General features: G+C 41.1%; 175 protein-coding genes, 4 pseudogenes and 1 riboswitch (1 of these 180 running past the window's edge). Of the genes and pseudogenes, 76 read left to right on the top strand and 103 right to left on the bottom strand.

Features of this window, described 5'->3' with window-relative positions:
* Window positions 1-300: 300 nt before the first annotated feature.
* Together RMZ43_RS25875 and RMZ43_RS25870 are read right to left on the bottom strand one after the other, a co-directional pair.
* Window positions 301-597, bottom strand: coding sequence for a hypothetical protein (locus RMZ43_RS25875; RefSeq protein WP_322647721.1), 297 nt, complete (start codon window positions 595-597; stop codon window positions 301-303).
* Between the two features lie 28 nt (window positions 598-625).
* Entirely contained in the window at window positions 626-1093 is a 468-nt protein-coding gene (locus RMZ43_RS25870) for a VOC family protein (RefSeq protein WP_322647720.1), read from the bottom strand.
* A 76-nt stretch (window positions 1094-1169) separates the two neighbouring features.
* Between RMZ43_RS25870 and RMZ43_RS25865 the strand changes: the two genes are divergently transcribed.
* Complete coding sequence (locus RMZ43_RS25865) at window positions 1170-1643, top strand: DUF4385 domain-containing protein (protein ID WP_322647719.1); 474 nt, start codon at window positions 1170-1172, stop codon at window positions 1641-1643.
* Window positions 1644-2225: 582 nt separating this feature from the next.
* Here the strand turns inward: RMZ43_RS25865 and RMZ43_RS25860 are convergent.
* From RMZ43_RS25860 to RMZ43_RS25845, 4 genes are all read right to left on the bottom strand, one after another.
* Entirely contained in the window at window positions 2226-2873 is a 648-nt protein-coding gene (locus RMZ43_RS25860; protein WP_322652559.1) for a hypothetical protein, read from the bottom strand.
* A gap of 302 nt (window positions 2874-3175) precedes the next feature.
* Window positions 3176-4195, bottom strand: a complete 1020-nt coding sequence (locus RMZ43_RS25855; protein WP_322652560.1) for an aldo/keto reductase — start codon at window positions 4193-4195, stop codon at window positions 3176-3178.
* 184 nt (window positions 4196-4379) lie between these two features.
* Window positions 4380-4715: a cytochrome c6 PetJ gene (petJ, locus tag RMZ43_RS25850; protein ID WP_322652561.1), complete on the bottom strand. Its 336-nt coding sequence runs from the start codon at window positions 4713-4715 to the stop codon at window positions 4380-4382.
* 55 nt (window positions 4716-4770) lie between these two features.
* Complete coding sequence (locus RMZ43_RS25845) at window positions 4771-4995, bottom strand: hypothetical protein (RefSeq protein ID WP_322652562.1); 225 nt, start codon at window positions 4993-4995, stop codon at window positions 4771-4773.
* A gap of 188 nt (window positions 4996-5183) precedes the next feature.
* On the opposite strand from RMZ43_RS25845, the gene RMZ43_RS25840 reads away from it, so the two are divergent.
* Complete coding sequence (locus RMZ43_RS25840) at window positions 5184-5984, top strand: histidine kinase (RefSeq protein ID WP_322647714.1); 801 nt, start codon at window positions 5184-5186, stop codon at window positions 5982-5984.
* 340 nt (window positions 5985-6324) lie between these two features.
* On the opposite strand, the gene RMZ43_RS25835 is transcribed toward RMZ43_RS25840, so the two are convergent.
* The 4 genes from RMZ43_RS25835 to RMZ43_RS25820 all read right to left on the bottom strand — a co-directional run bounded on the left by RMZ43_RS25835 (window position 6325) and on the right by RMZ43_RS25820 (window position 9837).
* Window positions 6325-6516 (bottom strand): YqaE/Pmp3 family membrane protein, encoded by a 192-nt coding sequence (locus tag RMZ43_RS25835; protein ID WP_100898558.1) that lies wholly within the window; start codon window positions 6514-6516, stop codon window positions 6325-6327.
* Window positions 6517-6650: 134 nt separating this feature from the next.
* On the bottom strand, window positions 6651-7046 hold the full coding sequence (locus RMZ43_RS25830; RefSeq protein ID WP_322647713.1) for a phage holin family protein: 396 nt from the start codon (window positions 7044-7046) through the stop codon (window positions 6651-6653).
* Window positions 7047-7321: 275 nt separating this feature from the next.
* Window positions 7322-7663, bottom strand: a complete 342-nt coding sequence (locus tag RMZ43_RS25825; protein WP_322647851.1) for a 2Fe-2S iron-sulfur cluster-binding protein — start codon at window positions 7661-7663, stop codon at window positions 7322-7324.
* Between the two features lie 14 nt (window positions 7664-7677).
* Window positions 7678-9837 (bottom strand): Tex family protein, encoded by a 2160-nt coding sequence (locus RMZ43_RS25820; protein ID WP_322652563.1) that lies wholly within the window; start codon window positions 9835-9837, stop codon window positions 7678-7680.
* 991 nt (window positions 9838-10828) lie between these two features.
* Here RMZ43_RS25820 and RMZ43_RS25815 point away from each other — a divergent pair.
* The 8 genes from RMZ43_RS25815 (at window position 10829) to RMZ43_RS25780 (ending at window position 19882) form a co-directional block, all read left to right on the top strand.
* On the top strand, window positions 10829-11188 hold the full coding sequence (locus RMZ43_RS25815) for a hypothetical protein (protein WP_322647711.1): 360 nt from the start codon (window positions 10829-10831) through the stop codon (window positions 11186-11188).
* Window positions 11189-12618: 1430 nt separating this feature from the next.
* Entirely contained in the window at window positions 12619-12774 is a 156-nt protein-coding gene (locus tag RMZ43_RS25810) for a hypothetical protein (protein WP_322652911.1), read from the top strand.
* A 389-nt stretch (window positions 12775-13163) separates the two neighbouring features.
* Window positions 13164-13577: an EamA family transporter gene (locus RMZ43_RS25805; protein ID WP_322647709.1), complete on the top strand. Its 414-nt coding sequence runs from the start codon at window positions 13164-13166 to the stop codon at window positions 13575-13577.
* A 3-nt stretch (window positions 13578-13580) separates the two neighbouring features.
* Window positions 13581-13937, top strand: a complete 357-nt coding sequence (locus RMZ43_RS25800) for an EamA family transporter (protein ID WP_322647708.1) — start codon at window positions 13581-13583, stop codon at window positions 13935-13937.
* Between the two features lie 96 nt (window positions 13938-14033).
* The gene (locus RMZ43_RS25795; protein ID WP_322647707.1) at window positions 14034-15338 is read left to right on the top strand and encodes an NAD(P)/FAD-dependent oxidoreductase; all 1305 of its coding nucleotides are present in this window, start codon (window positions 14034-14036) and stop codon (window positions 15336-15338) included.
* 39 nt (window positions 15339-15377) lie between these two features.
* Window positions 15378-16205 (top strand): glycosyltransferase family 2 protein, encoded by an 828-nt coding sequence (locus RMZ43_RS25790; RefSeq protein WP_322647706.1) that lies wholly within the window; start codon window positions 15378-15380, stop codon window positions 16203-16205.
* Window positions 16206-16773: 568 nt separating this feature from the next.
* Window positions 16774-18246 (top strand): TldD/PmbA family protein, encoded by a 1473-nt coding sequence (locus RMZ43_RS25785; RefSeq protein ID WP_322647705.1) that lies wholly within the window; start codon window positions 16774-16776, stop codon window positions 18244-18246.
* 295 nt (window positions 18247-18541) lie between these two features.
* Window positions 18542-19882, top strand: coding sequence for a TldD/PmbA family protein (locus RMZ43_RS25780; protein WP_322652910.1), 1341 nt, complete (start codon window positions 18542-18544; stop codon window positions 19880-19882).
* Between the two features lie 70 nt (window positions 19883-19952).
* Here the strand turns inward: RMZ43_RS25780 and RMZ43_RS25775 are convergent, their stop codons facing one another.
* The 5 genes from RMZ43_RS25775 to mgtE all read right to left on the bottom strand — a co-directional run bounded on the left by RMZ43_RS25775 (window position 19953) and on the right by mgtE (window position 25670).
* Window positions 19953-20393: a pentapeptide repeat-containing protein gene (locus tag RMZ43_RS25775; RefSeq protein ID WP_322647703.1), complete on the bottom strand. Its 441-nt coding sequence runs from the start codon at window positions 20391-20393 to the stop codon at window positions 19953-19955.
* Window positions 20394-20588: 195 nt separating this feature from the next.
* A complete protein-coding gene (locus RMZ43_RS25770) occupies window positions 20589-21581 on the bottom strand; it encodes a pentapeptide repeat-containing protein (protein ID WP_322652909.1) in 993 nt (330 codons plus the stop codon).
* Between the two features lie 71 nt (window positions 21582-21652).
* Window positions 21653-22543, bottom strand: a complete 891-nt coding sequence (locus RMZ43_RS25765; protein WP_322652908.1) for a hypothetical protein — start codon at window positions 22541-22543, stop codon at window positions 21653-21655.
* A gap of 535 nt (window positions 22544-23078) precedes the next feature.
* The gene (locus RMZ43_RS25760; protein ID WP_322652907.1) at window positions 23079-24131 is read right to left on the bottom strand and encodes an aspartate carbamoyltransferase catalytic subunit; all 1053 of its coding nucleotides are present in this window, start codon (window positions 24129-24131) and stop codon (window positions 23079-23081) included.
* 186 nt (window positions 24132-24317) lie between these two features.
* The gene (mgtE, locus tag RMZ43_RS25755) at window positions 24318-25670 is read right to left on the bottom strand and encodes a magnesium transporter (protein WP_322647699.1); all 1353 of its coding nucleotides are present in this window, start codon (window positions 25668-25670) and stop codon (window positions 24318-24320) included.
* A 943-nt stretch (window positions 25671-26613) separates the two neighbouring features.
* On the opposite strand from mgtE, the gene RMZ43_RS25750 reads away from it, so the two are divergent.
* Window positions 26614-27408 carry an LmeA family phospholipid-binding protein gene (locus RMZ43_RS25750; RefSeq protein WP_322647850.1) on the top strand — a complete coding sequence of 265 codons (795 nt, stop codon included), beginning with the start codon at window positions 26614-26616 and terminating at the stop codon, window positions 27406-27408.
* Window positions 27409-27763: 355 nt separating this feature from the next.
* On the opposite strand, the gene RMZ43_RS25745 is transcribed toward RMZ43_RS25750, so the two are convergent.
* The 8 genes from RMZ43_RS25745 to RMZ43_RS25710 form a co-directional block, all read right to left on the bottom strand.
* On the bottom strand, window positions 27764-29155 hold the full coding sequence (locus RMZ43_RS25745) for a UDP-glucose dehydrogenase family protein (RefSeq protein WP_322652906.1): 1392 nt from the start codon (window positions 29153-29155) through the stop codon (window positions 27764-27766).
* Between the two features lie 146 nt (window positions 29156-29301).
* On the bottom strand, window positions 29302-30252 hold the full coding sequence (locus RMZ43_RS25740; RefSeq protein ID WP_322647697.1) for a UDP-glucuronic acid decarboxylase family protein: 951 nt from the start codon (window positions 30250-30252) through the stop codon (window positions 29302-29304).
* 564 nt (window positions 30253-30816) lie between these two features.
* Window positions 30817-32955: a cation:proton antiporter gene (locus RMZ43_RS25735; protein ID WP_322652917.1), complete on the bottom strand. Its 2139-nt coding sequence runs from the start codon at window positions 32953-32955 to the stop codon at window positions 30817-30819.
* A gap of 144 nt (window positions 32956-33099) precedes the next feature.
* On the bottom strand, window positions 33100-33756 hold the full coding sequence (locus RMZ43_RS25730; protein ID WP_109007086.1) for an HAS-barrel domain-containing protein: 657 nt from the start codon (window positions 33754-33756) through the stop codon (window positions 33100-33102).
* Between the two features lie 58 nt (window positions 33757-33814).
* Window positions 33815-34012, bottom strand: a complete 198-nt coding sequence (locus RMZ43_RS25725; protein WP_109007085.1) for an NAD(P)H dehydrogenase subunit NdhS — start codon at window positions 34010-34012, stop codon at window positions 33815-33817.
* 88 nt (window positions 34013-34100) lie between these two features.
* Window positions 34101-35414 carry a rod shape-determining protein RodA gene (gene rodA, locus RMZ43_RS25720; protein ID WP_322652905.1) on the bottom strand — a complete coding sequence of 438 codons (1314 nt, stop codon included), beginning with the start codon at window positions 35412-35414 and terminating at the stop codon, window positions 34101-34103.
* 173 nt (window positions 35415-35587) lie between these two features.
* The gene (locus tag RMZ43_RS25715) at window positions 35588-36658 is read right to left on the bottom strand and encodes an Mrp/NBP35 family ATP-binding protein (RefSeq protein WP_322652904.1); all 1071 of its coding nucleotides are present in this window, start codon (window positions 36656-36658) and stop codon (window positions 35588-35590) included.
* 226 nt (window positions 36659-36884) lie between these two features.
* Window positions 36885-37409 carry an SRPBCC family protein gene (locus RMZ43_RS25710; protein WP_322652903.1) on the bottom strand — a complete coding sequence of 175 codons (525 nt, stop codon included), beginning with the start codon at window positions 37407-37409 and terminating at the stop codon, window positions 36885-36887.
* Window positions 37410-38075: 666 nt separating this feature from the next.
* On the opposite strand from RMZ43_RS25710, the gene hemF reads away from it, so the two are divergent.
* On the top strand, window positions 38076-39128 hold the full coding sequence (gene hemF, locus RMZ43_RS25705) for an oxygen-dependent coproporphyrinogen oxidase (protein ID WP_322652902.1): 1053 nt from the start codon (window positions 38076-38078) through the stop codon (window positions 39126-39128).
* Between the two features lie 255 nt (window positions 39129-39383).
* The gene (locus RMZ43_RS25700) at window positions 39384-39752 is read left to right on the top strand and encodes an STAS domain-containing protein (RefSeq protein WP_012411454.1); all 369 of its coding nucleotides are present in this window, start codon (window positions 39384-39386) and stop codon (window positions 39750-39752) included.
* A 61-nt stretch (window positions 39753-39813) separates the two neighbouring features.
* Here RMZ43_RS25700 and RMZ43_RS25695 read toward each other — a convergent pair whose 3' ends face one another.
* A complete protein-coding gene (locus tag RMZ43_RS25695; RefSeq protein ID WP_322647848.1) occupies window positions 39814-40416 on the bottom strand; it encodes a chromophore lyase CpcT/CpeT in 603 nt (200 codons plus the stop codon).
* 204 nt (window positions 40417-40620) lie between these two features.
* On the opposite strand from RMZ43_RS25695, the gene psb29 reads away from it, so the two are divergent.
* Window positions 40621-41328: a photosystem II biogenesis protein Psp29 gene (gene psb29 / locus RMZ43_RS25690; RefSeq protein ID WP_100898608.1), complete on the top strand. Its 708-nt coding sequence runs from the start codon at window positions 40621-40623 to the stop codon at window positions 41326-41328.
* Window positions 41329-41410: 82 nt separating this feature from the next.
* Here the strand turns inward: psb29 and RMZ43_RS25685 are convergent, their stop codons facing one another.
* The 3 genes from RMZ43_RS25685 to RMZ43_RS25675 all read right to left on the bottom strand — a co-directional run bounded on the left by RMZ43_RS25685 (window position 41411) and on the right by RMZ43_RS25675 (window position 43514).
* The gene (locus RMZ43_RS25685; RefSeq protein WP_118165339.1) at window positions 41411-41773 is read right to left on the bottom strand and encodes a phage holin family protein; all 363 of its coding nucleotides are present in this window, start codon (window positions 41771-41773) and stop codon (window positions 41411-41413) included.
* A gap of 272 nt (window positions 41774-42045) precedes the next feature.
* Window positions 42046-42744: an ExbD/TolR family protein gene (locus RMZ43_RS25680; RefSeq protein WP_322647691.1), complete on the bottom strand. Its 699-nt coding sequence runs from the start codon at window positions 42742-42744 to the stop codon at window positions 42046-42048.
* A gap of 41 nt (window positions 42745-42785) precedes the next feature.
* On the bottom strand, window positions 42786-43514 hold the full coding sequence (locus RMZ43_RS25675) for a MotA/TolQ/ExbB proton channel family protein (RefSeq protein ID WP_322647690.1): 729 nt from the start codon (window positions 43512-43514) through the stop codon (window positions 42786-42788).
* A 365-nt stretch (window positions 43515-43879) separates the two neighbouring features.
* Here RMZ43_RS25675 and RMZ43_RS25670 point away from each other — a divergent pair, with 365 nt between their 5' ends.
* The gene (locus RMZ43_RS25670) at window positions 43880-44194 is read left to right on the top strand and encodes a YkvA family protein (RefSeq protein WP_322647689.1); all 315 of its coding nucleotides are present in this window, start codon (window positions 43880-43882) and stop codon (window positions 44192-44194) included.
* A gap of 97 nt (window positions 44195-44291) precedes the next feature.
* Here the strand turns inward: RMZ43_RS25670 and RMZ43_RS25665 are convergent, their stop codons facing one another.
* The 7 genes from RMZ43_RS25665 to glyA form a co-directional block, all read right to left on the bottom strand.
* On the bottom strand, window positions 44292-44669 hold the full coding sequence (locus tag RMZ43_RS25665; protein ID WP_322647688.1) for a GxxExxY protein: 378 nt from the start codon (window positions 44667-44669) through the stop codon (window positions 44292-44294).
* Window positions 44670-44688: 19 nt separating this feature from the next.
* Window positions 44689-47895 carry a glycoside hydrolase family 15 protein gene (locus tag RMZ43_RS25660; RefSeq protein ID WP_322652901.1) on the bottom strand — a complete coding sequence of 1069 codons (3207 nt, stop codon included), beginning with the start codon at window positions 47893-47895 and terminating at the stop codon, window positions 44689-44691.
* 434 nt (window positions 47896-48329) lie between these two features.
* Window positions 48330-48551, bottom strand: coding sequence for a type II toxin-antitoxin system HicB family antitoxin (locus RMZ43_RS25655; RefSeq protein WP_322647686.1), 222 nt, complete (start codon window positions 48549-48551; stop codon window positions 48330-48332).
* Window positions 48548-48805 (bottom strand): type II toxin-antitoxin system HicA family toxin, encoded by a 258-nt coding sequence (locus RMZ43_RS25650; protein WP_322652900.1) that lies wholly within the window; start codon window positions 48803-48805, stop codon window positions 48548-48550. The genes RMZ43_RS25655 and RMZ43_RS25650 overlap by 4 nt, the downstream gene beginning before the upstream one ends.
* 77 nt (window positions 48806-48882) lie before the next feature.
* Window positions 48883-49497, bottom strand: coding sequence for a hypothetical protein (locus tag RMZ43_RS25645; protein ID WP_322652899.1), 615 nt, complete (start codon window positions 49495-49497; stop codon window positions 48883-48885).
* Between the two features lie 120 nt (window positions 49498-49617).
* Window positions 49618-50868 carry a competence/damage-inducible protein A gene (locus RMZ43_RS25640; RefSeq protein WP_322652898.1) on the bottom strand — a complete coding sequence of 417 codons (1251 nt, stop codon included), beginning with the start codon at window positions 50866-50868 and terminating at the stop codon, window positions 49618-49620.
* 117 nt (window positions 50869-50985) lie between these two features.
* Window positions 50986-52269, bottom strand: a complete 1284-nt coding sequence (gene glyA, locus RMZ43_RS25635; RefSeq protein ID WP_322652897.1) for a serine hydroxymethyltransferase — start codon at window positions 52267-52269, stop codon at window positions 50986-50988.
* A gap of 716 nt (window positions 52270-52985) precedes the next feature.
* Here glyA and RMZ43_RS25630 point away from each other — a divergent pair.
* The 3 genes and pseudogenes from RMZ43_RS25630 to RMZ43_RS25620 all read left to right on the top strand — a co-directional run.
* Window positions 52986-53342, top strand: a pseudogene (locus RMZ43_RS25630) (toll/interleukin-1 receptor domain-containing protein); the annotation flags it as partial.
* A gap of 207 nt (window positions 53343-53549) precedes the next feature.
* Complete coding sequence (locus RMZ43_RS25625; protein WP_322652896.1) at window positions 53550-54332, top strand: pentapeptide repeat-containing protein; 783 nt, start codon at window positions 53550-53552, stop codon at window positions 54330-54332.
* Window positions 54333-54743: 411 nt separating this feature from the next.
* Complete coding sequence (locus RMZ43_RS25620; RefSeq protein ID WP_322652895.1) at window positions 54744-55835, top strand: exostosin domain-containing protein; 1092 nt, start codon at window positions 54744-54746, stop codon at window positions 55833-55835.
* Between the two features lie 100 nt (window positions 55836-55935).
* Here RMZ43_RS25620 and RMZ43_RS25615 read toward each other — a convergent pair whose 3' ends face one another.
* A complete protein-coding gene (locus RMZ43_RS25615) occupies window positions 55936-58689 on the bottom strand; it encodes a M16 family metallopeptidase (protein ID WP_322652894.1) in 2754 nt (917 codons plus the stop codon).
* Between the two features lie 523 nt (window positions 58690-59212).
* Here RMZ43_RS25615 and RMZ43_RS25610 point away from each other — a divergent pair.
* The gene (locus RMZ43_RS25610) at window positions 59213-59695 is read left to right on the top strand and encodes a hypothetical protein (RefSeq protein ID WP_322647678.1); all 483 of its coding nucleotides are present in this window, start codon (window positions 59213-59215) and stop codon (window positions 59693-59695) included.
* Between the two features lie 382 nt (window positions 59696-60077).
* Here RMZ43_RS25610 and RMZ43_RS25605 read toward each other — a convergent pair whose 3' ends face one another.
* The 3 genes from RMZ43_RS25605 to RMZ43_RS25595 all read right to left on the bottom strand — a co-directional run bounded on the left by RMZ43_RS25605 (window position 60078) and on the right by RMZ43_RS25595 (window position 64431).
* Window positions 60078-62171: a prolyl oligopeptidase family serine peptidase gene (locus RMZ43_RS25605; RefSeq protein ID WP_322652893.1), complete on the bottom strand. Its 2094-nt coding sequence runs from the start codon at window positions 62169-62171 to the stop codon at window positions 60078-60080.
* Between the two features lie 320 nt (window positions 62172-62491).
* Window positions 62492-62713 carry a DUF2839 domain-containing protein gene (locus tag RMZ43_RS25600; protein WP_322647675.1) on the bottom strand — a complete coding sequence of 74 codons (222 nt, stop codon included), beginning with the start codon at window positions 62711-62713 and terminating at the stop codon, window positions 62492-62494.
* Window positions 62714-62865: 152 nt separating this feature from the next.
* Window positions 62866-64431 (bottom strand): ATP-dependent DNA helicase, encoded by a 1566-nt coding sequence (locus RMZ43_RS25595; protein WP_322647674.1) that lies wholly within the window; start codon window positions 64429-64431, stop codon window positions 62866-62868.
* 139 nt (window positions 64432-64570) lie between these two features.
* On the opposite strand from RMZ43_RS25595, the gene RMZ43_RS25590 reads away from it, so the two are divergent.
* Complete coding sequence (locus RMZ43_RS25590; protein WP_322647673.1) at window positions 64571-65533, top strand: M48 family metallopeptidase; 963 nt, start codon at window positions 64571-64573, stop codon at window positions 65531-65533.
* 459 nt (window positions 65534-65992) lie between these two features.
* Window positions 65993-66418: a hypothetical protein gene (locus tag RMZ43_RS25585; protein ID WP_322652892.1), complete on the top strand. Its 426-nt coding sequence runs from the start codon at window positions 65993-65995 to the stop codon at window positions 66416-66418.
* Window positions 66419-66693: 275 nt separating this feature from the next.
* On the opposite strand, the gene RMZ43_RS25580 is transcribed toward RMZ43_RS25585, so the two are convergent.
* Complete coding sequence (locus RMZ43_RS25580) at window positions 66694-67251, bottom strand: Uma2 family endonuclease (RefSeq protein WP_322652891.1); 558 nt, start codon at window positions 67249-67251, stop codon at window positions 66694-66696.
* Between the two features lie 102 nt (window positions 67252-67353).
* On the opposite strand from RMZ43_RS25580, the gene lysS reads away from it, so the two are divergent.
* The 5 genes from lysS to RMZ43_RS25555 all read left to right on the top strand — a co-directional run bounded on the left by lysS (window position 67354) and on the right by RMZ43_RS25555 (window position 73535).
* The gene (gene lysS / locus RMZ43_RS25575) at window positions 67354-69039 is read left to right on the top strand and encodes a lysine--tRNA ligase (RefSeq protein WP_322652890.1); all 1686 of its coding nucleotides are present in this window, start codon (window positions 67354-67356) and stop codon (window positions 69037-69039) included.
* A gap of 156 nt (window positions 69040-69195) precedes the next feature.
* Window positions 69196-69603 carry a type II toxin-antitoxin system RelE/ParE family toxin gene (locus RMZ43_RS25570; RefSeq protein WP_322647669.1) on the top strand — a complete coding sequence of 136 codons (408 nt, stop codon included), beginning with the start codon at window positions 69196-69198 and terminating at the stop codon, window positions 69601-69603.
* Window positions 69600-70307, top strand: a complete 708-nt coding sequence (locus tag RMZ43_RS25565; protein ID WP_322647668.1) for a helix-turn-helix domain-containing protein — start codon at window positions 69600-69602, stop codon at window positions 70305-70307. Before RMZ43_RS25570 ends, RMZ43_RS25565 begins: the two co-directional genes overlap by 4 nt.
* Window positions 70308-70443: 136 nt before the next feature.
* The gene (locus RMZ43_RS25560) at window positions 70444-70893 is read left to right on the top strand and encodes a hypothetical protein (RefSeq protein ID WP_322652889.1); all 450 of its coding nucleotides are present in this window, start codon (window positions 70444-70446) and stop codon (window positions 70891-70893) included.
* The gene (locus RMZ43_RS25555) at window positions 70827-73535 is read left to right on the top strand and encodes a CHAT domain-containing protein (protein WP_322652888.1); all 2709 of its coding nucleotides are present in this window, start codon (window positions 70827-70829) and stop codon (window positions 73533-73535) included. Before RMZ43_RS25560 ends, RMZ43_RS25555 begins: the two co-directional genes overlap by 67 nt.
* 19 nt (window positions 73536-73554) lie before the next feature.
* Here the strand turns inward: RMZ43_RS25555 and RMZ43_RS25550 are convergent, their stop codons facing one another.
* Complete coding sequence (locus RMZ43_RS25550) at window positions 73555-74019, bottom strand: DUF29 domain-containing protein (RefSeq protein ID WP_322652916.1); 465 nt, start codon at window positions 74017-74019, stop codon at window positions 73555-73557.
* 215 nt (window positions 74020-74234) lie between these two features.
* The gene (locus RMZ43_RS25545) at window positions 74235-74831 is read right to left on the bottom strand and encodes a glyoxalase-like domain protein (protein ID WP_118168372.1); all 597 of its coding nucleotides are present in this window, start codon (window positions 74829-74831) and stop codon (window positions 74235-74237) included.
* Between the two features lie 196 nt (window positions 74832-75027).
* On the opposite strand from RMZ43_RS25545, the gene RMZ43_RS25540 reads away from it, so the two are divergent.
* Both RMZ43_RS25540 and RMZ43_RS25535 read left to right on the top strand, forming a co-directional pair.
* Window positions 75028-75657: a sigma-70 family RNA polymerase sigma factor gene (locus RMZ43_RS25540; RefSeq protein WP_322647666.1), complete on the top strand. Its 630-nt coding sequence runs from the start codon at window positions 75028-75030 to the stop codon at window positions 75655-75657.
* A gap of 98 nt (window positions 75658-75755) precedes the next feature.
* A complete protein-coding gene (locus RMZ43_RS25535; RefSeq protein WP_322652887.1) occupies window positions 75756-76838 on the top strand; it encodes a tetratricopeptide repeat protein in 1083 nt (360 codons plus the stop codon).
* A 236-nt stretch (window positions 76839-77074) separates the two neighbouring features.
* On the opposite strand, the gene RMZ43_RS25530 is transcribed toward RMZ43_RS25535, so the two are convergent.
* The gene (locus tag RMZ43_RS25530) at window positions 77075-77806 is read right to left on the bottom strand and encodes a hypothetical protein (protein WP_322647664.1); all 732 of its coding nucleotides are present in this window, start codon (window positions 77804-77806) and stop codon (window positions 77075-77077) included.
* 383 nt (window positions 77807-78189) lie between these two features.
* A complete protein-coding gene (locus tag RMZ43_RS25525; RefSeq protein ID WP_322652886.1) occupies window positions 78190-79656 on the bottom strand; it encodes a sensor histidine kinase in 1467 nt (488 codons plus the stop codon).
* A 422-nt stretch (window positions 79657-80078) separates the two neighbouring features.
* On the opposite strand from RMZ43_RS25525, the gene RMZ43_RS25520 reads away from it, so the two are divergent.
* On the top strand, window positions 80079-82571 hold the full coding sequence (locus RMZ43_RS25520) for a hypothetical protein (protein WP_322652885.1): 2493 nt from the start codon (window positions 80079-80081) through the stop codon (window positions 82569-82571).
* A gap of 174 nt (window positions 82572-82745) precedes the next feature.
* On the opposite strand, the gene RMZ43_RS25515 is transcribed toward RMZ43_RS25520, so the two are convergent.
* Window positions 82746-83147, bottom strand: coding sequence for a hypothetical protein (locus RMZ43_RS25515; protein WP_322647661.1), 402 nt, complete (start codon window positions 83145-83147; stop codon window positions 82746-82748).
* Between the two features lie 620 nt (window positions 83148-83767).
* Window positions 83768-84172, bottom strand: a complete 405-nt coding sequence (locus RMZ43_RS25510) for a hypothetical protein (RefSeq protein WP_322647660.1) — start codon at window positions 84170-84172, stop codon at window positions 83768-83770.
* A gap of 713 nt (window positions 84173-84885) precedes the next feature.
* On the opposite strand from RMZ43_RS25510, the gene ppk1 reads away from it, so the two are divergent.
* Both ppk1 and RMZ43_RS25500 read left to right on the top strand, forming a co-directional pair.
* On the top strand, window positions 84886-87066 hold the full coding sequence (gene ppk1 / locus RMZ43_RS25505) for a polyphosphate kinase 1 (protein ID WP_322647659.1): 2181 nt from the start codon (window positions 84886-84888) through the stop codon (window positions 87064-87066).
* Window positions 87067-87256: 190 nt separating this feature from the next.
* On the top strand, window positions 87257-87673 hold the full coding sequence (locus tag RMZ43_RS25500) for a response regulator (RefSeq protein WP_322647658.1): 417 nt from the start codon (window positions 87257-87259) through the stop codon (window positions 87671-87673).
* Between the two features lie 129 nt (window positions 87674-87802).
* Here RMZ43_RS25500 and RMZ43_RS25495 read toward each other — a convergent pair whose 3' ends face one another.
* A complete protein-coding gene (locus RMZ43_RS25495) occupies window positions 87803-87976 on the bottom strand; it encodes a hypothetical protein (RefSeq protein ID WP_322647657.1) in 174 nt (57 codons plus the stop codon).
* A 273-nt stretch (window positions 87977-88249) separates the two neighbouring features.
* On the opposite strand from RMZ43_RS25495, the gene RMZ43_RS25490 reads away from it, so the two are divergent.
* Window positions 88250-88819, top strand: coding sequence for a DUF2854 domain-containing protein (locus tag RMZ43_RS25490; RefSeq protein ID WP_322652884.1), 570 nt, complete (start codon window positions 88250-88252; stop codon window positions 88817-88819).
* A 333-nt stretch (window positions 88820-89152) separates the two neighbouring features.
* On the opposite strand, the gene RMZ43_RS25485 is transcribed toward RMZ43_RS25490, so the two are convergent.
* Window positions 89153-89413 carry a chlororespiratory reduction protein 7 gene (locus RMZ43_RS25485; protein ID WP_322647655.1) on the bottom strand — a complete coding sequence of 87 codons (261 nt, stop codon included), beginning with the start codon at window positions 89411-89413 and terminating at the stop codon, window positions 89153-89155.
* 593 nt (window positions 89414-90006) lie between these two features.
* On the opposite strand from RMZ43_RS25485, the gene RMZ43_RS25480 reads away from it, so the two are divergent.
* On the top strand, window positions 90007-90207 hold the full coding sequence (locus RMZ43_RS25480) for a hypothetical protein (protein ID WP_322652883.1): 201 nt from the start codon (window positions 90007-90009) through the stop codon (window positions 90205-90207).
* Window positions 90195-91220, top strand: a complete 1026-nt coding sequence (locus tag RMZ43_RS25475; protein ID WP_322647653.1) for a PleD family two-component system response regulator — start codon at window positions 90195-90197, stop codon at window positions 91218-91220. The genes RMZ43_RS25480 and RMZ43_RS25475 overlap by 13 nt, the downstream gene beginning before the upstream one ends.
* Window positions 91221-91277: 57 nt before the next feature.
* Here RMZ43_RS25475 and RMZ43_RS25470 read toward each other — a convergent pair whose 3' ends face one another.
* A complete protein-coding gene (locus tag RMZ43_RS25470) occupies window positions 91278-92483 on the bottom strand; it encodes a histidine kinase (RefSeq protein WP_322647652.1) in 1206 nt (401 codons plus the stop codon).
* 830 nt (window positions 92484-93313) lie between these two features.
* On the opposite strand from RMZ43_RS25470, the gene RMZ43_RS25465 reads away from it, so the two are divergent.
* Window positions 93314-93592, top strand: a complete 279-nt coding sequence (locus RMZ43_RS25465; RefSeq protein WP_322652882.1) for a hypothetical protein — start codon at window positions 93314-93316, stop codon at window positions 93590-93592.
* Here the strand turns inward: RMZ43_RS25465 and RMZ43_RS25460 are convergent.
* A complete protein-coding gene (locus tag RMZ43_RS25460; RefSeq protein WP_322652881.1) occupies window positions 93589-94464 on the bottom strand; it encodes a phosphodiester glycosidase family protein in 876 nt (291 codons plus the stop codon). The two genes, RMZ43_RS25465 and RMZ43_RS25460, sit on opposite strands and share 4 nt — an antisense overlap.
* Window positions 94465-94930: 466 nt before the next feature.
* Between RMZ43_RS25460 and RMZ43_RS25455 the strand changes: the two genes are divergently transcribed.
* Complete coding sequence (locus RMZ43_RS25455; protein WP_322652880.1) at window positions 94931-95251, top strand: hypothetical protein; 321 nt, start codon at window positions 94931-94933, stop codon at window positions 95249-95251.
* Window positions 95252-95534: 283 nt separating this feature from the next.
* Here the strand turns inward: RMZ43_RS25455 and RMZ43_RS25450 are convergent, their stop codons facing one another.
* Window positions 95535-97703, bottom strand: a complete 2169-nt coding sequence (locus RMZ43_RS25450; RefSeq protein ID WP_322652879.1) for a PAS domain S-box protein — start codon at window positions 97701-97703, stop codon at window positions 95535-95537.
* A 460-nt stretch (window positions 97704-98163) separates the two neighbouring features.
* Window positions 98164-98544, bottom strand: a pseudogene (locus tag RMZ43_RS25445) (DUF6920 family protein); the annotation flags it as partial.
* A gap of 307 nt (window positions 98545-98851) precedes the next feature.
* Between RMZ43_RS25445 and RMZ43_RS25440 the strand changes: the two are divergent.
* The 6 genes from RMZ43_RS25440 to RMZ43_RS25415 all read left to right on the top strand — a co-directional run bounded on the left by RMZ43_RS25440 (window position 98852) and on the right by RMZ43_RS25415 (window position 104307).
* The gene (locus RMZ43_RS25440; RefSeq protein ID WP_322652878.1) at window positions 98852-100195 is read left to right on the top strand and encodes an adenylosuccinate synthase; all 1344 of its coding nucleotides are present in this window, start codon (window positions 98852-98854) and stop codon (window positions 100193-100195) included.
* A 76-nt stretch (window positions 100196-100271) separates the two neighbouring features.
* Entirely contained in the window at window positions 100272-100889 is a 618-nt protein-coding gene (locus RMZ43_RS25435) for a 50S ribosomal protein L25/general stress protein Ctc (protein WP_322652877.1), read from the top strand.
* Window positions 100890-100964: 75 nt separating this feature from the next.
* Window positions 100965-102494 (top strand): AAA family ATPase, encoded by a 1530-nt coding sequence (locus RMZ43_RS25430; RefSeq protein WP_322652876.1) that lies wholly within the window; start codon window positions 100965-100967, stop codon window positions 102492-102494.
* A 79-nt stretch (window positions 102495-102573) separates the two neighbouring features.
* A complete protein-coding gene (locus RMZ43_RS25425) occupies window positions 102574-103083 on the top strand; it encodes a hypothetical protein (protein WP_322647643.1) in 510 nt (169 codons plus the stop codon).
* Between the two features lie 134 nt (window positions 103084-103217).
* Window positions 103218-104009 carry a YdcF family protein gene (locus tag RMZ43_RS25420; protein ID WP_322652875.1) on the top strand — a complete coding sequence of 264 codons (792 nt, stop codon included), beginning with the start codon at window positions 103218-103220 and terminating at the stop codon, window positions 104007-104009.
* A 76-nt stretch (window positions 104010-104085) separates the two neighbouring features.
* A complete protein-coding gene (locus RMZ43_RS25415) occupies window positions 104086-104307 on the top strand; it encodes a hypothetical protein (RefSeq protein ID WP_322647641.1) in 222 nt (73 codons plus the stop codon).
* Window positions 104308-104312: 5 nt separating this feature from the next.
* Here the strand turns inward: RMZ43_RS25415 and RMZ43_RS25410 are convergent, their stop codons facing one another.
* A complete protein-coding gene (locus RMZ43_RS25410) occupies window positions 104313-104534 on the bottom strand; it encodes a ferredoxin-thioredoxin reductase variable chain (protein WP_416212062.1) in 222 nt (73 codons plus the stop codon).
* Between the two features lie 632 nt (window positions 104535-105166).
* Here RMZ43_RS25410 and RMZ43_RS25405 point away from each other — a divergent pair.
* The gene (locus tag RMZ43_RS25405; protein ID WP_322652874.1) at window positions 105167-107728 is read left to right on the top strand and encodes a beta strand repeat-containing protein; all 2562 of its coding nucleotides are present in this window, start codon (window positions 105167-105169) and stop codon (window positions 107726-107728) included.
* Window positions 107729-108073: 345 nt separating this feature from the next.
* Here the strand turns inward: RMZ43_RS25405 and RMZ43_RS25400 are convergent, their stop codons facing one another.
* Window positions 108074-108517 (bottom strand): TOBE domain-containing protein, encoded by a 444-nt coding sequence (locus RMZ43_RS25400; RefSeq protein WP_322647637.1) that lies wholly within the window; start codon window positions 108515-108517, stop codon window positions 108074-108076.
* A 508-nt stretch (window positions 108518-109025) separates the two neighbouring features.
* Here RMZ43_RS25400 and RMZ43_RS25395 point away from each other — a divergent pair.
* Together RMZ43_RS25395 and RMZ43_RS25390 are read left to right on the top strand one after the other, a co-directional pair.
* The gene (locus RMZ43_RS25395; RefSeq protein WP_322652873.1) at window positions 109026-110471 is read left to right on the top strand and encodes a deoxyribodipyrimidine photo-lyase, 8-HDF type; all 1446 of its coding nucleotides are present in this window, start codon (window positions 109026-109028) and stop codon (window positions 110469-110471) included.
* A 439-nt stretch (window positions 110472-110910) separates the two neighbouring features.
* Entirely contained in the window at window positions 110911-112485 is a 1575-nt protein-coding gene (locus RMZ43_RS25390; RefSeq protein WP_322652872.1) for a bluetail domain-containing putative surface protein, read from the top strand.
* Between the two features lie 616 nt (window positions 112486-113101).
* Here the strand turns inward: RMZ43_RS25390 and RMZ43_RS25385 are convergent.
* From RMZ43_RS25385 to RMZ43_RS25370, 4 genes are all read right to left on the bottom strand, one after another.
* Window positions 113102-114097: a hypothetical protein gene (locus RMZ43_RS25385; RefSeq protein WP_322652871.1), complete on the bottom strand. Its 996-nt coding sequence runs from the start codon at window positions 114095-114097 to the stop codon at window positions 113102-113104.
* A 99-nt stretch (window positions 114098-114196) separates the two neighbouring features.
* On the bottom strand, window positions 114197-115429 hold the full coding sequence (locus tag RMZ43_RS25380; RefSeq protein ID WP_416212424.1) for an MFS transporter: 1233 nt from the start codon (window positions 115427-115429) through the stop codon (window positions 114197-114199).
* A 717-nt stretch (window positions 115430-116146) separates the two neighbouring features.
* On the bottom strand, window positions 116147-116956 hold the full coding sequence (locus tag RMZ43_RS25375; protein ID WP_322652869.1) for a hypothetical protein: 810 nt from the start codon (window positions 116954-116956) through the stop codon (window positions 116147-116149).
* A 271-nt stretch (window positions 116957-117227) separates the two neighbouring features.
* Window positions 117228-118412 (bottom strand): calcium-binding protein, encoded by a 1185-nt coding sequence (locus RMZ43_RS25370; protein WP_322649950.1) that lies wholly within the window; start codon window positions 118410-118412, stop codon window positions 117228-117230.
* Window positions 118413-119201: 789 nt separating this feature from the next.
* Between RMZ43_RS25370 and RMZ43_RS25365 the strand changes: the two genes are divergently transcribed.
* Window positions 119202-119447 carry a hypothetical protein gene (locus RMZ43_RS25365; protein WP_322652868.1) on the top strand — a complete coding sequence of 82 codons (246 nt, stop codon included), beginning with the start codon at window positions 119202-119204 and terminating at the stop codon, window positions 119445-119447.
* Window positions 119428-119709 (top strand): hypothetical protein, encoded by a 282-nt coding sequence (locus RMZ43_RS25360; RefSeq protein ID WP_322649948.1) that lies wholly within the window; start codon window positions 119428-119430, stop codon window positions 119707-119709. The genes RMZ43_RS25365 and RMZ43_RS25360 overlap by 20 nt, the downstream gene beginning before the upstream one ends.
* 223 nt (window positions 119710-119932) lie before the next feature.
* Here the strand turns inward: RMZ43_RS25360 and RMZ43_RS25355 are convergent, their stop codons facing one another.
* The 5 genes from RMZ43_RS25355 to RMZ43_RS25335 all read right to left on the bottom strand — a co-directional run bounded on the left by RMZ43_RS25355 (window position 119933) and on the right by RMZ43_RS25335 (window position 124287).
* A complete protein-coding gene (locus tag RMZ43_RS25355; protein WP_322652867.1) occupies window positions 119933-121150 on the bottom strand; it encodes a glycosyltransferase family 4 protein in 1218 nt (405 codons plus the stop codon).
* 326 nt (window positions 121151-121476) lie between these two features.
* Window positions 121477-122109 carry a response regulator transcription factor gene (locus RMZ43_RS25350; protein WP_322652866.1) on the bottom strand — a complete coding sequence of 211 codons (633 nt, stop codon included), beginning with the start codon at window positions 122107-122109 and terminating at the stop codon, window positions 121477-121479.
* Entirely contained in the window at window positions 122106-122942 is an 837-nt protein-coding gene (locus RMZ43_RS25345; protein ID WP_322652865.1) for a S1C family serine protease, read from the bottom strand. Before RMZ43_RS25345 ends, RMZ43_RS25350 begins: the two co-directional genes overlap by 4 nt.
* 73 nt (window positions 122943-123015) lie before the next feature.
* The gene (locus RMZ43_RS25340; RefSeq protein ID WP_322652864.1) at window positions 123016-123267 is read right to left on the bottom strand and encodes a hypothetical protein; all 252 of its coding nucleotides are present in this window, start codon (window positions 123265-123267) and stop codon (window positions 123016-123018) included.
* A 108-nt stretch (window positions 123268-123375) separates the two neighbouring features.
* Window positions 123376-124287 carry a S1C family serine protease gene (locus RMZ43_RS25335; RefSeq protein WP_322652863.1) on the bottom strand — a complete coding sequence of 304 codons (912 nt, stop codon included), beginning with the start codon at window positions 124285-124287 and terminating at the stop codon, window positions 123376-123378.
* 217 nt (window positions 124288-124504) lie between these two features.
* On the opposite strand from RMZ43_RS25335, the gene RMZ43_RS25330 reads away from it, so the two are divergent.
* Entirely contained in the window at window positions 124505-125374 is an 870-nt protein-coding gene (locus RMZ43_RS25330; RefSeq protein ID WP_322652862.1) for a uroporphyrinogen-III synthase, read from the top strand.
* 106 nt (window positions 125375-125480) lie between these two features.
* Complete coding sequence (locus RMZ43_RS25325) at window positions 125481-125780, top strand: ferredoxin (protein ID WP_322649942.1); 300 nt, start codon at window positions 125481-125483, stop codon at window positions 125778-125780.
* 236 nt (window positions 125781-126016) lie between these two features.
* Here RMZ43_RS25325 and RMZ43_RS25320 read toward each other — a convergent pair whose 3' ends face one another.
* Entirely contained in the window at window positions 126017-126454 is a 438-nt protein-coding gene (locus RMZ43_RS25320) for an Hsp20/alpha crystallin family protein (protein WP_322649941.1), read from the bottom strand.
* Window positions 126455-126943: 489 nt separating this feature from the next.
* Here RMZ43_RS25320 and RMZ43_RS25315 point away from each other — a divergent pair, with 489 nt between their 5' ends.
* Window positions 126944-127264 carry a DMT family transporter gene (locus RMZ43_RS25315; RefSeq protein WP_322649940.1) on the top strand — a complete coding sequence of 107 codons (321 nt, stop codon included), beginning with the start codon at window positions 126944-126946 and terminating at the stop codon, window positions 127262-127264.
* A 450-nt stretch (window positions 127265-127714) separates the two neighbouring features.
* Here RMZ43_RS25315 and RMZ43_RS25310 read toward each other — a convergent pair whose 3' ends face one another.
* Together RMZ43_RS25310 and RMZ43_RS25305 are read right to left on the bottom strand one after the other, a co-directional pair.
* Window positions 127715-128782 (bottom strand): FecCD family ABC transporter permease, encoded by a 1068-nt coding sequence (locus RMZ43_RS25310; RefSeq protein WP_322652861.1) that lies wholly within the window; start codon window positions 128780-128782, stop codon window positions 127715-127717.
* 230 nt (window positions 128783-129012) lie between these two features.
* Window positions 129013-129636 (bottom strand): 4Fe-4S single cluster domain-containing protein, encoded by a 624-nt coding sequence (locus tag RMZ43_RS25305; protein ID WP_322652859.1) that lies wholly within the window; start codon window positions 129634-129636, stop codon window positions 129013-129015.
* Between the two features lie 182 nt (window positions 129637-129818).
* Here RMZ43_RS25305 and RMZ43_RS25300 point away from each other — a divergent pair, with 182 nt between their 5' ends.
* From RMZ43_RS25300 to RMZ43_RS25280, 5 genes are all read left to right on the top strand, one after another.
* Window positions 129819-131012 carry an NAD(P)/FAD-dependent oxidoreductase gene (locus tag RMZ43_RS25300; RefSeq protein WP_322652858.1) on the top strand — a complete coding sequence of 398 codons (1194 nt, stop codon included), beginning with the start codon at window positions 129819-129821 and terminating at the stop codon, window positions 131010-131012.
* A gap of 73 nt (window positions 131013-131085) precedes the next feature.
* Window positions 131086-131733 (top strand): HAD-IA family hydrolase, encoded by a 648-nt coding sequence (locus RMZ43_RS25295; protein ID WP_322652857.1) that lies wholly within the window; start codon window positions 131086-131088, stop codon window positions 131731-131733.
* A 239-nt stretch (window positions 131734-131972) separates the two neighbouring features.
* Entirely contained in the window at window positions 131973-132833 is an 861-nt protein-coding gene (locus RMZ43_RS25290; protein ID WP_322652856.1) for a Tab2/Atab2 family RNA-binding protein, read from the top strand.
* A gap of 262 nt (window positions 132834-133095) precedes the next feature.
* Window positions 133096-134409, top strand: a complete 1314-nt coding sequence (locus RMZ43_RS25285; RefSeq protein WP_322649933.1) for a TldD/PmbA family protein — start codon at window positions 133096-133098, stop codon at window positions 134407-134409.
* A 132-nt stretch (window positions 134410-134541) separates the two neighbouring features.
* Window positions 134542-137184, top strand: coding sequence for a chloride channel protein (locus RMZ43_RS25280; protein WP_322652855.1), 2643 nt, complete (start codon window positions 134542-134544; stop codon window positions 137182-137184).
* A 4-nt stretch (window positions 137185-137188) separates the two neighbouring features.
* On the opposite strand, the gene RMZ43_RS25275 is transcribed toward RMZ43_RS25280, so the two are convergent.
* From RMZ43_RS25275 to RMZ43_RS25225, 11 genes are all read right to left on the bottom strand, one after another.
* On the bottom strand, window positions 137189-137383 hold the full coding sequence (locus tag RMZ43_RS25275) for a hypothetical protein (protein WP_109006995.1): 195 nt from the start codon (window positions 137381-137383) through the stop codon (window positions 137189-137191).
* Between the two features lie 35 nt (window positions 137384-137418).
* Complete coding sequence (locus RMZ43_RS25270; RefSeq protein WP_322652854.1) at window positions 137419-138576, bottom strand: glycosyltransferase family 4 protein; 1158 nt, start codon at window positions 138574-138576, stop codon at window positions 137419-137421.
* Window positions 138577-138591: 15 nt separating this feature from the next.
* Window positions 138592-139824 (bottom strand): O-antigen ligase family protein, encoded by a 1233-nt coding sequence (locus RMZ43_RS25265; RefSeq protein ID WP_322652853.1) that lies wholly within the window; start codon window positions 139822-139824, stop codon window positions 138592-138594.
* A gap of 570 nt (window positions 139825-140394) precedes the next feature.
* The gene (locus RMZ43_RS25260; protein ID WP_322649928.1) at window positions 140395-140694 is read right to left on the bottom strand and encodes a WGxxGxxG family protein; all 300 of its coding nucleotides are present in this window, start codon (window positions 140692-140694) and stop codon (window positions 140395-140397) included.
* Between the two features lie 192 nt (window positions 140695-140886).
* Window positions 140887-141048 carry a hypothetical protein gene (locus RMZ43_RS25255; protein WP_322649927.1) on the bottom strand — a complete coding sequence of 54 codons (162 nt, stop codon included), beginning with the start codon at window positions 141046-141048 and terminating at the stop codon, window positions 140887-140889.
* A 9-nt stretch (window positions 141049-141057) separates the two neighbouring features.
* Complete coding sequence (locus RMZ43_RS25250) at window positions 141058-143091, bottom strand: serine/threonine-protein kinase (protein WP_322649926.1); 2034 nt, start codon at window positions 143089-143091, stop codon at window positions 141058-141060.
* Between the two features lie 426 nt (window positions 143092-143517).
* A complete protein-coding gene (locus RMZ43_RS25245) occupies window positions 143518-144570 on the bottom strand; it encodes a serine/threonine-protein kinase (protein WP_322649925.1) in 1053 nt (350 codons plus the stop codon).
* A 526-nt stretch (window positions 144571-145096) separates the two neighbouring features.
* Window positions 145097-147331, bottom strand: coding sequence for a glycoside hydrolase (locus RMZ43_RS25240; protein ID WP_322649924.1), 2235 nt, complete (start codon window positions 147329-147331; stop codon window positions 145097-145099).
* A 77-nt stretch (window positions 147332-147408) separates the two neighbouring features.
* Entirely contained in the window at window positions 147409-147639 is a 231-nt protein-coding gene (locus RMZ43_RS25235; protein ID WP_100897064.1) for a NifU family protein, read from the bottom strand.
* Window positions 147640-148204: 565 nt separating this feature from the next.
* Entirely contained in the window at window positions 148205-149968 is a 1764-nt protein-coding gene (locus RMZ43_RS25230; RefSeq protein WP_322652852.1) for an ATP-binding protein, read from the bottom strand.
* Window positions 149969-150138: 170 nt separating this feature from the next.
* Complete coding sequence (locus RMZ43_RS25225; protein WP_322649922.1) at window positions 150139-150375, bottom strand: hypothetical protein; 237 nt, start codon at window positions 150373-150375, stop codon at window positions 150139-150141.
* A gap of 580 nt (window positions 150376-150955) precedes the next feature.
* Here RMZ43_RS25225 and lepA point away from each other — a divergent pair.
* The 3 genes from lepA (at window position 150956) to RMZ43_RS25210 (ending at window position 156434) form a co-directional block, all read left to right on the top strand.
* Window positions 150956-152767, top strand: coding sequence for a translation elongation factor 4 (gene lepA, locus RMZ43_RS25220; protein ID WP_322649921.1), 1812 nt, complete (start codon window positions 150956-150958; stop codon window positions 152765-152767).
* Window positions 152768-153523: 756 nt separating this feature from the next.
* Entirely contained in the window at window positions 153524-154711 is a 1188-nt protein-coding gene (locus RMZ43_RS25215; RefSeq protein ID WP_322652851.1) for a glycosyltransferase family 4 protein, read from the top strand.
* A 676-nt stretch (window positions 154712-155387) separates the two neighbouring features.
* Window positions 155388-156434 (top strand): cyanophycinase, encoded by a 1047-nt coding sequence (locus tag RMZ43_RS25210; protein ID WP_322652850.1) that lies wholly within the window; start codon window positions 155388-155390, stop codon window positions 156432-156434.
* A 166-nt stretch (window positions 156435-156600) separates the two neighbouring features.
* On the opposite strand, the gene RMZ43_RS25205 is transcribed toward RMZ43_RS25210, so the two are convergent.
* Complete coding sequence (locus RMZ43_RS25205; RefSeq protein ID WP_322652849.1) at window positions 156601-157341, bottom strand: SDR family oxidoreductase; 741 nt, start codon at window positions 157339-157341, stop codon at window positions 156601-156603.
* A gap of 429 nt (window positions 157342-157770) precedes the next feature.
* Between RMZ43_RS25205 and RMZ43_RS25200 the strand changes: the two genes are divergently transcribed.
* Window positions 157771-158727, top strand: a complete 957-nt coding sequence (locus RMZ43_RS25200) for an aldo/keto reductase (protein ID WP_322652848.1) — start codon at window positions 157771-157773, stop codon at window positions 158725-158727.
* Here RMZ43_RS25200 and RMZ43_RS25195 read toward each other — a convergent pair.
* From RMZ43_RS25195 to bcp, 4 genes are all read right to left on the bottom strand, one after another.
* The gene (locus tag RMZ43_RS25195; RefSeq protein ID WP_322649916.1) at window positions 158675-159883 is read right to left on the bottom strand and encodes a cysteine desulfurase family protein; all 1209 of its coding nucleotides are present in this window, start codon (window positions 159881-159883) and stop codon (window positions 158675-158677) included. The genes RMZ43_RS25200 and RMZ43_RS25195 overlap by 53 nt on opposite strands.
* 5 nt (window positions 159884-159888) lie before the next feature.
* Window positions 159889-160515: a type I restriction enzyme HsdR N-terminal domain-containing protein gene (locus RMZ43_RS25190; RefSeq protein ID WP_322649915.1), complete on the bottom strand. Its 627-nt coding sequence runs from the start codon at window positions 160513-160515 to the stop codon at window positions 159889-159891.
* Between the two features lie 110 nt (window positions 160516-160625).
* A complete protein-coding gene (locus RMZ43_RS25185) occupies window positions 160626-161204 on the bottom strand; it encodes a hypothetical protein (protein WP_322649914.1) in 579 nt (192 codons plus the stop codon).
* 93 nt (window positions 161205-161297) lie between these two features.
* Window positions 161298-161777, bottom strand: coding sequence for a thioredoxin-dependent thiol peroxidase (gene bcp / locus RMZ43_RS25180; RefSeq protein WP_322649957.1), 480 nt, complete (start codon window positions 161775-161777; stop codon window positions 161298-161300).
* Window positions 161778-162458: 681 nt separating this feature from the next.
* On the opposite strand from bcp, the gene RMZ43_RS25175 reads away from it, so the two are divergent.
* From RMZ43_RS25175 to RMZ43_RS25165, 3 genes are all read left to right on the top strand, one after another.
* Window positions 162459-162854: a hypothetical protein gene (locus tag RMZ43_RS25175; RefSeq protein WP_322652847.1), complete on the top strand. Its 396-nt coding sequence runs from the start codon at window positions 162459-162461 to the stop codon at window positions 162852-162854.
* A gap of 134 nt (window positions 162855-162988) precedes the next feature.
* Window positions 162989-163840, top strand: coding sequence for an FAD-binding domain-containing protein (locus RMZ43_RS25170; protein WP_322652846.1), 852 nt, complete (start codon window positions 162989-162991; stop codon window positions 163838-163840).
* 18 nt (window positions 163841-163858) lie between these two features.
* Window positions 163859-164275 carry a hypothetical protein gene (locus RMZ43_RS25165; RefSeq protein ID WP_322649911.1) on the top strand — a complete coding sequence of 139 codons (417 nt, stop codon included), beginning with the start codon at window positions 163859-163861 and terminating at the stop codon, window positions 164273-164275.
* 161 nt (window positions 164276-164436) lie between these two features.
* Here the strand turns inward: RMZ43_RS25165 and RMZ43_RS25160 are convergent, their stop codons facing one another.
* Together RMZ43_RS25160 and RMZ43_RS25155 are read right to left on the bottom strand one after the other, a co-directional pair.
* Complete coding sequence (locus RMZ43_RS25160) at window positions 164437-164772, bottom strand: XisI protein (RefSeq protein ID WP_322649910.1); 336 nt, start codon at window positions 164770-164772, stop codon at window positions 164437-164439.
* Window positions 164760-165176, bottom strand: a complete 417-nt coding sequence (locus RMZ43_RS25155; RefSeq protein ID WP_322649909.1) for a XisH family protein — start codon at window positions 165174-165176, stop codon at window positions 164760-164762. The genes RMZ43_RS25160 and RMZ43_RS25155 overlap by 13 nt, the downstream gene beginning before the upstream one ends.
* Window positions 165177-165361: 185 nt before the next feature.
* Window positions 165362-165454: riboswitch (adenosylcobalamin-variant (AdoCbl-variant) riboswitch) on the top strand.
* Window positions 165455-165516: 62 nt separating this feature from the next.
* Between RMZ43_RS25155 and cobG the strand changes: the two genes are divergently transcribed.
* The 3 genes from cobG to RMZ43_RS25140 are packed head-to-tail and all read left to right on the top strand — an operon-like array spanning window position 165517 to window position 168427.
* Window positions 165517-167046 (top strand): precorrin-3B synthase, encoded by a 1530-nt coding sequence (gene cobG, locus RMZ43_RS25150; protein WP_322652845.1) that lies wholly within the window; start codon window positions 165517-165519, stop codon window positions 167044-167046.
* 47 nt (window positions 167047-167093) lie between these two features.
* Complete coding sequence (locus RMZ43_RS25145) at window positions 167094-167720, top strand: precorrin-8X methylmutase (RefSeq protein WP_322652844.1); 627 nt, start codon at window positions 167094-167096, stop codon at window positions 167718-167720.
* 2 nt (window positions 167721-167722) lie between these two features.
* Window positions 167723-168427, top strand: coding sequence for a precorrin-2 C(20)-methyltransferase (locus tag RMZ43_RS25140; RefSeq protein ID WP_322652843.1), 705 nt, complete (start codon window positions 167723-167725; stop codon window positions 168425-168427).
* A gap of 149 nt (window positions 168428-168576) precedes the next feature.
* Here RMZ43_RS25140 and RMZ43_RS25135 read toward each other — a convergent pair whose 3' ends face one another.
* The 3 genes from RMZ43_RS25135 to RMZ43_RS25125 form a co-directional block, all read right to left on the bottom strand.
* Entirely contained in the window at window positions 168577-169584 is a 1008-nt protein-coding gene (locus tag RMZ43_RS25135; protein WP_322652842.1) for an aldo/keto reductase, read from the bottom strand.
* A gap of 263 nt (window positions 169585-169847) precedes the next feature.
* Window positions 169848-170624 carry an SDR family oxidoreductase gene (locus RMZ43_RS25130; RefSeq protein WP_322652841.1) on the bottom strand — a complete coding sequence of 259 codons (777 nt, stop codon included), beginning with the start codon at window positions 170622-170624 and terminating at the stop codon, window positions 169848-169850.
* Between the two features lie 192 nt (window positions 170625-170816).
* Window positions 170817-171239, bottom strand: a complete 423-nt coding sequence (locus tag RMZ43_RS25125) for a (R)-mandelonitrile lyase (protein WP_322652840.1) — start codon at window positions 171237-171239, stop codon at window positions 170817-170819.
* Window positions 171240-171421: 182 nt separating this feature from the next.
* Between RMZ43_RS25125 and RMZ43_RS25120 the strand changes: the two genes are divergently transcribed.
* The 3 genes and pseudogenes from RMZ43_RS25120 (at window position 171422) to RMZ43_RS25110 (ending at window position 174994) form a co-directional block, all read left to right on the top strand.
* Window positions 171422-172405, top strand: coding sequence for an AraC family transcriptional regulator (locus tag RMZ43_RS25120; protein ID WP_322652839.1), 984 nt, complete (start codon window positions 171422-171424; stop codon window positions 172403-172405).
* 48 nt (window positions 172406-172453) lie between these two features.
* A pseudogene (locus tag RMZ43_RS25115) lies at window positions 172454-172756 on the top strand (ArsC family transcriptional regulator); the annotation flags it as partial.
* A gap of 774 nt (window positions 172757-173530) precedes the next feature.
* Complete coding sequence (locus RMZ43_RS25110) at window positions 173531-174994, top strand: calcium-binding protein (protein ID WP_322652838.1); 1464 nt, start codon at window positions 173531-173533, stop codon at window positions 174992-174994.
* 247 nt (window positions 174995-175241) lie between these two features.
* On the opposite strand, the gene RMZ43_RS25105 is transcribed toward RMZ43_RS25110, so the two are convergent.
* From RMZ43_RS25105 to RMZ43_RS25080, 6 genes are all read right to left on the bottom strand, one after another.
* A complete protein-coding gene (locus RMZ43_RS25105; RefSeq protein ID WP_322652837.1) occupies window positions 175242-175928 on the bottom strand; it encodes a PHP domain-containing protein in 687 nt (228 codons plus the stop codon).
* A 463-nt stretch (window positions 175929-176391) separates the two neighbouring features.
* Window positions 176392-177528, bottom strand: a complete 1137-nt coding sequence (locus tag RMZ43_RS25100) for an AIR synthase related protein (RefSeq protein ID WP_322652836.1) — start codon at window positions 177526-177528, stop codon at window positions 176392-176394.
* An 87-nt stretch (window positions 177529-177615) separates the two neighbouring features.
* Complete coding sequence (locus RMZ43_RS25095; protein ID WP_322649896.1) at window positions 177616-177822, bottom strand: hypothetical protein; 207 nt, start codon at window positions 177820-177822, stop codon at window positions 177616-177618.
* 138 nt (window positions 177823-177960) lie between these two features.
* Complete coding sequence (locus RMZ43_RS25090) at window positions 177961-178563, bottom strand: superoxide dismutase (RefSeq protein WP_322649895.1); 603 nt, start codon at window positions 178561-178563, stop codon at window positions 177961-177963.
* A gap of 816 nt (window positions 178564-179379) precedes the next feature.
* Window positions 179380-180984, bottom strand: coding sequence for a bifunctional pantoate--beta-alanine ligase/(d)CMP kinase (locus RMZ43_RS25085; RefSeq protein WP_322652835.1), 1605 nt, complete (start codon window positions 180982-180984; stop codon window positions 179380-179382).
* Window positions 180985-181134: 150 nt separating this feature from the next.
* Window positions 181135-182241, bottom strand: a complete 1107-nt coding sequence (locus tag RMZ43_RS25080; protein ID WP_322649893.1) for a septal ring lytic transglycosylase RlpA family protein — start codon at window positions 182239-182241, stop codon at window positions 181135-181137.
* A gap of 899 nt (window positions 182242-183140) precedes the next feature.
* Here RMZ43_RS25080 and glsA point away from each other — a divergent pair.
* Entirely contained in the window at window positions 183141-184124 is a 984-nt protein-coding gene (glsA, locus tag RMZ43_RS25075) for a glutaminase A (RefSeq protein ID WP_322652915.1), read from the top strand.
* Window positions 184125-184187: 63 nt separating this feature from the next.
* Here the strand turns inward: glsA and RMZ43_RS25070 are convergent, their stop codons facing one another.
* Complete coding sequence (locus tag RMZ43_RS25070) at window positions 184188-184991, bottom strand: nucleotidyltransferase domain-containing protein (protein ID WP_322649892.1); 804 nt, start codon at window positions 184989-184991, stop codon at window positions 184188-184190.
* A gap of 268 nt (window positions 184992-185259) precedes the next feature.
* Here RMZ43_RS25070 and RMZ43_RS25065 point away from each other — a divergent pair, with 268 nt between their 5' ends.
* Window positions 185260-185577, top strand: a complete 318-nt coding sequence (locus RMZ43_RS25065; RefSeq protein WP_322649891.1) for a hypothetical protein — start codon at window positions 185260-185262, stop codon at window positions 185575-185577.
* A gap of 129 nt (window positions 185578-185706) precedes the next feature.
* A complete protein-coding gene (locus tag RMZ43_RS25060; protein ID WP_322652834.1) occupies window positions 185707-189183 on the top strand; it encodes a PAS domain S-box protein in 3477 nt (1158 codons plus the stop codon).
* A 3-nt stretch (window positions 189184-189186) separates the two neighbouring features.
* Here RMZ43_RS25060 and RMZ43_RS25055 read toward each other — a convergent pair whose 3' ends face one another.
* From RMZ43_RS25055 to RMZ43_RS25020, 8 genes are all read right to left on the bottom strand, one after another.
* On the bottom strand, window positions 189187-190002 hold the full coding sequence (locus tag RMZ43_RS25055) for a DUF1838 domain-containing protein (protein WP_322652833.1): 816 nt from the start codon (window positions 190000-190002) through the stop codon (window positions 189187-189189).
* A gap of 90 nt (window positions 190003-190092) precedes the next feature.
* A complete protein-coding gene (locus RMZ43_RS25050) occupies window positions 190093-190425 on the bottom strand; it encodes a phosphoribosylanthranilate isomerase (protein ID WP_322652914.1) in 333 nt (110 codons plus the stop codon).
* Window positions 190422-190784, bottom strand: coding sequence for a hypothetical protein (locus RMZ43_RS25045; RefSeq protein WP_322652918.1), 363 nt, complete (start codon window positions 190782-190784; stop codon window positions 190422-190424). The genes RMZ43_RS25050 and RMZ43_RS25045 overlap by 4 nt, the downstream gene beginning before the upstream one ends.
* 44 nt (window positions 190785-190828) lie before the next feature.
* Window positions 190829-192010 (bottom strand): AbrB family transcriptional regulator, encoded by a 1182-nt coding sequence (locus tag RMZ43_RS25040; protein ID WP_322652832.1) that lies wholly within the window; start codon window positions 192008-192010, stop codon window positions 190829-190831.
* A 275-nt stretch (window positions 192011-192285) separates the two neighbouring features.
* A complete protein-coding gene (locus RMZ43_RS25035; protein WP_322649886.1) occupies window positions 192286-192624 on the bottom strand; it encodes a hypothetical protein in 339 nt (112 codons plus the stop codon).
* Window positions 192625-192870: 246 nt separating this feature from the next.
* A complete protein-coding gene (locus RMZ43_RS25030; RefSeq protein WP_322652831.1) occupies window positions 192871-194229 on the bottom strand; it encodes a Rieske 2Fe-2S domain-containing protein in 1359 nt (452 codons plus the stop codon).
* A gap of 612 nt (window positions 194230-194841) precedes the next feature.
* Window positions 194842-195207 carry a Lin0512 family protein gene (locus RMZ43_RS25025; RefSeq protein WP_322649884.1) on the bottom strand — a complete coding sequence of 122 codons (366 nt, stop codon included), beginning with the start codon at window positions 195205-195207 and terminating at the stop codon, window positions 194842-194844.
* Between the two features lie 138 nt (window positions 195208-195345).
* Window positions 195346-195714, bottom strand: coding sequence for a Crp/Fnr family transcriptional regulator (locus RMZ43_RS25020; protein ID WP_322649883.1), 369 nt, complete (start codon window positions 195712-195714; stop codon window positions 195346-195348).
* Window positions 195715-196076: 362 nt separating this feature from the next.
* On the opposite strand from RMZ43_RS25020, the gene RMZ43_RS25015 reads away from it, so the two are divergent.
* The 4 genes and pseudogenes from RMZ43_RS25015 to RMZ43_RS25000 all read left to right on the top strand — a co-directional run bounded on the left by RMZ43_RS25015 (window position 196077) and on the right by RMZ43_RS25000 (window position 202233).
* Window positions 196077-196457, top strand: coding sequence for an endonuclease domain-containing protein (locus tag RMZ43_RS25015; RefSeq protein WP_322649882.1), 381 nt, complete (start codon window positions 196077-196079; stop codon window positions 196455-196457).
* A 442-nt stretch (window positions 196458-196899) separates the two neighbouring features.
* Complete coding sequence (gene ileS / locus RMZ43_RS25010; RefSeq protein WP_322652913.1) at window positions 196900-199782, top strand: isoleucine--tRNA ligase; 2883 nt, start codon at window positions 196900-196902, stop codon at window positions 199780-199782.
* 159 nt (window positions 199783-199941) lie between these two features.
* Window positions 199942-200130 (top strand): annotated as a pseudogene (locus RMZ43_RS25005) (HNH endonuclease); the annotation flags it as partial.
* Between the two features lie 954 nt (window positions 200131-201084).
* Window positions 201085-202233, top strand: a complete 1149-nt coding sequence (locus RMZ43_RS25000) for a histidine decarboxylase (RefSeq protein ID WP_322649880.1) — start codon at window positions 201085-201087, stop codon at window positions 202231-202233.
* Window positions 202234-202652: 419 nt separating this feature from the next.
* On the opposite strand, the gene RMZ43_RS24995 is transcribed toward RMZ43_RS25000, so the two are convergent.
* Together RMZ43_RS24995 and RMZ43_RS24990 are read right to left on the bottom strand one after the other, a co-directional pair.
* Entirely contained in the window at window positions 202653-206036 is a 3384-nt protein-coding gene (locus RMZ43_RS24995; protein WP_322652830.1) for an amino acid permease, read from the bottom strand.
* A gap of 282 nt (window positions 206037-206318) precedes the next feature.
* Window positions 206319-207203 (bottom strand): ParA family protein, encoded by an 885-nt coding sequence (locus tag RMZ43_RS24990; protein ID WP_322649878.1) that lies wholly within the window; start codon window positions 207201-207203, stop codon window positions 206319-206321.
* Window positions 207204-207445: 242 nt separating this feature from the next.
* Here RMZ43_RS24990 and RMZ43_RS24985 point away from each other — a divergent pair, with 242 nt between their 5' ends.
* Window positions 207446-208066, top strand: the 5' portion of a protein-coding gene (locus tag RMZ43_RS24985; RefSeq protein ID WP_322649877.1) for a homospermidine biosynthesis protein. It continues 552 nt past the right edge of the window; only the first 621 of its 1173 coding nucleotides appear in the window; its start codon is at window positions 207446-207448; its stop codon lies beyond the right edge, outside the window.

Raw genomic sequence — 208066 nt, 5'->3', positions numbered from 1 at the left:
AAGTTCTGTATCGTCCTTTTCCCCTTTAACATGAACCCTTTTCCCCAAGAGTGCAAAAAGCACTTTTGCCAAGAGGTCTATTGTGAAACGTGTTTATCGCTAACGTAATTCGTAATTCCCAATAAAAGGCAGGCATTTACTGTAGACTATAGGACTAATGTTTGATTTCTGAAAAAGCTCGGTAGAACTTGAAAAGCCTAATTCCCTACTCCCCACTCCCCGCTCACGTAGATAATTTCAAAAATCAAATACCATTCCTATATTAATTACGAATTATTCGGTTACAGCAATTTTTTGGCATTAGTCTATTTTTTTAGGAATGAGACTGGCGCTTTTTGTTGCACTATCCCAAACAATCCAGCTAAGAGAATTATCTAAATCATCGGGGCTATTTGAAACTTTGAAATATAGCTTTTCTGTACCTTTTATTTCAATAGCAAAGTCGGCATTTTGAGCATAAACGACTATAAAACCTTTGTCTCGTAAACAATACATCGCCCAGGCTTTCAATGATTGCTTGTATGGTTCGTGTGGAATTGGGGGTTTTGTGATTGTGTCTTCAATTAGTTTAAATATTTGCGTGATTTTCGCGGTCATAGTAGATACTTTTGTTATTACCCTTAAGTTAACTAGCTTCTGGATCACAACGAATTTCAATCATAAAGCCATCTGGATCGTAAAAATACACTCCTTTACCAGTAGGACGCGTGACTGGGCCATGTGCGATCGCTATTTTATTTTCTCTGATCACTGTCACCGCGCGATCAAATAACTGCGGATCGATGTCAAAGGCGAGATGATAGGCTCTGGTAAAGGTCTTTTCTGGATTGGGATTTGGTGGTGTTAAATCGGGTTCTCCAAATAAATCTAGAATTGTACCATCCGGGGTGATGAAGTTGGCTACTTTCCCAGATGCGACAAGTTCTACCAGGGTTGCAGGTACCTCTTCGCCTGTGAGTTCATGTAAACCCAGGATAGTACCATAAAAGTAGCGGGAAGCTTGCATATCTTGGACATTGAGGGCAATGTGATGCACTTTACGCAGATTTCCTGGCGCAAGGACACTGTTCGCGGATTGGGTGCTAGATAGCATAGTAAAACAAAATCTCAATACTTTGATAGAAGTTGAACTTTCTTTTAAAGTTTATTATTCCTAATAAAAATCTATCATGGCTTTTGATTATTCTTTAGACTTTAAAAATATTGATTTTCGCCAACATCCTGAACTCTATCGTGTTGGGAAGGGTGAGCAGGGCGTACTTTTGGTTGAACCATACAAATCAGAAATTCTTCCTTACTGGCGGTTTAAAACTCCTGATATTGCTAGAGAGTCAAGTGAAAAGATATACGAGATGTTTCTTGATTATTTAGAGAAAGATGATTTTATTGGTGCAGATATGGCACGAAAGTTTATCCAAATGGGCTATACTCGCTCTCGGCGTTATGCTAATCATAAAAGTGGTAGGAAGTATAAACAAAATTCTGAAACTTCAGATTCTAAAAAAGAAATTCTTCCCTATGAAGTTGACCCAGTTAAAGCGGAATCAGCAGCAATATTTAAAGCCAAGTGGGTAGAAGCAAAGACAAATGAGAAATATCAAAAGCTTTTAGCCAAACATAAGCAGATGTATGAGCTAGAGTAAAACACTATTAACTTTCAATTGAGTGGTTTTCGGAGAGTGCGTTAGGTGACTGAACTTCTGAGCTTTGTAAATAAACCTCGTTAGACTTGGAGGCTAAAGCAATCAAAAATCTGAAAATCCTCTGAGTTCTTAACAAAATGTAGGGGTTTAAGTCCCCGGCTTTTATCAAGCCGCAAGTGTTGGGCTGCTTGTCTTTATCGCCGTTACAACACGTAATTGCTCTCTTCTCTACGAGACGCTTTGCGAACGTAGCGGGGCGTTCGCTTTTAGCGTCTCCAAGAGTTGCCCATTGCGTACAGCCCTGCGGGCATGAAAACAGCAAAGCGGGGCATTAGCAAGAGTGCAAATTGGTTTAACTGTTGCTAACTCCTTTGTCTTCAGGCGATCTTATTGGGTTTGTTTGCTGCGGAATGGATAGAACAACAAGTGTTAGAGAACTATCCTACTCTTAACTCAGAAGCACTAACAGCAATATTCGCTTTTACCTGAGGTCAGACTAAATGTTAAAGAAAAAGGGGTGTCTGATTGAACACAGACCCCCAATTGGCTAAAGCTAAAAAAAGAACAACCAAAATCAACAGGTTAAGGGTTGCAAGTAGGCGGGTTTTTTGAGGTGTTAGGGTTAATGCACAGCGGCCCAAGGTTAGTTAGAGAATTAGGTCGGCTAATAAATGCTAACGGGCCAGCCTTGTGTTCACCATTAAAGGGGGTGGGTTTGCGAACATCAAATCCACACGCAGCAGCATCTTTAGGGTTGTTAAACCAAAACCCTACATGGAAAGTATTAGTAGATGGTAAGTTCACTTCCGGATCAAAACCGAAAATCTGATCTAGCAGAATAGTTTTAATTGTCACAAGTCTAGGCTCAACGTCAGATTGATACCAAGCCAGACCAAAGTTCTTGAAATTTGGATTTGGGGTACCGAATGCCTGCTGAGGACTATTCTCTACAGTAAACAGATCAAACTTCAAACCAGGCTTGAAACCTGTCAGCCTCAAAGTCAGCTGGTCATTAAGATTGCCACGCTTTACGGTGGCTTGAACCCGAGGCGTCACTCCAGGAGTGGCTGCCATACAATTAATGAACTGCTTGTTAGGAAATAACTCAAAAGTAGTTTCATCAGAACTTGATGAAAACTGTGCTGAAGCAAGCTGTCCAAACCCAAATACTAATAGCAACCCTCCGGCAAATATGCGAGGAGCTAGTAAGGATGGAAATTTGCGAAGCATAAATTTAAATTGTTTTGTTAAAGTATTTTGCAAGAAGCAACCTACAGATTTACACTACTATAAATCTGTATATATTCAAAACAATTTAAGATAATGTTACATATTGAACTAATAAGAAAAAGCTAAGTATTCAGGTACTTCTAAAGAATAAGTTAATCAAAAAAATAATAGTTTACCCCTCACAATTATAATCATTGTGAGGGGCAAGTAGACGGTTGCCAACATCGTTCTATTTTAATGGCATGGTTTGTAGAGGTAGATTCCACAATAACCTTCACCGTATTATCAACCTTTTTAGGAAGTTATCGCCGATATTCATCGCCACAATCGCCGATTAGCTGGTACAAATCGCGTGACTGGCGAGATACTGCATTGATGCGATCGCGATCGTCAGCATCTAAACTAAAACTAAATACTTTGGCGTTATCTTCTATATGTTCAGAGACACCAAGTCTTGCACCGACTATCACACCTCCCACGGTTGGCTGATCTAAAATGTAACGCACTGCCACGTTAGAAATACTTACCCCATGCTTATTAGCAATTTCCTTCAGGATAGCCAGCAACTCTTGAAATAATCGCCAACCACCCCAAGCATCGATCATATTTTTATATTTTTTCAAACTAGCAGTGGATAAATCAAATCCTCGCGGTTCCGGTTTTCCCAAATAGTTTTCTGATAACAAACCGCCGCATAGTGTACCGTAAGTAAAAAGCTTTATGTCATGCTGTTGACAAAACTCCACCATATTAATTTCGGGACGGCGGTCAACAAGGGAAAATTGCACTTGGTTAGAAACAATTTTGATACCTGCTTCAGTAATAATTTTCAAGTTTTCTGTGTCAAAATTAGTTAAACCTAGATGCTTAATTTTACCCTCAATCTGAAGTTCTGCCATATATTTGAGGGCATCCAAGTAATTTTTATCTTGATATTCCCACCAGTGGAATTGCATCAAATCTAACGATTCCACATTCATCCTTCTTAGGGAAATATCAATATTTTCCTCAACGAGTTTTTTTGTCATTTTGCCAGGACGAGGCACCCATTTTGTAAAAGCTTGTACCTGAGATAAAGCATCTTTACCACGAGTGTCAATTAGTTGACAGCGAAACTCACCAATAAAGTCTTCTGCGGGGCCATAGTGGTCTGCTAAATCCCAAGTAGTAAAGCCTGCATCTACATATTTGAACATAGTCTCAATAGCGGCTTGGGGATTGATCCGTCCGTGTGCGCCGGAGACTTGCCACATCCCATTTAAGATCCGGCAAATGTTCAAATCAGGAGTGAATTGGAGACGACTAGCTGCGGGTAAGTTCATTTTCAAGTTTAGGAGGAGTTAGGAGTAAGGTAATGAAGAATTAGTTAGTTCGTAAGCATCTTATTACAAGATTATTAGCCTTTACACCTTCTTAAGAACCATTTATAACAGCGATAATCAATAACTCTTAAATTTTAACTCTTAACTCCTAACTTTTGTACAGAGGCGATTAATCGCGTTTCTCCTAACGCCAGTCTTTTTCAGCTTGTTGGAGAACGTAAGCAGCAACATCTTGAATTTGCTGTTCAGTGAGGCGTTCTTTGTAGGCTGACATATTATTTTTACCATTGGTAACTATAGATGTAACTGCCTCTATTGAATTCATACCATACTTTGTCAGCGCTTGCTTTTTTAGATTTTTACCTCGTCTGATGATGTTGCTGCCGTTGATATGACAACCAGCACAATGAACACTAAATATTTGTTCACCTTTAACTGTATCTGCTGCATTAGCAGGTAAAGTGAATGTGTTGATTAATAACAAAAATGTTACTAACACTAACGTAAGTAGTCTTTTCACTTAACTTCTCCTGATTTGAATATACTGATTACAGAGATTAGTATCAAAAGCAATACTATAAGGATTCAAAGTCAGTTTTAAATCCAGTAAAATTTACACAATCATCTTGAAAGGCTTCGGCATCGCTAACTTCTTCAATTTTGTAAGACATGATGCGCGTCCCATCTGGCATTTTTTTGGAACTAATCAATTCACCTTGATACTTTTCTGCGATCGCTTTAAATTCAGTACCATAGAGCTTCCAGGCATCGGCTGAACAAGTAATATTTACTCGCCACATATTTGCATCTCAATTACTACTAACAATTAATCATCTCACGAATGGGCAACATGCTCCACATCACCTCTTTCGGGTTAGTATTTTCTATCTAAAGGAAGTACCTAGCCTTTTTAGGCTACGCCATAATGTGGGTATGGGAACATGTCTAGAAAATATTATCCAAAATAGTTAAACCCTAAGAGTTGAAAATGCCTAACAATATCAAACAACAAATTCAAGCAGACTTGCAACAAGCTAAAGAAACCGGACAATTAAGAACTGAACGGATTCGAGAAATTGTAAAATCCGCAGTTTCTCAAGTAGCTTCTGAGTTTAGACAAGGTTCAAGTGAAGTTCGTAGTCTTGTTAAAGACGCTGTTTCTGCTGTAATTGAAAACTTTCAAGAAAAAGGTGGCGAACTCAAAGATGAAGTGACAGCTTCTATTGAAGGAGCGCTGGAAGGAATTAATAGCAAAAGACACGAAAGCATTGCTAAAACTCAGACAGATATAAAGCGCCTACAGGCTCAACTGGATGGTGAAGAAGAACAACTCCAGCAAGAGGTTGATGTAATTTTGGCAGAGATTGAAGAAACGGGTAAGGAAAAACCCGCTACTACTAAAACCGCAATTGATTCTGCTGTTAATGCTATTAAAGATAGTGAAGAAGTAGGATTGTTAAAGAAACGTTACGCCCAACTACAAGCGCAGCTAGCAATTGTCCGAGCTAACTTAGCTGCACGCTATGGCGGACGTAATATGGAAGTTCAGGATTATCTAGACGAAGCTAAACATTGGTATGATAAAGCTCGTCCTCAAGCAGAATCTATGGCTGTGCAGGTAGAACAGAAGCGATCGCAGCTTGAAGATAAACTAGGTGAAGCTGGTACATCTCTAGCAAGAAAAGAACACCAAATTAAACAGACGTTGAGAGAGTTACTCTTAACGGCAGCTGACTTATTCAAAGATAAGGAACCTGCAAATAAAGAGCGAGATACTATTCATAAATAGACTGGAGTGCTTTTTCACAAAACTCTGATACATATAGAATTTTAGTAGGGGAAACGGCATTGTCGTGCCCCTATTAAAGTATCTGTATAATTATTAAAGATTCACTTTTCATAGGATGCGTTAGCCAAAGACTAAAGCATTGCTTAATACAATTCGCAATTAAAAGACTTAAATAAAGCAATGCTTTCAAGGTTTACATCTATATCAGATTTTTCGTGAAATGGTATTAAGGGGTTAGGTCTTATAACCTCTAATTCTAGTAGAAACTAAAATGGTGCGTTACGGCTTTAGCCATAACGCACCCTACTTACTTAAGATTCCTTAAAATTCATCTTGCGTATTAGTAAATATTTCCTTCTCTATTCAGTTGTTCATCATGCTTGGCAATAACCCAAATTGCATGAATACTACCGGGTAGCCAACCTAGAACTGTGAGCAAGATATTAATAAACAGAGTTGGGCCAATTCCAACAGTCAGAAAAACGCCTAAAGGAGGCACTAACAAACCTAGAAGAAAACGAACTAATTTCATGATTTTGCCGTATTTTTGTGATTTTCTTTAATTACATTCTGCTGAAGATACCGAATTAGGAAATCCACCTTCGGATATTTTATTTGGAGTAGAGATGTAACAAAACTAGTATTTCTACTCCTTATAAATAATACTTATCTAGAAGGTAATTCACCTTGGGTTTTTTCGCCACTGCTGGTTAACAAGTTTCTTTCAACAAAGTAGTTGTTAATAAAGGTGTTAGCAAAAGTTAGAATGACTGGCCCAAGAAGGAAACCAATAATTCCGCGAACTGCAAATCCAGGAACTAATACTGCTGCTAACCAGAAACACAAACCGTTGACGACAAGCGAAAATGCTCCAAATGATAGAAAGTTAAGTGGTAAAGAAAGAGTAGACAGAACTGGTTTAACTGAACCGTTAATTAGACCAATTACTAAAGCAGCAATCATAGCTGCGGGAAAATTAGCAATATTAACGCCTGGAACAACTAAATCAACAATTAACAGGCTTAAAGCTGTAGCTAGAGCGGTTAATAATGGTGTTAACATTTTTCTTACCTAATCACTAAAGATTTTTTGTAACTTCTTATCTCATCTTCAACTATGTGTTAGGTTTTAACCTCTCTTGCAAGATAGAATTTCGTTCTACCGTTAGGCCGATCATTAAGAAAAAGATAGCGGTTTGAATACTACGTAAGTTTTACTTAAAACATCACTCGTCGGTATGTTTGGTTAAGGAATGAAACCCAACATTTTCACCATCTTGTCGGGTTTCACTACCTACAACCCAACCTACAAATCTTCTTAACGGATTAATATGTCAATCACTTAGATTTTCCAGACTCAGGCTGATAGTAAAGCGCTGATTTATACAAGATTTGTTCTTGATGGGTTTCTAAAGTGCAATTAGATAAAGGGTAAGTTACACAAGTAACAACATAACCAGCCTGTACTTCACTTGGGCGCAGAAATTTTTGCTCACTTTGATCAACTTCACCGCTAATGAGTTTGGCGACACAAGCAGAACATTCGCCTTGTTTGCACCCAGATGGTAGGCGAATACCTGCTTCTTCTGCGATATCCAGAATATATTGATCGTCTGGTACTGGAATAGTACGATCTAATCCAAGTGTAGGATTGATGAATTGAACTTGATAAACTGCCATCTGCTGTTTGTAATTCATTGTTTAACTGCTTTCATCGATAAACTAATCCGCTTGAGTTTCTCGTTGATTTCTAGCACCTGCACTTTGACTACTTGTCCGACTTTGACAACTTTTTTGGGATCGTCTACAAATCTATCAGCAAGTTGAGATATATGCACCAAGCCATCTTGATGTACGCCGATATCAACGAAAGCGCCGAAGTTGGCGACATTTGTAATCATTCCCTCTAGTTCCATTCCCACCTTTAAGTCCCTGATTTCTTTAATTCCTTCTTTGAAGGTGGCATACTTAAATTCTGCACGGGGATCTCTACCTGGTTTTTCTAGTTCACTAAGGATGTCGCGCAGTGTGGGTTCGCCAATAGTATCGGTAACATATTTTTTCAGGTTGGTCTTTTTAAGTTTTTCGGCAATTTCTGTGACCTGATTTAATGGCACATTTAGATCAGATGCGATCGCTTCTACTACGGAATAACTTTCTGGATGCACTGCTGTATTATCCAATGGGTTGTCACCGCCGCGAATCCGCAGAAAACCCGCCGCTTGTTCAAAGGCTTTTGGCCCCAACTTCGGAACTTTCAAAAGTTGTCGGCGATTTTTAAAAGCTCCATTCTGGTTACGATAGGCGACAATGTTATTGGCAACTGTTGCCGTAATCCCAGAGACGGAAGTCAGAAGTTCTTTAGAAGCCATGTTCAAGTCTACGCCGACGTAGTTAACGCAGCTTTCTACAGTCTCATCCAACTTCTTTTTCAGCAACTTCTGATCGACATCGTGCTGATATTGTCCCACACCAATAGATTTGGGATCGATTTTCACCAGTTCCGCTAAAGGATCTTGTAAACGGCGGCCGATGCTAATTGCACCGCGCACGGTAATATCTAAATCGGGAAACTCTTCTAGCGCTACTTTACTTGCAGAATATATAGATGCGCCAGATTCATTTACCATTACCTTAACTGGTTTGCGTTCTATGGTTTCCAATACTTGCGTGACAAACTCCTCTGTCTCGCGGGACGCTGTACCGTTACCAATGGCGATTAACTCAATCTTGTACTTTTCAATTAGCTTTTTGACAGTTTGTGCAGCTTTAGCGCGTTGTTCAGCCGCTTGGTGAGGAAAAACCGCTTGGTATTCCAAAAATTTCCCGGTTTGGTCGAGAACAGCAACTTTACACCCAGTTCTAAATCCAGGGTCTATCGCTAAGGTGGGTTTCATTCCGGCTGGTGCAGACAGTAGTAATTCTCGCAGATTAGTTTCAAATGTCTTGATTGATTCCATGTCTGCGTAAACTTTCATTTCAGAAATTACCTCTCCCATTAGAGATATTTTCATCAAACGGTTAAATGCATCCTTTAACATCGCCTGATAAAAATCCCGAATTGTCCGAACTTTGGTTTTAATTTCTTTTGACTCAAGATAGTAAAGTACCGTATCTTCATCAAAAGCAATTTCAAAGCTTAATACTTTCTCCGTTTCACCCCGACACAACGCCAGCATATTGTGGGGTGCAATATTTTTTACCTTAATTTGATAGTTACGGTACATCTCAAATTTGGTTGTACCTTCGGGATAATCATCTTTGATGCGGGAGACAAATACCCCTTCTTCTAGAAGATAATCGCGGATATATGCTCGTAATTCAGCTTTTTCAGCCACTTCTTCCGCTAAAATATCAGCAGCACCTTTGAGCGCTTCTTCTGCTGTTTTTACTCCCTTGGCTTCAGAAATATACTTAGGCGCTTCTTCTTCTAGGGAAGCCGTTGCAGCATTTTTTACATTTAGCGACTTGATGAATTCAGCCAGTGGTTCAAGTCCTTTTTCTCTGGCAATAGTAGCGCGGGTGCGTCGTTTTGGGCGATAGGGTAGATATAAATCCTCAAGTTCGGTTTTTTGTAAGCAGGATGAGATTTTGGCTTTGAGTTCATCTGTGAGTTTACCAAGTTCTGCGATCGCACTTAAAATCACAGATTTTCGTTCTTCCAGTTCTGTTAAATAAGTATATCGATCAGCCAGTTCACGTAGTTGCACCTCATTCATCTCATCAGTGCGCTCTTTACGATAACGTGCAATAAAAGGAATTGTTGCACCCTCCGCCAAAAGTTCCAGCGCGTTTTGCACCTGATGGGGTTTGAGATTTATTTCAGTTGCCAGTAATTGAGGAATGTTCAGCATTGAGTGTCTAAAAGGAAAAAATGAAAATGCTACTTCTAAAGGTAATATGCTAGTACCGCAACGCAAAAGTCACGCATTCAAAAGTTTTGTATATCAAAGCTTTTGCAAGTTTTCAAATGGTAGCTTGATTTACGCTGCGCTGTACTAGATCCTTATTTTGGCGCAAAGCCAAAGTTTTAAGCTAATTTACCAAAGTTTGATTTTCAAGCTAGAGGGCAGAATTTGAACGAGGCTTTAAAGAAAACTCAATTCTTAGCCACCCAACGGGAAAGCCAGTCCTTCTTTGTTGAAACAACAAGACCGGGCTGGCGAACCAAATCGGAGATTATGGTGCAATACGCTTGGGTTAGCGCCAAAAACCTTGAAATGTGTAGCGACTGTCTTAAAAGTCAAGCGTATTGGATTATGGTGAGGTACTCAGACCGAAGACCCGTATAGTCGTAGCAGGGAAAAGAGAGCAGTAGACCTCTTGGCAAAAGTGCTTTTTGCACTCTTAGGGAAAAGGGTTCATGTTAAAGGGGAAAAGGACGATACAGAAGTTTTTCCCCTTCCCCCCGCCCCTTATCCCCCTATCCATTACCCGGATCTTTCTCAACAATTGCCAGAGTATTCACTCACGTTTCTTACAACCCTGATACGTCTGTCGTTAATTCTCAATAAAAACCTAATTTTAGCGAGAATATTAAGAGCCAATTTGTCAAGTATGCCTCACACCTCAGTGTTTAAGATGCCTACAAAACAAGCGTTTCAAGATTGTAAAGAAAGATGTGGGTAATGCATAGCCTTATCCCCAGAGGGGGCCCCACCTTCCCCTTTTCCCGACTTATGCAAGAAGTCTAGTATTCCAACTGAGCCTCCTGCCCTCTGCCTCTCTTGTTGAGTTTTAAATCCTTTCAATCCTCGTGGGCAAACGAGAGTTTGTATAATAGCATACCTAAGCTATTTTGAATCGGGACACTGGCAGAACAAATATTTATTTCGATCGACTCTTGTGGCTAATACCTTATTGAATGTAAAATCAACCAGAATTACAAAAACGATTTCAATTTGTTTCAGTTTCATAGATACAACAACTTTTAGTTCAGAGGTTACTAAAATGCCTTTGTTTTTCTTGATACCACTGTGTACGGCTATAGCCACTGGCTACTTCTTTAAAAAGAGTAGTGATGAAATTGCATATATTGCAGGTGTATTTGCAGCTATTAGCTTTATTTTCAGTTTAGTATTAGCACCCTGGCCAATTCAATTTGGATTGTTAATCATTGTCTTAATTATTACCAACAGACTTTTGCAAGAAAATGAGTTAAAACAAACTCAAAGCAAAGGAAAACAATTTAGGGAAACTAAATAAGACCAACTACCAGTAAATATCAAATATAAAGTTTGATAGGAATGTGAATTAAATAACAATCATCATTTATCGATGAATTGTAAATCAATTGAGAGTCAAAGTCCTCGACAACTGAGAAGTGGTGTATTTCAGTTGGCGTTAAATTCCTACACTGTTACCGTGATAACTGATAAATTTTGACTGTTTACTGATTTGATAATGCCAGATTATTGATAGAGGTATAACGGAGATTTAAGGATTTTAAAAATAATTTTCCGTTCTTTTCTGTGCATTTGATTAGAGACTCGACTTATATCTACACGGTAGTAGTAAAAAGAGGGATTGGGGGTGAGATTCTACGCTTTATTTAATCCGCCTTCTTAAGAAAATTCAGAAATAGGGGCTTACGTGTTATTTGGTTTCTAAGTTAACCATAAAATAAGTTTTGTTTAAGATATTTGAATTTGAAGATTTTCATAAATAAATAATGATTCAGACTATTAGTTAACATCTATAGTCTTAGATTAAGTGTATTTTTATACTGAAAATTTTTACTTGTACTAGTGTTCAAATTTCAATTCTACTTTCTCAGACTCTTACGCTTTGCATTTTAAGAGTCTGATACTGAATCGCTACTTCTGCAACTTTATTAGTCAGAAAGTGGTACACAAATGTAGAAATTATTAAAAACAGAGATTCATCAAAAGAAAAATGTATGATTTTATAAAGTTTCTGTTTAGGTATATTTTCCTAAAATAAATTTTTGATAAAGTGTGGCGATAAATTTGCAACATTGTTTTCTCATGGTATTCTAGTAAGTAATTATATGTAAAAATAAATTCTGAGAGAAAGCTCTAATTAAAATTACATATAGTTAAAAACAATTAAACAGCAGTGTTACTAAGATGAATCTAAAAATATCTCAAATCCACTTAAATCAACAGTAAGTAGCTGCGAGTTGCTTACCAAATGCTAGTTTACATTGCCCTTTAGTGTTGTCAGAAGCTGCATTTCTACATGCAATAAAATTTACCAGAAACATGTAAGGCGCATGACTGTATAGTTATCTATAGATAGTTTCCACTCTAAGGCAGATTTTTCTTAACCATTGTGTTCCTATGTCCAAAAAGAGTACATATACACACTATTTTTGAGTACAAATTTTTAAGAATCGGCTTAGTTTCTAACCGAGGTTGCAGATATGTGTGTAAGCCTGGATAAACTCTATGGCATGTCGTAGAACTAATAAACACTTACTGGAGAAAATTAAGAATATTTATCAATCCAGCTTAGTTTTGATGCATAAGTTAACGGCTTTAGAAGTTGAGTAGTGTCTTTAACAAGGTTTCTATAGCAGGATACAACTGATGAAAGTTAATGCATGGATTAATAAAAAATTTCGGGAATCCATTTTTACTCGCTTAACTCCATCTGTTGAACATACAGTTTAAATGCGAGTTCAGCATAAACTATGTCTCGGTGCTAAACTTTGTCCACTTTGTGGCACACCCAATGTTTTCTATATCTGCATCCACTATGACATAGATATTGCGATCGCCGATAGTGGGCGCATACGCCATCGCACTAAAACTAGTCTGGAAACATAACTGGCTGATAAGGAAGACATCTGCAATTCACAATTGGGCAAAGTCTAAACTGTTGCGCTAATTGTCAAGCAATTAAACTGTTATGTCTGCGAGTGTAACTCAGTAAGCAAATTTAGCATACTCTAATCCGATAATATCGGGTCTTGCCAAAATAAAGTAACCGTCCTCCAGGCTACATAGTATCTACTTGCTAACTCTTGGATATGAGCTTCTATGATCATTTTAATATCAATCACTTTAACATAATCTTCCTAATTTTATTGTCTATTTACTGAAGTGAAAGTTTAATTACACATAAAGTATGACCTAAATCTAAATCTGTTTAAACCTATAAATTGTTTACTGTCCCGTTCATACCTAATATCTCTATTGAGCCAAATTTACTGACTATGAAATCTATCTCGCAAACTTCAAACTTTAAAATAATTCCTTATATTATATTGTTTGTCAGTATTTTATTTAGTATTTCTGGTCAACTGCTGATGAAATATACCATGAGCCATACAAATGAGGGGCTACTAAACTGGGTATTTATTCAAAAATTAGTATTCGCTATTAGTGTCTATTGCTTGGGGGTAGTAAATTGGATATTAGCTCTGCGTTCGGTAAAATTGAGTATTGCTTATCCACTGACTAGTTTAAATTATGTCGGGATACTTTTTGGTTCGCACTACTTTTTTAATGAAGAGATTACACTAACTAGAATAGCGGGAGTAATTACTATTTTCATAGGTGTTATTTTAGTAGTTATTCCTTTAAAAAAATCGACATTAATGTATAGAAACTCTCATCAAGAAGATTGAAAAATGAACATCATTACTTGGCTTGTATTAATGCTTGTGGTTTTATTTGGAACAACAGCGAACCTATCACTAAAGTATGGACTTCACATTTCTAGCCATGCTAAGGGAGCAAGTACATCTATCCAAAATCTATTATTGTCTCGTTATTTTTGGATTTGGTTTATTTGCTATGCATTTATGACTATATTGTGGCTTTATGTATTGCGGACAATTCCTCTAAGCCAAGCATTTCCAGTTCTAGGATTAATGTATGCATTTGTTCCAATTGCTTCCCACTATCTTTTAAAAGAGCAGGTTGTGTTTAGTCAGTGGTTAGGAATTTCGATTATTATAACTGGTGTAATTTTGGTTGTAAATTAATAGCCAAAGGAATAGACAGCAAAAGTATTAATATTACAATTTGCCAAAAATAAATCTCAAAAGCAAAGTATCCTTATATAAATCTCAATTAAATTTATGAATATAGGCATCATTGGCGGGGGTATAACTGGGCTGGTATTAGCCCAACGTCTTTCAAATCAAGGACATAAAGTAACTGTATTCGATAGTAATAAGCAGCTTGGTGGACTTACCACTTATCATGATTATGGGTTGTTTACTTGGGATCGTTTTTATCACGTTATCCTCCCTTCTGATACTCATTTAATAAATTTTCTCAGAGATATTGGTCTTGGAAATAAGCTGCGTTGGCATAGAAGCTTAACAGGTTTCTACGACAATCAAAAATTTTATTCTATCAGTAACTCTATAGAATTTTTGCGGTTTCCTCTGTTCGGACTTATAGGTAAGATCAGATTAGCTTTCACTCTACTGTATGGTTCACGCCTGAATAACTGGCGACGCTTAGAGAAGATATTAGTTGAAGATTGGCTATTGAAACTTGGTGGTAAAAGCACATACGAAAAGCTCTGGAAACCTTTGCTTCTATCCAAATTAGGAGAGAACTATAAGCGAATATCAGCAGTTTTTATCTGGGCTTATATCAAACGGTTATTTTCAGCGCGAGATTCTTCATTAAATAAAGAACAACTTGGTTATGTTTCAGGTGGTTACAAAACTGTTTTTGACCATATAGAAAAATTAATTTACGCGGCTGGTGGTCATATCCACACAGGTGTTGCAGTGGAATATATTGCACCTCATCCAGAGGGTGGAATGTGGGTAGAATATCAGGGCAAAAAGGAACATTTTGATAAAGTCATCTTTACTGGCCCAGTTAATATTTTGCAACAGGTTGCTGCCAAAGAATTGGTGAAAGTTTCAGACACTGGTGAAACAGTAGAATACCTGGGTGTAATCTGCATGGTGCTTATTACTCGTAAGGCTTTAATTCCTTATTACGTAGTAAATATTGCCGATAGAAATGTTCCTTTTACTGGAGTCATCGGTATGAGTAACCTAGTTTCTTTGCAAGAGACAGCAGGGTATCATATTACATTTTTACCAAAATATATCCTTTCCACTGACCCGTTATTAAAACAGCCAGATGATGAGTTGCGCCAAGTATTTTTCCAAGGTATACGTTTGATGTTCCCAGAACTCAAAGCAGATGATATTGTTGCAGCACACATTAATCGAGCTATTAAAGTACAGCCGCTACAAGTTTTAAATTATTCAAGCCTAGTTCCAAAAGTGAGTACTGAAAACGATGATTTCTTCGTTGTCAATACCTCACAGTTGGTTAATGATAGCGTCAATAACAACGCAGTCGTCCGACAGGTTGATGAATTTCTCAAGAAATCAACATTATTGAATTCTTGAACTTAGAGAATAATATTTTGAAAATTACACGAGGTACTTATGAGTCTTTTTGTTCTTTTACCCGCATACAATGAGCAAGAATCAATTCGCCCCTTGTTCAAAAAGTTTCAGGTATTGCAGGAAATATCTAATATGGATATCCGGCTAATTCTTGTTGATGATGGTAGCAAGGATGCAACTGCTCAGACTGCAATAGAAGAATCTCAATCGCTAGGGATATTACTTAAATTAGTCCAGCATCCCAAAAATGCTGGTTTAGGTCAAGCAATTAAAACAGGTTTCACAACTTTCTTAGAAATTTCTAAAGAAGGTGATTTTTTAGCCGCGATGGATTGCGACAACACTCAACCACCAGAACTATTAATCAAGATGTATGAGACGATGATAGCTGGTAGCTATGATATTGCGATCGCATCTAGATATCGAAAAGGCTCTAAAGTCATAGGCTTATCAAAATTTAGAGAGGTGATGAGCTACGGAGCAAGCTGGCTTTTTAGAATTGCAGCCCGTGTACCAGGTGTAAGAGACTACACTTGCGGCTACAGACTGTATAACCGTACTTTCGTCAGCAAACTAGATATCTATTATGGTGAGAGTTTATTCACTGAAAGCGGATTTGCTTGCATGATAGATTTATTGCTGAAAGCCAAAGCGCTCAAACCAAAAATCATAGAAATTCCAATGGTTTTGAGATATGACGAAAAGCCGAGCGCCAGCAAAATGAAAATTATTAAAACTATTACTCGAACCCTAAAGTTATTGTTTAAGAATCTAACATCGCCACCGCCAACTGCTGCTAATTTAGGTCAGACTTTCAATCAGCAAGAAACAGTAAGAATTCCCTTGAAAATGACAAATCGTAAATAAGCCTAAGAAAGAACAGGCTCTTACCAAGAATTAAATAGATGGAAAATGGTCATTTATCAACCATTCTAGGGATGAGCAAGGCATAAATCAAAAATAAGTTTGATTAAATTCTTGCTTTTACCAATATTATATATGGATATTCTTTCCTAATAGTTTAAGAAATTGGAAGACAGTCTAAGGCTGCCTTCCAATTTTTTATGCATGAATATTTTCATTTTTTGATTTGCTCATTCGCTATGAAAGTGTATTATATCTCGACTCTATATGATAGCGATCGCTCTCCAAAGGGCGTTACTTAAATATTTCACTCACGCTTAACGAAAGGGAAGTAATACCAATTCTCCAAAATGAAGCAACAGATGTAAATCAGGAAAGTCTTGCTGTATCTAAGTTTCTTAATTGCCTTAGCGCAGCGGGGCGTTAGCCCATTGCGAATTGGTATAAATTTCCCAGGTGAGGAAACCCCTACTACTTAATTGCCGACTCTGACTTTCACTGATTTGTTAGACTAAACACACCAGGATTTTTCAGTCAAATCTCTGAACTACGCCAGCAGACGAGGCTACCCATGCTTACAAGTACGCTACTTCTCTCGAATCAACTTCCCACCCTGCAATATTCCTCCACACCAGAGCGTTTCGATGAAACCTGGGAAGCCCCCCTGGCTACCCTCCTGGGATTAGGACGCGCCGCAGGCGCTGACTTCATCGAATTATTTTTAGAACGTCGCAACTATATTAGTTGCCTTGCAGAAGACGACTCCATCACTAGTATTTCACCAAGTCTGTCTACAGGCGCGGGAGTCAGAGTATTTCGCGGCAAAGCTGATTGCTATGTCAGCACCAATGACCTTTCGTTTTCCGGTTTGAAAGCAGCTTTAGAAAAAGGTCTTTCTATCCTGGGATTGCAACTACCCATTGCTAAAGCTTTCATCCCAGAAATCAACCTAGAATTATTGAGAGATTACGCCACCAAAAGAGGCAAAGATGCATGGCTACCAGTGTGTAGTTCCATCCGAGAAATGGGAGAAGTCCTCCTTGATGGCACTGCCAACCTGAAGCGAAAAGCTAGCCACGTCCAATCGCGCCGTGCTACCTATTTCCGGGATTGGCAAGAAGTTTTAATCGCCGCCAGTGACGGCACTTTTGCCCGTGACATTCGCCTCACCCAGTCAGTAGGATTTAACCTCTTGTGTGCTGATGGCGCTAATCGTGCTTCTATCGGTGAACGCGCTGGTAATACTAGCGATGCCAACTTCTTAAGGACTTGGGATTCTCAACAAGCTGCCGAAAAAATAGCAGAATCTGCTGGCAAAATGCTCTACGCCGATTACGTAGAATCAGGTACTTACCCGATTATTATGGCGAATCACTTTGGCGGCGTAATCTTCCACGAAGCTTGCGGACATCTGTTAGAAACCACCCAAATTGAACGCAATACCACACCCTTTGCTGACAAAAAAGGCGAAAAAATTGCCCACGAAAGTTTGACAGCCTGGGATGAAGGGCGTTCTGAAAATGCCTTTGGAACAATTGACATGGATGACGAAGGTATGCCTGCTCAAAGAACCCTATTAATTGAAAAAGGCGTTCTCAAAAACTTCTTAGCAGATAGAACAGGTTCTGCACGCACCGGACACCCCAGAACTGGAAGTGGACGCCGCCAAAATTATACCTTTGCTGCTGCTAGCCGGATGCGTAATACTTATATTGATTCTGGCGAATATAGCATTGATGATTTATTTACCTCTGTTGATAAAGGTATCTACTGTAAAAAGATGGGTGGCGGAAGCGTTGGTGCTACGGGCCAATTTAACTTTAGCGTTGATGAAGCTTATTTGATTGAAAATGGCAAAATCACCAAACCGCTAAAGGGAGCAATTCTAATTGGTGAAGCTAAGGAAATTATGAATAAAATTTCTATGTGTTCCCAAGATTTGGAAATTGCACCAGGTTTTTGTGGTTCTGTGAGTGGTAGTATTTACACCACAGTAGGACAACCCCATATCAAGGTTGATTCTATTACCGTTGGTGGACGATAAGAATTTTAGATTTTAGATTTTGGATTTTGGATTGTGAATTAGTAGGAGTTGAAGGCTAGAACAAAGCACCTGAAACGCTTTACTTGTTAGAGCTTCTTATTGAATCTAGATTAATGACAACAGAAAAACTAAAAAGCCTAATGCAAGAAGCTACCGAAATTCTAGCTGTGCCTGTTGCGTCAATAAAAACTCTCCGAGCAAAATATTAAGTCATAACATCCAAGATTCAAAATCTAATATCAAAAATAAAATTGCTCTCAATCCAAAATCTAAAATTAAAAATCCAAAATTGACTATGCCAAATATCAATGAAATTGCAGATTATGCCAAGGACAATGCTGGTAAGCTTGGTATTAAGAAATTCGACATTTATGGTTCAACAGTAGATGATACTAGCGTGCAAGTAGACCAAGGTGAGCCAAAACAAGTCAAAGCCTCAAACCGCTCTGGTGTTACTGTTCGTGTCTGGAATGAAGATAATACAATGGGTGTCACCAGCACCACAGATGTAGACCCTAAAGGACTGGAATTAGCTTTGAAGACTGCCTACGAAGCCAGTTTCTTTGGTGTTAAAGAAAATGTTCCTGATTTTAGTCCAGAAGCTACTGTTCCTATTGCAAATAAACCTCAAGATAAGGCACCCCAAGCACCTGTTGCTGAACTCATAGAAAAATTGTTGGTAGCTGAAAAAGAACTACTAGCAGCTCATCCAGCAATTAAAGGTGTGCCTTATAATGGTTTATCGCAAAGAGATATTGACAGATTTTATCTTAATAGCGACGGTGCAGTGAGAACTGAATCTCACTCCTTAGCATCAGTTTATCTTTACAGCAAAACTGAGGAAGAAGGAAAAAAACCTCGCAGTGCAGGTGCTTTTAGAATCAACCATAGTTTAGATAATCTAGACATCAATAGTTGCATAAAAGAAACCGCAGATAAAACTATCAGTCACTTGAACTATGAAAAAATCAAAACTGGTAAATATCGGGTTGTTTTTTCACCGGAAGCTTTTTTAAGTCTGTTGGGTGGTTTTTCTAACTTGTTCAACGCTCAAAGTATTTTAGACAACCAAAGCTTATCTACTGCTGATGATTTAGGTAAACAAATTGCTTCTCCTCTGCTTTCAGTGTTTGATGATGCACTTCACCCAGCTAACGTAGGCGCAGAAACTTTTGATGGTGAAGGAACTCCTACTCGTCAGGTTTCACTGATTGAAAATGGAGTTTTAAAAAGCTTTCTCCACAGTGCAGGCACTGCCAAAAGGTTCAATACCCAGCCAACAGGTAACGCTAGTATTGGTGCAAAAGTTAGCGTTAGTCCCAATTTCTATCACGTTTTTTCAACAGCAACTCCTGAAGAAGAGTTGAGTTTAGAAACTGCTGAAAATGTGATTTTTATCGATGATTTACAAGCTCTCCATGCTGGAGTTAAAGCTTTGCAGGGTTCATTTTCTTTGCCGTTTGATGGTTGGCTAGTTAACAAGGGTGTCAAGACAAGTATTGAGTCAGCAACTGTTGCTGGTGATTTCTTAGAAGTCCTGAAGTCAATTATTTATGTAGAAAAAGAGCCAGAGTTAACGCCAGGGGGAGTTTGCCCGAAAATCTGGGTTAATGAATTGTCGATTACTGGTGAGTAAAAGTTAAAAAGTAGAGAGTTAGGAGTTGAATATAACTCTTAACTCATCACTTCAAAATCATTAATCACCATTAGTATTCACCACCAATGCTAATGGCAGTATTAAATACATCAGCGCCGCTTAAATCAATATTAGCCATAACAGCGCCATCTACGTCACTATTATATAAGCGGGAATTGCTCAAATTAACGTTGGTGAGATTGGCATTATTTAACATAGTATCGCTGACGAATGCTTTTGTGAGATTAGCAGACTTCAAATTTGCACCAGTTAAATCAGCACCTTCTAAGTTAGCACCTTCGAGATTAGCCCCTTTTAAATTTGCATTTCTGAGGTCAACACCTATGAGGTGAGCGCCTTTGAGGTTAGCTCCTGTTAGATTACATCCAGAACATTCTCTAGTTTCCAGCAAGCGCCGGACAGAGGCGGAGTTTTCTGCTTTGACGGGAAGGGGAGCAGCTAAAGATAGCGTGCTGAGTAAGGCTGCTGCCGTCAAAAAAATTCGTTTCATATTTACCTCCGACACTTCTAGAAGTTATTAAAATTTTTAAACTTCTACGATACCAGTGTGCCAAGATTACAGAATTTTGTACTCATGCGATCGGAGTAATAGATAATTTCTATGAGAATAGGTATTCTTTTGTAAACTAGTCCGATCGGACTAATAGTAATATTATTGGACTTAACTGCAAACCGCTATATATTTTTAGTCGTTAATTGTTCCATCAGGCATGACCGCACCACGCAAATCTGCACCAGTCAGATTTGTACTACTCATTTCTGCTCTGATTAGATTTGCTTTACTTAAATTAGCATCAGTCAAGTTTGTTCTAGCAAGATAGGCATCAACCAAGTCTGCTTCAGTAAGGTTAGCCCCACGCAGGTTAGCCCGACTTAAATCAACTCTATTTAGCCTTGCAAAACTCAGGTTTACTCCACTCATCTGGCATTTAGTCAGTTTAGCATCTGGCATAATTGCACCGTACAAGTTAACACCTGTAAGTTCGGCATCAATGAGATTTGAGCGTTCTAGTCTAGCGTTCATTAGGTTAGCACCTTTCAAATTAGCACCTCCGATGTTAGTATCTGCCAGAGATGCATTATATAAAATAGCTTTACTCAGGTTGGCATCACTCAAATCGGCATAACGTAGCGTTGCCTCACTCAAGTTAGCACCACTCAAATCAACTTTAGATAAGTCTACACCAGTTAAATCAGCGCCCCGCAGGTCAGCCTTATGGAGGTTAGCACCCCGTAGACTAGCAGAATACATTCTCTTTTCTTCTCTGAAGTTAGCACCACGCAGGCACGCGCCAGTTAAATTTGCACCACTCAAATTTGCACCACGCAAATCGGCGTCCATCAAGTTACTATCTAACATATACGCCAAAGTTAAATTCGCATTACGCAAATCAGCACCCTGTAAAGTTGCACCATGTAAATTAGCATCATGCAAGTTGGCATCGATTAAACTTGCCTGATTTAGGTTCGCACCACTTAGCTTTGTACAAACTAGATTTGCCTTATTTAGGATTCCCCGATTTAGATAGCTAAAAATTAAGATTGCATTAGATAAATCTGCCTTATTCAAAGTTATACCAATCAAGTCTGCACCAAACAAATTTACGCCGTTTAAGTTTGCCTCCAAAAACTTTGTTTCTCCATTTTCATATCGTTTAAGAAGCTCATTGGCATCCATATTTATTTTCCCCTATCAATTACTACACTCGTTTTAAATTTTCCAGTATCAACAATAGTCAAAAGTTGCCATTATTCTTTGGTAGGGGGTGCTAGAAATTGACAGGTATTATTGTCATCCTTGAATGCCATTTTATGATAAGGATTAACTAGTGTTTTCGTTTCCAGAGATGAATCGCTGTTAAACGGTTGATATCCATTAACACTGGATGATATATTTCCATATAGACCTCGCATAGATTGGATAATTGCACTAGCTGCTTGAATATTTTCATCTGGTTTGCCTAGAGATATAACGGCATTATTTAGTTTAGATTCAAGCTCTCTGATAGTTGGACAAGTTTTAAATAATTTCAGCAATAAATCATCAAGTTTTTCAGCCTTCAGTTTCAACCAGTCTTCTTCATTGAAAGTAAATTTTTTGTAAAGTGCAGAAAATAGGACTATCTTAGCCCTAAGTGGGTTAGTATACTTCATAATATTTTGCCGTAAATCAAACTGATTATATTGATGTTTGATTTGACTGTTTCGAGATTTATCTATAGGATTTAATGATATTTGCTTAGAATTATAAAAGGTCTGTTCCTCTTTACAAGGTTGATTTAATAATATTCCTGTTAAGTCTTCTTGAGGAGGTTGATTTAATAATATTCCTGTTGATTCATCAAGTGTTATATATAATTTCTGCATCTCATGAGAAATAACACTGGCTATTAGGGCGTATTCATCTTGTTTATTCAGGGTTTTTACAACTTTAGATAAAGTATAATTTAAGTTATTTATAGTCGGATTTAATCTGCATAATTCTTGAATTAATTCTTGGATTTTAAACCGTTCTAGCGTATCTTCATCATTCTCCCAGATATTTTTACAGGCTGAGTATATTAATTTTTTAATCCGTTTTGAGTTTTCATGATGCTCTAAATTTTTAGTTACTGTATCAAGGCTAGATATAGTTTTCATCAGCAAATCTCCGGCACAGGTATCAGGTAGTAATAAATGATAGAACTAGCTCTTTAAACGTGACTGCTAAAATCTCTTTTTCTCTAATTGTTCTCTGTGTGAAAAGTGGTTTATAAGTTATTTATTTAACCGCCGAGACACAGTAGAAAGTTTGAGGGCAGCAAACCTCCGTTGGCGCAGTCCGCCGTAGACATCAGGCTTTCTAAGACAGAGAATACGGAGAATAGAAATTTATATTATGTCCGCTTGATTACTTATTAAACCCGAAGAACCCCACCCTGCCAAAGCTACGCTTTATCTCTTTTACCCGCAAGCGGGGAGGGAATTAAAGGCTGAGGTGCAAAGGCTCTGGGAATCACAACTAATTATACGGCCATGATATTAGAGAGGAATTCACTTGCGAGAATTTCTACTTACTTTAAAAGGGCTGGTCTTATGTTATACCTTTTTTATCTAGCTTGTGTAGTCATGTCTTTGCCTACAGTTGCCTCAACAGCCGAATCCTGATGGTCATTGCCTGTGAGAGTTAAATTACTTAGACCTTACTGCTTCCTATCAAATACAACAGCGCCATACGAACGGCGACACCACTGGTAACTTGTGATTGTATGAGACTAAATTCTGGGTCATCCATCAATTCAGAACTGATTTCGACACCACGGTTAACTGGGCCTGGATGCAAAACCTTGACGTTAGGTTTACAAAGTTGCAATTTTGTGCTTGTAATGCCAAATAGCTGATGATATTCTCGCAAACTTGGCAGTAAATGAGCGGTCATCCGTTCCTTTTGCAGGCGCAAAGTCATGACAAAATCGGCATTTTGCAAAGCTGGTTCTAGTTGCCAATGTAGAAATAGTTGGGGAGTGGGGAGTGAGGAGTGGGGAGTGGGGGATGAGGAGATAATAAATTCCTGATTCTTAACTGCTGCCTCTTCCAAAATATACTCGGCAAATAATTTGGGTAAGAGGGTAGGTGGGGCTGCTAGATGCACTTCGGCACCACTGGCGATTAAACTCCAGATATTCGATCGCGCCACACGAGAATGGAGAATATCCCCAACAATGGCAATCTTTTTACCCTTTAAAAGTTCTAGTCGGGGACTAGCTGGATCAATTAGAGTACAAATGGTAAATAAATCTAGCAGTGCTTGGGAAGGATGCTCATGTTGACCATCACCAGCATTGAGGACACTAACTTTTACACCTAAACGATCCATTTCAGCCGCGATCGCATTCGGTACTCCTGCCTCTCGATGGCGGACTACCATAATATCAGTTCCCATTGCCAAATAGGTTTTCGCCGTGTCGAGAATTGTTTCTCCCTTAGTCATAGAAGATGTGGCTGCGGCAAAATTCAGCGTATCTGCACTTAAACGTTTCGCCGCGAGTTCAAAACTGCTGCGAGTGCGAGTAGACGATTCAAAAAATAAATTCGCTACCACCTGTCCCTGTAAGGTTGGTACTTTCTTTGTCCGCCGTGATAGCACTTCCTGAAAACTGGCAGCAGTTTGCAAAACAGTATTATATTCAGCCGCCGTAAAGTCAGCTAGGGAAAGAACGTGATGACGATTCCAGGTAGTAGTAGGCATAGAATTTGGGAAGTGGGGACAAGGGGAGGCAGGGGAGGCAGGGGAGGCAGGGGAGGCAGGGGAGCAGAGGGGACAAGGTGACAAAAGTTTAGAACTTCCAACAAGTCTTTCCCCTTGTCCCCAATTCTCCTTGTCCCCAAGTCCTCTTTCCCATGCTCAATGTCCAATGCTCCATGCCCAATCCTTTCAAGTTGGTAAATGGAAAACGTTTAAAGCTAGAGAAATTAGGCTGAGGAATGTTAAAAACCCAATTGTATCTAGCATTGTAGTCACTAACGGGCCACTAACTAAAGCAGGGTCAAGCTTCAGCCGTGTCAAACCCATTGGCAATAAAGTACCAAGTGTAACAGCCACAATTGTATTAGTTGCCATGACCATTCCGGCAATTAAAGCCACCCATCGTTCTTGGGGTTGCGCCCAGATTAAGGAAAGCAGGAACATTGTTGTGGCTAAAGCTACGGCTGTACCTAAACCAGCTAAAAGTTCTTTGCGGAGAATTTTTAAGGTATCTTTGGGTGTTACCTCGCCCACTCCCAAGCCGCGAATTGTCACCGTTAATGATTGAATCCCAACAGTACCACCGGTATTAGAAAAAATTGGCATGATTACTGCTAGAACTGGTACTGCGGCAATTACAGATTGAAAAGGCGCGATCGCACTGGCAGCACCAATATACAGTGCCATAATCCCCAACAACCAAGGTAAGCGGTTACGGATAGTGAGTAAGGGAGAGGATAAAGCAGCTTCATCACCACTGACACCTGCCAGTTTTTGGATATCTTCTGTGGCTTCCTCTTCCAAAATATCCATGACATCATCAATGGTGACGATGCCAACCAATCGGTCTTCTCGGTCAACTACGGGGATAGCGATTAAGTCGTAGCGCTGCATGATTCGCGCCACTTCTTCCTGAGGGGTTTCAGTTCTAACTTTAATGACGCGATCGCTAGCAATATCTTTGATAAAAACATCGGGAAAGGTAAACAACAACTGGCGCAGTGAAACTACTCTCACCAGCGTTCGATTGTCATCTGTGACGTAGGCGTAGTAAATCGACTCCTTGTCTTCGTCCTGACGACGGATTTTGCTTAGGGCTTCACCTACAGTTAATCCTTGGCGCAACCGGACATACTCAGTTGTCATTACCCGCCCAGCAGTACCTTCTGGATAGCCGAGAATCGTTGCTGTTGCTTGCCTTTGTTCTGGACTCAGTTCTTGTAATAGCCGTTTGATTACTCCAGCAGGTAGTTCATCAAACAATTCTGCCCGTTCATCGGGACTCATGGCTTCTACAAGTTGCACTACCTGGACATCATGCAGAGAATTAATTAATTCCTCCTGCACCTCTGTGGGCAAATATTCAAATACATCAATTGCCTGAGCTTTATTGAGTAAACGGAATGCGATCGCGCGTTGCTGTTCAGGTAATTGTGTAATGTAGTCTCCCACATCTACAGGTTGCAAGCGATTTAAATCCCATTTTAACTGGTTTAAATCGGTAGTATCAGTCAGCAAATCACGAATATCTTGTGTAAGCATGTAGATATATCTCCTAAGTCTCCCCCGCGCTGGGAGACTTCCTCGCCAGATCAGAGGAGGTTGATACTGCCATCTGGTGGACTATTGCCCATAAAATTTCAACAATTCAATATCGATATCTAAATTAAGGCATCGCTAGTCATCATCCTAACCCGGAATAGCACTCTCCAGGAAACACTGAATATTAGCATTCAGTATTCGTGATATTTACTACTAGTAGCTAAGTTAATTACCCTGAAATTTAGGTAATTTTTATCTAGCTTAAAGTAGATTTTACTATTGCTATAAGATATGTGTCTTCCCAATCAACAAATTTTTTCGCAAACTTTATACAGTTAAAATATTTACAACATCAGTAAGCAATATTTGGTATCAAGCAATTTTATGCATAGTCACCTGGACAACGAAGAATCAGAAATGGGTTAGCAGGTTTCACTTCATAGTCACGGTAAGGTGTTTGAGCTTTGGCGATCGCTTTGAATCTCTAAGAGGAGATAGAAAAGGTCAGCTTGAACTCTTAGAGAAGGTGTGTTTCAGTTCTGCTCAATATAATTCACGTTCAGGGAACTCAAAAGTCACGCATTCAAAAGTCAATAATTTTGAATCCCATAAATAAATTAGGGTAAAAACTTTCGCGGACTCCTTTACTATCTTGAAAAAAAAAGAGCAGTCATTTAGTCAACTAAAGTAAATCTTTAGTTGCTCAAGGTAGGGTGTTTACTCTAAACCCTTTAGCCCATATACTTCAAAGTATAATTGTTAATGTTATGAATGCTGCGACATTCTCCCTGTCTAAGTCAAATTTGTAATATTTTATACGTTGAGATAACAACTATCAGCCATCCTATACCTACCTATCAGCACAATTAATCACGGGATCGCTTGCTGTATTCTTCACAGTTTGTTACAAAAGTACAAAGAACTTCTAGAGACTAAAAACCACATGTTCGGCGGACTTACTGGTTTACAAAATCCTAAAGGCACAGATTGGGGAGAGCGGATGCTCAACACGGTCGCCAGCCAAACGATTCGCCACCTGTTTACGCAAAGCGAGTCAGTAGAAGTCTCTGTGCGCTGCTACCCCTCCAGCAAACTGTTGCAAGGCAGCATTGATAGCTTCAAAATGAGCGGTCGTGGGTTGGTGATTCGGAGAGATTTTGCGGTAGAGGAGATGTCTTTTGAAACCGATGCGGTTGCCATTGACTTCGGCTCGGTTTTAAGTGGCAAGCTCAGTCTTAAGCAACCTACTCAAGCGATCGCCCAAGTAATTTTATCAGAAGCAGGCATAAACCAAGCCTTTAATGCGGAACTGGTGAAAAAGCGCCTGCTTAATCTCACCGTACCATCACTGACAGAATTATCTGGCGGTGAACCAGTTTCCTTTACGGAAGTACAGGTACAGTTATTGCCAGGAAATCGCTTACAGCTTGTAGCAAAAGCAGATTTAAATAATGGCGAACTCGTTCCCTTGAATATGAGCCTAACTTTAGGCATTGAAAGGCGGCGGCGAGTTTCCTTCAAAGATCCAAAAATCGAACTTGACCAAGTACCAGAAGCACAACGGGAAATCTCGCAAACCTTGAGCGTGGCGCTGGTAGAAATTTTAGATAATATGGTTGATCTCGATCGTTTTGACCTCGATGGAGTGAAAATGCGGCTCAACCGATTAGACACTGAAGGTCAAAAACTTATTTTCAGTGGTTATGCTGAAATTGAACGTATTCCACATAGCGCTTGATATTATATTGTCACGTAAGCAAAGTAAGTAAAAAATTTTAACGTGAACTCGATAAACCTCTCCTTGGTTTGAACTAAAGTTCAAGTTTTCCCACCCGTGGGAGAGTTTGTTTTACGTAGTAAAATCTCTTAGCAATCTTTTGATTGGGCTAATTAGACGTACAGTATATGAACAGTCGAATTCACGTTTTTTTGGGTCTTTGCATGAAGCCCTAAAACAAAATTAAATACCGCCTAAAGCAATTTAGGCGGTATCATAATACTTTAGGTTTTAAAGATAGTTAGAGTTAGGAGTAATGGATTATAATTTATAAGCAATTTTTATCCATCATTGATCGCTTCTAACTCCTAAATCTCTATCGTCCCACCCCTACGTATTGGAATCCAGCCCGTATCATTGCTTCCGGGTCAAGGAAGTTACGACCGTCGATGATAACGGGGTGGGTCATCAATTTTGCCATTTTTACATAGTCAAGAGTGCTAAACTGCTGCCATTCGGTGACAAGTACTAACGCATCGCAGCCATCAGCTAGTCTTTCGGCATCGGTTTCTACTAGCACACCAGAAAGCCCATGACGTAAACCTGTTTGAGAAACAATCGGGTCAAAGGCTTTAACTTTGGCTCCCAATCGGTTGAGCTGCTCAATTAGGTTGAGGGCTGGGGCGTCGCGCAAGTCGTCGGTATCGGGCTTGAAGGTCAGTCCGAGTAGTCCAACTGTTTTGCCCTTGAGAATTTTCAGAACTTTTTGGAGTTTTTCTAAAGCAATCAAGCGCTGGCGTTCGTTAACACTGACAGCAGCTTTGAGTAATTGGGCTTCATAGCCATAATCATCAGCAGTATGAATCAGAGCGGAGACATCTTTAGGAAAACAAGAACCACCCCAACCAATACCAGCTTGTAAAAATTTGTTACCAATGCGGGAGTCTAGACCGATACCTTTAGCTACTTGGCTGACATCAGCACCGACGCGATCGCAAATATTAGCAACTTCGTTAATAAAACTAATCTTAGTGGCTAAGAAGGCATTAGCGGCGTATTTAATCATCTCCGCCGAACTTAGGTCTGTTGCCAGAATTGGCACAGGGGGTAAAGATTGATCAAGAGCGTACTTGCGTTCCACAATTGGGGCATAGAGTTGTCGCATTAAGGCTACTGCTCTTTGGCTATTGCCTCCTAGTACAATGCGATCGGGGTTGAAGGTGTCGTACACTGCCGAACCCTCGCGCAAAAATTCTGGATTGCTGATTACATCAAACTCGGCTGCAAACTCAGGTAATTTTTCATTACTCGGAACCCCACCAGCTGGTACTAATGTTTTCTGCCGTTCAGCCACACCATCTAAAACAAGCATTCGTACCCAGTCACCTGAGCCAATGGGTACTGTAGATTTATTGACTATAACTTTATAACCGCCGTTGAGATTTTCCCCAATCCCACGGGCTACAGCTTCAACATAACGAGTATCACTTTCACCAGTGGGTAAAGGTGGCGTTCCCACAGCAATAAACAGAATTTCTCCGTGGGAAACTCCAGCAGCGAGATCGCTAGTAAAATGAATCTTTTCTGTTTGAATGGCAGACTGGATAATTTCTGAAAGTCCCGGCTCAAAAATTGGAGACTGTCCAGACTTCATTAACTTAACTTTTTCTTCGTTATTGTCTACACAAATGACATCATGCCCAATATGAGCCAAGCAAGCACCTGTAACTAAACCAACGTAACCAGTACCAATCACGCAAACACGCATTTTTTAACTCCTCACTTTTTTGGGGTTAGTTTTTTAAAAGAAGTATCAATATGACACTTAAACACTGGTAGTCAACTCAGCCACTAAGCATACTAGCTACCGATAGGGTGAGCCTGCATGAAATTTAGAGCAACGTTAGGCGCTACTCAAGTGGTTGAATTATTTACATCGCTTTGAATGCGATCGCGAAAATCTTCTATTGTTAGCTTTAACCCCTCTTGCAGAGGAATAGTCGGTTCCCAATTTAACCAAGTTTTTGCCTTTGTGATATCAGGTTGGCGACGCCGGGGATCGTCCGAAGGTAGTGGCTCGAATTTAATCTGCGCGTCTGGATTAATCATATTTTGCACAGCTTCTGCCAATTGCAAAATCGTATATTCACCAGGATTACCCAGGTTTACTGGGCCTATGTAGTCGCTATTCATCAAGCGGATGAATCCTTCGACTAAATCGGAAACATAGCAGAAACTACGAGTTTGCGAACCATCACCGTAAACGGTTAAAGGATTACCCCGCAAGGCTTGAACTATAAAATTGCTTACCACCCGGCCATCATTTTCTAACATTCTCGGCCCATAAGTGTTAAATATCCGAACAACTCGAATATCAACTTTATTTTGCCTATAGTAATCAAATGCTAGAGTCTCAGCAATTCTTTTACCTTCGTCGTAGCATGAACGTATGCCAATGGGATTGACGCTACCCCGATACTCTTCAGGTTGGGGATGAACTTCTGGATCACCGTATACTTCACTGGTTGAAGCCAAGAAAAATCTAGCTTTCACACGTTTAGCCAGCCCCAACATATTGAGTGTTCCCATCACGTTAGTTTTAACGGTTTTAACTGGGTTGTACTGGTAATGTACTGGTGAAGCAGGACAAGCCAAATGATAAATTTGATCCACTTCTAGCCGAATTGGTTCAGTAATATCGTGGCGGATTAGTTCAAAATACGGATGACCTAGCCATTTAAGAATGTTTCTTTTGTGACCAGTGTAAAAATTATCCAAGCATATTAATTCATGCCCATCATTCATTAGTCGGTCGATGAGATGGGAACCAATAAACCCAGCACCACCCGTCACCAAAATTCTCATAGTTTCTCAGTTACTTACAAATATGTTCAGTAGCTATTGCACTTACTTTTAGATTACCCAGATTGGGAACAAAAATACAAAACGAAAAAAAGAACAAACTTCAATCAAAAAGTGTTGTTGAAATTACGTATTTTTCTTCAGTTATATTTTTGTTATTTTTTACTTGCTTCTCTTAATAATTTAACTAGTAAAGTAACAAAAATCGCCAGTCTTCCACCTAAAGTTCATCAAATCTTTAACAATACAAAGTGTTTTTATGAATACTACTGTTTTCAGTTGGATGCAGCAATAAGTTGACACTTTCCACAGTTCAAGGTCTTACAATTACCCATATTTGTACAATACTCAAGTTGTCGGATTTACCAACATTCTGCCCTTTATTTCAGTGCAGAGACTTATATCATTTCAGAATATTCTTGCTATAAATACATAAGTTTGTTAGGACATACATCTATATGCCCCTACGGATGATTCATTTGTTGCAAAGTTTATTGTCAATGCGATGCCTCCTATGGACTACACCAACGCAGCCTAAGTCCATGTGAATGGACTGAATGCCTCATATCATACAGCAGAGGTAATACTAGTAACCGTTTTAGACATAACTAAATTTGTAGTTTGAGTGCGTTGCGGTTCTCCAAGCATGATAATGGAGCAGGTGAGTTGTCTGGCTAACTGAGTTGTGACATCGCTAATGGCTAATCCTCCAGGGCTGGTACGATTACGTATAAAAGGTAAAACTACTAAATCATATAATCGTGCTGCCTGCAAAATTGCTTGGGCAACATTCTCATGAGCGATAATTTGAATTTCTGGGGCATTGGTCAAAGCTAATTGAGATACCAATAGGGAGAGATGCGATCGCCTCCAAGCAATTTTACTAGAACTAGTGCGGCGATCGCACACATTTAGTACAGTAATGTGGCTCTGATTTGCCTCTGCCAGCATCTGAGCAAATTGTACAGGCTGTAATGTCGGTGCTGTTAAATTTTCTACTGGTACTAAGATGCGCTGAATTTTTTTCGGTGATTCTACTAAACGTGTTACCGCTACTGGACAATGAGATGCCCAAAGTACACCATCAATCACATTCCCAAATAAACGCGCTCGTAACCCAGTCCGTTTACCCCAACCCATAACGATTAAATTAGCCTTTTGTTCACGAGCCGCTCTGCTAATTCCTTGAGCAAAAGCATCATCAATCCGCAGCATTGGTTCTGCGGCTACGCCCAGTCCTCGACTGTGTACTGTAGCTTTGGTTAATAATTGCTCACTCCGTTGTAAAGACGCTTCTAACTGGGGTGCATCCATTTGAGCGGTAGCATTAGCGATCGCAAGCGGTATAATTTTACCTTTACACTGACGAGCTAATAATGCTGCCATTTCAATCAAATACTGCTCAGTATGAGGATTATAGACAGGTACGACTATAGTAAAAGCACCGTCTGTTTTTGGTGCATTTTGCTCAGGTTGGGGTGGTGTTGGATCTTCGGCAGGTGAGGAATTCAAACCAACAGCTATTTTATTAGTGATCAATGGGCCCAAGGTTGATGTGACAATCATTAAGACAATCACGCTGTGTAATACTTCTAGTGGCAGCAACCCAGCTCGGTATCCCACTAACGTTGCTGCTAAAGTTGTAGCAACCTGGGGAAGTGATAGCGACCAGATAGTTAGCATTTCTTGCCAGTTGTAGCGGTAAATCAGTTTTGTAAAAAAAGCTGCTATCAATTTACTGACAATCAAACCGACTATCATCAACAGTGTTAACTTGAGCGTAGCTAGGCTGTTCACAAAGGCGGATAGATTGATCGTTAAGCCAAGGTCAACAAAGAAAATGGGTATGAATAGCACACTGCCAATAAATACCATTTTTTGTTTGACTGGGCCTTCCCCTACAACTTCATTTACCGCCAAACCCGCTAAAAACGCACCAACAATTTTCTCTATCCCAATCAATTGAGCGCCCACAGCCGCTAGAAACACAGAAAGTAACACAAACAAAAACTTGTTTCCTTCGTCGTCTCCAGACCGTTTGAAAAATTCTTTGCCTGTCCAATCAAAGCCTGTCACAACGGCAACAGAGTAAATAATTAACCAACCTGACAAGCTGAGTAGTTTCGCAAAGGTGAATGCTCCAGCATGAGCGACGCCTACACAAACGGCTAAGATCAGCACTGCGCCAATATCTGTAAAAATCTTAGCTCCAATAGTGACCGTAACAGCTTCGTTATTGCTCACTCCCAAACGGCTGATTATGGGATATGCCAAAAGAGTATAGGAAGCAAATAAAGAGCCAACTAATATTGAAGTATTCCAGCCATAGCCTAAAATTAGTCCTACTAAAGTTCCCATCACCAGGGGTACAGTGAAAGTTAAGCTAGCAAACCCGAAGGCACGACTTTTTTGCCGACGAAACTGCTCTAGGTCAACTTCTAGCCCTGCGACAAACAGCAAGTAAATTAACCCAATGTCTGATAGCAAGTTAACCATCGGCGAGTCCGACTGAAATAGATTCCAGCCTGAGGGGCCGAGTACTAGCCCTGAGAAAACCAAACCCACTAATCCTGGTAATCTTAGTCGCTCAAACATGATCGGTATAACTAAGATGACCACCAGCAAAATAGCAAAGGGAACAATTGGTTCCTTGCCAAGAACTTGGGAAGTTGGCTCCAGAGCAAGAACTTGTGATATGAGTTCCATCATGTAGGAATGAAGGGGCTATAGTAAAACTGCGATTCCCTTGGGGCGATCGCTTAATCGATATAAATAAATAGAAAAGCTACCTGAGAAAAAATCAAATATATTAATTTACACTAACTAGGCAATTGTCTGTGAACTAACTACCTACGGATGGATTTGACTCAAAATGAACCGTAAGCGATCGTAGTCGTCTTTGAGTAGCACACTTAAGCTACGTCCAGCTTTAATTAGCCATTCTCGGTCAGCTTTGCGTAACTGGTATATATCTCGAATGGCAGCTGCGGCCAAAGACTCTACTGGCGCACCGTTAATACAAAGCAGTGTCCGCAAAAAATCTAGTTCTTCAGTAAATTTAATGATTGCTTCTGGTTCGCACCGATAAACGGCTTGATGAATTTGCGGGGGACGCGGTGGTAGATATTGATATATTCTTTGGTTATAACCTCGATTCTGGGAAGATTGCTCAAATCCAACGATCGCAGCTCTAAATTCTGTTCTGAGCATGGCAAATATCTGGGGTTGTTCTTCGCGTAAGTCTTGCAATGATAACCCCAAAGCTCTAGCCCGATGTACGGAATCTATAGGCATAGTTGTAGCATAATACACCACTGCATAAACTTGATTGCCCGATTCTTCATCTACAGAGCAGACCCAACTACCAAAGGGTGGCATGGAGGGAAAGCTCAAATCGTCTGGTTCCAAACACTGAGCTAAAAACTCAGTACTAGTAGTTTCAATCACCTCCGCAATGTGGTTGGGATGGCGATCGCCAGTTGCAAACTGTGGTAAGGGGAGGCGCATAGTAATTTAGTCATTAGTCATTAGTCATTTGTTTTTACCAAATGACTAATGACTAATCTTATTTGGCTTTTTTACGTCCGGCTGTGGTTTCTACAAGTTCCAATTCGCTCAGGCGAAAGGTAATTAATTTATCCCAGTTACCACCTTCAAATAATACGGCTACTTTGCCATCGGTCAGTCGTTGCACGAGTCCTTCGTAGCGATAATAGGTATCTGCGGGATTCTTGACGCGAACAGTTGCTCCAGGCAGAATCATGTTTTTAGCCTCGCTTGTTTCCTTTTAATAGCTTAATACTTCTTATTAGTCATTTGTCATTAGCAAATAATAAAGGACTAATGACAAATCAATAATACTTCTGCCTCTGGCGAAAATTCGCTACTGATTCTACTATTCCTAAGGAAATGAAGTTGGTCAGCATCGCAGAACGTCCATAACTCATCCAAGGTAGGGGAATGCCTGCTACAGGCGCTAAACCAACTGTCATGCCAACGTTGACAATTAGCTGAAACACAATCATGGACAAAACGCCAATAGCCAACAAAGAACCAAAGTTATCTTTGGCAGTTTGGGCAATATGCAGTAGACGGAAGCAAATTAAGCAGAAGGCAAACAGCACTACCAAACAACCAACAAAACCGAATTCTTCGCCCACTGCGGAAAAAATAAAGTCTGTATGCTGTTCAGGTACGAAATTCAGTTGCGTCATTGGCCCCTTGAACAGACCCCATCCCCAAATTTCACCAGCACCAATAGCAATACGAGATTGGATTAAGTGATATCCAGCACCGAGTGGATCGTGATCCGGGTTCATGAATACAGTTAGCCGATCTTTTTGATACTCTTTTAAAACATGGTTCCAAGCGAAGACTCCTAATTCGCCACCTAGTATATTGAAAGTCCATGCACCAATAGCACCTAAACCAAATCGACGCCAGGGAAGAGTTTGCCAGCCTACAATAGCCATTGCAAATGACCAAACTATTCCTAATGGGCCAAAAGATAGTTCTTTAAATAAAACTATTGGCTCTGATAAAGGCCAAGATATACTAAACAAAATGGCAGCAACCACAGGAGAAATCATCAGAATTAGCCAGCCTGGGTTAGCATTTGCCCAGTAAAGCATTCCTAAAACGATCGCACCAAATACTAGTGATGTTGCTAAATCTGGCTGCAAAAATACTAATCCCCAAGGTATAGCAGTGATTGCCAGAACACGGAAAACGCCTTCGAGGCTAGAAGCAGTGCGCCTGTGCAGCAAAGCTGCTAAGGTGATGATCATGCCGATTTTGGCAAATTCTGAGGGTTGGACATTGAAACCAGCAATAGGAATCCACCTTTGTGCTCCTTTGGCGCTAGTACCAGCAATCATCACGGCAATTAAGCTGAAGTTTGTTAGTGCATAAGTTACCCAGTGCCACTGCATCAAGAGTTCATAACGGATGCGAGCTAAAAACAGGGCTATAAGCACGCCGATACCCGCTACGATCCAGTGCCACCACCAGTCAGTTACTGGCTGCTTCAGTTCCGTACTGAGAATCATAACGCCGCCAAAGATACTGATAGCAATCGGCAAACAAAATAGTAGCCAATCTACATTCTGCCAAGGCTTAACCCAAGACTTCCAGCGAATTTTGGGGAGCGATCGTTTTAATAACATTGTGTAAGTTTAGACTTTAGCTTTAATTGTTGGGAATTGAAAAGAGGCAGAGGGGCGGGGGGCAGGGTGCAGAGGGGAAAATTCTTCTCCCTTGCTCCCCTACTTCTTCCCGACTCCCCAATCCTTAGTATTCCCAAGACATAGCCCAGGAAGCAGATAGAAATTAAAATTAATTATGTCAGAGCAGCAACTGATACTTTACCAGCAATGGTAAGAGCGATCGCTGTTAATGCTTTTGCTGAAGCTGAATCTGGATCACCAACAACTATTGGCACACCACTGTCACCGCCAACTCGTGTAGAAATTTCTAGCGGTACGCAACCCAACAATGGCACTCCTAATTCTGCTGCTGTTTTAGAGCCACCACCGGAACCAAAGATGTCATACTGCTTATCTGGTTGATCGGGGGGGATAAAATAACTCATATTTTCCACGATCCCCAATACCGGGACATTCATCTGTTGGAACATCCGCAATCCCTTGCGAGAATCTAATAGGGCTACATTTTGCGGTGTGGTAACAATTACTGCCCCTGCCATCGGCACTGCTTGGGTTAAAGTTAACTGAGCATCTCCGGTTCCCGGTGGCATATCTACAATTAAATAGTCCAGTTCTCCCCATTGCACTTGATAGAGAAACTGGCGAATTACACCATTGAGCATAGGCCCCCGCCAAATTACTGGCTGATCTCGGTCAATCAAAAAGCCCATTGAAACTAATTTGACGCCGTGATTAAAAGCAGGTTCTAGGATGTCACCTGTTTGACTGGAACGCATAGTAATTTGGGCATCAGCCAGCCCCAGCATAGTGGGGTCATTAGGGCCGTAAATATCAGCATCTAGTAAACCGACTTTTGCCCCAGTTTGAGCTAGAGCCACTGCTACATTCACCGCCACCGTACTTTTACCAACGCCACCTTTGCCACTGGAAACAGCAATGATATTTTTTACTCCAGAAATGCCAGTGCGGTCAGGTAAACTTTTTTGTTGCGGTGTTTCTGCCGTCACTTCTATGCTGACATCTGTAACGCCTGGGAGTTTTTTGACAGCTTTTTTACAGTCTTCAACGATAAATTCACGTAAAGGACAGGCAGGAGTGGTTAACACTAAAGTAAAACTAACTTTGCCACCGTCAATTTTCACGTTGCGAATCATATTCAGTTCCACCAGACTTTTGCGGAGTTCTGGGTCTTCCACTGGTCGCAACACTTCTAAGACAGAACGAGAATCGAGGACATCGTACATAAAAATTTAAAATTCAAAATGAATAAATACACTTGTGGCGAACATCTTAGCTATTAACTAGATGCTTTCTTCAGTAAGGTCAGCTTAGTGTTTTCACTGTCAATGACGTAATAAAACTTAGCAAATTGCATTATCACCTAATAGAATCTTAACTTTCTTTGGACATTGGTCATTTGTCATTTGTCATTCGTCATTAGGTATAGGTTATTCTCCTTGTTCCCATTACCTAAAAATCCAAACAACTATCATTAAGGGATTTTTTCTTACCAGATACCGTTGGTAATGCCGTCTTTTCTACTGCTTCTACTAAAGACCGGGCTACACGGTCTGCATAAGGACGGGATAAAGACCAAATGAGGGGCGATAACCAACCCCGTAGTGTTACTGAATAAGACAAACAAGTACCACAAACCGTTGACTCTACTTGATAAGTCACCCGTTCTTCTATGCCAGGAATCGCCATCACTCGGATACTCAACATCTCCTTATGATTAACGCGCTCCACAAAAATTCGGATGGGAATCGGCGAAAAGCGTGTTACAGCATGAAAAATTAATCCTGGTTTGGGTACTAATCCGTAGGGCACGTTAGTGCTTTTTAGTAGTGGATGCCAGGAAACATCAGTTAAATCAGCGACTTTTTGCCACAGTTCATCAACAGAAGCAGAACTTATCTCTCGATACGTCCGCACCAGAGAAGCGCAAAACCGACGACGTTTGCGGTGGATGAATTTGGATAACCAACCTTGCATTTTCCTAATCCTCCTCGCTAGACACTTTCTGGTAACTCTGGTATTGTAGGCAACTACCCTCAAACCCTAATAGGACTTACGCAAAATTATATACACTCAGGGGCAACTCATGTAGACGCAAAGCGGTGAGGGGGTCGCAGTCTTGGCGGTTCCCGTCGGTTGCGATAGCGCAGCGTTAGCGAGTCATCGAGCGTCACCCCCGAACCCGGAGGGCTTCTTGCAGGGTATTACCCTAAGAAGAAACTTATTCTTTTTGACTATTGTTTGCCTAAGTCCTGCCTAAATTAAAACTTTCTCAGAAATGCACTGAACATAGCAAGCCTTTATTCGGTACAGACACTAACAGATAATATAAGTAATATGGCAAAGAAGTTTTGAGCAGGGCAAGTTTTACCCTTGGTAATTCAAGGTTACGACTAAAGTCTAGTGTTTATACCAGAATGTTCCAATTAAGAATTTCAAAAAAAACTCAGTCAATATACAAGCCTATACGCATTTGAGGGAAAATAAACTCTAGTGATGCCCATCAATCGTATAAATGCTTAACCAGTAAGACAAAGCGGGTTGGGCAAATAGACCTTGATTTTTGGCGCGTGTTTCCCTCAAATTTTAAGATAAGAAATTTGTGGCTTTCTGGAAATTGTAATTTTTTAGGTTCGGGAATCTATGTTGACCAACTCGCAAACACCAACTGTATCAGCATCATCCAAATCTTTGCCAGCACCTGACGCTCAGACTAGAGTCAGTCAGTTTATGAAACAACTGCAAGACGAAATTACCGAACCATTGGCAAAACTAGATGGTGTGGCTAATTTTCATGAAGATAGTTGGGAACGCCCAGAAGGGGGCGGAGGGCGATCGCGCGTGCTGCGAGAAGGTGCAATATTTGAACAAGCTGGTGTAAATTTTTCTGAAGTTTGGGGTTCCCATTTGCCAGCCTCAATTTTAGCCCAACGCCCTGAAGCCGCAGGGCATGGCTTTTATGCCACAGGCACTTCAATGGTGTTACATCCTCGTAATCCATACGTGCCAACAGTTCATCTAAATTATCGCTACTTTGAAGCAGGGCCAGTGTGGTGGTTTGGTGGTGGTCTTGACTTGACACCTTATTACCCCTTTGCTGAAGATGCAGCACATTTGCACAAAACGTTAAAACAGGCTTGTGACAAACACCACCCAGACTATTACCCTGTGTTTAAGCGGTGGTGTGATGAATATTTTTACCTTAAGCATCGTGACGAGACACGGGGCGTAGGTGGTTTGTTTTTTGATTACCAAGATGGCGAGGGTGCTTTATATCGCGGGCCGAATCCCAATGGGGAAGCAGCTATTTATAGCAACCAGGTGGGAACACCAGCAACCCGCAATTGGGAAGATTTGTTTGCTTTTGTGCAAGACTGTGGTAGAGCATTTTTACCAGCTTACGTACCAATTGTAGAACGGCGCAATGGGATGGAATATGGCGATCGCCAACGGAATTTTCAACTCTACCGCCGGGGACGGTATGTAGAATTTAACTTGGTTTATGACCGAGGCACCATTTTTGGTCTACAAACCAACGGACGCACCGAATCAATTCTCATGTCCCTACCACCTTTAGTGCGCTGGGAATACGGCTATCAACCGGAACCCAATACACCCGAAGCCGAGTTGTATGAAACTTTCCTTAAGCCTCAAGATTGGATCAACTGGACATCACCGACATCATCATCTCATTAGTGACTTGAAAATCGGGCATGGGGCATGGAAAAGAGGCAGAGGGGCGGGGTGCGGGGGGCAGAAGGGAAAAATCTTCTCCCTTGCTCACTGCCCCCACTTCCCCCTCCCCACAATTTTGCTGAGTTCAATTACAAAAGTTAAGCACTTAGCAAAAAAAGGTGACAATTTTAGCTATAGCTTGTTAACCTCAAGTGGCAGTATTAAAAAATTCTGTAACTAGTTAATCTTTAGAAAAATGTCACGGGGAGGCCTTCAGTGATTCATATAGACCAAAAAACTTATACAACCCAAGACGGAAATACCGTTATTGTCCTGACACCAGCAGGTCGCCTAGACATTACTACTGCTTGGCAATTTCGGCTAAAGTTACAAGAGTGTATTTCTAAACTCAGCCGCCATGTAGTTGTAAATCTGGCTCAGGTAAATTTTATTGATAGTTCTGGTCTCACATCTTTGGTTGCTGGGATGCGTGATGCTGATAAAGTTAAGGGCAGTTTCCGTATCTGTAATGTACATCCAGAAGCCAAACTCGTGTTTGAAGTGACGATGATGGATACTGTCTTTGAAATCTTTGAAACAGAAGAGGAAGCTTTAGAAGGTGTACCTCGGAGCATCGCTAGCTAATAAAGAGTTAGGAGTGAGGAGTTAGTTCAAAATTCATAACTTATATTCATGACTTATAACTTTATGTTATTGAATACTGGTTTCGCTTGGTATAGCGATAAGGCCCCATAATCGCTCCCCAAGTTGCGTTTCCGGTTGCTGGATCGATTCCTTTGTCGTAGCTGTGAAATTCTGCCGCAGTAGCTTCAAAACCGAGGGAAACATTGATGCTATTGCCAAGATAAGTAAAGCTACAACGAGTTTCTGGTGGCGCAGTAGCGGTAAATTTATAGCGATCGCCAGCTAGAGTTTCCTGAGCAACTTTTAGGATACAACCTGGTAGTAAATCTAATTTTTCGGATGTCAGTGTCTTAAGTAAAGCAGGGTTATTGCCTGCGCCTATTAATGCGCCTGGATCTTGAGGCATGTAGTATTGTACTTCCAGAGATGTGTCATTGCTGCCTTGGCGCAATCGCATAATTCGCTGGCGGTAAGGTTTATCTAGATTAATAACATTAGCTTGCTCGGCAAACAGGGTGATGCTATCTTCTGTGAACAGATTAATTGGTCTTTGCCACAGCCGGAGGTGGACATACCAAATTGGTTCTCCTATGGCTTGTTCCTGATTATCAAATTCACCAGCTAGATACTCACCCAAAGCAATTAACTGTGGCGAGAAGTTCATAGACACGATAAAAAAATCATTAAGAATAAGTATTTTGGGCTAGTTTTTTAGCGGAAAGGGTCTTAATCCCTTATGGCTACTAGCTTATAAAATACTTTTGATTTCTCTACATTGTAAATGAAACCGTCACCAGTCAAAAGCTAAACTTGGCAAAGTAGCCTTTAAGCGAGAAAATAAAGATACGTCGCCCTTAACATTTTCTTTGTGAACAACGTCCGTACTGTCTCTGATACAAAACGAACTTTTTACAATCTTCATACCCGTCCGATCAACACTATTTATCGTCGGGTAGTGGAAGAATTGATGGTGGAAATGCATCTGCTGTCAGTAAATATCGATTTTAGCTACAATTCAATTTATGCCTTGGGCGTCGTCACTACTTTTGACCGCTTCATGCAAGGCTATGAACCAGAACGGGATCAAGAATCAATTTTTAATGCCCTATGTCGGGCTATGGAACAAGATCCGCAACGCTATCGACAAGATGCTGAAAGATTGCAAGCTGTAGCTAAAGGTTTGCCAGTTAAAGATTTAATTGGGTGGCTAGGCCAAACTACTTTTTTAGATCGAGATGGTGACTTGCAAGCACAACTGCAAGCGATCGCCAACAATCCTAACTTTAAATACAACCGTTTGTTCGCAATTGGTGTATTTTCGTTGTTAGAACAATCAGATCCTGAATTAGTCAAAGATGAAAAGCAACTCACGGAGGCGCTAAAAGCGATCGCTGCTGGCTTGCACCTTTCTGATGACAAACTCAACAAGGATTTGGAGCTATATCGTTCTAACCTAGAGAAGATGGCACAAGCGCTAATAGTTATGGCAGATATGCTCTCTGCCGATCGCAAAAAACGCGAACAACGTAAACAACAATCAACTACCCCCGTTGCTCCCCCAAGTTCCAACGAATAGTTAGAATTTTGCAGTGATGAGTTAGGAGTTATGAGTGAGAAATTATTAATAACTCCTAACTCTTAACTCTTAACTTTTAATTTTAGACGCCCAATAATTTGTAGATTAAGCTGTTAATTATAGTCAGCGCAAATGCTCCAATAACGGCGCTCCAAATACCGTAACGTAAGCGAAAGCCCTCAACTAACCAAGCAGCAATACTAAAACAAACCACTGCAATCATAAATGTGAAAATGCTGGATAGCAAGTCCAATGTGAGTAAATTTGGTACTGCAAAAACGAGGCTTAAAATCGGTCTGACTATTGCCGTCACGATACCAAGCACTGCGGCAGAAAGGAAGGCTTTACCAGGAGTATCAATTTCAACTCCTAAAGGTAATTTACTAATTATCAACAGGCTAATAGCTGTTACTAACCAAACAATTAAAAGCGTCACAATATTCATGCCACAACCCCTGAAACGTGAATGGCAATTGGTGATAAATTACTTCAGTTTCTCGGTGAAAAAATCTTTAAAGCTCAACCAATTATTTATAAATTAGCAGGATATTTTTCTCTAACGGAATTTTATTTCAGATATCTTTAGGTTTGGGAAAAGTTTGAAGGGAAGTAGGGAGTGGGGAGTGGCGAGTAGGGAGTAGGGGAAGAATATAAAATTACCTCTTTCCCCTTTGCTCCCTGCTCCCTGCCCCTCTGCCTCTTCCCCATGCCCCTATCTCATCTTTTGGGATTAGGTTGAGTTTGTTTAGGTGCTACAGGCGCTTGGGATGCTGGTGGGTTGGAAATACCAGGATTGATAGGACTAATACTTTGTCCAGTTGGAGGCTGAGTTATGCCAGGAAGAGGCACAGGATTGGGTGCTGAGGGAAATCTTGGGGTAAGATTCCCTTCGGGATTGATGCCTGGAACTGGTGCGGTTGTGGGTATTGGTGCTGCACCAGGATCGATTGGGAAAGAGGGGATATTAGGCTGGTTAAGTGAGTTTGTGGGTGATTGAGATGGGCCAGGAATAATTCCTAAAGAAACGCGATCGCCTCCTACTTGCCGTAGCAAATCCAATGTCTCAATCACATCATTATAAGTTGCTGTCCGCGAAGCATTCAGCACCACAACAGCACTAGGGTTTGCTTGAAGATACTGTTTTAACCTGGCTCCTAAATCATCCCGTTGTACAGGCTGTTTTTCTATGTAAGTATTGCCAACAGCATCGATAGTTACAATCAGACTTCCACTTTGTGATGTTATTCCAGATACTGAACTGGCGCTGGCTTTAGGCAAATCAACATTTATTGCCTGTTGGCGCGTAAATTGTAATGCCGCTAATAAAAAAAACGTCAGAATACAAAAAACAACATCTATTAAAGGGATGATTTGAATTTGGACTTCTTCAATTGGGGTATGTAGATTAACTTTCATTTTTTCAATTTAAACGCCTATTTCGGGGATTGAATTTTTAACTAATTAGGTGCATTCGGGGGTTCAGGAGGTTCAGGCAACCTTGTCTTTCCTGGCTTGCGGGGTGGAGTGAAATTTTCCCGGACAATTGCTGATGTACTATTACTAAAATCAGGGGGGGACTGACGGTAGAGCAATTCCATTTCATTCCCAGCCTTCCGAAAAACTTTGACTTGGTTGACTACAAAACTTTGAAATAGGCGATAAAATACCAAACTAATAATGGCAACTATTAGCCCAGTTGCCGTACTAATTAACGATTCACCAATACCAGTAGTTACCCCGGCGGTAGATTCAGTTCCCAAATCACCAATCCGAATTGAGCGCAGGGAGCGGATTAGTCCCAAAACCGTGCCCAACAATCCCAACAGGGGCGCGAGGGCAATTACGGCTTCTAAAAGTTTTTCGCCCCGTCGCATTCCAGCTAACTCATCTTCGGCTGTAGCCTCAAGTGCTAATCGAAAGGTTTCCGCATCAGTTTTTGGAAAACGTAAGGGAGCATAGAGAAAACGCCCGACAGGCTGATGGCTTGCTCGTTTTGCAATGTCAGCAGCTTCTTGCCAATTATCCTGGGCAGCATCCAGGATGCGATCGACTATTTGCTTTTCCTGAGTCAATATTCGCAACCAGAACCACAAACGCTCAAAAATCACACTCAAAGACAGAATGGATAGAACTAGTAAAGGCCACATCGCTGGCCCGCCTTTATAAAATAAATCTAAAATATCCACTGTTTTAGTTTCCTCCCTCCATGATTAAAGCAAATGTGCTAAGGCAATTTAATTCTAGAGATTAATGCAAAATGAGGGACTTCCAAAATATAAATTTACCGAAAATCTAAAAAGATAGTGTAAGCATGGGCTATTGGACTTAGACTGGTGGAAAAACTTGCTGCTGGGTTGCCATAATCCCGAATTAATACAATCACTGTCTAATTTGTCAAACCCTTGCGGTATTAAACTCTTATGAAGAATTACAAAATAGGTTTTTGATGACAGATTACGAGTAGCGTCTTCCAGACTCATTAGGGCGGTTATTCGCACCAGAAGTTTTTAGGATAATTTGTCAAAATTAAAGATAACTGGAGGTTCAAAATATGAAATTTTCAATCGAATCGCTTTATACCTGGTATCGCAGTGTGCTTCGTAACCCGAAGTACCGTTGGTGGGTAATTTTAGGAACACTCGCCTATTTGGTCAGCCCATTTGATATTCTTCCAGATTTTATACCCGTTGTGGGACAGATTGATGATGTTTTCCTTTTGACTTTGCTAGTTTCTGAGGTGTCTGGGCTAGTAATTGAGGGGTGGAAGGCTCGTAAGGGTGAGGTGGGTACTGAAGTACCTAATACTACCGAGGGTTCTGCCTCTACTGCAAACACTGTTGATGTTGATGCTGTTTCGGTTAAGTAGTTTTAATGAAACCCCTGCTTTTGGGATGTGAGGTGGGGGTATTTTTTTTTAACGCAGAGGAACGCGGAGGGAAGCGCAGAGGTTCGCAGAGAGGGAGTTAGAGGTTGTTGGCTACGCGTTTGATGCCTTCTTTGAGGTGGAGGACGTTGAAGTTGAGGAGTAGTCCTAGTTTACAGTTTGCTAGTTTGAGATAGGTTAGGAGTTGGACGGAGTGAATCGGGTGGAAGGATTCTACAGATTTAATCTCTACAATTATTTGGTTTTCGACAATCAAATCTAATCGATAAACGCATTCCAATTTCACTTCTTGGTAAACCAAAGGCAATGGAATTTGTTTACCAACATTCAACCCGGCTTTCTTCAACTCATAATCCAAACACTCCTCATAAGCCGACTCCAATAAACCAGGCCCCAAAGCAGTATGCACCCTCATTGCACAACCAATAATCACCCCACTCAAATCATTCTCTTTCATCCTCTGCGCTCCTCTGCGTTTAAAAATCCTTCACAAATTCCGTCAAGAACCTAAACGCCTTCAAAATATAACTAGCGCAATCTCTAGGTGAAGTATTGTAAAACGATCGCCACGCACTCGCCTTATCCTCGTCATACCGATCGCTGCGTTGACTATGATTTTCCAGCCACGCCAATCGCACCGCATGGCCAATTAACACATCCAACACAATATATTCTTCAATTTGCAACTTGGGATTATTGGCAGCGATCGCAGATAATTCGATTAATGCTTCAATATTTACTTGTCGATATTCTGGAGCTTCAATTTTATTCAACAAATGCTCAACTAAGAGAGCAAAATTTCTTTCCCCGGCTGTCATTTCCGACAGCATTATCTCACTATCTAAACGATTACGACGCTCTAATTTATCGCCAATTACTAAACCCTTGCAATGTTGCATTAATAGCCAAACTTGCTTAAAAAATTCTTTTGGTACGCGCCCCGTTGCACCTTCGGCTTGGCGAAACCGTCGCCAACCACCTGGCGGAACTTCTATCCCTTCGCCGATTCCTGGTAGCACTACCCAAGCAATATCACTTTCTTTTTGTTTAACGTGCAGTGATTCTTGTTGGCGCAATAGGTTACTCATGCCAGTATATCCAGTTAATACCTGACGCAAGCGCACTTTAACTTCAAAGGGTGAAAGTTGCATTAAGCGATCATAAGCTTCATCTTGAGTTACATGCAATTCCCGCGCTAGTTCGCTGGTAATCAATAAGATGAGATAGCCGACTCTTAGCGTTAGTAGTCCCTGGAATAGTTCGGGTTCTGAGTGAATTAAGATGCCAACATAGATTAAAATCTCTTGAGTGAGGACGCGATCGCGAATATCCTCACGACAAAAATTATTAATTTTATCGGCAATCTCATCGTGAGACATGGGTACGCTAATCAAGGACGCTTCACTGTAAGCTTTACCCACAGCAATTTGCTTACCCCGCACCAAAATACTTGTAACTGCATCTGATAGGCTAATATCAACCATTTGCCGTAACCCAGCAGCCCGACGCACTACTGCCCAAATGCCTAAATCTCCAGCTTTGGTATAAACTTCATCTAGTAAATCCCCTACAGTGACAGCATATCCTGGGCCGCCATATCCCGTATCAAATTGCATTCCCTGCAAACGAGTCAAAGTTTGCAATAACTCAATTTGCTCGTAGATATTCTCTGATGAACGCAAATAAGAAAGCAATAACCCCAAGTTAGTTTCATACTCCATTTTAAATTCTTGGGTATGTCCTAAACGCCAGCTTTTCTCAGGATGATAAGCTAGATAATAGCAACGTGGGCTAGCATTTTTTACTGGCGATCGCGAGAATTCTGCATTGGGAAGAAAATCAATTCTTTGGATTCCGGCTGTCAGCATTAGCTGATTTAACCGCCCTAATTTCACTCGCACTCCGTTACAAACACCATCTTTTAGTTCTTGCATCAATTCTAGTAATGCTTCTGAACCAGCTTCTAACATGGTGTGCGTCAACATTAAAGTCAAGGTAGGACGACCTAAGTCACTCCAATATTTTTGAATGTAAGCTAGTTCACTTCTAATTTGATCCAGTAAAAAATGGTAATCAAGGGTTAAGTAAAACTGTTGAGAGTCGGAAAATGAAGGCAAAAATACAATTGTTTCACCACTAATCCGAAAGATTCTAGATGTTGTTAAACTCCGCAACCTTCGCACTGGCCGTCCAGTTAAACCAAGTTTGTTGTTACGTCCAATTTGGGTATACATAGCTGAAAATTCTCCAGCTTTTCTCACTTGAATCGGTTCTACTTGGGCGGGTGTTTGCGCTTCAATTCCGTGAACTTCTAGTTTTGTTTGTAAATTTTCATCTTCTGCTAACAAGGCAATTTGTACCAATGCCTCGCGCTGTTTGCCTACACACAAATGTCTTCCTAAAGGGTCGATATCACCAACCGCTATTAAACCTTCACTCAACATTTCACCGAGAAAATATAAACTCTGCGCCCACACTAAGGGAATATTTTCATTGGGTAAACGTGGCTGCGTTTGGGGTGCTAACTTTTCTGCCTCTATGTTTTCGGCTGGAACATAATAGAGTTCAGGCAATAAACGCAAGCCGTTTTGTTCTATAAGTAATGATTCTAAAAGATTTTGGTATTTTTTAACTTGTTCTTGTTCGCCGCGAAATAATCCATCTAGAACTAAATAAGTGAAAAATAAGGGCCATTCGCATTCAATATGCTCAAATTGTTTGAGTTCCCACGGTTCGTAGTGTAAACGTTGATTATCTTCTAAAACAGTTTGGTGTCCATCACGCAGAAAGCGTTTGCAGCCGTATTTACCTGCAAGTTTATTGATAATATCGTTTAAAGTGCGATCGCGTAATTGCAAATCTTCCACTGCAAAGGCAGGATAACTAATAATACTTAACAGCGCCGCATCAATTTCTTTGGAACCAGATTCCCTTGGTAATAAGGATTCTAAGGTAATCCGGGCGCGGGCAATCTCATCTGGTAGCACATGAATTACCGATGCTTGACTACCACGCACACCAAACAAATCCAGTCCGTTGATAGCTTCTAAAGCAGCTTTTGCCATGCCTACAGAACTGGCATTTAACTCAGCACTACCCCGATTTATTTTATTCCCACGTTCCCAAATGCCGTAATCTGGTGTGCGGTAAGCTCGTCCAATGTAGTAAACCAAATTTTGGACGAAATTCACTTCATCAATCGTATAAATTATTGGCAATCCGGCTGCGGTCATTTGCGCCAATATCAGCAAAAATATAGATGTGGCATCAAGTTGCAAATGTCCCCATTCATCATCACCAACAACAATATCACCGGTCGCCGTATTATATTTAGCGTGCAGTCCATCTAGTAGCGACTGAGTATGTTTAAATGTCTCTACTTTATGAGCCTGTCGCATCATCGCAAACAACAACCCGCGCATTAGTTTGATGACACTGTGTTCTAGTTCATAGGTGCGTCCTTTGTCGTCATCAATCTTGCGGTATGCAAGTCCTAAACCCCAAACTGCTAAAATGCTGTAAACATTGTCTCGCACCCAGGCATCAGTATAATCACCGTGGGCTGTAATTGCTGTACTCGCAGGTAGTAAACCAGTAATTGGATTCTGCCGAGTCAGAATAATCGTTTTGATTTGCTGGTAGTAATAGTCCAGGCGAGATGGCAATTTGGTAGATGTTTTCATAGCTTGGTTCAGAACAACTTGCAAAATTTGACCCTTTGACTGTCAACTGAATTACCTAAACCAAGCCAGAATAAGTTCTGTAATGGTTGATGGGAGAGCAGCTAAAGGTGGTGTGAGTTTATTATTATCTCTTGTTAATACGCCTCTGGGTACTGAATTTTAGCGATTCCGAATTAAAATATGATATTTTTGAAACATTCATTAATAAGTGTAATTATTTATACATAAATAATTATATTATGGGCTAGATAACAAAGCTTCCTTACTTTGGATCAAGCTATCTCAAATCGCTCCATAGTTTTTTTATTCGGACAAAACTTACGTAACATGAATGTTAATTTTTTAACTGTGCTTAGTAACTCTAAATTGAGAAAAAGAAGTCTTCGGGTGCAAAACGCAAAGCGGCTTGTCGTCAGACACCGCCTCTCTGCTAATCATGAGGCTATCTGGTAAATTGCAGGACGATATCTCGGTTCAGGAATTAGTTTTCCCTCTTTTTGTGCAGCATCTAACCATGCTTCTTTTGCTTTCAAAACTTCATGAAGTGCTTCTTCTTCAGTTGAACCAAATGCTGAACAGTATTTCAAATCAGGAATATCAGCAATATAGCCCTCATCTTCTTGACTGTAGAAGATATTAATATGATAGTTTTTCATCCTTCATCCTCCAAGGTAAGTGTATATTTTTCAATCAAAATCAAAAGTTGACGGACTTGATATGGAACAGCTTCGCCCTTTCGATTTTGCAGGTTAACAAGCTCAGGAATATCTGGATTAGTAAATATGTGGTGACTGCCATTAACCCGTGATAGAGAAAATCCAAACGCCTTAACCAAAGTCACCAGTTCATTAAATTGAATATTTTTGGAGCTAGAAAGTACTTTCTCTAGCAATTTACGTTTTTTCGACATTATTTATACACTTTATCATCACAAAATCAAAAGTGTGTAGATGCAAAGCAGCTTGCGATCATACATCGCTATATTTCTCAGCTACTGAGTATTGCCACCAAAATCCGCAGCAAGTCTTCTATATCAGCAGGAACACGATACAAATTGAGGTCTTGAGTTATTTGTTTACTTTCTCGATTCAATAGAGCAAATTGCCAAATATCCCCTGTAGAAACAGCCCCTTGTAAATTTTCCTCTTGAGAATCAGTCCACGCATCAATAGCAATCAGTTCTACAGCAAGCTGGGTAAAACCTCTTGCTAAATCAGCATTTTTAGCTTCTACAACTAAGAGTTTATGGTCTGCGTGCAAATAATAATCAAGGGAACCTTTTAATTGTTCTGTAACTATAAGAGGATATTCGATTCTAAGTTGGGCTTGAGTGTAATGAACAACATCCAATAAAATTGGTGCAATTAGTAACTCTCTGCGGGCTGCTTCACTAGTCAAACTAATATATGGCAAACTCTCTTCAATCCTAGATTTGAGATTTGCGAGTCTATCTAATTCAATGGTGGACTTTTGTTGATTGAGAGAAGAACGTTTTAAAGAATAGCCAAATTCAGCCAGTATATCTTCTGGCTCGAATGACATCTCAAAATAGCTTCTGAAAGTGTATGAGTGATTAAGTTGAAGGATAGGAGTTTTGCTCATACTTGGATAATTTGTAATGACGCTCCTGCGTCGCTAACGTAATTGAGTTTTTTAAAATAACATCAGATTGTCAATAGGTTCGATTGTCATACAACTTGTATGACAAACGTAATAGACCTCCTACCTCGTCAACAACTTGCGTCGCAGATTGTCCAACGCTGCATTCGCGCTGACATGACGAATTAAAGCTCGACCTCGCATTGTACCGAACTGATACTCAAAACTTGCCACTTCGTCTTTTGGCCCAGCTAAACCAATGTAAACTAAACCCACTGGCTTAGTTTCTGTCCCTCCAGTTGGGCCAGCAATACCAGTAATACTCAATCCCCAAGTTGTTGCAAGGCGGGTTTTGACTCCAACAGCCATTTGCTCTGCAACAGTTGCACTTACCGCCCCAAATTTATCTAAGTCTTCCTGGTTAACCCCCAACAGTCCAACCTTCACCGAATTGTCATAAGAAATTACTCCACCCCAAAAGTAATCAGAACTCCCAGAAATCTCAGTCAACATTTGCCCTAAACCGCCACCAGTGCAAGATTCTGCCACCGAAAGCGTTTCTTTTGATGCCCGCAACAACTGACCAACTACAGAAGCAAGAGTATCATTATTAACGCCATAGAAATCCAGTCCGGCAATTTCTGTAAGTTGTTTCTCAATGGGTGCAATTAAGGCTTCTGCGGCTGCTTCTGAAGTGGCTTTAGCTGAGACTCGCAATCTTACTTCCCCTTTACCTGCATAAGGGGCTACTGTGGGATTTGGCAACTTCAAATAAGAAGAAACTTTTTCCGCCAAAGCAGATTCACCAATACCCCAAAACTTTAAACTCCGACTGTAAATAATTTCTTTACCCCAACCTTGACTTTTGAGAAATGGCACGGCTGTTTCTTCCCACATTACGTGCATTTCACTAGGAACACCGGGAAAGGTAAAAATCGTGATTTCAGGGCGAGGTTGCCAAATAATACCGGGTGCTGTTCCAGTGGGATTGGGGAGAATTTCTGCACCTTGGGGAATCAAAGCTTGCTTGCGATTACTTGGTGACATAACCCGACCACGTTGGGCGAATTTTTGGGTTATGTCTTCGATGATGTCAGAACGTTCTACCAACGGGACTTTAAAAAAATCGGCGATAGTTTCGCAGGTAAGGTCATCTGGTGTGGGGCCGAGTCCACCAGTGAAAATGAGAATTTGCGCTCTGGAAATAGCAATTTCTATAACTTGCTTTAACCGTTCTGGATTATCCCCAACCACTGTTTGATAGTAATGGGGAATTCCTAGCTGCGCTAATTGTTGCGCCAAAAATTGAGCATTGCCGTTGAGGATATCTCCTAGCAGCAGTTCAGTACCAACACAAATAATTTCTGCACTCATTGGATTGGGGAAGGGGAGTAGGGAGTGGGGAGTAGGGAGTGGGGGCAGGGAGCAGGGGGCAAGGGAGAAGATTTTTCCCGTCTGCCTTCCGCACCTCTGCCTCTTTTCCATGCCTAATTATGCTAATGCTGGTACAGGAATTTCTAGGTGAGGATATAAGGGGAAGCGATCGCACAATGCTGCTACCCTTTGTCGGCAATCTTGGGTTACTACGTCGGAATCCGGAGAAAGCAGGCGATCGCTAATAATATTTGCAATCTCGGTAAATTCTGCTATTCCTAAACCTCGCGTGGTCATTGCAGGCGAACCTAACCTCAGACCACTAGTAACAAATGGCGATTGCGGATCGAAGGGTATAGTATTTTTGTTAGCAGTAATATTCACATTACTAACTAGCTGATCTGCTTGTTTACCAGTTAGACCGACAGAGCGTAAATCTACCAAAATCAAATGGTTATCAGTACCATTGGATACTAGCTTTAAACCCCGGTTTTGTAATTGTTCTGCCAAAGCACGAGCATTTTCAATCACTTGGGCAGAATAGGTTTTAAACTCAGGCTTTAGGGCTTCTCCAAAAGCTACTGCTTTTCCAGCAATAACGTGTTCCAATGGCCCACCCTGACTGCCAGGAAAAACAGATTTATCTAGCTTTTTACCTAGTTCTGCGTCGCTGGTCAAAATTAAACCACCTCTAGGGCCGCGTAGAGTCTTATGTGTAGTTGTTGTTACTACATGACAATGAGGAATGGGATCAGGATGAAGACCACTAGCAACTAAACCAGCAATATGGGCAATATCAGCAAGTAAGTAAGCGCCGATTTCATCAGCAATACTACGGAACTTTTCAAAATCAATTATACGGGGATAAGCCGAATAACCACAAATTAAGAGCTTAGGACGCTCCCTCAGCGCCAGCTCCCGAATTTGATCGTAGTCAAGTTGTTCTGTTTGTTGATTAACACCGTAGTGGCTAACTTGGAACCACTTACCTGAGAAATTTACAGGGGAACCGTGGGTGAGATGTCCCCCATGAGACAAATCCATCCCCATAATTTTGTCTCCTGGTTGCAGCAGCGACAGGAACACTGCAAAATTGGCTTGTGCGCCAGAATGAGGTTGCACATTCGCATGAGCAGCGCCAAATATCTGTTTAGCCCGATTAATTGCCAGTTGTTCGATTTTGTCGATATACTCACAACCGCCATAGTAGCGTTTACCAGGTAATCCCTCGGCATATTTATTTGTCAGTACTGAGCCTTGAGCCGCCAGTACCGCAGCAGAGGTAAAGTTTTCGCTAGCAATTAACTCCAAGTGATCTCGCTGACGCTGTAGTTCGTCGTTGATTAACTCCGCGATCGCTGGATCGGTGGAAGAAAGAAAGTCTGAATTAGTCCTAGTCACTTCAATTATCCTTATGGAAATTTGTACAACGGCTGATTTTGGTTGGACGCAGCACCTAACAGTCCATTCTCAAGAGTCCATAGCCCAAAGTCTATAGTTCAATGATTTTTGACTGCTCTACAGAGGCGATTAATCGTCTCCGGACTATTGAGGTTTATTTGTGCCAACTTATTTGTTATTGGACGATTAATTATCATAACGTTGCTTGTTGAGGCTGCGCTAAATAAAGCGGCGTTGCGTAGGCGTAGCCGTCGGAGACATCGCTCCTCTGCGAGACAAAAAGCTGAACGCTTCAACAATTGCGGAATATGACTGCGAAGTTCTACGCTGCAAAAATTAAGCACTCAGTATTGGCGTTAATACTGGAAGGTTAGTTGTTGTGATTGCTGGTAGTGCTACCGCAGATATATTTGCAGATGCCTTGCGTGGACAGGCTACCGATGAACAGCTAAAAAGTTAGCTGAATCTGGTATATTACCATACATCAACTTCATCGACATAGAGAGGAGAGTTGAAACTTAGGCGAAATAATTAAGGGTTTGCTTTCTAATCAGGAGTTAATAATGACATCACTCTATATCGCTTGCAGACAGTACTTGGCGTAAAGTTAGAATTTATTATGTTTGTGAATATATGGCAAATATTTTTATCTCATACTCCCATAAAGATAAAGAATATGTACATAAATTTAATGATGGACTAAAAAAAACAACCACAACATTTGGGTTGACTGGATTGATGCTCAGGGATTTACAGATTGGTGGGATAAAATTAAAACTGGTATTGAAGATACGGATATTTTTATTTTTATTGTCAGCCCTGATTCCATTATTTCTGAAGTTTGCAAAGAAGAGATTAAATATGCAGCAAAGCATAATAAAAAAATTATTCCTATTCTTTTACGAGAAATTTCCGATTTCGATAAACAACAAGCAAATCCTGCTTTGTTAAAACAAGAATGGCTAGTAATTAGCCAAAAAATGATATACTTAGTGATATTTAATCATTCTTTTAATAATAAAATAATTATGAAAAACAAAGAAGCTTATGCATTAAAAAAAACAAATTTTTAACCAAAGTATAGCTCTAATAATAGTAGCAATATTGCTTGCTACTTTAGTTGTTGCTTTTATCTCTCAAGTGGTAGTAGAACAAGGTTCTCTTAGTAGATATGACAATAAATTATTAAATGATGTAGGTAAACAAAAAACACAGCGTGAGATTGACAAACTTACAGCAGAAATTATGCAAATTAGAAGTGAGACTGGGGGAAGTCTATTTTGGATCAAGTTACTGGGAGCTTTCGTCACTGTAGGGGGGCTGTTGGATGTTATGTTCTTGCACAAAAAGAGACAAATAAAGACCGATTAGATTTTGAAGCTGATAAAGAGCAAAAACGGCTAGATTTTGAACATCGTAAAGATATAGATACAGCTTACCAAGCTATTATTCAAGAATTGACTACACCAGAACGACCATTATTACGTGCAGCAGCAGCAATGAAACTAGGTTCGCTCTTACAAGAATTTCCTAGTGAATGGAGTGTCCCAGAATACAGAAAGAACCAACTGATTAATTTAACCAAACAAATATTAGCAGTAGCTTTAATTAACGAAACTGAAACAAAAGTTCGTAAAGTATTAACTACTTCGCTCGCGCAGGACTCTAAATTGCAAGAACTTGATTTATCTGAGGTGCAGGCTGCCAACGCCTATTGGGCCAAAATAGATTTTACTGGGACTGATTTTTTTAAAGCAGATTTATGTTGCACATCCTTCCGAAAAGCTAATCTTTGTAGAGTCCAATTTCGCAGTGCCAATCTACAGGAAGCAGTTCTAGCTGAAGCTAATTGTACAGAAACAAATTTTAAGCTAGCTGATCTAAGTGGTGCAAATTTAAGAAATGCAAATATGATTAGAGCTATTTTAGTGGATGCTAACCTAGAACAAACTGATTTACAAGATGCTTATAACTTAAGTGTAGATCAAATCAAAGCTGCAAAAAATTGGGAACATGCCCATTACGATCAAGAATTACGTGTGCAACTAGGCTTAGATTCGTAGCATTTCGACTTGCTTTTGTACTCTGTCCAGTTTAATTTGCTAGTTCGGGCAAAAATATAATTTTTCAAGCGAAATATTTACTAATTATCAATTTAGTAGAAATTTATGTTGCGTCAATCCTAATTATAAAAGTAATCTTACCTGCCGCTAAGAGCCAGAAATTATTGCTTTTTTAAATAAACTTTCCCCCTTAGATAAAAATATGAGGACTTTAGCTCTTTTTACAAGACGCTACGCGTAGCAGGATTCCCAAAGGGTTGCATTACAAACCTATGTTTGGCTAATATCATTTTAAGTATATTTTCATAAATTATTGGTATAAAAAGAAATATATCCAAAGGTTATTTGAAATTAATTTAATTTATTGTAGAATTCCTCAGTCATTCAACTAGTCAGAATTCAGGTTAAAATATGCAATTAAGTATCTATTCTGATAAAGATTATCTACCTAAAGGAATGGAGCCAGTTCCAATGCTTTATCCCCTTTGGAGGGAATTTCTCCCTACTGAAAAATACCCTTGGTCTAGATTGTATGGTAAGTATTTAGAAATAGGTAATTCTCTTTTTAAAATGACTTCTTTACAAGAAGCTGACTTAGTTGTAATGCCTATAAACTGGAGAATAATCAGAGGAGAGAGTTGGAGAAGTAAAATTAATAAAGAAGCAGAAAGTCTATCTATTAAATTTGCAGAAAAAGTAGCTAATAGCGGCAAAAAATTAATTATTTTTTTTGCAGGTGATTGTTGCGCCGAAGAAATTCCTGTCAAGAATGCAACAGTATTTCGGATGGCAGTATATCGGTCGAAAATGAAGCAAAATGATATTATTATGCCTTCTTTTACTGAAGATTTTGTTAAAGAATATTTAGGAGGACAAATGTCTCTCAGGCATAAATCTGAGAAACCTATTGTTGGATTTTGTGGACTAGCAGTAACGGATTCATGGGAAAATAAACTAAAAACGGTTTTATTTCACGGGGCGATGTTAACCAAATCATTTGAGCTTGGAGTTCCGCCTTACAAAGGACAAATTTTGCGTAGTCAGGCTCTGAAAGTACTTGCAGAAAACCCGTCTTTAGTAAATACAAACTTCATTATCAAAAACGAAGCAGTATTTCTAAATACACAAGATGTAGAGCAAAGACAGAAGGCTCGTGCTGAATATGTGAACAATATGGTCGAGAGTGACTATATTTTATCCTGTCGTGGTTCTGCAAACTATTCTATTCGATTATATGAAATTCTTAGTTGTGGTCGTATTCCAATTTTTATTGATACAGACTGCGTTTTACCTGACGAGTCTATAATAGACTGGAAAAAATATTGCGTATGGATAGATGAGAAGGAAATACCACATATTGCTGAAAAAGTAGCTGAATTCCATAGCAATATTTCAGACCAAGAATTCTTAGATTTGCAGTATGAGTGCCGAAAACTTTGGGAGAATAGGCTTTCTGCTCAGGGATTTTATACTAATTTTCATCATCATTTTTCGACAAAATAATTCATTTAAACAAGTATTATGTCTAGAACGAAATAGCCTTAAGCTAAAACACAAAGGCGTAAAACAAATTTTAGCACCTTTGTGTTTTAAATCGAGGCAATTAGCTGCCCTTGGGTACAGTCTCTCCAGGGCCAGCAGTAACAATTATCAGACTTTCCGGCTTAATTAAATCTTCAATTGCCTGTTGCATCTGAGCCATTGTAACTGCTTGTATTCTCTTGGGAAAGTCTCGGATTTCTGAGCGTGAAAGTCCTAAGACAGCATTATCCAAAATTATGCTTGATACATCACTAGGATTAGCTAAATCCACAGGATAGCTATTAGTAATTGAGCGTTTTGCTGCGTTGAATTCTGCCTCAGTCACTCCTTGTTCGCGTAACTGTTTGAGTAAAGCGAGAGTACTAGCGATCGCTTTTTGAGCATCACCAGGAGCAGTCTGCATCTGAATCAAGAACGGGCCGGGATTGATTCCGGCGGCAAAACCACTATAGATACCATAGGTTAGACCTTGGCGATCGCGCACTTCCGTACCCAAACGGCTGGCTAAGGTATCACCACCCAAAATTTGATTTAGTACTAGTGCTGCATAATAACGTGGATCTTTCCGAGAGATACCGTTGTAGCCGATGTAAGTAACAGCTTCGGACTTACCAGGAATCACTTTGTTTAAACGTGTCAAAGTTTCCGGTAATGGCACGGATGGTATTTTCAAAACAGGTGGCTTACCTGGGGCTGACCATTTGCCAAATACCTGATTTAGCAAAGCTTTTACCTTAACTGGATCAAAGTCTCCTACTAAGGCAATGGTTGTGTTATCTGGTCGGTAGTGTGTCTGGTAGAAGCCAAGCAAATCATTACGAGTAATACTTTTTAAACTCTCAGCTGTAGGAAAGCTGTGGAATGGATGATTTTCTGGGTAAATTGCTTGCTGAAATACTTGTCTTCCTAAACCTCTAGGGTCATCTAGCTGGACTTTGAGACTTGTCAGCGCCCGTTGGCGACTCAGTTCTAATTGATCGGCTGGGAAAGTGGCATTTTCCAGTACATCTGCCAGAGTTTGAATCAATATCGGCAAGTCTGCTGAAAGTCCCTCACCGCTAACGTTAACTCCCTCGCGGCTGGCACCAAAGTTCAAATCGGCTCCCCGATCTTCTAAGGTTTTTGCTAGGGTAAGAGCATTTTTAGTCTGCGTCCCATTCATTAAGTTGGCCGCAGTCAAATTCGCTAATCCAGCTTTTTGGTTGCCGTCAAATTCACTACCAGCATCAATTTGTCCATTCAGGTTAATGGTGGGGAGGTTGCGATCGCGCAAGAGCAAAACCCGCAAACCATTATTTAAGGTAAACTCTTCTGGTAATGATTGTTTGCTCGAATCTGTCGCTGATGTGGCAGGTGGCAGATATTTCGCCAGTTCTGCTGGATCTACAGGCTTACCAGGGCTGAAATTTTCCACTGTGCGACCAGAACCAGCGCTAGAAGCCCCTGGTTTGCCGTCTGGTTGAGTTGGTTCAAAGAAGCCGATGGTTTGTTTTGCCGGATTCAGGTAAGTTTTCGCTACTTTCTGTACTTGGGCTGGGGTGACTTTTGCGATCGCAGCCAGATACTGTTCAATAAAACGATAATCACCGGCCACTGTTTGGTTATATCCCAGTTGGGTTGCCTGACTAGTAATGTCTTGGTTCCCTAAAATATACGAGGCTTGCAGTTGCGTCTTCGCCCGGTTCAATTCTTCAGTAGTAACTGGCTGTTCTTGCAATTTTGCTAAAGATTCCTGAAGCACTTGCCCAATTTTACTTAACTCTTGACCCGGAGCTGCCGTAGCATTAATTTCATACCAACCTGGTTCGATAAGTTCGGAAGCACTACCACTCACTGAACTAGCGAGTCCAGATTCCACCAAAGCTTGGTAAAGCCTAGAACTACGTCCGCCTGTAAGGATGGCATCCATCACATCTATTGCCGGGACATCAGGATGCTTGATATCTGGTAGAGGATACACCGCTTGCAATAGTGCTGCACTTCCAGGTTGCTTAAGGACGATGGGTGTTTTTTTAGCAACACTAGAAGCAGTCACCTGAGGAGAATTTTTAGCCACAACCCTCTTGGGTCGTTTTGGCAACTTTCCGTAAGTTTCTTTAACAACTTTGAGTACAGGTTCTGTAGCAAAATCGCCTGTAATAACCAACGTGGCATTTTCTGGGCTGTAATAGGTTTGGTAATAATTCCGCACCTGCTCCACCGTGAATTTTTCTACATCAGCTTTTGTGCCTCCTACAGGTAAGCCATAGGCTCTATTAGGGAAAGCATCTCGCATCACTGCCCGACTCAGACGATAGCCTGGTGAATTTTCGTACCCCTGTAACTCGGAGATTACCACCCGCTTTTCACTTGTGAGTTGTTCAGGCCCAACTAAAGAGTTTTCCATGCGATCGGCTTCTAATGTCAACAATGCTTCGAGTTTGTCTCGTTGCACAGTGCCAAAGTAAGCTGTTTCGTCATAACTAGTAAAAGCATTAAACTGGCTACCCAAGGCACTAAATAACCTACCAAACTGCACAGGACGGTCAGTTGTACCTTTGAACATTAAATGTTCTAGCTGGTGAGAAATGCCATTTTCTCCCTTAACCTCATTACGTGAGCCAACTTTATACCAAACTTGTACACTCACTACGGGAGCAGTATGAACTTCCTTAGTTAGAACTGTTAAGCCGTTGTCTAATACGGTTTTTTGTACCCCTTGGATGAATGAGACAGCAGATACAGGTGCGACTGCTGTTGGTGTTGCAGCATTAGTGAAATTGCCCGAAAAAGGCAAAATACTTAGCACAAGGCTAAGAAAAAACCCTACAAGCATATATGAGCGTAGCTTCATAAGCAATGGGAAATGCAAAATTTCTAATTATAAAACAAAACCTTTGTATCGCTTTCTGGAAGTCAAAAGACTTACATTTTCGGCTTTTTTACCATTTTCAATGGTAGCTTTATTTCCGCCATGCCGTAATAGTCAGTTTTAAAGTTTACCTATTTGCAAGACATCTACGAGCAATAACTTACAAAGAAGGTATAAAAATCCCTTTTATTATTTATTGCCACTTGTTCTCTATTTTAAAGACAATCCCAATGAAGCAAGTTTCACAACCAAGTATGAAAGTGGTCTTTTAACACTCACAACTCATCACTCACCACTCCCTACTCCCAACTTTAAAGTCAGATGTAACTCTACGCAGTATTACAAAATGTTACAAATATGTTAACAACAATTGCGATGTGTTTCATTTGACAAGTTTTCCGGAATATACATTTTTAGAATTGGTTTTATTCCTTGTCATCCTATCGGCGTAGATATCTTCGTCTAATTAGCAATAACTTTTGGAAATATGCTTACAAGAAACTTAATTACATCATTCACATTAGGTATAACCTTAGCAGCAATACCTGTATTACAATCTCATGCTCAAGTACAAAGAACACCGAACTTGTATAATTTCACAGGGTATAATTCAAAAGGCGAGAAAGTCAGTATTAATTACTCAACGTCAAGCTTTACTGGTAAGCCCCTTTTCAACTATCAAGAGCAGAAACAGACATTAAACTTTACTGGAGATGAGATCCGTACAGTAGATACAGAAATTGGTACACTAGTAACTGTAACTATTAAAAAGACAGTAGATACTGGCAACACCACATTTACCTTGCTCATACCTCGTGTAAACCTTGGAAATAACATCGAAGCAAAAGTTGAAACTAAAGGAATCACTACAATAAACCGCTTTTCTGTGATTCCTCAATTCAACCAGGGGCAAAAACAAATTTATACAACAATCAATCTGAAGGGGACAGCCCAAGCTGTCGCGTTTTAAGCACAAGAGGGATTAAAACAATTGGCAATGGGCTAACGCCCCGCTCTGCTAACGCAATTCGCAATTACGTTTTGCGTTAGCGAGTCTGCGAACATCCGGGGATTTAGACCCCGACCCAAAACGGGCTGCCGTCATTAGGCAGGGGACTTAAACCCCCAAAGTTCGTTAAAAAATTAAACTTCTTGCTCAGATGCAGGAAAGCGGTAAGGGTGGAGATAAAAAATTAGCAGTATTTGGGATACACCTTACCCAGAAGTGGAAGCGATCGCCTTTATCGAAATTAATAAAGCAGTCAATACAAAGAAGTTGGGTAACTTTTTCTTGATTTCTATTCATTGCTGCTAAATGCCAATTAGTCCAAACTCAAGAAATAAATCAACTCCTAAACTTCAACATTCAAAGTACGCACCAAAAAAGCCCATTTATCTGCGGCTTCCTCAATAATTTTAGCCGTGGGTTTACCCGCACCATGTCCTGCTTTAGTCTCAATTCTAATTAGAACTGGCGCATCAGCTGCGTGAGCCTCTTGCAAAGCTGCGGCAAATTTGAAACTATGAGCAGGGACAACGCGATCGTCATGATCGGCTGTGGTAATTAAGGTTGCTGGGTAAGCTGTATCTGGTTTGATGTTGTGTAGTGGTGAATAAGCATACAGCGTTGGAAACTCTTCTGGATTATCTGCTGAACCATATTCAGAAGTCCAAGCCCAGCCGATGGTAAATTTGTGGAAGCGCAACATATCCATGACGCCAACTGCTGGTAAAGCTGCACCAAACAAATCGGGACGTTGCGTTATACAAGCACCCACTAATAAACCGCCGTTACTACCACCTGCGATCGCTAGCTTATCTGTCTTAGTATACTTATTAGCAATCAACCACTCAGCAGCACCAATAAAGTCATCAAAGACATTCTGCTTTTTATCCTTCATTCCTGCTTGATGCCATTCTTCGCCGTATTCTCCACCACCGCGTATATTAGGCATAGCATAGACACCACCCATCTCCATCCACACCAAAAGACTCACAGAAAAACCAGGTGTCATTGAGGCATTAAAACCACCATAGGCATAGAGATAAGTCGGGTTATTTCCATCTAACTTTATGCCCTTTTTATGCGTAATAAACATTGGTACTCTAGTACCATCTTTGCTATGATAAAATATTTGTTTAGTCTCGTAATCATCAGGATTAAAATCTACCTCTGGCTGGCGAAAAATGGTACTTTTACCAGTTACCATATCATAGCGATAGATAGTTCCTGGTATAGTGAAACTGGTGAAACTATAAAAAGTTTCGGTATCATGACGCTTCCCTCCAAAACCTCCGGCTGAACCGAGTCCAGGTAATTCCACTTCACGAATAAACGCACCTTTGAGGTCAAAAATTTTAATTTGGCTGTGAGCATCTTTGAGGTAATCAGCAACAAATTGGTTATTAAGTATCCCGACACTTTCCAAAGTTTCTACTGATTGGGGAATGACTTCTCGCCAATTTTCTGGTGCAGGGCTTTTGGTGTCAATTGCAATAACTCTTCCTCGTGGTGCATTTAAATCCGTGCGGAAATAAAACACGCTATCATCATTATCGATAAAGCTGTAATCTGCTTCAAATTGGTTAATTAGTTCTACGACTTCAGCATTAGGGTTAGTCAAATCTTTAAAGAAAACCAAATTTTTGGAGTCAGTCCCTAGCCAAATTGAAATTATTAAATAGCGTCCATCTTCAGTAACACCGCCACTAAAACCCCATTCTTTTTGGTCAGGACGATGATAAATTAGTACATCTTCTGATTGGGGTTTACCTAGCTGATGATAGTAGAGCTTTTGATAATAGTTAACATCTTCTAATTGAGTTTTTTCATTTGGCTCATAGTAGCGACTGTAAAAGAAACCTTGATTATCATGTGTCCACGATGCGCCAGAAAATTTAATCCACTTCAGGTGGTCTTGGAGGTCTTCACCAGTTTCGACATTGCGTACTTTCCATTCTTGCCAATCAGAACCAGAGGCGGATAGACTATATGCTAAAAGTTTACCATCCTCGCTAATAGACAATCCCGAAAGAGCAACAGTACCATCTTCTGAAAGTTTATTAGGGTCGAGTAAAACTTTGGGTTCGTCGTCTAGGGTTTTGAGAGTGTAGAGAACACTTTGATTTTGCAGTCCGTCATTTTTGAAATAAAAGTAGCGTTCAGTGGAACCGTCTTGCAGAGATTTGCCTTCTTTAAAAGGGATGCCATATTTTTCATAATCCCAAAGTTTGGTGAGGCGCTGTTTAATTTTTTCCCTGGTAGGAATTTCGCTCAAGTAGTTAAAAGTAACTTGATTTTGTGCCTCAATCCAAGCCCTTGTTTCTTCAGAATCAGGATCTTCTAACCAACGGTAAGGATCTGCGACTAAATTACCGTGGTAGTTATCGACTTGATTGCTTTTGTGGCTGGATGGGTAGGTGAGGGGTTTTTTAGAGAAGGGCATAATCTCAGGTCAAAAGTGCTTCTTTACATACTACAAAGATAGACCCAAGACGCAGAACATATACTGACCAAACCTGCGGGAAAATTCCAATTTAAGATCAGCCCTTTCAAGTTGACTGGTAAAATCTCTTTTTTTCTCTCTGCACCACGGACACTTTACTCAAGTCGGGAAACCCGCCCACGCAAGTGTCCTACTCCGTCTCTGTGCGGCTAAAAATTCTTTTATTTAACCGCACAGGCACAGAGAATACAGAGTTAAGAGGTTGAAGTTTATTAGGCAAAATTTTTACCCAGCTTGAAAGGGCTATTCTACAGCAGCATTTAGTTGACTACTTGCCACCAACCGAAGGCTGGGCCGATAAAACGGATAGTTGTCCATGCTACAACCATAAGAACAATACCTATCCAAGCACCACGACTTGTCCAACTGACAAATAATTCGGCTTGCTTTTTTGTGATGGGAAGCCAAGGCAAGATGCGAGTCTCTTTCTCTTGACCGTATGTTTCCCCTAATGTGGTTTTACGACGCTTTGCTTCACCCATAATCAGCAACTCAAATTTTTACTTAGGTTCTATCTAAATTTATCTTGCCAGGAATCATAGCTACAGAGAGGCAATAAATTGATAATAGTGCTTGCTTTTAGACGATCGCGCTTTGGTTGACAAAATTTAAATTGGGCATTGGGAACTGAACTTTAGGCAGAATTTTCTTCATCGGTATTAGAAAACAGACTGGGGTCGAGATAGTTAATGCGGGCCAGAGGGCTTAAAGCTGCGAGAATTTGAGCGCCGTAGCTGCGATTAACTACACGACTATCAAGTAAAGCAACAATACCTTGACTTTCTCGGACTGGAGCGATCGCTCTTTGTAATTCACTCAAGGCTGCTGGCAACAAATATAAACGGAACCAATCTTGATGCGATCGCTTATAACGAGCTACCCTACCAGCTACTAGCGGATTTTCTAGAGATGGTAAAGGTAAAGTAGCAATAATTAACAGATGGGGTGCTGGCAAAACTCGCTGATGTTCTCGCCAAAATTCCCAACCGCTAATCAAAATACCATTTTCATCTAAACAAGTTTTTTCTACTTGCACCCGTGAACCAAATTCTGAAGCCAGAATTGTCGCAACTTGAGCCTTTAGTGGTACATCCCCCACCAAGACAACCGTTAATCCTGGTGCTGTAGCACTTAGACAAACCAGTGTGCGGACTTTGTGAATAAATGCCGCTTGAAATTCTGGCGTGTTGGGTAGGGGCAATTTATAGGGTACATACAGTTGAATTGCTTCTGCTTGATCCGCAGAGAACTTCAGGCAAGTTAAATCGTCCAAACCAAGTCGCTGTCGGAAAAGAGGAGCCTCAGTTTCCGGTTCGATAGCGCTGCCAATTAAAACTACTGGTTGTCGCTGCCAAATAGGTGAGAGTATTTCCCCTAACTCCATTGGGGCGTAGTGTAAAGAAAATAAACCTTGTCGATGGGCAATAGTCGCCCAGAAGAGGGCAGGGGGAGATGAGGGAGCAAGGGAGGAAAGATTTTCATTAAGGGTTTGAAATTGCTGCCAGAAATTTTTCCAAGGTTCTGGAAGTGCTTGTATTGACCCTAAAGCAGAATAGAGACGATTTAAAATTTCTATTTCTGGCTGGGAAATTAGATAGCACTGATATGGATTGACAGGATGCTGAAAAAGTTGATGTGTAAGTTGTATCCTTGCTTCACGAATTACCTCAGCTTGATTTGGGCAAGCCAGGATGAGTTGTTCCCAATCATCGGGTTGAATATCTTGCGTAAGTTGATCGCGCACCCAATCTTCTAGGTCGTCTACTCCATCAATAATTGTGGGGATGCCTTGGGGAAAGCAGGAGCCACCAGCAAATTGTCCTTTTAACCAAGCTTCTGGAGAGGTTAACAGTAGCCCTTGGAACTCAGCACTAGGCCAAGCATCACCTGTCCTAATCGGTTTGTTGGCTGGTAGCCACTGCTGTAGACGGGGAATTTCCACCCGCAGTAGAAGTTGTTGCACCGCTTCTTGAGCAACAATAATTACAGGGCCATGCCACATTAGGGCTGATGCTATGAAACTAGTACGATATCGCCCTTGATAGCCACAAACTGCCCCTACTTGAATTAGGGCGCTACGTCCCAGGCGCAAGGCGCGTGCTACCAACCGTGCCATCGTCAAATGATGGGGCCAGGAAGGGAACCCCGCCTGCGATCGCAAAAAGTTATGTAGTGAAAAATGAACTTCTGCTTCAATCACACGCTTTTAATTCCATACAAAGTGACTTTTACTTCCAATTGCCCCACTTCTATTATGTTGTCCTTTGTCCTTTGTCATTTGTCCTTTGTCCTTTGCTAATGACCAATGACCAATGACCAATCACCCAATACCCTGAATTATGCCAACTTACACAGGAATTTCCAGCGAAGCCTTTAGGCATCCACTAGATCGCCAAGCCGAGCAAGCTTTACGAAATTTACCAGGATTTGATTTAATCGCTCGTAAATTTGTGGAATTTATCTACGAACGCCCTCAGTTAGTCTATCTAATGGGTAACACCATCCAAGTAGGGCCGCGTCAATATTCCACTATTTACCAGATGTTTCGGGAATGCGTCCGAGATTTGGACATTTACCCAGAACCGACACTGTTTGTCTCGCAAAATCCCCAAGCAAATAGCTATGCACTGGGGCAAGAGAATCCTTACATAGTCATAAATACAGGGATACTAGACTTACTAGACGAAGCCGAGATTCGGGCGGTGCTAGCCCATGAACTGGGGCATATTAAATGTGGTCATACTATTTTAATTCAAATGGCGATGTGGGCAATGAGTGCTGCTTCCGCTTTGGGAGAATTAACTTTCGGCATCGGTAATATTGTCACACAAGGTTTGATTTACGCCTTTTTTGAGTGGCGGCGGAAAGCTGAGTTATCGTCAGATCGCGCCGCACTACTGGTCATGGATGACTTGAATCCCGTGATGTCAACGATGATGAAACTCTCTGGTGGTAGTAACAAATATGCCAATGAATGTAGTTTACAAGAGTTTATCAAGCAGTCAGAAAATTATCAGGCATTAGATGAAGATGGATTAAATCAGGTATATAAATTTTTGATCTACAATGGCGCTCAGGGTACGATGTTGACCCATCCTTTCCCAGTGGAACGCCTGCATTACTTACGGGCGTGGGCAATATCTGAAGAATACCAGCAAATTCGCCGAGGAAATTATCAGCGATCGCCTGCTTCCGGATCAGTAAATGTTGCAGCAGAATCTTCCACCAATGAAACAGAAACTTTACGCCGTCAGATTGAAGAATTACAACGAGAAATTGACAGAATGAAAAGGTCTGAGTAGTTGTGAGTACTTAAATGAAGTTATATATAGTGCGTTAGATTTGCCTGATGCACTATTTATATCTCTTTTAGCACATACTTTGTCTGAGGGATTTCCAGAAATTAAATTGAGAACTTACGCATTGACAGATAATTGATATTATGCAATCAAGCCAAACTTCTGTGATAGGTGTTCTAAAATAAAATCACGAGCTACTTGCAGGATTTACGCATTGACAGACTAACAGAAACGAGCCATCAAGTGATGATTTTGTAAAAACTTGAATTTGAGTCTGGATTTTAGCAAAAATAATTCAGTTAAGTTTGCCATTCTAGTTTTTTGGATTTCTTTAAAGCGGATAATATTTTTTAGCTGAACTACCATCCTCTTGAGGGTGGATAAATTCAAAATTCAAAATTAAGACTTGAAAATTGCTTAACTATATCTCAGCATTAAATTTAGATGTAGGCATTTCTGAATATGGCAATTTACTTGACAAAACGGCTTTCTGTGTTCGCTGCTATTCTAACTCTTGTCCTTTCCATGCCGGGAATTGCCTTAGCTGCACCCGTTCAACTCCATACTAGTTCTGGTGTTATTTCTGCCCAAACTACCAAAACTGCTAGCTACTCCACCTCGTCGGAGATTAACCTGACTCCTTTACAACGCCAAGAACTTCAGGCTGTGCGTCAGAGAAGAAACAGGGAAATTGAGGCAGTCTTAAACACATCGCAACGTGCCCAACTTAATCGCAATCTCCGGGCTGGTAATAATATCATTCAAGCCCTAGAAAAACTACATTTGCAACCAGAACAGCAAGATTTTGTAAAGGCGATCGTGCAATTTACTAACTTGAAAATGAAAGCAATTTCATCTAGGCATTCGCTAATAGTAGGCCATAAATAAAGGATTGATTTGTACATTGAATTATTAAATCGTTGTCATAGAAGATATCAATCATATTTTCTATGACAGTCTTTTGGATAAAATGCGATAAAGTAAGCGATCGCACTTTCTTTCTTTGTGTCCTTTGCGACGGCAGTCGCTCATGGGGGAGACCCCCAAGACCGCGCTGCCTCCCCTTTGCGGTTCGTTTCTCTTTCTTATTTCTTATACTTAAATATGGTTTAGCGCATCTTCATACAAAATTGGTATTGTGAAGGAATCTAAAATTGCCGAACTTATGGAAACAGTTGACTAATCTGAACTTCAATTTCTGGAAATGCAATCAAGGATAACGTTGCATCCTCCGGCAAAATAAATTTCAAATTGTAGCCTTCCAAACCCGGTTCACGGAAAACATAAACCTGACGCTGATTCACATCCAAAATCCAGTACTCAGCAATTTCTGCATTAGCATATAAAGGTGCTTTCTGTTTGCGATCCGTGTCTAGCGTTGTATCTGCTACCTCAATCAATAAAAAGATTTCATTGGGTGCAGGATGATGATCAATGTACTTTCGCGCATCAATGCGGACAACGGCAATATCTGGTTCAGGTTCCGAGTATTGGTTTAACTGAATGGGATCTTGCACCCGAACTAAGGCAACTTCTGCTAGCAGCCGCTTGAGATAATCAGACGCACACAGCGTTGTTGCTGCATGGGGGGGATTTTTGGCACTCATGGGGATAACTTGCCCATCAATCAGTTCTACCCGTTCATCGGCTGCGATAATACCCGTCTCAAGCATCCGGTGATATTCATCTACATTCCACAAGCGCACTCTAGTTTGTGTCATTGTATTTGGTTTGGCGATATTATCATCTGCAAAGTGCAAATATCTCTTACTCTCAACTTTTGCAGCATCTATAATTAATCTTGCCCTATTTAGTTCGTTACCATGTCGGAAGAAGATATCCGAGCCGCCAGGCTGGAGAAAGTAGAACAACTTAAGCAGCTAGGCACTAATCCCTACGCCTATCGTTGGGAATCTACCCATCACGCAGCAAAGTTGCAAGAAAAGTTTGCCGATTTAGCCAGTGGTGAAGAAGTTGATTTAGAAGTTGCGATCGCTGGACGCATTATGGCGCGTCGCGTTTTTGGTAAACTGGCTTTCTTCACCTTGCAAGATGAAACTGGCACAATTCAGCTTTATTTGGATAAAAATCGCATCCAAGAAAGCATGGCAGATATTGATGCTGATGCCTTCAATCACTTAAAACAACTCACAGATGCAGGCGACATCCTGGGAGTTAAAGGTACTATTAAACGGACTGAAAAGGGCGAGTTATCTGTCTACGTTAAACAATATACTATCCTGACTAAATCCCTATTGCCCCTACCCGACAAGTGGCATGGATTAACGGATGTTGCCAAACGCTACCGTCAGCGCTACGTTGACTTGATTGTTAACCCGGAAGTCCGGCAAACTTTCCGCCGTCGCGCCCAAATTACTGCTGGTATTCGCCGCTATTTAGAAGAACGAGATTTTCTAGAAATTGAAACGCCAGTTTTGCAAAGTGAAGCTGGGGGTGCAGATGCGCGTCCATTTATCACCCACCACAACACTTTAGAAATGGAATTGTATCTGCGAATTGCCACAGAACTCCATCTCAAGCGGTTGATTGTAGGTGGTTTTGAAAAAGTGTTTGAATTGGGACGGATTTTCCGTAATGAGGGAATTTCGACTCGACACAATCCCGAATTTACGACGATTGAAATTTACCAAGCCTACGCCGACTACAATGATATGATGGCGCTGACAGAAGGGATTATTACCACTGTCGCTCAAGACGTACTCGGCACATTGCAAATTACCTACCAAGGAGAACCGATAGATTTAACACCACCTTGGCGACGGGTGACAATGCATGATTTAGTTAAAGAATTTACAGGCTTGGATTTCAATTCTTTCCAAACATTGGAAGAAGCAAAAACAGCGAGTAAAAATGCTGCTATTCCTGGTGTAGATGAAGCTAAATCAATTGGTAAGTTACTGAATTTAGCTTTTGAAGAGAAAGTAGAAGCTAATTTAATTCAACCTACCTTTGTAATTGATTACCCAGTAGAAATTTCGCCTTTAGCAAAACCCCACCGTTCTCAACCTGGTTTGGTGGAAAGATTTGAGTTATTTATCGTCGGGCGAGAAACTGGGAATAGCTTCTCAGAACTTACAGATCCTATCGATCAAAGAGAACGCCTAGAAGCCCAAGCTGAAAGGAAAGCTGCTGGTGATTTAGAAGCCCAAGGTGTAGATGAAGACTTTTTGACAGCCCTTGAATACGGTATGCCGCCTACAGGTGGTTTAGGGATTGGAATTGATCGGTTGGTAATGTTATTAACTGATTGTGCCAGTATTCGGGATGCGATCGCCTTCCCGCTACTCAAGCCTGAAGGCAGCGTTATTAAGCAATTTACCTATGAACCAAAAACTCAAACACTGACTATTGAATTTGATAGTGGAAGTGTTTACGAGTATTTCAAAGTACCTCCCAGTGTCAAGGAAGACTTAGACAATGCGCCGTCTAAAGGTCAATACTTTAACAAGTTCATTAAAGGGAAATTTAAATTTGAACAGTTGAGTTGAGCTACTTAAGCATATAAACAGTGGGGTGCGTTATGGTTTTGCCTAACGCACCATTTTTATTACCTAAGTTGCACTCACTGATTCTATATGATATTCCTTTAAAAGAATAATAAAATTGACATTCCTTATAAGGAATACTATACTGTGAGGTAGGAAGTGACCTGGACTTGGGAACTTTATCTAGATGTCAATGGGGAAATCCCCAAAGATTTGCTGGCTTTTTTCATCAAGATGATTCCCGAAGAGGATCAACCAGAAAATCCACCCAAAGCATTACTGAGTGCTTCCGAAACCAAGCGTCTGCAAGTTAATCTTGGCTACCTGTGCGACAAAGGACTCGCATCACTTACCAGTGGCATATTTGAGAAACTGGAAGATGATTTGTATGAGTTACGGATGACTAAAAGCGAACATAATCCACGGTTTATCTTAACGGCTGCTACTCCTCAGAGATTTGTGGTGCTGCACGCCTTTATGAAGAAATACGACAACGCTATCAAAGATAAAGACAAAGAACCTGCAAGAGTGAGATTTCGTGAATTGCAGCAGAGGGAAAAGTCATGAAAAAGCCTAATTTTCAAGCTTGGTTGCAGCAAAAGGTAAGCGACGAACCAGAGGTGATTTTGGCGGGAAAGTTAGAGTACCTGCGCCTATATCTTACCGATGCCATGCGGGAAATACGTAATAAAGCAGGATTGACTCAGGCACAGCTAGCTCAAAAAATGGGAGTAAAGCAAGCTGCGGTGTCCAAGTTAGAGTCGGCGTTAAAGGAACATGAATTAGAATCGGTGTTGCACTATTTACACGCTTTGGGTGCAGATTTGCTGATAGCCGTCAAACAAGGAGATGACTTATATCAAGCCAGTGATAACGAAGGTGTATTGCTGGTGGACGTACCAGATGTAGTTTTTCAAAAGGCATTAGCGGCAAACATGAGCGTGCGGGAATATGTGCGTGTAGCCGTTGAGAAGTTTTCGCGCGAGGATGATGGACTGAGAACAGCTTTGGTAAAACTACTGGAAAGTGACGATTTAGTAGCGGTGAAAGTGAGAGAACGTTTGGGTTCAAGGACAATTCAAGAAGTTGCTGTAGAGTTGGAAAAATGTTTGAGTTTATCTGAAGAAGAAGACAGGATTTTTGCTGTCAAAAATGTTTTGGCTGCTAATGTGACGAGTGGAGAAAGTAATCGTGGAACTAGTGATGAAATTGATGAAATTGAGTTATTGGATTTAGCTGAGGAATTGCTGGAGAAATTGGCAGATTTTTAGGATGACAATAAAAGCTAACTCGATTAATTTTATATTGAGCCAATTGCTCTCAAGCAGTGTGTGTTAGTAGCTTGCTTGACCTACAGCTTAGTGCTATTGGCTTGCTATGCCAAAATTTAGAGTGAGTAATTCAGGAATGGACAAACAACAAATAAAAGCCTATTTCAGTTTCTTATTTAAAATATTGAATACAATTTCGATAAATTGGGGCAACTCACAAGCATTAAACTCGCTGCTCCTAAATAACTTAGAAAAACTAGATGACAATTTTGCTAAAGTACTGCAAATTTGGGCGACAGATGAGCTGTCTAAAGTCGAACCGTCAAGGGCAAAAGAGATTGCATTAGTGATCTCCGACTTCAGTATACAAATCCAGTCTTTTCCATTTGGCAGCAGAGCAAGCAATTTAGAGATTGCCCTCACAGGCAACAAGATGGCACTAACTGTTTTTACAAGAGAAGCTTCCTCACAGCAATTGTATATAGAACAATGGGCTGTGCTGCAAACTAACCATGGGCTGTGCTGCAAACTAACCTTGCTAATGTTTACTGCGATAGAATTAAAGGAAACCGAGCGGAAAATTTAGAGGCTGCGATCGAGGCTTACCAATTAGCCTTAAAAGTCTTTACAGAGGAATCATTTCCAGAAGAGTGGGCAACAATAATAAATAATCTTGGTACTGCTTACAATGAGCGGATACTGGGTAATAGAGCAGAAAATCTGGAAGTAGCGATCAATGCCTACAGATTGGCATTAAAAGTCCGCACTAGAGAGGCATTTCCTGAAAAATGGGCTAGTACTCAAGATAATTTGGGTAGTGCCTACGATCAACGCATTAAAGGAGATCGAGCGGAGAATCTAGAAGCAGCTATCGAAGCTTATAAATTGGCTTTACAAGTTCGCATCTTGGAAGAATTACCCCAAGAATGGGCTAAAACTCACTTGAATTTAAGTAGTACATACGTTGCTCGTATTAAAGGAGATCAGGCACAAAATTTAGAAGCAGCTATTCAGGCTTGTGAAGCAGCTTTACAAGTATACACACAGCAAAATTTACCAGAACTTTGGGCTAAAACTCAAATAAATCTCGCTATTGCTTATCGTCAACAAACACATGAAAACCGGACATATAATTTGCAAGCGGCTATGAATAGTTACAAGTCAGCCTTGCAAATTTTTACACGGGACGCGTTTCCAGTCGATTGGGCTACACTCCAATATAACTTGGGCAATCTCTACAGTGACTCAAATCAAAAGAAGCATACACAAAATTTGAGAGCAGCAATTCAGGCTTATGATTTAGCTTTGCAAATATTTACAAGGGAAGCATTTCCAGCAGATTGGGCAATGACCCAATCTAGTTTGGGTACTACTTATACTCTACAAGGAAAAATAGATGAAGCTATTGAGTGTTTACAATTAGCTTTAGAAATTTATACCCCTACTTCTCTTCCTCAAGAATGCTTGAGATGTTCAAGAAAATTGGGAAACATAGCTTTTGGTATTAAATTATGGAATGAGGCTATAAAAGGCTACAATAATGCTATTGATGCCGTTGAACAAATCCGTAGTTGGGCAACTTCTGAATCGCGCCGTCAAGAGATTTTGGAAGAATCCATCGATCTTTACCAAAACATGGTGCAAGCTTGCATCAATGCTGGACAAATAGAAAAAGCTTTTGAATATTCAGAGCGATCGCGTTCCAAACTTCTTGTAGACTTAATGGCAAGCTACAACCTCTCTCAAGGCGAAGAAATCCCCCCAAAAGTCCAAGAATTATTGCAACAGTATGAAGAACTGCAACGGCAAATTGACCAAGAACGCCAAAGCCATAAATCTGAAAAGAATCGCAGTGAAACACGGGCTGCTTGGGAAGCTTATAATGAAGCGATCGCATCTTTAGAAACCCAAAAACAACAAGTTTGGGAAAATCTCAGACGCGAAGATCCCGTATTAGCTGGCGAAATTCAAGTTAACCCCCTCAGCTTATCAGAAATTCAAAAGCTAATTGACCAACCCAATACAGCTATCCTCAGCTTCTACACTACCAACAGCGACACCCATATTTTTGTCGTGCAGCAAAACCAAATTACTCTCCACACCTGCACAGGACAAGGGTTAGAAACTTTGCAAGGCTGGATTGAGCAGAATTGGTTATTGCCTTATAGAAAGTATTCCAAAGAATGGGAAGCTCAAATTAATAGTATTCTGTGCGAACTAGCTGAACGACTGCAAATACCTGAACTCATTTCCCAACATCTTCAAAGAATAGAAGAATTAATTTTAGTACCTCACCTGTTACTCCATCAAATTCCCTTCGCTGCTTTGCCTACAGGAGAATATCACGAATATTTAGGAGATAAATTTCTGATTCGTTATACACCAAGCTGCCAAATTTTAGAATTCTGTCAACAACGCAACAATGTAGGGAAATTTAATGAAACATCTCTACAATACGGAACTGTAGAAGATGCCGAAGATAATCTTCCCTGTGCCAGATTTGAAGGCGAAAAACTCGCCCAAATGTATAACATTCTACCAGAAAATAGATTAATTGGTAGCAGTCAAGCCACCTCTAAAAACTATCGACAGCTAGCACAACAAGTTCAAGTACTTCATTCCTGCCACCATGCCGAATCTCGTCTCGATAATCCTTTAGAATCACAGTTAAAATTAGCGCATGACAGCAGCATCACCTTGGGGCAATTGATGACACCAAGCTGGCGTTTACCTCAACTTGTAGAAGTGTTTTTGTCTTGCTGCGAGACGAATCTTGATATTCCACCCCTGACTGATGATATTCTTACTCTTGCCACAGGTTTTTTATGTGCAGGTGCTAGAAGCGTTGTTAGTAGTTTATGGTTAATAGATGACTTAGCAACAGCATTATTTTCTATCTTTTATTACCAACATCGACAAGAAGGTAACAGCCGTCCTAAAGCTTTACAGCAAGCCCAAATCAAACTGCGCGAACTCAAGAAAGAGGCACTGCTAAGTAGAGAGGATATACAAGAATTTTATAGTCAAGTTATCAAAAAATCGAAAGAAGCAAAAACTAATAGAAACCAATATTCCAAAGGTTCAGCCACCTATTTAGAGTGGGACTGTGAATATAAAAAGTACCGTAAAGTACTAAGTCAAATTTATGATATAAAAAATTCGCCTGAGGAATTTCCCTTTTTAAAGCCTCGTTACTGGGCTGCTTTTATTTGCCACGGTTTAGGCTGATAAAATATTATTTGGATAATTACTCGCCCTTCTCATCAACTTGAGTCAGATTTGGTAAGAATTCAGGATTTAGAGTTTCACCTAAAGTGTAAGGGCATACTTCTGGAAAAACTTGCTCACCTAACTCAGTTTCTCGAATTGCTAAAGCTAAACCTAGTTCATAAATAGTCAGGAAAACTTCATCGAGATAGGGTTTCAAACTAGGGCTATCTTGCAGAAGTAGCTTAATTTGAACACGTTGCTCTCGAATTGTACTCAACCAGCTATTACTACGTTTTTCAGGTTGAAATTGCCATTTTAGTAAGTGTCCTAGCAACACTCCGAGCCGATTTCTCAATTCTTGCCGTTCTCTTCTGCCCAAAGTTTCAATTTCTTCAATTAGGTTGATTGTATCTAATTGATTCCACTGTTGAGCTTTGAGCAAGCTAACCTGCTCTTGAGTCCAACCATAGAAATCTGTTTTATACAGATGAGATGTGTACATCTTTTCAAGGGTCATAAGTTTCTACCTAGCAAAACCCTATAATGACTTTCTTTAGTGAGCGATTCATTGCTCATAGCAAAGTTTATCAGGACTAAAGTCCTTACTACAAACTTTAATTTATTTACGCCTAACTACTTAAAAAAATATTGTGTGGCGCGATGCCTACGACGGCAAGCTACGCATCACACAATATAAAATCATCTAGAATCTAATAATTAATTCGCTACTTCAGCCACCTCAATCACGCGCCCTTCATAATCCTTGACCAAAAAATTCAGGGGTTTCTGATTGCGAATCTTGAATTTCAAACCGCGCACTTCGACTCGCATTAAAATCATTTCCAGGCAGTCGTGATCAAAACAAACGTGGCGTTGCTGATTTTTGCTACCTAAACTCGCCCCAGTAATGACATGTAGCTGGGTGTTTTTCTTCAATTGATACCACAGCCCATCATTTGCATTATTCATCATTTTACTAGACAAGCTCGGCCCAGTAGACATATATAGTGGATCAATGCCAGTTGTGCCGATAGTTTGTTCGTAATTGTAGTAGTAGTGCAATGGCACCTCAGCTGCTGGCAAATCTAGCAGCCCTTCATATAACTGTCGGGCAATCTCCAAATCCGACACCATTACAGTATGTACTTTTGGGGCACTGGTGAGAAACATCCACATTGCGCCAGCGTAAGCTGCTAGCAGCATCACCATAATGCCTTGAGTGGAGAACAGGCTATCTAAGGGCAGGGAAGGTAGAAAGGAGCCTAAGGTAAGGGGACTGAGCAGGAACGAGATCACACTAACTGCTATAACCATGAACAAATAAGGATTCTATAAGGGAGTCGATTTTATGATTATCCATTAAGACTAAAATTAAGTCTTTGTTTCTAGTTTATCAATATTCAAGTAGTCTGAGTTGGGGCTACAAATTGGTCAACACCAAGATATTATGCGATTAATTACAGGAGTGCAATTCCCAAAACTATTTTAACAACTATCCATTGAAAGGCTTATGCAAATTCCTCATTTCCCGGAAGCTAATCACCCCCTGGTGAAGTCGCTGTTCCATCACAGTGACCATGAACTACTGACTCTGTTTCAGCAAAATCCAGATGCCGGAAAGTACTTCACGGTGATTTTTTGCCGTTATAGTCCCATAGTTTATACCTTAATTCGGCATTCGGCGCGATCGCCTGTGCAGGCAGATTATCTGTTTGCCCTCACCTGGCGACATATCTACTATGAACTCGGTGGACTAAATTTAACTGACTCCGAATCAGGTAAGGAAGCCCTAACCATGCAAAATTGGTTAATTAATATGACAGCTTTCTGTATTAACGAGATTAAAGTACCACCCACAGAAGCAATTCATTATTCTCTGCAAGCGACTTCGCCGCCGCTATGGTGCTATGTACAACAGGCATTAGACCAACTACCACCTGTTTTGCGATTAATTGTGTTAATGGTTCAAACTTTCCACTGGAGCGAAACTAGAATCGCCGCCTATCTGCAAGCCGAAGGAGAAGCGATCGCACCAAGCGAAGTAGCCGATTTTCTCCAGGAAGGCTATCGTATGCTAGAGGACAAATTACCCACAGATATCCGCGCTATATACTTCGGGGAAGATTTAGCGCAATCATAACTTAAGTATAAATGCGTATATTATTTGTCTTCAATTAAAAAAATTAAAACTTTTTCTTAGACCTTCTACTTAAACCCGCAACTTTAAGGGTAATTTTTATGAAACAACGGCTTGTATTTCCCAGGCAAAAGTTAGGCTTAATTTGTGTAGGTGCGATTTCTCGTCCCCAAATATTGTTACAAAGTTTTTTACTGTTTACTTTTTTGCTGAGTCCCATAGTTGCGAGTGCAGCTGATATTACCCAACAACTCCACCGCCCTTTAAATAGTTCCGTTGGGCGACAATCAAGAGATGAAGCAGATAGCTTGCTGAGTATCGGTGAAAAACAATACGCTTCAGGATATGCCGATAAAACAATTACCTCTTGCTTGCGGGCATTGGAATTATATCACTCAATTGGCGACCTGAAAGCACAAGGTCTAACTTACAATTTGCTTGCGAAGGCTTATGTGCAACTTGGTAGTTTAAAAGAAGCGGAAGATGCTTTAAGAAGAGGATTAGCGATCGCTCGTGATACTAAAGACTTCCAATCTCAAGTTTTTGTACTAAATAATCTCGGTACATTTTTCCTGCAACAAGGAGAATTTGCTGCTGCCAGCAATTTTGTTGAAGATGCACTCACAATTGCTCACCATGTCAAAAACATTGAAGCAGAAGGACTATCTTTGAGCAATTTAGGTTTAGTGTCAGCCAGGTTAGGAGATTATAACAAGGCAATTAAATTGTATGAAAATGCTTTAATTTTCCGCCGTCAGACTGGCGATGCCATCGGTGAAGCAAATACTTTGAATAATTTAGGAGATGCTTACTTAGCATCTGGAAATTATCAGGATACCATTGGCAGTTATGGAACAGCAATGCAGATAGCAAAAACTAACCGCGATCGCACTAATGAATTACGGGCAATTGACGGTTTAGTTACTGCTCACACTGCTGTCGGACGTTACGAACGGGCTTTTGATTTACTAGAGCAACGTTTAGCAATCGCTAAAGAATTGCAAAATTTGCGAGAAGAATTAAAATCTTTTGAGTCTTACGCTCAGTTATACAAACAACAAGGTAATTACTTAACTGCCCGTAATTTTTATGAAAGGGCAATTATACTGGCGCGGACATTGGAGGACAGCAAACAAGAAGTGCAATTGCTGGATCAGCTAACTAAAATGCTTCAGCGCAAGTAGTAATCATTCAATTTTAGATTTTGAATTTTGGATTGAAAGAGAAATTTAAAATTGGCCGAATTCACTTTTTAATTAACGTGAATTTGACGGCTCATATCATGTTCACCAAATTACCCATAATAAAAGAACCTCTCCCCCAACACCTCTTGCAACAAAGGCTTCCCTTTCCGAGTCACAGAGGGACAGATTTGAACTTTAGTTCAAGTCAGGGAGAGGTTCATCGAACTCACGTTTAATTAATTCAAAAACACTGAACCGTTTCGGTCGATTCTCATAGTACTTCTACCCTGTGCTGCATTCGTGGCTTCCTTAAATCTAACTTCTAAGGTTCCTGTCTCTGAAGAAGGCTGTGGAGTTACTATCAACTGTCCGCCATCTTCGCGTTCAAATGTCACTGTTACTGGTGCCTTTAGACCTTGCAATGTTACATAAGATTTACCTTGTAGCGATCGCGGTGCTGTATCGCCAATTACTTGGTAGGTTACATTAGCCGCAGTGTCATTTTCCAACCTGACATTAACAGTACCATTTGCTAGTGCGATCGTAGTGGTGGGGGTTTGCCGTGGTTCTAGTTGTTGTTGATCGGTGGAAACCGCCCCTGTTGAAGGCTGCTGACTTTGATTGTTTGGTGCTGGCTGTGATGGTGTGACTCCTGGTTGTGGAGCTTCACCACCTACACCCACTTTTGTTTGCTCTTGTAATGGGGTAGCTGGGACGGGAAGAAGCCCTTGAGCAGCTAGTCTTTGTGTTAGCGCATTTGGAGGACATCCTTGTGGTACAACAACCTGACTATTATGTGGTTCTTCGTAGAAAATTCTAGGACATGGGTTAACCTTGGGAGTAGATTGTTGTGTTACTGATTGTTGTGCTAGTGCTTGAGGAATTGCTGGCAAAGTGATTAGTAATCCACCGCATATAGCACCAAGTAACTCAGCAGACTTGCGAAAACTTTGAAACTTCATATTCATTTTTAACTCCTAATAAAATTCAATTTGTCTTTCTTTAAAAGAAAACTTTCTCAAACAACAAGTTTAATTACAGCATTTTGTAACTAAATAAAGTACAGAACTAAGGATTTAAAAATCAAATTATTCTTCTGCCTCTTGCCTCCTGCCTCCTGCCTCAAAACCAGTAACTTTGTTGTACCTCATGCAAAAGAAACTGCTGTAGCAGTTAATATATGCAATTTGAATGTAGAACAGCTTACTAATTAATCAGCTAAAGTATCAACAATATAAATATGATGTTAGTAAGCAATTCAAATACTGAATATTGCAACTGTTGCTATATAAATTAGTAAATAAATTCACTTTTCTGCATCTATCACAGGAAACAAAAATTTCTTACCGAATTAAGACTCAAGATTTATTGGTAAGGTGACAGTGAATGTAGTGCCAATGCCTTGAGTACTTTCAACTTGAATATGACCTTGGTGATGTTCGACAATAGCTTGAGCGATCGCTAATCCTAATCCTGAACCAGTAGCACTAGCTGTAGCTGTATTCCCAGTTGTATGAGTCCGTGCCGGATCTACCCGATAAAAGCGGTCAAATAAGCGTGGTAGTGCTTCTGCTGGAATTCCAACACCAGTATCACTCACTTTAACTTGCAACTGGGCGCTGGTATAACGTAGTCCAGAAACGCGATTTATTCCCTCTATCCGCGCCAATTCAACTTTCACTCGTCCACCTGCTGGAGTGTAATGCAAGGCGTTAGCAATTAAATTTGTGAACAAGCGCACTAGTTGATCCCAATTGCCCACAAGGGTAAACCAATTTTCCAGTAATTCCGGGCTAGTTTCGGAGGCGGGAGGGTCAACTAAGTCTAGAGAAAGAGCAATTTTTTTTTCAGGGAGTAACAATTGTTGTTCTGCAACCACCTCCATCAACAAAGCGTCTAGCGGACAAAGTGAAAAAATATCTTTGCTAATACCACTATCCTGTCGTGCTAAGAACAGTAAGTCATTAACTAACTTACCCAAACGCTGCGTTAACCGTTCCACCACCTTTAACTGTTGCCGATACTGCAAAGAATTATTCGTTTCTGACTCTGCTAAATCTAAGTCAGTAAGGGCGACTTGTACATTTGTTTGAATTAAAGTAATAGGACTTCTAAGTTCATGAGAAGCATCAGCAGTAAATTGTTTGAGGCGTTGATAAGACTCCCTTACAGGTTCCATTGCTTTACCCGAAAGAAACCAACCACTTGCGCCTACAGAAAGCACCATTAACCCAATACCTAGTGCCAAATCAAAAATTAACTGGCGACTGGGTTTAGTGACTTCAAACCAAGGATGACTAACACGCAGATATCCTAATACTTGCCGCCCTACTTCCACCCGTTGTGTCACTTGACGCAATAACAGTGGGGAGTTAGGAGTGAGGAGTTTATCATCTTTGCCTTTTTCTTTCTCGCCCTTAACTACGCGCACAGTTTCACCAGTGCGGTTGGCATGAATAGGAATATTTAGGGGTTCGGATAGCGTTGACCAAAGTAATTCACCAGTCGGACCAAACCATTCTAGGTCGATGTGGTCATCTTCTACGGTGTCGTTATTGTCACGGAAACTGGCTTCTAAATTATTAATGCGAAATTTATCTGCATCAGCATTAATCGGCTCAAATATGAGCTTAGATGCACAGGGGCTGGTTGTGAGACAACGCTCCACTATTTCTACTACATGGTTAAGAGTATCGTCAATGCGCTCAATTAGTGTACTACGGACGTATAAATAAACGCCACTAGCAAACAGTAGTAGTAATACGGCAGTAACGGCAGTGTACCAAATTGCAAGACGGCGGCGAGTAGCTTGAAACATAGTTATGAGTTGTGAATCTTAGTCCTTATTAAACAAATATGCCAGTAACAATGTTTTGTGAATTTATATTTTAGTCAACAGTAATAGTACTCAAAAGTATAAGGTGATTTTGATTGAATGTAGGAATTATACTGATGTCTGTTAAATGTTAAGACGGTTACAGTCTGTTTGCAGTATATTTACTAATTTTATTGCCCAAATTGAAGTACATATTAAACGTAAACATAGGCAAAGTTTAATAAAAATAACTCACGATTAGTTAGCTTAATTAGGAGTTATAAGATTTGCCTTTATTAAGTATGTTTACACAAAATGAGATTACTGCAAACATACTTTTTTATTATTTTACTTTTTTTAAATGATTAATATTCTTTGCACTTTACTGAAAATGCAACACGAAAATAGAGGCATAAAGCTAAATTATGAAAAAAATAGTTTATCTAGTTTTTAATAAAGTTTTAGCCTTACCTATTTTTATAATAAAAATTATATTTTTTATTAATACATTTGCCATTGCTTCCGAGTTAAATATTCCAAATAAGTTTAAAACACCAGAATTACCTTCAAAGGATGAAGTTGAATTAAAGCAGGATTATGGGAATTTTGATAATCAGCCAAAAGTAACAGATTTAGCACTGAAAAATAGCAAATCTCAAGCTACTTTCCCTGAAAAATCGGTGCAAAATGAGGTTATACCAAACTTACCTGAAGTTATTTCAAATAATCCTCATGAAATTAGTGTTTCGGAGCTAGGCAATAAGCTAACATTTCCAAAAACCCAAACCCCGCAAAACTTGCCCCTAGTTGCAGAATTAGACGAGAAACCATTAATACAAAATTCTCAAGAAACTCTGCCAACTGATCCAAACTACAAGATACCGCCGAGGATTGCTCCTAACGAGCGAATTAACCCATTTACAACTACTCTACCACTGAATGGCATACCCATTAGCCACTTAACAAAATGGGAGCTTTTTGGAGGTAGCGGTTTTGGAGACGATCGCAACGTTACATTCGATGTTAATGGAATCTTTAAACTAAATAGCCGAATTCAGGAGAATTTAACTAGAAATAATATTTATACGGTAGACCAAAAAGGTACTTACTTACAACTACAAACGGTTAGACAATCTAGAAAAGTGACAGTTCTGAAGAAAGAACCACAAACTCTATTTGGCACACAAATCCAAATGAGTTTGACTGCTTCTTGTCTTTTTCCAGGAACTTCTTCTGACAAACAATGTACGTACACCCCTGGTTTAGTAACTGACAAAAATAGTATTGATCCTAACTTTTTTGTTCCAACTCGCATTGTTCAAACTGCTAATGTAGGTGATGTGGTAACTCCCGAATCTTTGGCAGTTATGAGTTTACCTGGCTTTAAAATGGGAGCAAATGGCCAAAAATTTGGTGTAGATTTTTACTTTCCTAATGCTGGGACTTTGCCTGGTAATACCCAAGGGAATACACCTTTTTACACTAGAAAAGAAAATATTGATAATACGCCAGCAACTTTTTATTCGACAGTTAGACAAGTTGTCAGAGCGAATGATAAAAAAGCTGTTATTGGTCGAACAATTCGCGGTTATGGATTTATCTTAAATGATGACAATACACTACTTAATTCAGCTTTGCAATTAGGTAATTTTATTTTACCTGATGCTAATCCGCAACTCCAAGGAGGGGCAAATCCGGTCAATCCAAATATTAACAAAAATTTATTTTTAGCTGCAAATAATACTAGGCTTCCTGTAAATAGCTTTACCTTTTATCATGCTGGTATTGGACAAGCAAAAAGCCCAGCAGCAAATATAACGAGTTTAAATCAAGTTCCTAGTGGAAATTTTAATAGTATCTGGTTTGGAATTTCACCAGTTATACTCCGCAGAATTGATTCAGTTGTTCGTTATGAACCTACTGGGCCTCGTAGGATGTTGGCAGAGGCGGGTGCTGAAGGAGGAGTTAACTCAAATGTTGCTGTAGCGTCTATTGTGAATGGTGAAGTTTATTCTCCTGCGACTCTGCAAAATTTTTATACGCAAATTTATTTAGAAGACTTTGTACAAGATGTAAATTTTGCTAACGGCAGCAGACTCACGGAAAAGACGGTTTATTACCCACATATTAGCTTTAGTGGAAATATCACAGGATCATCAGATGTTTTCAGATATTATGCAGGTGTAATTACTGGAGACACAATTAAAGCTTATCTTGGCGGAGACTTTAGTCACAGGACATCAAGCGGTTGGACTTATTCGGCAGGAGGCATCGGTTATGTCAACCCAGATCGTGATTACTATAGTCAACTAGTAGGTAGTATTACAAAAAAAATACCCTTAAGTAAGACTAACAATCTTGTTTTTTCAACCGGATTAAATTATGCTATTGACCAAGATACTAGAATCGGTAGAACTATAAGTATTAGTCCTGCTAGTTCTCTTACACTAGGAGCAAGGGCAAATATTGGCCCTGTTTCTTTTGGGTTAGTTAACTATTTTGGTGATATTTTACCTAATTCAATAGAAAATACGCTTTTAGCTGACTTTGAAATTAGGTTCAGTGAAAATTTTCGATTGTCAGCGTATTATACGCCCATTAATGAAAGTATTAGTCGTTCTCGGTATGGAGCTAGGGCGCAGTGGAAAATGGGCAAACAATACAATAGTCCAACGCTAAGTCTGTCTTGGAGTAATAATGACTATGATTATGGCAGAGACTTGGTTGGAAATAACTTCAATGTCACAGAAAACGTCTTCACCGTGTTGTTTAAATTAGGAGACCCGCCTAATCCTTTTGACCAACAAACTGCTGAACGATTAAGGAGAGGAATCGATCAAGGGGTTGAACAGTTAGAAATACAACGCAACAGACAAGACGTGGAAGAGCAAAAACCGCAACCAATACCACCTAGATAGATTTAGCAACAAAAGAAAAGTTTTGGACGAATAGAATTTGCTACTACACAAACATAGACGCTTTGCGGCTTCCCGCAGGGTAGTCCATCTCCGTGGACTAATTCAAATCAAGGGTTTTGAACCTGCGGAGGCAGGTTTTGTCTGTATAGCCGCGACTTCTAGTCGCCAGGGCTTCTAAAACTTGATAAGTTCGTCACCACTGGTAGTCCCGATTTTGATTGTGGTATTGGAACTGAACTGATTAATCTGTGCAGTGCCTAGTGCTGTATCTGGTGTGCCGACGATTTGAGCAGTTGCGGGATTTCCTAAATTAGTTATGGTAATTGCACCAGCAGAACCTAGCGCATAGGCGGAATTGGCAATACCACTAGTGGCATTAGGAGCATTAAATGCGGCGGCGGCGGCGTCATTTTTGCCAGTTGCAGCAGATTGAGCTACTCCAGTGACGACACCAGATCCGAGTGTGAATGCTACTGCTCCAGCAGCACCACCTTCTCCAGCTATAGCTATAGAATTTATGCCAAATGTGCTAGTAACAACAGTAAACAATAATGCTATTTGACGTGTCGAATTCATACTTATTATTCATTGTTGGTTAATTAAGCAAAATACTTAGATTAGCCATAGCAATCTGTCTATAAATTGCGAACTGCTCATTTATAGAAATACTATATGGTCATCTTGCTTTTTGCTAATTCAATGAATATAGCTGATAACAATACGGTGATTTTCACTTACTTTGTCAAGAAATCTATAAGTTTTTACTAGCAATGATAAAGGTGTTATAAATAAGATTAGGTTGAGTGAAATATTTATGTTGTTTCTTTGACTTTGCATTGCGTGAAATGCAGAGTTTGTTCAGGCGCGATGAACCATGTCTCTAAATAATAGACATTTCCGAAAAATATGGGTGATATTGATAAGTTAGAAATAGTTTACAATAACCTTAGTCCAGCTAGATTTAGATTTTTTTACGATTCATAATTTTGTTTTTTCCAAATTATTGTTTAGAGAGTTTTTTGAATATGATGTCACACAAATAAACAAAGGCTGCTTTTGCAGCCTTTACGTATTTATTTCCAGGCTTACAGCTACTGGAGTATGTTTGCAAACTTGGTATACACCCTTAAGATAATCTTTTGATTCAATTTGACTACCTAAATGTGTCTTAGCTCAACCGAAAATTAGGTTGTAGCCTATGGAGCAGGAGTACCAAGGGTTACAACACTATTAGGAGAAGTAGTACCAATTTGGATTGTTGCATTACCACCCAAGGTGTTAGTTTCATTAAGGGCAGTAGAAGTTGCACCTTTGATACTGGCTGTTGCTGGTTCTCCTATACTTTCCAAAGTAATCAGACCGCCAGAACCTAGAGCATAGGCAGCGTTTGGAATACCTTCAGCACCCTGAAATGCGGCGGCAGCAGCATCATTTCTACCGACCGCAGCAGCTACAGCAACACCTGTTACTTTATTATCACTATCAATTGTAAATGCAGCAGCACCAGCAGCGCCAGCTTCACCAGCCATAGCTCCAGAAGCTAGACTAAAAACACTAGTAGCAGCAACTAAAGCGATCGCAAATTTTGTGTTGAATTTCATAATTAAAAGCTCCTTTGTCCATTTAAAAAAATAATCGCTGAACAAATCTATCAAATGCCATTCAAACCGAAGTTTTTAGGTAGTCGTCAAGTTGTTGCTGACCTAATCAATTTATCCCTCATTCCTTGATATTGAGATTAGAGAATTTACTTAAAAATGGTATCAATATTTATTGAGTCTATAAAAAAAGTAAATATTGGGTTGCGTATAAAATATTAATGGCAATTTTATTAGCTATAATCAAAGTCCATATCCATGTTCTTTTACTCAGTCAATCCTTAGATGGTATTTGTAGCAATATTTACTAATACTTGTCTTTTGAAAAACTAAATCTAACAAGCACCATAGGTATGGTTTTAGACTGCATTTAATACAAAATTATTATGTAAACTGCACTTAATAATTAGTCGAAAATTTTCATAATACTCAGGTTATATCTTTACCAAATCTTAAGCGCATCTTTAAAATTAACATGCTATTAACAACGATTTTAATCTCTGGACTTATAGCAGTTTTTATCTGGATGCAACGCATTTTAGGGTAGTAGTGCTGTGCTACCCTACGAAAAATCTGTATTTTGCACGATTGAAATAGTCTGTAAAAAATGGCTATGGCAAACTATCCGCCTCAGCGTAACGCTCAAGCCCCATTTAATTTACTATGTTTATTGTCCCCCAGCTAAATGGGCTACTTCTGCCTGCCTTTAAGTCATTATGGCGAAATCTAAAAAAAGCTCTACCCCCATCAATTTAAACGATCCACAATATTATCTTAACCGTGAGTTAAGCTGGCTAGAGTTTAATGCCAGGGTATTACATGAAGCCTGTGACGAGCGCACGCCACTTCTAGAACGCTTAAAGTTTTTGGGAATATTCAACTCTAATTTGGATGAGTTTTTCATGGTACGGGTTGCTGGTTTAAAGCAACAAGTAGAGGCGAAAGTTAGCCTGTTGACTCCTGATGGTCGGACACCACAACAACAGTTAGACGATATTAGGTCTACCCTCACTCCTCTTGTAAAGAAAGAGCATCAGCATTTTGAGCAAGTACTTCGTCCCCTACTAACAAATCATGGCATCTATATCTTAGATTACATAGATTTGAATCAAAAACAGAAGACTCATCTCAACAGTTATTTTGAAGAACAAGTCTTTCCTGTTTTGACTCCTCTGGCTGTTGATCCTAGTCATCCCTTTCCTTTCATTTCCAATCTCAGTCTGAATCTGGCTGTTGTGGTCAAAAACCCAGACACCGAAGAAGAATTATTTGCCAGAGTTAAAGTTCCCAATCTGCTACCACGATTTTTAGCAATACCGCCAGAATTGGGAGATCAGCACAAAGACAAACCTGTAAACTGGACTGGTGTACCTTTAGAACAAGCGATCGCTCATAACTTGGAATCTCTATTTCCAGGGATGAATATTCAAGAATATCATCCGTTCCGCATTACTCGTGATGCCGATTTGGTCTTAGAAGAAGATGAAGCAGATGATTTATTGTTAGCCATCGAACAGGAATTGCGAAAACGGCGCTTGGGTGGAAGTCCAGTCCGGTTAGAACTTCAATCCCAGACTCCTGAAATAGTGCGATCGCGATTATTACATGATTTGGAATTAACAGAAAGCGATCTCTACGAAGTAGATGGTCTTTTGGGACTGCGGGATTTAATGTATTTTATGTCCTTGCCATTGCCAGAACTCAAAGATCCACCACGCCAATCTGTTGTACCATTACGTTTGCAAAGACTCAGGGAACCGAGTTTAGATCCAGATACATTAGAGACGGATGAAGGAAAAGACTTTTTTGCTGTAATTCGGGAAAAGGATTTGCTAGTACACCATCCCTATCAATCCTTTTCGGCTACAGTAGTACGCTTTATTACCTATGCCGCCTACGATCCGGATGTGTTAGCCATCAAGATGACCCTTTACCGCACTTCTGGCGACTCGCCCATCGTCAACGCCTTAATTGCCGCCGCCGAAAATGGCAAACAGATATCCGTACTGGTGGAATTAAAAGCGCGATTTGATGAGGAAAATAATATTTACTGGGCAAAACGACTAGAAAGAGTTGGGGTTCATGTTGTCTATGGTTTAGTGGGACTGAAAACCCACAGTAAAACCGTCATGGTGGTACGGCGCGAAAAAGACCGGATACGCCGATATGTGCATATTGGTACAGGTAACTATAACCCCAAAACGGCACGGCTGTACACAGATTTGGGATTGTTCAGTTGCCGTGAAGAATTAGGTGCTGACATTACAGATTTATTTAATTTCTTGACCGGATACTCTCTGCAAAAGTCTTATCGAGAGTTGCTAGTTGCGCCTGTGAATATGCGCGATCGCTTTTTGGCACTAATTCACCGCGAAATCGAAAATGTTCAAAATGGATTTTCTGGACGCATTGTTGCCAAAATGAATTCCCTAGTCGATCCAGAAATTATTGCCACTTTATACGAAGCCTCCCGCGCCGGGGTGCAAATCGACTTAATTATTAGGGGCGTTTGCTGTTTGCGTCCAGGACTCAAAGACATTAGTGAAAACATTCGCATAATCAGCATTGTCGGTCGCTTTTTAGAACACTCTCGGATTTATTATTTTCATAACAATACACAAGAAGAAATCTATATCGGCAGTGCCGACTGGATGCGCCGCAATTTAGACCGCCGAGTGGAAGTAATTACCCCAGTCAAAGACCCAGATATTGCCAAAGATTTGCAAGAAATTATGGGAATTATGCTCGCAGATAATCGCCAAGCTTGGGAATTACAAGCCGATGGCACTTACATTCAACGGCGTCCTTATGATGATTCTCCAGAAGCTAATTCACAAAAAATTCTCATAAATATGGCATTACGTTCAACTGGTGTAGCCTCAAACCTGATTGATTAAAAATAAGTTACTTTTACCTTGACAACTAGCTCAACTTAGTTTTTTTATAAAACTTGATTTTTTTGAGAAGTCATCTAAGTTGTTTGTCATGGGTTCACACAAGTTATTCAACCATAGGATAGAGTTAGTGCTGGCATTTGTTCCCATAGACTAGAGAGGCTGTTCTGAAATAATTTCGTCTTTCCCCTCAATGTTAATGTTATCCTGTGAGCTTTCTACCTTGCGTGTTCTAGTAGTTGATGACCACGAGCTGACTCGTTTAACCTTACAATTAGTTTTTTCTTGCCAAGAAAATATTCAAGTAGTAGGTTTAGCCAGTAATGGTGAAGAAGCTATAGAAATGGTTAAACGTTGCCATCCTGACGTAATTGTTTTAGATTTACAGATGCCAGTTATGGATGGCTGGAGTGCGTCTAGTCACATTAAAGCTATATCTCCCAACACCCAGATCCTTGCTTACTCCTCAGTGGAAGACGTGAATTTTCAGGGGACAAAAGCAATGTCTAGCTTTGATGATATTTGCAAGAAAGATGTACCTACAAAGGAACTTATTGCGTTAGTTAGGCAGCTAGGTAAGCGTGCAGGAGATGATTCAGTTGCAGGATAAATGATACAGCTATGTTGCTTCGCCAACTAACACTTAGTTGAATTCTGGGGATTTGAAGACATGATAATACTAAGGAGCGTCGGTTTAACCTGAAGTTGACGGTTAAACCGACGCAATTTTCGATAATTTTTACTCTACCGCGATCGTGCGTCTAAATTCATCAATTAATTCATCCAGTTCTTCCAAAGCCTGATTTACGTCAACTCTCAAAGTTCCCAAATTTGGTTGCTCAAGTAGACCTAACAGGTACTCGCGTTTGCTTTGAACTGCGGCAATTCGTTCTTTTATAGTCTGTAAATCCATTATTTTTTCCTATCTTTAACTACCTTTAAATTTTAAGTTAACTCAAAATCTAACATTCTGGGGCAATAATACGCCCTTACTAGTCTACTACACAAACTTTGTGGCTTAGAAAAAGGAAAGCAAAACCCCTTGACTTCTATCGTGTCAATCTTAACCTGGCTATTTTAAGTTGGTTGAATACCACTGTTTAGGAACGATGTTCTTCCCTAATTTGTTACTCATAGCCGATGATAATAAAACTGAGGTATTCAGAATTTATATTAATTTAAGCTCATGCTACGCAACATCTCTTTGGGAACACTCGGTTTAACTATCGGCGGCATATTAACCATCATGGGCTTCGTCGCTTATGGTGCTGATAATGCCACATTAAATCTTGTCGGATTTTTTTACGGGATTCCTCTATTATTGGGAGGATTAGCGCTGAAAGCTAATGAACTCAAGCCAGTGCCCTTTACTCAAACTACGTCACCGTCAGCATTGATATTGCGAGAACAGCAAGCAACTGACACCCAAACTAAAATTCGCAAAGACATCACCCGATATTGTTACGGTCAAGATGCTCATCTAGATACAACACTTTCTTTTTTGGGTTTGAGTCCTTCAGACCAGGAACGACCAACAGTCACAGGCTTGCGAGAAACAGAAGTCAATGGTAACTATGCTTTAATTTTAGAATTTGATTCACCGCTAATACCAATTGATGTTTGGCAACAAAAGCAAGAAAAAATGACCAACTATTTTGGCCCTGGATTGGAGGTTCAAATAACGCAGCCATCTGAAAACAAAATTGAGCTAGCACTGATCAATACTCAAAAAGAGTCACTAGTCACTAGTCAATAGTCAAGAACGGAAATTCTTGTTATCCAAACTTGATTCTTTTATGTATCAATCCTGAATCAAACGCGCAGATCCCGAATTCTCAAAGAAGTTGGGGATCTGCCAATACGATTCGGATAAGCAGGGTGAGCAGAGCAGGAAAGAGGATATTTTTGAGTAATTTTTCTCTTATCTGCTTCCAATACTGCGTAGTTAAGCCTAAAAAATAATTCCAATGTAAGTTAGGTTGACGAACAAAACCTAACATTCTCAGAACTTTGTTGGGTAACGCTTAAGTTCAATCCAACCTACAAATCTAATGTCTGTTATGCTATTTCTTAATCGCTAACTAAAAAGTTACTTTTCTAAACGAACTGCATACCATTGCAAATATTGCCCAGGAGCAATATCTAATTCGCAAGTGGTGTCAAGTAAATATTGTGCTTGAGCTTCCGCAGTATCAAACTTTTGCAAGTCAGGCGGCAAATCTTGAATTACAAGTTGTTGGAGAGTTATTTTGAGCTTTTCTAATAACTCTGATTGTGTCAGAAATTGTTCTGGTTGATTTGTTTCTAGAACCACAAAGTGATCTTGCTGATACATTAATGAGTCTGGCATTTTGAATATTTAGTGAATGGAAAGAGGTTTGATTTTTGGTAAAAGGAAAATGGCAGCTTTATATGCTAATTCTAAATTAATTGTGAGATTTATTTATTCAAGAAATCTTAATTTAGCATATCTAAATTTTATATAATATTATTTATTAATTCGGTGCATTTATTTTAGAATAAATAACTATAATTTTTATTTAGCTAGAATATATCTAAATAAAATGATAATTTTTAATTAATTATTTGATTAACCCAACATTAATTTACAAAAAATTTTTATTCTAAGGTAAATTTATATTCTATGTAATTATACTAGACATCTATAGTCCTTATCGAATAGACTAAATAAATTTGATCAAGTGATATTAATATTTAGTGTTAACTATCTTTATGAGTGCACTTTTGATTTTTGCTTTGCGCTGTATCTTTAGGTTTCTAAACCAACTACAGAATTAAATAAATAATCTATGGATTTGCAATTTTTTGAAAAATCGCAATTTAACTTTAACAATGGGGAAATATAAAAGTAACATTTCCTCTCCTAACCATAAATGAACAAAAAGGTAAGAATTGCCTTCGTGTTCCAATTATAGATTGTCTATGCAACTTAGTTATCTACCTCTTGCTTGGCTCAGTAACACAAGAGCCTCTATTGTCAAAAAACAGTTGATTGTGAAGCCAGATACACCTTTGCCGCAAATCCTGGCATTGCTAAAAAGAGCGATCGCCCCTATGCGATTGAGTTGCACAGCCTTTTTCAGGATAGTTCTGCAAGTGGAAGGCAACTCATGTCAGGCATAACCCCATTTTCTGTTCCTAAGCAACCACCACTGATTCTAGTAGCTGATGATGACAAGACCATCCGAGTATTGTTGCGTAAAGCTATGGAACAAGAAGGTTATCGAGTGGTCGAGGCCAATGATGGTAAGCAATGTTTAGATGCTTACGAGATTATCAAACCGGATATAGTTTTGCTAGATGCTGTCATGCCTGTGATGGATGGTTTTACCTGCTGTAAGCACTTGCTCCAGATTGCCAGGAATAATTTAATCTCAGCACTTGCAACTTTTGATACTGACTCTGGTCTGAATAATACTGTGATTTCCAAGATATGGGAGCGCACTCCCATATTGATGATCACATGCTTAGATGATGAAGAATCTGTAGACCGTGCTTTTGAAGCAGGGGCGACTGATTATGTAACTAAGCCAATTCACTGGCCTGTATTGCGCCAGCGATTGCGTCGCCTGCTACAGCAAGCGCAAGTCTACAAACAGTTAGAGGCGGCAAACGAAGCTTTACACCACCTCGCCAATGTAGATGGCTTAACTGAGTTGGCAAATCGTCGCCGTTTTGACGATTATCTCAATACTCAGTGGATTAATCTGGCACAAGAGGAATCTCCTCTATCAATGATTTTGTGTGATATCGACTATTTTAAATTTTATAACGATAAATATGGTCATCCGGCTGGAGATGTCTGTTTACAAAAGGTGGGTGCTTTATTAAGCCTCAAGGCACAAAAACATCAGGATTTAGTAGCGCGTTATGGTGGTGAAGAATTTGCTGTGATTATGCCATACACCCCTGCATCTGGCGCAGTTCACGTTGCCGCAGCAATACAAGAGGGAATCAAAGATTTGCAAATTGTTCACGATGGGTCTGCGGTGAGTCAGCATGTCACGCTAAGTATGGGCGTGGCTACTGTTGTACCCACTTGGGAATCCTCTCCTTCAGATTTGATTGTGCGGGCAGATAAAGCACTTTACCAAGCAAAGACCGGGGGGCGCGATCGCTTTGTCTCAAGTTTTTAGAGACGCGATTAATCGCGTCTGTACAATGGTCATTAGTCATTAGTGAATGACCAATTTCTAAGAAGGATAAACTGGTAGTGTGAAGTGGAACCATGCTCCGTTATTGGGGGCAGAATCTACCCAAATTTGACCATAATGTGCCAGGATGATGCGTTGGCATAAACAAAGACCAATCCCGTAACCTTCTGTACCTTCATCGCGTTGCAGGCGGAAGTGATTTTCAAAAATGCGATCGCGATTCTCTACAGGAATACCAGGCCCGGTATCGCCGATACTAAACTGAACTTTTTGGGTAGTGCGATGCAATCCGGCAATGCTAATCTTGCCACCTTCTGGGGTGTATTTGATGGCATTATCTAACAGATTCACTAGCACTTGGCGGATGCGTTCTGGGTCAGCATATACATAAGGCAAGTCATTAGGAATATCTGTTTCTACCTCTTGGGATTTGGCGGTGTAGCGATCGCACAATTCTTCTAGTACATCTAAGCACAGTTTCCCTAGCTGTAACTTTTGTGGTAAGATTGGAAACTCTGTATCTTTACCCCGACCTACTTCCAAAAGGTCAGCAATCATCCGGTCAATAACCTTAGTTTGATTGCGGGCTTGTTTTAATAAATGCGCCGTCATCGATGGCTTGAGGCGCTGGAATTGCCCCGTCTCTAAATTGTAATTAGCTTGGAGAGTTTCGATGGCGATCGCGGCAGCAGTTAGCGGATTGCGGAGATCGTGCGCCAGCATCGCAATCACCCGATCTTTAAACTGTAGCTGCTCTTGGAGATTATCTTTTTCTTGTTTCAAGCGAAAAATTTCGTCTGAGAGTCGAATTAGTTCCGCAGAAACAGCAACTGAACGGATAGTAGATTTGGGTGATGTCGCCCTAGCATTGTCGTCTATACGTTCTTGTAAGTCTTCCTGTACTTTTAAGTAGGTATCTACAGCAGCTTGCCAGCGAGGCCACCAGTTTTTTAATTGCGCTATGATATTACTCCCAGCTAAAACCTGTCGTGGTTCGGGATGGATTTTGATTAAAGCTGGCGTTGCTATCAATTTAAAGTGTTCTGCTAAGTAAGGTTGTTGTCCAACATCGATAGTTTCAACTTCAAAACTATACTCAGCCTGCAATTCTTTTAAGTAAGCACGGATTCGCTGCACTTGCTGTCGGGACTTGGGTCGTCCATCGACAAACAGTAGCAGCTGGAGTGGAGCCTCAGAATAAATAGGCTGATCCTGGGAAACTTGCATGTAATCGTGTTTCAGCACTGGTAACAACCTGGCGACGCTTTACAGAAAGTAAAATAGACTGACGGTTGTCGATGGTCGTTGTTCTTTTTTCAATTTAATATCTATTTTAGATTCTTAATACTCCTATCAGTTCTGCGTTTTTGACATCAGAGATATCTTTTTCACCCTTTTGCCCGGTTTTGGTTAACTTTATCTCCAAGAAACACCCAAGTTCTTTGAATATAAGTCTTAATTTGCCCTGAAGCAAAAATTCTCGCCAGAGCTAGCAGGTGAAAAGTTTAACACTGTGTCAATTCAAGTACTTGTTCAAAGCAAGTACTCACTTCAGCAAACGCAGATGCTAATTGTATCTAATCTATCAGCAAGTTGTTAACTGTTCAGACCAAGTTTGTAGAGGGCTTTCTCAACCGTCAGTGCATCAGATGAAGTGTCTTTTTCGCCTCTACCCAATCCTAGTAATGATTGGGAAAACAGTTCCAGCTAAGTATGTACTGTCTCTATAAGTTGCAAAGCGCACCTTCTGTCCAGCCTTTCTACAAGAACCCCTACCCTATACCATAAGAACAGGGAATGGATTGCCAAAGAAAAAACTTTGGATAACATAAAGGTGATGCCTACGGCGTTAAACTACGCACTTTTAGAGAAAGCACTCACTGCTTTCAAGGCTGCAAAGAAACTCTTGACCATAGCATAAGTAACACTTTCCCCAGAAAATCAATTTAGAGATACTAGGGAAACTGCTTTGCTTTTCACCCCGGCCCCCAAAACCACAAACTTACGCTAAGTTCCTGAAATTGCTTAATAGTGGCATTTTTCACCTATTGCCTTATTCAGCTTACCATCGTCAGATGAATAATTTCCAGAATCGATTGTCAGCCGACGTTAGCGAACTTTATCTATTCCCTTCCTTGAGTGAGGCTAAAGGGGCCTTTAATCTTAGTCTATCACTTCAGTTGCTTGGCGAACGCATTATAACTAGTGCATCTAAAAGAAGATTAAAGCTTGTACTAGCTACACTGTTCTTTGGTGAGTTAACAATCAGTTATCGGCTATGTCAACTGAATATTTCCAGAACTCTTGAAATTGCAGAGAAGTTAAAAGATAAAGTTGGCTTGACACAGTACTAGTTTTCCTGAACCAGCAAAACTGATTTCACGGCACGTTTTATAGGATTTCCTTCCAAATCAACCTTCCCGTAAAAAGTTTTGCCATTGTAATAAAGCGAAGACGAACTCCCCCCATCAAGATTCATCGCTTGATCAGCACCAAGAGTTTTCATAAAATCAGCTAATGCTGGCAAAGATATCCCATTAGTGGGAGCCGAGGGTTTTTGAGCCACCATAACTAACACAACCCCATCATCACGGGTAATACCTACAGCAGTTCTGGCGTTGGGTTGGTTGCTGCCAAGTGCATCTCGTTTACTGGTATTATTTACAAAGCCCTCTTTTGCTAACGTGAGTTCTGGTAATAAGTTTGGGCCTGCGCCTATAGAATCGACTAACTGACAACCTGCTGGTGTTGACTGACTGTGTAGAGCAATGGCATAGCGGTTAGTTTGCCCACATAGGTAGCGGCGAAATTCTGCGCGATTGAATATTTTACCCAGGTAAGGTTTTAAGTTGGGATTGTTCACCAATCGCTCGTTTTTTTTGGGATCAGCTACCAACTTCCCTTGTAGGATGACATAAGATGTAGATTTTTGGTTAACTGGGTCAAAAAAGCCTGCATTCAAAATAGCTACAGCTCGATGTTTTTGGGCAAATTCCTCTACAGTGGCTACCTTCTGTGATAGTGCAGGAGTTACTAAAAATTTGCTATTAGCTGGAATCAACACAACGTGAGCGATGCTTTGGGGTAAAGTGCGCTCGAAGTAACGAATAGTTTTTGGTGGTGAAGATGCAACAGTTGGTATTAACGGCGTTGAGAAACGCAAATTAAACCACAACACCATTCCCAAACTAATTAATACCAAAGCTAGTAGTTTGATTTTCCTCACATTTAAACCCACTTGCGGTTAGCTCAAACAAAGTTAAGTATTAAAAAACAAATAGTGCAGCAGAAACACAAGCATAAGTTAACCGTTTAAAGGTGCTGTTCCCATTGTTACAGAGCGATCGCTAATTTTTGGCTGATGGGAAAAATGCTCTCAAAAGCCTATTAGATTAACTGTCGCACACCTTGCGGTATAAGTATTTTAAAGACTTTTCACTCTTACAAGAGCTTGAAAAGTTTGCTATTATGTACACATCCGCGCAACTAAACCTTAAAACCCAAATACAGCAAAGCTTTCAAAGGTCAGTCGTTGCAAGTTGCAAAACACCTTATCCTGATAGGGATTAATACGGTATACATTTGTAGAGTAATAAGAGAGTATGCTTGCAAGTTGCAAAACACCTCATCCTGATAGGGATTGAAACGCTTGAAACTTCCTAAAATCCCTATTGGGGATTGAAATTAAGACCATGTTAGAAACCACAAACCTGAAAAATATCTCCAAAAAATTCGCTAGAGCTAGAAATTATGCTTCTTTCAAAGAAAATGAGGCAATGAGAGCTATTGCGTATAGCATGGATTTACTACTACCTGGTTTATATATATGGCTATTTGGTTTTAGTTTTCGCATTGGTGGGAGCGTACCAGATGATATTCCCTATAAATATCCCGGTACAATTCACAGTTATACTGGAATTGCCTTAGTATTACCAGGATATAGGATTTTTACGACTTACCAGGGTAGCTATGACCCTAAACAGACATCAAATACAGGGACTAACAGCTTTTAATTGTACGGTTCTCGACTCAAATACTTTTGAAACCTTAATGACTCAGGCAGGGTATTCAATCTCAGGTAGCGCACCTGCACAGTCTAAGAGAATAAAAGTATGGTGGATTCATAACGAATACGCAAGAGTCGAGTCTGTATATAGTCCAGACAAGACAATAGTGATAACGGCGTATCATATTAACTGATATTTTTTATTTCTAGTAACCAATTTCCAACGTCGGCAGAAAGTTTTGGTTAATAGGATTTTTTCTAGTCTGTAATACTTTCACCACCAAAATAAATTAGCCATCTCCTATAATTGATTCCAGTTCTGGAAACAACAAATGTGTGTCTCTGGATGTTGAAGCAGGCAAGTACACTGTAAATTGGGTCCCTCTGCCTACCTGACTGTAAACATTGACAAAACCACCGTGATTTTTAATGATGCCTAACACCGTGGAAAGTCCTAAACCTGTGCCTTTGCCTACCTCTTTGGTAGTAAAAAATGGTTCAAAAATCCGTTGCTGAACTTCCGACGACATCCCCATACCAGTATCCGTTACCACGATCGCAATATAAGAACCCACTTTAGCATCAATATTGATCTGGGCAGAATGTTCACCAATCACCACGTTTTCTGCCGCAATTCTCAATATACCGCCATTGAGCATGGCGTCACGGGCGTTGACTACTAAATTTATCAGCACCTGATGTAGCTGAGTTGCGTCTCCACGAACGTACCACAGATTTTTAGGGATCTCTGTTTGGCAAATGATGGATTTGGGGAATGTTTGAGTGATAATTTGCTCAATTTCTGCCATCAAAGGCTGAATTTGGACTATTGTCTGTTTCCCTTCGATGCCCCGTGCAAAAGATAACACTTGCTTGAGCAAATTAGCGCCGCGTTTCACATTATTTTCTAAAGTTTGCAGTATTTGCTGACTTTGGGAATCGGGCAATTTTTTCTGCAATAGTTGAACTGACATTAAAATTGGGGATAGTATATTGTTCAGGTCATGAACGATACCGCCAGCTAGCGTGCCGATACTCTCCAAACGTTGCGATCGCAGAAGTTGAGCTTCCAGCTGTTTCTGCTGCGTAATCTCGGTGTTCACACTCAAAATGGATTTGGGTTGTCCATTATCATCCCGAATCAGTATCCACCGACTTTCAACGATAATTACTTTGCCTTCCCTTGTCAGTTGATGCAACTCACCCCGCCACTCACCCGTATTCATCACTCTCAAGTAAGCATCTTCTAGCTGTGGTAAAATATCTTTATACAAAAGTTGCAAAACATTCTTACCGACAACTTCCGCAGTCTTCCAGCCATACAGACGTTCAGCACCTTGATTCCAAAACAAAATTTGGTTGTGAATATTTCGCACTAGAATTGCATCACTTGATACATCCAGCAGTAACCCTTGTTCACGGATTTTCTGTTCTGCCTGTTTTTGCTGGGTTATGTCTCGCATCAGTGCCAAATGGATGAATGTGCCATCAGATTCGTTACGCAGTGGTACGGCATGAGTTTCTATGTAGCGGCGCGTACCTTTAAATCCAATAATTTCAAACTCCAAAGTCTCTTTATTACCTTGGCAAACACTTTTATGCAAGTCGGCAAAGGCTGCTCTATACTCTGGTACAATTACGGTATCAATAGGTTTACCAATTAATACATCGGCACTTTCCGCTTCCATCATTGCCAACCCTTCTGCATTAATTTCTAAAAGAGTTCCATCCTTGGCAATTAACTTGATGCATTCTGGTTCTGCATCTATCATGGCTCGTAAACGATTTTCACTTTGGCGTAAGGCCAGTTCCGTCTGCTGAAGTTGCCTGATATAACGCCACAACAAGTCATATAGCAGCGTCACTAATACTAAATCCACAACAGCAGCGATAAAAAATGTCACTATTGCCTTTTGGGAACTTGCTTGTGACTGCTGCATTCCCTGGTGTAATAAATTTTGTTCCACCTCTAAAAAGTCGTGAATAAGCTGTTGGATTTCTTTGCTACTTTGCCTGTCTTTGTCAGATAAAATTTGCTGCCGAACTACTTCAAATCCCTGGTTTTGTCTAAGGGAAATCTCTTGTTGTAGGAGGTTGAGCCTGTTGCTAATTTTCGGCTCTAGCAAAGAAATCCACTGCCGCTTTTGATGACTATCAGCACTTAACTTGTTAATAATTTGAATATTGTTATTAGTTTTTTGATAAGCCACAAGATAGGTTTGTAAATCATCTGCATCTGCTGTAATTAAGTAATTACGTTGTGCAGTTTCAGTATCTTTGAGTGCAGATTGGATACTTTCAAGTTCAGTAACCACTTTATATGAGGATGTTACCCATTCCTGATTGGAAATCAGCTTGACAGTATTGCTATATGAGACTACAGCATTAGTAAATACAACTGCCAATGCTAGGATGAATATTGCTTTTAGCTTTTGAACTCGATACCATTTTTTGATCATGCGATCGCCCTTCTGCCGCAGATGCCCTCCATCAATTAAAATTAAAATTAAAGATTAAAAGCAAATATTGAGAATAATTTAATAATTGTGACAGCACGGGTAACAAAATACAATCTCTTTAAGTTATAAATATCTAGATTTTAGGGATGATGATTTATACATAGTAGTTACAAATAAATCCGCTAATTTTTAATATAAATTCATTTTTAACAATAGTATAGCCAATGCAGTTGGGATTCGATAAGTTGCCTATCCATAATATTTGTAGAAACGTTGTAATGCAATGTCTCTATATTTAGAATTGTAATTAACCTCACATTAACCGTAAATTCAAAATAAAATCAGGTAATATATCTTTTCCAGATAAGCTAGTAACGCAGGGCGGAAGTCAAATGACATCTTTTTCAATATTTTCAATAAATATTTATGCTGCTAAAAATCTTTTGAATCAAGCTTTTCATCAAAGGACTTCTATCTCAGAAACAAAAGACTCAATATAACGCTCGGTTCCAAACCACCAGCCTGCACTTATGCGAGAGGGAATGGTCAAACCTTCAAAGGTGCGTTCAGCTTGGAATATACCACCAAAGGGAATATAAGTCCAAGTTTTATCTTCTGTGCGTAGGCGTAGCCCGTTGTAGACATCGCCCCAACGTGGCAACCAAACCTGTAAAACCTTGCCGTTAGCATCAATTACTAAAGTCAAGTTGACGGATTCACCATCAATCTGAAAGCTGGCTTGAATCGTGTTATCGTCGATAGCTTTCCATGTGATATTCGGCTGAAGCAATAGAGCCGATGGTAGCCAAAAAAATTCTCCTCCCAGTCGCCCAATGCTTGAACGAGTAAGGGACTTCCAATAAAAAAATAATCAATCGCTGTGTAGGCAGGGGAGCAGAGGGAAAAGAAAAATATCATTTGAATAAATTGGCTAACTTATTCTCTGGAAGTCCCTAAATTGAAAACAGCCACTACTGCAAAGCGGAAGTCAAAGGTATTTATTGTATTCCGAGCTTCTTACGCCATTTGAAATGATATGTTTATTTCCGCGCCTCATATACTAAGTAGTTCTAGAATAAGCTTGACATGATTCAAGCAATATGTTAATAATTATAGTTTGTGGAAACTTTACTTCTTAATTTAAGCTCTTGGCTAACGTCATTGTCATAGGTGCCCAATGGGGCGATGAAGGAAAAGGTAAAATAACTGACTTACTCAGCCGTTCCGCAGATGTTGTGGTTCGTTACCAAGGGGGTGTCAATGCTGGACACACGATTGTAGTTAAAGGTCAAACCTTTAAGCTACACTTGATTCCCTCTGGTATTTTATATCCAAATACCGATTGCATTATCGGTTGTGGAACAGTCATCGATCCACAGATTTTGATTGCAGAACTCGACCAATTAAAAGAACTAAATATTTCCACTGACCACCTGCTGATATCTGAGACAGCCCACGTAACAATGCCTTATCATCGATTGATTGACCAGGCATCAGAAGAACGACGGGGAAGCCATAAGATCGGCACAACAGGTCGGGGCATTGGGCCGACTTATGCTGACAAATCTGAACGTACAGGCATTCGGGTTTTAGACTTGATGAACCCGGATGAGCTACGTGAGCAGTTGGAGTGGACGATTAATTATAAAAACGTCATTTTAGAAAAGCTTTACAACTTGCCGCCTCTAGATGCACAAGAGGTGATTGAAGAGTATTTGGGATATGCAGAACGCTTGCGTCCTTACGTTATTGATACATCGTTAAAAATATCCGATGCGATTGGGCGACGGCGGAATATTTTGTTTGAAGGCGCACAAGGTACGCTCCTTGACTTAGATCATGGGACTTATCCTTATGTGACCTCCTCTAATCCTGTAGCCGGGGGGGCTTGCGTTGGGACAGGGGTAGGGCCGACAATGATTGACCGGGTAATTGGAGTGTCGAAAGCCTATACGACACGCGTGGGAGAAGGGCCATTTCCTACAGAATTGGATGGACACTTGGGAGAATTATTGTGCGATCGCGGTGCTGAATTTGGCACAACTACCGGACGCAAACGGCGTTGTGGCTGGTTTGATGCCGTCATTGGTCGCTATGCTGTGCGGATTAACGGCATGGATTGTATGGCGCTCACCAAATTGGATGTCCTCGATGAATTAGAGGAAATCAAAGTTTGTGTCGCTTATGACATAGATGGTCAACGCAGCGAACACTTCCCCACAAGTTCTCGTCAATTTGCTAGATGTCGCCCGATCTACAAAACCTTACCAGGATGGAAAGTGCCAACAACCGACTGCCGCACCCTGGAAGACTTGCCACAGCAAGCACTAGACTATCTAAAATTCCTCGCTGAATTAATGGAAGTCCCGATCGCGATCGTTTCACTAGGAGCAAGCCGCGATCAAACCATAATCGTAGAAGACCCCATCCACGGGCCCAAACGCGCCTTATTGCAGACCGATGGCACACCAGCTACCCTGCTCAGTGCGTAAATTGGCCATTAGTCCTTTGCTAATGACAAATGACTAATGACAAATGACAAATGACTAATGACAAAGGACAACTTCTATGGCTATTACAGTCGAATCTCAAAAACGTCCAGAAGGCAGCAAGCCAAGAGCTTTGCGTCGTGCTGGACTTATACCTGCCAATTTGTATGGTCATAAGGGTACAGAATCCATTTCTTTGACCATTGAAGCCAAAACTGTTGAGCGTTTGCTCAAAAGAGCTTCCGTCAACAACACCTTGATTGAGTTGAATATTGCTGATGCGCCTTGGCGTGGCAAAACCTTGCTGCGAGAACTTCAGATCCATCCAGCAAAAGGTACGCCTTACCACCTCAGCTTTTTCGCAGTTGCGGGCCACGGTGACACTACTGTAGAAGTACCACTGCGTTTTGTGGGAAATGCTATTGGTGTTAAACAAGAAGGAGGTTTTTTAGACACTGTTATCACTGAGTTGCAAGTGAGCTGTGCGCCAGAAAACATCCCTGAAATAATTGAAATTGATGTCTCTAACCTGAAAATCGGAGATAGCTTACGTGTTCATGAGCTAGTCTTGCCTCAAGGTCTTACAGTTATCGGTGATCCGGAGCGAGTCGTAGTTAGCGTTTCGCAGCCGCAAATCAGTGCTGCTGCTGAGGATGAGGCAGAGTTAGAGACTGAAACAGCCTCTGAAGCTACGTAAAGTGTGTAATAATTTTTGATGATAGCCAGGAGGAAACTCCTGGTTTTTTTGTATTTGAACCTATATAGCAAAGAGATGACAGAAGTAACTCTTCCAACTTTTATTGAGCAAATGTTGCAACCTGGATTTTATCCCCATGCAGTAACAGAACCTATTCAACTAATTCAAACCCACATTTCTTATGTGCTGCTGACTGGAGATTACGCCTATAAACTAAAAAAACCGATGAATTTTGGTTTTTTAGACTTTTCTACTTTAGAGAAGCGGCAACATTTTTCTCAGGAAGAGTTACGGTTGAATCAAAGGGGAGCTGCTGAACTGTATTTGGAAGTATTACCTATAACTTTGGTAGGCGAACAATACCATTTAGGAGGAACTGACGAGCCTGTAGAATATGTACTAAAAATGCGTCAGTTTCCCCAAGAGTCGCTATTAAGTACACTTTTTGAACAGGATAAATTGAATGAGATACACCTAGAGGAGTTGGGACGGGTGGTGGCTCAATATCATGCCGAAGCACAGACAAATGATTATATTCGCAGTTTTGGTGAAGTCCTAAAAGTTAGAGCTGCCTTTGACGAGAATTATCAGCAAACTGAAAAGTATATTGGTGGCCCCCAGACTCAGGCGCAATTTACAGAAACAAAGCAATATACAGATAATTTTTTTGTAGAACGTCCAGAATTATTTGCTAGTAGAATTCACAACAACTATATTCGTGAATGTCACGGGGATTTACACCTGAGAAATATAGCCCTGTGGCACGATAAAATCTTGCTATTCGATTGCATTGAATTTAATGAGCCGTTTCGTTTTGTTGATGTGATGTACGATGTGGCATTCACGGTGATGGATTTAGAAGCGCGGCAGCGCAAAGACTTGGGTAATGCTTTTTTGAATTCATACATAGAGCAAACTGGAGATTGGGAAGGCTTACAGGTGCTACCTTTGTATTTAAGCCGTCAGGCTTATGTTCGAGCCAAGGTAACTTCATTTTTGCTAGACGATCCGAGTGTACCCGCAACGGTAAAGGAAGAAGCGACAAAAACTGCTGCTGAGTATTACAAACAAGCTTGGGAATACACTAAACCAAAGCTGGGAGAACTAATTTTGATGTCGGGGTTGTCGGGTTCTGGTAAAAGTACCACCGCAAGGCATTTAGCCCGTCAAATAGGAGCAATTCACCTGCGTTCTGATGCGGTGCGGAAACATTTAGGGGGAATTCCTCTGTGGGAAAAAGGTGGCGATGATTTGTATACCCCTGAGATGACCGAAAAAACTTACACACGGCTGTTGGAATTGGGAATTATTTTAGCTAAACAAGGTTTTCCGGTGATTTTGGATGCCAAGTACGATCGCCAGCAGTTGCGGCAAGAAGCGATCGCTCAAGCTACAAAGCATCAACTTTCCCTTCAAATTATCCAATGTACAGCACCTCTTGAAGTTATAAAAGAGCGCCTGAACAACCGAACTGGTGATATCGCTGATGCCACCGCCGATTTATTAGACTCGCAAATTAAACAAGCTGAACCTTTTACTGAAGAAGAACAACCTTACGTAAAGATTTTGGATACAACTCAACCACAGCAGGCACAATTAAAATAATTCGTAATTTGTAATTCGTAATTGAATGGAAATTTAGGAATTATGAATTAGTAATTAGTTAATAGTCTTTTTTTAATTTATGGCAGACAAAAAGAACGACCTTTTCAGTATTTCTCCCAGCTTCTTTTCTCAGTTATTATTTGGGGCATTTTTAATATTTATATTAATAATGACCGGCTCCTCACCAGCCCTGAGCATCTTCTTGGGTATCATGGGCGGTTTCATCCTTAGCTGGATCACAAATGTAACTGATAATAGCCCCCAAGCACCAAATGTAGCCTCCTCTGATGGTGTCGATACAGGACTGAAATACTGGTTATTTTTCATGCTTGGCTTTGTATATTTGGGCTATCCAGCACCTATGAGTATCTTGCTAGGTGGAATAGGCGCTTTAGCTGGAGGCTGGATTACTGCTTGGTGGGGGAGTAAAGAAGAAACTAGAACTCAGCTGCAAGTTGAAGAATTAGAAGAGGGCCAAATTGAACCAACGAACGACAGGATCAACAAACGGCAAACAAGAAGAACTACCCACCGTTACCGTCGCACCCCTGGTAGTAGTATCAATCTCAGGTTTTGGGAAAAGAAGTAATCTAGGAATTGGAAATTGGGAATTGGGCATGGGGCATAAGAAGCAGAGGCGCAGGGTGCGGAGGGCAGGGGGGAAAACTACTCTTATCCCTTGCTTCTTCCCTACTTCCCACTCCCCATTCCCCATTCCCCACTATGTTTTTATATCTCTCTAAATTACTGCCGCTATTTTTTTATCCACTAGGATTAGCCTGCGTAAGTCTGGTAGTAGCATTGATCACGTTGTGGAAACGACCTCGTACTGCCGCGATCGCAATTGCTTTTGCTTTGACTTTATTGCTATTTTGTAGCAACGCTTGGATTGCTAAAGCATTAGTGCGATCGCTAGAATGGCAAAATCTTCCACTTGCCCAAATACCAGTTGCAGAAGCGATTGTGGTTTTGGGTGGCGCAACCAAATCAGCTTTTTTCCCAAGACCTACCGTCGATTTGAGTGAAGCAGGCGATCGCGTCATCTACGCCGCACAACTGTATCGCCAAAAAAGAGCGCCTATAATCATTCTTAGCGGCGGGCGTATAGATTGGCGTGGAAGCGGTTCACCGGAATCGGCAGATATGGCAACATTACTCACATCTATTGGTATTCCATCTGAGGCAATTATCCAAGAACCTAAATCTCTAAATACTTATCAAAATGCTGTAAATGTCCGCAAAATTTTGGAGTCTCGTGGCATTCGTCAGGTATTATTAGTTACTTCTGCAATGCACATGCCGCGATCGCTTAAGATTTTCCAACACCAAGGAATTAATGTTATTCCTACACCGACTGACTTTCTTGTTAGTCAGGGTGAACTGCAAGAACTCGGCAACACTCCTAAAGCCGCTATACTGAATTTATTACCTGATACCGAAAACTTGCACCAATTTACCAACGCTTTAAAAGAGTACATTGGTTCTTTAGTTTATCGTTTACGCGGTTGGATTTAATAAAAGTTATGAGTTGTTAATTATGAAATGTAGTAATTATCTAAACTCCTAACTCCTAACTCCTAACTTTATTAAGATGTCTAAAAATTTACCTTATATTATGCCATCGCCTCAACCCCAAGTTGAGGAAGCGTTTGCCACTTACCAAACAACTCATCAGTTCTACCACGAAGTTCGTTCACGGTCAGAGTTTCAGCGTTATTGTGAATGGTATCATACTACAGCAGAACAAAACCGCCAAGAGCTTAAAAGAATGCGCGGCGAACTGAACATTTTTCAGTGGTTTCGCCGCCGATAAGTGATTTAGATGATTTCTAACTCATTTTCGCGTAAATGGGCTTTAAACTTTTTACTAAACTGGACTAAAATCGGCAAATTAGCGCTTACGGGTCTGTCTCGCCATTGGGTGGCAATACCTACTACATCGCCTTCAGTGCCTTTGATGTCAAAAGGCTGATTGCGATGTTCAGGATGATGATACACTACTACCGATTCTTTAACGCGGACGCGATCGCCAACTTTCATAACAACATTTACACCTAGCATTTTCTTTTCCACAAGTATCTGCTACAAAATATATGATTAAATCGCTTAGAATTTGATTTAATCAGCTATTTCTTGACGCTTCATCGGGGTGCAACGGCGCATTTAACCCTCTGCGTCCAGGCACGTTTTAGCAATCCGTGCATACTTTTTTTAGTTTTTTGCCGCGTTAATACCTATCGCCCTTACTCTCTGTGTTTACCCCAAAAGTAGGGAAATACAAGGAAATAAGCCGATATCAGATGCGCTTACTACTGTGACAAGATATCTAACCTTTTTATCTTCACTCTAGGATGTTCCCCAGGTCAACTCTCTTACCGATTTTCGTGCATAGTAGACGCGCCGTTCTTATCGAATCCACTCTCATCTCACTTCTATCCCTCTCTCCGAAGCGGTTACGGTGCTGTACACAAGTCTTCTAGAGTTTCCCCACAGGCTTCGCTCTCCCCAAAACCTGATAAATTAGGGACATTACCAGAATTACATTTAGCCCCCCCTCCACTTGTTCCTTATCTCTTCATTGGCAGCAATGTAAATCTGTGCGCCCCCCTACTTGGAACACGGAACTTCAAGCCTACTCCCTGACTAATAACAAATAAACATAGGAGAAAATCATGGCTAATTCATTCTTCAATCTCAGTGACCTGAATGGTAACAATGGCTTTATAATTAACGGCATTGCAACACTTAACGAATCAGGTACCTCAGTCAGCAATGCGGGGGACATCAACAACGATGGCATTGACGACCTGATTATTGCGGCACCAGACGCCTCCCCCAACGGCAACTCTCGTGCTGGGCAAAGCTATGTAGTGTTTGGGGGGACGAATCTGGGCAGTGGCGGCACCCTCAACCTCTCTGATTTGAATGGCACTAATGGCTTTTTCATTAACGGCATTGCTACAAATGACGGCTTAGGCACCTCAGTTAGCAATGCGGGGGACATCAACAACGATGGCATTGACGACCTGATTATTGGGGCATCAGGTGCCTCCGCCAATGGCAGCAACTCTGATGCTGGGCAAAGCTATGTAGTGTTTGGGCGAAGGAATGTGGACAGTGGCGGCACCCTCAACCTCTCTGATTTGAATGGCACTAATGGCTTTTTCATTAACGGCATCGCAGCATTTTACGGCTTAGGCACCTCAGTCAGCAATGCGGGGGACATTAACAACGATGGAATTGACGACCTGATTATTGCGGCACAATATGCTTCCCCCAACGGCAAATATGAAGCTGGGCAAAGCTATGTAGTGTTTGGGGGAACGAATCTGGGCAGTGGCGGCAGCCTCAACCTCTCTGATTTGAATGGCACTAATGGCTTTTTAATTAACGGCATTGCAAGAGATGACTACTCAGGCTCCTCAGTCAGCAATGCGGGGGACATCAACAACGATGGCATTGACGACCTGATTATTGGGGCACGAGGTGCCTCCCCCAACGGCAAATATGAAGCTGGGCAAAGCTATGTAGTGTTTGGGGGGACGAATCTGGGCAGTGGCGGCAGCCTCAACCTCTCTGACTTGAATGGCACTAATGGCTTTATAATTAACGGCATTGCAGTAAATGACGACTCAGACTGGTCACTCAGGAATGCGGGGGACATCAATAATGATGGCATTGACGACCTGATTATTGGGGTACGAAGTGCCTCTCCCAATGGCAAAAAGAATGCAGGGCAAAGCTATGTAGTATTTGGGGGGAGGAATCTGGGCAGTGGCGGTACCCTCAACCTCTCTGATTTAAATGGCAGTAATGGCTTTTTTATTAACGGCATTGCAGCAGATGACTACTCAGGCTGGTCAGTCAGCAATGCGGGAGACATCAATAATGATGGCATTGACGACCTGATTATTGGGACACCTGTTGCCGACTCCAATGGCAATTCTGATGCAGGGCAAAGCTATGTAGTGTTTGGGGGGACGAATCTGGACAGTGGCGGCACCCTCAACCTCTCTGATTTGAATGGCAGTAATGGCTTTATCATTAACGGCATTGCAGTAGGTGACTACTCAGGCTCCTCAGTCAGCAATGCAGGGGACATCAACAACGATGGCATTGACGACCTGATTATTGGGGCATCAGGTGCCTCCCCCAATGGTTATCAGAGTGGGCAAAGCTATGTAGTGTTTGGGGGAACGAATATTCCTAGTACCAACACCTCTGTCAACCTGACTGGAACTCCTGGTGCAGATAACTTATTTGGTTCACCAAGCAACAATATCATCGATGGGTTAACTGGTGACGATACCCTAACAGGCAACGGCGGTCAAGATAAATTTTTTATTCGCTCTGGCGATCGCAATGATACCATTACCGATTTTGGTGGCGTTGGTAAAGGTACAAATTCTTCAGCACAAGTCATTGCAAATGTTGACATCTTGCAATTTACAGGTAGTGGTTTGACTGCCCAAAATCTGCAATTAACTCAAAATGGTAATAACTTAGAAGTTACCTTTGAAAATGTGGCTTCTACCAAAGTCACTCTACAAAACTTTAAGTTAGAAAACCTCGATAATCTGTTTGCTTCTCAAGCAAGCCCTGCGATTGGCAATATCCTGTTTGATGGGCAAATCAACATTGCCGATAGCTTTGATGTATTCGATGCCAACTCTACTCAAGCTAACATTTTCAACACAAATACTGTTACCTTCCTCAATGATTTAAACAATAACATCACAGGTTTTGACTACTCCAATGATGTGATTAATGGTCAAGGGGGTAATGACATCATTAATGGCTTGAGTGGCAATGACCTGTTGCGGGGCGGGTCAGGTGATGATATTCTCATCGGTGGAGAGGGCAATGATACTCTTGTGGGTGGTGTAGGTTCTGACAAATTCCTTTACAACACCGATGCTGCTTTTGCCATGACTGCTGTTGGTGTAGATGCAATCGGTGATTTCAACAGTTCTCAAGGCGACAAAATTATCCTGGATAAAACTACTTTTAATGCTATTATTTCAACTGCGGGAACAGGTTTTAGTAATGCCAGCGATTTTAAAATCACTTCTTCAGCAGCGACCAGCACGGCGAAAATTATCTACGACGCTGTGAGTGGACAGTTGTTCTACAACCAAAATGGCTGTGCAGCAGGTTTTGGTAGCGGTGGTCTATTTGCAACTCTCACTGGTGCGCCAACTCTGAGTGCATCAGATTTTGTCGTGCAAGCGTAGTATTATAAGCATCATATCAACTATATACTCAATTTATCTTGCAGCTTTTCAAGATCAAAGATGTTATAAACCTATCCCACTAATAATATTTGTGCTACAAAGCTTAAGCTGGTTGAGAACTAAAAACGAAAAATCAAGGTTTTCAGGTATATTTGACAATAAGAATTAGGGATTTTTAGAATAGTGGGATAGATTCTATACCATTTCACCAAATTTTTGATACAAACCGTTCTTCTTGCTCTCACTGCCTCCTCTGCTTGCCTAAATGTATCAACTTTAAGCTGAAATGGTATTAGTGGTGATAATTCATCTTTTTAATATCCAACGCTTAAAGTCAACGTCTTTCTATTCTCTAGCAATGACAATATCGTTAGATTTAATGACTGCATAAGCTTCCTTTCCCTCAGATAGTTCCAACTCTTCTGCGGAAGCTCTAGTGATAATCGAGGTTAACTCTACTTTATGAATAATCTCTAGAGTCACCTCACTATTAACTGCTCCATAGACAACTCGTTTAACGACACCTTTAAGAATATTGCGAGAGCTAACTTTTAGTGATTTCTTTTGAATACTACTTTCTATATCAGGCTTTTGAGTATAAATATCTTCCTGTTTTTCCTGCTGAATTGAGGGCGATATTGGTGCTGATGAGTTCTGATTCAGGCTACGCACGAGTTCGCGCAGAATCTCAGTCTTGCTGCGTTGAGACTGTTCGCAGAACTCTTCCAGAATTTTTCGCTCGTCCTCTGAGGTTTGAAACGTGACCCATCCTTGTTCTTTTCTTGGCATAATGTTATCAGTTTTGGTTATTCTTGATATGATTCTACCAAGTATCAATTCGATGTGTTGTTTTAATAAAAATATTTTTTTATTGACGGATATTTTCTATTTTTATAGAAAATTTATTGACTAAACTCATACATTTAACTACATAAATATTTATTTTTGTAGGGATAAAACAATTTGTTACTTAATATTAAGCTATCTTGCTATTTTATACCAACTTAAAGATTAAAGAACACCAGGATGATTCAAAATATGTTGGAAATGGAATTGATTTGCTGTGGAATTTGGCGTAGAGCTAGCCTTGTCTTAAGCACAGGTGTATTCTACTAAGTTATCCAACAGTTAGAAGGGTTCAGCCGCAGGATGAGGATAATAAACCACTATCATGATTGACAAACCGCAGAATGGACAATACTTAATAGCCATTGACAAAAGAAATTTATCGCCAGAATGATGTTCATTGGTACCACTAGCATTTAAGCTAGTACGGGTGAACTATATGTAGTATAGAATGTCTGACTTAATTCTGTTTTGGCATCGGCGCGATTTACGCATTTCTGACAATACGGGACTGGCTGCGGCAAAACAACAGAGTCCGAAAGTGGTGGGCGTGTTTTGTCTTGATCCGAATATTCTGGAACGAGATGATGTTGCTCCTGTGAAAGTAACTTATATGATTGGCTGTTTGCAGAAACTCCAAGAGCGATATGCTCAAGTTGGTAGCCAGTTGTTAATACTCCATGCCAATCCTGTACAAGCGATACCAGCTTTAGCAGAAGCAATGAATGCCAAAGCTGTTTTTTGGAATTGGGATGTAGAACCTTATTCGCAAGAACGCGATCGCACTGTTATAAATGCTCTCAAAGAAAAAGGGATTCAGTTTCTTAACCAAAACTGGGATCAAATCCTCAATTCCCCAGAGCAACTACGCACCGGTAGCAATCAACCTTACACAGTTTACACCCCTTTCTGGAAAAATTGGATTGCCAAACCAAAAGCGAACCCAGTAGAAACTCTCCAAAATGTTGAGGGTTTAACAGAAGGTGAACAAGAAATTGCTAAACTTGCAGGAGCCATAACGCTACCTTCAGCAAAAGATTTAGGATTTATTTGGGATGGAGAATTAATTATTTCACCGGGAGAGGCGGCAGCGCAAGAACGGCTAGAGGAATTTACGGCTATTGCGATTACTGAATACCAAGAACAACGAAATTTTCCCGCAGTAGATGGAACATCGCAACTGAGTGCAGCTTTAAAATTTGGTGTAATTGGCATTCGCACCGTTTGGCAAGCCACCATAGAAGCACTAGAAAACAGCCGCAGTGAAGAAACAGCAGTTAATATTCGCACATGGCAACAAGAATTAGCTTGGCGGGAGTTTTATCAACATGCAATGTATAACTTCCCCGAATTAGCTGATGGCGCTTTTCGCGATACCTTTAAAAACTTTCCTTGGCAAACTAACGAAGAACATTTCCAAGCTTGGTGCGAGGGGAAAACAGGCTATCCTATTGTAGATGCAGCGATGCGCCAGATGAATGAGAGCGGCTGGATGCATAACCGTTGTCGAATGATTGTTGCTAGTTTCCTTACCAAAGACTTGCTAATTAATCCCCAATTGGGTGAAAAATACTTTATGCAGCACCTAATTGATGGCGATTTATCTGCTAATAATGGCGGTTGGCAATGGAGTGCTTCTAGCGGTATGGATCCTAAACCTGTGCGAATTTTCAATCCAGCCAGTCAAACACAAAAATTTGATCCAGAGGGGGAATATATTCGGCAATGGGTATCAGAATTGCGGTCTGTAGATACAGAATATTTAGTTACTGGGAAAATTCCATCTTCAGAACGTCATGCTGTTGGCTATCCTGAACCTATTGTGGATCATAAAATACAACAACAGCAATTTAAACTGCGTTATCAACAGCAAAAAACTGTTAGTAGTGGTGAGTAAAATTGTGAGTTTTTTAATGTTTATTTAGGTTGATACTGTATCATAATAAGAATCTTGCTATAGGGCTATTTCATTCTCATCTAGCCCGCCTCAAAATGAATTCACCAGTCTAATAGCGAAAATCGTCTTTAGACGACTGATAAAAGGTTATAGTCCGTTAAAACGGACTTTAGCTAAAAGCCTATGAACTTTAGTTCTGGGCGATTTATGTCTAGAACGAAATAGCCCTGTGTTGTTATAGGGCGATCGCATCTAAATAAGTAGTCAGACAGAATTAATTACACAATATTATTGTGAGCGATCGCAATGACTGTAAATATTTTTGTCGGACTACTTATTGACGACGTAGCAGTCTGACGTCTCTCTAACGCATTGACAAATGAAATAATAAATGCAGTAGTAAAACAACTGGAATCAAACAGATAAGGAACACCAATTTATGACCTCAACCACAACTTACACTTACGATATCGATGGCAAAGTGATATCTGAGAGGACAGACAACAACGGTGATGGGATAATAGACTCAGTTATTACCTACCGCTATGACCTGACATCCACTAGCCTTGACGACAACGGCGACGGCAAAGTTGATTTTGTCGAAACTTTTATTTATGATGCCAAGGGCAACCGGACATCCACCAGCCGTGACTTCAACGGTGACGGCAAAGTTGATTTTGTCGAAACCTCTACTTATGATGGCAAGGGCAACCAGACATCCTTAAGCACTGACAACAACGGCGACGGCAAAGTTGATTCTGTCGAAACCTATACTTATGATGCCAAGGGCAACCGGACATCCACCAGCCGTGACGACAACGGCGACGGCAAAGTTGATTATGTCCAAACCTCTACTTATGATGCCAAGGGCAACCTGACATCCACCAGCCGTGACGACAACGGCGACGGCAAAGTTGATTTTGTCGAAACCTCTACTTATGATGCCAAGGGCAACCGGACATCCTTTAGCCGTGACTTCAACGGTGACGGCAAAGTTGATTATGTCGAAACCTCTACTTATGATGCCAAGAGCAACCTGACATCCTTTAGAGTTGAAAACAACGGCGACGACAGATTTGATCCTGTCCAAACCTATACTTCCTATACTTATGGACGCGCATCCGCTAGCTATGACTTCAACAATGATGGTGTAATTGATGCAGTTGGCATCTACAGCTACGATTTTAACGGCAACCTGAAATCACAAAAAATTGACAATAATGATGATGGCATCTTTGATGAAGTCACCGCTTATAGTTACGACGCTAGCGGCAAACAGACTGCACAGGTAGCTGACAAAAATAATGATGGTATCCCTGATGAGATTACCACTTTCAACTACGATCGCAATGGCAAACTAATTTCCGCAGATATTGACAACAACAGTGATGGCATTACTGATGCAGTTGCCACTTATCTGTATGATACCAATGGTCAATTAATCAGCAAAACCACCACAGACGGAAATGTGCCAAAGATTACTTTAAAAGGTGGTAGCGGTGCAGATGAACTCAGTGGTGGGGCTGGTAACGATCAAATTTCCGCCAAAAATGGCAACGATAAACTCTTTGGATTAGCCGGAAATGACAAACTAGTTGGTGGTAGTGGTAATGACATCCTCAATGGTGGCGCTGGGCGTGATACCCTCACAGGCGGTTGTAGCGCTGATAAATTTGTGTTCAGTAGTCTAAGTGATTCGCTACTGTCTAGCTTTGATAAAATAACTGACTTGAACATTTTTCAAGATAAAATTGATGGACTATATGCAGTTAGCGCTGCTAATTTAGTTCAACTTGGCAAAGTTGCAAGTCTAAATCTTTCAGATATACAACAGATATTGACTGCAACTGCTTTTGTAGCTAAAGGTGCGGCAACTTTTACCCTTGGTACAGGCAATAAGGGGCAGACTTTTCTGGCACTCAACGATAACGTTAATGGATTCTCTGCCCTCACGGATGCTGTGATTGAGATTAGTGGCTACAAAGGCAGCTTGAATAGTTTAGCAGTTGTCTAACTTCATACTGCTGACCAAAACTAGAGTGTGCGTGAGTCCTAATCATATCTCCCTACTTGGGAGAGGGACTTTTTTCCGGCTCCCCTTCTCCCAAATTTAGGATAAGGGGCTGGGGGATAAGGGTTTTTTCTGTAGTTTTCAAGGTGGACGCGGTTTAGTAGTTTCGTAGGGTGCGTTATGGACACGCCGAAATAACAAATGAGTACCCCGAAATAACAAATGAGTACCCTGAAATAACAAATGAGTACCCCGAAATAACAAATGAGTACCCTGAAATAACAAATGAGTATGCCGAAATAACAAATGAGTACCCCGAAATAACAAATGAGTACGCCAAAATAACAAATGAGTACGCCGAAATAACAAATGAGTACGCCGAAATAACAAATGAGTACCCCGAAATAACAAATGCGTTGGCGTAGCCCGCACTTCTCTACGAGACGCTTTTGCTAGCTTGCTTCCACGAAGTGGTACGACAAAGCTACTTTGACCGAAAACGACTCATGATACAAGCCCCTAAATTCATTAATGGAAAATATAAAAACAATTGTGCCGCGATGCTTTAGCTTTAACGCCAAAAAGTCCTTTAGTGCCTAAAATCACAGCCAACTACTTTTCAAACAACCTTTAAACGAGAAATTGTCCATAAGATGAGCAGGAAGATTAAGTAAATTACGCCAACTAGCCCAAACTCAATCAAAGGAATATAGGTTACTTCGTAAATTCTGCCCAAGCCGCGTTCAGTCAGTCCATAAACGGCTATTAGACTCACTAAAAAGGCTCCGTAGATAGTACGTTTAGTCAAGATACTTACAGGTAAACCGTGGAGTTGAGTAAGTACTAAAATGCCAAAAAAACCAAAAAGAAATGTTGGCCACTTGCTTTGCCCTAAAATCAAAGATACGATAACACTATGTAATAATACTGAAATTTCTAAAGTAAATGTCCACCAACGGTTTACATGGGTGCGGTTGAATATTAACGACGATTGAAGCAGAAGCAAGAACATATAGAGAAAACCAATCAAATGCCCTAAAGTCGCTTCCATTGGATGATACCAGAAGGTGTAGATAGCGGCGAAGGAGAAAAAATAGCCGTGGTACAGCTTGATAATTTGCAAAAACTGTTGATGAAAGGGAACAGAATTACCAAAAAACAAACCGCGTCGAGGCGTTTCCAAAATCAGTACGAACACCAGTAGGAGGACAACCGCACCTTGAGAAGCCCAAATTGAGGTATCTTGAGCTAGAGCATCGTACCAAATATAAGTCTGGAGAAAGTGTAAAGCGATGAATGCACCATTAATAGCAAGCATGAGGTAGTTAATCGGGTGCAACGCTGATTTGTATTTCAACTGCGATGCCTGCGGCGGGCGTAGCCATCGCTGCGCCCACAAAATACACCCCCAGATGCTAAACTGATGCCCAAGGTACATTCCCCAAGCCGTCGCCCGACTCCAAAAGGTTGGTTGGGGAAGTTTCCAGTAGTACCAGTTTAATCCTTGGTCAGGAAGTTTGGTGATGCTTGCAGGAATGCTCCCACCTACCCAAATTGCGTAAGTGAGGAGGATGCTTACAAAGATGCCTAAAAATAATACTCGACGACCAGTCATAGTAATTTTAGATTTTAAATTTTAAATTTTAGATTTGAGATTAAAAATCTTTAATACAAGGCTGTTTCAAAAAAATATTAAGCTTTGAAATCAAGATTGTCAGGCAATACGTTCTGTGTTTGGTTCAGATGCACTTTTCGTTACTCGCAAACTAAGAGTCAAAGCTACTAGCATTACTAAAAATCCACTCAAAAAAGGAGCAGAACTCCCAAATCTCATAAAACTCAGCCCTGCCCAGATTGGGCCACCAATCCGTGCCAACGCAGAGCAAGAACTAGCAATACCTAATATTTGTCCTTGTTCTTCTGGGGCTGTCATTTGGGAAATCAGGCTGTTCAATATTGGTTGGCTAACACTAATTCCCCATGCTACAAGCGTGGTAGCAACCAATAATAAAATTAAGCTTTGTGAGAATCCAATTAACAGTAATCCTGAACCTAACCCTAATATCCCCAAGATAAGTAACTTTATTTCACCGAAATATTTCTTGAGAAATCCGATCAGTCCTCCTTGAATGATTGTGCTGACAATCCCCATGAAGGCAAAAAGATAACTAGTCTGTTGAGGGCCCCAATTTAATTGCTGCTTAGACCATAAAGCTAATGTAGAGTCCATAGACGCAACAGCAAAGGTAACAAAAAAGTAGATGCCAGCAAGCAAGCAAAACTGTGGACGTTGTGACAGTTGTAGCAAGTTCAGCCGTTGCTGACGGTGGCGATGAGTTTGGATTTTTGCTTTAGTCTCAGAATTTAGAGATTCTGGAAGTAATATCAAAGCACAAAGCAATGCCAATAAAGATAATCCGGCTGCGAACAACGATGGTAGATGGAAGTTAGCGTTATCTCGATCTGATCCGATCAGAATACCTCCAATAGCTGGGCCGAGAATAAAGCCAAGACCAAAAGCAGCTCCGATTATGCCCATGCCACGAGCTCGATTAGCTGGCGTGGTAATATCTGCTATGTACGCCTGAGCAGTAGCAATATTGCCTGCCATAATCCCGGCAAGACTACGAGCAATAAATAAAATACCCAATGAGTTGGCAAAACCTAACCCAGCGTATGCAATTACAGAACCTAATAAAGTGAGTAATAAAATTGGACGACGACCGTAGCGATCGCTAAATTTACCCCATAATGGTGCAAATAAGAATTGCATTAAAGAATAAACAGCTACAAGTAGTGTCGCTTCATTAGCTTTTGCCCCGAATTGTTCAGCATACAAAGGCAGTATCGGCAGGATAATTCCGAAGCCGAGCAAGTCTATAAATACAGTCAAAAATAAGACTAATATAGCCCTGCTATTATTTTTATTCTCCCTAGTAAAATTCATTTTGACAAAAAATATGTATAACTTTGATTAATGTTATAGACATTAGAAAATTTTTGTTCATAAAAACCTATTCAACGCAACCAGTAATCATCTCAAGCAATATGATTGAATTTGAGTGTGGTTAAGCAAAATAGCATGAAACAAACCCACTAGAAAAATTAAGCCAATAATACTACTAATAAAAGCAACTATAATCTCGTGCTTCCGTATAGCTTTTTGTATCTTCGCGTCTATGATGTGTTCTAATTCTTTGTATGACATTTACTTGAATTTGGCTAAAAGTAAGAATTATGTAAACCTTGCGTCTGGCTGAAGTTTGAGTATGTCCAAAAAATTAAGCTTATTCAATGAGAAATTATTTCGACGCTGTAGAAGCATCGAAATAATTCTTCATTGATAATGATACTCGCCTCCGGCGAGAAACAAGCTAGGTAATCGTTAACTACAATCACTGTTAGGCGATTTCCGGAAAATAAATTATCTAATATCCCGATTAAATTAGTTCTTATCCCCTAGTTGACAATACGGTTCAGATAAGCATTCTTTACCTAAGAGTGCGATCTAAGAAAAGGGCTGGATGTTTCAAGTTACCTTTTCCCTTTTCCTTTAAGCAAACTGGATTCTACGCTTGCTTATCACTGGAGGTGAATATAGGAATCGTATTTGATTCTTGAAATTATCTAAGTGACCGGGGAGTAGGGAGTGGGGAATAAAGAATTAGCAATTATTTGGCCAAGAACGTTGGCGTAGTTTCAAAACAGCACCTGAAATACCAAAAGCTAATATCGCTAAGGTCAAACTTGGTTCAGGAGCTGCAACAATACTTACCTGATTAATAGCCAAGGCGTATTGTGGAGCAGAACTGCTAAAAACGAGTCGTGAGATGTTTGCAGTATCACTACGAATCCCCAAGAATACTGCCGAGTTATCTAATGCTAGCGACGAAGTACTGAGAACTGAGAAACTACCCAACAAGTTATTGCTGCTATCAAAAGCGTTGATAAAAGTTTCAACTTCTAAATTACTAATATCTACAGCTATCTGAGTACCAGCACCATAAACTGGCTGGGCAAAACTAATGCTCAAAGGGCCTCCGTTCCCCTGAGTCCGAGGATCAGGAGCGCCAGGAGGAAGAGGTTGAAATCCTGTTGGGTTTATACCTCCAAAGAGAATAAAATCTCCTTGAGCGAAGTTAGTCCGAATGCCAGGTGGAGGTAACGTTTGAAAGATAAACGGTGGAGTAATCTGAGGATTCTTAGCTGGAGTTATATTTACATCTAAGCCTAAACCGCTTTGGGATGTTGCTGAAAAAGAGTTAGGTAAAAAAACAGAAAAGTCAGGCGCAGAGGGATTGAAGACTTTACCTAAACTTCCCCAATCAACTTGATCATTACCTCCTAAAAGAGCGCGTTCATTTACTAAAAATGTAGATGCTTTAACTGGTAATGGAAGAACCGTTATTATTACTGTAATAGCTGTTAAATATTTAACAGATAACTTAAAGAATTTATTTATCGTAAATGCCACAAGGTCTACTCCTAATTTTTGTAAAATAATATCATCAAAATGGAATAATTTAACACTCAGGAATAGGCAGTATGTCGCTCTAGTCGAGGGAACTAAAGTAACTGCCGTGTTCAATATTTATGTTGCAAAAACTTTTTGAGCGTTAGCATCTGAGAACTGATACGATTTATACTTGTATCAGCCCAACCTTTTGTTTTGCAATATAACTTTTACTTTGGAAACAAATTACAAAAAGTTTTAACTTGTGATGGAGTTGTGTCTTTTAGGAATTTTACACCAACTGAATATTTACATTGGATGAAAGATTTTCAACGAAGGCAAGTTGAGTTCCTAAGAAAGACAAGTTACCAGTAGAGGCGTTGTAAGTAAAATCGCTACTATTAGTAGTACCAAACCCTAGTTTAGAAACTTGGATTACGTCGCCCTCAACAAAGTTGTAATCTTTGATGATGTCAACACCCTCGTTAGCACTGTTGAAAGTAAAGTTATCTGCACCAAGACCACCTGTAAGAACGTCATTACCTAGGCCACCAATAATGGTGTCATTGCCAGCATTACCCACTAATAGGTTATTTTGGCTATCGCCAGTAATGCTGTCAGCCTCATTTGTACCGGAGAAATCGTCAAAGTTAATTACCTTGTATGTTAATGTTCCCAAACCAGAAACGTTATTGGCAGAGATAGTTTGGGTTTCTAGGTTAACAGTGGCAGATACTCCAGCCAAAGATTGAGACGCATCTATGGTGTTATTAGCAACAGTAGGATCAGCAATAACTGTTTCTACTTGAAAGACTTGATCTGTTCCAAATCCACCAGTTTTGATAATTGTCCCTACACCTGAGAGAGTGATGGCTTGACCTAGTTTGCTGTAGTCTACTGTATCCAAGCCATCTCCGCCATTGATGCTGTCGTTACCGCTACTACCGATGAAGGTGTCATCGCCTGCACCACCTATCAACGTGTCATTGCCTAGTCCACCATCAATCACATCATTGCCACTTCTACCATCAATTAGGTCATCACCAGCTAGACCAGTTAATTGATTATTTTGACTATCGCCTTTAATGCTGTCAGCTTCATTTGTGCCAATGACATTGGCAATGTTGACTACATTGATTGTTTGTGTTTCTGAAACAGTAACGTCATTAAAAAAGACAGTTTGGGCTTCTAGGTCTGCGGTGATAGATACCCCGGAAGATTGAGACGCATCTAGGGTGTTGTCGATGATAGATAATTGAGACCAAACGTTATTACCATTTTCACCATTGATTATGGAATTGTTGCTGCTAAATACTATAGGCGAAGATTTGTCTGAGCCATCTCCACCATCTATGGTGTTATCCTTAATCAAAGATGAGCCAGACAAAAATTGAGATGTTATGGTGTTATTAACATCATAGATATCATTGCTACTGGCATCACTTATACCAGGAGTATTTATTAGCTCAATGGGCATAATATACACCTTTCTAGCTTTACAAATGAAATGTACTTGATCGTTGTAATACTTACATAATACAAGGTCTTGAATTATAAATTTCTGATGAAATCACCTCAAACATAATTAATGTTGTTTTATATATTTGCTCAACTAAACATGCATAAGGATTCGGTTTTCCCAAAAATGCATTATTGTGTTGGAAATATTGAGAATTAATAATATTAGGAGTTATGTACTTTACAAACTATTTATCGTGTGCATCAAAGTCAATAGGTTGTTTCAGCTTTTTGCTATAGGATTCCTATTTAAATCTTTGAACAAAATTAGGTGTTGAGGATGCATTAGGCACATTAGCAGTAATATCAATAAAAATATGGTAGGAAATCTACTAACCAGTCTTGAGATTATACCTAACAAAAATAAGCAAGCTGTCAGGGGACAAGATAGGAAATCTACTGACATTTATTTTGTATGGCTTGTTAACAAGTAACTTCAGTGTCTTCTGGGACATGGACTGAAACAGCTTTCATTAATGCACATCACAATGCATGTGTACTGCATAAGATAAGTGTTACACTTATCTTATTTACGACAGGCTGCGCGTAGGAAGACACTTAAGGAGTACGTCAACGTCTTCTATGCAAACAGCGATCGCATCTCAGACTTATTTGCATAATTTCGGATACATTACCGCAAATGCGCTGATATTTTATTTTCGCCTCTTCATAAAATCCGCAAAAACACCGTTACGCTATTTGAACTTGTGATCAAAACTTAGAGCATCCAGTTTATTAGGGCGTGTTTATGACCAACCCTGTAAAGACGGTTATCCAAGTCAATCTGGAGATGGCTCTAGAAGTAGCTCATGAATTGGAGCAAGCTCCATCCACTCAACTCGGTGCTTATTGTTTGGAAATTTTGCGGGAGATAGGATGTGCTGGTAGTGAACTCCCACTGAACTTACAAACTCGCGATCAGCAACTAAACTTTATCACAGGCTTTGCGTCTTATGCTTTTGGGGAGGTACAAAATGTACAGAGCATTAATTGAAGATATATTTTCCGATCCAGAAGAGGTAGAAGAAACTACTTTTCCTGCCACAGATAAAGATTTGTTAATTTTAACAGAAAAATTTTTAGGGTTTGAAATTCCTTCAAAGGTTTTCTTACAAGCTATAGCCATTGCTGATTACGATGGTGCAGCTGCTTTTCGCTACGTTGATAATTATTTGACTACTCTCAAAAATAAAAAGAAACCTAAGCATAAGAAATTACTTGTGTTAGGTGCTTCAACTAAATACGACAATAATTGATGTGTTTCTTTACAAGCTAACCTTGAACCAATCCGATTTAGATAAGATAATTTTTATAGCCGATGTAGAGACATTGTATTGCAACGTCTCTACATACATCTCTCCCACACCGACAATAAAGCACAATTAAAATTTATCTAGAAGCTAGTGGTGGGATCTCTATTAAATTAAGCATTTTTATGTGTGTGCTAATTACGTTAAAGTAGCTGATTACGAATTAGTATTAATCTCCTTTAAGACACACTTGTTCATAACTTTTACCAGCAATATCCCAAGTAAATTCTGTTTCTACTAGTTGTCTGCCTTTGTGAGACAATTCTGAACGCAGATGTGGATGCTCAAAAAGTTGACTAATTGCGGTGATGTACTCTGTCGGTTTATTTGCTCGTAATGCCCGCAATGGATGACTAGCACCATCTACGGCTAATCCTTCTAAACCGCGATCGCTAGCTACTATCGGTACACCAGCTGCCATTGCCTCTAAAGTTTTATTTTTAATGCCAAACCCAGTCCGCATGGGTACAACGCAAATGGTAGATTTATGTAAATATTCTACCATCGAAGGTACACGCCCAGTTACATTAATTCCTGGTTTTTGAGCAAGTGCTAAAACTTCTGACACCGGATGAGAACCGACAATATCGAAAGTTGCATCAGGATACAATTTTTGAATTTCTGGCAAAACTTCGTTGCTGAAAAAGCAGACAGCATCAATGTTTGCTAAATTATCCATTGCACCGATGAAAATTAAACGGTGTCCACCTGGATCGGTGGTACGGTTGGGGAAAGAAACTAAATCTACACCATTGGGAATAACTGTAATTTCACTATTGGGGTTAAATTCTTGTAGTTGAATTTTATCTTCTTCTGTTGTCGCGACAATTGCCGAAAATTTAGCACAGTAGTTTTGCTCATAACGTCGCAAAAGTGGCAGATTAATTTTGTCTCTGAGGGAATTTTCTGAAATGCCCGTTGAGAGTTGGTTTCGACAAGTAGCGTAAACTGAACTATGAATATTAACTATAGTTTTTAGTTGTTTGGGAAAATGCGAACGTACATAAATTTCATTGACGCTATGTTCGCAGGTAATTACATCACATTTTCCCGCTTCCACCCAGTTATCAATCCATGTTTGCATCTCAACTGAGTAGCGGTTGAGTACGCTTGGTGGTGTTCCCTGTTGCAAAAATTTACTAAATCGCTGTATTTTCTTGAATATTCCGGTGGTTGCATAATCTGGCGGACGTTCAAAAATGGCTAGATGATCTACACAATCGCGTAATTCTGCTACTTCTGCATCTGTAACATCGCTCTCGCGTTGAGTCACCAGGGTAATTTTATGGCGTTGACTGAGGTATTTAAGTAAATTAAATGTCCTGACTTGGGTTCCCCCGCGCGTTGGTGGGTAGGGAAAGGTGGAAGAGAGCATTAAAATGTTCATATAAGTGATGCATCAAATGTGATACATATACCATCACCTCATTGGAGGCTTTATGTCATTATTTGATTTACAGCAGTTTTCAAATGAATAGACCTCTTTCCTTTTAGGCTACGGTGTCGAATTACCCCCCTTAGTCCCCCCTTATAAAGGGGGGAAACAAGAAATCAAATCTAGTTCCCTCCCCTTTATAAGGGGAGGGTTAGGGTGGGGTAAAACCTTGATTAATCAAGTATTTCAGACTTGGGTTAGGTCTTTTTTATAGTCTACTCAACTGAAAATCTCTGTATGCAAGAGGTCTATTGCATTCAACCAATAATCACTACAAATCACAGCATAATCAAACCCAGTCGCACACCCACAGCAACAGCCTCGGTGCGGCTGGAGACACTGAGCTTTTGAAAAATGGATGAGAGATGAAATTTGACGGTATGCTCCGAAATGTGCAAACCTTTAGCGATCGCTTTATTCCCCAACCCAGAACCAAGCATACCTAAAACCTCAATCTCGCGTGGTGTCAAGGTTTGTACGGGATTCGCCGCCACTTTTTCTCGGATAGATAGTAATTCTATAGCATCCGGGTGTAGCACCACCAAACCAAAAGCGATCGCCTCCACAGCAGCAACAATTTCTGACTCTGTGCTAGTGCTGGGCAATATCCCCCGGATACCAGAACGTAACCCCGTCTCTAAATCAATGCTGTCGAGTTCCTCAACAATGACGATCATTCCTAATGGATATTGCTGTTCTTGAATAACCAGCAATTTTTCCCACACCGATTGTTGAAGATTACCACTCAAATCTACCAGCACCACATCTGGTTGTAATTGCCCAACTTCACTCGCCAATACATCCAAATCGGATGCACTCCCCACAACCGTTAGCCGAGGATTGGTAGTTACCACAGCTGATAGCCCTGCCCGTACTACAGGGGAAGTGGCAACTACCATCACCCGGATCATGTCGCCTCCACAGCAGTTTTCCCAGACTGCACGTCAACATAAATTACGAATTGCTTCCCACCGCGTAGGAGTTGTAGCGGTACAGAACCTTTACTGTCATGGAGATATTTAGTTAAATCATTCATAGTAGTGAATAATCGCCCCGAAACTCCAATTAAAACATCGCCGATTTGTACACCAGCAGTTTCCGCCGCACTGTTAGGTAGAATTGACAACACCAATAAACCTAAGCTACGACTACTTAAAAGCACAGGTTGCAGTGTAACTCCCAGTTGCGGACGGCTATTTCCCTGTAAAAAACGCTCAACGGTGTTGCTGGGAACTGCTACAGCCAAACCATTAACAATCATCGTATTAATTCCCACAACTCGTCCTTGACAATCGGCAAGTGGCCCCCCAGAGTTTCCAGGATATAGCTGCAAATCAGCCATAACAGCCCGTGGATTATTTGCATAAATGATTCCAGTTGTCACAGCACCACTGTCAGCAAAGGGATTACCCACTGCTAAAACTAATTCACCCACTCGTAGCGCCTCAGAATTACCAATGGTTGCAGCAGTTAAATTAGTGGCGACAATTTTCAGGGCTGCTAAATCCTGCTGTGGATCAAATTGTGTCCGCACTGCATCAAATACCCTTCCGTCTGCCAATTCCACAGTTGCGCGGTTGCTGGTTGCAACATGAGCATTAGTAATAATTAGTCCGTCAGCTTGCCAAATTACACCAGAACCGACTCCTAGAGAGCCGCTTTTCACTTTGACAGTGCGATCGCGTAGTTTAGCAGCTACCTCTGTTAATTCAGCAGCGATGTTAGTTAATGTTGTGTTTGCCATGTTATGTAATTTTTCCATGTCAAAGTAGAATCTAGTGATGTCCTTTGTCCTTAAAAACACAAATGACTGATGACTAATGACGATTCGAGCAAAAAGGTGCAACTTCCGAGTTCAGAGCCTCAACGTCCGAGCAAAAAGGTGCAACTTCCGAGTTCAAAGGCTCAACATCCGAGCAAAAAGGTGCAACTTCCGAGTTCAAAGGCTCAACATCCGAGCAAAAAGGTGCAATTTCCGAGTTCAAAGGCTCAACATCCGAGCAAAAAGGTGCAACTTCCGAGTTTAAAGGCTCAACGTCCGAGCAAAAAGGTGCAACTTCCGAGTTCAAAGGCTCAACGTCCGAGTAAAAAGGTGCAACTTCCGAGTTCAGAGGCTTGAATGAAGAGAAAATTTAGATAAATCTTGACAGAGCTAGTTAAACCCATTCCAGATTGGATTATTCTTCCTTAGTAGGTCGTTCGCCAACTGCGATCGCTAAATCAACTAATACTCCACCCCGGACAACTTGCAGGTTGACAGTTTTACCGATGCGATCGCTACTATTGAGTAACGCTAATACATCACCTGTATCACCTATAGTTACGCCATCGAACCTTACCAAAACATCGCCAAGCAGCACACCTGCATTGTCAGCCGGCCCAGAAGACTCAACATTAACGACAATTACCCCAGTTGCAGAAGTTAAATTGAGAGCAGTTTTCAGGTTCTTAGGTAAACGTACAGGTTGCATTCCTACACCCAAGTATCCTTTAGAAATGCGTCCTTTTGCTACTAATTGGTCAACCACGCGATCGACTGTAGCAGTGGGAATAGTCAGAGCAGTACCACGCCGCCCCGATGTATTCATGCCTACAACAAAACCAGCAGCATCTACGAGCGGCCCACCTGCAAAACCAGAGTAAAGGGTGATGTCTGGGCGGATGAATTGGTCAATATTCCCGCCATTCATACTCCGCCAAGCACCGCTAACCACACTCACCGCACCCATCGCCGCCCTTAAGTCACCTTCGCTACCTCTTGCCAGTCCTAGCACCAGATGACCAACTTTGAGCGTTTTGGCATCGCCAACTTTTGCCACAGGAATTTCTAGATTTTCTAGCTTAAAAACAGCAATATCAGTGCTTGAGTCATGACCGATGAGCGTTACTGGTGCAGTACTACCATTTGATAAAGTTATAGTTATGTCGTCATAACGCTGGAGCGACTCATCAGAGGTAACAATGATGCCATTACGCCAGTGAATGCCACTTGGAGAAACACGAGTACCCGCATTAACTGCAACCACAGCACTTCCAGCTTGTTCTACGGTATCAGCTAAACTGTTGGATAAAGCCAGTAATGAAGACATAATATTTTTGTGCAAACGTTCTTAGATGTTCATATCTTGCCGTTTTACCAACCCAAATAACATCGGAAAAATGGGGAGAATTCATCCTAGAAAAATGGCTAGTGCCGCAAGGCGGAAGTCAAAAGTCAAAAATCAAAAGTCAAAAATCAAACTTTGACAAGAGTAATATCATGTCCGCTTGATTGCGTATTGCATTCTAAGCTTGAATAGCAATGAAATGGCAGATAAACAAATGCACACCCAATCAAGAGAAATCAACTTGCTCACTGCATCTAGAGAATTACCTCTATATGGGAAAAGAATTTTAGTCACAGCACCGAGAAATTATGCTTATAGGTTATCTGAACAAATCATCAAGCAAGGTGGTTTACCTGTTTTAATGCCTACTATCGAAACCTGCTATTTATCAAACTACACTAAGTTAGATACTGCTCTAAACCATATAGGTGAATTTGATTGGATTATCTTCACAAGTAGAAATGGTATCACTGCATTTTTTCACCGGATGAATGATTTAAATATTCCTATATCTGTGGTGCAAAAATGTCAATTATGTGCTTTAGGAAAAGATGCAGAAAGTTTATTATCTTTTTGTAACAAAGTAGATTTAATTCCCACAGAATCTAGCCCAGCCGGAATTGTGGCTGAATTAGCAAAACTTCCGCAAATGCACGAGAAAAAGGTACTGATCCCGGCTCCAGAAGTTGTTGGTTTGCCTGAGCCTGATGTTGTACCCAATTTGATTACCGATTTGCAGCAATTGGGCATAGAAGTAACTCGTGTACCCGCATATATTACACAGGGCTTAAATACAAGTATCTACAGTATTGAATTAAATCTGATACGTCAAGGAATCATCGATGTAATTGCCTTTAGTAGCACAGCAGAAGTAGAAAGTTTTTTAACAATGGTCAACTCGCAAAGCGATTATGAACGCTGTATAATTGCATGTTTTGGCCCTTATACAACTGCTAATGCGCGAAAATTGGGTGTGAATGTCTCCATCGTGGCTAAAGATTATAGTTCATTTGAGGGATTTGCTGAAGCGATCGCAGAATTTTTTACTCTAACTTCCAGTTCACACTAAGCGCTTATTAAGGATGTAAATAAATCAACCACAATAAACTCTAGACTAGCTGCACATAAACCCGTAGTATCGAAAATGGAGTTTATATGAATTAGGGATTTGTTACATGGCAACTTATAAGGTCACATTAAAGACCCCAGATGGTGAACAAGTAATTGACGTTCCTGATGATGAGTACATCCTAGAGATCGCTAACGAGGAATATGATCTTGACTTGCCTTATTCCTGTAACGCTGGTTCTTGCTCTACCTGTACCGGGAAGCTGATTTCAGGTACAGTTGACCAATCAGATCAGAACTTCTTAGACAACGATCAAATTGACGCAGGATGGGTTCTTACCTGCGTTGCCCGCCCCACTTCTGATTGCGTTATCGAAACCCATCAAGAAGAAGCCCTTAACGGTTAACTAAGAAATGTGGATTTAATAAAGAGCAACTTTTGTAGGGTGCGTTATAATTTTCGTCCTAGCGCACCAAAAATCTGTAGTGGTGTATAACACACTATAAAAGATTTAAAATTTTGCACTTTCCTATAAATCTGTATAGGCTGAGTAATTCACACTAAAAAGCGCTCCCCTTTTGGAGAGCGCCTTTTATTTAGTTTAATAGATAGCTAGCAGATATAAAGTTGCAATTATCCAGATTATGCTAGATTAACTTTGACAACTTTATTCTTTTCTTCTTCAGCTTTGGGTAGCGTCAGGTTCAAGATGCCATCTTTATAATCTGCCGTAACATTGGTATTTTGAATCCGAGCAGGTAAAGGAATTACACGTTGGAATTTACCATAGTGGAATTCGCTCTTAATCACACCTTTATCTTCAGATTTTGCTTCAGACTTCCGCTCACCGCTAAGGTATACAGCTTTTTCTGTAACTTGCAAATCCAAGTCTTTAACTTCAATTCCTGGAAGTTCTAGCTTTAGATGGATTGCATCTTCGGTTTCTTTTAACTCAGCAGCCGGAACTCTAGATAAACCTTTATCTGACAATGCAGTTGGCATATCTTCATCAAATAAACGATTGATTTGGCGTTGTATTGCGTTAAATTCTTGCCAGGGGTTCAAACGTACTAATGTCATATCTTTACTTCGGATAACCAGTATCTTTGCTATTTAAGGATTGGAGGATTTGATTCCTTTCTTTGTTCTTATAGTATTTAAAAATAAGAGTGGGGTAAATTCGGTTTTTATCACCTGAAGAATGATGATTGCCGAACCAAGATTTCTTTACTTTAAATGTACGGTAAACTGAACTATTGGGGTTCGGTAAGTTCGGCAAAAACAGACTTGAAATATAGCGATTATATTTAAAATGTTGATAGAACTGTAACCCGCACCCCTAATATTAAAGATTGTTTAAAAAGTATTTCACTGTGACTTTAGGTAATCCAAAAATTTTAATATTGACAATAAGACTATTAAAATATCCTCTTAAAGCCTGCAATGCGTAGCGTATCCTACAAATTTTTAGTAGATTCACGCGAATAATGATAATAATTATGTTGCATTTTTTTTCATTTCACAGAGATAAAACAATAATAGATTACTTAGAAACTGCTGATAAGATATATGTCAACAAGTTGGATTTACCTTATTGCCGCAATCCTATTTGAAGTTTCAGGCACAACTTGCATGAAGTTATCGCAAGGATTTACTAAAATAGTCCCTTCCATATTAATAGTTGTTTTTTATGGACTTTGTTTTACTTTTTTGACTCTTGCTCTCAAGAAACTTGAAGTGAGTGTAGCTTATTCTGTCTGGGCTGGATTGGGAACTATCTTAATTGCTATTATTGGTATTATTTGGTTTCGTGAATCTGCCACACTTATTAAGCTCATTTCCATCGGCTTAATAATCATGGGGGTCATTGGCGTAAATGCAAGTTCATAGGATAATTGAGTTTACTAAAACATCCCCTAAAAAAACCTACTTTTCATTACTTTGCATGTGAAAGCTGCAAAAAGTTAGTTTTGCAAATAACAACTGTTACAATTTGTCACAATATATTAGTTTGAAAGTTACTTGAAGTATGATGTATGCGCGAGAAAAAATTAATTTAAAACTGAAACTGTGAAATCTTGAAACAATATCTATAAGTCTTTAAGCAAACATTATATTTAGATATTGCCTGAAATAAAAAACACCTTTGTCTATGCTAAAATAGAAGAGGTAAATAAACCAAAACTGATCATTCTGCTTGTTGCTGTTGTAGTGAATACACCAGCAATTTTTATTGTTCTGCGAACAGAGCAAAATGAGCAAACTTAGCTAGATGCTATTAAAACTAGGGATCTAAAACTTTTGATACCCAAAAGAGGACTTTTCAAACATCCTCTTAGTTCAAAATTTATTAAACCCAGCAGAACGACGATAAAGTAACCAAATAAATAGCGGTGAACCTAGCAAAGCAGTGACGGAACCTACTGGTAGTTCTACTGCTCCCAGTCTAGAGAGTAAATCTGCAAAAGTAAGTAACCATGCACCCGCAAGGGCGGAAAGTGGCAAAACAAACCGATGATCTGTACCAACAATCAGGCGGACACCGTGAGGGACAACAAGACCAACAAATCCAATTAAGCCACTGATGCTGACTGCACCTGCGGCTAATAAAGTGGCAACACCACCTATTAACAGACGCGATCGCGTCAACGAAACCCCCAAACCCACAGCCAAATCATCCCCCAAAGCCAGCACATTTACCGATCGCGCCAGCAAGCATCCTCCTAGCAATGCAACGACGATATAAGGGCCAGCCGTCGCAATTTCTTGCCAACCTCGTCCATTAAGGCTACCAACCAGCCAACTGAGTGCAATTTGAATTTGACCGTCTTCAGCTAAAAGCAGCAATGTACTTTGTAGAGCGCCTAATAAAGAACTTACCGCCACTCCACCTAAAATCAACCGCTCAACAGAAATTCCCGACCCCGCACGACCGAGCAAAATAACGATCGCAGAAGTTAAAATTGCTCCCATCCACGCAGCTAAAGGAATTGCGATCGGGAATATTTGCCACACAATCATTAGAATCACAATTAATCCTGCACCTGCTGAAATCCCCAAAATAAATGGATCAGCAAGACTATTGCGTAACATCCCTTGCAGCAGTGCTCCTGACATTCCCAAAGCTGCGCCGACAATCAGAGCAGCAGTAATGCGTGGGAGACGCAAATCCCAGAGAATTGTCTGTTTAACCGGATCGCCTTCGCGGAGTATGGCTTGCCAAAATTCCGACATACTTAAAGGTACTGCTCCTTGAGAAAGCGACAGCGCTAACGTTACCACCAGTGCTGCACTCAGGAGTAAAACAGCCCAAAGTACCCGGTGTTCAGTAAAAATTGTCTGAAATAGTTTAGTCAAATTTAGATATGTATTTTTTTTAAATATAATCTGTCTCAAATACAGATGCATTGGATATTGGCCACGAGGGAAGGAGAGTTAAAAGTTGAACGTTGAGCCTCAGAAGGTCAAAGTTGAGCTTCAGAAGGTCAAAGTCGAGCCTCAGAAGGTCAAAGTTGAGCCTCAGAAGGTCAACGTCGAGCCTCAGAAGGTCAAAGTTGAGCCTCAGAAGGTCAAAGTTGAGCTTCAGAAGGTCAACTTTTAAGTTTTAATTCTCTATTCCCAATGCCCACAATACCTCACTACGTCAATTCCAGCCCACCTTGGTAGCCGGTGACAATGCGGCCACCATCCTTGAGAATGTGGATTTCTATCTGATCGCTAGCCCAGGTAATTTGGTCTTGGAAAGCCGGGTTTAACACCCGAACCCGTTGATTACTAGAAGAGACTGGAGAGTTAGGAGAATTTATTGCTAGAGATTGTACAAAAGGCCCGTCAATCAAAATATCAAGTTGTTCTAACAAAGCTTGGGAACCTAGCGGCGCTGATTGAGACTGAAGTTGCTTGAGAGTGAACCCAGTAAAAGACATTACATTTAATCCAGCAGCTTTTACTTTACGAGCTAAAGACGCTAGTGCAGTTGCTTGCCAAAAGGGTTCTCCACCAGAAAACGTTACACCCGTGTTATGGGGATTACTGAGAATATTCTCGGCAAGGGTATCAACAGCAATCAATTGGTTAGCTTCAAATGACCAAGAGTTAGTATTAAAGCAGCCAGGACACTCACGCAGACAACCTTGTACCCAAATGACTGCACGACAACCAGGGCCATTAACTTCTGACTGATCAACGTAACCCATAATGTTGAGATAGCCAGGGGGAATTTCCATGAGTGCTAGCGATGGGTCAGTTGGCTTAATTTCCATCTCTTTAACTCCTTTTAGCCGTTGCCTGTTAGCCCTTAACTCTAGCGAATCTCCAGTTAGATAACTGTAACTAATAACAAATGACTAATGAAAAACTTAATGGGATTTTGAAAAGTCCACTTTAACTGACTAGACTGAAGTTAGTTGCCCAGCTAGCATTGACCGTCCCATAGATAGAAACAATGACTCAACAAACTTCTAGAATTTGTATCCTTGGCGGAGGCTTTGGTGGTCTCTACACAGCCTTGCGCTTAAGCCAGTTACCTTGGGAATCTACGCAAAAACCCGAAATTGTTCTGGTAGATCAAAGCGATCGCTTCCTATTCTCTCCTTTACTTTACGAATTACTCACTGGCGAACTGCAAACCTGGGAAATTGCCCCACCCTTTGAAGAAGTGTTACAAGGCACAGGGGTACGTTTTTATCAAGGGGTTGTGTCTGGAATTGACATCGACCAGCAACGGGTGAATATACATGAAGGGCCGGAAATCCCTTATGATCGCTTAGTGTTAGCACTAGGAGGTGAGACACCGCTAGATTTAGTCCCTGGTGCAACATCCTACGCCTACCCATTCCGTACAATCTCTGATGTGTATCGTTTGGAAGAACGCCTGCGATTTTTAGAAGAATCGGATGCTGATAAAATTCGGGTGGCAATTATTGGGGCTGGCTACAGTGGTGTAGAGTTAGCCTGTAAGTTAGCCGACAGACTAGGTGAAAAAGGACGCTTTCGGATCATTGAAATTGCTGACCAAATTTTGCGAACTTCCCCAGAGTTTAACCGGGAAGCAGCAAAAAAAGCAATAGAAGCCCGTGGCGTGTTTATTGATTTAGAAACCAAAGTCGAATCAATAGAGCAAAATTCCATCTCCCTAGAGTACAAAAACCAATTAGACACGATTCCCGTAGATTTGGTAATTTGGACTGTGGGAACTAGGGTTGCGCCTGTAGTGAAATCTCTTCCTCTCAAGCAAAACCAGCGTGGTCAAATCATTACTACATCTAATCTGCAAGTCCTCGATCATCCTGACATCTTTGCCTTGGGAGATTTAGCTGACTGTCATGATATTGAAGGACAACAAGTCCCCGCCACCGCACAAGCGGCTTTCCAAGAAGCCGATTATACTGCTTGGAATATTTGGGCAAGTTTGACCAACCGCCCCCTGCTTCCCTTCCGTTATCAACAGTTAGGAGAAATGATGGCACTAGGGATAGACAACGCCACTCTTACAGGTTTGGGAATTAAACTAGATGGGCCCTTGGCATCCGTCGCCCGGCGGATTGCCTATTTATATAGATTGCCAACTTTAGACCATCAACTAAAAGTTGGTTTTAATTGGCTAGTTCGTCCGATCATAGAAACACTTTCTAAGTAACTTAAGATTAGTCATTAGTCATTAGTGACTCTTCCCAGTCCCCAATCCCCACTCCCAATTCAATCAAACTTTGATGGAACAACCGAAAGTTATTTTTTTAGATGCTGTGGGTACACTCTTCGATGTCAAAGGTAGTGTAGGCGAAGTTTATAGTCAGATAGCCCAGGAATTTGGCGTTACAGTTTCAGCCGAAACATTGAATACAGCCTTCATCAAATGCTTTAAAGCAGCGCCGCCGCCGATATTTCCAGATGCAGAACTGCAAGATATTCCCCAGCGCGAGTTTGATTGGTGGCGGATAATTGCCCTGAACACTTTTGAAAGTGCTGGAGTTCTTAAGGAATTTTCTGATTTTTCAGCTTTTTTTAGCGAACTTTACATCCACTTTGGTACTGCCGAACCGTGGTTTGTCTATCCCGATGTTTTACCAGCTTTAGTCAACTGGCGGCGGTTGGGAGTTACCTTGGGGGTGCTGTCGAATTTTGATTCTCGGATTTACTCAGTATTGCAAGGTTTGGGATTGAGAGAGTTTTTTACCTCCGTCACCATTTCTACGCAGGTACGTGCAGCTAAACCCGATCCTCAAATTTTTGCTATTGCTTTAGATAAACATAAATGTTCCCCAGAGGCAGCATGGCATATTGGCGATAGCGTTGTCGAAGATTACCACGGGGCTAAAGCAGCTGGACTTAGAGGCGTTTGGATCAACCGTGGAAAATGAGGAAGATTCTTTGATACTCTCACGGCTATTATTGTGCGATCGCCGTCGCCACAAACCGCATAACCCATGATTCCCTACAGCGATCGCCAAACCCTATCACTATATAAAACTCCCCCTGCCCCTTGTCCCCTTATCTCCCCTGCCTCCCCTGCTCTCTACTCCTTTATTCCCCTGCTGCCCTAAGACTCGTATGATCAACATATCAAGAAAACATAACAGCCAGATTTTTACCGCAAAACATGGGCAGTATTTGGGAAATCGATTTTTACTCCCGTCCGATTTTGGACGATAATCAGAAAAAAGTTTGGGAAGTCTTAGTCTGCGAAAGCGCCTTAGATATCAGTACAAAAGTAGATTCTTTGTTTCACTATGCTCAATATTGTCCCAGTACCCAGGTAAATTCGGGCTGGTTGCGGACAGCATTACAGGAAGCTATTAACCAAGCTGGAAAAGCACCAATTAAAATCCGCTTTTTCCGCCGCCAAATGAACAACATGATTACTAAAGCCTGCCAAGACTTAGGTATTCCCGCCCAGCCTAGCCGCCGTACTTTGGTTCTCAACCAATGGTTAGAACAGCGCATGGAGGAAGTGTATCCTCAAGAGGCAGGGTATCAAGGGGGGGCTAATCCCTCAGTCCGCTTAGAAAAACCTTTGCCGCAACGTTTACCAGATGCTTTGGAAGGACAGCAGTGGGTATTTGTTACCTTAGATGCTGCGGATTTGGCAGAAATGCCAGAGTGGGAAATTGGCTTTGGTGAAGCTTTCCCCATAGAGTTAGCGAAAGTTTCACCCGAAACCCGGATTCCTGGGATTTTAATTTTCTCACCAAGAGCGTTGCCCTTGGCAGGCTGGATGTCTGGTTTGGAATTGGCTTTCTTAAGATTTGATACTAGCGTTGAGGCGAGATTGCTTTTAGAAACTGGTGTAACCGAAAGCTGGATTGTGGCAAATATCAAAAAACCTCAACTTTTAGCAGAAGCTAAAGGTTTTGAAGAAGCCAAGCAAAAAGCTAACGGAGTGCATTTTATCGGTGTACAGTCTGATCCTAAAGCAGAAGCTTTTGCTGGTTTTTGGCTGTTGCAAGAGGTGAATCTTTGAAAATGGGCATTGGGGCAGGGGGCAGAGGGAGAATGACGAATGACGAATGACTAGTTGAGACATGGCAATGATTTGGGATAATTAACTGCGTCCATCAGTGTTGATCTGTGGTTTCAAATCGTAACTGTAAGAAACGCTGATGATTTTTGGATAGTTATCTGCGTTCATCACGTAGAAAGTTTAATCGTCGGTTTTTGACGATCGCACTTTTCTTAAGACAGCGTTGATATGCGGTTCAAAATCCACAATTGCACTAAGAGTCATGGGTTCTGAAAATTTGTCACAAGATACACTAGCAGAACAGCTGCTGGAACTAGCTATAAAATCTGGAGCAGAAGCTGCTGAGGTGTATCAGTCGCGATCGCTTTCTCGTCCAGTGTTTTTTGAGGCAAACCGACTCAAGCAGCTAGAAACTAACCAATCTGAAGGCACAGCACTACGACTTTGGCGAAACGGGTGTCCGGGACTGACGGTGGCTTACGGTTCTGTCCTAGCCGAAGTAATGGTGGAAAAAGCTCTGGCTCTAAGTCAACTGAATCTACCTGAAACAGTAGAATTAAGCTCTAACTCTGGGCCCGCTTACCCAGATTTAGGCGAAAGTGTGCCGATAGAAGTTTTGGTAGACTGGGGCAAAGAAGCGATCGCACTCATCCGCGATGCCAATCCCGATGTTGTTTGCAATGGTGACTGGGAATGTGATGCTGAAACTACCAGAATAGTCAACACTAAAGGTTTAGATTGTTATTACACTGATACTACCCTCAATTGCTATATATCAGCCGAATGGGTGCGCGGTGATGATTTTTTAAGTGTTGCCGATGGCCAAACTAAGCGGGGCGAACTCCACCCGGAAATATTAGCTAACCAAATTTTACAACGGTTAGTTTGGGCCGGAGAAAATGTCTCATCTCCTAATGGTCGCGTCCCGATTTTGTTCACTTCTAAAGCTGCTGATATGCTTTGGGGCACTGTGCAAGAAGCTTTGAATGGCAAGCGAGTTTTAGAAGTAGCTTCCCCTTGGGGAGAACGTTTGGGTAAGGAAGTAGTTGCACCCAGTCTCACCCTCTACCAAGATCCAGAAGCCGGCCCTTATAGTTGCCCTTTTGATGATGAAGGCACTCCTACTCAATTTTTAGTATTTATCCAAAACGGAATTTTACAGCATTTTTATGGCGATCGCACTACCGGACGCCAACTAGGTACTGACACCACTGGAAATGGTTTTCGCCCTGGTTTAGGTAGCTATCCCACCCCTGGTTTATTTAATTTTCTGATCCAGCCAGGTTCAGCATCACTACCAGATTTAATTCAAGAACTGGATAATGGCATAATTGTGGATCAAATGCTGGGCGGTGACGGCAGCATGTCTGGAGATTTTTCAATCAATGTTGATTTAGGCTACCGCGTCAAAAATGGTCAGGTAATTGGGCGCGTTAAAGATACGATGGTTGCAGGTAATGTCTACACTGCCCTTAAGCAATTGGTTAAACTAGGTAATGATGCTGATTGGAATGGTTCTTGTTATACTCCATCTCTAATAGTAGAAGGACTATCCACGACCGGGAGAAGTAATTGAATTGGGGATTGGGGATTGGGGATTGGGCAGGAGTTAGGAGTTAGGAGTTATTATTCTCCCCTGCCTCCCCTGCCTCCCCTGCTTCCCCTGCCCCCCCTGCCCCCCTGCCTAATCTCCTAATCCCCAAAAATCATGTCTCTTCCTATTCTGAATCAGCGCTTTCGCATCTGGTGGCAGCCTAGAAGAGGTTTAGCGATCGCCGAAGCTTGTGTTATTGGTTTGGTTGCTGCCCTATCTGCGGTATTTTTGAAAGTAGGATCGGGATGGTTGGGGACATGGCGAGTCCATACTACCCACCTTTTACCGCCTTGGCTGGCATTACCAGCAATTGGTCTTGTCTTGGGATTTGTGGCTGGATGGTTGGTGGATAGATTAGCACCAGAGGCTTATGGTAGCGGTATTCCGCAAGTAAAAGCCAGTCTTGCCAATGTACCTATAAGATTATCTTGGCGCGTGGCAGGTGTGAAGTTACTCAGTGCCATCATCGTCATAGGTTCGGGTATGACTCTGGGACGACAAGGCCCTACCGTTCATGTAGGGGCAGGTTTAGCAGCAGGGCTGAGTCGTTGGGTTCCTACTTCCCCAGATCATCGACGGCAAATGATTGCAGCAGGTGCGGGTGCGGGTTTGGCAGCTGCTTTTAATGCCCCGATCGCAGGTGTATTATTTATCGTTGAAGAGTTACTCCAAGATTTATCAGGATTGACTCTGGGTACTGCGATTATCGCCTCCTTTATTGGTGGGGTGATATCCAGACTTTTAGGTGGTGGCTCTCTTGCACTTAACCTGCAATTGACGCAATCTTCTAGCCAATTCTCTATTCCAGAAATTCCCTTTTTCCTGATATTGGGTATTTTGGCAGGCTTATTGGGTGCATTGTTTGATCGTGGCTTAATATTTAGTATTAAACTTTATAGAAAATTACATCTCAGCTTACCACTGCGGGTAGCTTTGGCTGGATTGATCTCTGGTGTTGTCGTGGCGATGCTCCCCGAATCCTTTCGGAATAATACGGGTTTACGAGAGTCTTTAATTACTGGAGGTTCCCATCCAACAGTAGCAGCGATCGCCTTTGCGGCACAGTTTATTCTCACACTCATAGCATTTGGTTCAGGTGCGCCAGGAGGATTATTCGCTCCCAGTCTAATTTTGGGTTCTTGTTTAGGTCACATTATTGGTGTATTTGAGTTATCCATCACCGGAGCCGGTTCTCCTGCTACTTATGCGCTAGCGGGTATGGGGGGATTTTTTAGCGCCGTTTCTAAAGTACCAATCACAGCAATTGTGATTGTGTTTGAGATGACTACAGATTTCAATCTAGTGCTACCTTTGATGATTGTTTCTGTAGCAGCTTACTTAGTTGCGGATAAGGTAGTGCCTGGTTCGCTTTATGAGAAACTTTTGGAATTAAAAGGCATTACTCTCACCAAAGAAGTTCCGATGGAAGGAGCATTAACTAAATTAACTGCAAAAGATGTAATGCAAGAACGGGTAGAAACTCTAGATGCACAGATGAGCTTGGAAGAAGCAAAACAGTTCTTTGCTCGTTCTCATCATCGCGGTTTCCCTGTGGTGGAAGATAACAAGTTAGTAGGAATCGTGACGCAATCAGATTTACTAAAAATACGCGAGAGTGCAAAGCACACGCTCGGCGATCGCAACCTAGCCAATGATATTTTCTTAAAAGAAATTATGACGCCTGTCCCGATGACAGTAACACCAATCCATACCCTGAGCAATGTACTGTATTTACTTGATCGCTATCAAATCAGTCGCTTACCTGTGGTGGATGGACGAAAACTGATCGGAATTATTACTCGTGCAGATATTATTCGGGCAGAAGCAGGTCATCTCAATTGTGATAACCGGACTCCGAAACTGCGACCAGAACCTTCTTATATAGTTTACCAAACGCGATCGCCTAGCACTGGCAATGGTAGATTATTAGTGCCAGTAGCGAATCCCGAAACAGCAGGTATTTTGTTACAAATGGCAGCAGCTATTGCCCGCGATCGCCATTATGAAATAGATTGCGTGCAAGTAATGCTGATACCCCGCCACAGTTCCCCATCAGAAACACAGGTAAGAACGGCAAAAAGCCGCCGCTTGCTACGACAGGCAGAAGTCTTAGCTAAAAAGTGGAAAATTCCCTTGCATACGCAGATACGAGTTACCCACGATGTAGCGCAGGCAATTTTAGAGACAATCAGCGAACAACACATCGACCTAATTTTAATGGGATGGAAAGGTGCGACATCTACCCCTGGTCGGATTTTTGGTAACGTTGTAGACACCATAATTCGCCAAGCCACCTGCGAAGTAGTATTAGTAAAATTAGGCCAAACTCCCCAGTCCCCAGTCCCCAGTCCCCTCTTCAACCGTTGGCTAGTCCCGATGGCTGGTGGCCCCAATTCTCCACTGGCGATTAAATTGCTACCGGCTTTAATTACATTGGGAAATGATCCGCAAATTCATCTGACACAGGTGTTTAAGCCGTTTGAATTCAAGCCAGATATGTCAGTTTCAGAACAAGCCATCCGCCATTTGATGCGGCGGCAAAAGTTGTCCAGTACTGTAGTTGCTCTCCCAGTCCAGGCTAATTCAGTGGCAGAAGGTGTGATTAACTTGGTTAAAACCGAAGGTTATGATGTTGTAGTTTTGGGAGCATCGCAAGAAGGAATGTTGCAACAGGCGATTCAAGGTAATATTCCAGAAGCGATCGCCTCTGGTGTAGAAAGTACAGTGATTTTGGTTAGGGGTGCAATTAACAAGTAATTGTTCATTTTTTATACAATATACCAATAATCAGAGAAACAATTATTGGTATTAAGATTGGAATAGCAACTATAAGTCCCCACTTACCAAACTTAATCTCCTCACCCTCAGATTTTAAAAACGCAATCCAACCTACAACTCCCATCAAAAGCCAAATAAACCCAAAGCCAAGGAATATAACAAACACTGAATCTTCCATTTTTATCCAGTTCAATGTATACAAAAAGCATTTTCTTAAATTGTAACTAAATAATCATCAACTATTTTTGCTAAACTTGTACGAAACTGGGTAAAATCAAAAGTTTCAATAGTTTTTTGTTGTAAGTATTCTGGTTGGTAAATTACTGGGTTATAGTAATCACCTTGCAGAATTTGAATTAGATTATCAGCAATTTCTTCAACGTTATCAGGATCAACTAAACATCCTAATTTCCCATCAGCTAAGGGTTCTATGGAACCATCTTGTTTACCCGCCAGCACAGGTTTACCACAAGCTAACGCTTCTAGATAAACAATCCCAAATCCTTCTCCTTTGCTAGGCAAAGCAAAAACATCGCAAAGATTGTAATAATCACATAATTCTTCATCTGGTACAAATCCTGCTATAGTGACACAATCTTGTAGATTTAATTTACTAACTAAAGCTTGAATTCGAGGTATATCATCCCCTTTGCCTACAAGGATGAAGTGAATATTAGGGACATGCAGGCGCACTTTAAGTAAGGCATAAAGCATTTGATCATAACCCTTGTATTTTGCCATGCGTCCCATGCGCGTTACCGTTAGAATCACAGGCTGTTTATGTGTTAAATTGTATCGCTTGAGCAAGTAGTTAGGTTTAGGATTTATTTTAAATTTATTGGCATCAAACGTATTAGCTAAAACTACTATTTTCTCAGCGTCAATGTTTTTATATTGAAGCAAACGCTGGCGAGTATAATTACTAACACTAATAATTTTATCTGCGTTTCGTAATGCTAATTTTGTAACATTATTTTCAAGATCCCAAACTTCTAAACCATGAGCAACTACCCAGTAAGGAATCCCAGTGATAATTTTTAGAATATAACAAGCAGTGGTGTAGTTAACATGCGTTGATATAACTATAGTGGGACGTTGGATAATAGCCAGAATAATTATTTTAGTAGTAAATAAAATAGTTTGCAATAATTTTGGGAAATCTCCAAAATAATGGAACTTTGTTAAACTTAAAAATTGCAAGTTTCGCTGCTGTCTTAAATTACGCTTATCATATTTCAAAAACACATCATAATTAGCTTCAATATATACATCTTGTAAAGCTTTTAGCAAAAATGTTGAGTAAACTTGAATCCCTCCCTTAAAATCAAATATATTCGGAAATATTAAGTAAAAATGATGTTTATCATTCATAATTTTTCTGAAAATTTAAATAACTTCAGGCTTGAATTGCATAACAAAATCTTTTCGAGAATTTATAGCTGCTGCTATAAAGTAAAACTCAATAGTTGTAAAAGTATAGTCTTCAGCAAAAAAATCTGGCATTTGAGACATTAAAAACATAATAATTGGAACAGTAACTAGAGAATTAGTATATTGAAGTTTAAATGTTATTCTTAATAAAAAATTAATAAATAGTAATAATCCCATAATTCCTTGTTCTGCTAACACATTTAAAAATATATTATGTGCATGATAACCTTTATGTCCCCAAACTTTTACTCCTATCTGTTCTGGGAAAACTCCTATGCCTATACCAGTAAGTGGTCTTTTAATAGTTTCATTAATAGCTGCCTGCCATATTTCAAACCTTGACAAGCCTGTTATTATAATCATAAGTGGTTTTTTATTTGGATTTAAGATACTTGAATTTTCTGAAAATACATTAATTAATGGAAATATTTTACTATCTGCCAAACCAATTCTCTCTGTAGAAACTGGAATGGTTACAATGCATAAAAATAACAAGCTAGTTAGATAAATAAATTTTCTAAAACTAATAATTTTATAAATTAACAAAAGAAACATGCCAATTATGAAAGTTAACCAACCATTTCCACTGGCAGATAAAGCTAAAGGAATTATAAAAATTAATTCGTTTATATATAATTCGATTTTAGAAATCTTATTCTGCTTTTCTAAAATCAGGCTTAAACACAATCCAATGGCTACTATTACCCCAAACTGATTAGGGTTTTGCATAATTGACCCAATCTCTGGATAAAAACTGGGGAATTTTAATAATTTGAAAATCCAGTAGTTGGGAAGTAAAACTTCTAAAAAACCCAAAATTGCAATTGTCTGTAGTAAATATAATATGCAACGATAGTAAAATGCTAAATTTGTATTTTTAAAAGTTAACACTAAAAAAGCAAAAAATAATATATAATAAGTTGAGTATTTGAGACTATAAGTAATAGCAATAATTGGAAATTGGCTCATGAATGAAGAAAGCCACATCCACAAATACATTAGACTTATAGATATTAAAATTACTTTATGCTTTTTAACAACTTCTGGTATAGATTTTAAAGACAAACTAATTATACCAAAGCTAAATGCAGGAAGTAATAAATAATGAATACCAATATTTATTCCAGGAAATTTAATCCGCCCTAAAAGTGAAGAAAATAGTATGAGCAGGAAAAATATATTAATCATAACGTTGTCGTGTGGATACTTGTTTGACAACAAAAATGCTAAATTAAACCCACATTCGCAGGTTTAAGCAGAGATTATGATATTTTGTCTCATCTTAGAGGATATTTTAAAAGTCCTATATCTAGGTATAAAAACGTTTTAGATCCTTCTAAATCTCCCTTCAAAAGGGGACTTTGATTCCCGTTCCTCCCTTTTTAATGAAGGTTAGGGAAGATTAAGTACCTAAAAGCACAGCAAAATACTTTTAAAACATCCTCTAAAATACTGAGTACGTAAAGAATATTATCATATTACAGTCATTGTAGATGCACGTAAACTTAAGAGCGATCGCCAGCCTCTAGATTTAGCAAAAATAACCATCAGTGAAGCTCTGAAAGCTAAACTAGGAGCGCATTTTGCTTTGGCAATTTGATTTTTGAGAAATCCAATTAACAATTCAATTGGGCAAACTTGGCACGCCCTGACTCCCCAAGCCTTGCAATCATGTATACACACGAATAAAGCCTGCGTTGGCAGGCTTTTACCGTAATTATCATTAGGACTGACGCAAAATTAGAACGCAACTCATTATTAAAAGTTAGAACGAGAGCCAGGAGTGCCTACAGCATTAGGGTCACGATAAGCTACATTATCATCGGCTTTGCGGCTCTTACGACCAAATAAACCAAATAAACCAAGCAAGCCTAATAAACCCCAATCGCCATCCCGATAATTTCTGTCGGTAGCAGAGGTGTCTGTAGTAGTATTTGTAACAGTTCCGTCATTAGTGGTTGTTGTCTGAGCCGAAGCAGGCAGAACTGTAGGTAAGGTTGCCAAACTGATAGCTAGAGCAGTACTTCCGAGAATTTTAGAGACATTAAAGCGTTTCACGATCACATTCCTCAATTGAATTGCTGCAAGTAATAGCTAAAGCATATTAAGTTCTGACACTAACAGCATCAATCTTTAGCTGCAAATATAAATCCGCTTAAAGATGCATTAGTGATTGAGTAAATAAGCATTTTGGTATAGGTTAGATTACCAAGCATGGCAAATTATGCAATATTGAAGTCAGCGATCGCATTAAAACAATCTCGATTCTAGAAGGTAGAATTTTTCTTTATAAAATCGAAAATTACGTCTTCGGGTATGACAGATGCCGATAATTGAAGATAATATTTCCACAGCGATCGCATAAAATTGTGAACCTGTATTTTTCTGCTCCAAACTATCGAGAAATGTCAAAATTCCTCTTCACTGAGACAATTGCCAAATTTTAATAGTATTATCTTCACTACCACTGACAAGAGTCTTGCCATCAGGGCTGAAGGTGACAGATGTCACAGTGTTGGTATGCCCCGTCAATGTCAAAATTTCTTCTCCTGTGGCTGAATTCCACAGTTTGATGGTGCGATCGCGGCTACCACTAGCAACAATTTTACCATCGGCACTAAAGGCTACGGATGTAACTGTGTTGGCATGTCCTACTAGTGTGCGAATTTCTTTTCCCGTAGTTAGATTCCAAAGTTTAATGGTACGGTCGCGGCTAGCACTGGCTAAAGTTTTACCATCGGGGCTAATAGCCACGGCTGTTACTGTTTGATGATTTCCCTCCAGTGTGCGGATTGAGTACCCTTTTGTCAGATTCCAGATTTTGATAGTCTTGTCAAAACTGCCACTGGCAAGAATCACACCATTAGGGCTAATAGCTAGCGATCGCACCCAGAATGTATGCCCTGTCAGTGTCCGAATTTGCTCTCCTGTTGCTAAATCCCAGATTTTGATGGTGTTGTCATCACTACCACTCACCAGAGTCTCGCCATCACCACTGATGGCTAAGGCATGAACTGAATCAGAATGCCCTGTAAGAGTGCGAATTTGCTTTCGTGTTGCCAAATTCCAGATTTTGATGGTGTCGTCATCACTACCACTAACCAGAGTTTTGCTATCTGGACTAATCGCCACTACATTCACCTGCTGAGAATGCCCATCAAGTGAAGAGATTTGTTTTCCAGTTGCAAAATTCCAAAGTTTGATTGTGCCATCGCCCCCACTACTAACAATGGTTTTGCCATCGGGGCTAATGACAACAGATAAAACTGATCCATGTCCTTGCAGGGTATTAACTAAGGAAACCTTACCCAAAGTAATCTTTAGTGGTTGACCTAAAAATGCTTCATCTTTGCCAGAATTATTGTGCTGAGTCAGCCGAGAAACTAAACTAGTCTGAATCCGGCGAAAATGTCTATACCAAGATTCTTGAAATCCAAACAACAGAATCAAAGCACTTACCAAGATTACAATTCTCACTAAGGGATAACTTTTTGGTAAATCTGGTGCTTTAGTTGGCGGTATTTTTCCAGAGGATTTCCCGGCTGGTGGTAGCGCCAGGAGTTGTTTTGGACTCAAATCTCTAAGAACTTCATCGGCTGACTGGTAACGTTCATGGATATCTTTTTTCAAAAGCTTGTCGATGACAAAATCCAATTCAGGATTTAATGGACTCCGCAAATATTCCCGCCAATTACTCACCCAGGCATACCCAGATTCCATCCACAATTGAAAGGGGGAATTTCCCGTTAGCAGATGAAAGCAGGTAGCCCCCAAACCGAACAAGTCACTGGCAGGGAAAGCTTTACCATCTCTAATTTGTTCTAGCGGTGAATAACCATGCGAACCAATGGATGTGCCAGATTTCTGCTGAACTTTGGCGGTGAATTGCTTTGAGGAACCAAAATCAATCAAACTTAATCGCCCATCACTTTTATTGCGGATAATATTTTCTGGCTTGATATCTCGATGAATGACTTTGCGATCGTGGATAAATTTCAGGATGGGCAGTAAATCTAGCAAAATAGATTGAATTTCCCTAGCGTTATAAGCTTTGCGCTGTTGCAACTCCTTTAATAAATTTTCTCCATTAATAAACTGCTGCACTAAGTATAGACAGCCGTCTTGCTCAAAGTAAGCTAGCAAAGTTGGAATTTGGGGATGTTCCCCAAGGTCTTGTAGTCGTTGTGCTTCTTCAGCAAACAACTCCATCGCCTTTTTTTGCGACCAAGTTCCTTGGAATTTTGGAGCTAATTGCTTGATAACACAACGTTCATTAAGTTTATCGACATCTTCTGATAGATAGGTTCTGCCAAATCCCCCCTCATCTGAAAGAACTCGGACGACACGGAAGCGATTTCTTAAAAGTGACACCAACGGGGTGCTACAACTTTGGCAAAACTTCTTTCCATTGGGATTCAGGGGATTTGAGCAATCGGGATTTAAGCAGCAGATCATGATCTGACAGGCGCGACTGCATGACAACTTAGGCTAAGTTTGCCCCGAACTTTCCCTTAAGAAAATTGACTCTCGCTTACTCGTGGTAGAAAACCCTGTTCTGGGGATTGGGGAATTACTTAATATAGTTAGCGTTTGTAAATTAGTGTCAGTCTTCCTTATCTGTGGAAAACTACGAGAGCCATAAGATTAATTATTCTCTCGATTATATAATAATTTGAATAAAAATTTTTTCGGAACTTTTAAACCTAGTAATTTTGCTTGTATATTGGCAAGCAATAACCTACTAAGTATTAAAGATAAACCCTGATTAATTAACTATCATGACTATTAAATGTGGTTAAAATGCTTACTAAATTTGTTTTTGATATTTTAAATCACCCATCATTAACTGTTAATTTGATACTTTAGGCAGTGCGAACTTGTTTACTTTAGCTTTGCTCTCCATTTCCGAATAGCATTAGCAGTTCTAGCTACAGGTGGTAAATATCCATCAGGAGTTTCATAAGAATTTCCGTATTGTGCAATACTTTTATTATTTAATTTTTGGGTAGTTAAACAGTCAGCCAAAGTAGGCGAATAGCTTTCATGACCTAAAGCTGTCATCACTTCATCGGCAGTTTTAAACCGATCGTTTAACGAAACTTTTACCATTTTCCCTAAAATCTGGGCAAAACTATTGCTAATATTTAGCTCTTTTCGCCAGCATATTTCACCAGTATTTTCGTCGTAGTCAAATTCTAAAGGATTTTTAGCAGCCAACATAAAAATACAAGTTATACCTAGTGCATAAATATCACTGGCATAAACTGGACGTAGAGAAAACTGTTCTGGTGGTGCAAATCCCCTAGTTCCGATAAAGTTGGTGTTTGCAATTTGATGGATTGAGTTTTCACAAGCATCAGCTAATTGCTCTTTCACCGCCCCAAAATCAATCAGCACTATTCGTTTGTCATACTCACACCGCAATAAATTCTGAGGCTTAATATCCCGATGAATCACATGATGTTTATGAAGATACTTTAATACAGGTAATAATTCTTGCAAAAACTGTTTAACTGAGGCTTCACTTTTGGGGCCAGTTTGCCGCACTTCTCGTGCCAAAGTCAAACCCGGCACATATTCTTGAATTAGAAAAAAGTCCCCATTTGCCTGAAAGTAGTCTAATAGCATGGGGATTTGCGAATGACTACCGAGTTGGCCCAAAGTTCTTGCTTCTTTTTCAAAGCGCCTACATGCCCTTTGCCAGCTTTGAGGATTAGTCACTTTTGGACAAAGCTGTTTAATAACACAGAGAGGATTTCCAGGTAATACGGCATTTTTGGCTAAAAACGTGATCCCAAATCCACCTCTACCCAAAATTTGCAATATTTCATAGCGATCGCCAAATAGCTTCTTGGAACCACATATCTGGCCAAGTTGAGTGTGCTGTAAAATGCTCTCTTGAGAATTCGTTATTTTCTGAGAAAAGCGATCCATTAGCGTAGAATATCTGTTTTGAAATGTTTTTAATCTTACGACAAATATTCTTTGGTTACAGTAAAATTACTGTAACTTTGTCAAATCATCAAAGTTCCTCAAAAAATAAAACTAAATTTTTGTAGAAATTACAGATTGACAAATAAGATTAAATATGTATAGACATACTTTGCCACAAATGAATTAGCTATAAAGGCGTAAATCTGTCATTTGTATAAACCTAAGTAAAAGCTTTTAGGATTGTCTCTTTCTCTCTGTGTTGCGCCAGTTGCTTCTCCCAAGGGGAACCGCAAGGGCGCACTGGCTTCTCTGTGCCTCTGTGGTTAAACAAAAAACTTTTTAACCGCCCAGACGCAAAGAGGGCAGAGAGAAAAAAGAGATTTTATCTCATGTCTGCTTGATTATTAAACTCGAAGAACCCCACCCCCAACCCCTCCCCGCAAGCGGGGTGGGGTTCTTATGGGTAATTTAGCGGACATGTATTACAAGTCACCTTAAAAGGGCTAAACACCAAACCTATTAAGTTCTAAGGCACTTCAATGGGAATCAAAGCATTTTCTGGCAAGTAGTTGCAAAAACGCCCTTCATCTGCAAGCACCAAAATCAGGCGTAGGGGATAATCTGGTGGAACTTGCAAATCTGCCCACGGTACTGCCAACTCTAAACAATTATTTAAAGCTACTTGAGCGCGACTGAAACGGGGATGCCATTGATAATTATCTCCAGCTTCCCGAAATTGAATCGATTGCGTTAGCAAGTTAACTTCCAGAAGATGGTGGAAATGGTAATTAAGTGGGGCTGCATCTGGTATATCTGCCAAGGGAATTGGGCTGTTAACCATTGTTTTTTCTGGATAGAACCACAGCAAATTCAACTCTGCTGGAAAATCTTGCCCTGGTGCAGCGCCACTTTTAAAGTCCAGCCGTACATAGAAATTTAAGTGATCCACCCCATACCAAAGTCGCTGGATGACACTGCTATTGTGCATTGTCCCCCGCGCCCCGCCGATTTCTATGCGTCCAGCTTTGTCCCAATCTTGTTCATCACCTCTACCATCAATGACAGGATGAATAAATCCTTGTGGGGTGTGGCTTCCCTGCGCTTGGTGGATTTCTACTGGTTGCTTGAGGTAGGACGGTATAGGTTCATTTAATGCCTTGTAAATGCCAAAAAGATGTTCTCGAAATAATTGATCAAAAATTGCATCCTGATTTGAGGAGTGTCCTGCGCCAAACCACCAAAACCAGTCTGAACCCTCTGCGGCATACAACGCTTCCCATGCTTCGGGATTGTTTTCTTCCGTCGCTTCAGGATGACTTGCCAGCATTTCCCTTGCTTGTGTCAAGTAATCCCAAGCACGATTTTTAGCGGGATCGCCAATCCAAGTAGTGAAACTGCCATCTACCCAAGAACCACTATGTAGTTGTCCTCCGGGGATAGTGGCTGTGGCTGGAAATTCTTCCAGAAATTCGGAAACTGTGACGAGTTTGAGGTGGGGTTCATCGCTCAAGCTTTGATATAAAGCTTCTAGAAAGGGTTTACCGTCTTCGGGATAAAATTCCCAGCAATTCTCCCCATCCAAAGCAATGGTAACTAGCCAAGGTTCTTCACTTTGACTTTCTCTTTGCATTTTAGCGATCGCTTGCAAATGTCCCACTAAATCTGCTGCTGCTTTTTTTGCAGGCATCGCGCTATAAGTAAAGCCAATCAAATCTGATAATCTGTGGTCACGAAACACAATTGACAAATCACCCTCGGCGGTTTGCAGGCGATAGGGTCGATACAACAGTTCTGGTTGCTGCACATTCCCCGCCCCATCCCGATGAAAAAGGTGCTTCAGCGTCCACCCTAAGACAGCTTCATCTGAGCATATCCACTTAAATCCTTGGTTAATAATATCTGGAAGGATTGCCGGACTTACTGATTGTTCCGAAGGCCACAAACCACGAGGTATCTGTCCAAAGCGGTCTTTATACAAGTTCCAAGCTTTCCGCAAGTGGCGGGGAATATCTTCTGCCCACTGAAAACGCTGCTTAGGTAGTGTCATATTGGGCACAGCTACCCGACCAGAGTTAGTATCAGCTAGTAAGGGTAAAATTGGGTGAGTGTAAGGCGTGGTGGTAACTTCTAGCTGCCCCGCCTCCTGCATTTTCCGATGTTGGGGGATAATGCGGCTGAGGATTTCTCGCTGTTTGGAATAAATGCGCTGGCGATCGCTTAAAGTAAAATTCCGTCCCTGTTTCAACCAAGTAGCAATTTCCGGGTCATCCCAAAACAGAGGATCGATCCAAGCTAAATTGTGCCAAGCTAACAAATCGCCATAATCTGACAATTCCCAATTTGCTAAACACCAAGCTTGCCCTTTTTCCTGCCTTTGCTGATACAACTCGGCATAACGGGGATGAGGGTCAATCAGAGTATGATGATTGGCATCAAAAAAGTGTTGGATAATAAATTCGCGCTGCTGCTGCGTGAGTTGTTCATCCGGTGTCAAACTCGCTGTGAGATAAGGGTCAAAAGCAGTGCCAGCAATATAATCTTCGAGTTGCAATATCAGCGATGGAACTAAATTCACTGTTTGGTGTAACTTAGGATACCGCTCTAAAAGCAATACCAAATCCAAATAATCTTTAGTCCCATGCAAACGTACCCAAGGAAGCCGGTACTGCTGACTAGAAGATAGCGAAACGCCACTGCCAGGAGATTTGTACAGTGGCTGATGTTGATGCCAGATAAAAGCGATGTAGAGAGGATGGGACATAGGAATAGTTAGGAGTTAAGAATGAGGAGTTAGGAGTTGATTCAAACTCATAACTCCTAACTTCTAACTCCTAACTTTTACACCACTTGCTCAATTTCTGCAATTTCGGGAATCATTTCCTTTAAGCGGCGCTCAATACCCATTCTCAGAGTCATTGCAGAACTGGGGCAAGAACCACACGCACCTTGCAGGCGCAGTTTTACAATAGGCCCTTCGAGTTCTACGAGTTCCACGTTGCCGCCATCAGACATGAGATAAGGGCGCATTTCATCTAAGACTGTTTCAACGTTGTCAATTGTCAGTTCCATAGTTTTAGACCTGCTAAGTTAATGATAGATAGGGATTGGGGAGGCAGTGCGGTCTTGGGGTCTCCCCAAGTGGAGCAACTGCCGTCATGGGGCATGGGGCATTGGGCATTGAATAATAATTATCTCTGTGCCCTATGCACGGTTACTCATTAACCATTATCCAAAATTTTATTTTTCAGCTTTGTTAAATCGATCCTAAATCTAATTGCCGCTAGATTGTCAGGTGTCAGTTTTTAATGACTTTTGACTAAACCACTGCTGGTTTTAGCAATTTGATATTAGATTAGCTGAACAATTTGTCGTGCAAGCCCTCCTACTCTACTTTAGCGGTTAAAGTCCTGAAGAGAACGCCAGGAGGTGAGGACAAGGAAATTTTTCCCAATATCCTATACTTTTCTATGAGAGACTGTGCCCTAAGCGTAGCTATGCCGCAGGCTTTATGGCAACGCTCAGTACAAGTGCCCAATATGCTTATTAAATAATAATTGCTAAAAAACTTTAAAGTTTAAAACTCAAAACCCGGTACTGGTAATCTTCCAAATGACAAATAACCAATGACTAATGACTAACATTCAGCACTACTTGTTGAGTCGCTATCATTGGATGAAACCATGACTGGTTGTTGATATAGTGGCACGGTGAATGTGACTGTTGAGCCAAGTCCTTCGCCCAGACTATAAAAATGTACCTCGCCGCCCATTGCCTCCACTAGCTTTTGGGATATTGCCAATCCTAAACCTGTACCGCCGTAGTGGCGAGTGCGAGAACCATCCACCTGAGAGAATAATTGAAAAAGTTTATCTTGTTTGTCTAAAGAAACACCAATTCCAGTATCCGCTACACGTACTTTCACCATGCCAGGAAACTGCTGATCTTGAAAGTTTGCCTTTTTGAGTACTAAATCGGCGCTAACGGTGACACCACCTTCATGGGTAAACTTAATAGCATTACCTACCAAATTAAGCATCACTTGTAACAACCGTTGATAGTTGCTTTGGACAATAATTTCATCAGAGGTAGGAGGCATTTGCATCTGGAAGCTGAGGTTTCTCATTTCTGCTTGGGGACGCATGAAATTTTCGACATCATGGAATAGCTCATCTAGCTTGACTGGAGCGTAAGCTAGCTCCATTTTGCCAGCTTCGATTTTAGCGATGTCCAAAATGTCGTTGATAATATTTAGCAGATGTATCGATAATTGGTGAGCTTCAGACAAAAACTGGTTTTGTTCTTCTGGATCATCTGCCATCCCTTCTAAAATCAGCTTCAAGAAGCCAATCATGCCGTTGAGGGGAGTCCGAATTTCATGAGATACATTAGCTAGAAACTCGCTTTTGAGACGGGAAGCTTCTTCGGCTTTTTGACGCGCTACTTCTAATTCTTCATATAAAGTAGCATGAGCGATCGCAGTTCCCAATTGATCTGCTGCTTCTTTTGCCAGTTCTAATTCTGATTCTGATAATGTGTAGCATTCATCCCGCCAACTCAAGGCAACCAATCCATTAGCCTGGTCTTGATAGCAAGTTGCAATCACCAAAGTTTTCTGCTGCCCAGACTGTGCATATCCAGGCATTTGCATTACAACTGGTTCTAGAGTTGCCAAAGCTTGAGCAAAGGCAGGCTCTGAAGTTATATCTATTTCTAAGCCAAGCATTGATTTGAGTGCTGACTGGTGATACTCAGCCTTTACCTCCACTTTTGAGCTAGAGGGCTGATAAGGACAAATAATACAGCGCTCTAGCCGCAGAGCCTTACCTAAACTATCAACTGTTTGCTGCCAAATAATATCTAAATCCAACGTCCGGCGGATATTTCTGGTAATGCGATTTACCACTTTTTGGTGTTGCTGCGATCGCATTGCCAAGTCTATTTGTATGGGCGTTTTTGCTGCTACAGGTACTTGTTTCTTGTTGAGTGTCGCTTGCAATAACCGTCCCATCACTAAAACTGTAGTGGCAGTCGTTCCCAAACTCGGCATAATCGGACTAATCACCAAGTCCAACTCAAATAATTCTTGCTGGTAGCTAAACCAACACTGAAACCTTTCTGGCACCAAAGTTGTCAAAATCCGGTGCAATCGTTCCAAATAAGTAACTTTATCCACCGGGACAAAGGTTTGGGTCTGGTTCAGTTCATCAACTATTTTTTCGCTATTTAACCCCAGGAGTTCGCTGTGCTGCCAACAAAAGGTCAGATAGCGCCCTGCCCCATCTTGCGTATACACCAACTCGGCTCCTAGAGTTGCTAATGAGCCATCAGTCTTACTGGGAATAGATTCCAGATTTGGGGAAAATACATTTGACAATTGGGAATTGGCAGTAATAGTCATTAATTGAGTTGGATAGACAAAGGGTATCCGACCGTAATTTTACTAAAGCTGCTCAAATTTTTGCATAAATTCTTACAGCTTTTTTTGTTTTATTGAGTATTTCTTGGTGATCTGAAACCCAGATTGGCAAACTTTACTTTTTAACTTGTATTGACAGCTGATTAATAGTGTCAATCATTCCATTCACCCCGAGGAGGAATGGGTTTACGCACAGGGGTACGTGTCAGTTCGTCATCTCTAAGGATTTCACCCCGCAACCACTGACGAATCGCCACCTCAATCACTTTACTTGGGTCATTAGTGAGATGCTGAATTTGCTCTAGTAGCTCGGAGTCCAAGCGGACAGCAATTTCTACCTTATCGGTTGGTGTTTTTTCCGCTTCGGTAGTTTTCTCTTGCATATTCATAGATTTGATAGACTCTGAATTGGTTTTGTCTAAAGCTTTGTAAAGTAGTTATATTCATAATTTGGGCTAATTCACTGAAAATCTTCATGGGGATATTTACATAGTTCCCTGAACTAGCACCAAAGTAACAGCTTTAAGTTTTAAATCGCATTTTTCATATAACTGACTAGACAAGGCCTTTAGAAGTTTTGCTGATAAATCAATGATTATGGGTAATTACGGGTGGTAATTATCCACAATCCTTACATGATCCCTACATGTACTTATTTATATTTATTGTACGCTTCTAGTTGTTGAATACTAGCAGCGACAAATAGACTTTCATAATATTCTTAAAAGTCCACCTATTTAGATCAAAATTTAAAGATGGGGTGAAGAGGGCAGGGGGCAGGGGGCAGGGGAGCAGGGGGCAAGGGGCAGGGTGAGCAGAGGAAGAAAGAATAACTAATGACAAATGACAAATGACCAATGACCAACTCAGCACTAAAAGCTAGCAGCGTCTTGGCAAAGAAAGCATTAAAATACATTAAGTAAATTGCTCTTTTAACTTTGGTTGCTGCTAAGGCAAAGATAATAGTATATGACTGACGTTCCCGCAGTTCGCATTCGCAATTTTTGTATTATTGCTCACATCGACCACGGGAAATCAACCCTCGCCGATCGCTTGCTACAAGCTACTGGCACTGTTGAAGACCGACAGATGAAGGAACAGTTCCTCGACAATATGGAGCTGGAACGGGAGCGCGGCATTACAATTAAGCTGCAAGCTGCCCGGATGAACTACACAGCTAAGGATGGTCAGCAGTATGTGCTGAACTTAATTGATACTCCTGGGCATGTGGATTTCTCTTATGAAGTCTCGCGCTCTCTTGTTGCTTGTGAAGGAGCGCTATTGGTAGTAGATGCGTCCCAAGGTGTGGAGGCGCAAACTTTGGCAAATGTCTATTTAGCGTTAGAGAATAACCTGGAAATTATCCCGGTTTTGAATAAAATTGATTTGCCTGGGGCAGAACCAGAACGGGTAATTGGCGAAATTGAAGAAATTATCGGTCTAGATTGCAGTGGTGCGATTCTTGCCTCTGCTAAAGAAGGAATTGGTATTGATGAGATTTTAGAAGCAGTTGTCGAGCGGATACCGCCACCGCCTAATACCATAAATGAGCGCTTACGAGCGTTAATATTTGATAGCTATTACGACAGTTACCGGGGAGTAATTGTGTATTTCCGGGTGATGGATGGCACAGTGAAAAAAGGCGATCGCATCCATTTAATGGCATCTGGTAAAGAATTTGAAATTGATGAGTTAGGCGTTCTTTCTCCGACTCAAAAGCAAGTTGATGAACTCCACGCAGGGGAAGTGGGCTATTTGGGAGCGGCAATTAAAGCTGTAGCTGATGCACGGGTAGGAGACACAATTACCCTCAGTAAGGCAAAAGCGGAAGCACCTTTGCCAGGTTACGCAGAAGCGAACCCAATGGTTTTTTGTGGGATGTTCCCCATTGATGCTGATCAATTTGAAGATTTACGGGAAGCTTTAGAAAAACTCGAACTCAACGATGCAGCGCTGCATTACGAACCAGAAACTTCCAGCGCGATGGGGTTTGGCTTCCGTTGCGGGTTTTTGGGCTTGCTGCACATGGAAATTGTTCAGGAACGTCTAGAACGGGAGTATAACTTAGATTTAATCATTACAGCCCCCTCGGTGGTTTATAAGGTGATCACCAACAAAGGTGAGGAACTGTATATCGATAATCCCAGCCGCTTACCTTCTCCCAACGATCGCGAAAAAATTGAAGAACCCTACGTCCAAGTAGAGATGATTACGCCGGAAACTTATGTTGGCAGCCTGATGGAGTTGTCACAAAACCGCCGTGGTATCTTCAAAGATATGAAATATCTCACCCAAGGACGAACCACACTTACTTATGAGTTACCCTTAGCGGAAGTTGTAACTGACTTTTTTGATCAAATGAAGTCGCGATCGCGCGGTTACGCCAGTATGGAATATCACCTCATCGGCTACCGTGAAAATCCTCTGGTGAAGCTGGATATCATGATTAACGGCGATCCTGTGGATTCCTTGGCGATGATTGTACACCGGGATAAAGCTTACAACGTCGGGCGGGCAATGGCGGAAAAACTCAAGGAACTAATTCCCCGCCATCAATTTAAAGTGCCAATTCAAGCATCTATTGGCAGTAAAGTTATTGCCAGCGAACACATCCCCGCTTTGCGAAAAGATGTGTTAGCCAAGTGCTACGGTGGTGATATCAGCCGGAAGAAAAAACTATTACAGAAGCAAGCAAAAGGTAAAAAGCGGATGAAATCTGTGGGTACTGTGGATGTACCGCAGGAAGCCTTTATGGCAGTACTACGCTTGGATCAAAACTGATTTAAGAGTACTAAATGCTTGCAGCGACATCTCAAAGACCGAATAAATTCGGTCTTTAGCTTATGTAAATTCTAGTAATAGATTTACCATAGCCGTTGGTTTCGACTTACCTCGGTCTGACTTTTCACGGTATCTGGAAAACCTCACTTCTATTTCTCTCTTCCTTTAAGGCTACGGTGTACACACAAGTCTTGCCGCAGCCATATCATTAATAAATCTGGCACTGCGTTTCTATTTTGCCTCGGAATAAATTCCGAGTCTCATAGCTAAAGTCCACTCAAGTGGACTGAATTAATTATTTAACGTCAGTTCGGGTTAAGAAGATTTATTCAGCGTTAGTTGACGGAAACGACGCAAACACGTTGACATATCTCAGAACCAAGCAACGGTGGGATAAGTGTTTTAGCTTATCCCGAACTCAGTTTATTTAGTCCACTTGAGTGGACTTGGGCTATCAGCCCTGAACTTCAGTTCTGGGCGGGATGTCGGTAAGCGTGACAGTTTCACTCTGACAAAAATGTGAGTAGAGAATTTTTCGACTTGTGTGTATACCGTAGCCTACACAGCGATTGATTATTTTTTTAATTGAAAGTCCCTATCTCTAGCTCACAGTTGATAACCTTTGGTAAGCTTTTACAAAATAACTGTTAAAAAATCTCAAAATTTTAGTAAACATACTCACTGCATTTGCCACTCTTGTATTTTTAGGTAAATGTAATTTTTTAGATATTTGTAAAGTGTCGGGGAATCTGGTAGATGAAGATACTGGTACTGAGTTGGGAGTTTCCGCCAAGGATTATTGGGGGAATTGCGCGGCATGTAGCGGAATTGTACCCGGAACTGGTAAAGCTAGGGCATGAAGTCCACTTAATTACAGCAGAATTTGGCCATGCGTCGATGTATGAAGTGGTTGAGGGAGTAAAGGTGCATCGAGTGCCAGTGGCACATAGTAACGACTTTTTCCACTGGGTAGTCAATCTCAACCTGAGTATGGGAGATCATGGTGGTAAGTTGATTTTAGAGGAAGGGCCTTTTGATTTAATTCATGCCCATGATTGGTTAGTAGGAGATGCTGCGATCGCTCTCAAGCATAATTTTAAAATACCACTAATTGCCACAATTCACGCTACAGAATACGGACGCTATAACGGTATTCACACAGATATTCAAGGTTATATAAGTGGCAAAGAAACCTTGCTAGCTTACAACGCTTGGCGAATTATTGTTTGTAGCAACTATATGCGCCAAGAAGTAGAACGAGCGCTACACAGTCCTTGGGACAAAATCGATGTCATTTATAACGGTATCCGAGCCGAAAAAAAACAGCATAACGTAGATTTTCATGCTTTGAATTTTCGCCGCCAATTCGCCACAGACGATGAGCAAATCGTTTATTACCTGGGTCGCATGACTTACGAAAAGGGTGTACCTATATTGCTCAATGCCGCACCTAAGATCCTTTCGCAAATGGGAGGTAACGTTAAATTTGTAATTGTTGGTGGCGGCAATACTGACCATCTCAAGCGCCAAGCCTGGGATTTGGGAATTTGGCATCATTGCTATTTTACAGGTTTTCTTTCCGATCAATACTTAGATAGATTCCAAACTGTCGCTGACTGTGCCGTTTTTCCTAGTCTTTACGAACCTTTCGGAATTGTGGCTTTAGAAAGCTTTGCTTCTCGGGTTCCGGTAGTAGTTTCTGATACGGGTGGTTTTCCAGAAGTAGTACAACATACGAAAACAGGCATTGTAACTTGGGTGAACAATCCCGATTCTTTAGCTTGGGGAATTTTGGAGATTTTAAAAAATCCAGGATATCGGCAATGGCTGGTGGACAACGCTTATGAGGATTTAAAGCGACGCTTTAGCTGGCCAAAATTAGCCAAGCAAACCGAAGAAGTATATCAGCGAGTTGTACAAGAGCGATCGCAAATTGCCTGGTAAGCATAGATCTCCGGTTTCTTCAACAAGCCAGGGATCTAGAATTTTATTTGAACAAATTTAATCAGGTTTCGGATATCATTTTTCGAGCGATCGTAGGGGCACAGCATTGCTCATTGGTGTCAACTTAAGTTCAAATGCCTGTCCCACAGGCGTTTTACCCCCCTTAATCATCCCTTGTCAAGGGGGGAAACAGGAAAATTGTTCCCTCCCCTTGACAAGGGGAGGGTTAGGGTGGGGTGACGCGGATGGTGATGGGAAGCCAGAGAACTGAATATCACGTCATTACAAGGGTTTCACGTTAAGTTGACAGGTATAAGCATTGCTGTGCCCCTAGCGTGTATCGTGATTGCATCCAAAGAAGAAGCGCTATAAACGACACAAGCAATATGGAGATTTTCGCAGAGTAGAGCAGAGAATAAATGATTACTCCGCGTTATTTTGAGTTAACAAACAGTACAAGCCCTGTACGCTGGAAATTCTACCCTCTCTAGTGCCAGAGTTAAGCTAGTACGCGTTTAAGTTGCAGATTTTTTCGTTAAAACTGTCATTTGTCATTGATTATTCATAAAAGACAACTGATAAATGACTAATGACAAAGGACGAATTTCCCGGATAAATAAGCAATTAAAATGCGTAACAGCCTAGCAATAATTGCAGTTTGCTCCAGAAGTTTAGTATGACAAAGGCATTCCCAAGCATAGCAAGGCGCTTGAAAAATATAGGAATCAAGTTGTTGAAGATGGGAACCTTCCTAATAAACCGTTTTATTGAAAGCTGGAAACGCTACTTCCTGGGTGACACTGTTGATGTCCGCCCCTCCCCCTCTTTCGACAATGCTAGACCCTCCTTAGCAGGCCCAGTCATTACTTTAGGTGGGGGTGGCCCCGATGTCGATGATGCAATCCAGTGGATGATCAACCAAGTTAGGGGAGGTAGTAACTCCGGTACTAGAGTTAATGTTGTAGTTCTCCGCACCAATGGTAATCATGATTACAATCGGTTAATTTATGCCATGAAGGGCGTAAACTTTGTGGAAACTCTTCTGATTCGCAATAGAGAAGAAGCAAATAAAGCTGAGATTTATGAAAAAGTTAGAAATGCTGATGTGATTTTCTTTGCTGGCGGCGACCAATGTCAATACATCCGTAATTGGAAAGATACCAAGCTTGAGGCTGCCGTTAAGTCAGTTTATCTTAAGGGAGGTGGTATTGGTGGCACTAGTGCGGGTGCGATGATCCAAAGTGATTGTGTCTATGATGCTTGTGCTTCTTCTGAAAAAGGCATTGAAACTAGAGATGCACTCGATGATCCCTACCGAGACATTACTTTTACTTACAACTTTTTCAATTGGAGTAATTTGAAGGGAACCATTGTAGATACCCACTTCGACAGGCGTCAAAGAATGGGTCGAATTATGGCTTTCATTGCTCGTCAAATTAAGGACGGTGTAGCTAGCAGTGTTTTAGGCATAGCGGTTAGCGAAAGTACATCGGTTCTTGTGGATAAAAACGGTTTGGTGAAAGTTATGGGTAGGGGTGACGCGTACTTTGTACTTGGCAATCATATACCAGAAGTATGTGAACCCCGAAAGCCGTTGACCTTTTCTAATTACAAAATTTGGAAAGTTCGCAGTGGCGATACCTTTAACTTGAGAAATAGACCAACTTCTGGGTACTATCTCAGGAGTGTTAAAAGGGGACGGATTGATTCAAATCCATATTAAATGGGGAGTGGGGAGTGGAGAGTGGGGAAAAGAGGACAAGCAGACAAGCTGGATGAACGGAGATAAAAGGTGGATTCATCCAGTTCAAAGACTCGTTAACGGAGATCAAAGGTGGATGAACCGAGTTATTCTAATTCCTGCTCCCTGCTTCCTGCCCCCCTACTTCTTACCAGGGAACCACGCCATCCTCATCAAAAAACCCTCCGTTAGAACCATCATCAGGTAGAGTGGCAAGTCTCACTGCTGCGATCGCTCCCTGCTCAACGGTGCGGTATCCTTGGTTTTGATTAATGTCTGTTGCTGTGAAGCCTGGGTCAGCAGCATTGATTTTAATTGGGGTATCTTTAAGTTCAGCAGCCAATAGAACTGTGATGGCATTTACTGCTGTCTTTGATGAGTTATAAGCGAGAAGCTTAGAATTAGCGAACTCATAATTTGGGTCAGAGTTTTGAGTCAGAGAACCTAAACCACTTGATATATTCACTATTCGCCCTGCTGTTGACTTCTTTAAGAGTGGCAACAGCGTTTTTGTAACTGCAAACACTCCAAATACATTTGTATCGTAAGTGTGTCGCAGTGTTTCAATATCAACTTGACTTGGTGGAAGGCGATCGCCATCACTTAAGATCCCAGCATTGTTCACAAGGATGTCAAGTTTTCCGAATTCGCTCTCGATTTGTTTAGCCGCAGAATCGATTGTTTTTTGGTTGGTGACATCAAGTTGAACTGATCGAGCATCGATCTCACTTAAACGAAGTTTATTCGCCGCTTCTTCACCACGTTTTATATCTCTTGCAGCAACAAGAACAGTAGCGCCTCTAGAACCTAGTTGGCGTGCGATCTCATACCCAATACCTTTGTTTGCACCAGTGATTAGCGCAACTTTGCCTTTCAAATCTTCTGACATATTGCTTCTCTATTTTGATAAACACTGACAACTGTTACGGTGTTGCCCAATTAAAGTATGAATCTGGATGTAGAGACGTAGCAGTGCTACGTCTCTACAAGGATTTTGGTATTATGCAAAATCATTTTCATACATGGAATCAGCAACGCCACTGTTACTATCTTCGAGCAAGTCTAGTACACTGTGCCGCAAAACAAGTGGCTTGAGCCACTTGTCTTGTTAATTGAGATAGTAGCTGGATTTACGCCGTGCTGTACTAATATATAAGTAGTATGTATCAACACAACCTTTAGGATTTAGTAATCCTACATAAGTAGTGATTTGCTGTTGTGTTCTCACTAGTAGTCATTCACACTTCAGATAGCGGTTGAGAAAATATTTGCAACCTAAACTAGCAATTGACTTAATAATTTTTGGAGAAACATAGATATGCAAACCAAACAGCTCGGTAATTCGGAGCTTCACATTACCCCAATAGGCTTTGGAGCCTGGGCGATCGGTGGAGGTGGATGGGCTTTTGGTTGGGGAGCGCAGGATGACCAGGAATCGATTGAAGCGATCGCTCGCGCTCTTGACCTCGGCGTTAATTGGATTGACACCGCAGCTATCTATGGTCTGGGACATTCGGAGGAAGTTGTTGCTAAGGCGCTCAAGGGTCGATCTAATCGCCCTTACATTTTCACTAAATGTTCAATGATTTGGGATGAAAAGGGCGAAATTGGTCGCAGTCTAAAAGCTGATTCAGTGCGGCGGGAAGTTGAAGCTAGTTTGCGCCGACTTGACATTGAAACCATTGATCTCTACCAGATCCACTGGCCTAACCCAGAGTCAGAAATTGAAGAAGGCTGGACGACTCTCTCCAAACTCAAAGATGAGGGTAAAGTTCGCTATATCGGGGTTTCAAACTTCAATGTAGAACAGTTGAAACGTATCCAAAAAATTACCCCAGTTACTTCATTACAACCGCCTTATTCGCTGGTTAAGCCTGATGTCGAAAAGGAAATTCTGCCTTTTTGCCAGGAAAATAACATCGGTGTAATTGTCTATTCACCGATGCAATCTGGCTTGCTTGCAGGAAAGATGACATCTGAGCGGGTTGCCAATTTACCAGATAATGATTGGCGCAAGAATAGTAGTGAATTTCAGGAGCCACGTTTATCTCGTAACCTGAAGTTGGTGGAAGTATTGCAAGATATTGGTAAGCAACATGATCGCTCCCCTGGTGAGGTGGCGATCGCTTGGACTTTAAATAATCCGGTGGTGACAGCTGCGATCGTTGGCGCACGCAATCCCAAGCAGGTGGAAGGGATCATCGCTGCTGGTGAATTTCGCCTCAATCAGCAGGAGCTAGATCAGATTGGTACTTTCTTGCGCGAGAATCCATAAAAGAGGTTTTGCGTAAACTTTGAATGGTGGCGATCGCATGTTTCGCCACAATATCAATTTCCTCTTGGGTATTAAACCGGCCAATCCCAAACCGCACTGAGGCATAAGCTAGCTGTTGGGGGTTTCCCAGTGCTGTCAGAACATGGGAGGGCGCAGTACTTGCTGATGAGCAAGCAGAACCAGAAGAAATCGCCATTACTGGCTGTAATCCTAGCAAAAGTGCGGCTCCATCCACCCCCTCAACGCTGATATTCAAGTTTCCCGCCAATCGTTGTTGAGGGTGTCCATTGAGATGAATTCCTTCAAGTTGGGAAAGTTGTGACCACAAGCTTTGCCTTAACTGGGTGAGGCGTTGGTTTTCTGTTGCTTGTTCAGCCAAGGCAATTTCTACAGCTTTCCCAAAGCCGACAATTTGCGGTGTATATAATGTCCCAGAACGCATCCCCCGTTCATGTCCGCCGCCGTGCTGCTGGGGAGCTAGTTGCACTCTAGGGTTACGCCTGCGGACGTACAGCGCCCCAATGCCCTTTGGCCCATATACCTTGTGTGCAGTTAGCGACATCAAGTCAATTTTCATCGCTTGCACATCCAGAGAGATTTTACCAATAGCTTGGGCTGCATCGGTATGGAAAATGATGTTGTAAGCATGGCATAGTTCCCCAATTTCGGCTATTGGCTGTAAAACGCCAATTTCGTTATTTGCAGCCATCACCGAAACCAAAATTGTCTCAGGACGGAAAGCTTTGTGTAACTCATTTAAATCAATCAGTCCATCTTGTTTAACGGGGAGAATAGTAATTTCAAAACCGAGAGTTTTTAAATAATTACAAGGATCAAGAACTGCATTATGTTCAGTGGTAACAGTAATAATATGCTGACCTTTTTTAAAATAAGCTTCAGCAACACCTTTAATAGCTAAATTATTCGCTTCTGTTGCACCACTGGTAAAAACAATTTCTTCAGGAGTGGCGTTAATTGCTCCTGCTAAAATCTCTCGCTTTTGCTTAACAGCAGCTTCTGCTTCCCAACCGTAAACATGACCAATACTTGCTGGGTTGCCAAAGTTTTCTGTGAAGTAGGGGAGCATTGCTGCTAATACCCGTTCATCTACGGCTGTAGTAGCATGGCAATCAAGGTATATAGGACGAATAGACATAATTATTAACTCAAACTTTTACTCAAATTTTTTAATACACTTAGAACTTGATACAATTCGCTTTCTCGTTTTAAAAGTGTAAATTGGTCAGACATAGCATACTTTGGTTGATTCTCTTGGGCAAGTTTCAGGAAAATAAAATCACTACCATTTGTTACTAATCCAAAAGTAGGTTTGTCTTGATTAGGATTAGCCAACATATAAACAAGTGCTTGAGGTACGGCTTCTAAAAGAGAAAAGCTAGACCTTTTAGATTCAATTACTAACAACCAGAATTGTTCTTGAATAACTAAAATATCAATTCTACCTCTAATGATTTCTCCTTCATCTTCCGCAGAAATTTGTATTGATTCCTCGCCTCTCATATAAAAAGGATCATCATAAAATCCAGCTAAATTGAGTAAAGGAGATAAAACTACTAATTTCACCGTTTCTTCTGACAAAGGAGGACGTTTGACTAGACGGAGAAAATGAAGCTTGATTCTGTCTAAATCTTGCTTTTCTAAATCTGTAATTTCCGGTAAAGTATCGAACCAATCTGTAAAAAAACCTTCACTTTCAGTTTGTTGCAGACCAAATCTTGCTTCTAAATCAGCATGGCTGACATTATGAGCTTGGATGACTTGAACCATATTAGTTTTAATTGGCGAGAAGTTTAATTTCTTACTTCAATGATAGCATTGACAGTTTCCAGATAAATTTAATAACCAAAGTAGAATTTTTGTATTAATCCTCCCTCCATTTACTTTTTTATGGAAAAATACTTTCTAGTTGATTTCTTGAGTACTTGAAAGTAAGATCCAAATATTGTTAATGACAATAATATATAAACAAATGCATAATAAGCATTAGTGTAAAACAAGATTATAAACGGAATGAAAGTAGTTGCAATTGCAAAAACTATTATGAAAGCAGCGAAGGTAGTCCGATAACTTTCGATTAGTTTAGTTTCTTTTTCAAGATTAAAATTAAAAACCCTGGAATAATCTGCTTCGTTTAGCTCTTTCCTAATTTCTTCCTCATAGCCCTGGAGATTATCTGCAAAAAAAATAATGAAAGATTGCTTAATTAGGTTCCAGAATCCAATGATTGCAACAACTAGTAATAAACTCAAAAAACCTAAAAATAGAATTCCACTTTGATCAATCTTTGGGTTTGCTAAGACGATTGCATCTACAATTGGTTTCCAAAGGGCTATAGTTGCACCAATTACTCCCATTAACTTCAAATCTTCAAAGGCACTTTTGATATATTCTTCAGCTTTCTCACTTAATCGAACATACTCTTTATAGAGATACTCTAACCTTGAATTAGAATCCATACGAACCCCCTAGACGATGTGAACTCAATTCTATGAATTCAAATACTTAATCGCAAGGTTATAGCAAAAAAACATCCAGCAGCAACGACTCTTTCATATAGCTGCTAATTCCCGTAATTTAGTTAAAACTGCCAGAGCATGACCTTTGGTTTTCACATTCGGCCAAGCATAGACAATCATTTTATCAGGTGAAATTAAAAAAGTTGAGCGAGCAACACCCATATATTCTTTGCCCATAAATTTTTTTAAGCGCCAAGCACCGTAGGCTTCTGTCAAAATATGTTCTGGGTCACTCAAGAGCGTGATTGACAAGTTATGTTTGCTGATAAATTTACAATGGGATTTACCTAAATCTGGACTCACGCCTAAGATTTTCGCTCCTAGTGCGCTGAAATCTTGATACAACTCGGTGAAATCTTTCGCTTCGGTAGTACAACCGGGTGTGTCATCTTTGGGGTAGAAGTAGAGGACAACCCACTGACTGCTGAGGTCGTCAAGAGTGACTGAATTGCCATTTTGGTCAGGGGTGGAGAAATCTGGTGCTGGTTGTCCGACTTGGGGAATGTTGCTCATGATGGAAGTGTGAGAGATTGCGTAAGCGTAGCTCGTCGTAGACATCGCTTTAGAATTGTACATAGATTAAGCGATCGGCCGACGCATTAACATTGTATCGGGATGCATTAGCATTGCAGAGGCACGCATTAACATTCAATTGGGATGCATTGGCATTGCAAGGTATTGCCAAATTTAATTCGCTACGAATTAATGAAATGCTGTACTAAATCAAATCACTTTCAACAAATGCTTTAGCAAGTTATTTCAAATCAAGCAGAAGATATATTCTTAACTTAGTTTTGCTAAAAGCTGATATTTGTAAAAATAAATACTCCTTTGAGATAAGTAACTCAGTCGAGTATTTTTGTGAGAGTTTATGCAGCAGAAGCCAGATTACGGATGCAAAACTTTAAATAAATTATTTCAGTTGAAGTTGCATTGAAACTTCTGATTATTTAATTATCAGAAAAGCTCTCAAATCTTCTATCGCAAGACATATAAATTAGCAGTGTTAGACTATTAGTTTCAATGTGTTAATTAGCCATAGTATTGCCATAATTTTGTTATCATACTGTCATCCTGATATGCAATAATAAAACATTAGCTTTAATACATGGAGAGCTATATTTATTTTTAAAATAGTAGGCGGTGTGACAAATTTCCGCCCAACAATTTGTGATTAGACATAAGGAGAAAACGATGAGACAATTTACCCTGTTTACGCTACTGTATCTAGCAACGGGAGTTTGTCTAATGGCGATCGCCCTTCAGTATCCTGAGATAACTCCAAACCTGAAAGCAACTCTGCTAGTCAACGCCGGACTGTCATATCTTGTCGCTGTACTTAGTACCTTTGGGTTTTGGCGTCAAGCCGCACGCCAAAGCCAAGCTAGACGACTGCACCAACAGGCAGCTTGGAAACAGAATTTGGTGGCGATCGCACCCTGGCTTGTAATTGCATTGACGCTCGTTGCATCCCTCTCCAATCTGCTGCCTAACAATTGGACGACTGAAGCGCTCGTGAAAGCATCTATAGGGCTACCAATTATCTTGCTCAGTGCAGAACAACTCTTTATCAGAAGCCAATTTCGGTAGTGAATCCACAAACAAATCATGCACATTTAAAGTTCTCCCATCAGGTTGAGAGCGATCGCTTATATTTATCCGCAATAATAATGACTTAGCCTACAAATGTTTTTGTTTATTTATTCTCACACTTCAAAGTTCCCATGTCTAAAGATATGCAACGCGAATTTACCAACCGCGATGAGTTGGTAGCCTACCTCCGCGAACAATTCCCAGATGCGGCACAACGCGATGACCACATCAGTGAAACCGTTGGGGGACGAAAAGCTGCACAAAAAGCGCTGCAAAAAATCGATGCAGTAAGCTACGCCCAAACACGTAATTTTTTCGCAGGTGCAGTCACGCGACTTTCGCCTTACATCCGTTATGGCGTTTTGAGTTTGCGAGAAATTCGAGATTATGTCCTTGAACGGGTACAACAAAACGATGCTACGAAATTAATTAACGAATTAGGTTGGCGCGACTATTGGCAACGGTTATATGTCAAATTAGGAAATGGAATCTGGAAAGACCAGGAAGAGTACAAAACTGGTTACACTGTGGCTGAATATGCACCCGAATTGCCGCAAGATATCAGACAAGGAACCACAGGTAGGGTTTGCATCGATAGTTTTAGCCATGACTTGAGAGAAACTGGCTATTTACATAACCACGCCCGAATGTGGCTAGCGGCTTACATTGTCCATTGGCTGCGTATTCGTTGGCAAGCAGGAGCCAAATGGTTTCTCGAACACCTTTTAGATGGAGATCCTGCTAGTAATAATATGTCATGGCAATGGGTTGCCAGCACCTTTAGTCAAAAACCGTATTTTTTCAATCGTGAGAACTTAGAACGCTACACCAAAAGCATTTATTGCCAGAAATGTCCCCTTTACGGTCATTGTGATTTTGAAGGCAGCTATGAAGAATTAGAACAGCGACTTTTTCCCAAAGGGGAATTTAGCAAACAAGCCAATAGCCAAAGTTGGCAGCGTGGAAAGAAAGGTAAAAAGTAAGGTAAAAGACCAAAAAAGATGAATAAACCAATTGTTTGGATACATGGAGATTGCCTCAGTCCATACAACCCTGTATTACAAAAATATCCCGATGCGCCAGCTATCTGGGTTTGGGATGAGGCTTTGATAGAGGAATGGCAACTGAGTCTTAAACGCCTCACGTTTATTTACGAATGCTTGCTGGAGTTACCTGTTGTTATCCGTCGTGGCGATGTGGCACAAGAAATTTTAGTTTTTGCTCAAGAACATGATGCGAATTTAGTCGTCACAGCCGACAGTCCGAGTCCCCGATTTGATGATATCTGCAATCAAATGGAAGGTTCTATAGAAGTGGAGGTGCTAGAGGTGGAACCATTTTTTGACTATGATGGCTATATTGACCTCAAGCGGTTTTCGCGCTATTGGAAAGTGGCTCAAAATTATGTTTTTGAGTAGGGGAATTGTAAATATTATAGTTTGCGTAGGCGTAGCCCGCCGCAGGCATCGCTAAAGGCTCAGATTCTCCACTTCTGTTAAAAGTTTAGGATTTTTGGCACATCCTACAATAAGTATTGGGATATTCTATACTTGAAATTCCTCCCAATGACATAGCTTTTTTAACCCACACCAAACCCCGTGTATTGCCTTACTAATGGTTCATGAAATGCCAAAACAATATCTTCCTTTGGGATTCCTAACTTTACTAAGTCATTGGCAATACCAATCTCGGTACCGTCGTATTGTATCCAAATCTTCTCATCTTTGATATCGAGATGCAAAACACACCCATATTGCCGTCGTCGCCTCTTCCAGCCTACGTACACTAATTGATAGTGATCGTTAATAGAATCAAAAATAACTTGTTTTTCTATTTCACTCTTTGACGAACCTCGACTAGCATAAGCTGTCAGTAATTGTTGAATATAAGCTCGATATTGTTCTAATTTTTCCATCCTACAATCACCTCATTCACAGGATCGTAAACGATTAGCTTTAGTTGAGAGCGTTGAATAACAATTTGAATGAATTGCAATGCAAAGAAGCTGCTATAAGTTCCTAAAGGAACAGCTAAGTATAAAACTCGTTCTGGTTCTTGAATCTCTAGAGCAATTTTATAATTGAAACATTGACCTAATGCTGTATGAAATTCGTAAATATTTGATGCACCAAGAAAACTTTTAATCTCAACCGCTATTTTCTCTCCGGCTCTCTCAGCTGCTAATATCGGTTCTGCACCCAAATCAATGTACATTTCAACCCCACCGACTTCAATTTCTAGAGGATCATCTGTAATCACCCAACCTTCTTTTTCTAGTCCTTTTCTAACAGCATTATGAAAAATATCTCTTGCAGCCATTCAAATATAACTTTCTTAAATATGTAGATGAATGAAGTGCGGCTTCCCGCAGGGGATTACGAATTGGTATTGCTTTTAAATATAGCACTGGATATAAAAAGTCAAAGCCCTTGCGATTGATTGACTTTCCGCAATCCGTTAAAAATATGAAGCATTAAATTTTCTGACTACCTTCTCGTGCTAAATTACTAAAGCTTGGAGTTGGGAAACTCCGGTGAAATTCCGGGACTGTGCCGCAGCTGTGAGGGGATCGCCCAAGTCAGAATGCCAACTCTCAAGATGTCAGAGAAGACACACTCACCGTCTACTCCCTGCGTTGCACGGGGAAGGAGTTCCAAGTTTGCTTTCTAGATTTGCCACTTGTCCTGGCTTGTTTTATGCTACACCCGCCGCCGATGGTATATTATCTCGCATTAGAATACCAGGTGGAATTATTAATAGTCAGCAGTGCCGTGCGATCGCAGATATAGCAGAACAGTACGGTGGCGGCTATGTAGATGTGACTAATCGAGCTAATCTCCAAGTCCGCGAAATCCGCACGGGGATAAATGCTGAGGTTCTGAAACATCTACAGGATATAGGACTAGGTTCTCGTAATCCTGTTGTAGACCACATCCGTAATATTATGACCAGCCCAACTGCTGGTATTGACCCGCTAGAATTAATCGATACCCGTCTTTTTGTCCAAAGTTGGGATGATTATATTGCTGCACAGCCGGCGCTTTCGGAACTGTCGGCAAAATTTAGCGTTTGCTTTGATGGTGGTGGGATAATTCGGGTGTGCGATCGCTTGAATGATATCCTATTTGCTGCTGTCTTAGTTGATGGTAATGTTTATTTTCGCCTTCATCTCAGTGTAGGCGCAAAGGGTCAACCGCCCAGCGATATGGGAATTTTGTTATCACCAGAGCAATGTTTACCCGTCTTGGGAGCTTTGGCAGAGGTCTATCTAGCTCATAGTAATACTACAAGTAAACGTCGGCTACGGCTATTAGAGTTATTAAATACTTTGGGTTGTGAAAATTATCTCCAGGAAGTTCAGCAGCGTCTACCTTTTTCTCTTTTATGCAGTGACCTAACCCCCAACTTATTAAGGAAGGAGGAGGAATTCTCTACTCTTGTGCAAGGAGAGGGAAAGTATCAGCATATTGGACTCCATCCCCAACGTCAGCAAGGCTTATTTTACATTGGTGTCGTCTTACCCCTTGGACGATTGGAGAGTAACCAAATGCGAGGTTTAGCAGATTTAGCAACGAAATACGGTAGCGGCACTCTTCGATTAACCCCCTGGCAAAATCTACTGTTAACTGATATTCCTCAGCAATGGGTTAGCGATGTCCAAACTGAAATTGCTTTCTTAGGATTAGATTCTTCAGCAACCAACATCAAGAGTGCATTAGTTGCCTGTTCTGGAAAAAAAGGTTGCGCCGCTTCTGCCACAGATACCAAAGATCATGCATTAGGATTAGCAGAATATCTTGAAACTCGCGTTACTCTGGATTGCCCAGTTAATATCCACTTTAGCGGTTGCGAAAAATCCTGCGCCCAGCATAGCAAGAGTGATATTACTCTGCTTGGTGTCAGCATTGAGGCTGACAATGGAACTCTGGAAGCCTATCACGTTTATGTTGGTGAGAGCAAGGAGAAATTCGGACGTGAACTATATCAAAATGTAACTTTTGCCGAACTACCGGCATTAATAGAGCGGATGCTATGTATATATAAAATTCAACGTCTAAATTCTGATGAGTCCTTTGGGGAATTTGCTAATCGATATGCGATCGCCCAATTACAGCAGTTATTTAATATTATTCCTAAATCATTTGTAAATAAGAAGATTCCCAACTTTCTAGAGAAGTCGTCAATCTAAGCCTTTCAATTTTATTTGTCAATCCAAAATCTAAAATCCCAAATCGAATGCCCGACTATATCCGAGATGCCAACGAAATTTACCGCAATTCTTTTGCAATCATCCGGTCAGAAGCGAACCTAGATGTGCTGCCGATAGATGTAGCAAAAGTTGCTGTACGTCTCATTCATGCCTGTGGAATGACGGATATTGTCACTGACTTGGGATATTCACCAACAGCAGTACAATCTGCAAGGGCAGCACTAGCCACAGGAGCGCCAATTCTGTGCGATTGCCGGATGGTTGCCGATGGCGTTACCAGGCGACGGTTGTCTGCAAATAATCAAGTGATTTGTACTCTCAACGAACCGGAAGTGCCAGAAATTGCCCAGCGTCTGGGTACTACAAGGTCGGCGGCAGCCCTAGAATTATGGCGATCGCACCTGGAAGGATCGGTGATTGCAATTGGTAATGCGCCCACAGCACTATTCCGCCTATTAGAAATGCTCGATGAAGGAGTGCCGAAACCTGCTATCATTTTAGGCTTTCCAGTGGGGTTTGTCGGTGCAGCCGAATCGAAAGCCGCATTGGCAGCAGACAGCAGGAATGTACCATTTTTGACCTTACACGGTCGGCGCGGTGGAAGTGCGATCGCAGCCGCAGCAGTTAACGCCCTGGCAACGGAGGAAGAATGAATATGGAAAATAAAGGTCGTCTTTATGGAATTGGTGTCGGGCCAGGCGATCCCGAACTATTGACTCTGAAAGCACTGCGGTTATTACGTGCGGCTCCTGTGGTAGCTTATCAATCAGCCACAGATAAAGAAAGTATTGCCAGAGCGATCGTCGCGCAGTATTTACCTGGGAATCAAATTGAGGTGTTATTTCACCTCCCCCGCGCCTTGGAACCGGAAAATGCCAAGTCTATTTATGACAAGGAAATTGAACCAATCGCCGACCATTTAGCGGCCGGTCGAGATGTTGTAGTACTGTGTGAGGGAGATCCATTTTTCTATGGCTCATTCATGTACGTGTTCACTCGGTTATGTGACCAGTATGAAACAGAAGTTGTACCCGGGGTTTCCTCGCTGATGGCTTGTCCGGTAGCATTGGGTGTACCTTTCACCTACTACACCGATATTCTCACAGTCTTACCCGCGCCATTGCCAGCAGAAGAACTAACTACACATCTGCTGATGACCGACGCAGCCGCAATTATGAAGCTAGGTCGTCACTTTACCAAAGTACGAGATATCCTGCATAAATTAGGGCTAGCATCACGGGCAAGATATATTGAGCGAGCATCAACATCACAGCAACGCATCATACCTTTGGATGAAGTTGATCCAGATGAAGTACCTTATTTCTCGATGATTGTAATTCCAACTAAGAATCGACTATAAACCCGTCAAAAGAGGCAAGGGGGCAGGAGGCGGGAAAAACTGAGACGGAGCTTGTACTCCGCCCCAATTCAAACGGACAAAGAAGGACAGGGCAATACGAGATGCTACAACGATGCGACAATTGAACCAGAGAACACATTTTTTGCCGCTCAACGACCGGTCATTTGCTCCAACTTTTCAGGGTACCGAGCGCCTTGCACCGCGATCTTGGAGGCGGCATCATCGATGTTACGCAGATCGTCGGGCGTGAGTTCGACTGAGACAGCCCCGATGTTTTCGTCCAAGCGATGCAACTTTGTGGTGCCTGGGATTGGAACAATCCACGGCTTTTGAGCCAGCAGCCAGGCGATCGCAATCTGAGCAGGTGTAGCCTGCTTCTGTTCGGCAATGCTGCCAAGCAGATTAATCAGAGCCTGATTCGCCTTAAGAGCCTCTGGCGTGAAGCGAGGCAGGGTGCTGCGGAAGTCGGAACTGTCGAAAGTCGTGCTTTCATCGATCTTGCCAGTGAGAAAGCCCTTGCCCAGTGGGCTGTACGGGACAAAGCCGATTCCGAGTTCCTCAAGGGTCGGTATCACTTCCGCTTCAGGTTTTCTCCACCACAGCGAGTATTCACTCTGAAGTGCTGTTACAGGTTGAACTGCGTGAGCGCGACGAATCGTTTGCACGCCTGCTTCCGAGAGTCCAAAGTGCTTCACCTTACCCTCCTGAATCAGTTCCTTCACTGCTCCTGCAACGTCTTCGATCGGTACGTTCGGGTCAACCCGGTGCTGATAGAGCAAGTCGATTGTCTCGATGTTGAGTCGCTTGAGTGAACCCTCCACGACTTCCTTAATATGCTCCGGTCGGCTATTCAATCCGGGTGAACCCTTCATCCCACGAGGATCAGAATTCGGACTGATGTCAAATCCGAATTTAGTGGCAATGACCACTTGATCGCGGAAGGGAGCTAGGGCTTCGCCCACAAGCTCTTCGTTTAAGAACGGGCCGTAGACCTCGGCGGTGTCAAAGAATGTAACGCCGCGTTCGACGGCGGCCCGAAGAAGAGCGATCATCTCCTGCGTGTCTTTGGGTGGGCCATAGGAAAAGCTCATTCCCATACAGCCCAGCCCGATGGCCGAGACTTCTAAGTTGCTGTTTCCAAGTTTGCGCTTTTGCATTGTTATTCCTTTGAGGTTCCACCTCGGTTATGTAGATTTCAGGGATGCCATATCAATCACAAAGCAGTACTTCACATCAGACTTGAGCAGGCGATTGTAGGCTTCGTTGACTTTCTGGATAGGGTGCGTTTATACCGTTTCACTTTAAGGTTGATACATTTAGGCAAGCAGGGGAGCAGAGGAGCAGGGGAGCAGAGGGGAAAGAATTTGTATCAGGATTTTAGTGAAATGGTATTAGGGTTTGATCGTGTTGGCGACGAACATCACTGCACCGTTTGGCCGCCATCGATGACCATAGCGTGCCCAATGACGAAGGCAGCCGCGTCCGAACACAGCCAGACGACGGCCGCAGCGATCTCCTCAGGCTTGCCCATCCGTCCGACCGGCTCCTCCGCAATCACTTTCGCACGCCCTTCGTCCGTGCCACCGGTGAAGCGGCCCATCATCGGGGTGTCGATGTAGCCGGGACAGACGGCGTTGACGCGGATGTTCTGCGCGGCGTAGTCGAGGGCGGCTGCCTTAGTCAGTCCGATCACGCCATGTTTCGCGGCAGTGTACGCGGGACTGCCCTTGATGCCGATGATTCCCGCGCCTGATGACGTATTGACGATCGCGCCACGTCCCTGCTTGAGAATCAGGGGAATCTCATGCTTCATGCACAGGAAAACGCCACGGAGGTTGATGTCGATAATCCGGTTCCATTCCTCCTCCTCGTACTCTGCGGTTGGAGCCGCATTCCTCGGCTCGATGCCCGCGTTGTTGAAGGCGAAGTCCAGCCGCCCGAAGGTCTCGATGGTCTTGTCCAGAGCGGCCTTCACGTCCTCAGATCGCGTCACGTCGCACTTGAGAGCGATCGCCCGACCGCCGAGTTCCTCGATCATGCGGGCCGTTTCTTGATTGCCCTGTTCTGAAACATCAGCAACCACCACGCTGGAACCCTCACGGGCAAACGCCAGCGCCGTAGCTCGACCGATACCGCTCGCTGCTCCGGTCACAAACGCAACCTTTCCTGTGTAGTTTCCATTCTCGTTCGTTGTCATTTTTTACTCCTTGAATTTTTCACCTAACAAGGTCTTATACCAATTCGCAATGACGCTCGTTCCTCGCTAACGCTGCGCTAACGCAATGGGCTACGCTAATGCAATAAGAAACTTAGATGCAGCAAGATTTTCCTGAGTTATATCTGTTGCCTCATTTTGGAGAATTGGTCTTAAAACCACTGGATGCGGAGATCAATTAGGATATTGTTCGTCGCTGACTTTTTCGAGCCAGTCCACAGGCTTGCCGTCGAGCCATTCCTGAATAGCGATGTGCGTCATGGCTGTGGTTGCTGTAGCACCGTGCCAATGCTTCTCATCTGGCGAGATCCAGATTGTGTCCCCCGGTTGAATTTCCTTGATCGCTCCACCCCAGCGTTGTACGAGGCCACAGCCCGCCGTCACGATCAGGGTTTGCCCCAACGGGTGGGTATGCCATGCTGTCCTAGCACCAGGTTCAAACGTGACGCTAGCGCCAGACGTGCGGGCTGGTTCATGTGCCTCGAACAGGGGGTCAATGCGGACAGTGCCGGTAAAATAATCAGCCGAACCTTTGGCGGAAGGCTGTGAGCCACTTCTTTTGATGTCCATTTTCTTAATTCCTTTACTTGATGCCATTTTGGTGGCTAGCAGGCAAGTCTCTTTCCCAATCAAAACTGAGTTTTCTCTTGAATAAAAATCCAGAATGCTTATAAGAAGCCGAAATCATTTTTCATTGCTTTAGCTTCATTCTAGGAATCTTGAAGAACAAGTAATAAAATGATCGTCTAAGATCGTTGTACAATTCTGCAAACTTAGAAATGAACGCTGCCAAAACGAGTCAAAAGTCCGATCGCAATTTAATGAACGACTCGCAGGCAAAGCGCGAGCTAGACAGAGCGCAAGCCAACAGAGACGAACTGACTGAACGGATTGCCCAGGCTATTCCTCATGATGGGACGATTGAGCCGCTCAAAGGTTTGCACTTCAACCGCGCCTCCTCGCCTTCGGAATGCCTTCATAGTGTCTCTATCCCTGCGTTTTGTGCGATCGCTCAGGGCAGTAAAGAAGTTCTTTTGGGTAGCGATCGCTATCAGTACGACCCGATGCATTATCTGCTTGCTACAGCCGAACTGCCAATTGTCAGCCAAATTCTAGAAGCGTCCAAGGAGCAACCATACCTTAGCCTTCGTCTCGATCTCGATCCTACTCTTGTTGGCTCAGTCATGGTCGAGGCAGGGTATCCCTCATCGCGCAGCCGTGCTGATGTGAAAGCAATTGACGTAAGTCCATTGAATGCAAATCTTTTGGACGCTGTGGTGCGGCTTGTCAGGCTTCTAGATTCTCCTGCTGAAGCTCATGTTCTCGCACCACTGATTAAGCGAGAAATCATTTACCGACTCATGATAGGAGAGCAAGGTAATCGGCTCCGTCATATTGCAGTTCTGGGTGGCTACACCCACCACATCGCCAGAGCCGTCGAGCGACTTCGTAAAGACTTTGACCAGCCGATCAAGATTGAGAGCATCGCACAAGAGATGGGAATGAGTGTTTCGGGCTTTCACCATCATTTCAAGTCTGTCACGGCAATGAGTCCCTTGCAGTTCCAGAAGCAACTGCGGCTCCAGGAGGCTCGCCGTCTGATGCTCGGCGAGAACCTTGACGCTGCTAGCGCTGGCTACCGCGTGGGGTACGACGATGCCTCGCACTTCAACCGTGAGTACAAGCGGCTCTTTGGTGTACCACCAATGCGCGATGTGGAGCGGCTGCGAGAAACTGTTAGGGAAACTGCCAGTTCAATATGAACTTCTCAACAATACCTTAACCAAAACACGAGTAAGAACAGAGATATTGTTAGACCAGAAGCGATCGCAACCATGAAAGAAATTGGTATCGATATTACCGATCAACACTCCAAACCTCTGAGTGATTTTCAAGGGCAAGACTTTGATGTAGTAATTTCTTTGTGTGGCTGTGGCGTGAATTTACCGCCAGAGTGGGTTATGCGAGAAGTATTTGAAGACTGGCAATTAGATGATCCAGCAGAACAACCAGAAATTTTTCTTAGAGTCCGCGATCAGATTAAAGAACGGGTGACTCAATTGATTGAATCTGTAAATAAAGAATTTACACCTCTCGAAGAGCCTACAGTGTAAAGTTTGCATATTATTTTTTTCTATTCATAGACTTAATAATTCAAAACATTTGTAAACGGAATTTTTAACTCTCATTAGAGAATATTTACAGTGATTTCCAGGTAAATAGACCACGCGGTAGAGATTTAGCAATACGCTTTACCTCTAGACAGATGTGGCTCAAATATTATCAAAACTGCTGTAAAACCTTGTATCTCCGTGCTTGGTTCCAAACAAAAATTTTTTAGATTTGCTGATAAATCGAGACTTTGAAAAAGATTTAAAGTCAGCATGTTATTTTTCTCTAATCAGAGATATAAAAAGAGCCATTTATATAAGCCCAATTTGTCCGGTAAATCACTATATAAATTATTTTTTAAATACAAAAATAGATGGTTTAGTGATATTTTTCTAAGAAAGAATGGTATTATCTGGCATAGCGTGCTACAACGCTAAAGGATTTCCAAATAAAAAATACCAACTACTTCTTGTACGGGTTAATTTTTCACGTAATCTGGAAAATCCCACAAAAAAGCTAACCCCCTAACCCCCTTCCCGACGCGGAAAGGGGGAAAATTCAAAGTCTCTCTCCTTAACGGAAGAGAGAAATAGAAGAGAGGTTTTCCAGATACCGTACAAAATCAATTTGTGGCGTAGGCTTCTCTCTCGCCTGCTTTTTGGTGCGGGTAAAATGCCCACGCTATAAGATTAGATAATTTATTTTTTGGAAATCCTTAATGACATCTTAACTGAAGATAAATTCACACCAAACGTTTAATCAGGAGAGAAAGTTTTATGGCTGATACTATACTATTTCAAGGTAACAGGTACATTGGGGACACTACTTCTCTTGCACAATTCTATGGAGCGCAAACTGCCACCAATTTTGAAATACTCAATAGCAGTGGCGTTCTGACGGACAGTTTTGTAGGTGTCAATTTCACCTATAGATCAACCGGATTCTTTAATTCTGGAACCATCACTTCGTTCTTTGGCTTCGGAAATAACGGCCAACTCATAGAGCAGGACACAAATCTGAATCTTGACGTTGCGACAAGAAATAGCCTTTTATCTATCGGTACATCATCATACGACTATGGTCAATATTTTTATCGAGGTAATGACAGTATCCTCGGATCTGCGGAGGATGATAGCTTTGACGGCTCCAAAGGTAACGACACCATCAATGGTGGGGCGGGTATTGATGTCTTAAGCTTCCAAAAATTTAGTGAGGGAGTAATTGTTAATCTCTCAACAGGGCAGGCAATTACTTCTTTTGGCACATCGGTTATTTCCAACGTCGAAGATATCGAGGGGTCAGCATTCGGCGATATACTGACTGGGAACTCTGGAAATAACCAGACCCAAGGGTTTGGCGGCGCTGATAGAATTAATGGCGGTGCAGGATTTGATACTGCTGTCTATTTCGACGCTACTTCAGCAGTCGGTGTTGATTTGTCCTCTGGAGTTGTTATTGGTGGTAGCGGTAATGATACTTTAGTTTCCATTGAGCGAGTGTTGGGATCTCGTTTTAGTGACGTGCTGATTGGTTCTAATGCCAATGAATCTTTCTTAGGGGGATTTGGTGACGATTCTATCGATGGTGGGGGTGGCATTGATACCGTTGAGTACGGTTTTGTCGGTTCTAGGGTTATCGTAAATCTTGCTTCTGGATTCGCTATTGGTGGTGCAGGAACTGACTCTATTTTCAACGTTGAAAACGTAAAAGGCTCGATTTTCGATGATATCCTCTTCGGTAACTCTGGAGCCAATGTTCTTAATGGCGACAATGGAAATGATGGTTTGAATGGTGGTGCTGGTGCTGATACTTTAACTGGCGGACAAGGCGCAGATTTATTTGCCTTCCAGTTTGGGCAATCATTAGTATCAGGAAGCGATCGCATTACTGATTTCACCATTGGCACTGATAAAATTGGTTTACTGAGTACAGACACAGCAGCCGTGATTACACCTAGCACTTTTACCCGTGCTGCCGATAAGACTGCCACTACTTTACAAAACTTAGTCAATCAAGTATTTACCGATGCGAATGGAGCCGTAGCCGGAAATCAAGCTTTAGGAGTAAATGGTGCAGCCTTAGTCAGAGTAACAAGTGGAGCGATCGCTGGAACTTATCTAGCGATTAATAATAGTACTGCTGGTTTTCAGGCGAATAGTGATTTGTTAGTCAATTTAACAGGAATAACCGGTACTTTACCTGCGTTGGGAAATATTACAGTGAGCAGTTTCTTTGCTTAGTTAGCATGATGATTTTCAAACTAACCTGCCGAATGTAAGTTAACAAATTCCGTGGGTTTAAGTTGCATAGCTTCTATCAAGCGGCAAGTTTTGTGGTGGGGTCAAAATCCCCATTGCAAAACAAAATTTACGAATTACGAATTACGAATTACGAATTATTTAATATCAGGCTTGATTATTGAAAATTCAGAATAGAATAACCTCCTGGCAGATTTAACCAGGAGAGTTCAAAAAATTTGATTCATCTTTACAAGCGTTGTAGCAGGCTCAAACCGTGGGTATCAGTACCACAAGTATTGAAAAGAAAGTATTTATCAGCCAACTTTTGTACTTGTTCTGATTCGACTACGCTAGGTTTCCAGGGGTTAGGATTATTGTAGGCGTAGAAAGTTTCCACACCATCAATGCCCTTTTCAGACGCAGCTGGAATTAAGTCAAAAAGTGATCGCTTGTAACGAGCCGGATGAGCCAAAACTGCCAATCCCCCAGCTTCATGAATAGCAGCAATCACGTTACTTGCCTGATATTCTGACCCTGTAGTCGGCCTTCTTTGGAGATAAGGCTTTATACTAGGGTGTTCTGGTGTAAAAGCGTAAGCCAAAATGTGAACTTCTATATCCAAAAGGCTGGCATTAATTTCTACACCACTCCACAGGTAAGGAGTGCTTGCACCAGGATTATTCCACTTCCAGTCTTCTAACCAAGCAACTGCTGCTTGATAGCCCATAATACCATGATGATCGGTGATGGCTAACCCTTTTAACCCAATAGCGATCGCCTGTTCCATCAATACACTTGGCTGCAACCTACCATCAGAGTAGACGGTGTGCATGTGAAAGTTGAATAACCTTGGACAACTTTGTGCATCAATGTTTTGGAAGACTTGCTTCAAAAGTTCTGTGGAAGCAGTAGTTCGGGCCAAATTTACAACCATAACCCCCTCTGAACAAAAATATATCTTTTTAACACACTAAAACGGCACATCTAGAGATGAGAAAGACTCAGCACTCTAAATTAGTGTTCGCTGCTACTTTCTCAGCCTTCTCAGCAAATTTTTCAATATGTTAAGACTACGTTAGCAAATCTTAACCTCAGTAGTCATGGGTAATTTGGACTACTTTAAATATGGGTAGTAAAAAATATTGCATAGAGATTCATACAAATATGTTTATAGCATTTATGCTACAAGACTTACCGTTAAAGATTTAAGAGAGTAATTTTCTTTGATAAGCCTACAATTCAACTATATATTACGTGTAAGAAAATATAATTTTTCCCAGTAATTACACTACTGTAGGTAACTAGTAATGATTTTAGTGTAAGCGTAGCCCGCCGCAGGCATTGGATGAGTCAGCCTAAAATAACATTCAAGAAAAGTAGCGATCTTTCCTGAATCACTATACTCCTCGCGCAATTCCAAAAGAATCTCCCTTTAAGGTGACTCCAAGCGGTTCTATTACCACCTCGCGGCTATGAGATGCTTCAACCCTTCCGGCAATCACAGCCGTAAGCTTATGTTCTCTTGCGAGGATGACGATTCTCTCTGCATCCTGCTCCGACTCAGTATAGAATGCAAATCCTGCACCGTAATTGAAAACAGAAAGCATCGTCGTTGCCCCACCCTCAAGATGACCCTCGACAAACGTAAATATCTCCGGCACTGGGAGCATTGTTTCAATAACATACCGGAGCGACTTCACTGAGCGCATCAGCTTTTGCCATCCATGTCCAGTGATATTCTCCATCGCGGTAGGACGAATCCCCTCACCAAGCACCGCTTGCACAAGTGGCGTGTAAAGATACGAAGCGGCATTCATCGCTTCCCAGAACTCCTGCCCACTTGGAAGTTTTGTTCTGTAGCCATCAGGGAGCGACTCGGCAAGCTTTCGCAGTGGGGTAAAGCCGTTCTCATGGGGCCCAGAACTCTCGATCAGAACAATGGTATTTCCGGCATCCAGACGCGAACTATCAATGGGAGCGACACCAGTCGGCATGACTCCAAAAACCGAGCCTGCAATGTCGAGCCGACCTGGAATCATCTTCGTTTTTAATTGAGGAGTTTCCCCTGAGAGGTACACACACCCCACTTGTTTACATCCCTCAACCACTCCATCAAGAAACCCATCAAGGAAGGCGGGAGTAAAGATTGTTTCAGGAGTACTCGACGGCAGATATAAACCGAGAAGTATAGTCTGCATACCTGATGTTGCGGCATCATTCGTAAGACACGAGATGATCTTGATGCCAATGTTCCACCAAAATTGCCGAAGTTCTTCTTCGGAAAGATCGTCAGGTCGAGTATCGTCTGCTGTACCCAGTCCTTCGGGGACAAGTGTCATCGAAAGTTCTCTAGCCCCCGCCTCTAGAAATGGAGCGAGATTGAAGCTGAAAGCATTAGCACTTGCTCCAAGACCCGATGCGGGCACAATACCATAGGCACTTGCAAAGCCAAGGGTGCGTTTTGCGGCATCAATGAAGCGTCGTTTTGCGGCATCGAGAGTATCGTAATCGACTTGATCGAGAGCTTGAGCCATCAGGTTGCGTTTTAATTTAGGAGTAGAGACGCAATTAATCACGTCTGTGCAGGAGTTAAAAGTCAGAAAAATTCATAACTCCTAACTTTAAAATACCTCATCTTCAATACCACGCCACCATTCCCCCAAATTCATCATGTCTTGGTAAATATCCTTTAATTCTTTGTTGTAAACATCATCTGTAAGGGTGGCTCGGCGCTCTTGTAATTTCTTAAGGCGCAGTTGTACCAATAGCCAAGGTTTAGTAATGCTATTAGTTGCTTCTATGTATTGCGCTAGTTCTTTGCTATCCATAATGTTTTATATTTTAATTTTCATGCCAGTACTTTTATTCAAGCTACTGCCCGTCCCACCACTTAATAACAGAAAAGGGAGAAATTCTTTTTAATTTCTCCCTTTTCTTGGTGGAACCAGTTTAAAACTGACAGCTAATTAAGCTTTGGCCAAGTTTTCAGCAGCAAAGTCCCAATTGACCAAGTTATCTAGGAAATTCTTGATGAACGCCGGACGGGCGTTTCTAAAGTCAATGTAGTAGGCGTGTTCCCAAACATCTAAGGTTAGGAGTGCTTTCTTACCATGAGCTAGAGGGTTTTCTGCATTTGGTGTTTTGATCACCTTCAGCGTACCACCATCATCAATGAGCCAAGACCAGCCACTGCCAAATTGGGTTGCGGCTGCGTTTGAGAACTCTTCTTTGAATTTGTCAAAGCTACCAAAATCTTTATCGATTCTGGCTGCGAGATCGCCAGTGGGTGCGCCGCCACCTGCTGGTTTCAAGGAATTCCAAAAGAAGGTGTGGTTCCAAACTTGGGCAGCGTTGTTGAAGATTCCTGATTTCGAGGAGTCATTGAAGGAAGTTTTGATCACCTCTTCCAGAGACTTATTAGCAAGTTCTGTACCTTCAGTGAGCTTGTTGAGGTTGTCTACATAAGCTTTGTGATGCTTGCCATAGTGATACTCAAAAGTTTCAGCTTTCATGCCATAAGGCTCTAAAGCATTAATATCGAAGGGTAATGGGTCTTGTACAAATGCCATCGTGTCAAATCCTCTCTTTACCGGTTTCCAGTTTTAAGCTATTACAGAAGCTTAGGAAATTAACAGCTTTTATTTTTAAGGTTTTATGTCTTTAATGATGAAACATAAAACTTAACATCGTCATTTTACTACCAAAGTGAAGATAAAAACAAAGTACTTGTCTAATAAGTAAAATAAGTCAAATCACTAGGAAATAATGACTATAAATAAAAATGGCTAATATTTCCTAGTTAAAAGCTAATAAGTAATTAAGTAGATTGGCATAATTAAACGTAAAATGCCATCCAGTAAAATCAGCTTACTGAGTAGGTTTTTTCTTATAGAGGTGGTGCCGTCTTCTCTAGGAGACGCTAGGCAAAGGGGTTTCCCCAAATGGAACGACTGCCGTCTTTTTGTCTTCAGCCTAAACTGCCTTTTACCTAGCATTTAACAATTAAAGCTTTCAGGCTTCTATCTGTGGCAGGATTAATTGTGATGTGAAAAATCAGTCGAAAGCGTGATGATTTAGTAGTTAAAAAAAAGCTAGTGTCTATAATACCAGACTAAAATTTTAAAATTATTTATTTTGTATCTAGACTGTTTCTAGTAAATACAGTTTTGAGGATGGTAAGTGGATAATCACTCACCCACCACCCTTTTGAACTGAAAAACTAAGAGCAAATAAGCTGTTACGCAAATAAACAATGCACATCCACTAGTGAGGTTGTTCTTTATCATTTGTCCAAGTCCAATTGGTAAACACTTTTGACTAGTGACTAATGACGGTATACACGGGAAATAGTGCAATATGTAGGCGCGTTAGCTTAGTGATGATTACTACTGAGATAAACGCTGCTGGTAGTAGTTCACAATTTTTGCCGTGACTTCAGAAATATTTAGACCATCGGTTTGAACTTCAACTGCATCTGCTGCTTTTTGCAAAGGAGAAACTTTGCGTGTACTATCTTTCCAATCGCGTTCAGCAATGTCCCGCTCCAGTTGCTCTAAACTGATTTCAGGTTGACCCTGTTTGTTAAAGTCTTCCTGGCGGCGACGGGCGCGTTCACTCACAGAAGCGGTTAAGAAGATTTTCACTTCGGCATCGGGGAATACATGAGTGCCGATGTCTCGACCTTCGGCAACTAAACCGCCTTTCTTTCCCCAGTTTTGCTGCTGTTTAACCAGTGCTTGACGGACATAGCTTTGTGCAGCGATCGCAGATACTTGAGATGTAACCTCAATCGTGCGAATTGCCTGGGTAACATCAATACCGTCAATCCAAACCTGCACCGACGATTGTAAATCCTGGGTAGGGGTAAGTTCAATTTTACACTGGCTAGTTAATTCTGCGATCGCACACTCATCGTCAATGGCAATCCCCTTTTGCAGAACTAACCAAGTCACAGCCCGGTACATCGCTCCTGTATCTAAATACACTAGATTTAGATTTGCTGCGACTTGACGCGCCACTGTGGATTTTCCAGCCCCGGCTGGGCCATCAATGGCGATAATGGGTTGACGATCGCGCAATATAATATTGTCAATCAAACGTGTAGACCCAAGACGAGCTGCGATCGCCAACATTCCTTCCTCCTGAACTTTTTCTAAAGACATTAACGTAGTCGGTTCAACCAATTCAATATATTCCACTAAAATCGTATTGACTATTGCCACTTCTTGCTGTACTAATGCTATCAACCTGTTACTATTGCGATCGCCTGCAATGAAAGCAGCTTCAGCGCGTTGCAAGCCGCGATATAATGCCGCCGCTTGCTCTTTTGCCGTTGCAGTCAAATATTGATTACGAGAACTGAAGGCAAGACCCGAAGCTTCCCGCACTGTTGGACAACCAACAATTTCTACTGGCAAATTTAAGTCAGCTACTAAGCGTTTAATAATTGCCAGTTGCTGACCATCCTTTTGACCAAAGTAGGCACGGTCAGGCTGTACCAAGTTGAAAAGTTTGGTCACAATCGTAGCGACACCCTGAAAGTGACCTTGCCGAGAACGACCACACAAGCCTGTTATCATAGCAGATGGGGGGATAACTTGTGTAACCTTTGATTCTTGTATACCCTTCTGGGGAACTGCCATTTCTTCCGGAGTTGGCGCAAAAATTGCATCTACCCCAGCTTGTTCGCAAAATTGTTGGTCTTGCTCTAAAGTGCGAGGATAGCGTTGATAATCCTCATTGGGAGCAAATTGCAGGGGATTGACGAAAATACTTACAATCACCGTAGAATTTTCTTGCCGCGCCCGTTGAATTAAGCTTAAATGACCTTGATGCAAATTTCCCATCGTTGGCACCAGACCGACTGCCGTCTTATACCAGCTAGTCATCTCATCTAGTTTTAGATCCTCAGTAACCGCAATTAGCTTGTTTTCTGAGCAGCGTTTAGTTAAATAGCAGCGTAAAGCTGCGACTGTTGTCAGCAGGCGCACAAAAATACCCCTAGTTCTTATCGATCCCTCCCCCGTTAGTTTATATCTGAAAGAGAGGGAAGAGATGATTGAACTAGGGGAATTGTTATGGAGGGTAGGGAGTGGGGAGTGGGGAATGGGGAGTAAGTAATTAATTTTCTTTCCTATTCCCTATTCCCTACTCCCCAAAACTTCAATATGCACTGGTGCTACACCACTGCCCATCATTCCCAAGACCCGAGCTGCGCCAGCAGACAGGTCTATGACTCGACCCCGAATGAATGGGCCTCGGTCATTAATCCGCACCACTACAGAACGACCGTTGCGGGTGTTGGTTACCCGGACTTTTGTACCAAAAGGTAAGCTGCGATGAGCGGCAGTCATTCCTTCTGGGTTGAATCTCTGTCCGCTAGCAGTACGATTACCAGACCCGTCATAGCCGTAATAAGAAGCCATACCTCTCAAGGTGGCTCGCACTATTCCAACTGCCTCTTGAGGCAGCTTTTGTATTGATGCTGGCAGACGCACTGGTGGTAAATTAGCAATCTCTTTTAAGGGAGATGCATTGCCTAGAAGCCTCCGCAGGCGATTGGTTGCTTGCAATGCATCTTGCGCTAGATTATTGGTGGTATCTGCTAGTCGCGTACCTTCGTTGATTTCGACCAATTCCTCGCCATTAACTTTGATTACATAATCGCCATTTGGTTGGACTGGGGCGCTTTTGTTTTGCGCTTGATTGTCAGTCGATTTTTCCCCTGCTTTCCAACTTACGGTAATCTTACTCCCGTCCACATTTTCCCGATTCAACTGGTTGATTTTTGCTGCTATTACACCAGCGATCTGAACCGGGTCATTGTCAGCGGAGCTAATCTGGTTACTTACATCTGTTAAGCTGCCAGTATCCAGTTCCTTTGATGAATTGCTAGCAATAAGGGCGTACTTTTGTACGCCCCCAGAATTTCCAATTGCACCAACTTTTTTAGTTTCAGGATTCGTATTTGATACAGAACTCAAAAAGGTGAGAACAGGTATATTTCGGATAAAAAGGGTTGCCGCCTTACGTCCTCCAACGTTGTGAGGATGAATTTCTGTAATCACAGCATCCAAGGTTTGTTTCCCTGCTGTGGATTGATATTCTCCCACCTTCACCACATCAGGGGCGGGTGAGTTTTGGGAAGCTAGCGCATTTCCCTTGGTGGTTTGAGTGCAACCAACTGAGGGTATGCCCAAAGCAGCCATAGACAGGGCAACAATAATCCACAAATGTCTTTGATTCATGCGTCCGTTTTTTAAAGCGACTGTAGAATTTAAGTTTTATAATTCGCGGGATTTTTCACTTTGTAACAGTGACTTCACCTATTGAAAAACTCGAACTCGTTCCGTTTCCACTTTGTTGTTTATAACTGCAACAGACTAGCACGAACCTTTTGGCTTGGGGATCAGGGTTTTAGCGTAATTCTTGGCAATTTTCTCAATTTAAATTCCAATTTTCAGGGCGAAACCTTTCTCAAATGCGGACTTTGGCTATGTAACGCTTTTTTTGACAAGTCCAAAAATTATTAAAAAAACTTTACGCTCATTGCACGCTAAAGCGACGATACCCTATTCACATCTGTTCTAAAGGCTCGTAGCTATCCGTGTATTTTATGTTACATCTGTTTAGGCTATTTCCAACTAGAAGCTAATATAACTTTAATTGAATGGCATCGGCATAAATACTCAAAATAACTTATTTCACAAAATCTTTAGATTTTTCTACGAATAAGCCATGATACGAGTTACATCTTAAATAATTATGTAAATTAATTTGGGTTTAATATCTTTTTTCAAAGTTTTTTCCACTTAAATTAATCATGACTTTTACTTCACATGACTAGGCTAAAAATAGTGATATATGTAACTTGACACTCCAGTAATACTGAGTATAAAAAAAAGTAAGATACTCAATTTAATATTTTTCAGGATGAATGATAAAAAAATTAATAAATCTTTGCGATCGCTTGTAGATTAAAATTTTAAGGTATCATAAAGCACAGTAGACTTTTTTTAACCTAAGTACTTGCTCAAATATGATTTTTGAGAGCAAGCTATCTATTGAAAAATCTTTGCGGCTGTAGGGATGTACAGCTGTACCCCTACTATATATAGTGAGTATTTTGGGGAATGATATCAGCGTGATCGCAAACCAAACATATCAAGGAGATTTAGAAATAAATCCATCACCATTATTGGCTGTTCTTAAGGATTTGCATTCCGAGTACAAGTTACTGGGGGAGGGCGCAGTAGCGAAATACATTCCAGAACTGGCAAAGGTAAACCCGGACTTGTTCAGCATTTGCATTGTGACAGTAGATGGTCAGGTTTACAAGGTTGGAGACTACGACCAACTCTTTACCATTCAGTCAATTTCCAAGGTATTTGCTTATGGACTTGCCTTAGAAGATCATGGACAGGATTACGTTTTGACTAGAGTTGGCGTGGAACCAACGGGAGATGCATTCAACGCGATTGTTTTGGATGAGCAATCGAAGCGGCCTTATAATCCAATGGTAAATGCAGGTGCGATCGCAACCACCAGCTTAATTAAAGGTTCTGGCCCAACCGAACGCCTCAACCGAATACTGGATATGTTTCGGCGATATATTGGGCGTGACGTGTTCGTTGACATTTCAGTTTTTACCTCAGAACGCAGTACAGGACATCGCAACCGGGCAATGGCGCATCTTATGCTCAACTTTGGCATGATTGACCGGAACATTGAAGAGGCACTGGATCTTTATTTCCAGCAGTGTGCTGTGATCGTGAATTGCCAGGACTTAGCAGTGATGGCAGCTACCCTTGCTAACAGAGGTATTAATCCCATCACCAAAGAATCGGCAGTAGATAAGCGTTACATCAAAGATATTCTTAGTGTTATGTACACCTGTGGTATGTACAACTTTGCAGGTGAGTGGGCTTATAAAATTGGGATTCCGGCGAAAAGCGGTGTTACTGGCGGGATCATCGCTGTTGTACCCAATAAGATGGGCATTGGAGTTTTTTCGCCTCTGTTGGATATGCGTGGTAACAGTGTGCGAGGGGTAAAGGTGTGTGAAGAACTTTCCCAACGGTTGGGTTTACATTTATTTGATTGTTCAGGCCAAGAGGCGAAATTTAGTTGAAGGAAGCAAAGGGGCAGAAGAGGTTCTATATTTGTTGGAGATTAACCGTGAGTTTTATTATCGCTATTTGAACTTATCTATTACTGATTGTAGATATTTTGTAGAGGCAGCTTCGGCTTGAGAGTGGATAGTCAAGTCTGGTATTGTTAATTTAGAGCGAAGTTGGCAGTAAAAACGAATGGTGTGTTGAAGCGATCGCCCAATTTCCTCTTGATCATGTTTAGCGGGAATAGTTTGACGAAAATCATTCAAATAAAACGGAATTTCTGTTTCCAGATTTCTTACACCGCGTGGAAGCAGGCCAGCTTGCACCTTGGCTAATGGCGCTAGAACTTGCCCACGCAGAAAAGAAAGAAAATCAATAACTTCAAAGAGTTCACCTCTTCCTAATTTAGTTGCAGCATAGTGTACCCACACCCAGAAGCGGTCTTCAATCCACTGTGGGTCAAAAGGTGGATAATTCCGTGGATTATCTGAAACAGCTAAGGTTAGTAGATTTCCCTGCTCCCATAGAATAATAGGATTTTCTATGCGGTCTGTTTGAAAATCTTGTAAAAGCAAAAACTTTAAATCGACGTGTACAAGAGGACTGTCATAGAGACAGATTAATAATCGGGGTTCGCCAACGTGTTCGCCGGTAAAAGCTGCTAGCAGTTTTCCTAATTTGCTAGCTAAAAGCTGACGCTCTTTTAAAACTTGCTGATAATGAACATCATCTACAACAATAATGAGATCCAGGTCGGAATACTCATCCATTTTTCTGCTCAAATAAGAACCACCGATCGCTACACCCAGTAAACGGTTATCCGTCTGCAATTTTGCTAAAATCTGTTCTAAAAGCTCTCGTTGTGGTTCGGGAACAGGCATACATCTCCAATTTTTGAAATTTCAATAGCGATGCCTACGGTGGTCACTGAGCTTACCGAAGTGCTGGCTACGTCTACACAACAGTCTGAAGGATTAGTTTAAACGCCAACTTCATCCATCTTGAGCTAGTTAGCTAAGTTTTCAACAGCATATAAAATGTTATTTGAACATTAAATTTTTATACTAGTAAGTTTTTCACTAACTGTTATAGATAAGCGAGATAGCTTCTATTTTATAGTTTTTTAAGGCAATAGCCGAGATTAAGATTATGCATGAAATTTCAAAGCAGACTATAGAGGCAGCACAGAAACATGCTCAAAAATCAATCGAGCATAGTCAAGAAGTGCAAGAATTGGCTAAGAGTTTACAAACAGATGACCAAATCGAGCCGGAACAAAAAGAACGTATCGAAGGCTTTGGAGAAACCATGCAAGAACACGCGCAGAAATTTCAAGAATTGGCGCACAGGCTAATAGAAGATCCTTCAACAGATATATTTGCAGAAGCAGTAAAGGAGCATATAAAGGTAAATCAAGCCCATATCGAAGCAATTAAAGAATTTCAAAAGATAGAGCCGCCAGCTTAAATGAGATATTGATTAAATATTAAATTCATTTGCTTTTAACTGGGTGTATTATTGAGCTTGTTATAAGTCTAATAACTACTTGAGTCTTTTCATTTCAGTTAAACACAATCGATTTGTCTATATATAGTGATGTGTTTATCCCCAAACGATACTCCGGCAGTCACAGAAGCGGATGTCTTGATTACAGAGGCACTGGCTAGCCGTCCAGCAAGACAGCCAGATTTAGCGGCTGAAAACCGAGCGCTCCACATCCTCGGTCAACAACTCATCAACGATCCGCAATCCACACTCAAAACCCTGGTTGAGATGGCCATCGATTTATGTCGAGCCGATACTGTTGGAATCAGTTTACTGGAAACAGATCCTAATGGTGAATCTAGATTTCACTGGGTAGCGATCGCAGGCGCATTAAAATTTTTAGAACAAACCACCACCCCAAGTAATTTTAGTCCCTGTAGCACCACACTTCAATCTGGGCAGCCGCAACTGTATGCCTATCCTGAACGTTATTTCACCTATCTGCACCATCCGCAGTTTCCTATTGTTGAGGCATTGCTAATTCCGCTAAGTGTAAACAATCAACCATTAGGCACTCTTTGGATTGTGTCACACCATGAGGCGCGACAGTTAGATGCTGAAGATCATCGGCTGATGACGAGTTTGGCAGGTTTTACTGCCTCTGCTCTACAAAGCATCCATCGGGCACATCAGGCAGCTGTTGAAGCTGTACGCCACGAGCAAGGGACTCGTGCAGCACTCCATCACAGCCAAATGCAGTTCGAGGCACTAGTTGCGAACGTGCCAGGTATGGTTTACTGCTACTTGCCTTGCACAGATGGCCCTCATCGATTTACCTTTGTAAATTCTGGCTCCCGTGAACTGTTGGAATTGGAGCCAGAAACAATTCTTCAAGATGCTAATTCCTTTGTAAAATTAATTTATTCAGAGGATTTGGCGTCATTTGAAACGTCCGTTGCTCAAGCTGTTGAGAACCTCTTACCCTGGTGTTGGGAAGGGCGGATCGTCACACCATCGGGTAAACTCAAATGGGTTCAGGGTAGTTCCCGCGCTGTGCAAACGGCAGAAGGATACGTGTGGGATGGGTTACTGATTGACGTTACAAATTACAAACGAGCAGAAGGGGCGTTGCGCCAAAGTGAAGAGTTCAATCGGCAGATCCTTGACAGTAGCGACGACTGCATCAAAGTATTGGATTTGTCAGGGCTAATCGTCTATATGAGTCCAGGCGGACAGGCGGCGCTCAACATCAGTGATGTTAGACCGTTCCTCAACTCTTCATGGGTCGAGTTCTGGCAAGGAGCCGATAGACAAGCCGCACTGAATGCAATCGATCTTGCAAAATCAGGCATAATCAGCACTTTTCAAGGCTATCTTACAACTCAAACAGGTGAACCGAAGTGGTGGGATAATAAAGTTAGTCCGATTAAAGGAGTCGATGGGCAAGTCGAACGGTTGTTATGCATCTCTCGTGATATCACCGCTCGCAGACAAGCCGAAGCAGCGTTGCGCGAATCCGAAGAGCGTCTGCGCCGGGCGATCACCATCGAAACGGTTGGTGTCATTTTCTTCAAAACTAACGGTAGTATCACCGAAACCAACGATGCTTTCCTGCAAATGAGCGGCTACAGCCGTGAGGATATTGAGCAAGGATTGATGCGGTGGGACGAAATGACACCACCGGAGTGGATGCCGCACTCCCTCAGAGCAATCGAACAGTTTAAAGCAACTGGCAGCACTACTCCCTACGAAAAGCAATACATCCGCAAGGACGGCTCACGCTGGTGGGCATTGTTCTCTGCCAAGCGTCTTAATGAAGAAGATGGCGTAGAATTTATAATTGACATCACTAATCGTAAACAAGCCCAAGCCGAGCGCGAACAACTCCTGGCCCGCGAACAACACTATGCCAACCAATTGCAGGGATTGACAACAGCAGCGCTGGCAATTAATTCTGCCCTGTCGGTTGAAGAAGTGCTACAAGTAATTACCGAGCAGGCAGCATCGATTATTGCTGCCCACCAGTCCGTCACCAGCATGACCATTAACCAAAATTGGTCACAGGCAATTAACGCCATTCACCTATCGGATAAATACGCCCAGTGGCGAGACTACGAGCAACAGCCAAATGGGTCTGGAATTTACGCTTTTGTGTGTCACCTGAATCACTCAATGCGGATGACACAAGCCGAACTTGAAAATCATCCCCGTTGGCGAGGCTTTGGCAACGAGGCAAATAACCACCCTCCAATACGGGGCTGGCTTGCAGCACCTTTAATCGGACGAGACGGAAATAATATCGGGTTGATTCAGCTTTCAGACAAATATGAAGGTGATTTCACCGAAGCGGACGAAGCCATACTGGTGCAGTTAGCGCAAATGGCATCGATCGCAGTTGAAAATGCCCGGTTATATGAAGCAGAACAGCAAGCACGGTTAGCAGCAGAAGCATCACGGGAAGAAGCCGAAGCTGCAAACCGGGTTAAAGATGAGTTTTTGGCGGTGCTGTCACACGAGTTGCGATCGCCTCTCAATCCAATTCTCGGTTGGTCTAATCTACTTCAGAGCCATAAGCTTGATGAAGCGAAGATAATGCAAGCTCTAGCAGCTATTCAACGCAATGCCAAATTGCAATCAGAATTGATTGAGGATCTTTTGGATGTTTCCCGCATTCTCCGGGGCAAACTCAGCCTGAATGTTGCTTCAGTCGATCTTGCTGCAACGATTCAAGCGGGGATGGAAACCGTGCGACTAGCAGCCCAAGCTAAGTCAATTTCAGTGCAGACAGTCCTCGAACCCAACGTTGGTAAAGTTTTGGGTGATTCAACTCGTTTGCAACAAGTGATTTGGAATCTGCTCTCAAACGCGATTAAGTTCACGCCTGAAGGCGGACAGGTAAATATTTGTTTAGAGCAACTTGGCTCTGTTGCCCAAATTACCGTCAGCGATACAGGCAAAGGTATTCATCCTGATTTTCTTCCCTACGTGTTTGATTATTTTCGCCAAGCAGATGGTACTACTACAAGAAAGTTCGGTGGATTGGGATTAGGGTTAGCGATCACCCGTCACTTAGTCGAACTGCATGGTGGCACAGTTGAGGCAGAAAGTCCAGGTATTGGGCAAGGAGCAACCTTTACAATCCGGCTACCGCTAATGTCTACTCAGCCAGCAACAAATCAAGACAGTAAGCTACTTCCTCCTTTTTTAGATTTAACTGGTATTAATGTTTTAGTGGTGGATGATGATACCGACACACGGGAATTGACTGCTTTTGTGCTAGAGCAGTATGGGGCAATTGTTACAGCCGTGTCTTCAGCTACCGAGGCATTCTTGGTTCTTACCCAGTCCAAGCCTGATGTGCTACTTAGTGATATTGGGATGCCCGATGTAGACGGTTATATGTTGATACAGTATGTCAGAAGCTTGTTTGCCCAAGGCGATCAGATAAAAGCGATCGCCCTGACAGCCTACGCCGGGGAGATGAATCAGCAACAGGCACTAAAAGCAGGTTTTCACAAGCATATCTCTAAGCCAATAGAGCCAATGATGTTAGTGCAAGCAATCTCTAGCCTGGTTCGGTCTACTTAACGGTCAAAATTCTTCTGCTTGGGGAAGCGGGAAAGTTTCACCAGCCAAGTAAGCTTGAAAGTGCTTTTGGAAGTATAACCAGGAAGTCATATCTTCCCCATCTATCAATGCTTTTGGGGCTTTTTTATATAGAGGAATACGGTTATTAATTTCGTCTTGCAACAGTGAAGGCAGTTCTGCTAAACCATTGACTTTGCTGCCAACAGCACTGTAGATAAGTTGACCGGGGCGATCGCCCATTTTCATCCAAGGAAGCCATTGACCAATCCGATCCCAACTCAGTTTAAGTTGAGAAACTGAGGAGAGGGCTGTGTTGAATAAATCTGCCGTTGGTACTGTTAATTTAAACAATTCCGCCGCCTGATAAATTGGATTTGGGCTGTATTCGGCAAATTTGGGGTCATCTGCTAAGGGATTGGGATAATAGGGAAATATATCAAAAACAAAGGTTGTACTTTCATCATCGACTTGTGCAGGGAAATTTCCTTTAAATTTGCCCTGCACTGGATTATTAGCAACGTGGATTACCGGAACTGTCTCACCTGTCCAAGGATTTTCCCATTTGTTTAAGACTTCATCTGTTTGTGGATTAAGGTAGTAAGTTAATTCTCTAGAAGTAAAATCCCAGCTACCCTCATCTGTGGAAATACATCTGCTAACACTCAATCCCAACATCTTAAACAGGAGTTGTTTTTTCTCACCGGGGATAAAAGCGTAAATTTTACCTTTCCAAATCAGGAAAGTAGATTCGCTAGCGTCGAGAGAAGAACGAGTTTTAACCCAGTGCTGTGCTTCAAGTTCTTGGATTTGAGCAACCATCTAAAGTATCCTTAGTATTTTGATAACAAAAGAATAAGCTAATTTAGTCATTAGTCATTTGTCATTCTTTGCCAATACCCCATGCCCAGTTTAATTAAATTCTGGTGAAAGCTCTTCTGTGCAATATTTCAATTGTTGGAAGAAAAGCTTGAGCTTGTTCTCATCTAATTTGCCATTGCTGCGAACGGCGCTACACAAATCTAGTCCGAAAGGAGCAACTTGTTTGACTGCGATTGCAACATTCTCAGATTTCAGTCCTCCAGCTAAGAAAATTGGTACGTTTACTTGCTCACGGATTTGGGCGCTCAAGTTCCAGTCGTGTAAGCGTCCTGTGCCGCCTAACTCTTTAATCAGCAGTGATTGATTACCAGAGTCCAGTAGAATTGCATCTACGTAGGGCGCTACGTTGATTGCTTCGTCTATAGATTTTTCTGTAATGACGTGAATGACTTGAACAATGGAGATTCCAGGTAAAGCGTCTCGGTATCTTGATAGCTTCCTGATTCTAGGCGATCGCAGATTTGCACAGTATTTGTCCGACAGCGTTTTACCTGCTGAATAATCTCTTGAGCATCTTGGCTTGAAGTAAGTAAAAAAGTGGCGATTGGGGGTGGTACACAAGCAGCAATTTTCGCAATTAATTCTTCAGAGATAACACCGGGGCCACTTGGCATTTGAGAAACCAAACCGAGTGCAGATGCGCCGCAACGAATAGCAATCCACGCTTCTTCTATGCTGCTGATACAGCAAATTTTGACTCTTGGGTTTGCTGTTTTTTCCATTCTTTACTAACTCCGAAAGCGCCAATCCCCAATCTTTTTATCAATTAAACTGGTTCAGAAAGTTGCTCATCTAAACGGCGAAACAAAAACAGCCAAAGCGGTAGAGAACTATTAATTGCAATTAGTCGCACTAAATGGCCTGTTGTGACAATTTCAACATTATGATTCAATGCTAGAGAAACTAGGATCATTTCTGCCGATCCTCCTGGTGCTGTGACTAAAAGACAGGTTAACCAGTCCCAAGAAGTTAATTGCATTGCCAGTATAGCAGCGATCGCTCCCGCTATTAGGGTCATTCCCACAGACATTAAGGCATAAACGACAGTCCGCTTTCTAAAGTTGGGTTTGTCTCCCCAATATTCACCAATAGTAATTCCTAAGAGCATTTGACCCAATAGGTTAATTATTGGTGGCGGACTAAAGCTAATATCACCTACAAAAGGTAGCCAATGTAGCAAAGGATTAAACCCGATACCAATCAACAATGCACTAAAGAAATCGCCAGCCGGAATTTTAAATAATATAGCTGGATAAACTACTAATCCAGTAATTAGCAGTACTAACAAGAGTAATTCTAGTTGAAATGGCTCAAAATTGAGCCAAGTAGGGTTAATTGGGAGTGTTTGGGGAGAGTAATTACCAGTTGATGTCTTTGCAATGAAGGGAATTAGAATAACTACTGAGGTGACGCGAATCGCTTGAACTAAGGCAACCAAACTAACATTTTTGTTGTAATCGGCGGCGATCGCTGCCATAATTCCTACACCACCAGGAACTGTAGCCAGCATTGCTGTTAATAAGTTGGTTTTGCTAAGGCGCGAGTAAATATAACCAATACAGGTTCCACTCAGCAGCAGGAACAAGGTAAGAAAAATAAATATAGGAATACCAGAAGCAACACTAGCTAAATTCCCATGAGCATTGGAAGCACCAACAGTTAAGCCTACAAGTGCCATTCCCACTTTTCTCGCAGTGCGGTTAGGTTGGGGAGAATATTGATAAAAAATTCGACATCCTTGAAGAACCACTGTACCAGCAGCAATCCCACCAAATATCCAGGCAACTCTACCAATTTGAAACTTTGCCAGAAGTAAACCTAGAGGTAATGCCAGAAGCATTTCCAAAACAAGGACAATTAATTGCTTCGTAAGCTGTTGTTTACTAACAACGGGATTTTCATGAGTGTGTTCTTGCAGGTTGGGAGCAACACTTAGGCTTTGATTCATCTATAATGGGCTTTTTTATTAATTTAACTTATGTACTTAAGCTAGAGCGATCGCATAAAACAACTAGTGCAGCGCGGCGTAAATAAACCACTCATTCCAAATCAATAAAACTCTTACGCTGTATTCATTTTGACTTTTGACTTTTGCCTTGCAGTACTAGGTCTAAACTTAGCGCGTGTTGCATTCAAATAAAAATGCCTATAGAGAGAGGATAGGGGCACAATGATCGTTGTACCCCTACAAATAATTTATATTCCTTTCAATGATTCAGCCGTTTAATCTTCGTCAAGGGCTGGGAAAGCTTCTTCAAGCTGCCATAACCTATCTTTATTTTCAACGAACCAAATACGAGTTTCTGGAGTTAATTTACTCCAAATGTCTTCAACAGGGATGTGTGGAGATGCATATTGGTACTGCTGACCAAGTGATTTAAGATTTTCTGCCACATCACCCGGAATTCCGAATTGTTCCCAATTAACTGTTATGTGTCTTCCCGAAACTCCGGCTGTGGGGTCAAAAATCAATTGTGCTGACCTGATTAAATCAGCAAAGTGTTTCGGTTTTAGTTTGGTGATCTCCTGAATTTGGAGTGATTCGTTATGCTCTTGAGACATTATCGCCGCAGTGGTAAAGATTAATGATTCAGTTGAACTTACTGCCAGAGATTTTTATCCCAATATTTTTACTTTAGCGCAGAGCCACTAACTTGAGCATAACTTAACCACACAAAGAATTTGAGCAAATTGTTTAAGGTAAACAAACTTTTGATACCATGTCTAAGCTAGTGCAAAAAGGTTTGTAGTAGGCACTTTAGTCCATAGAGAATCAGGACTAAAGTCCTTACTACGAACTTCTCGATTTTAATGACGAGTGTAGGAACGCTCAAAGTGAGTTTTGAGTGTTTGAGCCATAACAGACATTACAACTGCTGCTAAAGAAAGCGATATTGCGGCAACTTTAATTCTAGAATCATCTGCAAGTATCGCTACAGCAGCTAGAGCGATCGCTATCCCTATACAACTTTGCTTAACCCTATTTGTAACTTGATAAGCTCGATTACAGGAGCTACAAATAAGTGTGTGGCGTGAGAATCTATCTAACAAAATTGCCTTTGTATTCAACTCACTATTATCAAAATTTTTCCATGTGGAATAGCCTTGATAAAAAGGCAAAGATGACCCAAATTTATCTAGCCATTTGCGGTACTCAACTACTAATGTGTCAGATGTTTTTAAAGGTAAATATACTTCTTTGAGACTTGTTTTTAAGCGCTCAATTTCTGACTGTTGCCCCACGATAAGAGGTAAATCTTGCTCTAATATTTTGTTGGTATTTAAGTGATCTAGCCAACGTGGTCTTAGCTTGACTCCCCAAGTCATGAAATTACGATAACCTCTAGCTAAAAGACGACATCGCCCTTTACCTAAAGGAACCGCATATAAAGCTAGTCCAAATGTCCAGCCTCGGTCTTCAATATAAGCATTGTTCAGCACAAGATTTGGAGCAACAAAATCAATATACTTCCAAGCTTCATTTGATTTATTAATTCCCCGCCACCTACCTCGAACACCCTGAACTGAACTCTCTAGCACTTCCATTTCTAGCGGTTGGGCCTTTTTGCGATTACCACCCCCTCTAGTACCATGATGGCTAATAGCAACATGAGCCGGATCGGTAACGTTCTCTATTAGATATGTTTGGTCATAAGGCAGATCCAATATAAAGTCTGAACACACAAATCCTGGCTTATCTAAATCCGGCAAAATTGGGATATTTTCATCAACAGCAGCTTCTTTTTCACCAGCCCAGACCCAAATCATGCCTTGACGTTCCACAACCTTAAAAGATGGTACGCAAGCATTAGCTGGAATTTTTACATCTGCTGATAATTGGGGAATGTGCAAACATTGACCATCATTGCCAAACTGCCAACCGTGATATAAACACTCTATTTTACCGTCAATAATTTGTCCTTCAGAAAGTTTGGCTGCACGGTGAGGGCAACGATCTGTTAAACAGATAAACTGTCCATCTTTGTTTTTGAATAAGACCAAAGGTTCATCGTACAAGGAAAAGCTATGAGGACGGTCGGTAGGTAAGTCTTGTACAAAAGTGACGGGATACCAGTATTGCCTCCAGTTAAATTCTTGCTTCTCCTCAAGCGTCTCAAAGGTAGAAGTTGGTGGTGTCGCCTGTAGTGGCTCTGTTTCTAATGACATAGTTTTTTCCAGGTTTCTATAATTTTAGACCTTTGGATTAGCAAATCTTTAGTCCTAGAGATAGAACATTTCTAGGGTGAAACTTTAAAAATTAACAAGAAGAAACCAAACTGGGGTTTGAGTAAGTCAAAGCTCATTTTGCTTACGAAAAAAACCAAAATGAGAAAGCAAACTGGAGTTTGAGTAAGTAAAAGCTGCTTTTGCTTGCGGAAAACACTGAAATGAGAAAGCAAACACAGCTTTTGAGTAAGTCAAAGTTCATTTTGCTTGCGGAAAACACCAAAATGAGAAAGCAAACACAGCTTTTGATTAAGTAAAAGCTGCTTTTGCTTGCGGAAAACACTAATAATGAGAAAGCAAACTGGGGTTTAAGTAAGTCAAACCTCATTTTGAGAAAGCAATTTAAGTATTTTAATAAATTAAATAGGTATTTTTATAAAGCAATAAGGCTTTTTGATAAAGTAATCAGCAAATATACTTAACGATTAAAAATCACGCCTGTACAAATGGAATCTTACTGGAAAACTGCTGTATATAACTTAATTTTCAAGGATCGCGCGATTTCTCTATAACTTTCAATTTAGTAATTTGTTTATAGAGGAATTACCTTAGCTACTCATCTTCGATCAGAACTGTAACAGCAGCGATCGCAATCAACATTTCGTCATTTTTATCATTGAGTTCGGGAATCGCTCGCCCTTGAACTACCATCCCCCCAGATTCTACGGTAAGGGTTTTCCGACCAAATGGGAGTACAGCGAGTACTTCTTCTTCCCTAACTTGTTCGGGGTATGGAACTGCTACCTGAACCTCTATAATCATTTCATTGGGGTGACTCAAACCTGCGACTTCCCAAACACCAGGTAAAGCATTATGAGCGATCGCATTTCGTACTGCTCTAGATGCTGCTACTGTCGGTTCTTGTCCATGCTGATCTATTCCCATCCCCATCTCGATAATCAACCGTTTACGTACCATTACTATCTCCGGTAAATTCTGCACCTTTCAACTAACAAAAGCAGAGGGCTATAGGCTCACTTGCAATACTGCATCTTTTAGAGTCCTGCAATGATAACCAGACATACTCATTGCATCCCCCTGCCCCTGCCTCTTACCTCACAGCATACGCTGCACCCGACTTAGACGCTCTGAGTAACTTTTCATCACCTGTAGGGCAAACATGGGTGTTTCTTGAACGGCAAAGAGAAACCTTTTCTCATCAACAGAAGCAAGTTTGGTATCCACTTTGGCAATAGCCGTGTAAGTTCTATTTTTTACTCCTACAAGTACCCCAGCACCAAAAATTTCGCCCGTGTCAATGGTTTCTACAACCTTGCCATTGACTAATATATCTACCTCTCCTTCCAGAATCCCATACATGCGATCGCCAGACTGTCCTTCTTCAAATATGACTTCGCCTGCTGAAAATGCTTGAGGGTCGGGTTGTTTTTGAAAGATACTGACTGTTATTACAGGACTTAGCATTTAGAGCAACCCCAAAATTATTGGTTTTTAGACGAAACTTTTAGATAGCTTTACGCGAACCCACAAAAGTATACTACTTTCTGTTGATTAACTCTCAACCACCGCAAAATTTCTGATTATCTCCTAATCGCCTAGAAACCTCTAAGAAGGTTTTACTAGGTAAAACCGTTTTTTTCTGAGTCGGAGCTACGGTGTATACACAAGTCTGAAATAGCTGATTAATCAAGGTTTTACCCCACCCTAACCCTCCCCTTATAAAGGGGAGGGAACTAGATAGATTTCTTTTTCCCCCCTTTATAAGGGGGGATTAAGGGGGGTAATCCTGGGAATAATAAGCACAGTCCAGGAATATGAAAACGCTGATGACAAAGCTGTATAACCAAACCTCAGAAAAGCAAAAACGGCAAACTCTCAGAAACAATATGCCCCCATGTGAAAAAATAGTTTGGGCAAAACTTAGAAATCAACAAATTGAAAGCTGTAAATTTCGCAGACAATACAGTATTGATAGATTTGTAGTGGATTTTTATTCTTCGGAGTTGAGACTTGCCATAGAAATTGATGGTGATAGTCACTATCAAGATGGAGTTGCAGAATATGACCGCGATCGCCAAGCATTTTTGGAATCAAAAGGTACGAGTTTTTTGAGATTTACGAATCAAGAAGTTTATCAAGATATTGATGGTGTGGTGGAGAAGATTAGGGAAGTTATTTGTCGGTTGAGAGAAGTTACCCCACCCTAACCCTCCCCTTATAAAGCTACGGTGTACACATAAGTTATCCAATCACTACCAGTCCTCGAATTACCCCACCCTAACCCTCCCCTTATAAAGGGGAGAGAACTAGATAGATTTCTTTTTCCCCCCTTTCCAAGGGGGGATTAAGGGGGGTAATTAATCATGTCTACGACGGGCTATGACGCTCGCGATCGCTACGCTGCGCTATCGCCCTTGGCGTCTCCCCTTCTCCCAAAGGGAGAGGCTAGCGCCTGCCGTAGGATGCCCGAAGGGCTGTAGGGAGAAGACTCGCTATCAACGTCGCCTTTGTGGAATCCTATCTTTTTTATTAACGAAAATTCAAGGTAGGGAGAGGTTTATCAAACTCACGTTCAAATAGCAAATTTTGGTTTTGATGTCATCTTCTATAATTAATAAAACCTGCACACCTAATTCTAGGCATGAGACTGTGACCGAATCAGGAAGTTACAAAGATACAGTAAACCTACCCAAGACTAATTTTGATATGCGGGCAAACGCCATCAAGCGTGAGCCTGAAATCCAAAAATTTTGGGAAGAAAATAAAATTTACGATCGCCTCTCCGAAAATAACCCTGGCGAAATATTTATACTGCACGATGGGCCTCCCTACGCTAATGGCTCACTCCATATTGGTCATGCTTTAAATAAAATTCTCAAAGATATTATTAATCGCTACCAACTGCTAAAAGGGCGTAAAGTTCGCTACGTTCCTGGTTGGGATTGTCACGGTTTACCAATTGAGTTAAAAGTTTTGCAGAACATGAAGTCAGCAGAACGGCAAAACTTAACATCTTTACAACTGCGGCAGAAAGCGGAAGAATTTGCTCTAACTACAGTAAACGACCAGCGCCAAAATTTTCAACGCTACGGTATTTGGGGTGATTGGAACCACCCTTATCTAACTCTGAAGCCTGCTTATGAAGCGGCTCAAATTGGCGTGTTTGGTCAGATGTTCTTAAAAGGCTACATCTATCGCGGTTTGAAACCTGTTCACTGGAGTCCCAGTTCTAAAACCGCTTTGGCTGAAGCTGAGTTGGAATATCCAGAAGGTCACGTTTCTCGCAGTATCTATGCAGCTTTTGCAGTTACAAGTTTGGCGGAAACTGTAAAACCACTGTTGGTAGAATATTTGTCAGATTTGGGTGTGGCTATCTGGACAACTACACCTTGGACAATTCCGGGGAATTTGGCTGTAGCGGTGAATGCAGATTTGAATTATGCAGTGGTGGAAGTTTCACCTTCAGAAGCAAAAGCGCAGAGTAATTTTAAATATCTCATCGTTGCTGCTGATTTAGTAGAACGTTTATCTTCAACGTTGGGAGTTGAGTTAACTGTAAAAGCCACCTTTAAAGGGAATGATTTAGAACATACTACTTACCGTCATCCTCTATTTGACCGGGAAAGTCCAATTGTTGTGGGCGGTGATTATATCACTACTGAGTCGGGTACTGGATTGGTACATACTGCACCCGGTCATGGTCAAGAAGATTACATTGTTGGTCAACGTTATGGTTTACCTATCCTTGCACCAGTGGATGACAATGGCAATTTTACCGAAGAAGCGGGACAATTTGCTGGGTTGAATGTGCTGGGTGATGGAAATCAAGCGGTAATTGATGCACTGGCTGCGGCTGGTTCCTTGTTGAAGGAAGAACCATATCCCCACAAATATCCTTATGATTGGCGGACGAAGAAACCAACGATTTTCCGCGCCACTGAACAATGGTTTGCTTCGGTGGAAGGATTTAGAGAAGAAGCATTAAAGGCGATCGCCACTGTAAAATGGATTCCAGCCCAAGGTGAAAATCGCATCACGCCAATGGTCGCGGAACGTTCCGATTGGTGTATCTCTCGTCAACGGAGTTGGGGTGTACCTATTCCCGTTTTCTACGACGAAGCGACGGGAGAAGTACTGCTGAATGAAGAAATTATCAACCACGTTCAAGGAATTATTGCTGAAAAAGGTTCTGATGCTTGGTGGGAACTTTCAGTGGAGGAGTTATTACCCGAATCCTATCGTCAAAATGGTAAGTCTTACCGCAGAGGTACAGACACAATGGATGTATGGTTTGATTCTGGCTCATCTTGGGCATCTGTCGTCCAACAGCGTCCAGAGTTACGCTACCCTGCTGATATATATTTAGAAGGTTCCGACCAACATCGCGGTTGGTTCCAGTCAAGTTTGCTCACCAGTGTAGCGGTAAATGACATTGCGCCTTATAAAACTGTGCTAACTCACGGCTTTGCTTTGGATGAACAAGGGCGAAAGATGAGTAAGTCAGAAGGAAATGTGGTTGACCCAAATACAATCATTGAAGGCGGAAAAAATCAAAAAGTAGAACCGGCTTATGGTGCAGATGTCTTGCGATTGTGGGTATCATCGGTAGACTACTCTGGTGATGTCCGCATTGGCAAAAACATCATTAAGCAAATGAATGATGTTAGAGGCAAAATCCGCAATACGGCGCGGTTTTTATTGGGTAGCTTGGATGATTTTGACCCGGAAAAAAATACAGTTCCTTTTGAGGAATTGCCAGAACTTGACCGTTATATGCTGCACCGCATCACCGAAGTGTTTGAAGAAGTTACAGAAGCCTTTGAAAGTTTCCAATTCTTCCGCTTTTTCCAAACAGTGCAGAATTTCTGCGTGGTAGATTTATCTAACTTTTATTTAGATGTTGCCAAAGATAGGCTGTACATCAGTGCAAAAGATGCTTTCCGCCGCCGCAGTTGTCAAACGGTGCTGAAAATAGCTTTAGATAATTTAGCACGAGCGATCGCACCAGTACTATCCCACACTGCCGAAGATATTTGGCAATATCTCCCCTACAAAACACCTTACAAATCGGTATTTGAAGCCGGTTGGGTACAGGTTGAGGACAAATGGCGTAATCCAGAGTTAGCGGAATTTTGGGAAACCCTGCGACAACTCCGCACCGATGTTAACAAGGTGTTGGAACAAGCCAGGATTGAAAAAATGATTGGTTCTTCTTTGGAAGCCAAAGCTTTGATTCATATACCTCACAAACAGTTAGGCGATGCTATCAAAGCCTTTAACCCTGTTAATGGTAACGGTATTGACGAACTGCGATATCTATTGCTGACTTCCCAGGTGGAATTATTAGATTCTGCTGAAGGGTTGCAAGGATTAGAATATACAGCGCAGACGGAAAACTGGGGAATTGGTGTGGTGAAAGCAGATGGAGAAAAGTGCGATCGCTGTTGGAACTACTCTACTCATGTGGGAGAATCAGCAGAACATCCCTTAATTTGCGAACGATGCGTTGCAGCCTTAGCCGGAAAGTTCTAGTAAATATACGTTAGTTCAACAAACCTCTCCCTGCTTTGAACTAAAGTTCAAGTTTTTCCCTCTCTGACTCGGAGAGGTTGCGATTCGTTGATTAGTGAATCACGGTATCCAGCCCGTAAATAACTAATCCAGCCTGACAGCAGATTACTGTCACCAAAAGGCGAAACCTCTAAAGCTCTCATGAAGCAAAACTATAAATGTGCATCCTGCGGCTTAAAGTTCATCGATGAAGAACAGATACATCTGCATCACATCGATGGAAATCACGCCAACTGGAAGAAAAATAATCTTGAAGCAATTCATGAGAGTTGCCACGATTACAAACACATGAGCAAAAGCGCAAGCTAAGAACATCGGAAGCTGGGTGCGGTGAAAATTGCACGCCCAGATTTAACTGAGAGGTGCGGGAGATAATACTCCCCATCGACTCAAGCGAATTTTTTGGCTAGTAAAACCTCTTATACCATTTCACGAAAAATCTGATACAGATGCAAACCTTGAAAGCATTGCTGTATCTAAGTTTCTTAATTGCGTACAGCCCTGCGGGCATGAAAACAGCAAAGCGGGGCGTTAGCAAGAGTGCGAATTGGTATTAGTAGTCTTTTCATTCAGCTAATTAGATAGACAATACATCATCTGTGGAATTCACGTTAAATCAGGTTTCAGTCACCGCCTGAAATAGACCTCTTGGCATTTGTGCTTTTTGCAAGAAAGGGAAAAGGGTAAAGGTTAAAGGGGAAAAGGACGATACAGAAGTTTTTCCCCTTCCCCCCGCCCCTTATCCCCCTATCCATTACCCGGATCTTTCTCAACAATTGCGAGAGTATTCACTCACGTTTATTACAACCCTGATACGTCTGTCGTTAATTTTCAATAAAAACCTAATTTTAGTGAGAATATTAAGAGCCAATTTGTCAAGTATGACTCACACCTCAGTGTTTAAGATGCCTACAAAACAAGCGTTTCGAGATTGTAAAGAAAGATGTGGGTAATGCATAGCCTTATCCCCAGAGGGGGCCCCACCTTCCCCTTTTCCCGACTTATGCAAGAAGTCTAATATTTTGCGTAATTGCCTAATACACATTACGGTTATTTTATTCAGTACGTAAGTTCTAAGTACAATAGACTTTCTCGCAAAAAATTTGGGTAGTATTACTGAAGTAAATAAGCATTTTCACGTAGAAATACTGATAAAATAGCCTTATATAGAGATTATTAAGAAAATATAAAGGTATTGATTAATACGTACAACTTAGATTAAAACATGTATTAAGCCAATCAAAATTTAAGAGACACAAAGATATGTCAAATAAAGTTGCTAAAGACTTGGCAGATTTTTTGGTACAAATAGAACAGCGATCGCAGTTTCATGCAGGGTATCCATATAATTTAAGTTGTGATTACAGTGCGATCTCAAAGTTTTTCAATTATTTATTAAATAATGCTGGAGATCCATACATAGAGCCAGATTTTGGTCTTCATTCTCGGAATTTCGAGCAAGAAGTATTATCTTTTTTTGCTAACCTCTACAAGATTCCAGAAGATCAGTTTTGGGGTTATGTTACTGCTGGCGGAACTGAAGGTAATTTATATGGAATGTTCTTAGCAAGGGAAATCTACCCGAATGGGATTCTTTACTCATCACAAGACTCTCATTACTCAATTCCTAAAGCAGCTAAATTATTCCGCATTCAACATAATGTTGTTAATTCGCAAATTAATGGAGAAATGGATTATAACCATTTTGAACAACTACTTAGTGAAAATCGTAGTTATCCAGCCATCATAAATTTAAATATTGGGACTACCGTCAAAGGTGCAATTGATAACCTAGACAAAGTTCTAAAAATTTTAGAGCGCAATCAGATTAAAGATTACTACATTCATTGTGATGCTGCACTTTCAGGATTAATATTACCGTTTTTAGATGACGCTCCCCAAGTTAACTTTCAAAAACCCATAGATAGCATAGCTATTTCTGCTAAATTCATTGGTTCTCCGTTACCTTGCGGTGTAGTTTTAACCAAGAAAAAATGGGTAGAAAAAGTTGAAACAGCAATTGAATATATTGGTTCAACAGACACAACAATTCTAGGTTCTAGAAATGGTCACACTCCCCTAATTCTCTGGTATGCAGTGCAAACAAGAGGTTATGATGGATTAGCTAGAGAAGCAAATACTTGTGTTGATAATGCTCAATATCTTTTACAACAACTTCAAATAAGAGAATATCCATGCATGTTAAATAATTTTTCTAATACCGTAGTATTTCAAAAACCTTCTCAAAGGTTAATTAAAAAGTGGCAGTTAGCAGTTTTTGAAGATTGGGCACATATTATAGTCATGCAGAATATTAATCGGAAGAAAATTGATATTTTTATTAATGAACTTTTGCAAGAAGAGTTATTTGATAACGCCGAGGATTTCCAGCTACAGCCAGTACTAAACTAATTTAGGTTATCAAGCTATCTTAATCGCCCAATTTTACGAGATTTCTCTAAAGAGAATTTGATTCCAATATTTTATGAAAATAATTCATAACTTAGGAGCGGAGCCGGAGACGAGAATTCAGTATTAATTCTGTACGACTAGGTTCTAAATATTGGTTTAAAACCATACTTCTCTACGAGAAGCTACCGCAAACTTCCCGCCACGCACCTTTGCTTCTGATAGAAGCAACTACTATTAAAAATTTTCCCCTTATACCGTTTCACTTTAAGGTTGATACATTTAGGCAAGCAGGGGAGCAGAGGAGCAGGGGAGCAGAGGGGAAAGAATTTGTATCAGGATTTTAGTGAAATGGTATTAAAACTTTATTCTTTTATGGGTAGAGTATTCTGAATACTGACTCCTGAATTCTGACTCCTGTTTTATTTCTTTAAAAAGTTTTTATAACACAAGTTACCAGCAAGTAATATTTCTATTTCTGCACTTTCCATAGCTGGTAAGAAAAAATATCCTTGTCCATAATCACATTGTAAAGCCTTCAGTTGTGCTAATTGCTCTACAGTTTCTATCCCTTCTGCTGTTACAGACATATTTAAATTATGAGCTAATGTCACAATAGCTCGAACAATTTCTAAATTTTCTCCTCGACTACCTATATTACTGACAAAAGAACGGTCAATTTTAAGGGTTTTGATTGGTAGGCGATGCAGATAATTCAGAGATGAATAGCCAGTACCAAAATCATCCATGTGCAACTCGACATTCAGCGCTGTTAACTGGGAAAGTACGGTAGTAGCTAATTCAAAATTATCCATCAATAAGGTTTCGGTAATCTCCAATTTCAAACTGCATGGGTTCAGCCCAGTCTCCTCTAAAATATCTTTAACTTGTTTAAATACATCAGCTTGGGTGATTTGTTTCCCAGAAAAATTAACGCTAACTGTCAAAGGTAATGAGCTAGGAAATTGTTTATGCCATTTGTGCATTTGATTACAGGCTTCATAAAGCACCCATTGCCCGATATTAAGAATCATTCCAGTTTCTTCTGCTAAGGGAATAAAATCTTGAGGGCAAATAAGTCCTCGTTCTGGATGATGCCAACGTATCAGTGCCTCAAATCCAATAATTTTACCAGTTGTCAGTGAAATAATTGGCTGGTAATCAAGACAAAATTCTTCTGGTTTGAGTAGTGCATTTCGCAGAGCAGTTTCTAACTCCAAAAGCAAAGATGCACCCTCGTGCATTTTTCGGTCAAAGACCTCATAGCGTGCCTTACCAAGTGATTTGGCGCAGTACATTGCCACATCGGCATCGCGGAGAATCTGCGCTGCTTGTTCATAATCTGCTTTACTTAAAGCGATGCCAATACTAGCATTAGTAAATACCCTATGCTCATTTAATTGAAATGGTATAGCTAAAACTTTTTTAATTCGCTCGGCTACCTGTATAGCGGTGCTAATATCCTCAACTTCCTCAATTAATATTGTGAATTCATCTCCACCAAAACGGGCAACTATATCTCCAACTCGCAGAACTGATTTTAGCCGATGAGAAATTTCAATTAGAAGTTGATTTCCAAGTAGATGTCCAAGGCTGTCATTAACAACTTTAAAGCGGTCTAAGTCTAAGAAGAGTACAGCAAATAAATATTTATTTTTTTGTTTATTACGTTCTATTGCTCCCTGTACTCGCTCCAAAAATAATCGTTGATTAGGTAATCCGGTTAGCCCATCATGAAGACTATTGTGCAGTAATTGCTCTTGTGCTTGTTGACGCTTGATAATGTCTTGCTCAAGTTGTTGATTCACTCTAATAAGTTCAACGGTGCGTTCTAGAACCATCTGCTCAAGCTTATGACGATACTGAACTAATTCTTTTTCTACTAATTTACGCTTAGTAATATCACGGATAATAACAACATACTCTCGTAACTGGGAATTAAATGGCTGTGAAATAGTCGATTCGACAATTAGTAGACCTTGGTTGATTTTTAAGGTTTGCTCACTTCTAATAGACCATTGCTCTGGTTTGCCGCGATAGTTGATTAAAAGTTGATTCAATTTTTTGCCAATTAGCTGCTGAATAGTTGTTTGAAATAATTCTTCAGCAGCAGCATTTGTCTGGCAAATTCTACCGTTTTCATCTAAGACTAAAACAGTATCGGGGACGGTATCGAGAGTAGTAATAAACAGACTTTTTGCTTGTTTGCGTGCATTATCAATAGCAACGATTTGTGGTAAAGTAGTCCAGCAAGCGATCGCAACCCCTGCAACAGAAAGCGTCACTAACAGAATAGCTAGCAAAGAATTATGAATGTAATGATAATTTTTGTCTAATAAATCGCGGAGAAGCCAACTGGTTGTAGCAGTAATACAAATTAATGATACTAGAACAATCACCTGTAGTACGACAAAATCCTGGTTGTTTCTACTAGACCTAACGCTGTAAAGCTGTCTCCACCATTTTAGATGTAATGGTTCTAAATTTGAGCGACGTAGCGCGACATCTCCTATCATCAGAATAATAGGTAATAATAAACCCACTAAAAAATCTCTCCAATTCCAAGCTAAACCTCCTACTATTAAAACTACTGCTTCTATACAGAAAAAACTAAGTGACCACCAAGGCCATAACACCTGCGGTTTGCCCCGACACAGCCATAATCCCAGATGTAGACCCATAATAGACACGAGATAACAGGTGCCTGCTACCGTGACAAGTTGAGCTACATTTCCCAAATTTAGACAAAGCAGACTGAGTAGAAAGGTAACTAAGATAGCGGGCCCAAGGACACCTTCGGGGGAAACTAATGCAAATAGAGGAGAAAGCTGATCGTCTAAAGCAAGTTGATATAATATCCGAGGAGAGTTGGAAACTGCCGTAGCAGCACTTAAAAGGCAGGATACAGTAATGAGAAGTGTAACTATAAAAGAGGCAGATTCACCCCAAAAAGGCTTAGAAGCTGCCACCAGATTTAAGAATACATCGCTACCTATTGTTGGGTCTGGAGACGAACACATTAATACCCAAGAAGCACCTAAAAACACCGCAGGAATGAGCCAAGCAGCTACGGTTAAGAACTGCAAAGTTTTATACGGGTGGCGGCTATCAGCAACAAAAGAAGAAGTGGTTTCACAAGCATAAATTGAATAGCTAGCTAGAAAAAAGCACTTTGCCCATTCTTCAAAGCTTAGGCTCTCTGTGTTACTTAGGATAAGTTTAAAACTAGTGGTTGAAAAGGCTGACCATACTACGCCTTGAAAACAAAACAAAAGTAGTAATAAAATGGCTGGGAATACAAAAAATAAATGCAGGAGTGCTAAAGCACGAGTGCCACTGAAAGCCAAAATAAAAGGAATTACTGTAAAAAGAACTTTTAAAAAAGTTTCTGGACAAGAAATATCTAATGTTTCAAAATTGACTTTAATTAGGTCTGTAAGAATAATTGCATATAGTGCTGGTGCTGCTGCCCAGCTAAAAAAGTATCCTAATGCTACGTAACGGCCTAAGCTAGGAAAGTTCTTTAGTAGCCTTGTGGTATAGTTTGGTGTTCCTCCAGCGACATCTGGCCAATGTCTACCTAAACTTTGTACCTGCAAGTTGAGTAAAAAAGAAATGATCGTGCCAAAGAACCAAACTAAGATAGCTCTAGGCCCTAACGCTGCATGAATAATGGGGGCAGTACCAATCCACCCCACATGACCCGTTAAACCAAAGCCCCAGGTTTCGAGATAACTCAGAGTTTGTGGTAAAGGCATTACCGAGTGTTGACTTTTCTCTGCCTGTAGAGAATTTTTAGTAAGCATTGTTTCTTAACTAGATTTACTGGTCTCTTCACTCAATAGCCGAATATTACTGTAGATAGCTTCAGTATAAACGCTGGACTTATCAGAAAAACTACTTAATTATTACCACTATATATCGAGGAAGGCAGGAGGCATGCAGCCTTTAATAGGGTTATTATGGGGCCAGCCCTTTGCCTACGGGACGCTGTACGTAGCTTGCTTCCCCGAAGGGGTACAGCGAAGTCAAAAGTCATTCCCCTGCTCCCTGCCTCTTCTTTGAAATCATCAGTTCTGGAGCTATAACTATAGCTTTTGCAACAACTCCTGAGTTAATTGAAAGAACGCTTTTGAACCAGCTGATTGGGGAGCATTTAAAACAGCTGGCATAAAACTATCAACAGCCTTCGCAACGTTGACATCAACTGGTATTTGTACCTTACAAATTTTTTCTACACCGAAATCTTCAACAACGCGGTGCATCACTTGTTTATAGTATCTGCCAGTGAGAAGGTTAGCGCTAGACATACTGAATACAATTCCTAGCATTTTTATATCTATTTTGGTTTCATTTCCGTGACTGTCTTTTAATTGGGCAATGCGTCTTTCTAACAGTTGAATACCCACCACTGATAAAGGTTCTGGTTTAGCAGGAAGTATGTAAAAATCACTTGCAGCTAAAGCGCTACGAGTCAATAAATTATATCCAGGCGCACAATCCAAGAGAATAAAATCATATTCTTGACGTACAGATTTTAAAATATTATTTATCAAGACTCTTTCAAAACGATTCCAAATTGTTTCAAAGTCTTGTTCACCCAAAGCAGTTGCTTGTTGATGCAGCATTTCTGACACAACAAATTCATCATATAAGTCGATATCTCCTGGTAATAAATCCAGTCCAGCAAGATTACAAACCTGGGATTGAATGATATCTTGAATTGTCAATTTTGCTTCTGGTTCTGGATTGATAACTTGGTCAATCAGATACCTAAATGTCTTACTTTGTTTACGACGCTTGGCAAAATCTAGAGGCGACATCAAACTGAGTGTGGCGCTAATTTGGCTGTCTAAATCCAGGACAAGCACCCGTTTACCATGATTTTTAGCTAAACAGGTAGCTAAGTTGACAGTGAGGGTGGTTTTACCAACGCCACCTTTCATATTTGCAGTAGCAATTACATATCCCATTGGTTGAGTCCTCTGTTGACGCATTTCCATGTAGGTAGCGTATACCTGTCTCGATCTATTAAATCTTTTATTAAATTTAATATTTTTAAAATCTCAACGAAGAAGCAGAGGGCAGAGGGAAATGACCTCTTCTTCGTGCCGTGGGTGGATTTACGCGGTATTACACTAGTAAAATTGCTGTAACTTTGGTTGAAAGCTAGATACTATTAGATTCGGCGTGTTTACTGTTCGGGAGTGCCAAAATGTCTAAACAGCTGGGTCAAAAAATCGCACCTACACCTATATCAAATGATATTAATGTGGTGGATTTGATTGATCAATACTTTACCGCTTATAACTCAGCACGATTGCGGGAAATCTGCCAACTATTGAGTCGTGATGTGCTAACAGAAGGTGTGACGGTGGGAGTTAGCCTTTCCGGTGCGATGACGCCAGCAGGATTTGGGGTTTCAGCACTTGCACCCTTAATTCGCAATGGCTTTATTGACTGGATGATTAGCACTGGTGCAAATCTTTACCACGATATGCACTACGGTTTGGGTTTTGAACTTTTTGCTGGTAATCCGTTTTTGGATGATGTGAAACTGCGCCAGGAAGGCACTATTCGCATTTATGACATTATCTTTGGTTACGATGTGCTACTAGAAACTGATGCTTTCATCCGCAAAATTTTGCAAGGGGAAGCATTTCAGAAGCGGATGGGAACTGCTGAGTTTCACCATTTACTAGGTAAGTATGTTCGGGAAGTAGAAAAGCAGTTGGGTGTACAGAATTCCTGCTTGCTTGCTACAGCTTATGAGTATGGCGTGCCTATATATACGTCTTCTCCAGGAGATAGCTCTATTGGGATGAATGTGGCGGCT

This window comes from Nostoc sp. CmiVER01, from assembly GCF_034531135.2.
Lineage (GTDB): Bacteria > Cyanobacteriota > Cyanobacteriia > Cyanobacteriales > Nostocaceae > Nostoc.
This window is presented reverse-complemented; position numbering and strand designations above follow the sequence as displayed.

Coding starts and splice junctions, on each gene's coding strand:
- RMZ43_RS25875 (WP_322647721.1), bottom strand. CDS start 597: ATGACCGCGAAAATCACGCAAATATTTAAACTAATTGAAGACACAATC.
- RMZ43_RS25870 (WP_322647720.1), bottom strand. CDS start 1,093: ATGCTATCTAGCACCCAATCCGCGAACAGTGTCCTTGCGCCAGGAAAT.
- RMZ43_RS25865 (WP_322647719.1), top strand. CDS start 1,170: ATGGCTTTTGATTATTCTTTAGACTTTAAAAATATTGATTTTCGCCAA.
- RMZ43_RS25860 (WP_322652559.1), bottom strand. CDS start 2,873: ATGCTTCGCAAATTTCCATCCTTACTAGCTCCTCGCATATTTGCCGGA.
- RMZ43_RS25855 (WP_322652560.1), bottom strand. CDS start 4,195: ATGAACTTACCCGCAGCTAGTCGTCTCCAATTCACTCCTGATTTGAAC.
- RMZ43_RS25845 (WP_322652562.1), bottom strand. CDS start 4,995: ATGTGGCGAGTAAATATTACTTGTTCAGCCGATGCCTGGAAGCTCTAT.
- RMZ43_RS25840 (WP_322647714.1), top strand. CDS start 5,184: ATGCCTAACAATATCAAACAACAAATTCAAGCAGACTTGCAACAAGCT.
- RMZ43_RS25835 (WP_100898558.1), bottom strand. CDS start 6,516: ATGAAATTAGTTCGTTTTCTTCTAGGTTTGTTAGTGCCTCCTTTAGGC.
- RMZ43_RS25830 (WP_322647713.1), bottom strand. CDS start 7,046: ATGTTAACACCATTATTAACCGCTCTAGCTACAGCTTTAAGCCTGTTA.
- RMZ43_RS25825 (WP_322647851.1), bottom strand. CDS start 7,663: ATGGCAGTTTATCAAGTTCAATTCATCAATCCTACACTTGGATTAGAT.
- RMZ43_RS25820 (WP_322652563.1), bottom strand. CDS start 9,837: ATGCTGAACATTCCTCAATTACTGGCAACTGAAATAAATCTCAAACCC.
- RMZ43_RS25810 (WP_322652911.1), top strand. CDS start 12,619: ATGCGAGTTCAGCATAAACTATGTCTCGGTGCTAAACTTTGTCCACTT.
- RMZ43_RS25805 (WP_322647709.1), top strand. CDS start 13,164: ATGAAATCTATCTCGCAAACTTCAAACTTTAAAATAATTCCTTATATT.
- RMZ43_RS25800 (WP_322647708.1), top strand. CDS start 13,581: ATGAACATCATTACTTGGCTTGTATTAATGCTTGTGGTTTTATTTGGA.
- RMZ43_RS25795 (WP_322647707.1), top strand. CDS start 14,034: ATGAATATAGGCATCATTGGCGGGGGTATAACTGGGCTGGTATTAGCC.
- RMZ43_RS25790 (WP_322647706.1), top strand. CDS start 15,378: ATGAGTCTTTTTGTTCTTTTACCCGCATACAATGAGCAAGAATCAATT.
- RMZ43_RS25785 (WP_322647705.1), top strand. CDS start 16,774: ATGCTTACAAGTACGCTACTTCTCTCGAATCAACTTCCCACCCTGCAA.
- RMZ43_RS25780 (WP_322652910.1), top strand. CDS start 18,542: ATGCCAAATATCAATGAAATTGCAGATTATGCCAAGGACAATGCTGGT.
- RMZ43_RS25775 (WP_322647703.1), bottom strand. CDS start 20,393: ATGAAACGAATTTTTTTGACGGCAGCAGCCTTACTCAGCACGCTATCT.
- RMZ43_RS25770 (WP_322652909.1), bottom strand. CDS start 21,581: ATGGATGCCAATGAGCTTCTTAAACGATATGAAAATGGAGAAACAAAG.
- RMZ43_RS25765 (WP_322652908.1), bottom strand. CDS start 22,543: ATGAAAACTATATCTAGCCTTGATACAGTAACTAAAAATTTAGAGCAT.
- RMZ43_RS25760 (WP_322652907.1), bottom strand. CDS start 24,131: ATGCCTACTACTACCTGGAATCGTCATCACGTTCTTTCCCTAGCTGAC.
- mgtE (WP_322647699.1), bottom strand. CDS start 25,670: ATGCTTACACAAGATATTCGTGATTTGCTGACTGATACTACCGATTTA.
- RMZ43_RS25750 (WP_322647850.1), top strand. CDS start 26,614: ATGTTCGGCGGACTTACTGGTTTACAAAATCCTAAAGGCACAGATTGG.
- RMZ43_RS25745 (WP_322652906.1), bottom strand. CDS start 29,155: ATGCGTGTTTGCGTGATTGGTACTGGTTACGTTGGTTTAGTTACAGGT.
- RMZ43_RS25740 (WP_322647697.1), bottom strand. CDS start 30,252: ATGAGAATTTTGGTGACGGGTGGTGCTGGGTTTATTGGTTCCCATCTC.
- RMZ43_RS25735 (WP_322652917.1), bottom strand. CDS start 32,955: ATGGAACTCATATCACAAGTTCTTGCTCTGGAGCCAACTTCCCAAGTT.
- RMZ43_RS25730 (WP_109007086.1), bottom strand. CDS start 33,756: ATGCGCCTCCCCTTACCACAGTTTGCAACTGGCGATCGCCATCCCAAC.
- RMZ43_RS25725 (WP_109007085.1), bottom strand. CDS start 34,012: ATGATTCTGCCTGGAGCAACTGTTCGCGTCAAGAATCCCGCAGATACC.
- rodA (WP_322652905.1), bottom strand. CDS start 35,414: ATGTTATTAAAACGATCGCTCCCCAAAATTCGCTGGAAGTCTTGGGTT.
- RMZ43_RS25715 (WP_322652904.1), bottom strand. CDS start 36,658: ATGTACGATGTCCTCGATTCTCGTTCTGTCTTAGAAGTGTTGCGACCA.
- RMZ43_RS25710 (WP_322652903.1), bottom strand. CDS start 37,409: ATGCAAGGTTGGTTATCCAAATTCATCCACCGCAAACGTCGTCGGTTT.
- hemF (WP_322652902.1), top strand. CDS start 38,076: ATGTTGACCAACTCGCAAACACCAACTGTATCAGCATCATCCAAATCT.
- RMZ43_RS25695 (WP_322647848.1), bottom strand. CDS start 40,416: ATGAACTTCTCGCCACAGTTAATTGCTTTGGGTGAGTATCTAGCTGGT.
- RMZ43_RS25685 (WP_118165339.1), bottom strand. CDS start 41,773: ATGAATATTGTGACGCTTTTAATTGTTTGGTTAGTAACAGCTATTAGC.
- RMZ43_RS25680 (WP_322647691.1), bottom strand. CDS start 42,744: ATGAAAGTTAATCTACATACCCCAATTGAAGAAGTCCAAATTCAAATC.
- RMZ43_RS25670 (WP_322647689.1), top strand. CDS start 43,880: ATGAAATTTTCAATCGAATCGCTTTATACCTGGTATCGCAGTGTGCTT.
- RMZ43_RS25665 (WP_322647688.1), bottom strand. CDS start 44,669: ATGAAAGAGAATGATTTGAGTGGGGTGATTATTGGTTGTGCAATGAGG.
- RMZ43_RS25660 (WP_322652901.1), bottom strand. CDS start 47,895: ATGAAAACATCTACCAAATTGCCATCTCGCCTGGACTATTACTACCAG.
- RMZ43_RS25655 (WP_322647686.1), bottom strand. CDS start 48,551: ATGAAAAACTATCATATTAATATCTTCTACAGTCAAGAAGATGAGGGC.
- RMZ43_RS25650 (WP_322652900.1), bottom strand. CDS start 48,805: ATGTCGAAAAAACGTAAATTGCTAGAGAAAGTACTTTCTAGCTCCAAA.
- RMZ43_RS25645 (WP_322652899.1), bottom strand. CDS start 49,497: ATGAGCAAAACTCCTATCCTTCAACTTAATCACTCATACACTTTCAGA.
- RMZ43_RS25640 (WP_322652898.1), bottom strand. CDS start 50,868: ATGAGTGCAGAAATTATTTGTGTTGGTACTGAACTGCTGCTAGGAGAT.
- RMZ43_RS25620 (WP_322652895.1), top strand. CDS start 54,744: ATGCAATTAAGTATCTATTCTGATAAAGATTATCTACCTAAAGGAATG.
- RMZ43_RS25615 (WP_322652894.1), bottom strand. CDS start 58,689: ATGCTTGTAGGGTTTTTTCTTAGCCTTGTGCTAAGTATTTTGCCTTTT.
- RMZ43_RS25610 (WP_322647678.1), top strand. CDS start 59,213: ATGCTTACAAGAAACTTAATTACATCATTCACATTAGGTATAACCTTA.
- RMZ43_RS25605 (WP_322652893.1), bottom strand. CDS start 62,171: ATGCCCTTCTCTAAAAAACCCCTCACCTACCCATCCAGCCACAAAAGC.
- RMZ43_RS25600 (WP_322647675.1), bottom strand. CDS start 62,713: ATGGGTGAAGCAAAGCGTCGTAAAACCACATTAGGGGAAACATACGGT.
- RMZ43_RS25590 (WP_322647673.1), top strand. CDS start 64,571: ATGCCAACTTACACAGGAATTTCCAGCGAAGCCTTTAGGCATCCACTA.
- RMZ43_RS25585 (WP_322652892.1), top strand. CDS start 65,993: ATGGCAATTTACTTGACAAAACGGCTTTCTGTGTTCGCTGCTATTCTA.
- RMZ43_RS25580 (WP_322652891.1), bottom strand. CDS start 67,251: ATGACACAAACTAGAGTGCGCTTGTGGAATGTAGATGAATATCACCGG.
- lysS (WP_322652890.1), top strand. CDS start 67,354: ATGTCGGAAGAAGATATCCGAGCCGCCAGGCTGGAGAAAGTAGAACAA.
- RMZ43_RS25565 (WP_322647668.1), top strand. CDS start 69,600: ATGAAAAAGCCTAATTTTCAAGCTTGGTTGCAGCAAAAGGTAAGCGAC.
- RMZ43_RS25560 (WP_322652889.1), top strand. CDS start 70,444: ATGGACAAACAACAAATAAAAGCCTATTTCAGTTTCTTATTTAAAATA.
- RMZ43_RS25550 (WP_322652916.1), bottom strand. CDS start 74,019: ATGTACACATCTCATCTGTATAAAACAGATTTCTATGGTTGGACTCAA.
- RMZ43_RS25545 (WP_118168372.1), bottom strand. CDS start 74,831: ATGGTTATAGCAGTTAGTGTGATCTCGTTCCTGCTCAGTCCCCTTACC.
- RMZ43_RS25540 (WP_322647666.1), top strand. CDS start 75,028: ATGCAAATTCCTCATTTCCCGGAAGCTAATCACCCCCTGGTGAAGTCG.
- RMZ43_RS25535 (WP_322652887.1), top strand. CDS start 75,756: ATGAAACAACGGCTTGTATTTCCCAGGCAAAAGTTAGGCTTAATTTGT.
- RMZ43_RS25530 (WP_322647664.1), bottom strand. CDS start 77,806: ATGAATATGAAGTTTCAAAGTTTTCGCAAGTCTGCTGAGTTACTTGGT.
- RMZ43_RS25525 (WP_322652886.1), bottom strand. CDS start 79,656: ATGTTTCAAGCTACTCGCCGCCGTCTTGCAATTTGGTACACTGCCGTT.
- RMZ43_RS25520 (WP_322652885.1), top strand. CDS start 80,079: ATGAAAAAAATAGTTTATCTAGTTTTTAATAAAGTTTTAGCCTTACCT.
- RMZ43_RS25515 (WP_322647661.1), bottom strand. CDS start 83,147: ATGAATTCGACACGTCAAATAGCATTATTGTTTACTGTTGTTACTAGC.
- RMZ43_RS25510 (WP_322647660.1), bottom strand. CDS start 84,172: ATGAAATTCAACACAAAATTTGCGATCGCTTTAGTTGCTGCTACTAGT.
- ppk1 (WP_322647659.1), top strand. CDS start 84,886: ATGGCGAAATCTAAAAAAAGCTCTACCCCCATCAATTTAAACGATCCA.
- RMZ43_RS25500 (WP_322647658.1), top strand. CDS start 87,257: ATGTTAATGTTATCCTGTGAGCTTTCTACCTTGCGTGTTCTAGTAGTT.
- RMZ43_RS25495 (WP_322647657.1), bottom strand. CDS start 87,976: ATGGATTTACAGACTATAAAAGAACGAATTGCCGCAGTTCAAAGCAAA.
- RMZ43_RS25490 (WP_322652884.1), top strand. CDS start 88,250: ATGCTACGCAACATCTCTTTGGGAACACTCGGTTTAACTATCGGCGGC.
- RMZ43_RS25485 (WP_322647655.1), bottom strand. CDS start 89,413: ATGCCAGACTCATTAATGTATCAGCAAGATCACTTTGTGGTTCTAGAA.
- RMZ43_RS25480 (WP_322652883.1), top strand. CDS start 90,007: ATGCAACTTAGTTATCTACCTCTTGCTTGGCTCAGTAACACAAGAGCC.
- RMZ43_RS25475 (WP_322647653.1), top strand. CDS start 90,195: ATGTCAGGCATAACCCCATTTTCTGTTCCTAAGCAACCACCACTGATT.
- RMZ43_RS25465 (WP_322652882.1), top strand. CDS start 93,314: ATGAATAATTTCCAGAATCGATTGTCAGCCGACGTTAGCGAACTTTAT.
- RMZ43_RS25455 (WP_322652880.1), top strand. CDS start 94,931: ATGTTAGAAACCACAAACCTGAAAAATATCTCCAAAAAATTCGCTAGA.
- RMZ43_RS25450 (WP_322652879.1), bottom strand. CDS start 97,703: ATGATCAAAAAATGGTATCGAGTTCAAAAGCTAAAAGCAATATTCATC.
- RMZ43_RS25435 (WP_322652877.1), top strand. CDS start 100,272: ATGGCTATTACAGTCGAATCTCAAAAACGTCCAGAAGGCAGCAAGCCA.
- RMZ43_RS25430 (WP_322652876.1), top strand. CDS start 100,965: ATGACAGAAGTAACTCTTCCAACTTTTATTGAGCAAATGTTGCAACCT.
- RMZ43_RS25425 (WP_322647643.1), top strand. CDS start 102,574: ATGGCAGACAAAAAGAACGACCTTTTCAGTATTTCTCCCAGCTTCTTT.
- RMZ43_RS25420 (WP_322652875.1), top strand. CDS start 103,218: ATGTTTTTATATCTCTCTAAATTACTGCCGCTATTTTTTTATCCACTA.
- RMZ43_RS25415 (WP_322647641.1), top strand. CDS start 104,086: ATGTCTAAAAATTTACCTTATATTATGCCATCGCCTCAACCCCAAGTT.
- RMZ43_RS25410 (WP_416212062.1), bottom strand. CDS start 104,534: ATGAAAGTTGGCGATCGCGTCCGCGTTAAAGAATCGGTAGTAGTGTAT.
- RMZ43_RS25405 (WP_322652874.1), top strand. CDS start 105,167: ATGGCTAATTCATTCTTCAATCTCAGTGACCTGAATGGTAACAATGGC.
- RMZ43_RS25400 (WP_322647637.1), bottom strand. CDS start 108,517: ATGCCAAGAAAAGAACAAGGATGGGTCACGTTTCAAACCTCAGAGGAC.
- RMZ43_RS25395 (WP_322652873.1), top strand. CDS start 109,026: ATGTCTGACTTAATTCTGTTTTGGCATCGGCGCGATTTACGCATTTCT.
- RMZ43_RS25390 (WP_322652872.1), top strand. CDS start 110,911: ATGACCTCAACCACAACTTACACTTACGATATCGATGGCAAAGTGATA.
- RMZ43_RS25385 (WP_322652871.1), bottom strand. CDS start 114,097: ATGACTGGTCGTCGAGTATTATTTTTAGGCATCTTTGTAAGCATCCTC.
- RMZ43_RS25380 (WP_416212424.1), bottom strand. CDS start 115,429: ATGAATTTTACTAGGGAGAATAAAAATAATAGCAGGGCTATATTAGTC.
- RMZ43_RS25370 (WP_322649950.1), bottom strand. CDS start 118,412: ATGCCCATTGAGCTAATAAATACTCCTGGTATAAGTGATGCCAGTAGC.
- RMZ43_RS25365 (WP_322652868.1), top strand. CDS start 119,202: ATGACCAACCCTGTAAAGACGGTTATCCAAGTCAATCTGGAGATGGCT.
- RMZ43_RS25360 (WP_322649948.1), top strand. CDS start 119,428: ATGTACAGAGCATTAATTGAAGATATATTTTCCGATCCAGAAGAGGTA.
- RMZ43_RS25355 (WP_322652867.1), bottom strand. CDS start 121,150: ATGAACATTTTAATGCTCTCTTCCACCTTTCCCTACCCACCAACGCGC.
- RMZ43_RS25350 (WP_322652866.1), bottom strand. CDS start 122,109: ATGATCCGGGTGATGGTAGTTGCCACTTCCCCTGTAGTACGGGCAGGG.
- RMZ43_RS25345 (WP_322652865.1), bottom strand. CDS start 122,942: ATGGCAAACACAACATTAACTAACATCGCTGCTGAATTAACAGAGGTA.
- RMZ43_RS25335 (WP_322652863.1), bottom strand. CDS start 124,287: ATGTCTTCATTACTGGCTTTATCCAACAGTTTAGCTGATACCGTAGAA.
- RMZ43_RS25330 (WP_322652862.1), top strand. CDS start 124,505: ATGGCAGATAAACAAATGCACACCCAATCAAGAGAAATCAACTTGCTC.
- RMZ43_RS25325 (WP_322649942.1), top strand. CDS start 125,481: ATGGCAACTTATAAGGTCACATTAAAGACCCCAGATGGTGAACAAGTA.
- RMZ43_RS25320 (WP_322649941.1), bottom strand. CDS start 126,454: ATGACATTAGTACGTTTGAACCCCTGGCAAGAATTTAACGCAATACAA.
- RMZ43_RS25315 (WP_322649940.1), top strand. CDS start 126,944: ATGTCAACAAGTTGGATTTACCTTATTGCCGCAATCCTATTTGAAGTT.
- RMZ43_RS25310 (WP_322652861.1), bottom strand. CDS start 128,782: ATGCATCTGTATTTGAGACAGATTATATTTAAAAAAAATACATATCTA.
- RMZ43_RS25305 (WP_322652859.1), bottom strand. CDS start 129,636: ATGGAAATTAAGCCAACTGACCCATCGCTAGCACTCATGGAAATTCCC.
- RMZ43_RS25300 (WP_322652858.1), top strand. CDS start 129,819: ATGACTCAACAAACTTCTAGAATTTGTATCCTTGGCGGAGGCTTTGGT.
- RMZ43_RS25295 (WP_322652857.1), top strand. CDS start 131,086: ATGGAACAACCGAAAGTTATTTTTTTAGATGCTGTGGGTACACTCTTC.
- RMZ43_RS25290 (WP_322652856.1), top strand. CDS start 131,973: ATGGGCAGTATTTGGGAAATCGATTTTTACTCCCGTCCGATTTTGGAC.
- RMZ43_RS25285 (WP_322649933.1), top strand. CDS start 133,096: ATGGGTTCTGAAAATTTGTCACAAGATACACTAGCAGAACAGCTGCTG.
- RMZ43_RS25280 (WP_322652855.1), top strand. CDS start 134,542: ATGTCTCTTCCTATTCTGAATCAGCGCTTTCGCATCTGGTGGCAGCCT.
- RMZ43_RS25275 (WP_109006995.1), bottom strand. CDS start 137,383: ATGGAAGATTCAGTGTTTGTTATATTCCTTGGCTTTGGGTTTATTTGG.
- RMZ43_RS25270 (WP_322652854.1), bottom strand. CDS start 138,576: ATGAATGATAAACATCATTTTTACTTAATATTTCCGAATATATTTGAT.
- RMZ43_RS25265 (WP_322652853.1), bottom strand. CDS start 139,824: ATGATTAATATATTTTTCCTGCTCATACTATTTTCTTCACTTTTAGGG.
- RMZ43_RS25250 (WP_322649926.1), bottom strand. CDS start 143,091: ATGATCTGCTGCTTAAATCCCGATTGCTCAAATCCCCTGAATCCCAAT.
- RMZ43_RS25245 (WP_322649925.1), bottom strand. CDS start 144,570: ATGGATCGCTTTTCTCAGAAAATAACGAATTCTCAAGAGAGCATTTTA.
- RMZ43_RS25240 (WP_322649924.1), bottom strand. CDS start 147,331: ATGTCCCATCCTCTCTACATCGCTTTTATCTGGCATCAACATCAGCCA.
- RMZ43_RS25235 (WP_100897064.1), bottom strand. CDS start 147,639: ATGGAACTGACAATTGACAACGTTGAAACAGTCTTAGATGAAATGCGC.
- RMZ43_RS25230 (WP_322652852.1), bottom strand. CDS start 149,968: ATGACTATTACTGCCAATTCCCAATTGTCAAATGTATTTTCCCCAAAT.
- RMZ43_RS25225 (WP_322649922.1), bottom strand. CDS start 150,375: ATGAATATGCAAGAGAAAACTACCGAAGCGGAAAAAACACCAACCGAT.
- lepA (WP_322649921.1), top strand. CDS start 150,956: ATGACTGACGTTCCCGCAGTTCGCATTCGCAATTTTTGTATTATTGCT.
- RMZ43_RS25215 (WP_322652851.1), top strand. CDS start 153,524: ATGAAGATACTGGTACTGAGTTGGGAGTTTCCGCCAAGGATTATTGGG.
- RMZ43_RS25210 (WP_322652850.1), top strand. CDS start 155,388: ATGACAAAGGCATTCCCAAGCATAGCAAGGCGCTTGAAAAATATAGGA.
- RMZ43_RS25205 (WP_322652849.1), bottom strand. CDS start 157,341: ATGTCAGAAGATTTGAAAGGCAAAGTTGCGCTAATCACTGGTGCAAAC.
- RMZ43_RS25200 (WP_322652848.1), top strand. CDS start 157,771: ATGCAAACCAAACAGCTCGGTAATTCGGAGCTTCACATTACCCCAATA.
- RMZ43_RS25195 (WP_322649916.1), bottom strand. CDS start 159,883: ATGTCTATTCGTCCTATATACCTTGATTGCCATGCTACTACAGCCGTA.
- RMZ43_RS25190 (WP_322649915.1), bottom strand. CDS start 160,515: ATGGTTCAAGTCATCCAAGCTCATAATGTCAGCCATGCTGATTTAGAA.
- RMZ43_RS25185 (WP_322649914.1), bottom strand. CDS start 161,204: ATGGATTCTAATTCAAGGTTAGAGTATCTCTATAAAGAGTATGTTCGA.
- bcp (WP_322649957.1), bottom strand. CDS start 161,777: ATGAGCAACATTCCCCAAGTCGGACAACCAGCACCAGATTTCTCCACC.
- RMZ43_RS25175 (WP_322652847.1), top strand. CDS start 162,459: ATGAGACAATTTACCCTGTTTACGCTACTGTATCTAGCAACGGGAGTT.
- RMZ43_RS25170 (WP_322652846.1), top strand. CDS start 162,989: ATGTCTAAAGATATGCAACGCGAATTTACCAACCGCGATGAGTTGGTA.
- RMZ43_RS25165 (WP_322649911.1), top strand. CDS start 163,859: ATGAATAAACCAATTGTTTGGATACATGGAGATTGCCTCAGTCCATAC.
- RMZ43_RS25160 (WP_322649910.1), bottom strand. CDS start 164,772: ATGGAAAAATTAGAACAATATCGAGCTTATATTCAACAATTACTGACA.
- RMZ43_RS25155 (WP_322649909.1), bottom strand. CDS start 165,176: ATGGCTGCAAGAGATATTTTTCATAATGCTGTTAGAAAAGGACTAGAA.
- RMZ43_RS25145 (WP_322652844.1), top strand. CDS start 167,094: ATGCCCGACTATATCCGAGATGCCAACGAAATTTACCGCAATTCTTTT.
- RMZ43_RS25140 (WP_322652843.1), top strand. CDS start 167,723: ATGGAAAATAAAGGTCGTCTTTATGGAATTGGTGTCGGGCCAGGCGAT.
- RMZ43_RS25135 (WP_322652842.1), bottom strand. CDS start 169,584: ATGCAAAAGCGCAAACTTGGAAACAGCAACTTAGAAGTCTCGGCCATC.
- RMZ43_RS25130 (WP_322652841.1), bottom strand. CDS start 170,624: ATGACAACGAACGAGAATGGAAACTACACAGGAAAGGTTGCGTTTGTG.
- RMZ43_RS25125 (WP_322652840.1), bottom strand. CDS start 171,239: ATGGCATCAAGTAAAGGAATTAAGAAAATGGACATCAAAAGAAGTGGC.
- RMZ43_RS25120 (WP_322652839.1), top strand. CDS start 171,422: ATGAACGCTGCCAAAACGAGTCAAAAGTCCGATCGCAATTTAATGAAC.
- RMZ43_RS25110 (WP_322652838.1), top strand. CDS start 173,531: ATGGCTGATACTATACTATTTCAAGGTAACAGGTACATTGGGGACACT.
- RMZ43_RS25105 (WP_322652837.1), bottom strand. CDS start 175,928: ATGGTTGTAAATTTGGCCCGAACTACTGCTTCCACAGAACTTTTGAAG.
- RMZ43_RS25100 (WP_322652836.1), bottom strand. CDS start 177,528: ATGGCTCAAGCTCTCGATCAAGTCGATTACGATACTCTCGATGCCGCA.
- RMZ43_RS25095 (WP_322649896.1), bottom strand. CDS start 177,822: ATGGATAGCAAAGAACTAGCGCAATACATAGAAGCAACTAATAGCATT.
- RMZ43_RS25090 (WP_322649895.1), bottom strand. CDS start 178,563: ATGGCATTTGTACAAGACCCATTACCCTTCGATATTAATGCTTTAGAG.
- RMZ43_RS25080 (WP_322649893.1), bottom strand. CDS start 182,241: ATGAATCAAAGACATTTGTGGATTATTGTTGCCCTGTCTATGGCTGCT.
- RMZ43_RS25070 (WP_322649892.1), bottom strand. CDS start 184,991: ATGCCTGTTCCCGAACCACAACGAGAGCTTTTAGAACAGATTTTAGCA.
- RMZ43_RS25065 (WP_322649891.1), top strand. CDS start 185,260: ATGCATGAAATTTCAAAGCAGACTATAGAGGCAGCACAGAAACATGCT.
- RMZ43_RS25060 (WP_322652834.1), top strand. CDS start 185,707: ATGTGTTTATCCCCAAACGATACTCCGGCAGTCACAGAAGCGGATGTC.
- RMZ43_RS25055 (WP_322652833.1), bottom strand. CDS start 190,002: ATGGTTGCTCAAATCCAAGAACTTGAAGCACAGCACTGGGTTAAAACT.
- RMZ43_RS25045 (WP_322652918.1), bottom strand. CDS start 190,784: ATGGAAAAAACAGCAAACCCAAGAGTCAAAATTTGCTGTATCAGCAGC.
- RMZ43_RS25040 (WP_322652832.1), bottom strand. CDS start 192,010: ATGAATCAAAGCCTAAGTGTTGCTCCCAACCTGCAAGAACACACTCAT.
- RMZ43_RS25035 (WP_322649886.1), bottom strand. CDS start 192,624: ATGTCTCAAGAGCATAACGAATCACTCCAAATTCAGGAGATCACCAAA.
- RMZ43_RS25030 (WP_322652831.1), bottom strand. CDS start 194,229: ATGTCATTAGAAACAGAGCCACTACAGGCGACACCACCAACTTCTACC.
- RMZ43_RS25025 (WP_322649884.1), bottom strand. CDS start 195,207: ATGGTACGTAAACGGTTGATTATCGAGATGGGGATGGGAATAGATCAG.
- RMZ43_RS25020 (WP_322649883.1), bottom strand. CDS start 195,714: ATGCTAAGTCCTGTAATAACAGTCAGTATCTTTCAAAAACAACCCGAC.
- RMZ43_RS25015 (WP_322649882.1), top strand. CDS start 196,077: ATGACAAAGCTGTATAACCAAACCTCAGAAAAGCAAAAACGGCAAACT.
- RMZ43_RS25000 (WP_322649880.1), top strand. CDS start 201,085: ATGTCAAATAAAGTTGCTAAAGACTTGGCAGATTTTTTGGTACAAATA.
- RMZ43_RS24995 (WP_322652830.1), bottom strand. CDS start 206,036: ATGCTTACTAAAAATTCTCTACAGGCAGAGAAAAGTCAACACTCGGTA.
- RMZ43_RS24990 (WP_322649878.1), bottom strand. CDS start 207,203: ATGGGATATGTAATTGCTACTGCAAATATGAAAGGTGGCGTTGGTAAA.